We start from the raw sequence: 228,107 nt of genomic DNA on the forward strand, positions 1-228,107 counted from the left end.
TCGAACGACACCACCGACAATGCCCCGGCGCTGGCCGCGCCGGGAACCTTAAGGAAGTACTGCTGCTGCCCGCTCAACGTTGCGCCGAGCGCGTCGAAACCCTCTGCCATCAGTCATCGCTCCGTAGCCGCCGCAGTGTCTGGCACTGCRCATGCGGCATACTAAAAGCGACGAGCGAACCACTACAATCGTAAAACCCTGAAATACGCCGGCAGGGCGTTTTCCCGCTAGCCCGGCAGCCCGACGGGGTCGCCCCCCTCACTATCGTCCTTCAACTCCACCCCCGACCTTCCCAGCGCCACCGCGCCGCGCATCAAGAACACCAGCCTTTCCGCCGCTGTCGCGTATGGCAATCCCTCCGGCCTGACATTCGAGATGCAGTTCCGCTGCGCGTCGGTCCGTCCGGGCTTCGGGTCGTAGGTCAGATAAATCCCAAGACTATCCGGCGAGCTGAGGCCGGGCCGTTCGCCGATCAACATCACGATCTGGCGGGCGCCTAGGAGATCTCCGATTTCGTCGCCGAGGGCCACGCGGGACTGGCGGGCCACCACGACCGGGCCGATGTGCCAGTCGGCCAGCCGCGCCAGCACGGCGCGCAGCAGCGGCACGGCGTGGCGTTGCGCGGCCAGCGCGGAGAGGCCGTCAGCAATCACGAACACGGCGTCGGGGGTCTGGGCGGGCCGCTCGTTGGCCAGCGCTTCGTGGCTTTCGGCGTCCAGCCGGCGGCCGAGGTCGGGGCGGCGCAGATACTGGTCGCGGTCCGGCGCGGCGCTGTGCACGTGCCGTGCGGCTAGTCCGGCTTCCTGCAAGGCAATGTCGATGGCCGTGACGTCGAGCGGCAGGTGCACCGCGTCGCGCGCCTGCGCGTGAGCGAGGCCGAAGGCGAGCACATCCCCCGTCTTCTGCGCGTGGCCGGTGCGGCCCAGCGCCACGCGCGCCCGGGTGTACTGGCGCAACTGGGTCCAGGGATCGATGTCGGCGGGCGGCTTGGGCATGATCGGCTCCATCGTGCGTTACAGCGTGCGCGCCAGGTCCAGCAGGGGCGCGCGCGCGGCCGGCTCCAGCACCCGGCCGGCATCGTCGAGGATGCCCATCCGTTGCAGCCACGCTTCGAACTCGGGCGCGGGGCGCAGGCCGAGCACCTCGCGCAGGTACAGCGCATCGTGGAACGACGTGCTCTGGTAGTTGAGCATGATGTCGTCCGCGCCCGGCACGCCCATGATGAAGTTGATGCCGGCCACGCCGAACAGCGTCAGCAGCGTGTCCATGTCGTCCTGGTCGGCCTCGGCGTGGTTGGTGTAGCAGACGTCGCAGCCCATCGGCACGCCCAGCAGCTTCCCGCAAAAATGGTCTTCGAGCCCGGCGCGGATGATCTGCTTCCCGTCGTACAGGTACTCGGGGCCGATGAAGCCGACCACGGTATTCACCAGCAGCGGCTCGAACGCACGCGCCACGGCGTAGGCGCGCGCCTCCATGGTCTGCTGGTCCACGCCATGGTGCGCGTTGGCGGACAGCGCGCTGCCCTGGCCGGTCTCGAAGTACATGACGTTGTCCCCCACCGTGCCGCGCTGCAGCGCCAGCGCCGCCTGCCGGGCTTCGTCGAGCAGGGCCAGCGAGATGCCGAACGCCTCGTTGGCGCGCTGGCTGCCGGCCACGGACTGGAACACGAGGTCCACCGGCGCGCCCAGTTCCATCGCCCGCAGTGTGTTGGTGACGTGGGTCAGCACGCAGGACTGAGTCGGCACGTCGTAGCGCGTGCGCGCATCGTCGATCAGCCGCAGCAGCTTGACGATGGCGGCGAGGTTGTCGCCAGCCGGGTTCACGCCGATGGTGGCGTCGCCGCAGCCGTAGAGCAGGCCGTCGATGATGGAGGCGGCGATGCCGCGCGGGTCGTCGGTCGGATGATTGGGCTGCAGGCGCACGGCCAGCCTGCCTGGCAGGCCGATGGTGCTGCGCAGCCGCGTGACCACGCGGCACTTGCGCGCCACGGCGATCAAATCCTGATTGCGCATGAGCTTGCTGACCGCCGCCGCCATCTCGGGCGTGATGCCGGGCGCCACGCGGCGCAGCGTGGCCTCGCCGGTCTCGTGGCGCAGCAGCCAGTCCCGGAAACCGCCCACGGTCAGCGCGCCGATCTCGGCGAAGGCGGCGGCATCGTGGCGATCGACGATCAACCGCGTGACCTCGTCGTCCTCATAGGGAATCAGCGCTTCGGAGAGGAAGTGTCCGAGCGGCACATCCGCCAGCGCCATGCGCGCGGCCATGCGCTCCTCCTCGTCCCCGGCGGCGATGCCGGCCAGCGCGTCGCCCGAGCGCGCCGGGCTGGCCCGGGCCAGCAGCGTGCGCAAGTCGGCAAAGACATGCCGGCGCGTGCCGACGGTATGGGTGAAGGGCATGGCGTCAGATCTCCGGGAGGAAAGCGTGCGCTGCGTGACTTCAATATACGCGAGCTGGCACGCAAGTTTCACGCCCGATGTGACTTGCTATTGGCGCGCCGCGCGCCGACAATCGATGCGCCAAACCCTTCAACCCAACGCGAACGCGACAGCCGAGACATGCCGCAGGTGGAACAAGACCGCACGCCAGGCCGCCCCCAGACCGGAGACGGCACGCCCAACCCCGATCCGCTCCACCCCGTCCGGCGCCTGACGCCGGGCAGCTGGTTCAGTGTCACGGCGGCGTCATATGCGCTGACCGCCGGCGCGCTCCTGCTGGTGATGCAGGCCAACCTCGTGGCGGCCCTGCTGTCCGGGCTGCTGCTGTATTCGTTGGTCGAAGTGCTGGCCCCGCGCCTCACACGGCATTCCCGGCGGGACGCGCTGGCCGTGCTGATCCTGTCCGCGATCATCCTCTTCGCCCTGAGCGGCGGCATCTGGGCGCTCGTGCGCTTTATCAGCGGCGACGGCAACACGCTCGAACGGCTGATGGACCACGCCGCCGACATCATCGACCGCTCCCGCAACCAGATGCCGCCCTGGGTGAGCGACTCCCTGCCGCGCGGCGTGGAAGAACTCGCCACCACGCTGATCACCACCCTGCGCGAGCACGCCCAGATGGCGCAGCGGCTCGGCGCGGACATCCTGCGCACGCTGCTGCATATCCTGATCGGCTTCGTGATCGGGGCGATGGTAGCGCTGTACCGCGCCATCTCGCGCCCCAATCGCCGTCCGTTGGCCAGCGCACTGATCGCCCGTGCGAGCACGCTGCAAGTGGCCTTCTCGCAGTTCATCTTCGCGCAGGTGCAGATCTCGCTGATCAACACCATCCTGACGGCGATCTACCTGCTGGTGGTGATGCCGTTGTTCGGCCAGCACCTGCCGCTCTCGAAGACGCTGGTGGCCATCACGTTCATCGCGGGGCTGCTGCCGGTGCTCGGCAACCTGATCTCGAACACGGCGATCTTCGTGGCGTCGCTGTCGGTGTCCCTGCCGATTGCCGTGGTGTCGCTGGTATACCTCGTGGTGATCCACAAGCTCGAGTACTTCCTGAACGCGCGCATCATCGGCGCGCGTATACAGGCGGCCGCGTGGGAGCTGCTGACGGTGATGCTGGTGATGGAAACGCTCTACGGTATACCCGGCGTGATTGCGGGACCGATCTTCTATGCCTACGTGAAGCGCGAGCTGTCCACGGCGGCGCTGGTGTAGGCGATTGTTAACTCGTTGAATGCATTGGCATTCAATGCGCAGCAACGGGTACGCTCCCGTTGCCGCGCGATGAGATTGCGACGGATCAGCCCTCGTTCGCGGCCTCGCGCGGCAGGAACTGGTTGCCCTCCGCCAAGGGCGCGTAGCGGTACGTGGCCGGCGTGCGGCTCAGCTTGACCGGCGCGCCGAGGCCCTTGTAGCCGCCGGGCATCTCCACCACCATCTCGCGGTGCGCGGTGTGCGGATGCTGGAGGGCGTCCGGCACCGACAGCACCGGCGCGCACGGCACCCCGGCCGCCGCCAGGGCATCGGCCAGCGCCTTGCCATCATGCGTGCCCATGCGCGCTTCGAGTTCCACTTTCAGCGAATCGCGATTGACCGAGCGCGCGCCGGCGGTGGCGTAGCGTTCGTCATCGGCCAGCGCGGGCACGCCGAGGTGCTCGCACAGGATACGGAACTGGCGATCGTTGCCCACGGCCAGGAAGATCGGGTCCGTGGCCGTGGCCACCGTGTCGTACGGATAGATATTGGGATGGGCGTTACCGGTGCGTGTCGGTGTCTTACCACTCATGAACCAGTTGGCCGCGTGCGGATGCAGCAGCGAGAGCCCCGAGTCGTACAGCGCCGCCTCGACGAACTGGCCGCGCCCGCTGCGCGCGCGCTCCTGCAGCGCCAGCAGCACGCCCAGCGCCGCGTTCAGGCCGGTGACCATGTCCACCACGGGCAGGCCGGCGCGCAGCGGGTCACGATCGGCCTCGCCATTGATGCTCATGATGCCGGCCATGGCCTGGATCGCCGCGTCGTAGCCGGGCAGCCCGCCCAGCGGGCCATCGGCGCCAAACCCGGACACCCGGCAGTGCACCAGGCGCGGAAAGCGCTGCGACAGCACGTCGTAGCCCAGCCCCCATTTCTCGAGCGTGCCGGTCTTGAAGTTCTCGACCATCACATCGGCCTCGGCCAGCAGCGACAGCAGCACCTCGCGGTCCGCATCGGCGGTGAGGTCCAGCCGCATCACCCGCTTGTTGCGGTTCAGGCCGAAGTAGTACGACGCCACGCCGTCGCGGAACGGCGGGCCCCAGGTGCGCGTGTCGTCGCCCTGCGGTGGCTCGATCTTGAGCACGTCGGCGCCGTGGTCGCCCAGGATCTGGCCGCAGAACGGCCCGCCCAGGATGCGCGACAAATCAACCACGCGGATGCCGGCCAGCGCGCCGGGAGTGGGGGGCGTCGTCATGATGGTGTCTACCTCGCTATCGTTTTTTTGGATGGCTTGCGCGCGTCAGTCGAGCTGCGCACCCGACTTTTGTACCACGGCGCGCCACTTGGTGACTTCCGACTTCACAAAGCCGCCGAGCTGCTCGGGCGAGGTGGACGGCGCGAACTCCAGCCCCTGCGCCACCAGCGTCTGACGGACTTCGGGCTGCTTGAGCGCCTCGGCGAAGGCGCCGTTGAGCTTGCGGATCACCTCCGGCGGCGTGCCGGCGGGCGCCACCACGCCGAAGAACACGGACACGTCGAAGCCGGGCACGCCCTGCTCGGCCACGGTCGGCACGTCAGGCAGCGCTTGCGAGCGGCCGCGCGTGGTCACGCCCAGCGCGCGCACCTTGCCGCTCTTGATGAATGGCAGCGCGGTCAGCACGTCGGTGAACGTCATGCTGACCTGCCCGCCCAGCAGGTCATTGAGCGCCGGGCCGGTGCCCTTGTACGGAATGTGCTGGAAGTCGGTGCCGGCGAGGTTGTTGAACAGCACGCCGGCCAGATGCGACGACGCGCCGTTGCCCGACGACGCATAGGTCAGCTTGCCCGGATGCGCCTTGCCGTAGGCAATCAGCTCCTGCACGTTCTTGGCCGGCACGTTGGCGTTCACCACCAGCACGTTCGGCAGATGGCCGATCTGGATCACCGGCGCGAAGCTCTTCACCGGGTCGTAGTTGATCTTCCGATACAGGCTCACGTTGATGGCCAGCGGCGCCGAGGTGCCGAACATCAGCGTGTAGCCGTCCGGCTCGGCGCGCGCCACCGCCTCCGCGCCGATATTGCCGCCGGCGCCGGCGCGGTTCTCCACCACCACGGGCTGGCCCAGGCTGCTCTTGAGCGCGGCGGCCAGTGTGCGGGCCATCGCATCGGTGGGGCCGCCCGGCGGGTAGGTCACCACCATCATGATCGGCTTGGTCGGAAAGTCCTTCTGGGCGAAGGCGGGCGCGGCGGCAAGGCCGAGCGTGGCGGCGGCGAGCGCGGTGAAGGCCGCCAGGGCCGCGCGGCGGTGCCAATGAAGCTTGGGGGGCATGGTTTGTCTCCGGGTGAGGCTTTTTTGTCTATTTGGAACGCAGGAACACGTCAAAACAGGTCAAAACACGTTGATCTCGTCGAGTTGGCCGGCGGGGCGCAGCGCGCCGTCCTCGGGCGGCGCGACAGTCTCGGCCAGCCATGCCGGCTCGGCGCCGCCGGCCAGCGGGTCCTGCGGCAGCACGCGGTACACCAGCACCAGTTGCGCCAGCCGCATGCGACGGACCGAGCCGATGCGGCCCGCTTCCCACGCCATCGCCACGGCGCTGGTCACGTGGTACAGCGCGGAGGCGGCCTGGCGGGCCAGCACATCGCCTTCGGCACCGGCCTCGGCGGCGCGTGCAGCCAGCGCGGCGGCGTTGGCGATGGCCTGCGCGAAGGTGGCCCGAGCCGTGGCATGCATCGGCGTATCGGCCAGCAGGCCAGCCAGATACGTCTGGAGCACGGGCAGCGAGCCCTCGCGGCGGATGGCGCGCAGCACATCCAGCGCGACGATATTGCTCGTACCCTCCCAGATCGACCCCAGGTGCGCATCGCGGACGAGGCGCGGGTCGCTCCATTCCTCGATATAGCCGCAGCCGCCGCGGATCTCCATAGCGTCGCCGGTGACCTTGCGTGCGTCACGGCAGGCGCGGAACTTGATCAGCGGCGTCAGCAGGCGCATCAGCGGGTAGGCATCGGCCTCGCCCGCGTCGGCGCGGCGCAGCGCCTCGGCGGTCTGGAACACCATCGTGCGGGCCTGCTCGGTGGGCAGCGTGAGCTTGAGCAGCTGCCGACGCATCAGCGGCATGTCCACCAGCCGCTTGCCGAACGCGCGCCGTTCCCGGGCGATGAACTGCCCCTCGGTCAGCGCGCGGCGCATCAGCCCGGCCGCCCGCACGCCGTTGGAGAGCCGCGAGTTGTTGATCATGTCCGCCATCTGCACGAAGCCCCGGCCCGGCTCGCCCACCAGCCACGCGTGCGCGCCTTCGAGCCGGATCTCGCCGCTGGCCATCGAGCGCGTGCCGAGCTTGTCCTTGAGACGGATGATCCGATAGTGGTTGGCGCTGCCATCGGCCAGCGTGCGCGGCAGCAGGAACAGCGAGACACCCTTGATGCCCGGTGTGGCCGTGCCGTCCGGCTCCTCCATGCGGGCCAGCACCATGGCCAGGGCGGCGTCCGGGTTGGAGCAGAACCACTTGTCGCCTACCAGCCGCCAGCCGCCTTCCACGCTGTCGTCCCGAATCGCGCGCGTGGCGGTGGCCGCCACGTCGGAGCCGGCGCCCTGCTCGGTCATGAACATCGCGCCCTGGTACAGGTCGTCGAAGACCTGCGTGGTCAGGTTGGGCAGATAGCGTTCCACCAGCGCCGGGTCGCCGAACTTGCGCAGCGTGCGGGTCAGCGAGTCCGTCATCGACAGCGGGCAGCACAGCCCGAACTCGGCCTGGACGAACAGATAAGTCAGTGCGTACTTCGCCGCAGGCGGCATGGGCTTGTCCCAGCCGAGCACGCCGCCGCGATGGGAGGCCGCGGCGAGGCCGAATTCGGCGAACGCCACTTTCTCCAGTTCTATATAGGCAGGATCCTTGTGGATGGCCTGCGCGTCGAGGCCGGTGCGAGTGCGATGGGAGAGCGTGGGTGGTGCATGATCCGCCACATTGGCGAGGGTATCGAGCACGCCACCCGCCAGCGCGCCCATGCGCTCAAGATGCGGCAGCAGGTGATTGAACAGGTCGGCCGGCAGGTAGAGCGGCAGCAGCGCGCGCAGGTCCGGGTCGGCCGTGAACAGGCTCGTGCCGTGCCGGTCCGGTACCGGATGGGCGATATCTTGAGACGAATCTCGCGAATCGGTCAAAGAAGCGGACGGAATCCGGGCGGCGCTGGTCGGCATGGCTGTCTCCTTGTTTGGGATCCATTATTCGAACGCCAACGATTCGTGTCTAATTCTAAAATTGGCTTGATCCATACAAAATTTATATCGCCATGGAATTCCGTCATCTGCGCTATTTCCTCGTGCTGGCCGAGGAACTGCACTTCGGCCGCGCCGCGCGGCGGCTGTCGATCTCCCAGCCTCCGCTTTCGCTCAACATCCAGCAACTGGAGGCATCGGTGGGGGCGCGGCTGTTCGAGCGCGACAGCCGCGGCGTGCGGCTGACGGCGGCGGGGCGCGCGTTCAAGGAGTCGGCCACGGCGCTGCTGGCGCAGGCCGAGTCGGCGCGCCAGCTGGCCCGGGAGATCGAGGCGGGCGCGGTGGGCCGRCTGCGCGTCGGCTTTGTCGGCTCGATGCTGTACCGGGGCCTGCCCCAGCGCCTGCACGAGTTCCAGCACCGCTACCCCGGCATCCAGGTGGCGTTGACGGAACTCAACTCGCAGGAGCAGATCGACGCCCTGCTACACGGCGAACTCGACGCGGGCTTCATCCACACCAGCCGGGTGCCCGATGAACTGGCCACCGAGCTGGCCCATCGCGAGCCCTTTGTCTGCTGCATGCCGGCAGGCCACCCGCTGGCCCCACGGGCCGAGGTGGCGCTGACCGACCTGCGCGGCGAGCCCTTCGTGCTGTTTTCGCGCAAGGCGTCGCCCGACTATTACAACCGGATCTTCGAGATGTGCGCCGCGCAGGGCTTCTATCCGCAGGTACGGCACGAGATGCGGCACTGGCTGTCCGTGGTGTCGCTGGTGTCGCAGGGGATGGGCGTGGCTGTGGTGCCGGCGGCACTTGCGCGCTCGGGCATGGCGGGGGCGACCTTCCGGCCGCTGGCCGATGCCACGGTGCCGTCCGAGGTCTATTGCGTGTGGAAGCGGGCGCCTGATCATCCGGCGCGCGACCACTTCGTCGACACCATCCGGCTGGCCGCCGCGCAGGCCGGCGTTTAGAATCCGGTGCGCAATGTGCGCCAAAGAAAAAGCCACCGGTCCAAGGACCAGTGGCTCTGAAGTACGCGTGGAACGGGGTGTTCAGCGTGTCTGGAGCATAGCGCCCCCCTCCCGGCGGACCAATACCACAAATGCGGTATTCGATGGAATGCCGGCGCCCGGGCCCCAGATTAGTGCGAATACTGGCGTAATCCCTAGCCCGCGCGCGGACGTGGAGGAAACGCCCCCGCGTACGAAAACGGACGGCTTCTGCCGCGATCCGGTATGGCTTCGGCGCCGAAGCCGCACGAATGCTATACAATCGAGAACGATTTTTATTTACCTTCGCGGGGCGGCGATCCTGCCTGCGCACTGGAAACCTATGCGGTTGTCTGAACTGCCCCGGCGCACGGCCGCCGTTGTGAAATCGGTGGACGATGCCACCGCGAACGATCCCATCTCGCGCCGCCTGCGCGATCTCGGTTTTGTGCCGGGCGAAGCGGTGCAGATCATCGCGTTCGGCCCCTTCGGCAAAGACCCGCTGGTGGCGCAGGTCGGCTTCACGCGCTTTGCGCTGCGCCGCGCCGAAGCGGCCCGCATCACCGTGGAAGTGGTAAGCGCCACCGTTTCCAGCATCGCCCCGGCTACCCAGCCCGACGCCTCCGCCGCCCAGCGCATCGCCTGAGGGCGTTGCCACAGGCCGATCAGGACCCCCTGCCAACATGTCCGTCGCACAACCTCCATCCGCCCTGCGCATTGCGCTGGTGGGCAATCCCAATTGCGGCAAGACCGCACTGTTCAACCGCCTGACCGGCAGCCGCCAGAAGGTGGCCAACTACGCCGGCGTGACCGTCGAGCGCAAGGAAGGCCAGTTCGTCTCGCCAGCCGGCCGCAGCGTGCGCATCCTGGACCTGCCGGGCGCGTACAGCCTGCACGCGGCCAGCCTGGACGAGGCGATCACGCGCGAGGTCTGCATGGGCCAGCGCCCCGGCGAGCCGCGTCCGGACCTGATCGTCTCGGTGGTCGATGCCACCAACCTGCGCCTGCACCTGCGCTTCGTGCTGGAACTGCGCCGGCTGGGCGTGCCGATGGTGGTGGTGCTCAATATGAGCGATGCCGCGGCAAAACGCGGCATCCTGATCGACCGCGACGCGCTGTCGCAGGCGCTCGGCGTACCCGTGGTGCAGACCGTGGCGGTCAAGCGCGATGGCGCCGCGGCGCTGATCGACCTGCTCGACGGCGTGCTGCCGCCGGCCCCGCCCGTGCCGCCGCAGTCCGTGGAGGCGATGTCCGAGCTGGACACGCACGCCGAGGTCAAGCGCCTGCTGGACACCGCCGTGACCATGCCGACGCGCACCGCAAGGCTCGATGACGCGCTCGACCGCGTGATCCTGCACCCGGTGTTCGGCCTGGTCATCCTGGCCGTGCTGCTGTTCTTCATGTTCCAGGCCGTGTTCTCGTGGGCCGAGCCGCTCATGGACGGCATCGAAGGCGCCGTGCACCTGGCCGGCGAGGTCGTGGGCGGCTGGCTGCCCGCTGGCCTGTTGCACAGCCTGATCGTCGATGGACTGATCGCCGGCCTGGGCAGCGTGATCGTGTTCCTGCCGCAGATCCTGATCCTGTTCCTCTTCATTCTCACGCTGGAGGAGTCGGGCTACCTGCCGCGCGCCGCCTTCCTGCTGGACCGCCTGATGATGGGCGCGGGGCTCTCGGGGCGCTCGTTCATCCCGCTGCTGTCGAGCTTCGCCTGCGCGATTCCAGGGATCATGGCCACGCGGACCATCCAGGACCCGCGCGACCGGCTGACCACCATCCTGGTGGCGCCGCTGATGACCTGCTCGGCGCGGCTGCCGGTGTATGCGCTGCTGATCGGCGCGTTCATCCCCGAACGCACCGTGGCCGGCCTGTTCAACCTGCAGGGCCTGGTGCTGTTCGCGCTGTACGTGGCCGGCATCGTCAGCGCCCTGGTGGTGGCCTATGTGCTCAAGTTCTTCCGCCGTGACCGTACCGACCATCCGCTGCTGATGGAACTGCCGTCGTACCGGATTCCGAATCCGCGCGACATCGCCATCGGCCTGTGGGAGCGTGCCCGGATCTTCCTGTCGCGCGTGGGCAAGGTGATCCTGACACTGACCGTGCTGCTGTGGTTCCTGGCCACGTTCCCGTCGCCGCCGGAAGGCGCCACGCTGCCGGCCATCGACTACAGCTTCGCCGGCATGCTCGGCCGGGCGCTGCAACATGTATTCGCGCCGATCGGCTTCAACTGGCAGATCTGTATCGCACTGGTGCCGGGTCTGGCCGCACGCGAAGTGGCGGTTGGTGCACTCGCCACGGTCTATGCGCTCTCGGGCAGCGACGACGCGGTGGCCGTGCAACTGGCGCCGATGATTGCCGCGCAGTGGTCGCTGGCCACGGCGCTGTCCCTGCTGGCGTGGTACGTGTTTGCGCCGCAGTGCATTTCCACGCTGGCGGTGATCCGGCGCGAGACCAACTCCTGGGCGGTGATGGCGGCTTCGGCGGCCTACCTGACGGGGCTGGCCTACCTCGCGTCGTTCATCACGTATCGTGCGGCGCTGGCATTTGGTTGAGACGAGGTTGAAACTGGCGACACCGACTTGGGTCCAACGGCCATGACGCTCTATCACGCCTTCGAAATCCTGGTGGTCGCGCTGATCGTGGCGGCTTGCGCGGTCCACGTGACGGGCCGCTACATGCCGCGCACGCGGGAACGCGTGAAGGCGTCCCTGGCCGTGCGCCTGGGTGGCGCCGGCGCCACCGGCTGGCGCGCATGGCTGGCGCGGCGTCTGGCGCCGCAGGCCGCCGCCGGTTGCGCCTCCGGGTGCGAGACGAATAGCGGCTGCGGCACGTGCGGGTCGAATACGTCCCCTGCGGCCTCGGCCTCGGCCCCGCCGGAGAACGAGCAGATCATCCGGTTCGTGCGCAAATCCTGACGGCGCAGAGCCCATCCCGACAAAGAACGGCGGTCCTTGCGACCGCCGTTTTTGCATTCTGACCCCGGATCGCTGCACGCAGAAACGGGTACGCTCGTCCTGCCAGACCCGCCCGACGCCCGCAGAAACGGGTACGCCCGCCGCCATCCTGCATCGGCAACGAGCAAAGAAAAACCCGCCGCGCGGGAAGCGCGGCGGGTTTCATCGTCCAGCCGATTTACTGCACCACGCCGGCCAGCGTAATCGACACGGGCATCGCCTCGGGTCCGGCCGTGCAGCGCGCGGTCACCGTGAACGGCCCGTTGGCGAGCGGCGTGATCGATGCCGAGTTCGGCGCGATCACCACCTGGTTCAGGATGATGTTGCTGCTGGCAGTAGACCACGCCCAGCTGCCAAAGCACGGCGAGATGCCTTCGTCGATGCCGCGATGGAGCAGATGCACCGCGATCGTCGCCCCGATACCCGGCGGCACCACCAGCGGCTGCGGACCGTTGTAGACCAGCGCCCAGGTCGGCTGCTCGGTGACGAGCAGGTTGGCGCGCGGCGTCGCGGTTAGCGACAGGCTGCTGGCGAACTCGGCGAGCACGCTTTGCAGCGGTGACGCGGCATTCGGCCGGCTGGTGCTGACCGTGGTCAGGCGCGTGGCGCCATCCGGCAGCACGGCCAGCGAGGGCGAGGTCGTGGTGAAGGTCCAAAGGCCGTTGAAGTCCGGTGTGACATCGCTCTCGTCATTACGCACCACCTTCGACGCATAGACCTGCGGATAGCCGTTCAGCACGTTCAGCGCATTGATCTGGGCGCCGTTCTGCGACAGCACCAGCCGGAAGCTCGCCACGCCCGTCTTGACCACCGACACCAGGAACGCGCCTGTCAGCACGGAGTTGTCTGGCGCCGTGACCGAGACCGAGACCACCGACTGGGCCACCGTGTCGGACGCATTCACGCCGCGCAGCATGCCTAAGTTGATCGCGCCGGTGACCTGCACGGCCGCCGTGCTGCTGCTCCAGTTCCAGCCGCTGCCCGCCGTGGAGCGGTCCGCGCCATCACTGTCGATCAGGGACGCCGTGACGGGCAGCACCTGGCCGTCAGTCATCGACAACACCGGATAAGGCAGCGCGAGGCTGTAGGTACGCGTGCCGGGCGCCACCACCGTGATGACGGCCGAGACCTGCGGCAACGCCGTGGTGGCGTTGCTGGCGCCGGTGACGGTGGCCAGCAGGCTGATCGTGGCGGTGCCGGTACCGACGCCGGTCACCACGCCGCTGCCCGGCACCGTGCCATTGCCCACGGCCGCTACGGAACTGTTCGAAGAGGTCCAGACGAAGCTGGTGTTGCCGGTGACGTCGTTGCCGTTGTTGTCCACCACTGACGCAGTCAGCGAAATCGAGCTGCCGACGGAGACCTGGCCGGAGGTCTGGCTCATCACCACGGTGTACGACTTGGCAGCCGTCGCGCCATTCCCGCCATTGCCGCCGTTGCCACCGCTCCCGCCATTGCCGGCGCTGCCCGTCGGCGAGGTACCTCCCCCGCTGGACCCGCCGCCGCCGCCGCAGGCTGCCATCAGCGCCACGGTCGCCGCGCAGGCGAGCCAGGATATCCATCGACGTGTCGTCATGGTTTGTCCCCTTCTGTTGTAATGTCCCGTTCCCGTGCTACGAGACTAGGCGCGATCCGCCAGGCGATGTACTGGCCAGAGGACTGAGCGCCACCCCACATATCGGGATGAGGTCATCCCCGGTCTACGGCAAGCGGTTGACGCCAAGTGCGGATTTCGACTACGCTGGCGGCTTAACCCTTTCGCGCACGATGCACGCCTCCGCCCTCCTCCTCCGCCACGCCGTTGATGCCCCGCGCATCGATGCCGCCGTGCGCGCGTGCGTGGCGCGGGCTGGCCGGCTGTCGCGCGGCGGCCTGGCCGCATCCCCCTCCTCGCTACTACTAGACCTAACGACCGGTTGCCGGGCCTAGCGCCCCGTGGCAGTTCGGCAGCCGTCTATCGCCACCGTTTTCCCGTTTTTTCCCCGAATTTTTGATTTTTGCCTGTCGCATCTTCCCGCGAGGAAGGAGAACACCCATGTTGCGCAATCCCGCCGCCAAGTACCGCCCCGCCACCACCGTCAACCTGCCTGACCGCACCTGGCCGTCGCGCCAGATCACGCGCGCCCCGCGCTGGATGAGCACCGACCTGCGCGACGGCAACCAGGCCCTGATCGAGCCGATGAACCCCGCGCGCAAGCTGCGCTTCTTCGAGCAGTTGGTGAAGGTGGGGCTGAAGGAGATCGAGGTGGCCTTCCCGTCGGCCTCGCAGACCGATTTTGACTTCGTCCGCATGCTGATCGAAGAAGACCGGATTCCCGCCGACGTGAACATCGTGGTGCTGACCCAGTCGCGCGAGGACCTGATCCGGCGCACCGTGGAGTCGGTACGTGGCGCGCGCCAGGCCACCATCCACCTGTACAACCCGATCGCGCCGGCGTGGCGCCGCATCGTCTTCAATGCCTCGCGCGAGGAAATCCGCGAGGTGGCCGTGAGTGGCACGCGCCTGATCCGCGAACTGACCGATGCGATGCCGGAAACGGCCTGGACCTACGAGTATTCGCCCGAGACCTTCAGCCTGGCCGAACTCGATTTCTCGCTTGAGGTTTCCGATGCGGTATCGGCTGTATGGGAGCCGTCCGCCACCCGCCCGATGGTGCTGAACCTGCCGACCACCGTGGAATGCAGCACGCCTAACGTGTTCGCGGACCAGGTGGAATGGATGCATCGCCATCTGGCGCGGCGCGAGCATATCGCGCTGTCCGTCCATCCGCACAATGACCGCGGCACCGCCGTGGCCGCCGCCGAGCTGGCCGTGATGGCCGGCGCGGACCGCGTGGAAGGCTGCCTGTTCGGCAACGGCGAGCGTACCGGCAACGTCGACCTCGTCACGCTGGCGCTGAACCTCTACACCCAGGGCGTGGCCCCGGAACTCGATTTCTCGGATATCGACGAGGTGCGCCAGTGCGTGGAGCACTGCAACCAGCTGCCCGTGCATCCGCGCCATCCATACGTCGGCGATCTCGTCTTCACGGCGTTTTCCGGCTCGCACCAGGACGCCATCCGCAAGGGCTTCGCCCAGCAGAAGCCGGACGCGATCTGGGAAGTGCCCTACCTGCCGATCGACCCGGCCGACCTCGGCCGCAGCTACGACGCCGTGATCCGCGTGAACAGCCAGTCCGGCAAGGGCGGCATGGCCTACCTGCTCGAACAGGCGCATGGCATCTTCATGCCGCGCCGCCTGCAGATCGAATTCAGCCGCGCGGTGCAGGCGATGACCGACGAAACGGGCCTGGAAGCGAGCGCCGACGACCTCTACGCGCTGTTCCGCCGTGAGTACCTCGACGTGGACGCGCCGCTGCGCTATGTCTCGCATCGCATGGTGTCGACGAGTGAGGCCAGCGACGCCAGCGTGGAGATCGAGGTGGAACTGGTACGCGATGGCCAGCCGGTGCGGGCGCGCGGCGCGGGCAATGGCCCGATCGACGCCGTGGTCGACGCCTTCGTGCGCGGCCTGGGCCTGCCGGTGCGGGTGATGGACTATCACGAACATGCGCTGACCGCCGGCGCCGATGCGCGTGCGGCCTGCTATGTGGAAGTGCGCGTCGGCGATTCGCCGACGGGCTTCGGCGCGGGCGTGGATGCGAACATCGTCACGGCGTCCCTGCGCGCGGTGGTGTGCGGCGTGAACCGGCACATCGGGCGCGCCAGCCAGGAAGCACAGGCGGCCTGAGGCGGATTACGGCGGATTGAGTCCCGCCGCCGTGGAGAAAACCGGTGTGCCCCGCCCCCACGGGGCACACCCGGAAAGACGTCCTTGCGGACGCCCACGACATGCGCGATGCATTCACCACGTGCGCACAGCGTACGGGCCGCATCGCGCGGGCGCCACGAATAAATCCGCATGTAAATAGAAGGGAGCGGGCGCACGCCCGGAATCATCGGCTGTCGCGCGGCCGCCACGCGAGGCCGCGCGGCTTGCGCTGGGTCAAGGTGGGGATGAGAGGCAAAGGCCACACTGGTCGCACAGTTATTCCTCGCCTGTGCATACCAACATGACCAACATCTCTCTCACTCGCAAGACACTCTGCTCCACCCTGGCCGCGCTGGCGGCCTCCGCCGCGTTCGCGGCCCCGGCCATGGCTGCCGAGGAAGCCCAGGGCAACTGGATGGTGCGCATGCGCGGCACCTTCCTCGACATGTCCAACAAGTCCGATCCGGTGGGCGGCGTGGGCGCGTCGGACCGCATCCACGTCAACAACAAGTGGATTCCGGAAGTCGACATCACGTATTTCATCGTGCCGCACATCGCTGCCGAACTGGTGCTGACGATTCCGCAGAAGCAGGACGTCTCGCTCGATGGCCAGAAAATCGGCACGTTCAAGCACCTGCCGCCCAGCCTGCTGCTCCAGTACCACTTCATCCCGAACGGCACGTTCCGGCCGTACATCGGCGCGGGCGTGAACGCGACGCGCGTCTACGGCGCGGACATCGCCGGCAACACGCTGAACCTGGACCGCTGGAGCGTGGGGCCTGCCCTGCAGATCGGCATGGACTACAAGCTCACCAAGAACTGGTTCCTGAACGTGGACGCCAAGAAGGTCTGGATCTCCAGCAACGTGTATGCGGGCGGTGTGAAGGTATCCACGGTCAAGCTCGATCCGTGGCTGTTCAGCGCCGGGGTGGGTTACCGGTTCTGATGTGTTGATGTCGGACGCCCCGCTCCGCCCGGAGCGGGGGGCAATGCTCAGCGGAAGGCCGGCTCGTCGAAGCTGCGCAACTTCCGCGAGTGGAGTTCTTCCACGCCGTTCTCCCGCAGGATACGGATCGCCTCGAGGCCGATCGTCATATGCTGGCTCACGCGCTGCCGATAGAAGGTATTGGCCATGCCGCGCAGCTTCAACTCCCCATGCAAGGGCTTGTCGGACACGCATAGCAGCGTGCCGTAGGGCACGCGCAGCCGGAAGCCATTGGCGGCGACCGTCGCACTTTCCATGTCGATGGCAATCGCGCGGGACTGGTTGAAGCGCGCATAGAGCGATTTCGACTTCAACTCCCAGTTGCGGTCATCGGTGGACACCACCGTCCCGGTCCGCATGCGCGTCTTCATCTCGTTGCCGGACAGGCCGGTGATGCGGGCGACGGCCTCCTGCAGCGCCACCTGGATCTCGGCGATCGGCGGCACCGGCACCCATGGCGGCAGGTCGTGGTCGAGCACGTGGTCGTCCCGCACATAGGCGTGCGCCAGCACGTAGTCGCCAAGCTGCTGCGAGCGGCGCAGGCCGCCGCAGTGACCCACCATCAGCCAGCAATGCGGACGCAGCACGGCGAGGTGATCGGTCATCGTCTTCGCGTTCGACGGCCCGACGCCGATATTGACCAGCGTGACGCCGAGCTTGTCCTCGCGCACAAGGTGGTAGGCCGGCATCTGCGGCAGCGCGCGCGGGCGGGTGGCGTCGTCGGGTTCGCTTTCGCCGAGGTTCTGGGTCACGTCCCCCGGTTCGATGAAGCGCACGTAGCCGTCGCCGCCATCCCCAGACATCAGCGAGCGGCCCAGCGCGACGAACTCATCGACATAACGCTGATAGTTCGTGAACAGGACAAAACGCTGGAAGTGGTGCGGCGCCGTGCCGGTGTAGTGGTAGAGCCGCTGCAGGGCCAGGTCCACGCGCTCCGCCGAGAACAGCGAGAGCGGCCAGGCTTCGCCGGGCGTGGGCTCGTAGGTGCCATTGGCGATGGAGTCGTCGATGCGGCTCAGCTCGGGCAGCACGAACGACGCCTCCAGCTCGCGCGCCTGGGTGTAGCTGATGTCGGTGGTCGAAGCTTCGATGACGAACGGCAGCGGGATCGGCCGGCGCGACAGGCCGACGACCACCGGCACGCGGTGATAGCGCATCAGGCGCTCGATCTGGTCGCGGTAGTAGTCGCACAGCAGGTCCGGTCGCGTGACCGTGGTGCCGTACACGCCGGGGTAGGCGACCGTACCCCACGAAGGGCGGCTGTCGGTCACCATGGTTTCGAGGTTGACCGAGATGCCGAGGTACGGGTAGCACGCGTGCGCCGCCGATGGGAGGGGCTTGCCCTGCGCGAAGGCGTCGAAGCGCGCGCGCACGGCGGCGACCGAGCCGTCGTAGATCTCGCGAATGCGCGCCAGCGCGCTGTCCGCGTCAGAGAACTCGGCCAACTGATCGGCCGGATGGGCGGAAGAGAAGATCGAGGCGTTCATGGCGACCATCATACCGCGCGGCATCGCGCCGTGGCGGCAATCGATGGCGTTGCGTGGGAATACGAACGCTTGTGCGCTTTGCACCGTGCATTGTTTGACGCATCCATATCCGCTTCGCTACACTCTGTCGCCATTCGCGCCGCACATCGCAGCTTCGTGGCGCAAACGCCGCTGCGCTCCCCACTTTGGTTGGGGGTGTGGCACGCGACATGGTATCTGGCAGGAGGAGCCGTCGATGGAAATCCGTAACCCGTTGCCCGCAGAGATCGAGGCGGCCAGGCGTCTGTTGGCCGCCAACGGTTGGGAGCAACAGGTCGGCAATGCGGAACGCTTCGCGCAACTGATCGCCAATTCCCAACGCGTAGCCGTGGCCGTGGAGAAGGGCGAGGTGATCGGCTTCGCCCGCGCCCTCTGCGACGACATCGCCAACGGCTACATCTCGATGGTGGCCGTGGCGCCGCAGCATCGCCGGCGCGGCATCGGCCGGGCGCTGGTGCGCCAGGTCATGGGCAACGATCCCGACATCGTCTGGGTGTTGCGCGCGGCACGCTCCTCGGAAGCCGCCTTCTTCGGCCAACTCGGCTTTGCGCCGTCGATGGTCGCCATGGAGTGGCGGCGGCGCTGATTTTCCGGCGCTGTTACTCCGCCGCTGTTACTCCGCCATCGCGCGCCGGAAAGCGTCCGCCGAGCCCATCTGGCGGAACAGCTTGCCACCCGGCGCGAAGCGGTCCGCCGTCGACAGGCCGCCTACCACCACCGGTTCGAACCCCACCTCACGCACCAGTTGCGCGGCCACGGCTAGCGCAGCCGCGTCGTCGCCAGCCATCGGCACCGCCATCAGCGCGCCCTGGCGATGGCTCTCGCGGGCAAACTCCGCCGCGCCCGTGAAGTTGAACACGCGCACGATCCGCGCGCCGGCCAGGTACTTGGCCGTGGTGGCGCCGATGCCGTTGGCTTTCACCTCCTCCACGATCGCCCCGTCGCGCGGCGAGACCGCATTGGTGGCATCGAGCACGATCTTGCCCTGCCATTTGTTCTGCTGGCCCACCTCGGGCACGGCGCCGTAGGGCACGGCCAGTAGCAGCACATCGGCAAAGGCCAGCGCCTGCGCCACCGTGCCGGCCTGTGCCAGCGGGCCGAGCGAATCGGTCAGGCTCTTCAGGGACTCCGGGTGACGCGAGGAGAACATCACGGGGTGCCCAGCCTTCACGAACAGGCCGCCCACGGTGCCGCCGATGCGCCCCGAGCCGATCACGCCGATCTTCGATTTGGCTGGCGTCTGCGCCATGGCCGGCAGCGCGCCCGCCACGACCACAAGCCCCATCGCCCTCAGCACCCTGCGCCGGCCCCGGTGCATGTGTGTCGATTCGTGCCCCATGGCCTCGCTCCAGCAGTTCCGATCTAGCCACTCTAGGCGAAATCCACGCCACCGGCGCTGTCATGGGAGTGTCATCGCCGCTGCCTAGACTGACGCGCGACCACGTGCCGTCTTCGGCACTTATCGATTACAACAACGAACAGGGGAAATCATGGGAAAGAGGACCAGGCAGGCAGCCTTTGCCGCGCTGATCTCGGCCACGCTCGCGCTCGGCGCCTGCGGCGGCGACGATGACAACGGCAGCGCCGCGAATGGCGGTACCGGTGGCAATGGTGGCAACGGCGGCAATGGCGGCACCACGCAGCCGGCATCGGTGCAGCCGCTGTCGGGCGGATCGCTGTACGTCGGCGCGGTCAGCTTTGGCGACACGGTATCCGTCGAACTCGACAAACCCGCCGCCGGCCAGCTCACCCTGCGCTTCCTCGATTCCCGCTTCGGCCTGGCCGGGGCACTGGTGGGCCAGTACGTGCTGGAAGACGGCACCTACCGCGTGACCGGCCTCGCCGCCAGCGGCACCGACGTACCGGCAGCACTGGCTGCCGCCGCCGCCGCCATCACCTTCCGCTTCACGCTCGATGACGGCGTGCTCTCCGGCGCGCTGGGCCAGGTGCCCAACGTCAAGGCCGGCAACGGCGCCCTGCTCCAGGGCTATATCTCGGCCGGCAACCGTGGCGCGCAGCTGGCCGACATCGCCGGCACCTACAGCTACCTGCGCCAGGCCGGCGACGCCGCCAGCGCGGGCCAGCTCAATATCGGCGCGGATGGCAACGTGCGCGTCTGCGCCGGGCTGGGCTACAGCGCCGACTGCGCCGGCGGCCAGTCGGGCAAGCTGGCGGCCGATGCCGACCAGTCGCGCTATCCGGGCGCCTTCGCGCTGACGCTGGGCGGCAGCACGGTCGGCCGCCTGTTCGTAGGCCGCCAGCAGGGCCAGGTGGCGCTCTTCGTCGACGAAACCGGCGCCAGCGCCACGGCGCCCACCGGTAGCTGGGTCGTGCGCACGGCCACGGCCGTCGCCGCCAATGGCATCGATGGCGACTGGGTCTGCGCCGAGCCGGAACTCGACGACAAGAACGCCGCCACGGGCCGTACGCGCCGCAACATCGTCTCGGTGGCGGGCACCACGCTCGCCGCGGACAACATCCCCGTGGACGTGACGCTGGCCTACAACCGCGCCGGCGGGGCCGCCGCCAACGGGCTGGTCTCGGGCACGTGGCAGGCCACCGTGGCCGGCCAGGCGCAATCGCTCGGCCTGACCTGGCTGCCGGTGAGCAAGAACCTCGCGTACCAGCTCCGGCAGGTGCCGGGCAGCACGCGACAGCTTCCCGCCGTGTGCGCCCCGATGGCCGCGCCGACGCCGGTCTCGACCTACCTGACGGCCACTGCAGGGCAGAACATCCTCGTCACGCTGGCCGATCTGCGCCCCACCCAGCCGGCCATCGGCCGCGACCAGATCTACTACAAGCTCGGCCGCTACGCCGCGGACCCGATCAAGAAGTTCGACGACGCCTGCGAGACCAACGGCCAGAACAAGACCAGCACCTGGGATGCAGCCACGTCCCGCCTCAGCGACCTCGCCTCCTTCAGCTGCACCAAGGCGGTCGGCAACAAGCCGGCCGACATGAAGACGCTGGTGGTGGGGCCTTACGGCGAGCCGTTCCTGACCGATGGACACCACTCGTTCACGTCGATCTGGGACGCCGACACCGGCGGCGCGCAGTCGAAGATGTGGATCCGCGTGCAGGACAACCTGTCCACGCTGAACCACGCCACGTTCTTCCGCACGCTGCGCGAGCGCAAGCTGATCTGGTCGAAGGACGGCGCCAACCAGCCGACCTACCCGGCTGACCTGCCGCGCGCGCTGGGCCTGAAGAACGGCCTCGGCAACGACCCGTACCGCGCGCTGGTCTACTTCACGCGCGACATCGGCTACAGCCAGCCGACCGATGCCACCGAGTTCACGGAGTTCTATTGGGGCGATTGGCTGCGCGGCGTGGTGGACCTGAAGACGGTCAACCTGGACGACACCGCGAGCTACCTCGACGCCGTGCACCGCGCCTCGGCCGCCATGGTGGCGCTGGCGCCGGACGCCGTGGTCAGCAACGGCAAGACCGCCGCGCAACTGGGCGGCCTGACCACGCTGAACGAAACCGAGTTCACGGCGCTCTCGCAGCCGGTGGGTTCGACCAAGCCCGGCAAGCTGCCGTACGCAGTGGCCTACCGCCTCGGGCTGAAGCCGTAAGGCAAAAAAAGACGCCCGCTGCAATAGCGGGCGTCTTTTCATAGCAGCGGGCGTACCCGTTTCTGCGTGGGCGGATTACTCCGGCTGGATGTTCGCCGACTTGATGATCCGGCCCCATTTGGCCGATTCCTGACCCTGGAACTTGGCCAGCTCGGCCGGCGTGCTCGTGAACACCTCGGTCCCGGTTGACTGATAGAACGTGGACGCGGTGTCGCTCTTCGCCGCCTTCACCAGCAGCTGGTTGAGCTTGGTCACCACCGCCGGTGGCGTGCCGGCCGGTGCGTAGGCCGCGAACCAGTAGCTCATCTCGTAGCCCTTCACCCCTGCCTCGTCGATGGTCGGCACGTCCGGCGCCAGCGGCGAGCGCGCCTTGCCCGACACGCCCAGCGCGCGCAGCTTGCCCGACTTCACCTGCGGCAGGCCGGTAGCGGTGTCCGTGATCATCATCTGGATCTGGTTGCCGAGCAGGTCGGTAATCGCCAGCGGATTACTCTTGTAGGGCACGTGCAGCAACTGCACGTGTGCCATCTGCTGGAACAGCTCGCCCGCGATGCGCGACGACGAACTGCCGCTGCCGAAACTCAGCTTGCCCGGCTCCTTCTTGGCCAGCGCGATGAACTCGCCCACGGTCTTGGCCGGCACCTGCGGGTTCACCACCATGATCTGGCCGCCCCGGCCCAGCGCCGTCACAGGCGCGTAGTCCTTCACGGGGTCGTAGGGCAGCTTCTTGAACAGGTGCTCGTTGGCCGCGTGGGTGGTGTTGGTGGTGATCAGCACCGTGTAGCCGTCCGGGCTGGCCTTGGCGACGTCGCTGGCGGCGATGAAGCCGTTGGCGCCGGGCTTGTTGTCCACCACCACGGTGACCTTGCTGTCCACGGTAATGGCCTGGCCCACGGCGCGCGCGAGCTGGTCCGTGGCGCTGCCGGCCGCGAACGGCACGACGAAGCGGATCGGCTTGTCGGGGTATTCGGCCCAGGCGCTGCCGGCCGGCAGGGCCAGGCAGGCGAGCGCGACCAGGGTAAGCGGGCTGCGGAATCCGTACATCGTTGTCTCCTCGATTTGTTGTAAGAGGTCGCTGGATCAGAAAAAAGCGAAGAATCGATCAGGAAGTGCCGGCGGCAAGGCGCGGCGGCACGGGAATCGGCAGGCCCAGCAGCAGGAACGCGAGCGCCTTGCCGTGCGTGTCGAGATTGAGGGCGTCGTTGACGCCGCCGTCGAGCACGCCATCGATGACGAAATTCATCGCCTGGATGGACGGCACGACGTAGCGCTTCACCGCCGTGGGCTGGCGGTGGGCGAACAGGGCCCGCACGGCGTCTTCGGTCACATGGGTCACGAGGTGATCGAAGTCGCGCGCGTCGTAGGCGATGACGCTGATATTGGAGCGGTCGCCCTTGTCGCCGGTGCGGCCGTGGGCAAACTGGTAGAGCGGGGCGGTGGCGGCGGTGGTGGCAGTCATGGCGGTCTCCGGTCAGGCAACGAGGACGTGGGTGGGCGACACCGCATCGCGCGGCACCAGGCACGACATCGCATTGAGCCGCGCGCGCAGCGCGGTGCGCACGCCGCCGCCGCCGGCCGGGCCGCAGGTGTAGAGCGCGTTGACCTCGCGCAGCAGCGTCTGGGCCACCGCCTTGTCCTCGTGGGCGAGCGCGGCGCGCAGGCGCACATCCTGCGCGGCGGCCTCGCCCGGCTGGGGCGCCGCCAGCATGGCGCCGCCATCGTCGGCAAACACGCTCAGCACGCCAATCAGGTCGAAGCGAATCGGCACATCGTGGCCGAGGCCCTGCATCCGCTTGCGCAGGATGTCGGCCGCCAGCCGGGCGCGCGCCGCCGCGTTGGGCCCCGCATAGGAAATCTCGCCCTCCGCGAACCATCCGCCCTGATAGAACAGGTTGGCCTTGAGTTGCTCGGGCCGGGGGTGGCCGTGGATGTTGCGCACCGCCACGCGGTCCGGGCCGATCTGGGACACGGTCACGGCGCCGATGTCCGCCACAACGTCCGGGGTCAGGTAGGCGCTCGGATCGTGGACTTCGTACAGCAATTGCTCCTTCACCGTGCGGAGGTCCACGCAGCCGCCAGTGTTGGCCGCCTTGAAGATCTCGATGCCGCCGTCGGCGTCGAGCTGGGCGATGGGGAAGCCCACCGCGTGCACGTCCGGCACGTCCTTCATGCCCGGATCGGCAAAGTAGCCACCGCTGACCTGGGCGCCGCATTCGAGCAGGTGGCCGGCCATGGTGGCGGCGGCCAGGCGGTCCCAGTCGTCCCAGGCCCAGCCGAAGTGCGCCATGGCCGGCCCCACGGCCAGGGCGGGGTCGGCCACGCGGCCGCAGACCACGACCTGCGCGCCGTCGCGCAGGGCATCGGCAATGCCGCGCGCGCCGATATAGGCGTTGGCGCAGACGAAGCGCGCTTCCGGGAAGGACAGGCCCACGATGCCGCGCAGCACGGCGCGGCCGGCGTCGTGCGAGAGGTCGTCGCCCTCCACCACGGCCACGCGCGGTGCCGCGAGGCCAAGCTGCGCCGCCAGGGTGCCGATACGGCGCGCCGCCGCGCGCGGGTTGGCCGCGCCGAAGTTGCCGACGATGGGGATGCCGTTGGCCAGGCACAGGCCGAGCACGGGCGTCAGGAGTTGGTCGAGCAGCGGCTCGTAGCCATGCTCGGGATCGCTGCGCCGCGCAAGTTGCGCCAGCGCCAGCGTGCGCTCGGCCAGCGTCTCGAAAATCAGGGCCGCCGGGCCGCCGGCGGCGATCAGCGTGCGCACCACGGGCAAGGCGGCATCGGTACGGTCACCGGAGAAGCCGGCGCCGGAGCCGATCAGCAGGGGAGCAGTCATGGGCGTTCGCGGAAGAGGGGGGGAAGGCGATCCGATTCTAGGCTTCGCCGCCCCCACCATCAAACAGATCATTTGGATTAATCTATCGGTTCTGTGGATAAATCCCGCCCGCCATGATCCCGAACCTGTCGGTCAAGCACCTGCGCGCCTTCGTGGCGCTGGCCACGCACCGCAATTTCACGCGCGCGGCGCAGGCGTGCCACCTCTCCCAGTCGGCCTTCAGCACGCTGGTGCAGACGCTGGAGGAGCAGGCCGRCAGCCGGCTGTTCGAGCGCACCACGCGCCATGTGGAGCTGAGCGCGGACGGCCGCCGCTTCGAGGAAGTGGCGCGCCGCCTGCTGGCCGACTTCGAGACGGCATTCGAGGACCTGCGCGACCACGCCGAGCGCCGCAAGGGCCGCGTGGCCATCGCCGCCCTGCCCTCGCTGGCGGGCGGCGACCTGCCGCCGCTGCTCGCGGACTTCCATCGCCGCTACCCCGGCATCTCGCTGGAGTTGCACGACCAACTGGCCGATGGCTGCATCGATCTCGTGCGGCGCGGGCAGGCGGACTTCGCGCTGGCCCCGGCGCCGGCCCAGGATGCCGACCTGCGCATCGAGCCGCTGGTCCACGACAACTTCCATCTGGTCTGCCCGGCAGACCATCCGCTCGCGGCAAAGCGGCGCATCGCGCCGCAGGCGCTGGCCGGGCTGCCCTTCATCCAGCTCTCCCGCACAAGCAGCGTGCGCCAGCACCTGGATGCGGCGCTGCATCCGCTGCGGGTCAATGGCGTGATGGAGGTGGAGCACCTGGCCACCGTGGCGGCGCTGGTGGAGGCGGGGCTGGGGGTCTCGGTGGTGCCGGCGCTGGCGCTGTTCCAGTTCCGGCGCGAGGGGCTGGCGGTGCGGCCGTTGCAGATGCCGTCGCTGGTGCGCGACATCTGCCTGGTGCGGCTCAAGGAGCGGGGCGATTCGGCCGCCGCGGCGGCGATGATCGACTGCCTGCGTCAGAAGTGGCCGAGGTAGCCGCCATCGACGGCCAGCACCTGCCCGCTGACGTACGATGCCGCCGGTGAGGCGAGGAAGACCGCCGCGCCGGCCACTTCGTCCGGCTGGCCCCAGCGGCCCAGCGAGGTCCGGTTGCGCAGCCATTCGGCGACCGTGCCGTCCGCCACCATCGACTGGTTCGGCTCGGTGGCGAAGTAGCCGGGCGCGATGGCGTTGACGGTGATGCCGTGGCGGCCCAGATCGGCCGCCATGGCGCGCGTGAGGGCGTCCAGCCCGCCCTTGGTGGCCGGATAGAGCACGTCGTTGGCGCGCGCCACCTGCCCGGCGATCGACGAGACATTGACGATGCGCCCGTACTGCCCGCGCTGCATCAGTTGCGCAGCGTGGCGACACAGCGTGTAGGGCGCGACGAGATTGGTCTCGAGCATGGCGCGCAGGTCACCAGCGTCGAGATCGACCATGGAAGCGCGGTTGCGGGTGCCGGCGTTGTTGACCAGGATGTCGAGCCGGCCCGGCCGGGTGGCGAGCGCCGCGAAGGTGGCGGCGACGGCGGCTTCGTCGGTGATGTCGAGCGGCAGGGCTTCGGCGCTGCCGCCACTGGCCTGCAACTGCGCCACGGTGTCCGCCACGCGGTCGGCGCTGCGCGCGCAGACCAGCACGTGGGCGCCCGCGGCGGCCAGGCCGGCGGCAATCGCGCGGCCAAGGCCCTGCGCGCCGCCGGTGACCAGCGCGACGCGGCCATCGAGCGAAAAGGGGGACGGGGAGACTGCGGTGGAAATCGGCATGCGGCGACTATACCGCAGCGCAGCAGCCGGAAAAACACCCCGGCATGGCGCCGGGGGTTCCCTGATGCGTCAGCGAATCAGCTTGCCCGTCGACGAGACGATCGACATCTCGACGAACGACGAGCCGGTGTGGCGCGTGGCGCTGTAGCTGATCAGGATGCCGCCGAGGTCGTAGTCGCGCAGGCCTTCCAGCGCGGTCACGAGCTTCTCGCGCGTGGGCTCCGCGCCGGCGCGTCGCAGCCCTTCCACAAGCACCTTCGCCGACATGAAGCCTTCCATGCCCGCGTTGCTCGGCTCCACGTTCTGGGCCTTGGCCATGCTGCGGTACTCGCTGGCGATGCTCATCTGGCTGGAGTTCATGCCCGGCACCACCTGCGTGATGATGAGCCCGCGCCCGTCATCGCCCAGTTCCTTGATGAAGGAGTCGGCGGCGTTGTTGGAGAGCGTGACGAACTGCGCCTCGCTGCCGGCGCGCTTCAGTTCCTTGATGATGCGCGCGGCTTCCGAACCCGAGCCGATCACCATCACGGCCTGCGGATTGGCCTTGTGGACGTTGGCCACGCCCTGGCCGATATCGCCCATCGGCCGGTTGAACGAGGCCGCCGCCGCCGGCTGCACGCCGCGCGCCTGCAGCGCGGTGGTGAAGCCTTCGAACACGTCCTGCCCGAAGCCGTCGTTGGCGTAGAAGATGGCGATCCGGCTCATGCCGGAGGTGGCGAGGTGGTTGATGGCGCGGGCCACTTCGTCCTGGTACTTGGCGCGCACGTTGAACACATAGCGGTTGACCGGGCGATGCAGCGTGATGGCGCCGGTCAGCGGGGCCACCAGCGGCACCTTCTCCGCGCCGATGATCGGCAGGATGCTCTCGTTCTGCGGCGTACCGCGCACCATGAACAGCGCGAAGACCTTGTCCTCGGCAATCAGCTTGCGGACGTTGTCGGGGGTGCGCTTGGCGTCGAAGCCATCGTCGTAGGTCACCAGCTCGATGCGGCGCCCGGCCACGCCGCCGTTGGCGTTGACGGTCTTCAGGTAGACCTGCGCCCCGGCGATCTGCTCCTTGACCGAGCCGGCTACCGGGCCGGTCACGCCGGCCGACTGGCCGATGCGGATGGTGCCCTTGCTGATCCCCGGTTCCGCGTGCGCGGTGTGCACCGCCACGGGCGCGACAAACCCCAGCGTGGCGGCAAGCATGCCGCACGCAAAGCTCCTTGCGTTCATTGTGACCCCTCCAAAAGCTGCTGGCTGACTAGTAATTTTTTGCCGCTGCGGCGCGCGGCGCGCCCCGTGAGGACGGCCGTGCGATGCCCGCAACTTACCTCAACGGGGGTAAATGTTCAAACATCCAGATGGGGAGGGTCGGGAGGGGTGTTGCTGCGGCAGCACACCGTTTGCCTGTAAAGCTCCGGGTGGCGGCGCGGGTGTGGCCGCAGCGTGGCGCACGACAAGCCGTGCGCCGGGGCGCGCCACGGGGGCGCGCAGGCTAAGCGTTGCAATGCAGCGAAGCGTTCCGCGAAGGGCCCAGGAAGGGCTCAGGGGAACGCCGGCACTGCGGGGTCCATCCCGGCGAAGCGGGCTTCCGGATGGGCGCGCTGGAGCAGCATCTCGATTTCCTCGATGCGGCCACGCGGCACGTCCACCATCAGCAGGAGCTTGCCGGCCTCGATGTCTTTCTCGAAGGCGCGCAGCCGGCTGTTGGGGGCCGAACTGCCGATCATGCTCGAGGCCCAGGCGCCGAACACCGCGCCCAGCACGGCCAGCACGCCGACCAGGCCCCACTGCGGCGTGTCGCTGACGATAGGGAACATCGCCACCACCACACCGGCCACGATCCCCACGCCACCGCCCACCATCAGCCCCATCTCGGCGGCGTGGACGATGTCGGAGGTCTGGAACAGGTTCGCCTCATGCAATCCGGTCATGTCTGACCCATCGCGCGCCACGAAATGGATGTGGCTATTCTCGATGCGGGCCAGCAGCAAGTCGTCCATGGTGCGGCGGGCGCTTGGCAGGTCGGGCAACAACCAGAAGATGCGTTTGCGCATGGCTTGTCTCCTCTTCAGGCTCAGGCCGCCCCGGCTTGGGTATCCGTCGGTGCGGGACGGGATAGTTCGTTCTACTCCGTTCGCAGACCGGTTGCAAGGCGCGCTGCGGCACGCTCCGTGGTGACGCGCGCTTGAAACATCGCGCATGCGCGCCGCGCGTCACCTCGCGCTATCTGCCTGCGTCAGAATGTGATCGGCAGGCGCAGCGTGACAGTCAGGTCCGGCGTGTCGCGGGTCAGGCCGGCACCCACCGACAGGTTCAGCGTGTAGCGTGGGCTGAAGCGGTACGAGTAGCCCACCAGCAGCGTGCCCTGCGTGATGCGCACCGAGCCCGGAATGGTCTGCCCGTTCTGCTTGGTCGGCCAGATGATGCTCTGGTCATAGCCGATACTGAACGAGGCATGCTCGTTCAGCGAAAGGCCCATGCCGAAGTTGAACTGGAAGATGTCCCCCGGGGCGATCTTGCCCAGCGACTCGGTCTGGCCGTTCAGCACGGTGCGGCTGACGTTGTCCCGCGCGAAGTTGTGCAGGTAGCTGAAGGTGCCGAAGAACACCGCCGGATCGGTCGGCAGCAGCCAGGTCACGCCCGGCTGGATCGCCTGGAAGCCGGTACCCGTCGGCATGCCCAGCGGCAGGCCGGTGCCGGTGGTATTGCTGACGCAGCGCGTCACGCAATCGGTCACCACTTCGAACGGATCTTTCCCGGTATTCGACTTGTAGCGGAGCCAGCCGATGAAGTACGGCATCTTCTCGTTGCCGTAGTTGAGCTGGTAGCGCAGCGTCGCCTCCACGTCGCCCAGGCCGTTGCCGCTGGAGTTGAACACGTTGTCGAACGCGCTGCCGGTGAAGACTTCCCGGCTCACGGTCTGCGACTTCGCGCTGACGTAGGGGACCTTGGCTTCGATCTCGAGCCGCTTGGTCAGGCCGTAGCGGAACGCCACCGCGCTGAGGTAGGTGGTGGTCTTCACCTCGCGCACATCGATCAGGCCGATCAGCACGGCCGGGATCACCGTGTAGCCGACCAGCGCCACGCGGTTGTTCGACGAATAGCCGTACTGGAAGCTCGGTTCCACCACCAGGCTGCCCTGGGCCGTCAGCACGCCAGGCTGGTCGAAGATCGGGGCGATCTCGGGCGGACGGCCGTCCGACACCGGCGCGCGGCCCACCGGCTCCTCGGCGCCGGCGAGGGACTCGCCCTGCTGGGCGCCCTGCGCCACGTTGTCTGGCGGGGCCTGGTTCTGCGGATCGCCCGGACCGGCAGGCTGCTGCTGGGCCTGCTGCTGCATGCCCTGCTGCACCGTGTTGTTGATCTGGGTGGCGCTGCTGCCGGCGGCCGCAGCAGCCGAGTTGGTGGACACATCGGCGCCGGTACGCTGGCCGCCGCGCTTGCGCGCGAGGGAGTCGGGGCTGATGGTATTGCGCAGCTCGCGGATGGTGGCTTCCTGCTCCGCCAGCGCGCGCTTCATGGCTTCGAGCTGCCGGGACTGTTCGGTCAGTTCCTTCTGCAGCGTCTCCAGCCGGGCGGCGGCCGGTGGCCCCGCGTCCGGCGGTGTCTGGGCGTGGCTCATGCCGCCCAGCAACAGCATCGTCGAGCAGCCGGCAAAACGGATGCCCTGCAGCGAACGCTTCTTCATGACGTCTTCCTCCCCCGGGGACGGCGGGCTGTCTCGCAGGAGCCCGCAACCTGTACCGCTTGTCCGCGTATTCGCGACTTACCTCATGCTGGCTGTCCTTTGGATGACACTGTTCAGCGCAGTATTTGCCATCTGCGTGCGGAACGCCGCCAGCGTGTTCACGCTGGCGTTGATTGTCATCAGGCTCTGGATGCTCTGGTTGTTAAGCGTATTCTGGATCACCGTGCTCGGCATGTTCGCCATCGCACCAACGTTGGCCGTATTGCCTGCGCCGTTCTGCACGACGTTCGACAGGCCATTGGTGGTCACCGTGCCGGTGGCCGTGGCCACGGCCTGCGAGGCCATGCCCGCCGCGCCCTGCGCCGTGGCATTGGCACCCTGCGCGGCTGCGTTGGCCGCTGCCTGGGCCGTGCCTGCCGCGCCCTGGGCGCTGGCGGCCGCGCCATTGGCCGTGGCGGTGGCCGACTGCCCCGCCGCGCCCGCCGCACCCTGTGCATTGGCGGCCGCGGCATTGGCGGCTGCCACGGCGCCGGTGGCGGCGTTGTTGGCGTTGGCTACGGCAGCCGCCACGCCGCCCAGCGTGGCTTGCAGCTGCTGCGCCTGCGCCGCCGTGATGCGGCTTACATCGGGAATGTTGATGCTGGTGGCCACGGCCAGCGCGCCGTTGACGAAGACCGCGCGGTCGATGCCGAAGCTGACCTGCAGGCCGGCCACGTCAAACCCGCCACGCTGTTTGTCGAGCCGCGCCTGCGCCACCGGTTTCCATTTGGCCATGCCGCCGCGTGCATCGGTCACCGGCGCGTCGGGGTCGCGCGTGGCAACGGTCATGGCCTTTGCCAGCGGATCCTCGGCTGCGCGGTGCTTCGCCGTGGGGGCCCTGGCCACCGGTCCCTCGGACGCAGGCGCTTGGGCAACAGGGACAACAGGGTTAGCGGAAGGTGCCGCCACGCGTTCAACGGGCGGCGGCACGGGGATATCGGCGGCCAGCTCCACTTGCGTGGGCATCGCTGGCAGATCGATGGCATGGGACACGGCCACGGCCGGGAGTTCCGGCGCTGCGGGCACGGTAGGGACGTCGGCGGTCGCGCTCAGCGCGATGTCGATTGCCGTATCGGGCATGGGCGCACCCATGTCGGCGTAGGCATTGCCGGCGCAGGCCAGACCCGCGCCCAGCAGGGCCATCGCCGCCGCACTGCCGGCTCTGCGCCGGAGTGCGGGTGAAGCGGTTGTCAGGACCATGACTGCTCCTCGACTCAGAAATCGTTCACGCCATGCTTGGGCATGACGGTGAAATACAGGCTGTCGCGGTTGATCCCCGAAGAGTAGGGGCCCGAGGGCGCGACGCGCCAGTCGGACACCAGATTGAAGCGCGCGTTTTCTGTGCGGTTGTGGATCACGAACAGCAGCTGGCTGTCCCAGATCCGCTCGAAATGCTCCCGCTCCAGCGCGCGCGTGCCACGTGCCGGATCACCGATCAGCACGCGGTTGCCCTTCACGCCCTTCACCACGACGAAGTGGTGATAGCCGTTCTCGACGATCAGCACGATCGCCGGTACCTGCGTTTCCTCCAGCTTGGAGAGCGGCAGTTCGTAGCCATCGGCCAGGAACCCGCGCGACTCCAGAAAGCGCTTCATGTCGAGCAGCGAGAACCCTTCGGCCCGAATCTTGGCCTGGTCGCCGTTGACGTACATGTTGGCAAAGACCACCTGCTCCGTGACCGGGTAGCCGTATTGGTAGGTCAGCAGCGTCGCGATGGCGGCCGAGCCGCAACTGAAGTCGAACTGCTGGCGGATGGTGGTGCGATACCGGGCCTCGCGGAGGCTGGTGACCGGCACGTAGTAGTTCTTGCCGCCGTCGGCGGGCACGTTGATGTAGTCGGCGCGGGCAGCGGAGAAGCTCCCCAGCGTCGCCGCCACGGTAGCGGCGGCCAGCAACAGGCGGCGCATGATCATTTGAACTGGACGTTGAGGATGGTCGCGTTCTGGATCAGCACGTTATTGCCCGAATTCTGGATCACGGTGGGCAAGCCCGCCGCGTTCGAGAACGCGCCATCGGAAACGATGTTGCTGCCAGACAGCGTGTTGATGGCGGCGTTGTCCGCCACGGTGCCGTGCAGGCGCATGTCGTTGACGACGAGTTCGGAGCCGCCGCGTACGCCGTCCAGCTTGTCGCTGCCAACCGCGCGTGCCGTGGTGCCGAACAGATTGTTCCTGGGTGCCGCGTCCGGCTTGACCGCCGTGACGCTTGCCGCTGCGCCGGCCACCGCGGTGGCTGCGCCCGATTCACTGCTGGCCACCGCCACGGCCGATGCCTCGGCGGTCGGTGGTCCTGCTACAGCCTGGGCGAACGGCCAGGCCAGGAGAGCTGTCGTGACTGCCATGACAGCGGAGCGATGCGAACACATGGTGCGTCTCCCTCTTGTTCCGACCTCGCGGCTCCCATCCGGGCCACGGTATCGGACCTCCCAGGCACCTCGACAGACAAGCATCCCGGCCCTTGCAGGCGCCGGGATACCCGTCATCTCGAATGCCAACCGTGCAAGCCTCCGGCCGAAGCCGGAGGACTCACTCGGACTTAGCGACCGGCATTCACGTTCGCCTGGACGTTGACGCTTTGCTGCACCAGCGACGCCATGCCGCTGTTCTGGCTGGCGATCATGACGCCTGCGGCGGATTGCCCGACGCTGGTCATGGTGTTGGACATGTTGAAGGCGCCAGCATCGACGACGTTGTAGCCGCCGTTGCCGCCAGCGCCGCCCACTGCACCGTTGCCGGTACCGCCCGCGCCGCCATTGCCCACGCCACCGGCGCCGCCTGCACCGCCCGTGCCCGATGCGGCACCCACAGCGCCGTTGCCGGCCGTGGCGCTACCGTTCGAGGCCGACGATGTGGCGCTGCCATTGGCCGCCGCGCCGCCCGTGCCGCCGTTGCCGGCAGTGCTGGTTTGCGCGCCGCCTGCGCCGCCCGAGGCCGTTGCCGCGCCAGCCGTGGCCGTTGCCGCACCGCCCGTGCCTGCGCCGCCGGCGCCGCCCGAGCCCGTGGCCGTGCCGCCCACTGCCGTCGAGGTGCCCGTGCCGCCGGCCGCGCCTGCGCCGCCCGTGCCCGAACCCGAGCCGCCCGTGCCGCTACCGGCACCACCGCTCGCCGATACCGCACCGGTCGTGCCCGTGCCGCCTGCGCCGGCCGTGGCCGTGCTGGAGCCACCAGCGCCATCGCCGCGCTCTCTGGCCGCGCTGCCGGCACCGCTGCTGCCGCCCAGTGCCGCGGCTGCGCCCAGTGCCCCGCCGCCAGCGCCCAGTGCGCTGCCGCCGGCGCCCAGTGCGCCACCGCCACGGCCACCGTCGCCGCCAATCGCGCCGCTGTAGCCGCCGCCAGCACCCGCAAGGGCCGAGCCGCCACGGCCACCCACGCCAAGGCTGGCGCTGAGGGAGCTGCCGCCGCTCGCGCGGGCGTTGCCGCCATCACCGGCGCTGCCGCTGGCGTTGCCGCCACGACCGCCATTGCCTGCCGTGGCGCTGCCATTGGTGGCACTGCCGTTGTTGGCGCTGCCGTTGGTGGCGCTGCCGCCCGAACCGCCCGAGCCGCCATTGCCGCTATTGCCGCCGTTGCCGCCATTGCCGCCGCTGCCGCCTTCGCCGGTCCCGCCAACCCCACGGCCGCCTGCACCACCCGTAGCGCCATTGGCATTGCCGCTGTTGGTGGCATAGTTGCCGATGTTGCTGATGGTATTGCCGGACACCGTGCCGCTGAGTCGGCTGACGGCGATGGCCTTGGTCGAGTTGAAGGAGTTGGCGATCGACGACGTGGCCGTGCCGCCATTGGCCGCCGCGGCATTACCGTAGCCATCCACGCTCTGGCGAACGCGGGTGCTGACGCGGGTGGACGTCTTGTTGAGCGTCAGCGTGGCGGTCCTGTTCGAAGTCCTGTTGGTGGTAGTGGTGCTGTTGTCCTGAGTCGCAGTGGAATTTTCGTTGGCGTTGGCGCCATCGCCTTGGGTGGAAGTTGCGGTGGCGGTCTGCGTGTTGTCGCCCTCGCCCGAGTCGTTGTTGGTTGTCGGGTTCGCATAGGCCTGGCTACCAAAGAAGGCCAATGTGATCGCCGACGCCAGTAATGTCTTTTTCATACGATGCTCCCAGGAAGTTTGTGCTGCGGCTCAGCCTCCGGCCGGCGCTCTCGAGAACATCGGCTGGAGGTTCAGGTCCGGCACGGGACCAGACCAGCCTCCCCTTGCGCACAAACAGTGCCAGCGGGCGCCCCGCGCCGTGTAATCCGTTGAAATACAAGGGCTACCAACCGGTGACCGGGAACTTTTCTAGCGGCCACCCATCTCCGGCGATGCTGCGATGCTGTGAACCGCAGTAGACATGTCACACCGTTGAGACACCGCCAGCCGCATGGCTGCGTGGGGGCCCCGTGCAATTGCGAAAAAACCGTGATTTTTCAGTGGCTTGGCGCGACGCCTAGGGGAACCCCGCAACGCTGCGGCCCGTTACGGCGGTGAAACAGCCGGGCCGAGGTGACCGCTACGCAATCACATGGCCTGTGCGAAGTGCCTGATATGTCAAGAATTGCAATCCCTGATAGGCACCCTACCCCGCGCCCCGGCGCCAGTGCGACGTGAGCACCGGCTTTCAGAGGGAATCCCGCCCGGCGGCGGGCCTTTCTTGCGCGCGCCGCGCCGGCGATGCGGGACCGCAACAAATGCGGGCGTACGGAGTGCTCAGAGCGCCGCCAGCCTGTTTCATGCTAGGCTCTATGTCTGATTTAACGTACATTAGTCTCGTCTAGGACTTGTCAGCGCATCCGCAAGGGAAACCATGAGTGAAGCCGTCGTTCCCCTGTATCACCAGATTTACGTAGTCCTCCGCCAGCAGATCGTGGAAGGCCGTTTCGGGCAGGGCCCGCTGCCGGGCGAGATCGACCTCGCCAAGCAGTTTCACGCCTCCCGCGTAACCATGCGCCGCGTGTTCGACCGCCTGGTGCAGGAAGGTCTCGTGCGGCGTCATCGTGGCCTGGGGACCTTCGTGAACCCGCATCCGGTGAAGCCGGCCGCCACCGAAGAGCGCACCACCAGCCTGCTCGGCAACATCATCGACATGGGCGAGAAGACCGCCGTCAAGGTGATCTCGATCGACGAAGTGCACGCCACCCCCGATGTGGCCGAGGCGCTCAAGATCGAACCGGGCGACCCCGTGGTGAAGGTCGTGCGCGTGCGCCACTACCGCGACCGTCCGCTCTCGCATATCACCGTCTACCTGCCCGTGGACCTGGGCCGCCCGCTGCAACGCAAGGATCTGGAAGGCACGCCGATCCTGCGCCTGCTGGAGGCCGCCGGGGTGGAACTGGGCCGCGCCAGCCAGGTGCTGACCGCGCGCCTGGCCGACGTGGTGGTGGCCCCGCTGCTCGACGTCCCCGTGGGCGGCGCGCTGCTGGCCGTGCGCCGCGTGGTGCTCGACAAGGCGGGCCGCCCGGTGCAGCTGCTGCTGGGCCAGTACCGGCCCGACCGCTATGAGTACCGCATGGACCTGTCGCCGATGGGCGGAGACAGCGCCAACGTGTGGGTGGAAAACGAGACCCGCACCGGCCTGCGCGACTGACCCCCCTCCTGTCCACTGCCGCGCGCGGCGGATTCCGGGCGATACTGCGCACTCCTGATCACACTGTCGAGGAGCTACCGTCATGCCAGTCGTCCGCCCGCGCGCGCACCAGCTCGCTTGTCCGCCTGCCTGTCCGCCCGCCCGCGCTGCTGTTCTTCGCCCCTTCCACCGTCTGTTCCAACACCTTCCCGCCGCGCTGATGGCTTCGGCCTCGGCGGCGCTGTGCGTGGCACTCGTGCTGCCCGCCGGCGCGCACGCCGCGGTAGCCGGCGGCAAGCCGATCCGCATCCTCGTGGGTGCGCCGGCCGGCGGCACCACGGACACCCTCGCGCGCACCATCGCCCAGGAAATGTCGCAGTCGCTGGACCAGCCGGTGGTGGTGGAGAACCGTCCCGGCGCCGGCGGCAACATCGCGGCGGACATGGTGGCCAAGAGCGCGGCCGATGGCAGCACGCTGCTGATGAGCTTCACCAGCCATACCATCAACGCCACGCTCTACAAGAAGCTGCCGTTCGATCCGATCCAGGATTTCACGCCGATCACGCTGGTGGCCACGGTGCCGAGCGTGCTGGTGGCCACGCCGAAACTGCCGGCCAACAACATCCCCGAACTGATCCGGCTGGCCAAGTCCGAGCCGGGCAAGCTCAATTTCGGCATCGGCTCGGTTGGCTCGTCGGTGCATCTGGCCGGTGACATGTTCAAGATGATGACCGGCACCTATATCGTCAACATCCCCTACAAGGGCACCACGCCGGCCATCACGGACCTGCTCGCCGGGCAGGTGGACCTGATGTTCGCCAGCACGCTCAACGTCGCCCAGCACGTGAAGGCGGGCAAGCTCAAGGTGCTGGGCGTGACCAGCCCCGCGCCGCTGCCCCAGTTCCCGGGCGCGCAGCCGATTGGCGCGACGGTGAAGGGTTTCGAGTCCAGCGCGTGGTTCGGCCTGTTCGGGCCGGCCAACCTGCCGCCGGAGGTGACCCAGGCGCTGTATCAGGCCGCGCGCCACGGGCTGGAATCGCCAGCGGTGCGCAAGCGGCTCGAGAACGACGGCGCCCAGCCGAGCGCGATGGCGCCGGACGCCTTCGCCACCTTCGTCAAGCAGGACGTGAAGCGCTGGGCCACCGTGGTCAAGTACTCGGGAGCCCAGCCGGAATGACGCTGCCGAGCGGCCACGCCGCCGAGCCCCCCGCCGCCCCGCCGGCCACGCTGGCGCAGAAGCTGGTCGCCCGGGCCGCCGGCGTGGCGCACGTCACGCCCGGCACGGTGGTGATGTGCAAGGTCGATCTGGCGATGGCGCACGACTCCAGCGGCCCGCGCCGCGTGGCGCCGCTGCTGCGCGAGCTGGGCGTCAAGGTGTGGGATCCCACGCGCTTCGTGGTGGTGACCGACCACTACGTGCCGGCCGCCGACCCCGACGCCGAGGCCATCGTCCAATTTACGCGCGACTGGGTCCGCGAGGCCGGCATTTCGAACTTTATCGATGGCCAGGGCATCTGCCACGTGGTGCTGCCCGAGCAGGGCCACGTGCTGCCGGGCCGCTTCATCGTCGGCGGCGACAGCCACACGCCCACCGGCGGCGCGTTCGGCGCCTATATGTTCGGCATCGGCGCCACCGAGATGGCCGGCGTGCTGGCCACCGGCGAGATCTGGCTGCGCGTGCCGCAGACCATCCGCATCGACTGGCGCGGCGCGCTGGGCACCGGCGTCTGCGCCAAGGACATGATGCTGTTCCTGTGCGCGCAGCTCGGCATGGCCGGCGGCCACTACGAGGCCATCGAGTACACCGGCGCCGCCGTCACCGCCCTGCCGATGCAGGAACGCATGACGCTGTGCAATATGAGTACCGAACTGGGCGCGCAGACCGGGCTGGTTGCGCCGGACGCCACCACGCTCGCATGGCTGGCCGAAGCCGGCGTGGATGCCACCGCGCTGGCCGCCATCGACACCCGCCACTGGCGCAGCGACGCCGGTGCGCCGGTCCTGACCACCCATTGTTTCGATGCCAGTACGCTCGCGCCGCAGGTGGCCGCGCCGCATTCGCCGGCCAACAGCGCGCCGGTGGAAGTCAGCGCCGGCCAGCCGGTGGAGATTGCCTACCTGGGCGCTTGCACCGGCGCCAAGCTCGAGGACCTGCGCATGGCGGCCAGCGTGCTGCGGGGGCGCAAGGTGGCGCCCGGCGTGTCGCTGCGCGTGGCCCCGGCCTCCCTGCGTGACCAGGAACAGGCCGCGCGCGAAGGCACGCTGCAAGTGTTGACCGATGCCGGCGCCGCGCTGCTGCCCAACGCCTGCAACGCCTGTGCCGGCTATGGCGCGAGCCGCTTCCCGGCCGGCAGCCACGCCATCGCCTCCACCGCGCGCAACTTCGCGGGACGCATGGGCGATGCCGGCAGCGAAGTCTGGCTGGGCTCCCCGATGACCGTAGCTGCCAGCGCGGTGACCGGGCGCATTACCGATCCCCGCACGCTGCTCGCCTGACTCGCTGCACCCGCATCATCCGTAGCATCCCCATAAAAACCAGAAAGAGACAGACAACGCGTTACATGCCCCCCGCCCCCGAATTCCCCCTGCCGCAAGCCGGCCGGATCTGGCGCTTTGGCGATGATGTCGATACTGACGCCATGGCGCCCGGCACCTATATGAAGGCCGGCATCGACGTGCTCGCCCAGCATTGCCTGGCCTCGCTGCGGCCGGAGTTTCCGGCCTCGGTGCGCCCCGGCGACCTTGTCGTGGCCGGCAGCAACTTCGGCATGGGGTCGTCGCGCGAGCAGGCCCCGCAGGCGCTGCGCCACCTCGGCGTGGCGGCCGTCATCGCGCCATCCTTCGCGGGACTGTTCTATCGCAACGCGCTCAATCTTGGCCTGCCGGTGATGGTGTGCGCCGAGGCGGCGCTACTGGCCGATGGCGCGCGCGCCACGCTGGATCTGGACGGCGCGCGTATCCGGCTCGAAGACGGCACGCACCTGGCGTGCGAGCCGATGCCGGACTTCCTGCGCGCGCTGCTACGGGCGGGTGGGCTGGTGCCGCACCTGAAGGCCCGGCTGGCTGCCCGCGGCGGTGATCGCTGACAACTGCGCCTCACGCAGCAGGGTCAGCGCCTCTTCGTCACTGGTCTGCGTGAAGTCGAGGTAGAAGGCGCCCACGGCGCCGAAACTGTCCGGGGTCTTCAGGCACACCACTTCGTCGGCCACTTCGCGCAGCGAATCGAGCCCGTCCGCCGCCCCGACCGGGGTGGCCGCCACGACCCGCGCCGCGCCGGCGGCCCGCACCGCGTGCAGGGCCGCGCGCATGGTGGCGCCGGTGGCCACGCCGTCATCGACGACGATCACCTGCCGCCCCTGCATCGCCGTCACGGCGTGCCCGCCGCGATAACGCTGCTGGCGCCGGCAGATCTCGTTGAGCTGGCGGCCGCGCTCGGCATCGAAGGCGCCGGACTCCACCGAACGCTGCGCCCACGGATCGTCATTGACCACGGTATGCGGCTCGCCGCCGCTGGCATCGCCCTCCACCACCGCGCCCAGCGCCAGTTCCGGGTAGCCGGCGGCGCCGATCTTGCGCACCAGCAGCACGTCCAGCGCGCCGTCCAGCGCGCGCGCCACCTCGAAAGCCACGGGTACGCCACCGCGGGGCAGCGCCAGCACGAGCGCCGGCTGGCCATCATCGGTATGGCCCATCCCGCGTTCGGCGAGATCCCGGCCCAGATAGGTGCCCGCCTCGCGGCGGTCGGCATAGCACGGCGGTAGTGTCATGGCGTGCTCCCGCAGGCGTTGGCGGTGACTGGAAGGACAGGGGGACAGGCGCCGCGAGGGAGCGGCTCCCCAGCCCACTATAGACCCGTCACGGGAAGGCGGCGGCGCTTTCTGGGGCGAGTGATGGGGGAAGGGTGGACCCTATCGGCCCGATAGGTCCCGACGATTGATGGCGATCGTGAAATAGTGTTTTGAGGCGCGCCCCGATGATCGATACGCATTGCTTGCGTAGGATTCAACCCGTGGCGGCGATCCCGCCCGTCGAACTTCCAGACCCCGGCGCCCAGAACGCGCCATTGACTTGAGCGAGCGTTACCGTGAATCCGCAACAGACTTCCCGCACCGACGACCAGACCGCCCAGCACGACCTGGACCTCGACATCCCCTTCGGCTCGCTCGACGCAGCCGCCATGGCGGAACTGCCCTACACCTTCCGCCAATCGGGCCATTGCACGCGCTACTACAACGAGTTCTTCGGCTGAAGCCAGCCTCCGGGGCCCTAGGCCTCGCGTGGCCGGCAGATCATGAAGACTTGCGAACTGAGCCACCACGGCAGCTGACGCAGGGGGCTGGTGGATTCGGCTTCCACGTCGAAGCGCATGCTCACCTGCGCGCGCAGCTTGCGGAAGTCGAAACCCTTGTGGGTATGGCGGGGATTGTCCGGCCGCGTGACCGGCAACCCCATCAGCGCCCGCAGTGCCTCGCCCGGCGTGTGATCCATGCGTAACGTGCGCTCGCTGACCATGCCGTTGAGCAGCTTCGGCACGATGGCGACGCCATACATCACCGGCACCGAGATGATCAGCGTGCCGCTGGGGCGCAGGATGCGCAGGGCGTCGTCGAGGAAGGTGTCGACCTCGTCCGCATAGAGGTGCTCGCAGACTTCGAACGCGGTCAGCATGTCCACCGAGTCGGCGGGCTGGGCGTCCATTTCGGCCAGATAGCGGATCTCGGGGTAGTCCGGGGTCTTGTAGGGGTCGAGTCCGGCCAGCGACAGGTCAGGCCGCGCCTGGCCAAGCCGGTGCAGGAACAACCCCGGCCCCGCGCCGAAGTCCACCACCGTGCCGCCGTGCGGGCAGCGGGCGGACACCATGCCGAGGCCCAGCGCGATCCGGCTCCGGTGCGCAAAACGTGCCAGCGGGTTGGACGCGTTGATGGTCTGCTTGTCGTAAGTGATCTGCATGGCCCGTGTCTCCCCCTGGGTTGCCGCATGGCAGTTTCCTGCATTCTGGCGAGGGGAGGCGCGCGGCCTCTGTGCGATCCGACACACGGAAATGCCGGGGCGGCCTGCCCGCCCCGGCGCCCTTCAATACGTCTTGTAGGGCAGGAACTTGCCGGACATCTCGATCCGGACGCGGTCCCCGTTGGGGTCCGCTTCGCGCTGGAGGTCCATGCGGAAGTCGATGGCACTCATGATGCCGTCGCCAAATTCCTCATGGATCAGCGCCTTGAAAGTGGTGCCGTAGACGCTGACCAGCTCGTAGAAGCGGTAGATCAGCGGGTCGGTGGGGACCTGGGTGGGCAGGGAGCCCTTGTAGGGCACGGTGCGCAGCCACGGCTCGGCTTCGGCGGGGAGGTCGAAGATCTCCATCACGGCGCGCGCGCCGGCTTCGTCGAACACCATCTGGCCCAGGCACGCGGCCGTCGTCCATTCCTTGCTCTTGCCCACGCGCTCGGCCACCTGCGCCCAGGAAATCCCGCGCCTGACCTTGGCTTCGATGATCAGATCGGTCACGTCACTGCGATTCATGTTCCCTCCATTGGTATTTGGCATTGGCCCGGGAGAGAACGGCGGATGGGGTCACGGCACGCTGGAGCGCTCCATGACCGCGACGGCATCGCCCCTGTCTTCGAACTGCATCCGCGCGAAACGCGGCACCGACAGCGGGCTCAGGCCTTCGAGCGCCTGCAGGATCAGCACGATGAACATGACCGGCATGACGTCCTCCCTCGGGAATACGGCGAACAGACTGGCGCAAGCTTCGTGCCACGCGCGCGGCCCCGGAATCGGCTGCCGATGACGCACCGTGGGGCGTTTTCGGAGACCGGCGAGGGCGTCGGCGCGGGGTGCGCACCGTTGCGGGGAAGCCCGCCGTGCGGGGCGCACAGGCTGAAGCGTACCCGTTTCTGCGCGAAGCGTGGCGACGTCAATGGATCAGGACAGCGCTGCCCCCGTGGCAAATCTTTGCAGCAGACATTTCCGATGTAACGCCACATTACCCTGGGCCTTGCGGCCAGCCCCGCCGCGGGCGTAGGCGTCACTTCGCCGCAAAGCCTTATCCGACAAGGGCTGGCGGGCGATGGGCCAAGCCGATTGGGAGGCGTTTTCGCCGCATCCGGCGCGAAGACTGCCTTACAAGTGCAACCGCGCGGGGCGGGGGTGCGTCGCTACAGTGAAGCCGTGTTCAACGCGAACCGCCACCGAGCGAATCGCATACGGAGTCCCACATGAAACGCGCCATCGCCCTGACCCTTTTGCTGGCCACCACGAGCGCCCTGCTTTCGGCCTGCATCGTCGTGSCGCCGCGCGGCGGCCATTACCACTACCACGACCGCGGCCGCTATTGATCGGCCACGGCGTCGGACTTCATCGAACAAACCCAATCCCGCAGCTTGCTTTGCCCGACCGGATGACCCGGTAGAAGGAGAACCACCATGAAACGCCAACTGATGCTTGCCGCCGCTGTCCTTGCCGCCGGGAGTGCCTTCGGGCTGATGTCGCCCGCCCAGGCCCATGGCAATGGCTACGACGACCGCCCGCCGCCGCCGCGCCATGAAGTGCGCCCGGCGCCGCGGCCCGGCAAGGTCTGGGTGCCCGGCCACTACGACCGCGTGCAGGGCAACTACGCCTGGCGCGGCGGCTATTACCAGGCGGCGCGCCCCGGCTACCGCTATGTGCCGGACCGCTGGGTGCAGAGCCCCCGCGGCTGGGTGAGGCGTCCAGGGTATTGGGCGCGCTAAGCGTAGCCATTGAATAAGGAAACGGGCCGGACCATGGGCATGTGGTCCGGCCCGTTTCCTTTTCGTTTCCCTTCCTTTTCCTATTCCGGCAATCGGTCCATTGGGCTTTCAGCCCTCCCCCGGGAGGTGGGGTGTATCCCCACGAAGGTGGGTGGCAAGCCGGGCGCCGCCCCCTTAACACCCTCGATTACTTTCCTCCGGAGGTGGGATTTCACTCTCATCCTTTTGCACTAGGCCACGAGACTCCCCACGAAAGGAGAACTGCTCCTGCCGCCATCCGCCAGTCATTTTGTAATGGTTGCAAAACTGGCGCATAAAGCAGACTTTCGTTAATGCCATACCCCCCAGTCGGGTGAGCTTTTTCCATTTATCGTGTGTCTTTTATTCAATATGGTTGCAGTGGTGAAACATATTCGGGACCGCCTGTATCAGGCCTGCAACCGGGCGGCCAGCCTGTGCCAGATGGCGTTTGGCGAACATCGCCGCCCAAACGCATGAGGGGTGGCTCGGTTTAGCAACGGATTATGAGTTCGTTTTCATTCCACCTCAGCAGACGCTGAATTCCACCCGCTTGCTTTCGGATGAACCAGCCCATAAGATGAATTTAAGCCGAATTTAGGAGCGAGATTTTTTCGGGTTAGGGTTCGGGTCAACCTTCCGGTCGCGCGGCAAAGTCCAATCTCACAACTGGACATCGACTGACACGGAAGCACGGGGTTCAAGCGGTCTTCGCGGCATCTGTCATGGGTGGCCGCCCTGCCGGTGATATTCCCTTACGCAAAGCGCCCGCAGCTCACCCGCCAACGGGGAGTGAAGAATAATGAACGCCTTGCTGATCGAGGAGCATCCACTGCTCCGCCTCGGGCTGTTGCAGATGCTCGAAACCATCCAGGAATCCGGACATGTACTGGCGCTTGCGCCAGCCGACATCGGCAAACTGGACACCCCACACCGCAATGCCGACCTGCTGGTCTTCGGTATGCCCGCCGACGAGTTCGCCGGCTGGACACAACTGGAACTGGCGCGCGAACGGCTTGCGCCGCAACGCATCCTGGTGCTGTCCGACCAGCTGCCGCTGCATGCGCCCACGGCTGACGCCGCGCGGGGTATCTGCGGCTGCCTGCCGAAATCGGCCTCGCTGGCCGTGATCGAAGCCGCCATCCGGCTCGCCATCTCCAGCGTGCAGGGCCTGATGTTCGCGGGCGATGCCCTGCCGGCCGCCGTGGCGACCGCCCCGGCCGCCTCGCGTTCGGCGCTGCCGGCCACGCTGTCGCTGGCTTCGGCTGCGCCGCTGCCGCTGACCGCCACGGTGCAGACCGATCCGCACGCGCTGGCCGCCTGCGCCGCCACGCCCCGCGCCGCAATGGGCGCCCTGCGTGCCACGGCCCAGCCGCTGACCGAGGACGAACCGAGCTACGACGAAGCCGAGATGCTCAAGATCACGCCGCGCCAGTACGAGGTATTGGTGCTGCTGGCACGCGGCTATCCGATCAAGACGGTCAGCCGCATGCTCAATATCTCGGTGGCCACGGTGAAGAGCCACGCCTGCACGCTGTACCAGCGCCTGAAGGTCAAGAACAAGGGCGAAGCGGTCTACGCCGCGCTGCAACGCGGCGCCACGCTGGACTGGGTCAGCGGCGACGAGCGCGCCACGCGCGCGGCGCCGGCGGTACGGCGCGAGGCGTCCTTCCCCACGCAGCCCGGCATCTGAGCCGCGTTTGCTCCCCCCTCCCCGGGGCTCCCCGCGCGCAGGCGCGGGAGCCGGGGAGTGAGTGAGCGAGCGTACAGACCCCGGTGGCCGCGCCTCCCAGACTGACGAAGACAGCCGCACAGGCTGCAAACGACGATACGGGCACCAGCCCGACGGGAGAAATCGCCATGTCAGCCAGCTTCCTGCCGACGTTCTCGCTGTGCATCTGCACGCGAAACCGGCCCGACGACCTGYGCCGCGCGTTGCAATCGGTCCAGACCTCCACGACGCCCGTGCACCAGCTGATCGTCTCCGACGACAGCACGGATTACCGCACGCGCGACATGATGCTGGGCGAGTTCCCGGCCATCACCTACGTCGAAGGGCCGCGCCGCGGCCTCTGCGCCAACCGCAACCGCGCCCTGGCTGCCGCCACGGGCACGCACGTGCTGTTTATCGACGATGACGCCACGCTGGGCGAGACCTTCCTCCAGCAGATGGCCGAACGGCTGCTCGACGACCACGTGCACCACGTGGCCGCCGGCGGGCCCGCCAACCGGCTGATCCTGACCGGCACCGAGGTCTGCCACGGCGAGCGCGTCCGGCCGCACAAGGGCGCCTTCCTCGGCTTCCAGCAGCACAACTACCGCTGCGGCGAGCGCATGTACTCGATCGTGATCAACAGCACCGTGTTTCCGCGCGAGCTGTTCGAACACGTGGCCTTCGACGAGCAGCTGGTCTATGGCTACGACGAGATCGACCTGGCCAGCCGGGCGGTGTTCAAGCACAACTTCCGCATCGAATGGCTGGCCAGCGCGGCCAATCATCATTTCCCGTCGCCAGCCAACCGCGACTACTACCGGCCGTTCCTGCACGCCTCGCGCATCTACACCACGTTCAAGCGCTATGGCTGGAGCGAACGCCGCCCGGCCAAGGCCGCGGTGTTCCTGATGGCGGCCGTGTCCCACAACCTGGCCCACAACGTGCGCCAGCAGGGGCTGCGCGGCGTGGCTGAGGCGTGGCGCACCACGCGGCTGGCCTGCGGCTACATCCACCGGCACGCGCGCGGCGCGGGCACCACCGGCGGCGTGACGCCGATAACCGCCGACTCGGTGACCGGTTCGGCAACCGGTTCGGCAACCATCACGCCACGCTGATCTATCTAATTAGTCAGGAAGGAAGTCAGACGGCGGGCGCGTCCTGCGCCACGCCGTCTCGGCGTGCCACGTCGGCCACGATGCGGTCCACGGCCGTGAGCATGGCCTGGGGGGAGAAGCGCGCCACCGCTGCCGCGCGGGCGCGGACGCCCATCCGGTCGCGCTCGGCGGCGTCAGCCAGCCGGGTCAGGGCCGCCGCGAGCGCCGGGGCATCGTCGCAGGGGATCAGGATGCCGGTCTCGCCATCGTCGACGATCTCGGTGACACCGCCGGCCGCCGTCGCCACCACCGGGCGCGCCGCCAGCATGCCCTCCACCACCACACGGCCGAATGGCTCGGCGCGGGTCGAGGCATGCACCACCACGTCCATGCAGTGCATGAGTTCGGCCACATCGGCCCGGAAGCCGGTGAAATGGACGCGCCCCGCCAGGTCCGGCTGCGCCGCGCGCTCGCGCAGCGACGCCTCGTAGGCGTGCTCGCCGAACAGCGCCCCGCCCACCACGACCATGGTGGTGTCGGGCATGCGCGACACCGCATCCATCAGCACGCGATGGCCCTTCCAGGACGTCAGCCGGCCGAACAGGCCGACCACCAGGCCCCGGGCGGGCAGGCCGTTCGCCACGCGCAGCGCCATGCGGTCGCGCTGCAGCGCGGCGTCGAACGGCGCGGGATCGATGCCGTTATGCACCACGTCCACCGGCACGCCTTCGCCGGCCAGCCTGCGGAACGCGTCCGCGCTGGCCTGCGAGTTGGCCACCACGCGCGAGAGCCCGCGCGACAGCCAGCGGATCGCCAGTAACTGCGTGCCGCCGAAAAAGCTGTCATCGACGATATCGCGCAGGTGCCAGACCACCGGGCGGCGATGCAGCCACTTGCCGAGCACGCAGACCGCCATGGCGCGCTGCGTGTTGGCGTAGACCACGTCCGCGCCAGCCGCACGCCGGGCCACGCGCCGCACCAGCGAGGGCAGCGCCAGCAGGCCGCGCAGCGCGCTCGCGCCGAATCCGCGCTGGCGCAGCGCCGCCACGGCGTCGCTCGCCTCCACGCGCACCACCACGCCCTGCGCGGCCAGGCGCTCGCGGAACGGGCCGTCGGCGAGCAGCACCACCTCGCTGTCATGCCGGCGATGCCGCGCGATGTCGAGCAGGCTGAGCTGCGCACCGCCGATCTCGCCGCTCTGGTCGACGAACAGCACGCACCGTGCAGGCGACGGCTGATGGTTGCCCGTCCTGGCGCCATGGGCCAGCAGGTCTACGTGCAGCATACGTGGGGGGTCCTGTTCAGCCATGGCGCGCAAGCTCCTTGGCGGGCTCGGTCACGCCGGCGACGGGAAGGGGGGCATGGGGGGCGTGCTGGGGCGGTCGCGCCCCCGCCAACTGCTCGGCCAGCAATTCGGTGTAGATGGCGCCGTAGTCGCGCTCCACGCGGTCCACGCGCAGCCAGTCGATGTCCTGTGCGGCGCGCGCGCGCCAGCCGTCGAGCGTGTCGCGGTCGCGCAGCAGGCTCGACAGCGCCTCGCCCAGCAGGCGGGGCCGCTGGGCCGGCACGATCAGGCCCGCCGCGCCGTAGCCGAGCGCCTCGGGCACGCCACCCACCGCCGTGGCGACGATGGCGCAGCCCGCCTCGCGGGCTTCGCTCAGCACCAGCGGGAACGACTCCGAGTGCGAGGCCAGCACGAATACGTCGGCGGCCCGCATCCACGGCCGGGGGTCGCGCGCGAAGCCGGGCAGGTGCACGGCGTCGCTGACGCCCAGATCCTCCGCCAGCTGCACGCAGGCGGCGCGGTCCGGGCCGTTGCCGACCAGATAGAGCTGCGCGCCCGGCACGGCGCGGTGCACATCGGCGAAGGCATCGATCAGATCGAGCACGCCCTTGCGCGCGTAGAGGCCGGATACCGTGACGATCGACGGCCCCGCCAGCGTCTTTCGTGCCGCCGGCAGGCGCGCCAGCCGGGCCGAGCCGATGGTGCCGTTGCGCACCACGCGAATCTTGTCCGCCGGAATGCCGCGCCCGGTCATCGACGCCGCCACGGCGCCGCTGACGGCCACCACGCGGTCGCCCAGGCGCATCAGGTCCGAGCTGCGCTGGAATTCGTTATGGACCGTGGTCACCAGCGCGTAGCGCCCGCCGCCCGCGCGGCGCGCCAGCGCGCCGACCAGCGCCCCGGACACCATATGCGCGTGGACGATGTCCGGCGTGGTCTCCCGCGTCAGACGGCGCAGTTCGCGCACCGCCAGCGGCAGCGCGAGCGGCTTGCGCTGCGCCAGCGTCACGTGCCGCACGCCCGAGCCGGCCAGCAGTTCGCCAAACCCGCATTCAGCGGAGGCGATGGTGACCGCGTGCCCGGCCGCGGCCTGCGCCACCGCCAGGTCCACCATGACGTTCACGATGCCGTTGCCGACATCGCGGGCGTGGTTGGCCAGGTGAAGGATCCTCATGTCTTCCCTTCGTGGTTAGCGGGCGCGGCGACATCCGGTGCCGCGCCATCGGGCGTGGGGCGCGGCGACACGCGCCGCCAGGCCGACTTCGCCACATCCCGGAACGTAGCCGAGCTGTGCAGCGACCATCCCATGTTGCAAAGGGCGAGCGCCGTGCCCGCCGCCAGGCAAGGGAGCCAGCCGTCCACGTGCGATGCCAGCAGCAGCGCCAGCGAGACGAACACCAGGTGCGGCGCCATCTCATGCACCAGCGGCCTTGCGCGCATGCCGCAGAGCCGCAGCAGCGCCGCATACTCGGCCACCCCGCGCACCAGCACCGCCATCACCGCACCCTGGATGCCGAACACGTAGACCCCGCCCCACAGCAGCAGCGCAAACGCCGGCAGCAGCAGCAGCGACACGTGCGCCACACCCGCCTCCTTGCCTTGGGCCAGCATGAGGTTGCGCGCCACGGTCGTCTGTCCGCCAAGCCACACACCCAGGATCATGATCCGGCCGATCTCGCCCGAGCTGGACGACAGCTCCTGCCCCACCCACGAGCGCAGGAACGGCTCCAGCACGAACAGCGCGCCAATCGTCACCGGCGTGAGCAGGGTCTGGAGAAAGCCGAGCGCGTGATGGGCGATCTCCACCGCCTCCTCGCGCGGGGCGGCGGCCAGGCGCGGGAACAGCGTGCGCGAGAGCGCACCCGAGAGCAGGTTCAGCCGGGACACCAGGTTCTGCGGCACCGCGTAGTACGTGACGAAGCGCGGCGGCTGGAGCGCGCCGACCACAACGCGGTCCAGCGACTCGCCGATCATGTTGGCCGCCACGGTCAGCTGCAGCCAGCGGCCGTAGCCGAACAGCGCGCGCACGCAGGCGCGCTGGGCCCGCTGGACGGTGTCGATCTCCAGCACCCGCACCGCCGCCACGCCCAGCATCAGCGCACTGATGGCCCGGGCGATCACCGCCGTGCACAGCGCCACCTGCAGGGTTGGCGCGAACACGAAGGCCGCCGTCACCGGCAGCACCTGGAACATCACCGTGCCGATGGTCTGGTTGATGTTGAAGACCGAGAAGCGCTCTGCCGCGCTGATGGCCCCGGCGAACACCAGCGCCACGTTGCCGACCGGGATCGACAGCGCGATCCACGGCAGCGCCCGCGTCACCTCGTTCAGCAGCGCCTCGGGCGCGTGCGTGGCCCAGTGGAAATAGGCGCCGGCCACGCCCCACAGGATCACCGCGCCGATCAGCCCGGTGACCAGGCTGGTCCAGAGCGCGCTCCAGAACGTCAGGGCGATGTCGGTGCGGTCGGCGACGGCCAGCGCGCGGGCGATGCGCTTCTCGCCGGCCAGGCTGATGCCGAAGTCGCACAGCGTGAAATAGCCCACCAGCACCCAGACCAGCGTCATCACGCCGAAGCGGTCCACGCCCAGCACCTTGATATAGAGCGGCACGGTGACCAGCGACACCAGCGTCGGCAGGGCGAGCCCGGTCAGGTTGATCAGCAGGTTGCGCCGCAGGGTGACGTCCATCATGGCCGTTTCGCCTCCCCGGCCGATGCCGCCGCCACCGCCGCCGGGCGCCACCGGTACATCAGGTTCTTGCCGCGCGCGTCTTCCTCGACGAAGACCACATACTCGCCATTGGGGCGGCGCAGCGCGGTGATGCCCATCGGCACATCGACCCAGCCGCTCTCGTTGCCGACCTCGCCGCCCGGCGTCATCACGCCGATATGCCGGCCGGTGCGGTTCTCCAGCACCCGCACATGGGCCTTTTCGGCCTCGACCAGGAACATGTAGTCGCCGGCCACGGCGATGCCCTCGATGCCCTGCGTCGGGCGGCGGCCCGGCAGGCTGTCCAGCTCCACCACGTAGCGCGGCTTGCGCACGGTGTTGCGGCTGGTGCCGCGCCAGTTGTCGTAGCGCGCCACCACGCGCCCGATCGAGTCCCACTGGCCGGGGTCATAGGGCTTGGCGGCCGTGGCGCCGGTCAGGTACATGGTGTCGGTCTCCGGGAAATATTGCAGGCGCTGCACCTTGGTGAACGGCGCCGGCATCGGCTCGCGCTCCACGGTGTCGAAGCTGTAGTCGGGATTGCCCTGGCGGTCCAGCCCGCGCAGGCGGAAGCGGCGGATGCCCTGGTCGTAGGAGCCGGCCCAGACGTCGCCCCGGTCGTCCACCCACCAGGCCTGCATGGCGGGGGCGTCGCGGCCGCTGTTGCGCTCGAACTCGTTGGCCTGGAAGCGGGAATCGCCGTTGTCGTCGTGCCAGATCCATTCGCCCGATGGCGGCTGGAACGGCGGCCAGTTGCCTTCGATGCGCCGGGTCGAGATGAACCCCGCCGGCACGGCCAGTTCCGAGCGGGCCGGATCGAAGCGATAGATCTTGAGGTACTTGGCGTGGCGGTCCGTGAAGAAGCCGAACAGCCGGCCCTGGATGCGCCGCATCAGCGGAAAGCCGCGCCCCTCGGGGCCCGCCGCGAAGGCGGCGTCCTGCGGGTAGCGGAACGGGTCCTGCGTGATGCCGGTGTAGCGCCACTCGCTGCCGGGGTCCATGTGGTCGAAGTCGAGCCGGAAGCGCCGGGTGCCGGTGTAGGCCCAGCCGGGGTCGCCCGGATCGACATGCACGGTGTCGAGGAACAGCAGGCCCTCCAACCGCCAGCGCGGCTTGGCGTCCGGCGTGTAGCTTTCGAGCACGGCGCCGAAATGGTAGGGGCGATGGCCCACCGGGCGCGGGCCCATGCCGCTCATCGCCACGTAGATATTGCCCTTGCGATCCAGGCCCACGCTGGTCAGGCCCTGGAAGCGCAGCGGTCCCACGCTGCCCGCGCGCGCGCCGTTGCGGGTGCTGTAGGCGCCGCCGCGCTCGCCCAGCTCGCCCGCCGGGGTCACGGTGTTGCCCTCCACCTGGAACCAGAGCAGGTTCTGGTTCGGGCCGTTGTCGGCGATCAGCAGGCGGCCGTCCACGCCCACGGCGATGTCCACCGGCAGGGTGCCGGCCGGCAGCGGCACCTGCGCGGTGCGCTTGCCGTCGGCGTCGAAACGCACCACCTGCCGGCCCTGCGTGCCCGCCGTGCGCAGGATCACCCACAGGTTGCCGGCGCCGTCCGGCGCCATCTTGCCCGGCTGCTCGGCCTCCCAGGTGCCCAGCCGGCGCATGGTGCGCGTGTCGAAGCGGTCGATGCGGTTGCGCAGCGGCGTGGCCGCATAGAGCACGTTGTTCTGCACCGCCAGCCCGCGCACGGCGGCGTCCTCGCCCTCGCGCACGGCGGTGATACGCAGGAAGCTGTTCAGCACCGGGCTCGGGTTCACGTCGTCGGCATTGCCCACCCCGCCCTCGAACGGCGCGCCGCGCGACAGGTGGTCGAGTTCGCGCCGCATCAGGCCGAACCAGACCGTGTTCTTCTCGGGATAGCCGGGCCGGTTGGCCAGCTTGCCGCCGGCATTCTCGATGCGCGCCGCCGTAAAGGCGTAGCCGTCGCCCACGGCGATCGCGTCGCCGCCGAAGTTGCCCCAGCCGTGGGTGTGGTCGCCCACGCCATCGACCTTGCCGTCGCGGATGAGCGTGATCTCGCCGCCGGCCTCGTCCCACTCGGTGTTGGTCACCACCACACCCTCCGGCGTGACGGCGATGTCCTCCACGGCGTTGGGCACCCAGCGGCCATTGCCGAACCCCAGCGTATTGCCGACCCAGGACGTGCGGTAGTCGAGCCCCGCCGCGCCCACTGGTGTGCACAGCAGCAGCAGGACGATCAGCCCCAGCGTGGCGAGGAAGGAACCGAGACAGGGACCGAAACGCGTCTGGCCTGGCCGGGGCACGCACGCGGGCGGCACCCGGTGCGCATCAGCCATCGCGCCACCCCGCAAAGCCGTCGAGCTGGTCATCGCGCACGGGCTGGGAGGCATCGTCGCCCCCGCCGGACGACTTCCCCCCGGCGGCGATGGCCCGCGCCCGCGCCACGAAGCCCAGCAGCGCCTCGCGGAACTGGTCGGCCGAGAACTGCTCGGCGTTGAGCCGGCAGTACTCGGGGCGGAACAGTTCGGGCTGGCGCTCGAAGCGCTCCACGGCGTCGATAATCGCCGGCACGGTCTGTTCGGCAAAGAACAGCCCGGTGGGCATGGCGCTTTTCTCGTCGCGCACCGTCTCCAGCGCGCCGCCCCGGCCATAGGCGATGACCGGCGTGCCGCAGGCCTGCGCCTCCACCACCGAGATGCCGAAGTCCTCCTCGGCCGCGAACAGGAAGGCCCGGGCGTGCTGCATGGTGCGGCGCATGGCCTCGAACGGCAGGTGGCCCATCACCTGCACATTGGGCCCCGCCGCCTGGCGCACCTTGTCCAGCTCCGGGCCGGTGCCGACGATGATCAGCTTGCGGTCCGGCATCTTCGCGAAGGCCTCGGCGATCAGCGGCACGCGCTTGTACGGCACCAGCCGCGACACCGTGACGTAGTAGTCCTCGCGCGGGCCGCCGGGAACGAAGGCTTCCACGTCCACGGGCGGATGGATCACGCTGGCATGGCGGCCGTAGATCTTGCGGATGCGCCGCGCCACGAACGCGGAGTTGGCGATGTAGTGGTCCACGCCATCGCGCGTGCGGGCATCCCAGTTGCGGATGTAGTGCAGCAGCATGCGCGCCAGCACCGAGCGCAGCCCGTATTGCAGGTTGCTCTCGCGCAGGTACTGATGCTGGAGGTCCCACGCATAGCGGATCGGCGTGTGGACGTAGCTGATATGGAGCTGGTCGGGGCCGGTCAGCACGCCCTTGGCCACCGCGTGCGAGCTGGAGATCACCAGGTCGTAGCCGGACACGTCGAGCTGCTCGATGGCGAGTGGCATCAGCGGCAGATAGCCGCGATAGCGCGTGCGCGCGAACGGCAGCCGCTGGATGAACGAGGTGGTGACGGGCCGCCCCTGCAGGAAGGCGCGTTCCTCGGCGAAGTCGATCAGGCTGAACACGTCCGCCTCGGGATAGCAGCGCAGGATCTGCTCGAGCACCCGTTCGGCGCCGGCGTAGGCCACCAGCCAGTCATGGACCACTGCAACTTTCATCTTTACTCCCTCGATCCTGCTGGCCTGTTCATTCGCATTGATTGACCGCCTCGCGGTACACCTGGGCCACCTTCGCCGCGATGACCGGCACGTCGAAGCGCTCGCGCACGTAGCGGCGGCACGCGTAGGCGTCCGGCAGCCGCAGGTTGCCGCGCAGCGCATCGGTCAGGCCGGCCGCCAGCGCGCTCATGCCGCTGGACGGCAGCACCAGCGCCTCGGACAGGTCGCGCACGGCCTCGGACAGCCCGCCCACGGGCGTTACCAGCACCGGCGTGCCGGCCGCCAGCGATTCCACCGTGGTCAGCCCGAATCCCTCCAGCGAGAGCGTGGGCACCACGCTCACGTCCGCCGCGCGGTAGATCAGCGGCAACTGGGCATCCGGCAGCGCGCCAAGCAGCCGCACGTGATCCTGCAGGCCGATGGCGGCGACGCGCTCGCGCAGTTCGGTATCGAGCGTGCCGCGCCCGACGATCAGCAGCAGCGCATCCGGCACGCTCCGGCGCACGCTCGCCATCGCATCGATCAGATCCTCCAGCCCCATGCGCCGCACCAGCCGGCGCAGCGTCAGCACAATCGGGCGATCGGTCGGCAGGTTCAGCGCCTGGCGCGCGGCGCGGCGGTCCATCGGCACGTTGAAGCGCGCCGCATCGACACAGCCCGGCACGATGCGGATCCGCGCCGGGTCCACGCCGTAGCGCGTTTGCAGCACGCGGCCGAAGGCCATCGACAGCACGATATGGAGCCGGCAGCGCGCATAGACGGCGGCCTCCACGCGATGCTGGATGCGGCTGGCCGCGTCCGCCACGCCCTCGGCCTGGTTCTCGGCGGCCCAGGGGCCGTGGAAATGCATCACGGTCGGGTAATCGCGGATCAGGTCCAGCCCGGGCAAGGTGTAGAGGGCGAAATGCGAGGCGATGACATCGGGCTTCTCCTGCGCCAGCATCGCGCGCAGCGTCCGGCGCGCACGCAGCAGCCGCATCGGCACGCTCGCGTCGGCCGGCGCGAACGCCTTGATGGCGCCATGGGTGTCGGCCGCCGCCGCGCCGGAGCCGGCCAGCATGCCGCGCACCTCCACCCCGGCTGCCGGCAGCGCGCCGGTCAGCGCGTGGTACATGCGGTCCAGCCCGCCCGCGCGCTCGGGAAACCAGTGCATGCCGATCTGGAACGCGGACAGCGGCGGGCGCGCGGCTTGCGCGAGTTGTGCCGCCAGCGTCTCGGGGCCGGCGTCGTTCGCGCCCGGCTGCACGCGCAGCGCGCCAGGGGGATGATGCGGTGCAGTCAGGTCGCCAATCGCCAGTCGTGCGGTCATCGGGTCTCTCCCTTCAGCGTCATGTCGGATTCCTGCGATCGGATGGGTACGGGCCGCACGGCCAGGCGGCGGTAGAGCTGCAGGTAGTGCTGGCCCATCGCGTCCCAGCCCTGCGCCAGCATCGCGGCGCGGCCGACCTGCCCCATGCGCCGCAGCGCACCGGGGTCGGCCGTGAAGTGGCGGATCGCGGCGGCCAGCGCCACGGCGTCGTCGGGGTCGTCGATCACGATGCCGGCGCCATCCGGCACCAGTCCGGCCGCGCCCGTGGAGCGCGCGGTCAGCACGGCCATGCCGCTGGCCATGGCCTCGAGCACCACAAGCCCCATCGGCTCGTACCGCGACGGAAACACCAGCGCGTCGCAGCTGCGCATCAGCGTGGGCATGTCGGCCACATGGCCGAGGAAGTGCACGCGGTCAGCCAGCCCGAGTTCGCGGGCGCGCTGCGGATAGGGGCTGCCTTCGGCGTTGCCGGCCACGGCCAGCGCCACGGGCTCCGGCACTTGGGCGAGCGCCGCCAGCACGGTATCCAGGTTCTTGCGCGGCGTGCGCAGGTCGCCCGCGAACAGCAGCAGCGGCACGCCCACCGGCAGCCGGAAGCGCGCGCGGCAGACCTTGCCCGGGGCGAACTCGGCGGTATCCACGCCGTTCGGGATGACCTCGATGCCGTCCACCGGCACGCCGGTCGCCCGCAGTTCCGCCACGATGCGCGGCGACACCGCCACCACCGCCCGCGCGCGGCGGAACGCCATGCGCTCCAGCCGGGCGTTGAGCCGCGTGTAGGCCCATTGGTAGGCGGCGCGCGCGCCGTCGCGCAGGCGGTAGGGGTAGTAGCCGGAATGGAGCCAGCCGTGGTGCACGAAGTGCGCCGTGTTCACATCGGCATGGGCCCAGGTGATGAAGCCGTTCACGTGGACGATGTCGAACTGCCGGCGGTGCCGCGCCAGCCACCAGCCACTCGCCACGGCGAAGGCCTGGTAGCGCAGCAGCGCCGTGGGCAGCCGCGCCTCGGGCACGGCGTGCCAGCGCACGCGCGGATGCTCGCGCCACATCGCCGCCACCTGGCTGGCCACGAGCGTCACCTCGCAGCCCGCCGCCAGCGCCGCCGCCACGATCTCGTGGTTCACGCGGCCCTGCCCGTCGTTGCGGTCCACCACGTGCGTGACGATGGCGACACGCAGCGGCGGCACGGCCGACACTGCCGAGGCCCCTGTGGCGGATGCCGGCATCATGGCGTGGCCCCGCCCGATGCGGCCAGCATGCGCGCGTAGCGATGGCCGATCACGGGCAGCGTCACGCCGAGCTGGAACAGGATGCCGTCGAACGCGTTCAGCGTGTTGCTGAACACCAGCATCGACACCAGCGCGATCGACGTCCCCACGGCGGCGGCAAGCAGCCGGTTGGACTTCATCGCCAGCCCGCGCTTCATCGCCCGGCCAATCATCCACAGCAGCCCGGTGAGGTAGAGCAGCGTGCCGGGCCAGCCCATCACGAACGGAATCTCCATCAGCCCGCTGTCGAACACGCCGAACTTGCCGAGCTGGCTGGTGGCGGAATCGAGCTTGGTGCCGATGCCGACCGAACCCATGCCCGCCCCGGCGATGTCGCTGGTCGCCGCGACCAGGAAGGACTCGTAGAAGCGCATGCGGATCTGGAAGCTGCGGTCGTCCTTGATCGAGGTGACGCTCTCCATGCGGTCCAGCACCGGCTTGGCGAACTCCTCAACGGCGAACATCGGCACGGACAGCGCGGACACGATCAGGATGGCGAGGATCACCCGGGCACGCGTGCGGGCGTCGATGCAGGCCAGCGCGTAGATCCCGCCGATGATCAGCCCGCCCCAGGCCGAACGCACGGCGGTGAGCATCAGCACCACCAGCCCGGACACCGCGCCCACCCAGACCACCTTGCCGCGCCCGGCCAGCATGAACAGCAGGCCGCCCATCAGCACCGTGGCGAGCGGCCCCGGCGAGTTGAGCGTGCTGAACACGCGGAAACTGAACGGCAGCGGCTCGCCCACCGAGCCGATGCCCGATTTCAGCATCCACATGGCGTCCCAGGGCGGCATCAGCACGTACTGGATCACCCCGTAGATGCCGATCACGAACATGCCCCAGCTGAACGTGGAGACCAGCACGCGCGAATAGACCGGGAAGTGCTTCCAGGTGGCCAGCACATGGAAGCCGACGAAGACCGGGATGATGGCGTAGCCGAACGAGAACAGCGCGGACGGCACCGAGTTGCGGATGCATCCCACCACCAGCGCGTACGTCATCGCCAGCACGATCAGCAGCGACGGAAAGGCGCGCTTGGTCGCCACCACGCGGTAGTGGGTGAGCACGGTCAGGCCGCTGAGGATGGCCACCAGCACCGGCGCCATCTGGATCGGGCTGATCGGGTTGTAGGCGCCGTTGAAGAAGTCGGCGATGCGGCGCACCTCGGGCGAGAGGAAGTAGAGCCAGCACATGAAGGACACGTACTCGGCCGGGTTGCGCCGGTAGCACATCAGCCCCACCAGCACGGCGCCGACCGGGTACGCCAGCTCCACCACGCGGCCCAGCCTGAGCAGGATCAGCACCAGCACGAAGGCGAAGAACAGCCCCGGCACCAGCGCCGGGTGGAGCTGGCGGTTGGCGCGGCGGGGGCCGTCGAGGGCGAGGGTCATCACGGGCGGGCTCCCGGGAGGGGTGCGTGGTGTGCGTGACGTGCGGGGCGGCGCATCAGGCGGGCTGCCCGGACGCGCGCGCGAGCGTGTCGCTCAGGCTGTCGGACTGCGGCACGGCCTCGCCGACCACGGTGTTGAGGATGCCCCCCACCACGTTGCCGCCAGCGCGCTTGAGCCGCTTGACCGCATCGACGATCTGTTCCTCGGTATGGGCGCCCGTGCGCAGCACCATCACGGTGGCGCCAGCCAGCGCGGAGACGGCCATCGCATCGTTGTGGTCCAGCACCGGCGGGGTGTCGATGATGACGAGGTCGTAGGTGCGCGAGTAGGTGTCCAGCGCCTGGCGGAAGCGGGTGTTCATCAGCAGCTCGGCCGGCGTGGCGCCGAAGTTGCCGGCGGGCACGATCCAGAGGTTCGACACGCCCGTGGGCACCACGGCCTGGTTGGCGTCGATGCGGCCGCCCAGCATTTCCGAGAGGCCCATGCCGGCGGCCCGGTTGAAGTAGCCTGACAGGCGCTGGCGGCGCAGGTCGCCATCGATCAGCAGCACGCGGCGGTTCGACTTGGCCAGCAGCGTGCCGAGGTTCGACGTGACGAAGCTCTTGCCGACCCCGGAGGTGGCCCCGACCATCGCCACCACGCGGTGGCCCATCTGCTCCAGCGTGAACTGGAACTGGGTGCAGATGCCGCACAGCGCCTCGATGGCCTCGTCGTGCGGCCGGCTCTCCGCCAGGACCGGACGGGTGGCGGCGGGCAGCCATTCCTCGGCGCGCTCGGGCGTCACCGGCACGTGCTCGGCGCCGGCCAGTTCCACCGGCAGCGGCAGCTCGGGCGGGGCCGTGGCCTCGAGCCGCGAGTAGTCCTCCAGCCAGCTCTGCGCCGGGCTGAACGGAATCTCGCCGAACATCGGCAGCGCCAGGCGGCGTTCGATCTCCTCCATCTCGTGCATGCGGCCAAACACCGCGCGGCGCATGAACACCGTCAGCACGGCCAGCACCAGTCCGAGGATCAGCCCGGCCGCGATGATCAGCGCCCGCTTGGGCTTGACCGGCGACGACGGCACCAGCGCCTCGTCCAGCACATGCACATTGCCGACCATGCCGGCGCGGTTGATCATCAGCTCCTGCGTCTTGTTCTGCAGCGAGATGTAGATCTCCTGGGCGATCTTCACGTCGCGCTCCATGCGCACGCCGGCCTTCTCGGACGCGGGCATGTCGTGGAAGCGCGATTCCAGCTTCTGTTGCAGCGCGCGCAGCTGCCCGAGCTGCGTGTCGATGGTCTGCACCTGCGGATGGCCCGGCATGAAGCGTTGCAGCAGCTGCGTGCGCTGCAGGTTCAGCTGGGCGATCTGGCGATCCAGCTCCAGCCCGCCCGCGAGGTAGGACTGGGCTTCCGACGTCGGCTTCACCGCGCCCTGGCGCTGTTGCAGCGCGGCCAGCGCGTCCTCGGCCTTCTCCAGGTCGGCGCGCACGCGCGGCACCTCGGCGTTCAGGAAGTCGAGCGTGCGGGCGGTTTCCTCCTGATGCCGCTCCAGGTTCTGCCGCACGTAGGACTGCACCACCGCGTTGGCGATCTGCATGGCGCGCACGCGGTCGCTGCTCTCCATCGAAATCTGCACGATGCCGGTCTGCTTGCCCTGCTCCAGCACCAGCAGCGACTTGGCCAGCCCGCCGATGGCGGCAAGCTGGTTCGAGCGCGTGACCGTGAACTCGGTGCCGGGCCGCGCCACGAGCTTGCCGATGCGGATCTGCAGCGGACCGTCGTCGGCAATCTCGCCCACCTGCCCGGTCAGCAGCTTCACCCCTTCGGGGTCGTACAGCGCGAAGCTGTCGTTGCCGAGCGCGCGCAGCGTCAGCGGCACCCCTTCCAGCGCCGCCGGCACGCCGAGCAGTTCCAGGTCGATCTGCTCGCCGCCCCAGGCGTAGCGCGACAGGCCGAACCAGGCCGGCGCCGGCTCGCCCGACTTGGCGAAGCGCCGCGCCAGGTTGCCGAGATAGGGCATCACCACCGGCGACACCGAGACGTTGAGTCGGAACGCGTTCACCACCGGCTCAAGCACCGAGCGGCTGCGGATGATCTCGATCTCGGTCTCGGTCCCCAGCTGCGAGGTGCCGCCCATCACCTGCGAGGCACGCGACAGCGGGCTGTCCGAGTTCTTCGCCTGCACCTGGAGCAGCGCATCCGCCGCGTAGATCGCCGGCAGCGAGTAGGCGTAGAGCGTGGCCACCGCGGCCACCACGGCCGTGATGCCGATCACCCAGCCAAGCTGCTGGCGCACCATGCGCACCAGATCGCGCAGGATGAACTCGTCGTCCTCCAGGGGCAGTGGCGTACCGTAGGGACGCTGGAAAGGGGTATTCATGTCGGCTCCGTCCTGACGATGCTAGCGAGCCAGTTCCACTGTGAAGAACAGGGTCTGGATGGTGGGGGTGATCTGGTCGAGCACGCGGTTGAAGCGCACGGCGTCCGAGGTGCCGACGTAGACCACATCAAGTGGCTCGAGCCGGAACTGCGTGGACAGCAGCATCGCGTCCACCTGGGTCATGTCCAGCCGGTACACGTCGGGCGTCTGCGGCTTGTCGCGCATGCCACGGATCACGAAGATCTGGCGCGGGTCGGCCGCCTTCACGTCGATGCTGTTCACGCCTGCCAGCGCGTCGGCCAGCGACAGCCGTCCCTTGTTCATCAGCAGCGACTGCGGGCGCGCCACCTCGCCGAGCACGAAGATGCGGCTGGACAGGCGGTCCGGCACGTAGACCACGTCGCCGCCGCGCAGCAGGAAGTCATGCGCGCCGTTGCGGCGTTCGATCAGCGCCTCGAGGTCGAACTCGAACAGCTTGCCGTCGCGGGTCAGGCGCACCTTCTGCACGTCCGCCTCCGGCGCGAAGCCGCCGGCCCGCGTGATGGCGTTGACCAGCGTCACCGGGACGTCCGTCACCGGCAGCATGCCCGGCGTGCGGACCTGCCCGGTCACGTCCACGCGCTTGCTGCGGTAGGCGATGACGCGCACATCCACGCGCGGGTCGCGCACGGTGTTCTTGATCGCCCCGGTGATCATGGCGCGCACCTGGTCGACGGTCTTGCCGCCCACGCGCAGCTTGCCCACCGGCGGGTAGTACATCTCGCCGGTACGGTCCACGCGGTAGCCGCTCTGGTCCGATGGCAGCCCGGTCGGGGTGACCTGCGGCACGCCGGGCACGGGCGCGGTGGCGCCGGTGACCGGGGCGGTCAGCAGGCCGGAACTCATCTCGGGGTGGTCGAGCACGGTCACGCCGACGAGGTCTTGCGGTCCGATCAGGTATTCGTAGCCGTCGAGGTCGTCGCCCAGCTTGCCCGTGCGGGCCGGCGAATCGGGCACGGCGGCGGCCAGCGCGATGGAGTCCGGTTGGGCGCGCACCACGTCGGCGGTGATCAGCTTGACCGGATAGACATCCGTGCCGGTCTTGGCGGACAGGTCGTCCTGGATGCGGCTGCTGTCCAGTGCGGGCCCCGGTGCCCAGGTGCAGCCGCCAAGCGCGGCCAGCATGGCCAGCGTAACGAGGCGGGGGAGGAATCGATTTACCATGGCAGCTTCTCCTTGTCGGCGCCTGCGCGCCCTTGTTGCTGCATACCGATGGGAGTCATTGAAGCGCCGCCGGCATCGGGGCGGACGTCTGTTTCCGCACGTTCGGGCACACCGGACGTGGGCGGCACCACGTGGGGCATGCGCCGCATGGCGTCGGGGGCATGCAGCGCCATCAGGGCATCGGCCCGGGCGCGCTGCGCGAGCGCCATGCGCCGCCAGGCGCGGCCACCCTCGCCGCCCAGGCACAGCGCCAGTGCGCGCAGCCAGCCCGGGTAGTTGCGCGAGCCCGCCAGCACCTGCCACGCGCCCGCCATCGCCCGGCGGCTGGCCGGTACGCCGGTGGCGCGCAGGTGCTCGTCGAGTACCAGGTGGAGGTTGTAGCTGGCGTTGTAATAGGACTCGGCGTTGAAGACCGCGCGCTGGTCGGCATCGGCACGCGGCGCCGGAAAGTGATCGACACACAGCGCCGGGTCGTACAGCAGCCGCCAGCCCGCACGGCGCACGGCCAGGCTGAAGGCGAGGTCGTTGTGGACCTGGGCGCCCGCGCCGCGCAGCCGCGTGTCGAAGCGCAGCCCGGCCACCGCGTTGCGCCGCCACGCCATGTTCACGCCCTTGAGCACGTCCACGTCGCGCGGCGCGCCGGCGCCGATGTGATGATTGCCGATCACGCGGCCGTACCAGCGCACCTGGCCCACGCAGTTCGCCGCGCCTTGCAGGACGCGGCCGGCTTCGTGCACGCGGTCACGCCCGCCCACGCCGCCGAGGCTGGCATCGCGCGCGAAATGGCCGCCGATACGCGCCAGCCAGTCTGGATGCGGCGCGGCGTCGTCGTCGGTCAGGCACAGGATGTCGCCGCGCGCAGCCGCGAAGCCGCGGTTGTTGGCGGCCACCTGGCCCGGCTCGTCCACCGTCACCAGGCGCAGGCCCGGCAGGGTGTCGGCGCTGGCCGTGGAGAGCCAGCGCGAGAGCAGCGCCAGCGTGGGCGCGTCGTCGGCGCGCGCCACCACCACCACCTCGTCGGCGGGGCGCTGCTGGCGCGCCAGCGCGCGGAGGCAGCGGTCCAGGTCGTCGCAGCGCCTGTAGCTGGGAATGATTACCGATAGGTCCATCTTGGCGTCCCCCGGCGGATCAGCGGGCGGGCTCCATTGCCGCGCTGCCTTGCCGCCACATCACATACCGTGTCTCAGTACGCCCGCGCTGCTCTCAGTAGGCATTGCGCCGGAGCAAAATGCACGCCGGCGTGCGCAGGATGATCTGCATGTCGAACCAGAACGACCAGTTCCGGATATAGAACAGGTCGAACTTGACCCGCGTTTCCATCTTTTCCACCGTGGACGTCTCGCCGCGATACCCGTTCACCTGCGCCCAGCCGGTCAGGCCAGGGCGGATGCGGTAGCGGTGCATGTAGCCCTCCACCAGGTTCTTGTAGAGATCGTCGTGCGCCAGCGCATGCGGGCGCGGCCCCACCAGCGACATCTGTCCGCGCAGCACGTTTAGCAGCTGCGGCAGTTCGTCGATCGACAGCGCCCGCAGCACCGCGCCCACGCGCGTCACGCGCGGATCGCCGCGCCGCGCCTGCGTGACCGTGCCGGGCGCCTCGTCGTGCAGGCACATGGTGCGGAACTTGAGGATCTCGAACTCGCGGCCGTCGTAGCCCTTGCGGCGCTGCCGGAAGAACACCGGCCCGTGCGAGGACTGCTTGACCAGCGCCGCCACCACGACGAACAGCGGCACCAGCGCCACCAGCGCCAGCGCAGCCGCCACGCGGTCGAAGATCTCCTTCGGCCAGAGCTGGTATTCATCGGCCGGCGAGACGGCCAGGTTCAGCGTGGGATAGCCGAGCACCTTGTCCACCGAGCACTGCAGATGCGGCAGGCCGCGCAGGTCCGGCATGTAACGGATGTCGACAAAGTCGTTGCGGAACTCGCGCACGAAGCGGCGCACCAGATGCTGGTCCGCCAGCGGCAGCGCCAGCCAGATCTCGTCGATGGCGCGCGCGCGGACCATGCCGGCAAAGTCGCGGAAGTTGGCGCAGACCGGCACGTTGTGCAGCCACTCGGGGGCATCGTCGCTCTCGTCATAGACGCACACCGCCCGATACTGCGCGCCCGGCGCGTGGGCCAGCTGCGCCAGCATGTTGCGGGCATGGGCGCGCGTGCTGACCACGGCCACCGTGCGCGTGCGCGTGGCCGCCCGGCCCAGCCGCCGCGCCACCCAGCCCGGCACCAGCCGCGCCAGCACCAGCATGCCCGCGGAGGCGGCGGTCACGGCGATGAACCACGAGGTCGGCACGTTCTCCAGGCGCGGCGTGCACAGCAGCGCCATGCCGGCCAGCGCCACCACGCCGCAGGCCGCCAGCACCCGGTGGGTGAGCTGGCTGAGCGAGCGGTCGCGCCACTGGCCGTAGACCCCGAACGCGGCGAACAGCACCACCGCCAGCAGGGCGTTGAACAACACCAGCATGGTCTGCGTGTCCGACCAGGCCAGCGGCAGGCCATGGCCCGGCAGCGCGGCGGGCACCATGAGCTGGTGCACCAGCAGCGCGCTGCCCGCCACCAGCAGCAGGTCCAGCGCGCAGGCAATCAGCCCGGTCATCGCGGCATCTCCTTACTTGCGGCCATAGTTGTCCTCGAAGCGCACGATGTCGTCTTCCCCCAGATAGGCGCCCGACTGCACCTCGATGATCTCCAGCGGCGTCTTGCCCGGGTTTTCGAGCCGGTGCAGCGTGCCGATGGGGATGTAGGTGGACTGGTTCTCGCTGAGGATGCTGACGGTCTCGCCGCAGGTGACGCGCGCGGTGCCGCGCACCACCACCCAGTGCTCGGCGCGGTGGTAGTGCATCTGCAGCGAGAGGCTGGCGCCCGGCTCGACCACGATCCGCTTCACCTGGAAACGGTCGCCATGGTCGATGGCGTCGTAGCAGCCCCACGGGCGGTGCACCTTGCGATGGTTGACCACCTCGCTGCCATGCTCGGCGCGCAGGCGCTGCACCACGTTCTTCACGTCCTGCACGTGGGCCTTGTCGACCACCAGCACGGCGTCGGCGGTTTCCACCACCACCACGTCATGCACGCCCACGCAGGCAATCAGCCGGCCTTCCGAGTGGGCGAGGCAGGCCGTCGCGCCATCGAACACCACGCGGCCCCGCGCGGCGTTGCCAAGCGCATCCTTGGGCGCGATGTCCCAGATCGCGGCCCAGGAGCCGACATCGGACCAGCCCGCATCGAGCGGCACCACGCGCCCGGGCACGTCGGGCAGGCTTTCGAGCTTTTCCATCACGGCGTAGTCGATGGAGTCCGACTGGCACGCGCCGAAGGCTTCGCGGTTCAGCTTGTACGTGTCGCCACCCGCCTCGCCAGCCTCGTAGGCGGCGCGGCACTGCATATACATCTCGGGCTGGAGCTGGCTCACCGCGCGCAGCCACACTGCCGCGCGCACCACGAAGATGCCGCTGTTCCACCAGTAGCCGCCCGAGTCCACGTAGTGGCGGGCCAGTTCCAGGTGCGGCTTCTCGACGAATTTTTCGAGCGTGTAGGCGCCATCGACCGCCGTGCCGCCGGCGCGGATATAGCCGTAGCCGGTTTCCGGCGAGACCGGCACCACGCCGAGCGTGACGATGGCACCGGCGTCGGCATGGCGCACCGCCGTGGCGAGCGCCTGGCGGAACGCCGGCACGTCCGTCACGCTGTGGTCGGCCGGCGTCACCACCAGCACCACATCGCCCCCGTCCGTAGCCGCCATCGCGTGCAGCGCCGCCACGGTCAGCGCCGGGGCGGTGTTGCGGCCGCAGGGCTCGGTCAGCAGGCGCGCGGGCTTGCCGGCGCGCTTCATCATGTCCGCGATCATGAAGCGATGTTCCTCGCCGCAGACCACCAGCTGCGGCGGCTCGATGCCGGCCGGGCGGCCTGCCAGCACCGCCACGCCGTCGAAGCGGTGCGCGGTGGCCTCCAGCAGCGTGTCTTCCGCCACGAGGTTGAGGAGCTGCTTGGGAAACTGTTCGCGCGAGAGCGGCCACAGCCGCGTGCCGGCGCCACCGGCCATGATCACGGGCTGGATCGGAAACTGGATGACGGGCAGTGCCGCGGTCACGGGCGGCGCGAGGGCTGCGCCGAGCGTAACGGGCGGCAGGCCCACCGGAATCGGTTGGTTCATGGAATGCTCTCCCGGCCGGGCCGCATGCGGCTCAGCGTGTCAGACGGAACAGCCGGGCGCGCGCGCGGGGCGGCTGCCAGACCATGCCGATGAAATGCGTACCGTGTTCCAGGTACGGGCCCTCGCGCTTGCTGAAGCCGAACCCCTCGCAAAATTCGCGCAGGTAGAACGGCACCTGGATGCCCACCGGCGCACCGGGCCAGCGCGTCTGGATGGCCTCCTGCGCGCTGCGCATCAATGCCTCGGCCGTGCCGTCGCCGCGACGCGACATGCGCGTGAGGAACTTGTCGATCCGGATCTCGCTGCCTTCCCCCTTGAGCAGGCGGGCGTAGGCCACCACCTGCTGTGTGTCCTCGGCCGGCTCCACGCCGAGCACGTGCGTGCCGACGATGTCCTTGCCGTCGACGTCGAGCAGCAGACTGCCCTGCTCCACGATGAAGACCTCGCTGCGCACGCGCAGGATCTGATACAGCTCCCGCGTGGTCAGCTCGCTGAATTCCTTGTCCACCCAGTTCATGCCCGCCTTCCTGGTCTGTCCAAAGGCATGGACGGCGCTGCGCACTGCGCTCACGCTCCCCATGCTCACCGCTGTCTCTCAATGCGCGCGCCGCAACGCTGGCGGCACGCGTCCCAATCCATGAGTTGCAGTGTAGGAACGGCCCCTCGCCGTCTCTGTACGCTTCCGCACACCTTGCCCGGCGTGCGGTGGCGTGCCCATCAGAGCGCGAAAAGGCCGGGAAAAGTGCCACTGCCTGCACGCGGCCTGCCCCTTGCCGGTGCCCCGCCAGCATGCGCGCAAACGTGCACCTTGCTGCGGCGCCTGTGTTGCCTCGCGCACCAATCTTTGGCGCGGTTGGGGCTGTAATGGAGACCGTCTGGCCGCGCCCGGCTGCGCGGCATGCCTACACAGCGGAGGAGAATCCATATGAATGTCACGGCGACCCTGGCACGCAGCACGCCGCAGCCCGCGCCGCATGCGCTGCATGGCGAGGACGTGATCTGGCAGGAGACCAACTGCTACATCGACCTGTGGATCGAACTGCTCAACGGCTGGGGGCTCGAACCGCGCGCCGCGCTGCCGTTCACCGTGACGCAGGACTTCGAGGGCGATCACTTCACCTTCTTCAAATACCCGACCAACGACATCGAGCGGCTCTACGGCACCGTGGTGCAGGAGATGGCGCTCTACGATGCGCTGGAGGCGCATCTCGTCGAACAGGTCGGGCGCGGCCACACGGTGCTGGTGGAGGTAGACAGCTACTACCTGCCGGACACCAAGGCCACTTCCTATCGGCAGAAACACGTCAAGACGTCGATCGGCGTGGACATGATCGACGCGCAGGCGCGCCGGCTGGGCTACTACCACGGCCTGGGCTACCACACGGTCAATGGCGACGACTACGAGGGCCTGCTGCGCCTGACGCCCGAACTCTCCGGCAATCCGGACCTGCTGTTTCCCTACGCCGAGTGCGCCAAGCGCGTGCGCGCGCCGGTGGCGCCGGGCATGCTGGCCGATGCCTCGGTGCGGCTGCTGCGCGAGCATCTGGCGCGGCGCCCCGCCGCCAACCCGGTGAGCCGGCTGCGCGCGGTGTTTCCGTCGCATATGGAGCGGATGCTGGCGCGCGGCGATGCCTACTTCCACCAGTACACCTTCAACGTGCCGCGCCAGCTCGGCGCCAACTTCGAGATGCTGCATCACTACCTGACGTGGCTCACGCGGCAGGGGCACAAGGTGCCCGAGCCTGTGGTGGACGCGGCGCACAGCATCGCCACGGAAGCCAAGGTGCTGCAGTTCCGGCTGGCCCGCGCGGTGGCGCGCGGCCGGACCGATGCCTGCTCGGACTGCCTGGATGTGCTGGAGTCCGCCTACGACCGCACGCTGTCTGGCCTGGTGGCCACGTTCGGCGCGGCGGGGCCGGTGCACGTCCATGCGGGTGCCTGAGGGCGGCGGCGCCATGGGCGGCGCGGGCGACGGCCCGAACGAGGACGGACACGGGGACGGACACGGCGGCCACGGGCCGCATGGCCCGGGGATGGTGCACGCCCTGATGGAACCGCTGCTGTTCGACGGGTGCTACGGCTGGCTGCACCGGCCCATCGTCCCCCTTGCCCCCCTTGCCCCCCTTTCTGCCGATCCCTGCGGCGTGGTGCTGTGCAACCCGTTCGGGCAGGAAGCGATCATGACCCACCGTGGCTGGCGCTACCTCGCCACGGCGCTGTCCGCCAACGGCATGCCGGCGCTGCGCTTCGATTACCACGGCACCGGCGATTCCGATGGCGACGAGAGCGATCCTGCCCGGCTGCAGGCGTGGACGGCCAGCATCGTGGCCGCCGTGCGCGTCCTGCGCGAACGTACCGGCGTGACGCGCGTGGCCTTGTGCGGCATCCGCCTCGGCGCGCTGCTGGCGGTGCTCGCCACGCAGGAGATGGAGGCGGAGGCGATCGACGCGCTGGTGCTGCTGGCGCCGGTGGTGCGTGGGCGTGACCATCTGCGCGAACTGCGCGCGTTGCAGAGCACCGCGCGATCGTCCCCGGCCGACCAGCTCGATCCGGCCGAGACCGAAGACTTCATGACCGTGGTCGGCAACCGCTTCTACCGCGACACCATCGACGTCATCCAGACGTGCGACCTCGGCAAACCCGGGCAACTGCACCAGCGGCCCGCCGCACGCATGCTGATCCTGTCGGCCAGCACGCTCGACGGCGCCGGGCGGCTGGCCGAGAGCGCCGCCGCGCTCGGCTGCGACGTGACGCAGGCGCCGTTCGACGAATACGAGACCTATGTCAGCTATCCCGAGCTGAACGACCTGCCCTGGCAGGCGTTCCGGCACACCACGGCGTGGCTGGCCGGCGTACCCGAGACCGATGTGCGCGAGCCCGACAACGCGCGCGTGCGCCGCCTGTCCGCCGACGACGCGCCGGTGCTGCACGGCGACCGCTTCGTGGAGCGCCGCGCGCACTACGGCGCCGACGGCCTGTTCGGCATCCTGTGCGAGCCGCCTGCCGCCGCGCGCGGCGACGGCGCGCCGGTGGTGCTCATCATCAACACCGGCGCTGGCCATCATGTGGGCGATGCGCGCATGGGCGTGCTCTGCGCGCGCTACCTTGCGCGGCGCGGCATTGCGTCGATGCGGATGGATCTGGGCGGGATTGGCGACAGCGTCTCGCTGGCGCTGCCCCAGTACGCCTTCCAGCCCTACGGCAGCCACCTGCGCCGCGACGTGACCGCCGCCGCCGCGTGGCTGGCCGCGCAGGGCTTCGGCCGGGTGGTGCTGTTCGGCATCTGCTCGGGCGCCTTCGTGGGGCTGCACGCGGCCACCGGCAGCGAGCACGTGGCGGGCGCGGTGCTGGTCAATGTGCAGAAGTTCCAGTGGCCCGAAGGGCTCGGCATCCAGGACGTGGTGCAGCAGCGCCCCAGCCCGCGCCAGGCGGCCACGCGCGTGTATCTAACCGCCGCGCTGGACACGCAGAAATGGGTACGCGTGTTCAAGGGCGACGCGGAAATCGGCTCGATTGCCATGGAGTTGAGCCGCCGCATCGTGGCCCGCGTGCGCACGCGGGCGCAGACACTGGCCGCGTGGATTACTCGCGCTGATACGCCAGTGCGTCAGGTGCACGGCCTCATTCGTCGGCTCGATGAACGCAGCGTGCCGGTGTGGCTGGTCTTCGGCGGCTACGATCCGGGCCTGGGGGAACTCGCCACGCACTTCGGCGCGCGCGGGCGGCAACTGCGGCGCTATCGTCATGTGAAGTGCGTGATTTCGGATGAAGTGGACCACGCGCTGCGGTCCTACGCGGCACGCGAGGCGGTCTACGCCATGCTCGACCAGTACCTGCGTACCCATTTCTGCGAGGACGCGGACACCATCGCGGCCCTCGTGGCCGGCATCGATCCGGAGCCGGCGCTGCGCTGAACCAAGGCGGTACAGCGGTCGAACGGGCGCCCGTAGCCGGGCGCCCAAGGCACTCAGAACACGAACTCCCGCCGCACGTGGTCCACCACGGTGACCGTGCCGGTGCTGGTCATATGGTGCGAGCCGATCAGCCGCCGGCCGAAGTCGGGGTCGATGCGGCGCACCTCGCGCTCGCGGTACGCCTCGTCGGAGACCGCCAGCACCTCGTTGACGATCAGCCCTTCGCCATAGCGGTCGAAGCCCTGGCGCTGCGCCAGCCGGTAGATGCGCCCGCCGTCCATGATCAGGCCGGCATTGCGCCCGCCGGCCGGGTCAATCCGCACCGGGTTGGCCGCGCAGGGCGTCCAGTCCGTGCCGAGCGGGGACGGCCCCGAGAACAGGTACAGCTCGCTGCAATGGTCCTTCACGTCGGCGGGGTCCATGCTGGTCAGCATCCACCATTTGCCGTCGCGCGGGAACAGCACGGTGTCCGCGGCGGAGACGTTGTCCATCAGCACGGCGGCCAGCTCCCACTTGAGCGGGAATTCGGCGCACCGATAGACGCGGATCTGTCCGGACCCCGAGCATTCGGGGCACATATATAGCGCCCCTTCGTACGAGAACAGGTACGGGAACGACATGTGGTACGGCTCGACGATCACCGCGCCAAGGTCCACCGCGCGATGGCCGACGATTTCCAGCGCCGAGATATGGGCGCGGCCGGTGGCGTAGCGGTAGTCCTCCACGAAGCAGACCACGCGCCCATCGGGCCCGGTCCACAGGAAGGGATCGGCCCAGAAGCGGCCGCGCGGCGCGGTCACCTCCACGGCCTGCCGCAGATCGGCGTTGCGCCAGGAGCCTTGCAGGATCGAGATGCCGAACTTGCGCCGCATGTGCAGCGCGCGCTGGGTGCCCTTGATCGCCGCGCGCTTGAACAGGCGGCCCGCGTAGCCGACGAGGTCGCGCGCACGGGGCCGGGCCAGCCCGGGAACCGGCGCGCCGGCCGGCGAGGGCAGCGTGCCCGTCGTGGCGATGCCCGTCAGCAGCGCGCGCAGGTGCACATCGGCCTTGCGGTACAGGTGGGCCTGGTTTTCGAGGTAGCTCACGCGCGTGCCCACCCGGCCCGCGCGCAGCACGCGGCGCGTGCCGTCGATGCGTTCGATGGCGAAGCCGGTGGCCGGCTCGGCGTGCCGGCATTCGTCGAAGCCGGCGGCTGGCGCCACGCCGCCCCGGCCATAACGCATCCACAGCGTGCCGATGCGCGCGGCAGCCGCAATCCGCGCATCGACCGTGGCGGGGCCGAAGCCGAGCAGCAGGTCCAGCCCGAGGGCGCGTACCTGTTCCACCGCGGCGACGTCGAACTGTATGTGACCGTTGGCGCCGGGCATCGGCGCGGCAATGTCCAGGCGCTCGGGGATCGAGCGCGCGAGGTCGTGGCGGGTCAGGTGGCCGCGATAGGTACCGCGCAGCACCGTGCCTTCGGCCCGCATCAGGCCGCGCAGCGTGGCCGCGAGCAGGCGGTCCCACGGCGAGACGCCGCCCTGCACGGGCCCGTGCACGATCAGATGGGTGATGGCCAGGCCCGGCTGCTTGCGGGCCCAGAGCACGAGCTGGTAGAGGTGATGCAACGCCTGCGGGCTGTCCAGCAGCAGGCCGATGCGTAGCGGGACGACTGCCGCCTGGGCGTCGCCGCCCGGCTTGGCATCGAGGTCGGGCAAGTCAAGCGAGGTGACCGTCATAGCGGGCTCTCCGGTTGGCGCAAGGATCCTTCGGCAGGAATGCGATGCGGCGCGGCGTGATGCCGCGCCGCATCGCCCTGCGGAAATCAGGCTTGCACCAGCGCCGGCAGCAGGCGGTCGTACTCGCGCTTGACGAGCTTGTAGCATTCGCAGGAATGCTTCTCCAGCCCGCAGCGATCCAGCACCGTGATGTGGCCACGGCTATGGTGGATCAGGCCCAGGTCCTCGAGCTTGCCCGCCGCTTCGGTCACGCCCTCGCGGCGCACGCCGAGCATGTTGGCGATGACCTGCTGCGTGATCACCAGTTCGTTGGAGCTCATGCGGTCGATGGCCAGCAGCAGCCAGCGGCACAGTTGCTTGTTGAGCGAATGGTGGCGGTTGCAGGCGGCGGTCTGCGCGATCTGCGTCAGCACGGCCTGCACGTAGAGCAGGGTCACGCGTTGCAGGGCGGGCATGTGGGCCAGTTCGGCACGCAGGGCGCGGGCGGGGATACGGTAGGCGAAGCCGGGGCTGCGCACTTCCACGCGGCTCGGCATGGTGTCGCCGCCGGTGACCACGGGAATGCCGACGAGTCCTTCGTTGCCGACGGCCGCGAATTCCACCGTGGCGCCGTCTTCGAGCAGCGACAGCAGCGACACCACCGACGTGGTCGGGAAGTACACGTGGACGATGCGCTGGCCCGAGTCGGTCAGCAGCTCACCGGCGCGGAGCCGGACCAGTTCGAAATGCCGCGAAAGCGTTTCCCATTCGTGACGCGGCAACGCGTTGAGCAGGTGATTGACATGCAAGTCTGACCGATGCGTAATCATGGTGATTCTCCTCCCTCTGACCCGGGAGCAGCATCGGTCCTCCACCCCGCATGGCAATCTCCATGCAGGCTGTGACCCGATCTCGCCGCTCCACCCGTTTGCGTTTTCTGGCGATCTCTGGCAGCCCCGTAGCTGCCACCCTCTTTACCCCCGGCACCTCGCGGGCCCCGGTTTTGCTATCTCGTTGTTGACTCTATTAAGGGCCATGCAGATCAGAATCGACAGTAGGCAGACGGTTGGTGCGGCGGTCATGCTTTGGGAGGGAAGGAGGATACAAACGGCGGAGAGGCGGGGATGACGCGGGGATGACGCGCGACGGGCCGGAGCCGGCGGATGTGCCGCCCTGCCGCGCCGCATATGGCGCAGCGGGCAGGGGTTGAGAGGATGAGATCAGGCGTCGTAGGAGAGCGGGCGCTCGGCGTTCAGGGCGGAGATCTCGCCTGAAGGAATGGCGTCCGACCCGCCCCCTCCCCCTGCCTCATTCATCAGGCGGATACGCCGCGATTCCCCCGGTCCAAGGTGGAACCAGTCCTGCTCCGGGCGGTACGCATGGTCCTCGATGTGCACCCAGCGTGCAAAGCGCTGCGCGCTGACGGTCAGCCACCACACGCCCTCCACCTGTTCCACCTGCGCACTCAACCCTGGCGCGCGCAGCGCGGCGGCGCGGCGGTCCGGCAAATACGCCGCCTGGCTGAGCAACGCGTTGCTGTCCGCGGGGTCGTGCAGGGTGGCCAGGACGACGTCGTGCGCGGGCGGGCCGAAGCGGTAGGCGTAGGTGAAATCGAAAAAGTGATCGATGAGTTCCGCCGCGACGAGCCGGCGCGTCTCGCGCGGGGCCAGCGTGAGCGTTTGCGTGGCGTGGACGGTGGCGATTTCGCCATCGCGCAGGCAGCGGAAGGTCAGTTGCACGGTGCGCGGCGTGGCCGATTCGTTGACCACGTGCACGTGCAGCCCGTTCAGGCCCTCGTCGGTGATCAGCACCTGGAGCGGCTGCCAGACCTGCCGCAGCGCATGCCAGGCCGATTTCGGCCGGCCCCGGGCATCGACGATGCCCCAGCCGGCGCCCGGCAACAGGTCCTGCAGTTGCCAGACCAGCCCGCCCATGCAGGTGGAGCCGGCGCGGCGCCATTCGCTGAAGACGTCGGTCATGATCTCGGCCACCACGGCGCGCGAGAGCGCGAGGTAGCGCGCCGGCTGCTCGTAGCGCAGGCGGGGCGGATCGACCTCGTACAGCGCCCGCAGGTAGAAATCGCGGATGTCCTCGAAATCCCAGGCGGAACCGGCGTCGCGCGGCACGCGCGCCTTCCAGCGCGGGTCGTGCAGCGGCTGCGAGAGCCCCGCCTCGGTCAGCGTGCGCGCGCACGGCACGTTGGCGAAGGCCAGGCACTCGGACGTGAAGCGCACGTTGGCCAGCCGGGCATCGGCCAGCGGGCGCTGGTAGGCGCCCACGCCGTAGTAGTGCGTGATGCCGGTATCGGGCTGGAACGGCCAGGCGCCTTCGCTGGGCGAATTGCGCACATAGACCACATCGGGACGATGCTCGGCCACGAGCGCGGGAATCAGGGTGTCGAACAGCGGCTGGCGCCACGCGCCGCGCGGCGTGCCGAGCATGGCCGCCTGCTGCTCGGCCTCGCTGCCGCCGCAGAGCACGGCGAGGCTGGCATGGGCGCGCGTGCCGGCCAGCCACTGGGCGACCTCGCGCGCGGCGTCGTCCATCAGGGCCGGCGACGCGCTGGTCTCGCTGCCATAGTCGAAATTGGCGAACATGAAGTCCTGCCAGACCATCAGGCCGAGGGCATCGCACTGGCGGTAGAACGCTTCGCCGGGATAGCAGGTCACGCCGCTGACGCGGACCATGTTGGCGCCGGCATCGCGCGCCAGCCGCAGCCAGTTGGCCACGGCGTCGTCGGTGTCGGCCAGGCCCGGCAGGTCGTGGCTGGAGACGCAGGCGCCCCGGCAGAACACGCGCTCGCCGTTCACGCGCAGCGCAAACGCGCCGGGCTCGCCGTCGCGATCTTCGGTGATGGTGCGGAAGCCGGTCTGGCCGCAGGGGATGGCATGGCCACCCACTTCGGCCTGCACGCGATACAGCGCCGGCTCGCCGTGGGTATGGGGCCACCAGCGCCGGGCATCGGGCACGCGCAGGGTGCCGGCCAGCGAATGCGCGCCCACACGGCGCAGTTCGCCCTGCCAGACCCCGCCATCGGACCCTTCGGCCCGGAAGCTGCCCTGCATCGGCGCCGGGCCGGGAAAGTGGAGTTGCAGTGCCACCACGCCGTCGCGGCCATCGAGATGACCGGCCAGCACGGCGCGCGCGCCATGCACGACGTCCGCGCCTTCGGGGTGCAGCAGTTCGATGTCGCGCCACGGGCCCACCGCGTGCACGGGCGGGCACCAACCGGGCATATGGCCGAGCAGCGTGGTGCGCACCGCGCGCAGCGTGGGCGGCTGGATCATGCGCGGCTTCCAGCGCACCGCGCCGCGCTGCGTGCGCAGCCACGGATGCAGCGCGCGGAAGCAGATATGGAGCACGTTGTCCGCACCCTGGAGTTGCACCGCCACCTGGTGCGCCACGAACATATGGCGCGTGGTGAGCACCTGCACGCCGTTGAGCCAGACTTCGGCCAGCGTCGCCAGCCCGTTGCAGCGGAGCACGCGGCGGCCACTGCCGGCGAAGTGGAGCCGGTACCAGTAGTCGTGCTGGTGCAGCGGGGGCGGGGCGGACTCGTCCCACCGGCCGGCGGCGCGCAGCGCGCTGGCCACCGTGCCCGGCACCGGCGCGGGCAGCCAGTGCCCGTCCTCGCCCAGTTCACGGGGATGCGTGGCCGCGCCGGCCAGCGTCTCCAGGAAGGTCCAGTCGCCCTCCAGCCGCGCATCGCCCACGGCCACGCCGGACCACAGGACAGGTTGCAGCGCCGGTTCCGGATCACGCGCAGTCATGAGACGGTCTCCCCGAAATAAGCGGCCAGCGCCGGCACGGTGCCTTCGTACGACAGTTCGAGCTGGTCGAGGCAGTCCTGGCACGGGTCCGGCTTGTGGCTGATGACGGCGCGCATCAGGCGGAACTGCATCACCATCGCCTCGGACGCCATCGTGTAGCAGGCTTCGCAGATGGCGTCTGGCAGCGGCTGGCCGTGTTCCGAGAGCCAGCGCAGGTAGCGCCCCAGCAGCTCGAAGTTGGCGCCAAGCTGCCGCAGCACGCTGGCCGCGTAGACCTGGAAGTTGGGCTCGCCGCGCGCCATCAGCTGCTCCAGGTGCGCGGGAAACGCGCTGCGGAACGCGGTGATCGGGTTCTGGCGGGGCCGGCAGGCCAGGTGGTGACGCAGCAGTTCCAGCGAGGCCGCGACCAGCGCCTCCCCCGCCTGCGCCGGAAAGCGCCGGCGCACGACCTCGGCATGGGGGAACGCGGGCGCCTCCCACTCGGGGGCGATGGTCGCCTGACGGAAGATGGCCGTGTAGTCGTCCCCGCTGGCCGTGTGGTAGCCATCGCCATGATAGAAGCCCACGGCATTGGCCTCCGGTACCAGCACGTCGATGCCGATGGCCGAGCGCGTGTGCTGGCGGCGGTAGGCATTGGGCGGCTGCGGCAGGTAGAAGCCGTCCACTTCGAGCAGCACCACGTTGCCCCGGCAGGTCTGCGCGGCCACGTGGGTCTCGAGCTTGTCGTAGGTGGACAGCTCATTGGTGTGGATGCCGTACAGGCGCTCAAGATCCCCAGGCGGAAAGCTCGACAGCGTGAACTGGTCGCCCTCGAAATCCTGTGTCACGGCGAACGGCAGGGCCGCCACGGGCTCCAGCTCCCATCCATGCAGCAGCTCGACCCAGAGATCGATATGGCGATTGGCGTGTGCCCACACCGGATTGCCACCATGCAATGCCGGGCCGCCCCGCGGCCGAAGCCTGCCGTCACCGTACATTTACTGGCCTCCGAGCGTTTCCCGTACCGACTGCGGCCAACGGGCCGGATCCAGCCCGTGATGCTTGAGCAGCGCCAAGGTGAGACGCTCGATGCCAAAACCCACGCAGCCGGTGTGCGCCGTGCCGCCATCGGCGGTGCGGATGCCCCACAGCGCGCCGAAGTGGTCCATGTGATAGTTGAAGCTCATGCAGGCGGTGGGCCCCAGCCCGTCGTTCACCGGAATCAGCAACTCGAACTTGAGCTTCAGCTCGCGCTGGCTGTCCGCCACGATCTTGCCGCCGCGCCCGAAGAACGGGTCGTTGGCCACCTCCACCTCCATCGGCAGGCCCAGCGCCTGCACGGCGGCCTGGCCGCGCTCCATCCACAACTGGCGGAACGCGATGATCTGCTCGGGCGAGCCGATGCACACGTATTCGTGCTGGCGGAACAGCTGCATGCGGGTGGGCTCCAGCGACGGCTCGTGCCGGTAGCAGTAGGACATCACGTTGATGATCTTGCCCTCGGGCGGCAGCGGCCCGCGCCGCGCCACGACCGGATACACCGGATAGCAGGCGGCCGGCGTCAGCACCACGCCGGTGGGCTGCTGCTGGTCGGTCCAGTCTTCCTTGTCCTCGAGCCGGGCCAGCAGGCGGCGATGGCCGCGGTCGTCGCCGCAGAAGCTGTGGATGGTGCCGGCGAGCTGCGGAAAGCTCTTCAGGTACTCGCTGGTCTCGAAGTCGTGCTGGCCGATGGCCGGCGGGAAGCGCAGCGTCTCGGCATGGTGATCCGCGCCCAGCCGCATCACCATGCGGTTGAGGCTTTCGGCGATGGCCTCGAAGGTCTCGCTACGGCCATACAGCCCGAGCACGCCGCTGGGAATCAGCAGCCCGGCCTCGGTCAGCTGCTCGAGGAAGGTGGGCGCAGCCGCGCTGCCACCGGCTCCGCCGATGGCCTGCGCGTCTGCCGTTACGGTTTGGGCGTCCATGGAAGCTCCTTGTTTCGACTTCTCTCAGGTCCGGTCGGCCAGCAGCAGGTTGGCCGTGTTGGACAGGATGCGATCGTTGTTGATCATCAGCGGCGCCGACCACAGGTCGCGCAGATGGCGCCCCAGGCTGAACGGCGTGCCGTGCTTGTAGCCGGCCATGCCGCAGACCAGCATGGCCTGCTGCACGACTTCGAGCGCCATGGTGGAGACGGCCGTCTTCAGCCCGTTCATCTCGGCGGCCAGGGTGAAGGACGACACCCCCTGGGCCACATGCCGCGCGCGCTGGTGGGCGAGCGCGAGGTCCAGCCGGGCCTCGATCATCTGGAGCAGGCTCACGGCCTCCGCCACGCGCGGTGCGGACGGCGGCATCGAGCCCGGACGCGCGCGCGCCTGGCCCTGGAAGAAGGTCTTGGCGCGCTGCACGGCATCGCCGGCAATGCCGAGCCAGAGTGCGCTCCAGACGATGTGCGACACCGGCGTCATGGTCTCGTCGGCAATCTGGCCGAACGGCACCGGCAGGATCTGCGCCACGTCGCCCGCCGCTTCGAGGCGGAAGCCGTTGCTGCAGGTGCCGCGCATGCCGAGCGTGTCCCAGGTGTTCAGGCTCTGCAGCGTGTAGTCAGCCTTCAGCGCGCAGACCAGCACCTGGTCGGACGGCGCGGCGTCGGCGCTGCGGCGTGCGGTGATCAGGATGCCGTCCGCGTGCGCGCCGTACGAGATCGTCGGCGCCATCTTGAGCAGGTGGAAGCGCTCGCCCTCGGCGTTGACCGCGCAGCCGCTGTTGCGCAGCGCGCCGCCAATGGCTTCCTCCGAGGTGGCCGAGGCCAGCAGCAGCTGCTCGCCCGCCACGCGGGACAGCAGGCCCTCGTGCCACGGGCTGCCCATGCCGTGCTCGAGCACGCACGCCACCTGGATCTGGTGCATCGCGTAGACCATGCCGGTGGCGGCACAGGCGCCGCCCAGCACGCGGCAGATGGCGGCCACGGTATCGAGCGTGGCGCCGGCGCCGCCGAGGTGCGTCGGGATCATCGCGCCGAGCAGGCCGTGCTCGCGCAGCGTGACGAAGGCTTCATCCGGGAAGCGCGCGTCGCGGTCCACCGCATCGGCATGCGTGGCGGCGACGGCGGCGGCAGCCTGGGCGGCGGCGATCAGGGCGGCGGGGTCCGCCGGTGCGGGATGCGGCGACGCCTGGTCCACCGCGGCGAGAACGGGGTTCATCACGCAGCCTCCTGCAGTTGCGAGGCCGCCGCCGCGAGCGAGTTCACGCTCTTGAAGAGCTGGCGGGTCAGCATGTGATCCGGAATCTCGATGTTGAACGCGTTCTCGATGGCCAGCATCACGTGCACCGTGGCCAGCGACGACAGGCCCGCCTGGTAGAGGTCGGCCTGATCGTCCAGCGTCTCGATGGGGACGTCGAGGCGGGCCACTTCGGCAAGGATCTGTCGGATGGTTTCCTTCATGGCGTATCTCCTGGTCAGAAGGCAGGTGTGGCGGCGGCCGTGGCGGGCGCCTGTTTAGGATCGGTTCCTGCTCACGGTGCCATTGGGCCGCAGCGGGGGCACGGCTTCGGTGCGGTGTCCAACAAACTCCCCGGGGCACGCGCGACAGGTCACATTGCCGCGCCGGGTCAGCCGTCAGTAGGCGTCCCGGCCGGTCCAGCCGTAGACGGCGGTGTGGCCGATGATGCGGAGGTCCAGGACGAAGGACCAATTGCGGATGTAGAAGATGTCGAACTCGGTACGCCGGCGCATTTTCTCCACCGTGTCGGTGCGACCCCGGCAGCCGTTGATCTGCGCCCAGCCCGTGATGCCGGGCTTCACGCGGTGGCGCAGCATGTAGCGGTCCACGATCTCCTTGTAGAGCTCGTTGTGCTCGATGGCGTGCGGGCGTGGGCCGACCACGGACATCTCGCCGCGCAGCACGTTCAGGAACTGCGGCAGCTCGTCCAGGCTGGTGCGGCGCAGGAAGGCGCCCACGCGCGTCACGCGGGGGTCGCCGGGCGCGGCCTGCGTCACGCCGGCATCGGTGTGCGCCACCATCGACCGGAACTTGAAGACGTGGAACGGCTGGCCGTCCATGCCGAGCCGCGCCTGCCGGAACAGGACCGGACCCGGCGAGGACAGCCGCACGGCGAGGGCAATGGCGAGCAGCAGCGGCGACAACCCGAGCAGCACGGCCAGCGCGAACACGCGGTCGAAGCTGGCCTTGACCAGGCCGGTCACGCCCGAGTCGGGCGGGCTGTTGAGGTCGATCACGGGCAGGCCCATGAACTCGGAGAAGCGATGGCCGAGCAGCTCGACGGACATGATGTCCGGCACCCAGCGGATATCGACGAGGTCGTTGCGGAAGTGGAAGACCACGTCGTAGAGGTCGCGGCAGGCCGCCATCGGCAGCGTCAGCCAGATCTCGCGCACGCGGTGGGCGTGTACGAAGGTGCAGACCTGATCGAGCGAGCGCAGCGGGGCCACGCCTTCGGGGAGGTCGTCGGTGCCGGCTTCGTCGTAGATGCCCACCACCTCGTAGCCGGCGCCCGGAATCTGCGCCACGCGGCGGAACATGTCGTGCCCGAGCGGCCCGTAGCCGAGGATCACCACGCGCTTGGCGTTGATGCCCTGCTGGCGCACGCTGCTCAGGGTGCCGTAGAGCACCACGCGCGAACTCACCAGCCCGACCGCCGACCACGCCACCCAGAGCACCGACCACAGCCGCGACACGCCAGCCACCTGGTGCAGCAGGAAGGCGGACACCAGCGCCAGCAGGCAGACCACGCTCCAGGCCGCCAGCACGCGCACGGCCAGCCCGGCCTTGCTGCGTCCGCGCCAGGACCCGTACAGGCCGCAGGCGGGAAAGATCAGCAGCGCGCCCAGCGCGCAGAAGGCGGTCAGGAAGCCATGGACCGGCGCGGCGCCGCGCAGGCCTTCGGGGAAGACCAGTTCGCCGATGGCAAAGCCGGTGGCGCCGATGACGAGGGCGTCGGTCGCGCGGTACAGGTACTGGAAGGTTCCCTGTCGCCCAGCGACGAAGGCGCGCACTGCTGACATGTTGGTTCTCCTGCCGGGGCGGAGCGGGCCACCCTGTCAGGTATCGTCGTGCTGCCGGGCGGGCGGGTCTGTTTGGTGGCGCACACAGCGCGCGGCGTCGCCGGTCAGCGCGGCAGCGTGTCCCTGTCGCGCTTCATGCCTGCCGTGCCCACCCAGCCCATCGTGCCATTCGCCGCGCCGGTAGGGCTCCTCCCGCCCGGCGAGATGGCTGGCGATGCGCTCGAGCATGCCATGCGTCGGCAGGCTCACCGACGGATGCGGCGCCGCCAGCGCCAGCAGCAGCACGACGCCCGCCACCACACGCGGCGCGGCGCGCAGCGGCCGGGCGGACCAGACCAGGAAGCTGGCGCTCGCGCCGAAGCCCAGCGCCAGCCCGGCCACGATCTCGGCCGGCGAATGTACCTCCAGCGCCAGCCGCGACACGCCCACCACGATGGCAACCGCCACGCTCACTGCCACGGCCACCACCGCCATCACGCGATGGCGCTCCGGCACCAGCAGCCGCGCCAGCACCGGCAGCACGGCGGCGGCCATCGTGCTGTGCCCGGAGATGCCGGTGAAGTCGAAGGCGCGGCTGCCGATGCCCCAGCCCATGAAGGCCAGCTTGCTGGCCACGACCAGCGCCACGGCGCCGCCGAACGTGAGTGCCCAGCGCATGGCGTTGTCGCGGTCGTGCGGGGCGCGGCCCGACTGCAGCCACGCGAACACGACGAGCGCGCAGGGCATGAGCAGTGCGCTTTCGCCAACGCGGGAGACAAGGGGCCAGACAGACATGGTGCGGCAGCTCACAGAAAAGGATGACGGGGTTAGGCCGGCTGACGGAGGTTCGCACCGTCGCGCCCGCAGTGTGCGACGCAATGTTCAGCCGCCTCAACCAGCCAGAAGGTGGAGACGGTGCCGCGCGGCGTGCCGCCGGCGGGCGCGCGCCCGGCGCGGGGCATGCGTTTGCGCGGGAAGGTGGAGGCCCGGTGACCGGGGCGTGCGCCCCATGCGGCGCGTGATGCTTCTGGCCAATACGCCCGTTGCCGGCGTTTGGCTATCGTCACATGAATGGCGCACGTCCAGGACGGCGCCATTTCAAAGCCCGCATGGTCCCCCGGTCGGCGGGCTTCTTTTTTGGCGCGACGCCTCGTCGTCGTCCGCCGCGATCATCGCGCGCGCGGTGGCCATGTGCCGGGTGGCCTCCCGCTCGCCGAACTCGCACGCGGCGAGGACGGCGGCCGCCTCGGTGGCGAAGCACCGGCCGTGCAGCTCGCCCCGAAACAACAACGGCCCGCCTCCTGCGATGGCGAGCCGAATCTCGAAACAACATGCCCACTTGCCCCGGCCCTCGCGCACGGCAAAGCCATGCACGACCAGGATATTGACTCCGTGTTCCATACGACCCCCTGCGTCGCCACGGCGGCCGGCCTCTCAAAGGCACCGGCTTCAGACCGTGGACTTCTCGCAAGCATAGGTCGCGCGACGCGGCCGCGCCTTCATCCGGTTGCCGTAGTGCCGTCAGCGGAGTGGGGGTGGGGGTAGAGGTGGGAGACGGGCGCGGTGCCGGCATGGCGCGGGTGGGCGCGCAGCAGCGCCAGGGCCGCGCGCGGGAAGCACTGGCCGCCGGCCCAGACCAGCGCGGCGGCGGCACAGACCAGTTCGATCGGGGCGGGCACGGCCAGGCAGCCGCTGGCGCCGATCTGCGCGGCGTAGACCATCAGCGCGGCATCGAGCGAATCGGACAACACGAGCCAGCGATGCGGGGCCAGCCGCTCGCGCACGCGGTCCAGCAGCGCGCGGGGGTCGCCCTCCACGCCGCTGCAGTCGACGATGGCCATGTCCACCGGGGCGTCCGGCACGGTCTCGGAGGCGTCCGGATTGTCGATGGAGGCGGCGCGCGCCTCCGGGTCCGGGGTATCGAGCAGCCAGTCAGGCGCGTGCCATCGCACGGGCATGGAGATGTCCTGCCCCTCCATGCGTCTGGCGAGGATGCGGCACATCATTTCGTTGCTGGCGATCAGGTAGGTCGTCATCGACAGAGATCGGGCATGTTGGACGTCTGCGCGGCGCGGCGTGGGTCACCGCTGGCGCGACGGTTATCGGACGTCGGTTCACTGAACGCGTGCCGATTGGGCACACGCACGACCTACCCGCGCGGCAGGCGCAGCCGGGAAGGCACAGATGGCAGGCTGGGGATGGATGACGGTGGCGGCGTGCGTCGGGTGACGCCGTCCGCAATGGGTCTGCAAATCGGCCTGCAATAAAGCTAGCAACCGCAGCCGGTCACCGCCTCATGCTTTCGGATGAGGGCGGGCCGGCAGAAGGGGGACGCGAGCGGATGGCTGCGCGACCGCGCTCAGGCGGCCTCACAGGCCTCCCGGGACTGCAGGACGGCGGACGGGCGGATCGAGGCCGGCGCGGTGACCGTCGGCCCTTGCCAGTTCAGCGTGGCGCCGCGCTGGAGCGCGACGTAGACCGCCTCGCCCTTGTTGCGCACGTGCAGCCGCTGATAAAGCGTGCATGCATGGGTCTTCGCCGTGGCCACCGAGATATTGAGCAGCCGGCTGACGGTCTTGATCGGATAGCCGCGCGCGAGCAGGGCCAGCACTTCGTACTGTCGCTCGGTGATATTGAGCAGATGGGCGCCTGCCGTCGGGGTTTCCAGCGGCGTGGCGTGCGACTGCGGGCCGTGGCTCGGCACACCGTGCAGCGGCACGACGATCGGCGCGGCGGCATGGCGGCTGTCGCGGCCGTCGGCGTAGGCTGCCGGCACCGGCACCGGCGCGGCGTGGGCATGCTCGCCGCCCAGTTGGGCGTACGGATGGGCAGCCGGCTCGGCGCCACGCATGACCGGGAGCTGCGACGGGAAGCATTCGCCCCCGGCCAGCACCAGGCGGATGGCGGCTTCGAGCGCCTCGGCGGAGCAGGCTTTCGCCAGCAGGCCGCGCACGGTCTCGGGCAGGCCGAATTCGGGCAGCGGCGCCGGCACGTGTTCGGCCAGCACCAGCACGCGTTGCGGCTCCAGCCGCTGGCACAGGCCGGCGAGGCCAAGCCAGCCGGCTTCCGCATCGGCGGGCAGGCCATAGATCAGCAGATCGGCGTGGTGCGTCCAGGGATCCGGTTCATGCAGGGACTGGGGGTCGATATCGACGAGATCGCCGGGAACATGCGCCTGTGCCAACAGGTGGCGCAGCCCAAGGCGGAGCAAAGGATGTGGCTCGAGCAACAGGATGGTGGCCATGGCCGCTCACTTCTTATTGGCGCGCGCGGATGCCGCGTACAATCCACTGCGCGCTGATTGGACATGCTCCGCTTTTGGCACGGCTGCACGCCCATACGATAGGTATCGCCTCCTGAGCCTCGCAGCGTTTCCCGTCCTGGCTCGCTGCTGTCCTGCCCGGCCCTCCCTCGGAGGATGCCTACCGCCCCGTTTCGCGTATGACACGCGTTAGATGCTTCGCAACTCAGATTCAAATTAAATTGAATTCTGGTGTTCAGCATAGGAAGCACGCGGAGTGATTGCAAGCGAATGCTGCATTGCGGGGGTTTTCCCGTGTTGGGTTTTTGCCTAGGCTGCTTGCGGCACAAAATGCCTCATTCAGCACTTTTACAGCGGGTGTTTGCCATACATCACATGTATGACACCCGCGCTCACCACGTATATTTCGCCCCGATCCGGGCCGCATACTGGTGGAAACTTTGCGCCCCCCAGGCGCCCGACACGTTGGCCCAGCCGGTCCAGCGCGTCGAGATCGACAGGTTGAGCCCCAGCTTCAATTCATAGCGATTCGACGGATACAGCGTGCCGAGCGGCACCTCGTTGAAGCGGACGCTGCTGTCCGTGCTGGTATGCCACCAGTTCACAGTCACGTACGGCTGCCACTTGCGCGCGTCCGCACGGACATAGGTGCGATGCAGCCGGACGCCGAGCCGCGTGATGAGGCCGGTGGAGTCGGCACCCGCGATACGCGTGCCGTTGGGCTCGGTAATGTCGTGTTCGCGGTAGTCGACGTAGATCAGCTGCCCCTGCGGCTCGATCACCCAGTCGTGGCGCAACGGCACGGCGTAGCCCAGTTCGCCCGAGACCGCCCAGCCCTGCGCGTGGTACTTCACGGTGGGCAGGGTGTCGCCTTCGACCTTGTTGTCGAACCAGCCGTACTGGAACCACGTATCTATATAGGTACCGAGCTTGCGTTCGTCGTTCTGGTACCAGGTGCCGTACGCGCCCACGCTGAAGCCCTCCACCTTGCCGCTGGCGGACGCCGGGTTGCCGGCCGCCTTCGCGTCGCTGCTGGCATAGCCGTAGCTGCCCATCAGCCCCAGATGCAGGCGGTCTTCCTCACTCGCCACCTTCCATTTGGCGAGTTCCGCGCCCCCGTGCAGCAGGAAGCTGTCGGTATCGACCTTGAAATTGCCGTCCTGGCTGCGGCTGCCCTCCCATTTGCCGACCACGCGCAGCCATCCCGAGCGCGGCTTGTCCTCGGCCTTGTCGAACGGCTGGCCTTCCACGTACTGCGGCTCGCCCAGGCGGTCGTGCAGGCTGTGCACGAACATCTGCCCGGCCAGGCGCTGGTTGGCGAGATAGGCGGCCACCTCGGGGCGGAACAGCGCCTGCCCTGGCGTGGGCGGCCCCGGCGGGGGCGGATCGGGTGACGGATCGCGCTCGGAGCGCAGGTACCAGGCATCGGCCTGACTGCCGTCCAGGCTGCCCCGGTACAGGCGGTACTCATAGGGGCCGGCCACGGCGCGGCGGGCCAGCGCGAAGCTGCCGGGAGCGGTGGTGCCGCCGTTGACGGCATCGACGACCAGGATGCCATCGCGCTGCGTGATCGCGCCGGTGCCGCCGGCGTTGGTGATCGTCAGCCCGGTGGTGCCGGACGCGGTGCCGGTGTCGATGACGAGCCTGTCCGACGGTGCGTTGTCGCCGGCCAGCACCGTGTTCAGGCCGATGCCGCCCGCGGCGCCCGTGTAGGTGTTCACCGTCAGCGTCTTGAACGTGCCCGCCGACGGCGGCGTGAACAGGATCTGGCTCGCGGCGTTGGTGAGCGTGGTCAGCGTCGAGTTGCCGGTGAGGTGCCACGTGGTCTGGTCGCGCAGGGTGACGATGGACGTGGTGCCCGGTAGCGTGGTCGCCGCCCCGGTCAGCGTTGAGGCCGAGACATCGACGGTGGCGACATCGCCCACGGCCAGGGGCTTTTTGATCGCTGGCAGGGGGGCTGCGAGCGGCGCGACCGAATCGGACGGCGGGGTTGAGGGATCGTCGACGGACGGCAGCGGCTCCGGCCGGGCGATGGGGGCCTCGGGCGGCGGCAGCGTCGGAAAGTCCCCGATCGAGCCGACGCGGAGCCACTCGACGCCCGAAACCGTCGAGCCGGCCAACGTCACGGTGCCCGGCCCGGCCACGGCGATGGCCGGGCCGCTCCGGCTGGTCAGCGCGGAGGCGGTGAAGTCCGCGCCGGTGGGCACCTGCGCGGTGAACGTGTCGTTGTAGCCGGCCACGTAGAGCGCGGCGGCGTCCGCGTTGCTGGCGGTCACGGTCGCCCGGTTGCCGCTGACCTGGCCGGCGTCCAGCGCCACGGCGCCGTGCGCGCCCACGCCGCTGGTGCTCACGGTGGCGTTATCGATCAGGACGAGGCTCAGCGCGTTGCGCGCAAAGGCGCCATGCGCGGCGGCCCCTTCGGTCGTCACGCTGGACCCGGACAGCGCCTCGACCCGGCCTTTCGACACGGCGCGCAGCCCCATCGCGCCCGTGCCGTGCGTGATGACGGTGGTGCCATTCGTCAGGGAGACCCGCGCGGGCACGTCGAGCACGGTACGCGCCTGCGCCAGCGCGCCGTGGGCGATCTCGCCCATCGTCTCGATGTGGGACGCCGTGGCTACCACCGTTGCCACGTTGGGCTTGAGCGGGTCCACCCCCGCGTAGACGGCGATGCCGTTGCGGCCGTCGGTGAGTACTGAGGTCTGGTTGATCTCGATCGTGCCGCCATCGTCGGCGGCCACGCCAATCGCCTCGTCGCCCCGGTTGTGGATGGCGAGGCCATTGGTCACGAGCCGCGCATTGGGCAAGGCGGCCGTGACGCCCTTCACGCGCTGGGCGCGGGCCGTGGTGCCGAAGGTATCGACCGTGCCGCCGTTGATCGTCGCCAGGCCGTCCTGGGTGATAGCGATGCCGGGTGCGTTGGCGCTGCCCGTGGAGACGATCGCCACGCCCTCGGTGGTCAGGGTCGAGCCCACGCCGCCGACATTCACCGTGGGCACCTGCCCGCCACTGCTGAGGGTGCCGCGCGTGATCGACATGCGCGAGCCGGACCCCAGCGCGATGGCGGCACTGCCCGCGCTATCGACCGAGACGTCGGTCAGCATGGCGTCGCTGTTGCCAGTGACCGACACGCCGCGATAGGTCGGCGCGCTGACCGTGCTGTTCGTCAGGGTCGCAATGCCGCCCAGGTCGACCGCGACCCCGGCGGAATTGTTGCCGCTGGCACGGATCGTAGCCTGGTCGATGGTGGCCGAGGAGCCGGTGCCCGACACGAACACGCCGTGCGCCATCGTCGCCGGCCCGCCGGTGAGCAGGTTGCCGCTGCCGCCAATGGCAATGCGACCGCCCGAGACCGCGGCGGCGGCGGCCACGGGGCCGCTCGCGGCATTGCCAGTGCCGGTGGCCGTGAGCGTGCTGCTGGACAGCTCGATGGCGCCGCCCAGTTCGGCGCGCGCGGCATTCGAGAAGTTGGACGCCACCGCGACGGTGTTGCCGGAACCGGTGATCAGGCTGCCCGCGCCGGTGGCCACAAGCCCATGGTTGAAATTGCGCCCGCTGCCGGCGGCGCCCACGGTCAGGTTCGATTGGGTCAGCGTCACGGACCCGCCGCCTTCGGCCCGTACGCCCTGCATCGACACCGAGTTGGCCGGCGCCAGGTTGAGCCGGACGTTATCGGCCACCACGCGGGAGCCCGCGCCAACGGCCTTGAGCCCAACCTGGCTGGCCGCCGCCGCACCGTTGGAGGTGGTATTGATGGCGCCGCCCGTCAGCGAGACCCGGGCCCCGCTCAAGGCGTTGACGCCGTTCGCATTGGCCACGCCGAGGCTCAGCGTGACGCCGGACGCCGTCACATCCGCACCGGCGCCGGTGCCGGTGATCGCCACCGGCGCCGCTACCGTGGTGCCGATGGCCGAAGCGCTGACCGTGCAGGCTGTGGTGGCGGATACCTGCCCCGTGCCGATGGTCGGGCAGGCCGCCTGCCCGTGCGCGGCGGGAGACAGACTCGCCAGAACGACGCCGCCCACGGCGCCCACGCCGACGCCGGCCTTTCTCCGCCTGCTGACCATGGGTCGCCTCCCTTCGCCCGCTTGGTCTTAACACTGACCAGCGAGGTTTCCTCATTCTGGAGACTGGGCTGAAGAACGGAAGTCAAATGTTTGGGGGTCTGTTTTAAGCGTTTCAGCGAAACCGGCAGACGGTGAGCCCAGGGGGCCATCCCGGGCAAATCCCTTGGCTTCCCATCGAAAATAATTTACATTGCACTTTGATATTCAAAAGTGCCTGGTACGGATTGGCACTCCGCTAAAGTTGTTATAACTCAATCACTTACCACCCCTTCTTCATGAGCACGGATCCCGACACGCTCGCCGCTACCAAGCTCACTCGAACCGAATTTGCAGTGGTGCGGGCGTATGCCCAGGGCATGCGGCCGGTGGACATCGCCAATCGCTACCTGCTCGATCCGGACGATGACGATGTGCTGACCGAGCATCAGGCGGTACAGCGCATCCTGACGCTGCGCGACCGGCTGGTGCAGTTCGCGCTCCAGCACGACCGGCCCGATATCGCGGCCATGTTCGAGGCGCTGCGCGGGCGGTCTGACGCCGGGATGACGCGCCGGGTGGACGCGTTGTCGTCCATCGAGCGGCTCGGCCAGGGCCGGCCGCTGCCGGGGCATCAGGTATCGCTGTGGTTCCGCCCCAGCCTCGCCCGCCGGCTGGCGACGGGGGGCGTGCGCACCATCGCCGATTTGACTGATCTGGCGAACCAGCGTGGCAGTAGTTGGTGGCGTGCCGTGCCACGCATCGGCCAGCAATCCGCCGAAGTCATCACACGATGGTTGGGTCAGCAGCAGTCGGTGATCGCGACGGCGGTGCGGCCATATGTGCTTTCGCCGTCACAACACCGGAGCAGACCCGCACTGGTCCCGGAGCGGCTGGGGCCGGCGATGCGCGAACCCGTTCCGCTCGAACACATGCTGGCGCCATCGTCTGGCGACCCCGGCGCGGCGGTGCTCGGGGATGACCTGCGGTTCATTCGGGACTGGTTAGCCCGCCACAGCGGCTCCCCGCATACGGCCGGGAGCTATCGACGGGAGGCGGAGCGGCTACTGCTCTGGGTCGCCCAGCAGCGTGGTTCGGTCCGGGGGCTGGAGACGGATGATCTCGTGCGCTACCGCAGCTTTCTGGCGGATCCCCAGCCGGCGGCCTTCTGGTGCGGCCCGGCGGGCGCCCGAGACCGGGCGCACTGGCGGCCGTTCGAGGGACCACTCGGCGCGAGCTCGATCGAGGCTTCCCTGCGTGTGGTTCGCGCCCTGCTCCGGGCGATGGTGCGGGCGGGGGTGCGGCAAGGCGGTGCGGCTGTACCGGCCGGGGGCGTACCCGTTGCTGCGTCGGAATCTATCGAAACGAATCGCTCGAATTTGCTTCCGCCCGGTGTTGTCGATGACTTCCTGGCATGGCTCGGGGCGGTGGAGGCCTCCCCCAGACACCGGGCCGCACGGGCGACGGCGCTGCTGGTGCATCGGCACGGGGTGCGGCTTTCGGCACTGCCGGCGATGCGGCTGGGGGATGTCCGGCTCGCCGGACGCGGCGCGCGGCTGCTGCCCGGGGCCCGAAATGAATCCGAAGATTCAGGTTTGCTGCTTGATGAAGACGTCTGGATGGCGCTGCGCGCGCACTGGGCCGATCGCGGGATTCAGGTGGAGGCCGGCTGGAACGCCGACGCCGCCCTGCTCGCACCAAGCGAATTTCCGGCCACGGCGCGAGGTCGCGCCAAGCAGGCGCAGGTCGGTGCGGGCTACGCCGCGAGTGGTTTGGACCAGTTGCTACGGGGTACCTGGAAGCGCTTCGCGGCGGGCCGAGAACTGGCCGAAATTGGGTTCACGCCGCGCCTCCTGGCGCTCGCCGGGCGTCCGTTGCCGGACGGCCCAAAATGACCCCGAGCGTACCTTTTGCTGCGATCCAAATGTTCGATGAAACAATGAGTTAGCGAACGCGACTGCAAAAAACTCAGAGTAGCGTTTTATCCAATCCGAAGCGTGCCTTAAGGACCTCGAGCAGGTCCTCCCGGGCATTGCGGTCGGACAGCTGAACATCGAGCATTACCCGGCCCGAATCCCACTCCTTGATCGTGCCCAGAAGCTGCCCCGACTCGGTCCGGATCTTGTACTGCCGGCTGATCTCCTTGACCTTGCGCGACTTCCCTTCCTGCGCATGTTTACGGATCGCCTCGACCTCGCGGCTGGACAGGCCGTCGTTCATGATGCGCGTCGCCAGATCACGCGTGCGGTCTTCGCCGGCGATCTTGCAGAACAGCGTCAGCTCGTAACCGGCGGCAATCCCGATGGCGCTCGGTCGCTCACGCATCACGCCGAGCACCGAGTCCGGCAGCTTCAGCAGCGCCAGGGTCTTGTTAACCGTGCCCGCCGACATCCCGGTCAGCTCGCAGATCTCCTCCTCCTTCTGGACCTTGCCTTCGTCCAGCAACTGCCGCCAGGCAATCGCGTTGTCGAGTGCGGACTGGTCCGAGCGCTGCTCGTTGAGCAGGAACGAGAGTCGGTAGAAATCGAGATCGCTGAGGTCGCTCTCGATAAAGCATTCCATCTCGAGCTTGCCGGCCGAGGCCAGGGCGCGCTTGCGATAGTGACCATCGATGAGGATGTAGTGCCCGGGGCGCACCGGGTCCGGCGCCGCCAGACCGGGCGTTTTCTGCCCATGCGTAGCGATCGACGCAGCACGTTCCTGGACCACTGCGGGATCATAAATTCGACGCGCATTGAAAGGATTGTCGTGCAGTTGCGCAATGGGGATCTTGATCAGCGTACGACCCGTTTCAGTCGGTTCCGCACTTTCAGCGCTGAAAGTTTGGATTTCGGCAACTACCGGACGCTCGGGACGCTGGGTCTGGAGCAGGCCATTCGGGTGCTGGGAGATCGCCGCTTCCGCCCTGGCGAAGCGATCCATCGTGTCGTTGCGGGTTTTCTCCGCCGCCATGCCGGCCAGCATGCCGGCCTTCAGGCTTTTCAGTTTCGTTGCCATGGGAATTACTCGATCAGGGACAGGATTTCGTCGACCATCATGTCGACCTCCTGCACGGCCTCGCGGGCGCCCGGCACACCGTGCACGGTGCAGCCGATGGCCTGGCATTCCCGGAACGCCGAACGGGAGCCGATCAGGGCGTTCAGCAGCGGCACATCACCGTCATCCCCCAGGATCTCGATGGCCTGGCGGGCAATCGAGACACGTCGCTGGACCATATTGGCCATCACGCGTATCTGCAGGGTCTCATTCTGGACCTGTGCATGCTGCGCAAGCGTCTTCGCTGCGACGGCCGCCCACAGGTCAGGCGGCGACGGGACAACCGGAATGATCGCGAGGTCGGAAATCAGGAGCGCGCTCGACGGCGCGGCCGAATGCACGGCGGGCGGGCAGTCGACAAGGATGTAGTCGTAGTCGTGGATGAATTTGCGGACTTCGCGGTGCATCGCGCCGCCGGACGGCGCCAGGCCGATCACGGAAGCGGGAAATGGGCGTTCGTCGGTCGCCTGTGCGGCCCATCGCGTGGCGGTGCCCTGCTCATCCATATCGACAAGCATGGAACGGGCGCCGCGCAGGCCCAGCGTGCCAGCCAGGTGCATGCTTACCGTGGTCTTGCCACAGCCGCCTTTCTGGTTGAACACGGTAATGATTTTTGCTGCCACACTGGCCTCACTTTCAGCGCTGAAAGCGCACATGACGAGTTCTCTACAGGCGGAACTGTAGCCAAATCGGCAGTGCGCTACAACCCATTTTTCATTATTCAAATTTTATGTCTCGTAGCGTGATACCTCCACGCCACGGTGAAAGGGTAAACACCGCCTACCTCAAATTTGCGGAGATTTCCTCTTGAAAAGAGGCAGAGAATCCGCCTAAAGTAAAGATAGTGCGCATTACCCCGCACATGACACAGCAGAACAAACTGGTTATGATGCGCGCTACAGTCGAGTCAAGTCGTGTCAACCTCGTTGGCTTCCGTTCGGTATCTACGAGACCTCAACGTGCTTGAACGGTTGTTTGCGTTGTGTACAAGAACTTGCTTCGAAAGGAAATTCCTATGGCAACCGGTACGGTCAAGTGGTTTAACGAGACCAAGGGCTTCGGCTTCATTACCCCGGACGACGGTGGTGCAGATCTGTTCGCGCACTTCTCGGAAATCCAGGGCTCGGGTTTCAAGACCCTGAAGGATGGTCAGCGTGTGACGTTTGAAGTGAAGCAGGGCCCCAAGGGTCTGCAGGCATCGGCGATCAAGCCCGCCTGACCCTGTCTCACTGAACGTCCTGCCATGCGCGCAAGCGCGTGACGGGTAAAAGAAAAAGGCAAGCGCTCGTCGCTTGCCTTTTTCGTTCCAGCGGTCAGTTCGCCTTCAGGCCAGCTTGCGAACGCTCGTGCGGGACGGCTGCAGGACCAGGGCTTTCGACGAATCAGCGTCGACCTTGGCGCCCGGATACACCACCAGCACATCCTTGAGCGCCTTGCGGAACAGCGCGCGGAACTTGCGCTCGCTCTCGGTCTCGGTACCGAACTGCATCTGGAGCGCTTCCCAAGGGATCTCGGTGCGTCGTTGGATCGTGAAGAACCGGTAGGTCAGCCACGAATACACGTCCAGTGCGAACGGCGACTGCTTGAGCGCCTTGAGCGCGCGCATATCGACCGGTACGGGCCGGTTCACCAGCTCGTTGAAGAACGGCTCGGAGAGCACCACGAAGCTCTCGAACATCGAGCCCTGACCGGGCTGCATCGGGTCCCACCACGTCGACAGCTGGTCGGCCAGCAGGTAGCCCACCCGGTCGATCGACAGGGGTTCGTGATTCGGCGTCTGATTGGGCGTCGGCGTCGACTTGTTCTGCACGATCGCAATGGTCGCCGAGAACAGCCGGATCATTTGCTGGCGCACCAGCGTCATGGTTCCGCGCTTGCCGCCGGTGGCCATCGGAATGCCGAGGTTGTACATGAATTCCGACAGCGAATTGCCGAGCGAGATGCGGCGGTCCTCGACCGTGCCCGTAAACTCGCCGCGCTTCTTCTTCGCCATGATTTCCTTGCCGATCCAGGCAAGCATCAAACGCGGATAGGAGCCGTACGGATACCCGAGTGAAACGGTTTCGGAGACGAGCTTCTGACGACCATTGGCCGCTCGTTCGGAGCGCTGCTGCGTGAAGTAGCCCGGCTGGATCATCAGCGAGATGTTGCCGCTGGTGCGCGTCCACACGGGCGGCGCGCCCTTCGGGGCGCGATACGGCAGGGTTACCTGCACGCTGGCGCGGCTCAGGAAGCCCACTTCGCCACTGTGCCAGGCGTCCTCGCGCTCCATCGCCTGGGCCTCGTCGAAGAGGCGCTGGAATTTCTCGGACGGAACCAGGACGTTCTCGTTACCGGGAACGATGATGCGGGAAGGCTCGTGATCCCCTTGCAGGACGGAGCGATCCCCCTCGGTGGCCAGGGAGCGTTTGATGGGCATATTGACGGGCTTCGGATTACCCGCCTTTTTACGCGAACCCGTAAACGTTGTCACGCAGAAACAGGTACGTATACGTTCTTTGTGTGTTTTGGTTGTCCGGTCGCGTTGCCCCCGAGCTTGCGGTTCCCTGTCAGCACTGACGGGCTTCTCTGCAAGCGATCTGTTTCGGGTGTCGGGTTTCTCACGACTGGCAGGATGGCCGGCATGCGGTGGGCAACCCGCCAGGGTTGTCCACGGTTGGCGGCGCATCAGCTACAAGTAAACGATACCGTTACGGGTTAACTACTTGTAAACCGTATACGGAGGGAAAACGCCGTTGATTTCAAAAGGGAAAAGTACGCCCCGCGAACCCGATTCTGCGTGGAAGCGTACTCGATTCTGCGAAGCCCCGAACCCGAATCTGCGGCTGGGCGAACCCGTTTCAGCGGAAACAGCGAACCGGATTCTGCGGGGATAACTCACTGATCCCACAGGCTTTTCCACAGCGGGATGGGCAAAAAGCGTACCTGTTTCTGCGCGAACCGTACCCGACGGCCGTTTCCCTGCGTGGAGGGGCTGTGAACAACCGCGTTATCCCCGCAGAAATGGGTGCGCCGTGAGGTTTCCAGCCAGTCGATGCGTACCCGATTCTGCGGGCCAAGCGGCTCAAAGCGTACCTATTTCTGCGCTGGGCCGGTTCGAAGCCTCCCAGCCTCGTTGCGTACCAGTTTCTGCGGCGTACCCAATTCTGCGAGTTGGCAGCATTTTGCTGCGCTGCCGGGAACCGTACCCATTTCTGCGGCGATTCCAGCGCCAGCAAATGCCAAGTGCGTACCCAATTCTGCGCAAATTGCGGGCGCAATGCGTCAGCCTGCAAAACCAGTCCGACTATAGCATTAGCTTTGCTTAAAAGCCAGTACTCACTCTCAACGTATACCGAATCAAACCGAGGAATCCGCTGCGTACCCGTTTCTGCGCTACGTTGACGCCCCGCAGTGCCGCTCGGAACGTATACATCTCCCGCGCCCTGAGCGACCGTACCCGTTTCTGCGCGTGCATCCACACCTCCGACGTCACCTGCTGCTGAAACCGTACCCATTTCTGCGACCCCATACGAGGCTGCGGACCGTATACGGCGGGCTTTCGCGGCGTACCCGATTCTGCGGGGACAACTCGCGGGGGATTCCCACCCTAGCCAGGCAAAAATCGAAGGAAACCGGCCTCGAGCGATGGGACGCCACAAGCCAATGCGTACCCGTTTCTGCGTGCGATAGCGGCCTGCCGAGGCGACGGCCAGCCGCCAGCCGTACCCATTTCTGCGGAGATCAATCAGGAAGGCGTACCCGTTTCTGCGGCGCGACTGCGCGGGGCACGAAAAAAGACGCACGACAAATTGAAGCCGGTCGACCTGAAGCCCGATCCGGCGGAAAACAGGCGAAAAAAAACCCCGCCAGTGATGGCGGGGCTCTTTCGGTTGCTGGCACACCTTGCGGCGTGCCGGAGCTACCTTGGCTTACAGCGGCGTGATGTTCGCAGCTTGCAGACCCTTCGGGCCGTTCTTGACTTCGAACGACACGCGTTGGTTTTCCTGCAGCGACTTGAAGCCGTCGGCGCGCACTTCGGAGAAGTGGGCGAACAGATCATCACCGCCTGCGTCCGGCTTGATAAAGCCGAAGCCCTTGGCGTCATTGAACCACTTGACGATACCGGTTTGCATGGTATTGCTTTCCAAAAAAAGATAAAAAAGAAACCGATGGTGCACACACCATCGCACTGCCAACTCAAGGAAAGGACACCATGGACAACCGAAGTACCAACGGTGGCTAACGAATGAACTGTTGCCTCGTCGCTTGAATCTAGCTGTGGTTTATACGGGGGATTCGCGGCTTCGTCAAGGTGGGGATTCCCCGCCAGGGGCTGGCACCGTCACGTTGGCCTATGGGATCATCCCGCCTTTTGCCTATTGTCTGTCATGCAGCCCATGGCTGCCGCCCGGGCCGGGCGAGCCAGACGAAAGCAGGCGCAACACATTCCAGGAGACCCTACATGTCCCTACCGGACCCCGCCGAGCGGCCGGGCAGCGATTCCGCGCCCGCCTTCCAGTCCAGCCAGGCCAGCGCCAGCCTGGCCGAGCGCCTGTTCCGCCTGGCCGAGCACAACACGAACGTGCGCACTGAAGTGCTGGCCGGCGTGACCACGTTCCTGACGATGGCGTACATCATCTTCGTCAATCCGAGCATCCTCGGCGATGCCGGTGTGCCCAAGGACGCGGTGTTCGTCGCCACCTGCTTGGCCGCGGCCATCGGCACGCTGATCATGGGGTTCTTTGCGAATTATCCGATCGCGATGGCGCCGGGCATGGGCCTCAACGCCTACTTTGCCTATACAGTCGTCAAAGGCATGGGCCTGCCGTGGGAAGCGGCGCTGGGCGCGGTGTTTATCTCGGGCTGCCTGTTCCTGCTGGTCACGCTGTTCCGCATCCGGGAGATGATCGTCAACGGTATCCCGCATGCGATCCGGGGTGCGATCACGGCGGGCATCGGGCTGTTCCTGGCGATCATCGCGCTGAAGAACGCCGGCATCATCGCGGCCAGCCCGGCCACCCTGGTGACCATCGGCGATCTGCACCAGCCTCCCGCGATCATGGCGACTATCGGGTTCTTCGTGATCGTCGCGCTGGACCGCCTGAAGGTGAAGGGTGCGATCCTGATCGGCATCCTGCTCACCACCGTGCTCAGTTTCCTGTTCGGCGGCAACACCTTCCACGGCGTGTTCTCGGCCCCGCCGTCGATCGCGCCCACGCTGTTCAAGCTCGATATCGCCGGCGCGCTGTCCATCGGCATCATCAACGTGGTGCTGGTCTTTTTCCTGGTCGAGCTGTTCGATGCCACCGGCACACTGATGGGTGTGGCCAACCGCGCCGGGCTGCTCAAGGCTGGCAAGATGCACCGGCTCAACAAGGCGCTGATGGCCGATAGCACTGCCATCATGGCCGGCTCGCTGCTCGGCACGTCGTCGACCACCGCCTATATCGAGAGCGCGTCTGGCGTGCAGGCCGGCGGCCGCACCGGCCTGACCGCCGTGACCGTGGCCGTGCTGTTCCTGGCCTGCCTGTTTATCGCGCCGCTGGCCGGCACGGTGCCGGCGTATGCCACCGCGCCGGCGTTGCTCTATGTCTCCTGCCTGATGCTGCGCGAGCTGGTCGACATCGACTGGACCGATGTCACCGAGGTCGTCCCCGCCGTGCTCACCGTCCTCGGCATGCCGTTTACGTACTCGGTGGCCAATGGCGTCGCGTTCGGCTTTATTGCCTACGCGGTGCTGAAGCTGCTGACCGGCCGCGCGCGCGAAGTACCGGTCATGGCGTGGATCATCGCCGCCGTGTTTCTGTTCAAGTTCTATTACCTGCCGGGGCACTGAAACCGACCGAAAACGTCCGACGCCGTACCCGATTCTGCGTTAAATGTGAGCGCTCATTAACCTGACGGGTCGCCTGCAGTGTGAGATTCTGATCTCACACTAAAGTATGAGACATGGCTGAAACCGATCACTTCGGGCTGGACAAACCGTCTCAAATGCACTGAACTAGAGGCGAAGTAGAAGAAGGGCGCGTGAGAGCGCCCTTTCTTGACTCCGGCCTATATGGAGGGCCGCGGCCCGCGCGCGGCGGCCGCCATCGGCCGAGAGCGTCCAACGAGACCGTCTCGCAGCGGCGGCGGGGCCACCAGGAAGTCACAGAAGTCATAACAGACCACACGGCCGACACGTGTGGCAGACAACAGACAGCTCAAAACCAAACATAGACAGTGGTAATCGTACGCAGTGCCGGGGGTGTTGTTCAACGGGGAACAAATCATGACCGCAGGAGAGATCCGGCGTCCCGAATTCGGGCCCATCAGTGCATCCGCCAGTCGATCGATTCACCGCGCGCCATTGGCCAGTGACGCGTCCGATATTTCACTACGGGACGCCGACCTAGGCGGCCCGGACACCGAAGTCGCCGTGCTGCTCGCCGAGGACACGGAGATTTCGCCGCGCACGCGCCAGGCCGTCGAGGCCCTGATGCAACGCCATCGCATGCTGGCCGAGGAACTCGCGCGCCAGCGCACGCTGCTCCAGGAATGGATCCTGAGCCAGCTCACCTACAAGGCGCTTTACTTCCAGTACTCCGGCCAGTCGCCCGAAGCGCCCAGCGTGGACCTGATGCGCGAGAAAGACATGGTGCGCCGCCGCATCCGCGACGAACTGCACGCCGGCCGTGACTACGACAGCGTGCTCGAAGAACAGTCTCGCAGTCTGTCCAGACCGTGATGCCGACGTTGCGCGCGGGGGAGCCCCCGCAGCCGGCGGAAACCAGCCGGGCCATGTGGCCCGCTTCCGGCGCGATTGCCGGGGTGGCCGCCGCGAACAAAAAGACAAACGTCAGGGAGAACGGCATGGACCGACTGTGCAAAGCGTCGACACGCTCCGCACAGATCGTGCTGGTGTCGCGTTTCGAAGATTTTGGATTCAGTGCCGAGCAATTCGGCCAGGGCTGGGAGATCCGGCGCGTGCAGCAGGTGCGCGACCTGGAGCGCGTGGTGCGGGGCAGTGCCCCCATGGCGGGCATCCTCGACCTGCAATCGACCTATTCCGATGCGGAGCTGACCCAACTGGAGCAGGGCCTCCAGCATCTGCACGTGACCTGGGTGGCGATCACCTCCAACGAGATGATCGAGGACGAACGCATCCGCCGCATGATCCGCGACTATTGCGTGGATTACGTGCGCACCCCGTTCTCGTTCGATGAACTGGCGTACACGCTCAAGCACGCCCACGGCATGGCCAGCCTGCATGGCGTGCGCGCGCCCGAGCATGTGCCGCACGGCCCGATGATCGGCGACTGCAACGTCATGCGCGTGATGTTCCGCTCGCTGGCCAAGGTGGCCCACAACGACGCGCCGGTCTTCATCTCGGGCGAGTCGGGCACCGGCAAGGAACTGGCCGCGCAGGCCGTCCACGAGGCATCGAGCCGCCGCAAGGGCCCGTTCGTGGCGATCAACTGCGGCGCCATTCCCTCGCACCTGGTGCAGTCGGAACTGTTCGGCTACGAGAAAGGCGCCTTCACCGGCGCCAACGCGCGCAAGATCGGCTGGATCGAGCAGGCGCAGGGCGGCACGCTGTTCCTCGATGAAATCGGCGACCTGCCCCTCGAGAGCCAGGTGGCGCTGCTGCGCTTCCTGCAGCAGGGCTGCATCACGCGGCTGGGCGGGCATCAGTCGATTCCGCTCGACCTGCGCATCATCTCGGCCACGCACGTGGACCTGGTGCTGGCGCAGACGGACGGCCGCTTCCGCTCCGACCTGTTCCACCGGCTCTGCGTGCTGACGCTGACGATTCCGCCGCTGCGCGATCGGGGCGAAGACATCCTGCTGCTGGCCAACGCGGTGCTGACCGAGCACGGGCACGAGGCCCACCGGCGTATTCGCGGCTTCTCCGCGTGCGCCACGCAGGCGATGATGCAGTACGCCTGGCCGGGCAACGTGCGGGAGCTGATCAACCGGGTCCGGCGCGCCATCGTCATGACGGACAACCGCAAGATCACTGCGGAAGACCTGCAATTGCATGGGGGCGTGGAGTTGCCGCGCAAGACGCTCGATGCCATCCGCGAGGAGGCGGAGCGCGAGGCGATCCGCACGGTGATGGCCAGCCACGGCTTTCACGTGGTGCCGGCGGCGCGCGAACTCAATGTGTCGCGCGTGACGCTGTACCGGCTCATGCACAAGCACAACATCCGCGTCGATTCGCAACCGGGCGCCGTGGCGGAGTAATTCGCCCCGGGCACGCCCGTGCCGAAGTGCCAGGGGGAACCCGGCGACGTCCGCTCGCCGGACCCCCTTCGTCCCACCGCCCGGACAGCAGCGGCAGGCTAGCGCGGCCTGGCCCGCGCGGAGATCGTCCTCAATCTCGATCGCACACAAGAATCGTTCCTGCCTCCCTCCCTTCGTTCCTTAGTCCATTCAACTCATGCTGATCTTGTCGCGCCGGTGCCTTGGCGGCGTGGCGTCGACTGGCCCGCGCGTGGGCAGCGGGTCGCGCGGCTCGGCGCTGTCGCGCGCCTGGCGCTCGTCGGGGTGGTTCGCGCTCTGGTCGGGCGCGAAGGTCAGATCGCCCCAGGCCCAGGCGAAGCTGCGCACATAGCTGTCATTGCTGAGGGCGGCGTGACTGTTGAGGTTGGCGCAGTCGGGCCGGTCGAAGTACGCGTAGTTGCCGGCGAACGCGGCAGTCGTCGCGGTCGAGAGCAGCGCCAGCGCGATGATGGCGGGGACTCTGGCGTTCATGGGTGGCTCACTCCCTTGCTGGAAAAAGGTGCCCGCCGGGGGACGGAGCACGTAAAGCTTTCAAATACTGCAAGCAATGCCGATGTCGGCTGTCATCTCATGTTGTCCCTGCGGCGTGCCCTCAGCCTGCCGGCAACCCGTTGCGGCGCCGGCTGGCGGACACCGCCAGCGTGCGGCTGGCCGCGGCGCAATACGAGGCGATCGGGCGCAGTGGCTGGCGGGGCGACGGAAGCAGGGGCGGCGACAGCAGGTCAATCACGGACGGTGCGGGGCCCGCCAACCGATGGGCGCGCCTGCGTGCCGTCATTCGCGCGGGCGGATGACGCATGGCGGAGGTTCCTCCTGCGTGTCAGTCGAATAGTTGTCTAAGGCGCGTGCTTCTCCCTGCCCGGTACAGAGCGACAAGTGTGCCAATGCGCGCCGAACGCTTGTTTTATAGGGGCTGCGCGACGTCGGCACCTGTGCCAGCCCCGGAACGGGACGCCAGGCGGCGTCGATCGGTTTCGCCGCTGTAACGCAAGCGGACGGAGGCGCGCGTGGTCGTGTGACATGTGGCAGGGCGGCTGGGGCGATCGGCGCGTCATCGCGCGTTGCCCTGGCCCTTGCCAACGCTGCCAAAGTGGGAGGCGGCAGCACATGTCGCCCCCGAATGACCGCGCGGCGGCACGCCGTTGCGCGTGCCGGTGGGGCGGCAGGGCCGATGGCGCGTCCTGATGCGCAGCCCGGACGCGCCCGCACGGAGGCGCGGCACGCGTGTGCACCCGGTTGCAGGGCTGAAACATGAGGGTGGCGGGGAGGATCGACGCAGAAACGGGTACGCTCGCCGGGCGTCGAGCCGGCGTGGCAGGGCAGGGGAGGATGGGCGCGAGGCGCCGGCGGCTAGCGCGGGGTGCCCGACGGGACCGATGCACTCGGCGCCATCGGTGCCGGACGGTCGCCCGGGGTCACATTGGACGTGGCGCCGGAAATGGGCTTCGGCCCCGGCTGTCCACGCTGTTGTTCGCAGCCGGCCAGCGCCAGCAGGCCAAGGCAGAGCGCGGCAACGGGGCGCCTGATCGAGGTGCGGATCACGGAAGTCTCCTGTTCCTGGCCGGGCGCGGCGGGTCCGCGCGCCGGCGGGTGTGCCTGAACTTACTGTAGCAGGTTGCACCGGCGCCGCTCCGGATGCGCATTATCATGAACGCAGGTCGGACGCGCGCGGACAGACAGCCCCGGCCGCGTCGTCCATGCTCTGAACGTGACGAGGTCATCACCCTCCACCATCCGAGATCCGGCATGCCTCCTGAACAAGCTTCCCGGCCGCCCGAGGGCGCGCCGCCCCGGCCCCAGCGTGGACGCATCCTGCCCGACCGCCACACGGCCGCGCGCACCTTCCGCGTGGTCTCGGCCGCCATCCAGTCCTGGTTCGAGCACCGCGCGGCCAGCAAGGGCGCGGCGCTCTCCTTCTATATGTTGTTCTCGCTCGCGCCGATCCTGGTGCTTGTGATCTCGATCGCCGGCCTGTTCTTCGGCGCCGAGGCTGCGCGCGGCGAGATCTTCTCCCAGCTCAACGGTCTGGTGGGCGAGCAGGGCGCCGCCGCCATCCAGGGGATTCTGGCCGCCACGCACCGCGCCGGGGGTAGCGGCGTGGCGGCGACCATCGCGTTCGGCATCCTGATCGTCGGCGCGACGAGTGCCTTCGCCGAACTCAAGAGCAGCCTGGACGACATCTGGCACGCCCCGCCCCCGGCTGGCGCGGGCTGGAAGAAGCTGCTCCGCGCGCGGATGTTGTCGTTCAGCATCGTGCTGGCGCTGGCCTTCATGCTGCTGGTCTCGCTGGTGGTCAACGCGGCCCTGGCCGTCATCGACCGCTTCTGGGGCGCGCTCTGGACGGCCTCCTGGTTCGCCCCGGTGGCGGATGCCATTTCCACGGTGTTCTCGTTCTCGGTGGTTACGGCCCTGTTCGCGGTGATCTTCAAGATGCTGCCGAACGCGCGCATCGCCTGGCGGGATGTGACGATGGGCGCGATCATCACCGCGCTGCTGTTCGCCGTAGGCAAGCGGCTGATCGGGATCTATCTGGGGAACAGCGCGGTGGCGTCGTCCTATGGCGCGGCCGGCTCGGTCGTGGCGCTGATGCTGTGGGTGTACTATTCGGCACAAATCTTCTTCTTCGGCGCCGAGCTGACGCGCCAGTACGCGTTGCAGTTCGGCAGCCTGCGCGGGCGGGATCCGGCGATGGAAAACCGCGCGGGGCCGGGTGCCGCGCACGGCGCCACCCCGCCGGGGGCCGCGAACCGGTAAAATACCGCCCCATTCCCTGTGCCCCGCCCGGGGCCCTCCACCCGATCCTGCCTGTCAGTCACCAGATTCCGTTGCCGTGAGCTCGCTCGTTTCCGAAATTGCGCGTCGTCGCACCTTTGCCATCATCTCCCACCCTGACGCGGGTAAGACCACGCTGACCGAAAAACTGCTGTGGTTCGGCGGCGCCATCCAGGTGGCCGGCGAAGTGCGTGCCCGCAAGGCCGACCGCCACGCCACGTCCGACTGGATGGAACTGGAAAAGCAGCGCGGGATCTCGGTGACCTCGTCGGTCATGCAGTTCCCTTACCGCCGCCGGCCGGACGTCCCCGAGAACATCGTCAACCTGCTGGATACCCCGGGCCACGAGGACTTCTCGGAAGACACCTACCGCACGCTGACCGCCGTCGACTCGGCGGTGATGGTGATCGACTCGGTGAACGGCGTGGAAGCGCAGACCATCAAGCTGCTCAACGTCTGCCGCCTGCGCGACACGCCCATCCTGACCTTCATCAACAAGCTCGACCGCGAAGGCCGTTCGCCGATCGAACTGCTCGATGAAATCGAGGACGTGCTCAAGATCCAGTGCGCGCCGATGACCTGGCCGATCGGCATGGGCAAGGCGTTCCGCGGCGTGTATCACATGATCGAGGACAAGGTGCAGCTGTTCGACCCCAAGGGCGAGAAGGGCACCGCCGCGATCCTGGACGGGCTGGACAACCCCGAACTCGACCGCATCCTGGGCAGCCAGGCGGACGAGTTGCGCGTGGAAATCGAACTGGTACGCGGTGCATCGCATACCTTCGACAGGGAAGCCTTTCTCTCCGGCAAGCAGACCCCGGTCTACTTCGGCTCGGCGATCAACAACTTCGGCGTGCAGTCGATGCTGGACGCGCTGTGCGAGCTGTCGCCCCCGCCGCTGGCCCGCCAGACCGAGAGCCGCGTGGTGGAGCCCGAGGAAGCCAAGTTCACCGGCTTCGTGTTCAAGATCCAGGCGAACATGGACCCGCGCCACCGCGACCGCATCGCCTTCGTGCGCGTCTGCTCGGGCAAGTTCGACCGGGGCATGAAGCTGCTGCACGTCTCGGCCGGCAAGACCGTGGCCATCAACAACGCCATCACCTTCATGGCGCAGGACCGCAACACCACCGAGGAAGCCTACGCGGGCGACATCATCGGCGTGCCGAACCACGGCACGATCCGCCTCGGCGATGTGTTCACCGAGGGCGAGGGACTCAAGTTCACGGGGATTCCGTCATTCGCGCCCGAGTTCTTCCGCCGCGCGCGGCTGAACAACCCGCTCAAGGTCAAGCAGTTGCAGAAGGGGTTGCAGCAGCTGGCCGAAGAGGGCGCGACGCAGATGTTCCGCCCGCTGGCGTCGAACGATCTGGTGCTCGGCGCGGTCGGTATCCTGCAGTTCGATGTGGTGGCGCACCGGCTGGAGCACGAGTACGGGGTCGATGCGATCTTCGAATCGCATGAATGCGCCACGGCGCGCTGGCTGCGTGGCGATGCTGCCGAGATCGAGAAGCTGATCGAGAAGGCCGGCCACAACGTGGCGCTGGACGGCGCCGGTGACCACGTCTACCTGGCACCCAGCATGGTCAACCTGCGCCTGACGCAGGAGCGCTTCCCGAACCTCCAGTTCCTGGAAACGCGCGAGATCGTCTGACCTGGGGAAGTGGGGATCGTGCCGCTGGCTCAATCCCTCTCCCCCGGCCCCTCTCCCGCATGCGGGAGAGGGGAGCAAACCGGCAGCGTTTGAGCTGCCAGCACAATCGCTCAATACGCCAGCGATGCCTGGATGTAGAACGTACGCGGCATGCCCACGTACTTGCCGAAGTTGTTGTCGGTCGAGCGCGTGAAGTAGCGGCGATCGAACACGTTCTTGATCCCCACTGCCAGCTTCAGGTTCTGCGCCGACTTGCCGAAGTCGTAGCCCAGGCGCATGTTCATCAGCGCGTAGCCCGGAATATCGCCCAGCCGGCCATCGGCCGTCTCCGCCGTCTGGTAGGCGGTGGCCGTGGCGGGGTCGCCCGGCGAACGCTGCTTCGACTGCGCGAAGCCATCCAGGTTGAACGCCCAGCGGTTGCGCGCATAGCGCATACCCAGCGTGGCCACGTGGCGCGAGTAGAACGGCAGGTCGCGGCCGGCGAAGTTGCCCTGGTTGTACGTGGCGTCGGTGAACGTGTACGTGGCGTACGCGCTCAGGCCGGCCAGCGTCTTCGACAGCGTGCCGAAGTCATAGCGGATCGACGATTCCACGCCCCGGTGCGTCGTGGCGCCGAGGTTGGTCCACGCGTCCGGCGCGCCGCCCGTGCCGCCGCGCAGCTGCAGTTCGTCGTCGAAGTCGATGTTGAACAGCGTCAGCTCGCCGCCCCAGCCGTTGGTGCTGTTGAAGTGCGTGCCGACCTCGTAGGTCTTGGCCTTCTCCGGCACGAGGCCGTTGGTGGTCGAGGCGATCTGGAAATACTGCAGCGGCCCGAACGACACGCCGGCGTTGGCGAACGCGGTCCAGTTGTCGCTGATGTGGTACAGCACGGCCAGCGACGGCAGCGGCTCGTTCGACGACACATCGGTGCGCACGTTGGTGAAGCGGTCGGTCAGGTCCGAGCGGATGAATTCGTAGCGCAGGCCGGGCGTGATGGTCCAGTTGCCGAAATTGATCGTGTCATCGATATAGACCGCATTGGCCGTGGTGCCGCCCGTGCGCCACTGGTAGACCGGCGCGGCGAGGTCCGGCGCGTTCACCGAGCCGGGCCGATAGAACGCCGTGCGAGTGGCTTGTTCATCACTTGCTTCGCGCAGGTAGCGGTAGCCCACGCTCACTTCGTTGCTGACGCTGCCGGTACGGAAGAGCTGCGAGTAGCGCGGCTCGAAGGCGAACACGTGGTAATTACGCGGCGCCGTGGTCAGGCGGCGTTGCGCGGCCTGTGCGCCCGTGCCCTGCTGCTCGATCGTGCTGCCGCGGAAGCTGTCGGTGTAGTACGTCAGCACCTCGAACTTGCGGTTGGCGTCGTTGTGCGAATACTTGAGCGAGATATCCGAGCGACGGCCCGAGAAATCGTCATACGGGCGATCCGACTGGAACGGATTGGCCGCGTATTGCGCCGAGGTCAGCCCGCCCGGCATGCCGGCGTGGGCTTCGTAATAGTGGAAGGCCGCCGAAATCTCGTCGTTCTTCGAGATCCGGTACGCGCCCTTGAGCATCAGGTCGTCGATATCGACGTAGTCGTTGCTCTCGCGGTAGCCATTGCCGTGCACGCCCGAGTACAGCAGCGCGCCGCCCAGGCCCTGCTCGTTGGTGCCGCCGATGAACGCGGTCGGATTGGCCTTGGCGTTGCCGCCATGGCTGTAGATATCGGTCTCGATCGAGGCATCGGCCGCGAACGTCTTGGGAATCGGGCGCGACACGAAGTTGATGATGCCGCCCACGTTCTGCGGGCCGTAGCGCACTGAGCCGGCGCCACGCACCACGTCGATCGCTTCCAGGTTGCCGAGCGACAGCGGTGCCATCGACAACTGCGGCTGGCCATACGGCGCCACAGCCAGCGGCACCCCGTCCATCAGGATCGTGGAGCGCGGCGAAAGCCGCGAGGTCAGGCCGCGCACGCCCACGTTCAGCGAGATGTCGCTGCCGCCCGTACCGTTGCTGTCCTGGACCTGCACGCCGGGAATGCGGCGCAGCACATCGCGCACATTGTTCGCGCCGGTCTCCTTGATCGCTTCGCGGTCGACGATGGTCCGCGCGCCCGGGTGCTCAAGCACCTTTTCCTCGTTCGGCGCCTCGAGCCAGTTGCCGACCACCGTCACGGCGTTCAGCGTGCTGCCGTTGGCAGGGGCGTTCGGGGTTTCGGCGGATTCGGGAGCGGTTTGTGCCGAGACCGACACAGAGAGGCAGAGCAGGGCGACGCCAGTGGCGGCGACGTTGAGGCGAAATGCGGGCAGCACGATGAGGTCCAGGGAATACTTGCCAAAAGTTGCCCGGATTATAAATACGAATGATTCCCATGACGGCGCAATTTGTCCCCGGTGTGGCGGGAATGCATCAAGATTGATACATGGAGAATTCAGCGCCCTCGGGTCGGGTCGGCTAGAATTCTCAGCTTTGTACGATGACCGACGAGCCGCGCGCCCGTTTGCCATCACGTGTGTCATCCGGCGCACATCGCATCCCTTCCTGCCGCCCCCCATGTCCACCGCCACACCTGTGCCGGCCGCCGAGCCGGACACCGTTTTCCGCGATCCCGCCTTCCGACATTTCTGGTTCGCCAGACTCTGCACGACCATCGGCTACCAGATCTTCACGGTGGCGGTGGGCTGGCAGATGTACGACCTCACGCGCGATCCCTTCATGCTCGGCATGGTCGGGCTGGTGCAGTTCCTGCCGTCGATCGTTCTGCTGCTGATGTCCGGCCACGTGGCCGACCGCTTCGACCGCCGGCGGATCGTGCGTACCTGCCAGGCGCTGGAAGCGGTGATTGCCGTGTCGATGGCCGTGGCGAGCTTCTCGGGCGGGATCACGCGCGAGTACATCTTCCTGTTCGTGGCGGCCATCGGCGCCTGTCGCGCGTTCGAGACGCCCACGCTCCAGGCGCTGCTGCCCAGCGTGGTCACGCCGCGCCAGCTGCCGCGCGCGGTGGCGCTGGCCAGTTCCGCCAGCCAGACCGCCATCATCATCGGCCCGGCGCTGGGCGGCTTCGCCTACGTGGCGGGCCCGGGCGTGGTCTATTCCATCAGCGCCGTGCTGTTCGCCATCGCCGCCGTGCTGGTGGCCACGCTCAAGCTGCGCCAGGCCGCGCAGCGGCTGACCACGCCGGTCAGCATCAAGACGCTGTTTGCTGGATTTGCCTATATCCGCAGCCATCAGGTGCTGCTGGGCGCGGTGTCACTGGACCTGTTCGCGGTGCTGCTCGGCGGCGCCACGGCGCTGCTGCCGATCTATGCGCGGGACATCCTCCACACTGGCCCGTGGGGGCTGGGGCTGCTGCGCTCGTCGCCGGCCATCGGCGCGCTGGTCACGGCGCTCTGGCTGGCGCGGAACCCGCTGAACCGGCGCGTGGGCCGCGTGATGTTCGGCGCGGTGGCGCTGTTCGGCGTGGCGACGATGGTCTTCGGCATTTCCAGCTGGCTGCCGCTCTCGATGGGGGCGCTGGTGGTGCTGGGCGCGTCGGACATGATCAGCGTGGTGGTGCGCCAGACGCTGGTGCAGCTCGATACCCCGGACGACATGCGGGGTCGCGTGGGGGCGGTCAACTCGGTGTTTATCGGGGCGTCGAACCAGCTTGGCGAGTTCGAATCGGGCGTCACGGCGGCGCTGCTCGGGCCCGTGGGCGCGGTGCTGCTGGGCGGCGCCGGCACGGTGCTGGTGGTGTTCGCGTGGATGCGGCTGTTCCCGGCGCTGGCCGACCGAGACCGCCTGCACGATCATCCCCACGACCGCCCGGCCCCGGCGCGCTGACCGCTTCCGATCCGGGCAAAGCGTACCCGTTTCTGCGCACACCTTCCCGCCGGGCCCTGCTGCCCGCGCTCTCCATGCAGGGATTACAACGGCTCACGGCCGAAAGTTGTAATCCCTGCACTCCCTCTGCCTTTTCTCCCCCGACTGTGATGTAAGCGGCGCGCCGTGCGGGCCGCCGTGAGCCATTGCGTGGCAACGGCCCACGCAGAAACGGGTACGCTTTGGGATTGCCCGGCGGGCTGGCTGGCACGTCCTTCGCAAGTCGGCCCGGGTTGCACTGAGGAGCGAACGCATGGAATTGCCGTATATCGACGCCGACAAAGTGCAGGCCACCTGGGCCTATCTCACCCAGTTCGCGGTCAGTCAGGGGCTGAACTGCCTCGCCGCGCTGGCCATCCTGCTTGCCGGCTGGTGGCTCTCCGGCCGCGCCGCGCGGGCCGTCAGGCAGGGCCTCCATCACACCCATGTGGACGACACACTGCGGCCGATGCTGGCGAGCGTGGCCCAGTGGGTGGTGCGGGTGCTGACCGTGGTGCTTGTGCTGTCGCAGTTCGGCGTGCAGACCGCGAGCATCATCGCCATGCTCGGCGCCGCCGGCCTGGCCATCGGCCTGGCGCTGCAGGGCACGCTCCAGAACATCGCCGCCGGGATCATGCTGGTGCTGCTGCGCCCGTTCCGCGTCGGCCAGTACATCGACGCCCAAGGTGTGGCCGGCACCGTGCGCGAGACCGGGCTGTTCATGACCGAGCTGACGACTTTCGACGGGGTCTGCCTGCGCGTGCCCAACGGCAAGCTCTGGGGCAGTTCGATCATGAACTACAGCGAGAACGTCACGCGGCGCATGGATATCGAGATCGCCGTGACCTTCGACAGCCCCGTGCAGGCTGGGCTGGATGCCCTCAAGGCCATGCTGGCCAAGGAGCCGCGGCTGCTGGCCGAGCCCAGGCCCGAGGTCATGGTGACGAAGTACACCGACCGGGGCATCGCGCTGAACGCGCGCTACTGGACCTCGAATGACGATTTCTGGAACGTGCAGTTCGGCTTCTTCAGCAAGCTGAAGCCCACGCTGGAAGCCGCCGGCTGCCGGATCGCCGTGCCGGTGCAGGAAGTCCACGTGCCGGAGATGGATGAGGAGGCGCTGGCAGACGGGGCCGACGGCGACGGCAAGGCGGACCGCTACGACGCCCGCCGCACCCCGCCGCGCCGGCCGAACTAGCGCGGCTCCACCCCTTCGTCCGCGAACAGCGAGCACGCGCCGGTCTCGGCCGTGCTCACATGGGCGCGGAAGCCGCCGAACAGGTCGCGCCCCACGCCGTGCCGGTTGCGCGAGAGATCAGGCCGATCGGCCTCGCGCGCCGCCAGGTCGGCATCGGCCAGCTTTACGGTCAGCACGCCGGCTGGCGCGTCCACACGCACGATGTCGCCGGTGCGCACCTTGCCGAGGGCCCCGCCCAGCAGCGCCTCCGGGCAGACGTGGATGGCCGCCGGCACCTTGCCCGACGCCCCCGACATCCGCCCATCCGTCACCAGCGCCACGTGGAAGCCACGGTCCTGCAGCAGCGTCAGCGTAGGCGTGAGCTTGTGCAGTTCGGGCATGCCGCACGACGCCGGCCCCTGCCACGGCAGCACCGCCACGAAATCGCGCTCGAGTTCGCCGCGCTTGAAGGCGTCCAGCAGGTCATCCTGCCGTTCGAAGACGATGGCCGGCGCCTCCACCACCTGATGTTCGGGTTTCACGGCGGATGTCTTGATAACACATCGCCCGAGATTGCCGTCGAGCAGCTTGATCCCGCCATCGGGCGCGAACGGCTGGTCGGGCAGGCGCACGATGGTGTCGTCGAGCGAGGCCGTGGGGCCGTCGATCCAGGTCAGCTTGCCGTCGCGCAGCACCGGCTCGCGCGTGTAGTCGGCCAGCCCCTTGCCGGCGATGGTGGTCACGTCGTCGTGCAGCAGCCCCAGCGTCAGCAGGCCGCGAATCACCACTGCCAGCCCGCCGGCCGCCTGGAACTGGTTCACATCGGCCTTGCCGTTCGGGTAGACGCGCGCCAGCAGCGGCACCACGGCGGAGAGTTCATCGAAGTCGTCCCAGGTCAGCTGGATGCCAGCCACGCGCGCCATGGCGATCAGGTGCAGCGTGTGATTGGTGGACCCGCCCGTGGCCACCAGCCCGACGATGCCGTTGACGAATGCGCGTTCGTCGAGCACATCGGCCACCGGGGTGTAGCGCTCGCCGCCATGCACCAGCGTCAGCGCGTGGGTGGCCGCATGGCGCGTCAGCGCCTCGCGCAGCGGCGTGCCGGGGTTGATGAAGGCGGTGCCCGGCAGGTGCAGGCCCATGATCTCCATCAGCATCTGGTTCGAGTTGGCGGTGCCGTAGAAGGTGCAGGTGCCCGGGCCGTGGTAGGACCGGGTCTCGGCTTCCAGCAGCTCCACGCGCCCGATCTTGCCTTCCGCGTAGAGCTGGCGGATGTGCGCCTTCTCCTCGTTGCCGATGCCGGTGGTCATCGGCCCGCCCGGCACGAACACGGCCGGCAGGTGGCCGAAGGACAGCGCGCCCATCACCAGGCCGGGCACGATCTTGTCGCAGACGCCCAGGTACAGCACGCCGTCGAACATCTGGTGGGACAGCGCCACGGCGGTGGCCATGGCGATCACGTCGCGCGAGAACAGCGACAGGTCCATGCCGTCCTGGCCCTGCGTCACGCCATCGCACATGGCCGGGGTGCCCCCGGCGAACTGCGCCGTGCCGCCGGCGGCCAGCGCGGCCTCCTTGATCCAGCGCGGGAACGCTTCCAGCGGCTGGTGGGCGGACAGCATGTCGTTATAGGCCGAGACGATGGCCAGGTTGGGGCGCTCCTGCGCCTTGAGGCGGATCTTGGCGTCGTCCGGCATGGCGGCCACGCCGTGGGCGAGGTTGGTGCAGGACAGGTTGGCGCGCTCGACCTTCTGCCCGGCCATGGCGCGGGTGCGGTCGAGGTAAGCCTGGCGCGTGGCGTGGCTGCGGGTCACGATGCGGGCCGTAACCCGCTCCAGGACAGGGTGGCGTGGCATGGAGTGTTCTCCTGTGAGGCGTGGGGCGCTTCGTGCGGCGCTCCATCAGCGTAGTCCAAATCGGCCGGATGCGCCCCGGGGCGGCTGGGGCGCGAAGTGAGCGGATACAGGTCGGATCGCTCACACGCCCGGATGTTCCGCGCCGGCCTGTGACAACGGTGTGAACCCCGGTGCGACCCCCGTGTGCCGTCCGCGACGCTACGCAGAAACGGGTACGCTCGGGGTCCGCCCGCCGGCCGAATCCGCCCCGCCCACTGCCCAATCCCGGGCGAGTGACGTAACATGGCCGGAACTTATCCGCCCCTCGCCGGCACTCAGTAGAGGCCGGGGCGCCCACTTCCCCCCGCAAGGAGCCCAGGGTGAGCATGCCCGATTTCGACATGGTGCTGTTCGGCGGCACCGGTGACCTGGCGCGGCGCAAGCTGCTGCCGGCCCTCTTCGACGCCCACCGCTGCGGCGTGCTGCATCCGTCCGCGCGCATCCTCGCCACGGGCAGCCACGCCCAGACCACCGAGCAGTACATCGCCACGCTGGAAGACACCGTGCGGCCCGCGCTGGAGCACGCGCCGCCCGACGCCTGGGCCTCGTTCCTGCAACGCATCTGCTACGTCCAGGCCGACGCGCGCGAGCCCGCCCACTTCGACGCCCTCGCCGAGAAGGTGCTGGCCCGCAAGCCCGAGGTGGTGGTCTGCTACCTGGCCACTGCCCCCCATATCTTCGTGCCGATCTGCGAGCAGCTGGGCCGCACCGGCCTGAACACGCCCAACGTGCGCGTGGTGCTGGAGAAGCCGCTGGGGCACGACCTGGACTCGTCCGAGGCCATCAATTCCTCCGTGGCGAAGTATTTCGCCGAAGACCAGATCTATCGGATCGACCATTACCTGGGCAAGGAATCGGTCCAGAACCTGATGGCGATCCGCTTCGGCAACGCGCTGTTCGAGCCGCTGTGGCGCCGCGAATGGGTGCAGGACGTGCAGATCACCATCGCCGAGGAACTGGGCGTGGAGTCGCGCGGCGACTTCTACGACCGCACCGGCGCACTGCGCGACATGGTGCAGAACCACCTGCTGCAACTGCTGTGCATGGTGGCGATGGAGCCGCCGGCGAGCCTGTCGGAAGACGCCATCCGCGACGAGAAGATCAAGATCCTCAAGGCGCTGCGGCCGATCCAGCCGCAGGACGTGGCCGAGAAGACCGTGCGCGGCCAGTACCGCGCCGGTGCGGTCGGCGGCAAGCCGGTGCCGGGCTATATCGACGAGCCGGGCATCGCCCCGGACAGCCGCACCGAGACCTTCGTCGCCATCAAGGCCGAGATTGCCAACTGGCGATGGGAGGGCGTGCCGTTCTACCTGCGCACCGGCAAGCGCATGCAGTCACGCGTGGCCGAGATCGTGATCCACTTCCGCGATGTGCCGCACGCCATCTTCCCCAAGCCGCTGACGCTGTCGCCGCAGAACCGGCTGGTGATCCAGCTCCAGCCCGAGGAAAGCATCAAGCTGTATTTCCTGGTCAAGCAGCCGGGCGATACCCTCGAACTGACCCCCACCTCGCTCGACCTGGACTTCGCCAACTCGTTCAAGGTGCGCCGCGCCGGCGCCTACGAGCGCCTGCTGCTGGACGTGATCCGCGGCCGGCTGGGCCTGTTCGTGCGTCGTGACGAGCAGGTGCAGGCGTGGCGCTGGGTGGAGCCGATCATCGACACCTGGGCCGACAGCACCGTGCCGCCCAAGTCGTATACCGCCGGCACCTGGGGGCCTGCGGCGTCGTCGGCGCTGATGTCGCGCGACAAAGCGCTCTGGCACGAGGAAGTCTGACCCACCGCCTGTCTATATATAAAAGGGACCGATCATGCGCCAGTACGAACATGCCTCCGTGATGGATCAGGCCGAATCGCTGGCCCTCTCGATCGGCCATGCGCTGGATCTGGTGATCCAGGCCAAAGGCTGGGCGGTGCTGGCGGTGTCCGGCGGGCGCTCGCCGGTGCCGATGTTCGAGCGATTGCGCTATCGGCCCATCCGCTGGGACGCCGTGACCGTGACGCTGGTGGATGAGCGCGCGGTGCCGCCCGACCATCCCGACAGCAACGGCGCGCTGGTGCGCCACAACCTGCTGCGCGAGGCCGCGGGCGTGGCGGCCTGGGTGCCGCTGGTGGAGGATGCCGCCGAGGCGTCTCAGCCGGAGCGCGCCGTGGCGCGGCTCAACGAACGCTTCCAGCAGCCGGACGTGGTGGTGCTGGGCATGGGCGAGGATGGGCACACGGCGTCGCTGTTCCCGGAGGCGCCCGAGCTGCAGACCGCGCTGTCCGAGCCAAAGCCCGGTTTCCTCGTCACCCATCCGACCAGCGCGAACCACGCCCGCGTGACGCTGAACCTCGCCGCGCTGCTGGCCGCCGAACGCACCTTCCTGGCCATCACGGGCGAGAAGAAGGCCGAGGTGCTGGCCCGCGCGCTCCAGGCGCCCACGCCGGCGCTGCCGGTGAGCCTGGTGCTGGCGCGGCACCGCCATGGCGTGGATGTGTTCCGCACCTGATCGCCCGCCAACGTTCGTTTTCGACAAAGGGTCCCGATGCCTCCTCCTGATTCGCAAGCCGACTCGTTTCCCCGCCTGCTGGCCGACGTGGGCGGCACCAACGTGCGGATGGCGCTGGAGACGGCGCCGCTGCGAATTGGTGCGGTCACCGCGCTGAAGGTGGCGGATTTTCCGTCGCTCGAAGCCGCCATGCAGCAGTACCTGCGCGGCCTGCACGACCTGCCGCGCCCGCGCCATGCGGCCATCGGTCTGGCCAATCCGGTGACCGGCGACCACGTCAAGCTGACCAACCACAACTGGGCGTTCTCGATCGACGCCACGCGCCGCGCACTCAACTTCGACACGCTGGTCGCCATCAACGATTTCACCGCGCTGGCGCTGGGGCTACCCTACTTGCCCGCCGAGGACCTCGCGCTGGTGCGCGACGGCACGGCGGTGCCCACGGCGCCGCGCGCGCTGCTGGGGCCGGGCACGGGGCTGGGCGTCTCGGGACTGGTCCCCGCGCCCGGCGGCGGCGCGGTGGCGCTGGCCGGCGAGGGCGGCCATATCGAAATCATGCCGGACACCGACGACGAGTGGACCGCCTGGCGCTACGCCCATCAGCATCTGGGCCGGGTCTCGGCGGAGCGGATGCTGTCGGGCATGGGCCTGTCCCAGATCCATGCCGCGCTGGTCGCAGAAACGGGTACGCCCCTGGCCCAGCCACTGACGCCGGCCGAGGTCACGGATGGTGCGATCAAGACCGGCGACCCGCTGTGCCAGCGCGCCTTCGCGGCGTTCTGCGGCCTGCTCGGCTCGGTGGCGGGCGATGTCGCGCTGGTGCTCGGTGCGCGCGGCGGGGTCTACCTCGGCGGCGGTATCGTGCCGCGTTTCGTCGATGCCTTCCGGGCCTCGCCGTTCGCCGCGCGCTTCGCCGCCAAGGGTCGCATGGGCGCCTATCTGGCCGACATCCCGGTCTACGTGATCACGGCCGCCTACCCGGCGCTGCCCGGGCTGGCGCGCGCGCTGGCAGACCGCCTGGAGGGCGACATGCGCCATGCCGGCGCCGCCCACCCCTGACTGATTGATCCCGATATGCGTGTACTGCTGGTGGAAGATGACGCCATGATTGGCGAAAGCGTGAAGGTGGCGCTGCGCCAGGAGGGCTTTACCGTCGATTGGGTGCGCGATGGCGATGCCGGCCTCGACGCCGCGTCTGACCAGCACGGCCCCCGCGCCGACGGCGGCTACGACCTCGTGCTACTCGACCTCGGCCTGCCGCGCCGCTCGGGCCTGGACGTGCTCAAGACGCTGCGCGCCCGCAACGTGCGCACACCGGTGCTGATCCTGACCGCCCGCGACGCCGTGGCGGACCGCGTGGCCGGCCTCAACGCCGGCGCGGACGACTACCTCGTCAAGCCCTTCGACCTCCAGGAACTGGCCGCGCGCATGCACGCGCTGGCGCGCCGGGCTGAGGGCCGTGCCGAGCCGCTGCTGCGCTATGGCGACATCGTGCTCAACCCCGCCACGCGCGAGGCCACGCAGGCCGGCACGGCGGTGCGGCTGTCCGCGCGCGAGTTCGCGCTGCTCTCCGCGCTGATGGCGCGCCCCGGGCAGGTCTGGTCGGTGGCGCAACTGCAGGAGCGCCTCTACGGCTGGGACGACGAGGTGGGCAGCAACACGGTCGAGGTCTATATCCACGCGCTGCGCCGCAAGTTCGGCGCCGCCCTGATCCGCAATATCCGTGGCGTGGGCTACATGGTGCCGAAGCAAGACGGCGCCGACGAGGAGCATCCGTCCTGATGCGCTCGATCCAACGTACGTTGTTGTGGTGGCTGGCCGCCGGGCTGGCGGCGGGCATCGCCGTGGCCACCGGGCTGATCTACGCGCAGGCCCGGCAGGAGGCCAACGCGCTGTTCGACTACCAGATGAAGCAGGTGGCGGCGGCGTTGCCGAGCCAGTTCCCGAGCCCGATGGCGCCGCCGTTCGACGGCGGCAATGGCAGCGGCGCCAGCGCGGACCTGCTCCATGCGGACGAGGACGTGGTCATCCACATCTGGGACGGCACGGGCCGCAGTCTCTACCTGTCTCACTCCCACCCGGTGCTCCCGCCACGCGCGGAACTCGGCTTCTCCAGCGTGCTGACGGATTCCGGCGAATGGCGCATCTACAGCGTGCAGCTGGGCCCGACCGTGGTCCAGATCGCCCAGCCGATGAGCGCGCGCCGCACGCTGGCCGCGCATATGGCGCTGCGCACGGTCGCCCCGCTGTTGCTGCTGCTGCCGCTGCTGGCGTGGTTGATCTGGATGGCGGTGGGACGGGGTTTGCGCCCGCTGCGCGAGATTGCCACCGAGGTGCGCGCGCGCGACGCCAACACGCTGGCGCCGCTGGCCTTGCGCCAGATGCCGGACGAAATCGCCCCGCTTTCCGACGCGCTGAACCAGTTGCTGGCGCGGCTGGCGCAGGCCATCGACACCCAGCGCGCCTTCGTGGCCGACGCTGCCCACGCGCTGCGCACGCCGCTGGCGGCGCTGCAATTGCAGGCGCAACTGGTGGAGCGCGCCGACAGCGCGCCGGCCCGGCAGGAAGCCGTGTCGCAGCTGCGGCAGGGGCTGGAGCGGCTGACGCACCTCGTCGCGCAGTTGCTGACGCTGGCGCGGCAGGAGCCCGGCGCCGCGCCGCCGCCGCATGAGCCGGTGGACCTGCGCGCGCTGGCTGCGGGGGTGATCGCGGAAATGTCCCAGGCGGCCATCGACCGGGATATCGACCTGGGGCTGGAGGCCGATGATGCCGAAGGTGCCATGGTGCGGGGCGATGCAGACGCGCTGCGCATCCTGCTGACCAATCTCATCGACAACGCCCTGCACTACATTCCGGCCGGCGGGCGGATCGATGTGCGGGTGGCGAGGTTGTCTGATGGCGGCGTGGAACTGCAGGTCAGCGACAACGGCCCGGGCATTCCCGCCGACGAACGCGCGCGCGTGTTCGACCGTTTCTACCGCGTACCGGAGGCGCCCACGGGCGGCAGCGGGCTGGGGCTGGCCATCGTGGCCGAGATCGTCCAGTCGCACGGCGCCCGCGTGGCGCTGGAAGACGCCGCGCCGGGGCTGCGCGTGCGCGTGACTTTCCCCGTCGCGGCCTGAGCCTGTCGGTGCTTAGCCGACCGGCGCGAACAGCGGCTCGCCCGCGAAGTGCCGGCGCGCGTTCTCCAGGAACTGGCTGACCGACGCCAGCACCGCTTCCGGCGACCAGCCGGCCATGTGCGGGGTCAGCACCACGTTCGGGCAATCGAACAATTCCTTGGGCGGCAGCGGCTCGCTCTCATAGACATCGAGCCCGGCGCCGCCCAGCTCGCCGGCGCGCAAGGCATCGGCCAGCGCCGCCGTGTTCACCACGCTGCCCCGCGCGATATTGACGAGGTAGCCGTGCGGCCCCAGCGCGCGCAGCACCGGCGTATCGACCAGATGCCGCGTCTCCGCGCCGCCCGGCGTGGCGATGATCAGATAGTCGGCCCACTCGGCCAGCGCGCCCACATCGGCAAAGTACGAGAACGACACGTCCTCGCGCGCCCGGCGGTTGTGATAGCCGATCTCGAGGTCGAAGCCCTGGCCGCGCTGGGCAATGCGCCGCCCGATGGTGCCGAGGCCGATGATGCCGAGCCGCTTGCCCGAGAAGTTCGGCGGCAGCGGCAGCGTGTTGCGCCAGATGCCGTCGCGCGTGGCGTGGTCCAGCGCCGGCACGCGGCGCACGGTGGCCAGCAGCAGCGCCATGGCGTGATCGGCCACGCAGCTGTCGTTGGTGCCCGCGCCGTTACCCACGGCAATCCCGCGCGCCCGGCAGGCGGCCAGGTCGATGTTCTCGTAGCCGGCGCCCAGCGCGCACACCACCTCCACAGCCGGCATGGCCGCGATCTCGGCAGCAGTCAGGCCGACCGTGCCATTGGTCAACACGGCGCGGAACGTCTTGCCGTGCGCCGCCACCTCCGCCGCCCGGCCCTCGGCCGTGGGCGCGTAGCGGACGTCGTACTGGGCGGAGACGAGTTCAAGATGAGCGGGTTCGAGCTGGATCAGGACAAGCAGGGCGGGCTTCATGACGTAACGGCGAGGGAAGTGAATGGAGGATGCCGGCGGACCGACGCGACATTCTATGCCCGACGCCGGATCAATGCTTGACCACGCAAGGGTCGGGGCGCGCAGAAATGGGTACGGTTTGGGGGCGGGGGAGGCGGAAGGCGGCGGAAACGCCTGCGCAGAAACGGGTACGCTTTGGCCCCATCCGGGCCGGATCAGGCGACCGCGAGATCGGCGTCGAGTACCTTCTGGGCCAGGGTTTCCGCACGCCGCAGGAACTGCGCGGCCAGCGCGGGATTGGCGATCTGGCTCGCCACGCCCGCATCGACGAATCGCGTCATTTCCGCGTGGAACGCCTTGGCCGTCTCGGGTTGGGACAGGAGCGCCAGCCGCTCGCGCAGACGGTCTTTGTACGACGGCACGGTCCAGCCATAGTCGATCAGCTTCCTGCCGATCAGCGCCATGTCAGGCGTGAGCTGGCGGTCCGTCAGGAACTTGATGTCCCAGACGTCGCGCGCCTTGATGTAGGGGCGGGCGCCCAGTGCCACCATCTTGTCGGCAAGGATTTCGCGCGGCGTCTCCGCCGTGACGATCATCTGGCGGAGGGGTTCCGGCAAGTGCGGATAGTTGGCGCTGACCGCGACCAGATCGGGATCGTGCGCCGGCACATTGGCAACCTCGATATGGATGACCTGACCCTGCGGCACGCTGCGGTCGGCCTGTGGCATCTGCACGCGTGCGCTCCAGCGCGCGACGTGAACGTCCGACGGGGCCGCATCCTTCGCGGGCGTGCGGATCTCCACCTCCAGGCCGTAGGCATTGGCAATTTCCCGTCGGAGCAGGGCCTCGAACGGCGCCATGACAGTAGGATCGAATGCGCGTCCGGCAACGAAGTCCAGGTCCTCGGAATAGCGCGTGCCCTGATAGCAGAGCCGCAACGCGGTGCCGCCCTGGAAGGTCAGCGCGGCGGCCGCGCCGCTCTGCAGCAGGGCGTAGAGGATTTCGTAGTGGAGGATTTCCTTGGCGATCGTGCCCGCCGGCACGCGCCGCTCGGTGGCGTATCGGCCGGCCAGTGCCAGGAGATCAGTACGGGTGCGAAATGGCATGGTCCGAATGGGGAGACTGCGAGGGAATCTGCACGAGATCGACATTGCGCCCGGCGCGGCGCAGGTCCTTCAGCGCGCGTTCGGGCTTGGCGACATACATTTTGCGCCGTGCATCGAAGACGAGATCGTCGCGCAGGGTGTCGATGTGCCGCGCCGTATGGGTGAATTCGAGCGTCCCGTACGGCGTGTGGAACGTCTGGCTGCGGCCTGTCGTCATCAGCGTCAGCTGCGAAGGGAGTTGCGACAGCCATCCCGCCTCGGATAACGCCGATTCGAGGCTCAGGTAGTTAAGGTCCCACGGGCGCAGGAACGCCGGCAGGGCGCTGAGCACGTCGGGCGGCAGGGAGCGTGCCCGCGGATTGATATAGAGCCCACGGGCGATCCGCTCGATCATCCCGGTGCGCTGGTGACGGGACAGCGACTTGTTGAGCGTGTCGCCGGACTCCCCAAAAAGCTGGCTGAGGACGGGAAGCGAAAAGCTCCAGATGCCGGCGCGATCCCAATGCTCCAGGGTGGCCAACAAGGCACTGAAGATCATTATCTCTACGATAAATGGACAGATTTGGTCATTATATGTGCAGATCCTGCGGGTGCCCAGCTTATCTATACAGTAACAGGACATAAATAGGCGGTTTTCGTATAGATACCATGCCTTCACCGCACGGTGGCGTCCGCGCCACTATGCTTGGGAGCATTCACGTCCGGAATCTCATGTCCACCCTCCTCACCACTCCCCGCTGGCGCTGGCTGCCCGCCCCTGATACCTGGCAATACCACGCCCTGCTTGGCGCGGCGGGGATGCTGGTGCTTGGGCCGCTCGGCTGCGTGGCGGCGGCCTATATGAACTTCTCGCTCGGGTTCTTTATTGGCGGGCAGGTGCTGGCCGGCATTCTGGGTTCGGCGGTGACGGCGGGCTATGGCGCGGCGGGGCGGCATGGGGCGAACTACATCCAGACGGCGGCGGCGTCCGTGGCCGGGATGGGCGGGATGGTCGTGGTGATCCAGGCGATGGGCTGGATGGGCATGGATGCGCCGCCGCTCTGGCACCTGATCGGCTACATGCTGTGCATCGGCATGTATGGCGTGGGTGTGGGCATGCTCTACACGCCCTTGCTGGTGGACCGCATGCAGCTGACGTTCCCGTCCGGGCTGGCCGTGGCCAACATCCTGCGCGCGTTGACCGATCCGGTGCTGCTGCGGCGCTCGGTGGCGCGGCTGGGTGGCGGCATCGCGCTTGGGGCGGTGGCCGGGGTGGGGGTCACGCGCGTGGCGTGGCTGGGCGCCATCGACCTGTCCGCGTCCACCTTCGGCGCCGGGATGATTGTCGGCGCGCGCATCGGTATCGCGGCGCTGGTCGGGGGGCTAGCGGGATGGGCGCTGACGCCGTATTTCGTGTCGATTGGCTGGCTGGCGCCGGGCGACCCCTATCGCAAGATCACCTTCCTGATCGCGCTGGGCATGATCATGGGCGCGGCGCTGATCGATGTGTCGATGCTGCTCGTGCGGGCCTGGCGGGAGCGGCAGCCGGCCAACCCGGCGCCGGCCCCCGCCTCCCAACAACGCGGCCTGCCGATGCGCTGGATCTGGCTCTGGGTGGTGGTCTGGGGCGCGGCGGTGGTGGCGGCCGGCGCGGTGTGGTTCGGCCAGCCGGTGGGCTACCAGCTGATGGCCGTGGCGCTGGTGCTGGTGTTCGCGCTGGTCAACGGCATCTCGGTCGGCATGGTGGACTCCAATCCGATCTCGTCGGCCTTCGTGCTCACGGTGATCCTGATGGCCGCCGTGGGGCTGCGCGAGCCCCATATCGGCCTGATCGCCGCGACCGTGCTGCTCGTCTCCACGGCCGAGGCGTGCGACATGCAGCAGGACCGCTCCACCGGCTGGCGGCTCGGCACCAACCGGATGACGCAGTTCGGCTATCAGGTGGCCGGCATCGTCGTGGGCGCGGTGCTGGCGGTGCTGCTGGCGCGGCTGTTCATGCAGGCGTATCCGGTGCTGCGGCTCGACCAGACCCTGCTGCCGGCCGATCAGCAGCCGGCGCGCTGGACCTCCGCGATGACCTACAAGATCGTCGGCGCGCTGCGCAGCATGACCGAGGACCGGCCCTACCAGCGGCTGGCGGTGTGGATCGGGGTGGGTATCGGCCTGGTGACCGAGGTCGCGCGCAAGACGATCCGCGCATCGGCCCGCTACCGGCGCTTCGCGCAGTCCGGCGGCACCGGCAAGACCGTCGATTTCCTGCTCGATGCCGCCGTGCTGCCGTCGCCGTACGCGTCGTCGTTCGGGGGCTTCGTGAACCTGCCGGCCGCTGCGTGGATGGCGGCGGGCGGGGTGCTGGCCAGCGTGGTGAATAGTGTGGCGAACAGCGTGGCGAAAAACCGCTCGGCGCCCGCCGGCGATGCCGCGCTGCCCGAGGACATGAGCACGACCTCGCTGGTGGGCGGCGGGCTGATCGCCGGCGATGCCTTGGCGGCGCTGGCGCTGGGCGTGGCAGGGTTGGTGGCGGTCGTGGGCTGACCGCCTTCCAGCCGGGCGCTCACACCTCCTTCGTCATCCCCTTGAAGTCGATCCACTGGCCGAACTGTTCCTCGGTGACGTGGCCGGAGGCGATGGCGGCCTCGCGCAGGGACAGGTTTTTCTTCACGGCCAGCTTGGCGATTTCGGCGGCTTTGTCGTAGCCGATATGCGGGTTCAGCGCGGTCACGGACATCAGGGAGCGTTCGAGCAGTTCCTGGATGCGCGCGCGGTCGGGCTCCACGCCTTCCACCATGTGTTCGGCGAAGCTCGACGCTGCGTCGGCCAGCAGTACCACAGACTGCAACAGGCTATAGACGATCACCGGCTTGTAGGCGTTGAGTTCGAGCGTGCCGAGGCTGTTGGCCAGCGTCACCGTCGTATGGTTGCCGATGATGCGGCAGCAGACCATGGCGAGGGCTTCGGCCTGGGTCGGGTTGACCTTGCCGGGCATGATCGACGAACCGGGTTCGTTGGCCGGCAGTTGCAGTTCGGCAAACCCGGCGCGCGGGCCTGAGCCGAGCAGCATGAAGTCCCGCGCGATCTTCAGGAACGACGACGCCGTGGTGTTCAGCGCGCCCGACAGATCGACCAGCGCGTCATGGGCGGCCTGGAGCGCGAAGCGGTTCGCCGCGGGCTCGAACGGCAGGCCGGTGTAGCCGGCCAGCGAGCGGGCAAACGCGGCGGCGAATCCCGGGGGCGCGTTCAGGCCGGTGCCGACGGCGGTGCCGCCCTGCGCCACCGGCATCGCGCGCAGCATGGCCTGTTGCAGGCGCGATTGCGCGTCCGCCACCTGCGTCATGTAGCCGGAAAATTCCTGGCCGAGGGTCAGCGGCACCGCGTCCTGCAGGTGCGTGCGGCCCACCTTCACGATGTCGGCAAACGCTTCCACCTTCTTTGCGAAGGTTTGTTGCAGTTTTTCGAGCGAGGGGAGCAGGGTCTGCTGGATAGCGCGCGTGGCGGCGATGTGCATCGCCGTGGGAAAGCTGTCGTTGGACGACTGGCTCGCGTTGACGTGGTCGTTCGGGTGAACCGGTTTCTTGCTGCCGACCTCGCCGCCCAGCAGCTGGATGGCGCGGTTGGAGATCACCTCGTTGAGGTTCATGTTGGTCTGCGTGCCCGAGCCGGTCTGCCAGACCGAGAGCGGGAACTCGGCCGGCCACTTGCCGGCGATGACTTCCTCGGCGGCCTGCTCGATGGCTTCGGCAATCTCGGGCTTCAGCACGCCCAGGTCGCGATTCGCACGGGCCGCGCAGAGCTTGAGCACGGCGAACGCCTCGATCAGCGCCGGGGGCATCTTCTCAGTGCCGATGCGGAAATTCTGGCGGGAGCGCTCGGTCTGGGCGCCCCAGAGATGATCGGCCGGCACGGCCACATCCCCGAGGCTGTCTTTTTCGAGGCGGGTGGCTGACGAGGGGTTTGCGGGCTTGGCGGACATGGACGGACTCCTTGAGGGAAGGCTGCAGGATCAGGCAGGACTGCTAGCATAGCCTTCCCGCGTCACATTCGCGCTGAAGCCCCTTTCGCCGTCAGGCGGTTAGATTGCCGTGGAGATTGCTGTCGATGCCGGCGGGTCAGGCGGTCATCTTGAGGCACATTTCCATGCAGGCCTGGCACGCCGCGGCGCATTCCTGGCAGTGCCAATGGTCATGTCGTTCACATTCTTCCTTGCACCATTTACACACTTCGGCGCAGTCTTCACAGACGAGGGGAGCAAATTCGCTATTGCGCAGCATGTAGGAGGCGGCGAGGGTGCAGATGCCGGCGCAGTCCATGTCCAGGGCGATGCAGCGGGTCATCTTCCGGGCGTCTTGCTCCTCGAGGCAGGCGGCCGCGCACTTCAGGCTGGCGGCCGCACAGGCATTGCAGGCGGCGATACAGTCGGCATACCGGTCAAAATTCTCTCGCACTGTGGGTCGAATCATCGGGTGTCCTCCTTGGGGGTGGGTGGTCGACAACCAGCAACCGTTATCCACAATAGCAGGCGCCTCGGCGTCCTGCCGCAATGTGGCGTGGTCTACAATGGCCGCCTCAGGTTCGGCGCCGTCAGCGTTGGATAGTTCCGGTCCATCGATTTGAATGGCCGGAGAAGCGTGAAGAAGTTGCAAATTGGCAGCGATAAGCTGCGAGAAAGGACGGCATCATGGGTGAAGCAAAACGGCGGGGCACGCCCGAGGAACGGGCGCAGCAGGCGCAGGCACGAATCGACGCCCTGCGGCCCGCACAACTGGTCTGCGGCGCGTGCAAGACCTCGTTCACCAATTTCGATGCGATTCCGGCCCCCGGCCTGCGCGGCATCGACGCCGTATTCGGCGGCGAGTGCCCGAGCTGCGGCAACGATGTAGTCGTATTCAAGGGCGAACCCCAGGCGGTGGCCGAGGCCATGCTGGCCTACGAGCGGATGATGGGCGAGAGCGCGCGGCTGGGCTACCAGTCGGCCGATGGCCGGCACGTGCCGTTCGACGAGGCCGCGCCGCAGGCATCGGACGCGTCCGACGACTCGACCAAGCACTGAGCCCCCGGGCGGGTGGCGCTTTCAGCGCCGAAAGTCCGCCGGTGATGCCCCTTCAGGGCGTCAGGCTTCCAGCGCCATCAGCTCCGCCGGGCCAATCTCGTAGCGGCCCCGGCCGAGCGCCTTGGCGCGGTAGAGCAGCGCGTCCGCCATGCGCTTGAGCGTCTCGTCCGTCATCGGGCTGCCGCGATAGAGCGCCACGCCGATGCTGACGTCCACATCGGCCATCACGCCGTCGAAGTAAAAGCGCTGGCCGATGGAGTCCAGGATGGACTCGGCAATGCGCTGGGCCGTGGCGGGCGAGGGGATGTCTTCCAGGATGACCGCGAATTCATCGCCGCCCAGCCGTGCGACGTGGTCCTGGTCGCGCACGCAGCGGCGCACGCGCAGGGCGAACGACTGCAGCAGCATGTCGCCCGTGGCATGGCCGTGCGCGTCGTTCACCGCCTTGAAGCGGTCCATGTCGAGGAACAGCAGCGCTATCAGACTATTCTCATCACGGCTGCGCGCCATGGCCGCGTGGAGCTGGCTCTCGAAGGCGCTCCGGTTCTCGAGCTGCGTCAGGTGATCGGTTTGGGAGATCCGCGCCAGCCGCTGGTGCTCCAGCTTGCGCTGGGTGATGTCCTGCACGTGGATGTGCACCCCCACCACCTGCTTGCCGTCCTCGCTCCATTCGGGGCGGTAGCTCATTTCCATCCAGTGCGGCTGCGGCGTGCGGTATTCGCTCTCGAACGTGATCACCGCGCCCGCCAGCGCCTGTTGCAGGAAGGGGCGCGCCAGCGCGTAGCGCTCCTCGCCCAGCAGCTCCCGCACAGTCTTGCCCCGGATCGCCTCCACCGGCATGCCGAATGCCTGCTCGTAGGCGATGTTGTTGAAGACGTAGCGCTCGTCGTTGTCGACAAAGGCCAGCAGCGAAGGCAGGTTGTCCGTGACCGCGCGCAGCCGGCGCTCGCTGCGCGCCAGTTGCTGGCCGCGCTGGCGCACATCGCGCATCAGGCGGATGAACGCGCGCGTTACGTCGCCGATTTCATCGCGCTGGGGGCGGCGGGGCAGGCGCTCGAAGGCGTCGGCGTCGTCGGCGCTGGCCTGCACCACCTGATGCAGCCGCGACAGCGGCATGAGCAGCCGCCGCACCGCCAGCCAGATCGCCAGCGCCACGCCGCCCAGCACCAGCCCCGCCATCATCAGGAAGCGTCGCTGCATCTGGCGCAAGGGCGCGTAGGCCTCGCGCGCGGGCAGCACGGCGATCAACTCCCAGCCCGTGGTGGACATCAGGTAGCGCGCGATCACGGGCCGTTCCGGCATCAGGAATTCGAACGTCGCAGTCTGGTCCGTCTCGCCGCAGGTGTCGCCCACGGCGCGGGCCGGCTGGCGGGCCTGGCGGGTGTCCGGATGCTGCACGTAGACCGGCTTGGCACCCGCTGACACCAGACAGTAGAACCCGGTGCTACCCAGCCGGCTACGCGCGATCTCGACCAGGAAGTTCGAGCGCGACAGATCGAGCCAGCCGCCCACCAGGCCGAGGAACTGCTTCGACGCCGAGACCACCGGCATCGCCACCAGCACGCCAATCGTGCCATCGACGCGCGCGTGGATCGGCGCGGCCACCACCGGGTTCAGCGTGCGCACCGCCTCGCGGAAGTAGTCGCGGTCGGACACCTCGATCGGCGGGCCGGAGGATGTCAGCACGCTGCCCGTGGCATCGGTCACCACCACCGAATTGAACGCCGCCGGCACCGGGATGGTCTTGCCGATGACGTCGAGCAGGTCGGCGCGCACGTCCTCCCGAGCCCGGCCGTGTGCGCCCTCCAGCACCGCGCCGATCTGCGGTGCCATATGGGCCAGCATCACGATGCGGTCGTCCATGGCCGTGTCGAGCTGGTCGGCAGAAAGCTTGACGATGGAGTCCTGCTGGTTCTGGAGGGCGTCCTCCAGGTCCCGGTGCGCGTAATAGAGCGAGCCGAGTACGATGCCCGTCCCCAGCACGGCGGCGAGCACCGTGGTGATCAGCGCGATGCGCGCCTTCAGGGAGGGTTGGATGCGGGGCATGCTGACAAACGCGGGCAATACGGAGGGCGAGGGCGCGCGGGAGTGGAAAACAATGCTGCTCACGCACTTCCCGTGCCTGATTCCGGGGGTGCGGCAGCGGGGGGAACCTATCACGCATCACCCGTTTGAGTCAGCCGGGGGAAACGGCGTTGACAACGGCCGCGCATTTCTGCTGGCGGCCCGCGCATGTGTGTGCGGAAGCACTGTGCGCCGTTGGGCCGGCACGGTATAGTGCGGCCGGCGTGTCGAAATTGCCCCCCAAACGAGGGGGAGCCGGCGCCATTTTCCACCGTCTTTTATCCTGCCTTCATGACTTTGTCCGCGTGGTTGCCCGTTCTGCCCTGGCTGCTGGTTGCAGCGGGCGGCGCTTTGGCGGGCTGGGCGGCGCGGGCTTGGTGGAGCCGCCGGGCGTCCGGGCAGGTGACCCAGGCCCAGGCGACGCAGGACCAGACCGAACGCCGCCGCGTGGACGAGTACATCCGCCATCTGGCGCAGCACGATGCGCTGACCGGGCTGCTGAACCGCGCCGCGCTGCACAGCCGCACCGAGGCCGTCCTCGACGATGCGCGCCGCCATGGCGAGCGCGTGGCGCTACTGCTGCTCGACCTCGACCACTTCAAGCACATCAACGAAACCCTCGGGCACCCGGTGGGCGACGACGTATTGCGCACGATTGCCCAGCGCCTGCGCGGCACGGTGCAGCCGCGCGACGTGGTGGCACGCATGGGCGGCGACGAATTCGCCGTGGTGCTGGGCGGCCTGCGCCATGACAGCGAGGCCGAACTGACGGCGGCCAAGATCCTGGCGCGCGTCTCCGAAGGCTTGCAGCTGGCCGGGCACCTGGCCGGGCAGCCGCTGCGGGTGACGCCTTCGCTCGGCATGGCGATCTATCCCGACGATGGCGAGACGCTGACCGACCTCCTGAAATCCGCCGATTCGGCCATGTACGCGGCCAAGCGCGGCGGCCGGGCGCAGCTGCGGCGCTTTGCGAGCGAGATGGCCGAGGCTTCGCTGACCCGCTTCACGATCGAGGCGCTGCTGCGCCGCGCGCTGGCCGAACAGGAATTCCGGCTGCGCTACCAGCCCATCGTCGACCTCGCCACGCTGAACGTGGTGGGCGTGGAGGCGCTGATCGCCTGGGAAACCCCCGAGCGCGGCGTGATGCAGCCATCCGAATTCATCCCGATTGCCGAGCAGTGCGGGATGATCGACGCGCTGGGCGAGTGGACGCTGGCCACCGCATGCCGCGACATCCAGACCCTGCGCAACGAACTGGGCCGCGACATCGACGTGGCGGTGAACATCTCGCCCTTGCAACTGCGCCGGGCGGACTTCCCGGAGACCGTCGCGCGCTGCCTCCAGGCGGCCAGCCTGCCGGCCCCGAGCCTGACCATCGAGGTCACCGAAGGCATTCTCGTGGATGGCGGCGAGACCACGATCGAGTCGTTCCGGCGCGTGCGCCAGTTGGGCGTGAGTGTGTCCATCGACGACTTCGGCACGGGTTATTCGGGCCTGGGCTACCTGACGCGGCTGCCGATCAGCAAGCTCAAGATCGACAAGTCATTTGTCGATGACCTGGCCGTGCCCGGCCACGACCGCGCGGTGGCGGCCGCCATCATCGCGCTCGGCCATCAACTGCACCTGCACGTGGTGGCGGAAGGTGTGGAGTCGACCGCGCAGCTGGATTTCCTGCGTGGCGAGGGCTGCGACGCGGTGCAGGGTTTCCTGTTCTCCCAACCGCTGGGGCTGAACGCGCTGCGCGACCTGCTGCTGGCCGGAGACGGCTTCTCGCGCGTCGCCTGAGGCCCCTCCGGCACCCATCCGGCGCCGCAGAAACGGGTACGCTTCAGGTTCGCTGTGGCCATGAAAAAACCCGGCTGGCGCTCAGGCGCACAGCCGGGTTTGTCTTGTCTGGGGATCAGTCGGGGCTCAGCCGTTGACGATGGACGCCGCCGCGTCCTCGCCGTTGGGCGAATGGAGCCGGCGGTACAGTTCGTCGATGCGCAGCCGGCTGCTCGCCAGTTCCTCGCGTCCCTGTTCGGTCAGTTGGTAGACCCGCCCGATACCGTCGCGCAATACACTTTCCAGATACCCATCCATCTGCAACGCGCGCAGCAAAGGCCGCACCGTGCCGATATCCACCTGGAATCCGTACTCCATCAGCATTTCTGCAAGCATGGCCACGGTGGCGGGCACCTCCATGGCGAATTGCAAGACGTAGACGCGGGCTAACAAGCCGAGGAACTGTCGTTTCATGAGGCAGGCAACGCAAAGGGGGGACTGGCGGTTGACGCGGATTTTACCGCGCGCGCTGCGGCGCTGCCCAAGAGATGCCGAAGTCGCATACGATAGGCGCTTTCCGACGGCAGAAAAAAAAGAAGCCGCCAGGGTTGCCTGGCGGCTTGTCGGGAATGCGTCGGAGGGGTCAATTAACTCTGGCGCAGAACAGAGTTTAGCGGAATCGAATACGCGATGTCACGCCCTGTGCTAGGGCTCCCCACATATGGGGGGTAGGTATGAAAGGCATCCGAAAGCGATTCTGCGGCGATTCCGCAACAATGGTGATCTTTGCCCCACTTTTGGGCAGACTTTGCGACTTTTAGCGCGTGTTCTTTGGCCATTTTCGTGGTCAGGATCAGGTCCGATTCCAGCGCGCAGCCTGCCGTCGGGCGCGGTGTAATGGCAGTACGGTGTCGCGCGTCGTGTTGTTCAATCAACCTACGGCACGGGGCATATCGATCGATTTTTCGTCGTTTTGTATCCAATGCGCAACGGTTTCGCGGCAGGCGCCCGAATCGTTGCTTCTCACGAAGCCCATGAAACCCTCCGACCTGATTCGTCTGCTGTCGCTGTCCGCCATCTGGGGCGCCAGTTTCCTGTTCGTGCGCATCGGCGCGCCGGTGCTGGGGCCGCTGCCGACAGCGTTCTTCCGCGTGCTGATCGGTGCCGTCACGCTGGCGGCCTGCCTGATGCTGATGAAAGTGAAATGGGATATGCAGGGCAAGTGGCGCCCGGTGATCGCGCTGGGCATCATCAACTCGGGTATCCCGTTCGTGATGTATTCGGTGGCTGCGCTGTGGCTGCCGGCGGGCTATTCGGCCATTTTCAACGCCATGACGCCGCTGATGGGCGTGCTGATCGGCAGTCTGTTCTTCGCCGAGAAGCTGACGCGCGCCAAGGGGATGGGGGTGCTGATCGGGCTGGCCGGGGTGGCGGTGCTCACGCGCACTGGCCCGGTGGTGTTCTCGCATGACGTGTTGCTCGGCGCGCTGGCCTGCCTGGTGGCGACCTCGTGCTACGGGCTGGCCGGCTTCCTGACGCGCCGCTGGATCACCGCGCGCGGCGGCCTGGATAACCGGCTCGTGGCGGCGGGCAGCATGGTCGGCGCGACGCTGTTCCTGCTGCCGTTCAGTCTGGCCGCGCTGGTGCGCGAGAACACGCTGCCGGCCGCTGGCCTGGGCGTGTGGGCGGCCATGCTCGGCCTCGGCATGGTCTGCACGGCCATCGCCTACGTGCTGTATTTCCGGCTGGTGGCGGATCTGGGCCCGGTGCGGTCGCTGACGGTGACCTTCCTGATTCCGCCGTTCGGCATCGTCTGGGGCTGGATGTTCCTGGGCGAGACGCTGTCGTGGGCGCATGCCGCCGGAATGCTGCTGATCGGCGCGGCGGTCTGGCTGGTGCTGAAGCCGGCCGCGCCGGCGGTCAAGCCCGCTGCGGCAAGCTCCTGACGACTGGCTTATTGGTCTGACTTAGTGGCGGTGGTCGCCACGGTCACCATGGTCGCGGTGGTCGTCATGGCCGCGATGGTCATCGTGACGGTCGCGGCCATACCCATAGCCATGGCCGTTGTCGTGACGATGCCACGCCTGGTACTGGCGGCGGTCATACCAGCGGCCGCCATCCCAGTAGCGATCGCCATGCCAGCCGATCACGACCGGCGCCACCACCACCGGCGCCGGACGATAGACCACCGGCGGCGGCGGCATGTAGACCGGGGCCGGACGGGGCTCGACATAGACGGGAGCGGGTGCCACGTAGACCGGGGCCGGCGCGCCGAGGTTGACGTCGATATCGACGCGCGCCATGGCGGCAGTGGAAGCTGCCAGCGCGGCGGCGCCAGCGACGAAAACCAGCAGGGAAAGGGGACGCTTGTTCATAGTATTCACCAGGGGGTGAGAGGTTATGACTCCACTCTACCCATCTGGCGTATTACTATTCACGCACATTTGTAACAGAATCGGCCAATTCTGTAAGAGATCCGGCCGGCACTTCTGCCCGGCCGATTACTCGCTTCCCGGCACCACCTGGCAGGCCGGGCACAGGCCATAGAGCACCAGCATGTGCTCGCGCAACTCGAAATCATTCTCGGCCGCCACCTTGCGCTGGCGTTGCTCGATCCCCTCGTCACGGAATTCCTCCACCACCCCGCAGCTCACGCAGATCAGGTGGTCATGGTGGCCGCCTTCGTTCAGTTCGAACACGGCGTGGTCGGCTTCGAACGTGTGCCGCAGGAGGATATTGGCCTGCACCAGCTGGTTCAGCACGCGATAGACCGTGGACAGGCCCGCATCCACTTCCTGCGCCAGCAGGATCCGGTAGACATCTTCCGCGCTCAGGTGGCGGCGGTCGCTGCGCCGGAACGCCTCCAGCACATGCATGCGGGGCGACGTGGCTTTGAGGCCGGCGCGTTGGAGAGGGGTAGGGCTGGACTTCACGGATGACAGGGACATGCGGCGGCTCGCACCGGGCGGGGTGCGCTCAGTTAGTTGACTCCACGAGGATTCCGAAGGCGGTGGGCGCGGGTATCGAGGTATCGATGGCCCACCGGCCGAGGCGTGCTGGAAATCAGGCGAGAAGCACCCGGGCCGGACGACGCAGACTGGCAGCCCGTCCCGGGCGGCGCGCCGTGCCTGACGGCGCGCGGAATAAAAAGGTGGCCTGGCTTGTCGCAGGATGACGCGATCGGGAAAACGGGGTCTGGATGTTTTCCCGATCTTCCTGCGACTGGCTACTACCAAACGCTCCGTGTGTCGGAGCGGTCCCCACAAAAGTCGGTAACAGGCGCCGCATTGCTGCCACGCCCTGAAAACTGTTTTGTCTGCGCCGGCGGTGCCGTTCGTCAGACAGTGAAAGCAGTGTAAATGGGAATCGATCTCATTTCAAGAGGAATTTTCAGGAATTTTTGATGGGCGAGTCCGTTGTGAAAAATAGACAAAGCGGCCGCTGCACGGGCGACAGTACCCAATAGGGGGGATGCCGTAGGCGCCACTTTCGCTTATGGTCTGCCCGGTCTGAAAAAAGAACAGCCCCCTAAATAAAAGCGGGGTTGCGGGAGAAATCGGGTGCAAAACAACAAAAAACGAGGCGGTTGCCAGCACGGCGCCGCAGGGGTGGCGCGCGCAGGTTCCACGGGCATGGCGAGGGTCTTCCGGCGATGGCTGGGAACGATCCTGGCGCTGTGGCTGATGGCTGTCGCGCAACTGGCATGGGCGGTGCCGCCCACGGTGACGTCGATCAGCCCTTCCAGCGGATCCGCCGCCGGCGGCACGATTGTGACGATCATCGGGACCGATTTCACAGGCATACCCGACGTCAGGTTCGGCGCGACCTCGGCCAGCTTCGTCGTGGGCAGTTCGACGAATATCACCGCCACAGCGCCCCCCGGGGCCGCCGGCACGGTCGATGTGACCGTGACCACGGCAGACGGCACCAGCGCCATCAGCGCCGCAGACAGGTTCACCTATGTCACGCTGCCCACGGCGGGGGCGGTATCCGCCACGGTGGCCTACGGGAGCACCAACAACCCGATCACGCTGAATCTGACCGGCGGCGCGGCCACCAGCGTCGCGGTGGCGACGGGGGCCTCCCATGGCACCGCTACGCCGTCGGGCACGACGATCACCTATACGCCCACTGCCGGCTATGCCGGCCCGGACAGCTTCACCTACACGGCGACGAACGGGGCGGGTACCTCGGCGCCGGCCACGGTCACGGTCACGGTTTCGGCGCCGACGATCAGCTATGCGCTGCCCTCGCCAACCGCCGCCACCGCAGGCGTGCCGTACAGCCAGTCGCTGGCCATGGCGTCCGGCGGCGCCGCGCCGTACACCTATACGCTCGCCTCAGGCGCACTGCCGTCTGGGATCAGCCTCGCCTCCAACGGTACGCTGGCCGGCACGGCCACGAGCGCCGGCACCTACGTCTTCACGGTCAAAGCGACCGACAGCAGCACAGGTGTCGGCCCGTTCTCCAAGACGAGCAGTCCGCTGACGTTGTCGGTCCTTCCGCCAACCCTCTCGATGAGTCCGAGCACCTTGCCGACTCCCGTGGTCGCCATCGCCTACAGCCAGACCATGTCGACAAGCGGCGGGACCGCGCCGTACAGCTATGCCGTGACGAGCGGTACGCTCCCGTCCGGGCTGGCGCTAAGCCCGAGTGGGGTGTTAGCGGGCACGCCAACCGGGGGCGGCGCTGTCGCTTTCAGCATCACCGCGACCGACACCGCAGGCTTCTCGACTACGCAGAGCTACGTGATGACCGTCGGCGTGCCGATGGTGACCATGAGTCCGACGGCCGTGCCAAACGGCACCGTGGGTGCGCCCTACAACCAGGTCCTGACGGCAGGTGGGGGCACGGCGCCGTATACCTATGCCGTGACCAGCGGGGCGCTGCCGGCTGGCGTAACGCTGTCCCCGGCGGGCTTGCTGTCGGGGACGCCGACAGCGAGTGGCGCCTTCAACGTCACCGTAACCGCCACGGACAGCAGCACCGGCGGCGGCCCATACACGGGCAGCCGGCCCTACACGCTGATCGTGGGAACGCCCACGCTGACGCTGTCGCCCGCCACGCTACCCACGCCGACCCTCGGCACCGCCTACAGCCAGACGCTGACCGGTGCCGGTGGTGTCGCACCCTACACCTTCAGCATCTCGGCCGGCACGCTGCCGCCCGGATTGTCGTTGAACCCGAGCACTGGTGTGCTGAGCGGTACCCCGACCACGCCGGGTGCCTCCACCTTCACCGTGAAGATCATGGACAGCAGCACGGGGGTGGGCGCGCCATTCACCACCACCCGCAGCTTCACGCTGGCCACGGCGCAGACGATTCCCACAGCGCCGCCGGTGGCGGTGACCACGGCCTCCAACGGACCAGTGACGATCCATGCCGCCGCCAACGCCACGGGCGCGCCGTTCTCGGGCGTGACGATCACCACGCCGCCGGCCAGTGGCAGCGTGGTCGTCAATGGGCTGGACATTGTCTACACCCCCACGCCGACCACCTCGGGCGCGGTGACGTTCGCCTACGCGCTGAACAATAGCGCCGGGGCCTCGGCGCCGGTGACGGTCACCGTCACCGTGAACGCGGTGCCGATCGCGGTGGCCCAGCGGCAGCTCTCGACCCTCGCCAACCGGCCGGTCAGCGTGGACGTGACCGAGGGCGCCACGGGTGGCCCGTTCACGGGCGTGACCATCGTCTCGGTGACGCCGGCCAACGCCGGCAGTGCCACCGTGGCCGCCAGCGCGGCCAAGAGCCCCGCCAGCGCGGACAAGCAGGTGGCTGCCGCCGCCGGCTACACGGTGACGTTCACGCCGGCTGCCGCGTTCTCGGGCGCCGCCGTGGTGACCTACACGCTGAGCAATGCCATCGCCACCTCGTCGCCAGCGGTGCTCGAGCTGAGCGTGGCCGCGCGCCGCGATCCGTCGACCGACCCGGACGTCTCGGGCCTGATCAACGCCCAGATCCAGGCCGCGCGCCGCTTTGCGACGGCGCAGCTCAGCAATTACAACCAGCGTCTGGAGCAGTTGCACGGCAAGGGCCGGGCGCCGTCTGGCAACCAGATCACGGTGCAGATGCCGCGCACCGAGGGCGATACGCGGCGCTGCGAGTCCGAGCAGAACCTGACCGCGCGCGATGCCTGCCTGCGCGGCGTGCTGCCCGCGAGCCGGCTGGCCGACACGGGCCGGCGCGGTGGGATGGATAGGGGAGCGGGATCGCGCGAGGCCGCGGTGGCCGCCGAAGCCGGCGCCGGCGATGGGACCGGCGAGGGCACCGCACCAGACCTGCCGAATGCCGGCGCCGCGTCGACGCCGGACAACGACGATATCCGCCTGGCCTTCTGGACCGCCGGCACGGTGGACTTCGGCTTCGCCAACACCACGGCGCAACGGTCCGGCTTCCGCTTCACCACGGGCGGCGTGACCGCCGGCGCGGACTACCGGTTCTCGGACGAATTCACGCTCGGCCTCGGCTTTGGCTACGGGCGCGATTCGACGGACGTCGGGGCCTCCGGCACGCAAAGCAAGGCCGACGCCTTCAGCGTGGCGCTCTACGGCAGCTATCGCCCGAAGCCCTCGCTGTTTATCGACGGGGTGGCCGGCTACGGCTCGCTGAATTTCGATTCGCGCCGCTGGGTGGGCGACGAAAGCGCCTTCGCCTATGGCAGCCGCGACGGGCATCAGGTCTTCGCCTCGGTCTCCACCGGCTACGAGTACCGCGACTCGGCGTGGCTGGTGTCGCCCTACGGCCGCCTGTCGGTCTCGGAAAGCACGCTCGACCGGTATTCGGAAACGGGCGCCGGCTTCAGTTCGCTGACCTACTTCGGGCAGACCGTGACCGCGGTGTCCGGCACGCTGGGCCTGCGCACCGAGTACGCGCAGCCCACGCGCTGGGGCCTGTTCCTGCCGTTCGCGCGGGTCGAATTCCAGCATGACTTCAACGGCCAGAGCGGGGCCGGGCTGGCTTATGCCGACCTGGCCGGCGCCGGGCCGGCCTACACCGTGAACGGCTCGCCGTACGGTCGCGACCGCGTGCAGGTGGGTCTGGGCGCCAAGCTGCGCACCCGCTCGATGCGCTTCGGGCTGGACTACAACGTGATGTTCGGCATGGGCGGATTGCAGCAGGGCGTGCGGCTGACCTTGGCGGCGCCGTTCTGATTTACGCCGCCTTCACGAAATCGATAAAAGCGCGCAGCGGCGCGGGCACGTGGCGATGGCCGGGGTAGTAGAGGAACGGTCCGGAGAACGTCTGCCACCACGGCTCCAGGATGGGCTCCAGCGCGCCGCTGTCGAGGTAGCGGCGCAGGCCGCCCTCGAAGAAATGGACCACGCCGCCGCCCGCCAGGGCGATCTCGAAGGCGAGGTGGAAGGCGGCGGCCGGCTTCACGACCAGCGGGCCGGGCGGGTCCAGCGTCACGACCTCGCCATCGCGCTCGAAGATCCACGGCGGCATCGCGCCGCCCGCGAACTGGCCGCGCAGGCAGGCATGGCCGAGGAGTTCGCGCGGATGGCTGGGCCGGCCGTGCCGATCCAGATAGGACGGCGCCGCAGCCGTCGCAAAGCGCTGCACGCGCGCGCCAATCGGCACGGCGATCATGTCCTGCTCCAGCCGCTCGTCATAGCGGATGCCGGCGTCGCAGCCAATCGTCAGCAGATCGACAAAGCTGTCCTCGACGATCACCTCGACGCGGATATCGGGATAAGTCTCAAGAAAGCGGGGCAGCAGCGCGGTCAGCTCCAGCGTGGCCACGCTCGACGGCACGTTGAGCCGGAGCGTGCCGGTGGGTTTGTCGCGGAACAGGTTCAGCACGTCGAGCGAGGCTTCCATCTCGCTGAACAGCGGCGTCAGCTTCTCCAGCAGGCGCAGCCCGGCTTCGGTCGCCGCCACGCTGCGCGTGGTGCGGTTCAGCAGCCGCAGGCCGAGCCGCGCTTCCAGCCGGCGCACGGCAATGCTCAGGCTCGATGCGGATACCCCGCCGATCCGTGCAGCATCCCGGAACCCGCCCGCGCGGGCGACTGAAACAAAGGCGGCAAGGTCGTTGAATTCCATCGCAGCAATGGCACGGACTGTGCAGATTATTGAACAACCTGTGCAATCTAGATGGGATTATCGAACAGCGCAATCGCTCTCATACTCGCTTCACCCACTTCCAAGGAGCGCGTCATGTCGGCATCCCAACCCCTGAACACCTTTTCGCTGGCCGGTCGGACCATTCGCCGCCTCGGCTACGGCGCGATGCAACTGGCCGGCCCCGGCGTATTCGGCCCGCCGAAGGACCGCGACGCCGCCATCGCCGTCCTGCGCGAGGCCGTGGCGCTGGGCGTGAACCATATCGACACCAGCGATTACTACGGCCCGCATATCACTAACCAGCTGATTCGCGAGGCGCTGCACCCGTATCCGGACGATCTGCTGATCGTGACCAAGCTGGGCGCGGTGCGCGGCGCGGATGCCGCCTGGATTCCGGCGCTGGAGCCGGAAGACCTCGCGCGCGGCGTGCACGACAACCTGCGCAACCTGGGGCTGGAGGCGCTGGATGTCGTCAATCTGCGGGCGATGGGCGATATCCACGCGCCGTCCGAAGGATCGCTGGAGCGGCAGGTGGTGGCGCTGGCCGAACTCCAGAAAAAGGGCCTGATTCGCCACATCGGTCTGAGCAATGTCACTGCCACGCAGGTGGCGGAGGCGCAGCGCATCACGAAGATCGTCTGCGTGCAGAACCAGTACAACCTCGTGCACCGGCACGACGAGGCGCTGATCGACGATCTGGCGCGGCAGGGCATCGCTTACACGCCGTTCTTCCCGCTGGGTGGGTTTTCGCCGATCCAGTCCACGGCGCTGGCGGATATCGCGCGCTCGCTGGGCGCTACGCCGATGCAGGTGGCGCTGGCCTGGCTGCTGCACCGGTCGCCCAATATCCTGCTGATCCCGGGCACCTCGTCGGTCGGCCATCTGCGCGAAAACCTGCAGGCAGCCACGCTGGCGCTGGCGCCGGACGTGCTCGCGGCGCTCGACCGCATCGGCGCGCCGGACCCCGCCTCACGTTGAGGACTTGCCCTCCACCTCCACCATTGCTGCCGGCTTGCGCCATGGCCAGCCCAGCGTCATGCCGGCGGCGGCCAGCAGGATCAGCGTCGCCCCGACCAACTGGGTCGGGTGCAACTGGTGGCCGAACGCCACCCGGTCCACCAGGATGGCGACGATCGGATAGATGAAGGACAGCGCGCCGGTCAGGTGCGTAGGCAATTTCTGAATCGCGCCGTAGAGCAGGATGTACATCAGGCCGGTATGGACCACGCCCATGGTGGTCAGCGTGGCCCACGGCACGAGGCCGGACGGCAAATCAGACGACACCGCCATCGGCAGCAGCATCACGGTGCCGACGATCACATGGATCAGGGCGATCAGATGCGGCGGCGTGCCTTTGAGCTGTTTCGCAAACATCGCGGCCAGCGCGTAGCAGAACGCCGCGCCCAGCGCCAGCAGGATGCCGACCAGGTAGTCGCCGTGCGGCGCGCCGGCGCCGGGCTTGGCCTGCACGATCAGCAGCATGCCGCCGAAGGACAGCAGCAGCCAGCCGAGCTTGGCCAGTGTGAGCCGCTCGCGCAGGAACACCGCGCCGAGCGCCACCAGCATGAACGGCTGGGTGTTGTAGACCGCCGTGGCAATCGAGATGGACGCCCCCGCGTAGGCCGAAAACAGCAGCAGCCAGTTGGCGACGATGGCCACGCCGCCCGCCACCGCGAGCAGCAACTGGCGGCGGTTCAGCGTGCCCGGCTTGAGGTAGCCCTTGGCGGCGCAGACCGCCAGCAGCACGGCCGCGCCGAACGCGCAGCGCCAGAACACCACCTGCGTCACCGGGCGGCCCGACACCACCACCAGCCAGCCGATGGTGCCGGAGATGACCATCGCCGCCACCATTTCCATCATCCCGCGTTTGCGCTCGTCCACTGCGAATCCTCCTATCGAGGCTAGGCAGTTTACGAGGTCGTCCGCCCGCTGCCCATGCCGGAATGTAGGCAAGTCGCCTATATTCCTTACTTAATTAGGCAAAAGGGGGAAATTTCCTATGTCGATCGACGATCTGGACCGCCGTATCCTGGCGCTGCTCCAGCAGGACGCGCGCATGCCGGTGAAGGCGCTGGCGGAGCAGGTGGGGCTGTCGTCGCCGGCGGCGTCGGAGCGGCTGCGGCGGCTGGAGGAGCGCGGGGTGATCCGCGCCTTTACCGTGGATGCCGAACCGCGCACGCTCGGCTACCCGATGCAGGCCATCGTCCGCATCCGGCCGCTGCCGGGGAAGCTCCAGCAGGTGCAGAAGCTGATCGAATCGATTCCCGAATTCGGCGAATGCGACAAGGTGACCGGGGACGACTGCTTTATCGGACGGCTGTACCTCCGCTCCATCGAACACCTGGACCATATTCTCGAGCGGATTACCGATATGGCGGAGACCAGTTCGTCCATCGTCAAATCCCAGCCGGTCAGGCGGCGGCTGCCGCCGCTCTGACAAGGATTCAGGTGTCGAATAACGCATTATTGCGATCTGAGACAAAGTCGCCGAAATGTGCCAATCCTGTTGTGTTGTCAATCCCCCCACAGCGGGTTGGCCGGCGCAAGACCACTCCCTGACACTCCACGCCGCCGGGCATCGTAGATTTGCCCGCGGGTACGCGCTGCGGGTCGCTGCGCGGGGAAAGACATCATAAGAAAGAGGTCAGGGATGAAATCGAGGATTTTGTTGACGGGTTTGGCGGCTGCGGTGCTTTCGGCCTGCGGCGGCGGCTCCGGGGATGGCACCACCAGCACGCCGGCCGGCGGTTCGGGCAGCGCGCCGGTGACCACCAAGATCAGCGGCACGGCTGCGGTCGGTGCGGCGCTGGCTGGCGCCACGGTCCAGGCGAAATGCGCCACGGGTAGCGGCACGGCCACCACGGCCGCTGACGGCACGTTCACCCTCAATATCGACAACGCCGTGCGTCCGTGCGTGCTGGCCGTGACCACGCCGGACGGCACGACGCTGCACTCGGTGGTGGAAGGCGGCTCCGGCACCAGCGCCGTGGCCAACATCACGCCGCTGACCGAACTGCTGACCGCCTCGCTGGCGGGCGGGAGCACCACGACGTTCTTCACCCAGTTCGACAAGAATGCCCAGAACCTCGTCACCGCGGACGGCCTGACCAAGGCCAACAATGCCGTGAGCCTGGTCCTGACCGGCGTGGTCGACCTGACGGGCATCGACCCGTTCAAGGCACCGCTGGTGGCCGCCAATGGCGGCAACGCCGGCAATGCGCTGGACAAGCTGCTGGACCAACTGATGGCACGCCTGGCCACGGCGAAGACCACGCTGGGCGACCTGTCGGCAGCGGTGGGCAGCAACGCCGGTGCAACCGCCATCGGCACGATCCTGCAGCCGGCCTCGGCCACCTGCGCGGGGCTGCGCACGGGCAACTATTTCCTGATGGCGGTAGGCGGCGGTGGCGGTGCGTTCAAGTTTGACGCCAACACCACGTCGCTCATCCCGCTGACCAGCTTCAGCCCGGATGCCGAACCGGGCCCCGCCCTGCCGCTTACGCCCGTTGGCGGCGATGACTGCCACTTCGCTGCCGGCATCGCCCCATACGGGTTCGACATCATGATGGCGAAGTCGGGCATGGGCATGTTCGTGCCGCCGACCACCTCCGGCGTCATTCCCGCCCTGATCGTCCCGGCGCAGACCCTGCCGCTGGCGGAACTGGCCGGCAACTGGAACGGCCTGGGCTTCGAGCGGGACGACTCCACCGTGGCGTTCGCCCCGACGCGCGTGACGTTCACCCTGAACGCGGACGGCAAGATGACCGCGGGCTCGGATTGCACGGGGACCAGCGCCTGCACGCCATGGGCCGCCGAGGAACTGGCCGAGGTCTCTGCCAACCCCCAGGGCGGCTTCAGCCTGACCTATACCTCGGGCGGTGTGGCGCAAGCCGTGGCCTTCAAGGGCACCGATGGCCTGATCACCGCCGTGATCTCGCATGGCAACGGCATCGTGGTCGCCACCAAGGCGATCGCGCGCGCGGTGCCGGTGGTCGGCACGACCAATTCGTACTGGGACACCACGGCCTTCGCCGACGGCACGATCCTGATGGAACAGGCGTCGACGACGATCACTGCGGCAGATCCGGTGACCGGCGTCTACTCGCGCCTGCGCGGCGACGGCCGTCCGGACACCTGGACGCAGAACAGCCCGCTGCCGGGCCTGCGTTATCGCGCGGCCGCCGCCAGCGTGCGCGAGGGCATTGCCATGACGCTGAACAACACCGGCGTGGGCGTGATGATCAGCCTCAGCGCGCCGGTGCCGTTCTTCGACATCTCGGTGAACCGTCCGCAGTAAGCACTACACCGCTGTACGCATGACAGAAGCCCGCCTTCCGGCGGGCTTCTTCGTTTCTGCGCCCGGATCAGCCGGCTCAGGTCAGCGAGATGCCGCCGTCCACGCGCAGGTTCACGCCGGTGATGAAGCTCCCGGCATTGCCTGCCAGCATCACGGCGGCCGATGCCACCTCGTCGGCGCGGCCCAGCCGGCCCAGCGGGATGGCGGCGGCCATGGCGGCCTCGAAGCCGGGGCGCTCGGCCGGGCCGACGCCCAGCTTGGCCAGGATCGGCGTCTCGGTCGGGCCCGGGCTGATCACGTTGACGCGAATGCCGCGTCCCTTGAACTCCAGCGCCCAGTTCCGCGCGAACGCTTCGATGGCGGCCTTGCTGCCGGCATAGACCGCGTGGCCGTCGAGCACCTTGCCGCTGGCAATCGAGCTGACCAGCAGCACCGCGCCGCCGTTGCGCAGCACCGGCGCAATCTTCTGCACGCCGAAGAACACCGCCCGGGTGTTGGTGGCGAAGTGGGTGTCGTACTCGTCGATGCCGACCTGTGCGGATTCGGTGATGATGTTCATCCCGGCGTTGGCCACGTAGATGTCGGCGCCGCCGAAGCGCTCGGCAACGAGGGCGGCCACGCGGTCGTGGGTGGCGAGATCGGCGATGTCGCCGGTCAGGCCGACTGCCTTCGCGCCCAGTTCGGCCACGGCGGCCTCCACGGCGTCGTTGCGGCGCCCGACGATCACCACATGGGCGCCCTGGTCGACGAATTGACGGGCGATGGCGAAACCGATGCCACTGTTGCCGCCGGTAACGACGGCGACCTTTCCTGCTAGCGTGTTCATATGCGTTCCTCGATAACCCTGATGGGTTTGCCTACGCATTTAGCCAGAGCGGGCCGGGGCCTCCCAGCCCTACAATAGACCCATCACTTGTGCCAACCTGTCATCAATGTCGATCGAACGCCTGCATGGCTTGTCCGCCTTCGTCCGCGCCGTGGAAGCGGGCTCGTTCACGGCCGCCGCGCGGCGGCTCGGCACCACGCCCTCGGCGGTGTCCAAGAGCATTGCGCGGCTGGAGGCGCGGCTGGGCGTGAAGCTGTTCCACCGCTCGACGCGCGCCTTCGAGCTGACCGACGAGGGGCAGGCCTACTACGGGCGCGTGGCGTCGCTGGTGCGAGGGCTGGAGGAGGCCGCCGAGGTGCTGGGCACCCCGTCCACGGCGGTGGGCACGCTGCGCATCAGCATGCCGAGCGACCTCGCGCGCTCGCTGCTGGGGCCGGTCACGGCGATCCTGATGCCGCGCCATCCCCGGCTGGCGCTGGAGGTCAGCGTCAGCGACCAGCATGTCGATTTGATCCGTGAAGGCTTCGACCTGGCCCTGCGCGCCGGGCAGGTGGTCGACAGCGGCCTGTTCGCCAAGCCGCTGGCGGACCTGCCGCTGGTGCTGGTGGCCTCCCCGGACTATCTGGAGCGGCACGGCGTGCCACGCACGGTGGCGGATCTGGCCGCGCACCGGCACGTGCGCTACCGGCTGGCCGGGCAGGTGGTGCCGATCGCCTTTGCCGATGGGGCGCGCGTGCCGCTGGAAGGCGCGTTCGACTCGGACAGCGGCGAGGCGCTGCGCACCGCCGCCGTCAACGGGCTGGGCATCGCCCAGATCCTGCGCACGGCTGTGCAGGCCGATCTCGACGCCGACCGCCTGCGCGTGGTGCTGCCCGATGTCGGCCTGCGGCCCGTGCCGCTGCAGGTGCTGCACAGCTTCGGGCGGCGCCTGCCCGCCCGCGCGAAGGTGTTCATCGACTTCGTCGCGGCGGCACTCAACCGATCGGCGCCGGGATCAGATCCGGCTCGGGGTTGAAGTCGGTCAGGCAGTTCAGCGCCTGCGCGCGGATCGCATCGGTCATGAAGTCGATAAACACGCGGATGCGCGTGGGCAGGTGCTGCCGGCTCAGGTAGCAGAGGTAGTGCCCGCGGTCGTCGGGCGCGTAGCGGCCCATCGCCACCACCAGTTGCCCGGCGGCCAGGGGCTCGGCGATCTGGTACCCGGCCAGCTGCGCGATGCCCCAGCCCTGCAGGACCGCATGCAGGACCAGGTCGGCGTCGTTGAACGTGAGCCGCGCGGTCGGCATGACCTTGCGCAGTTGCCCCTCCACCTTGAACTCCCATTCGAAGACCCGCCCGCTGGCAAAGCGGAAGTTGATGCAGGTATGCCGGCTCAGGTCTTCCAGCGTATCGGGCAGGCCGTGCCGCGCCACGTAGGCGGGCGACGCGCACAGCGCCATCTGCATCGGAATCAGCTGCTTGGCGATGATGCTGGAGTCCTCGATGCGCCCGTTGCGGAAGGCCACGTCGACCTGCTCGGAGGCGAAGTCGGTGGGCCGGTCGTCGAGCAGCAATTCGATGGCGATCTCGGGATAGGCGGCCATGAATGGCTCCAGCAGCGGTGCCACCACCTTCCGGCCAAAGCCCACGGTAGCGCTGATGCGGATCATGCCGCGCGGCGGGCCTTCGCGCAGCTCCAGCATGTCGTTCATGGCCTCGACGATATGCGTGACGCCCTGATGACAATTCTCGAAAAAGCGCTGGCCCTCGCGTGTCAGCTGTGTGGTGCGCGTGGTACGCAGGAACAGCCGCGTGCTCAGCTGCGTCTCCAGCTTCTGCACGTTGCGGCTCACCGCCGAGCGGCCGATGCCGAGGCGCTCGCCGGCCTTGGCGAAGCTGCCCTCGCTGGCCACCGCCATGAAGGCCATGATGCCGGCGTAGCTCGCCGCAAAGCCCGTGGACAGCGCATCGGCGCGATTCGGGAGGCTGACGCGGAAGCCACGTTCCATGGCCTCCCCGGGCGCCAAGGGCGTCGCCGGGACGATCGATGCCACGCCTGCCGCCGGGTCCAATGTGTCGGATCGGTTCATTCCTGCTGTTCCCCAGTCGAAGCGGTTGCGGATCGATATACGTAAGTCGTACGGGAGTCGCCGAGTGCATGACTGAGTTTCCGGGGCCGGACTGCTACTCTGCAATCCAAGCCCACCTCACCCTCGAAAACGCCATGGACACCCTCCCGAACCCCCTCACTTCCGCCACCGCCGCTGGCGATGCGTCGGGAGAGCAACCGGGCGCTCCGGTCATTGCGTTTCATCGTCGGCAGATGTACCCGCACCTGACCGCCGCAGACATCGCCCGGATCGCGCCTTATGGCGCTGAACGGACCTGGCGTGCCGGCGAACTGGTGGTGCGCACCGGCGACCCGGCCAGCGGGCTGGTGCTGGTGGTGGAAGGGCGGGTGCGCATCGTCCAGCGTGACGGCATCGGCGACAGCACGCTGGTCACGGAACACGGCCCGGGCAACTTCCTGGCCGAGATCGGCCAGCTTTCCGGCATGCCGGAACTGGTGGACGGCATCGCCATGGAGGATGTGCGCGCCATCGTCGTGCGCCCGGCCTGCCTGCGCTCCCTGATGGTGGCGGAGGCGGTGCTCGGCGAACTGATCATGCAGGCGCTGATCCTGCGCCGCACGGCGATGATCCAGCGCGGGCGCGGCCCGTCGCTGGTCGGCCACGGCAGCGACGCCGCCATGGTCGAACTCCAGGCCTTGCTGCGCCGCAACAATTACCCCTACTCGGTGTTCGATCTCGACACCGACGAGGACGCCGCCGGCATGCTGCGCAAGTTCGACGCCCACGAGGCCGACCTCCCGCTGATGATCTGCCCCAACGGCACGGTGCTGCGCCGCCCCGATACCACGCAGGTGCTGGCCTGCCTCGGCTTGCTGCCCGAACTCGACAAGGACCGCGTCTACGACGTCGGCATCATCGGCGCCGGCCCGGCGGGACTCGCCGCCGCCGTCTACGCGGCGTCCGAAGGCCTGCGCGTGATCGTGCTGGACGCCCTCTCGCCCGGCGGGCAGGCGGGCGCCAGCGCGCGCATCGAGAACTACCTCGGCTTTCCGGCGGGCATCTCGGGCCACACGCTGACCGCCAATGCCTACGCCCAGGCGCAGAAGTTCGGCGCGCATATCGCGAGCCCCGTCGAAGTCGCCCGGCTGGACTGCGGCACGGTGCACAAGGTGCGTACCAAGGCCGGCGATACGGTGCGCGCGCGCACGATGGTCATCGCCAGCGGCGCCGCCTACCGTCGCCCGCCGATCCCGAACCGGGCGATGTTCGAGGGCCGGGGACTCTATTACTGGGCATCGCCGGTGGAAGCCAAGCTCTGCGCCAGCCAGGAAGTGGTGCTGGTGGGCGGCGGCAACTCGGCCGGTCAGGCCGCCGTGTTCCTCGGCGCGCACGCCGCGCACGTGCATATCGTGATCCGGGGGGCGAGCCTCGAACAGAGCATGTCCCGGTACCTGATCGACCGCATCGCCGCGCAGCCCAACATCACCGTCCATGCGCATACCGAAGTGACGAACCTGAGCGGCGACGCCCGGCTCACCGGCGTGGTACTCCGCAACCGCGAGACGGGTGTGGAAGAGAAGAAAGCGATTCAGCATGTGTTCCTGTTCACCGGCGCCGACCCGAATACGGCATGGCTGGGCGGTTGCCAGGTGGGCCTGGATCAGAAGGGCTTCGTGCTGACAGGCACCCTGGCCGGACAGCCGACCAACACGCTGGAAACCTGCGTGCCGGGCATCTTCGCCATCGGCGATGTGAGGTCCGGATCGACCAAACGCGTGGCCACCGCCGTGGGCGAAGGGGCTGTGGTCGTCTCGCAGATTCACGGCTACCTGGCTGCCGCGCAGGAAGCGGCCTGAGCGTGCCCACCTGAGGGTGCCCACCTAGGGCACCCACCCGGAGCCGGTGCGCGGGCCGCCGCGGTGATTACGCCGCCAGCGACAGCTTGGCCAGCTCGGCCCGGCCGGCCGCCAGTTGCAGGGCCACACGCGCCACGCGCGCACCCAGGTAGGCTGAAGTCTTGAGGTCCGCCGCGGTGGCGCCGTCATCGGCGCAGACATCCGCATCGCTCTGGGCCGCCGCGCCAAGGAAGTAGCCATGACGATTCATGCTGTCCTCGGTGGAGCCGGAGTGGTTGTGGCCGGGCGGCAGGCCCAGGTTGACCCAGTGCATGCCGAGCTGCGCGGCGTAAATCGCCAGTTGCTGCAGCGTGTTCAGCTTGTCACCGGAGCGCGAGGCCGCGTTGGTGAAACCGGCGGCCACCTTGTCTTTCCAGGCGCCGGTGGCGAACACGGTCTGCGACGAGGCGTCCATGAACGCCTTGAACTGCGCGGAGGCGCTACCCATATAGGTGGGCGTGCCGAAGATGACCGCGTCGACCGATTCCAGGTCCTTCCAGTGCGCGTCGACGTCTTCCACGGGAATCAGCACGCTCCTTACCCCCATGACACTGGCGGCGCCCGCGTGCACGGCTTCCGCCTGTCGGCGCGTGTGACCATACCCACTGTGGTACACCACCGCGACGCGTACTGCATTGTTCATGCTTGCTTCTCACTAAAGACTTCGATGCCGGCCGGTTTTTCGGCCTGTTCTGGACTTGCTTCGATGGTAATTAGGGGCCAATGTGACGTAAATGACAGCGTTCCCATAATTCCTGCCAAGCTGCCCGCCGCGTTCGGCACGTACCGGGCATCGGCCGGGCGATTGGTGCGTACGGGGAAACTTCGTGGCCGCGCCAGGTGTCTTGTTCACCATCCCGCGCCTGACTAGACTCGCTCTGACAGTGTCCCGATCCAGCCTGCGCCAGCGTGGGCCCCCCGACTCCCCGATGAGACAAGACCCGTATCGCGTGCCAACGGCTGTGCTGCCGACCCTGCTGCGCCGAATTCCCGCCGTGCAGCACACGCAGTCCCTGGGTGACGCGCTGCGGATCCTGGCCCAGCATCCCACCGCCAGCGCGGTGGCCGTGCTGAGGGGGGAGGTGCCGGTGGGGGTGATCTGCCGCGAGCTGATTGGCGATGTGGTGCGGCTGCCGTGCTACCGGGGCTGGATCCATCGCGAACACTGCGTGCAGTTCGTCTCGCACGCGCCGCACCGGCTCTGCATCGATGCCACGGTCATCGAGCTGGCGCGGGCACTGACGCCGACGCTGCACCGGCACCCGGCGGACCCGCTGGTCGTGACCCGGGACGGTGCCTACCTCGGCATGGTCGAACGCCCTGCGCTGATGCAGGCCGTGATCGATCTGCGCCACGTGCCGCCGGGTCCGCCGGGTCCGCCGGGTCCACCAGGCAGCCCGACATCCGCCGGTCACGGTCTTGCGCCAGATTGTCCGCAAGACTTAACATCCACCGATTTCAGCGCTACCAGCCATGGGCCAGATACCTACGCCGTACGCAGGGAACATTGAACAGATGCCACGCAATATTCTTTTCGTGGTCTATCCCGAAGTGAGCCTGCTCGACCTGGCCGGACCGCAAACCGTGTTCTGGGCCGCTTCCCGCTACGCGCACGAGCACGGGCTGGCGGGCTACCGTTGTCATACCGCCAGCCTGGATGGCGGCGCCGTACCGTCGGCGGAAGGCACGATGCTGCAGGTCGAGTCGCTGGAGACGCTCGATCTGCGCCTTGTCGACACGGTGATCGTGCCGGGCTCCCCGAAGATCATCGACGTGGCCCAGCATTCCGCGTCGCTGATCGCCTGGCTGCACGACGCGCCGTGCAAGGTGCGGCGCGTGGCGTCCGTGTGCACCGGCGCCTTCCTGCTGGGCTTCGCCGGCCTGCTCGACGGCAAGCGTGCCACCACCCACTGGGCGATGCGCGACCGCTTCCACGAGCTGTTTCCCAGCGTGGACCTGGACGCCGACGCCATCTTCGTGCAACAGCAGCATCTCTGGACCTCGGCCGGCGTCACCACCGGCATCGACCTCGCGCTCGCCATGGTGGAGGCCGACTACGGCCACGAGGTGGCGCTGAACACCGCCAAGGAACTCGCGGTGTACATGAAGCGGCCCGGCGCGCAGCCGCAACTGAGCGAGATGCTGATCACGCAGAGCCGGCAGGTGCCGGTGTTCGAGTCGCTCCATATGTGGATCGTGCAAAACCTGTCCCGGGCCGAGCTTTCCGTCGAGCAGCTGGCCGACTATGTCGGCATGAGCCCGCGCAACTTCGCACGGGTCTACAAGCAGAAGACCGGCCGCACGCCGGCCAAGGGCGTGGAGCTGTTCCGGCTCGAAGCCGCCCGGCGGGCGCTCCAGGACCAGAACCGGGCCATCGACCAGATTGCCAACGAATGCGGCTTCGGCAGCGAGGAGCGCATGCGCGTGACCTTCCAGCGCCACTTCGGCCTCTCCCCCAGCGAATACCGCCTGCAGGTGAACCGCTAGCCTTCTTTTTGTACGTCTCCTTGTGATTGGTGCGAAACAGGAAACACCGTGCGCTTGGCGTCGGTCTGGCGCCACGCGCCGCCGGTGTCTAGCATGAGGGTGAATTCATCCCCCCCTCGGCAACGCAGCACTCAGCAAGGAGAAGCATCATGAAGATTGTGGTCATTGGCGGAACCGGCCTCATTGGCACGAAGGTCGTGGCGCGTCTCGTCGCGCAAGGGCATGACGTGGTGGCGGCCTCGCCGAAGTCGGGCGTCAACGCGCTGACCGGCGAAGGGCTGGACAAGGCGCTGGCCGGTGCCAAGGTGGTGGTGGACGTGGCGAACTCGCCCTCGTTCGCCGACGACGCGGTGCTGCACTTCTTCGAGACATCCGGCCGCAACCTGGCCGCCGCCGAGAAGGCCGCCGGGGTCGCCCATCATGTGGCGTTGTCGGTGGTCGGCACGGACAAGCTCGCGCAGAGCGGCTATTTCCGCGGCAAGATCGCCCAGGAAGCGCTGATCCGGGGCGCCGGCATCCCCTACACCATCGTCCGCTCCACGCAGTTCCTCGAATTCCTCGGCGCCATCGTCCAGTCGGCGGGAGACAGCGACACGCTGCGCATCACGCCCGCGCTGATCCAGCCGATTGCCTCGGATGACGTGGCAGACGCCGTGGCGGACGCCGCCCTGGCCGCGCCGGTCAACGGCATCGTCGACATCGCCGGCCCGGAGCGTTTCCAGATGAGCGACCTCGTACAGCGCTACCTCAAGGCCACCGGCGCTACCAAGACCGCCGTGGCGGATCCGGACGCGCGCTACTTCGGCGCCGAACTCCAGGAGGGCACGCTGGTGCCGGAAGGGGAGGCGCGGCTCGGCCACATCAGCTTCAGCGACTGGATGCATCGATAACAACCAGCCGGGAGACACGATGGATAACGAGAGGCTGGAACCTCCACCGCTGACGCTGCTCGACCGATACCGGGGCCAGGGCTTCACCGCGCTGTATACGACCACCGTCACGGTATCGGGCGGCACGGCGGAGCACGGCCGTGCATCCGGGGTGGCGAGATCCGATGACGGCAATCTGATGCTGGACCTGCGGCTGCCCGCCGCGCTGGGCGGCCCGGGCAGCGGCACCAATCCCGAGCAGCTCTTCGCGGCGGGCTTTGCCGCCTGCTTCCACGGCGCGCTGAGCCTGATCGCGAAGCGCGCGCACGTCGATGTCGCAGCAATGACCGTGGCCGTCGAGGTCGCGTTCGGGCGCGACCCCGCCGATGGCGCCTACGCGCTGATCGCGGACGTCCGCATCCGCATGCCGGGTGTGGAACGGCACGTGGCCGAGGAGCTTGTGCGCAATACCGAGCGCATGTGCCCCTACGCCAAGATGGCCCGCGAGGGCATGCGAAGCGTCATCGCCATCGCCCACTGAGTACACCCTCGATTGGTGCCTGCGCGGCAACAGCATGCGTACCGTGGCGGTACTTCCGGTCCACCGCCCCTCCACCTACGATTCATCCCAAGCAGGACGGCAACCAAGCCGCACCGCCGCAGTGTCCCCGCACTGCAGCGGTGCCCTGCCCTCCCGTAGGTATCCCATCGCTGCCGTGCCCGGCGGCACCCCTGGCTGAGATAAAGAGGAAACGACCATGAAACAAAGGATTCTGATTGTGGGCGGCGGCTTCGCCGGCGTCTGGTCCGCACTCGGTGCGGCGCGTGTCGTGGACATGGAGCGCAACGCGGACACCGTGGTCGAGATCACGCTGGTATCGCCCAAGGCCGAGCTGCACGTGCGCCCCCGCCTGCATGAAGCCCAGCCTGAGCAGATGGCCGTGCCCCTGCTGCCGCTGCTGAACGCGGTCAACGTGAAGTTCATCGAAGGCACCGTCGACCGGATTCACCCGGGCGACCGCAGCGTCGATGTGACCACCACCTCCGGCGACACGCAGTCGGTCAGCTATGACCGCCTGGTGCTGACCAGCGGCAGCCGCCTGTTCCGTCCGCCCCTGCCGGGCCTGACCGAGCATGCCTTCGCGGTGGACCAGATCGACGAGGCCGTGAAGCTGCGCGAGCACCTGCAGGGCCTGGCCGCGCGCCCGAGCACGGCCTCCCGCAATACCTTCGTGGTGGTCGGCGGCGGCTTCACCGGCCTGGAAGTGGCGACCGAGCTGCCCGAGCGCCTGCGCGCCATCTTCGGCAAGGACTACCAGCCGCGCATCGTGGTGGTGGAGCGTAACGAGGCCATCGGCCCCGACCTCGGCCCGGGCCCGCGTCCGCAGATTCTGGAAGCGCTGGACCAGCTTCGCATCGAAACCCGCCTGGGTGCCGGTGTGGTGTCGATGGACGCCACCGGCGTGGTCACGGCCACCGGCGAGCGCATCGACACCGACACCATCATCTGGACCGGCGGCATGGTGGCCAGCACGCTGACCAAGCAGGTGTCCCCGAACCTGGACCGCCAGGGCCGCATGGACGTGACGCCTGACCTCCGCGTGATCGGCGCCAAGGACGTCTTCGGCGCCGGCGACGTGGTGCGCGCGCTCACCGACGACCAGGACCACTACTCGCTGATGTCCTGCCAGCACGCGCTGTTCATGGGCCGCTTTGCCGGCCACAACGTGGCCGCCGACCTGCTGGGCCTGCCGACGCTCGACTACAGCCAGCCGTTCTACGCCACCTGCCTGGACCTGGGCAGCTGGGGCGCGGTCTACACCGAAGGCTGGGACCGTCAGGTCAAGCTGACGCACGCCGAAGGCAAGGAACGCAAGATGATGATCAACACCCAGTGGATCTACCCGCCCGCGCCAGTGCGCGAGCAGGCGCTGGCCGCCGGGAACCCGAACATCACGTTCTAAGCCGTCCCGCTTCTCTCCATCCTGTCTCCTCCATCCCGTTTGACCGACGGCTTCCTCCTCCGGGGCCGTCGGTTCTTTTTTTGTCGTCCGTATCCGGGGCGATTGGTGCGGACTTGGAAACGCGGCCTCCCGGGCATGCGTCTTGTTGGCTGCCGTCTGCCTGCCTAGACTTCCAGCAACTGAAATTGTTGTCTGCAAGACCCGGAGCCCATCGTGAAATCCCTGCCACCGAAGTCCCCTCACGGCTGCGCCCCCCTCGAACCGCTGATCTACATCGTCGATGACGACCCCGGCATGAACGACGCCCTGGCGAACCTGCTGCGCTCCGTCGGCATGCGCTCGCGTTCCTTCCTCACGGCGGAAGAGTTCCTGGCGGTGAAAATCGACGACTCGCCCAGTTGCGTGGTGCTCGACGTGCGCCTGCGGGTGGCCAACGGGCTGGAGGTGCAGCGCGAGATGAACCAGCGCGGCATGTGCCTGCCGGTGGTCTTCATCACCGGCTATGGCGATATCGAGATGTCGGTGCGGGCGATGAAGGCCGGCGCGGTGGACTTCCTGACCAAGCCGTTCCGGGACCAGGATTTCCTCGACGCGGTGTCGGCGGCAATTGCCGTTGATCGCACCAAGCGTCACGCGCTGCAATGCGGCGACGACCTGCGCGCCCGTTATGCCACGCTCAGCGAGCGCGAGCGGGAAGTGATGACGCTGGCCGCCTCGGGCCTGATGAACAAGCAGATTGCCGGGAAGATGGGGATCAGCGAGGTCACCATCAAGATCCATCGCGCCCGGGCCATGCGCAAGATGGCAGCGCGCACCTTCGCCGATTTGGTGAAGATGGCGCTGGAACTCGGCCTGTGCCCGCCACGCGGGGCCAGCCCGGCCGCGCCGCGCCCGGGAGATGGCGCGGCCCAGCCGGCGGCGATGGGTTACTGAGTTACTGAGCGTCCTCGGCCTCTTGCCGATGGATGTCGTGCGTCACGAACGGTTCCTCATGCGTGGGCATGGCCAGCCATTCCGGACGGCTCAGCGTGTCGCGGATATCGTCCAACCCGCTGGTCCAGTGTTCCCGCATCGTCAGCGGCCCGAACTGGAAGTCCTTCGCACTGCCTTCGAACGATTTATCGCGGTAAATCAGCTGGATCACGTTGCGGCGCGCATCGCAGGCGCTTGCCGCCGCGCGCAGGTAGGCCTCGGTCTGGCGGCGCGCCGGGGGCACCAGCGCCAGCACGTCGTTGAGCAGGCGGCGGAAGTTCTGCTGCTCGCTCATCGAGTCGGTAATGAGGCGCGTGCGGCTGGAATACTGCACGTCCTTCTGGCGCGTGGCCACCGCCATCAGGTCTTCCGGTAGCGCGCCCTGGGCGCTCCACAGGTCCACCTGGAAGATCAGCGCGTTGCGGCGCGGCTTGGCCTGCAGGATGGCCGACAGCGGGGTATTGGAGACCAGGCCGCCGTCCCAGTAGTACTCGCCGTCGATCTCCACGGCCGGAAAGCCGGGCGGGAGCGCGCCGGAGGCCATGAAGTGCTCGGCGCGCAGCGTGATCTGGGTATTGTCGAAATAGACGAAGTTGCCCGTGCGCACGTTCACGGCGCCCACCGACACGCGCATGTCGGCATGGCGGTTGATGCGGTCGAAGTCGGCAAAGCGCTCCAGCGTGGCCTTCAGCGGCGAGGTGTCGTAGTAGCTCGCGCTGTGGGCGCCCGGCGTGCGCCACACGCGCGGCGAGAAGAAGCCGCGCTGGCCCTCGACCAGTGCGCGTGCGGCCTCGATGCCATCGAACCAGATGCGCAGCGGGTCTGGCCAGTGCTGGGCGCTGTCGGCAATCGTCTCGTACGGGAACAGGCTGGGCAGCCAGGGCTGCCGGCAGATATGGGCCCAGAACTCGCGCAGCCGCGCCACCCGGTGCTCGGGGGCGTTGCCGGCGATGATGGCCGCATTCAGCGCGCCGATGGAGATGCCCGCCACCCAGTTCGGCGCGATGCCGGCCTCGGCCAGCCCTTCGTAGACGCCCGCCTGATAGGAGCCCAGCGCGCCGCCGCCTTGCAGCACCAGCGCCCGCACGGCATAGCCGCGATCCACTTCGATTCTTGCCCGCGCGGCGCCGGAGCTGCCCTGCAGGGGTTGCTTCTCGAGAAACATGTCTTCTCCTCGCCTCGGTTGGCGTGTGGCGCCCCGGGGTTTCCCACGGGGCGCCCGTCGCCCTTACTGCATGTACCAGCCGTGGCTGACCACGAACGACTGCCCGGTCAGCGCGGTGGAGGGGAAGGCGCACAGGAACAGCGCCGTCTCGGCCACGTCCTCCACGGTGGTGAACACGCCATCCACGGTGCCGCCCAACATCACGCGGCGCACCACCTCTTCCTCGCTGATGCCCAGCTCGCGCGCCTGCTCCGGAATCTGCTTGTCCACCAGCGGCGTGCGCACGAAGCCGGGGCAGATCACGTGCGAGCGCACGTTGTGCTCGCCGCCTTCCTTGGCCACCACGCGCGCCAGGCCCAGCAGCCCGTGCTTGGCGGCCACGTAGGCGCACTTCAGCGGGGAGGCTTCGTGCGAATGGACCGAGCCCATGTAGATCACCGTACCGCCCCGGTTGTCGCGGTACATGTGCTTGAGCGCCGCGCGCGTGGTCAGGAAGGCGCCGTCGAGGTGGATGGCCTGCATGCGCTTCCAGTCCGCGAAGCTGTATTCGTGGATCGGGGCGACGATCTGGATGCCGGCGTTGGAGATCAGGATGTCCACGCCGCCGAAGCGCTCCGCCACCGCCGCCGTGGCGGACTCGACGGCATCCTCGTTGGTCACGTCCATGGCCACGCCCATGGCCAGGCCGCCAGCGGCCTCGATCTCGGCCGCGACCTTGTTGGCGGCGTCCGCGTTGAGATCGGCCACGGCTACGGCCGCGCCCTCACGGGCCAACGTTTCTGCGATGGCCTTGCCGATGCCGCTTGCCGCGCCGGTCACGATGGCCGATTTGCCTTGGAGCTTCATGTTTGTTTCTCCGAAAGAGGGGAAGGGAAAGAGAAAAGGGATTGGGGCTAGCGCTGGAGGTAGTCGAAGACCACCTCGCCCAGCCCGAGGGTCAGGTCGGCCACGTAGTGCTTCGCGCCCAGCACCTCCAGCACGGGCAGGTCTGCCACCGGGGCCAGCGCGTGCGGGAACAGCGACAGCGCGGCCGGGCCGCTCCAGGCGCCCTTCACGTCCACATCCTTGAGGAAGTAGCAGACCAGCTCGCAGATGCGGGCCGTGCCGTCCACATGGGGGATGATCTTCAGCAGGTAGTTGGGCGTGTTCGCCAGCGCGTCGTGCACCTCCTGCTGGTCCAGCGCCCTGTGCTTGTAGCCCATGGTGCCGGTGGCCACGCGTACCGGACCGTAGTCGAGGGTGCCCAGCAGCGTGTCGGTCTCTACCGCCAGGCGTGGCGTGGCCAGCTTCTTCGGAAAACCCCACAGCTCGCGCCCCGCCGCCAGCGGCGGGTGATCGTCGAGGAACATCGCATGGGTGTAGTTGCCGCGCCGGCCCTGGTAGATCACCGGAATCACCTGGCCGGACTCGGTGTAGTCGCCAAAGCCGGTGGAGTCCGGCATGCGGATGAATTCGTAGTGGACCACCGGTTCGGCAATCTCGAGCGGCTCCGGCACCACGGCGCGCAGCCGCTCGGGGTCGGTGCGGTAGGTGATGACGAAGAACTCCCGATGGAGAAAGCGGTACGGTCCCATCGGATAGGCCGGGCTGCAAAGCGGCGCGGCGAACGCGCGCTCCCGGATGGTCTGGACGTCCATGTGCTTGTGCCTCCTGAAGGCGGTCCGTGCGGCGCGGTCGCTGTCCCCATGACAGTGAGCCGTGACGGTCCGGTTCATTCTGGAAGGCCGGCGGGGGGGAATCCATCAGACGTGGGTATCGACCGCCGCGCGGCCAGTGCTGGCAAGGGCTGGCGGCGAATTGCGGCGGATGGGGACGGGCCGGCGCTATACCGACGGCGCCGCCATCATCCCTGAGGCGTAGCCGATGGCGTCGGACGGATGATCGATTGTGACGACGACGGCACAGCCGGGGCCGCGCCCTACGCAATCCCGTCAGCCTTGTTACTCCCCAATCCCGACTCCGGGTGCCAAACTAGGCTGGGATCGCCCCGTACAGGACGCATAGGAGATAGCGAACCATGACGACATCAACCAAGGACATGAAGACCCCGCCGGTGGTATCGCCGGACGCCTGGGAGGCAGCGCGCCAGGCGCTGCTGGTGAAGGAGAAGGCCCAGACCCGCGCGCGCGACGCGCTGGCCGCCGAGCGCCGCCGCATGCCGTGGATGGCGGTGGACACCCCCTACACATTCGAGGGGCCCGACGGCAAGCGCAGCCTGGCGGACCTCTTCGACGGCCGGCGCCAGCTCATCGTCTACCGCGCCTTCTACGAGCCCGGCGTGCACGGCTGGCCCGAGCATGCCTGCCGGGGCTGCTCGCTGGTGGCCGACCAGATCGCCCATCCGGCCCACCTGAACGCCCGGGACACGACGATGGTGTTCGTCTCGCGCGCGCCGCAGGCGGAGATTGCGGGGCTGAAGGCGCGCATGGGCTGGAAGGACATTCCGTGGTTCACCATCACGGACCGCTTCGATGCCGACTTTGGTGTAGACGAATGGCATGGCACCAACGTCTTTTTCCGCGACGGCGACCGCATCTTCCGCACCTACTTCCTGAACAATCGCGGCGACGAGCAGATGGGCAACACCTGGAACTGCCTCGACATCACCCCGCTGGGGCGTCAGGAACTCTGGGAGGATTCGCCCGAAGGCTACCCGCAGACGCCCACCTACAAATGGTGGAACTGGCACGACAGCTACGTGGACGGCGCAGCGCCCGACAAGAAGTGGGTCGAGATATCCACCGCCGGCGAGAAGGCATTCCGCGAAGCCTCGGCGGCGGAGAAGAATCCCTGAACGCCGCCGCACCCTGCGGCGGCTTTCGGCAAGCCGCTTACGCCATCAGCACCGCCAGCGCGTCGCGTGCCTCCTGGCGCAACTTCTCCACGTCGAGCCCTACCACCTCGCCCTGGCGCACGACGTGCCGGCCGCGCACGAACACATCGCGTACTGGGGTCGGTTCGCCCGCCGCCACCGGGGCCGTGGCGATGTCGTGGAAGCCGGCAAAGCGCAGGCCGCCCACGTCGTAGATCGCCAGATCGGCGGACTGCCCCGGCGCCAGCGTGCCCACGCCGGGCAGGCCCAGCACCTGCGCGCCGCCGGCCGTGCCCCAGTGGATGACCTCTTCCACGCGGGTCTGCGTCGCGCCGCCGAGCGCCCGGTGCACCAGCCAAGCGAAATTAGCCTCGTGCACCATGCTGCCGGACTCGTTCGACGCCACGCCATCCACGCCGATCGACACCGGCACGCCGGCATCGGCCATCGCCCGCACCGGCGCGATGCCGCTGCCGAGCCGCGCGTTGCTGACCGGGCAGTGGGCCATGCCGGTGCCGGTACTGCCGAGCATGCGGATCTCGTCCGGCGTGACGGTGACGAGGTGGGCGAACCAGACGTCAGGGCCGAGCCAGTCGTGGTCCGCCACGAACTGCACCGGCGTGCAGCGGTACTTCTCCGCGCAGAAGCGCACGTAGTTGTCGGTCTCCGACAGATGCGTGTGCAGCCGCAGCCCCATGCCACGGGCGAAGCCGGCTACCTCGCGCAGCAGCACGGGCGGCAGCGAGAACGTGGGCGTGGTGGGCGCCACGGCCACGCGGCGCAGCCCGTCTGGCGCGGCGTCGTGGTAGCGGGCTTTCAGGCGTTCGATATCGCCGAGCATCTCGTCGAGCGTCTCCGGCACCAGCGCGGTCGCGCGCATGCCGGGATGGTCGCTGGCCGACTGGATCGCACCGCCCCGGCACAGCACCAGCCGCATGCCGAGCGCTTCGGCTTCCTCGAACAACGCGTCGCCGGTTTCCGCGCCGTGGCCGTGGTGGTAGAGGTAGTGATGGTCGGCGCAGGTGGTGGTGCCGGACAGCAGCAGCTCGGCGATGCCCAGCCGCACCGCCGTGCGGAACAGCTCGGGCGTGAAGCGCGCCAGCCGGGGGTAGGGCACGCTCGCCAGCCATGCCTGGAGATCGGCATTCATGCCCGCCGGCACCGCCTTGAGCAGGTTCTGGAACAGGTGATGGTGGGTGTTGACCCAGCCGGGATAGACCACGCAGCCGGTGGCGTCGATGACCGTCTCGTCGGCGCCCGGCACGAGCCCGGCCGCCAGTTCGGCGATGCGCCCATCACGGATGCGGATGTCGACGGCGCCCACGCGTGCCGCGGCGCCGGCCCGGCCGGTCATCACGGCCGCCGCGCCGCGCACCAGCAGGTTGCCTTGCGGGGAAGGGGAGAGGGGAGGGGTCATGGCTTACATCTCCGGGATGTGCTCGGGCGCGACGGCCAGCGCCGGCTCCTCGTCGCGCGCCGGGATGCCGTTGAGCAGCAGGTTGAGGAAGACCGACACCACGCAGGCAATGATCACGCTGCTGTGGACGAACGGCTGCAGCGCGGCCGGCAGCTTGGCGAGCAGGGACGGCATGATCACCGGCATCAACGCGCAGCCCAGCGTGATGGCCACCACGCTGAGGTTGGCCGGCTTGCGCTCGTAGTCCACCTGGCCGAGCGTGCGGATGCCCGCCGCGACCACCACGCCGAACATCACCAGCGTGGCCCCGCCGAGCGCGGCCGAGGGGATCGACGAGAACAGCGCGCCGATCTTCGGCACCAGCGCCACCGCGCAGAGCATCACGCCGCAGGTGGCCACCACCCAGCGGCTGCGCACGCCGGTGACGATCACCAGGCCCACGTTCTCCATGAAGGCGATGAACGGGAACGCGGCGAACATGCCGCCGATGGCACTGGCCAGCCCGTTGGCGCGCAGGCCGTTGGTGGCCTCGCGCTCGGTGACGGGCCGTTTGACGATGTCGCCAATGGCCACGAACAACCCCATCGACTCGACCATCTGCACCACCATCACGATCACCATGGTGGCGATGGCGCCGGCGTTGAAGGTCGGCAGCCCGAACGCGAACGGCGTGACGAGGGTGAACCACGGCGCGCGCGCCACTTCGTCGAAATTGCCCATGCCGAGCAGCCACGCCGCCACGCCACCGACCAGCAGGCCGATCAGCACCGCCAGGCTGCGCACGAGCTTGCCGCCGTGGCTGTTCACGAACAGGATCAGCGCGACCGTGCCGAACGCCACCACGAAGAACATCGGCGAGCCGAACTCCTTGGCGCCGTGCCCGCCGCCGGTCCACTGGTAGGCCACCGGGAACAGCGACAGCCCCACTGCAGTGATGATGCAGCCGCTCACCACCGGCGGAAAGAAGCGCTTGAGCCGGCCGATCACCGGCGCCAGGAACAGCGTGAGGATGCCGGCGCCGATCACCGCGCCGCAGACGCCGTTGAAGCCCAGTGCGGGGTCGCTGCCGATGGCGATGACCGGCCCCACCGAGCCGAACGCCACGCCCTGCATCAACGGCAGCCGCACGCCGAACTTCCAGAACCCCACGGTCTGCAGCAGCGTGGCGATGCCCGAGGTGAACAGCGCGGTACTGATCAGCAGCGTGGTCTGGGCAGGCGTCATCTTGAGCGCGCCGGCCACGATCATGGGCACCGCGATGGCGCCGAGGTAGCTGACCAGCATGTGCTGGAAGCCGAGCGAGACCATCGCCCGGGCGGGCAGCATCTGGTCGACGGGGTGGATTGGGGGTTGCATGGGGTTGTCTCCTGCCATGTTGGAAGGGCGGGCCGGCCGATCGTGGTCGGGCCGTGCTGCCGCCGGCAGCCGCGTGGCCGCCTGCCCTGACAGTAGCGAGCGCGGCGCGGCGGCCGTAGCATCGATACGAAGCCGCCAGCATCGAAACGAAACCGCGCGAGATCCGGACAGGGGCACGGCACAGCGGGTTTCCCTGACTTGCCCGAGCGGAGCGTGGCTCCTACGATGGCCGCACCTCACCGGAGACGTGCCATGACGCAGCGCGCCGCATCGCAGACAGGCAACACGGCCCACGCTGGCCGCGCGCGGGCGCTGGACCACGTGCAGTCGCTCTCCGCGCGGGTGTTCGGGCCCACGCGGCTCGATGTAGGGGAAAGCGTCGGAAATGCCGAAGACGCGACGCCCGACGTGCAGCTGCGCACGTGCCAGATCGGTCACCTGACGCTGGCCACCACGCGCTATGGCCGGGCGATGGAGATCGAGCCGCGCGTCGGCAAGGACGAGTTCGTGATCCAGACCGTGACGGCGGGCCGCTGCCGGCTGATGATGGAGGGCAGCGCCGACGAGATGCCGGTGGGCGCGGTGCGCGTGTTCTCGCCCTCGCTGCCGGTGCGGCTACAGGCCGATGCCGACTGCGAGCGCTTCAGCGTGGTCATCCGCCGGCAGGCGCTGGAAGCGGCGTTCCTGGAATGCTTCAGCTTCGACGCGCCGGCGCCGCTGGTCTTCGATTTCCACGCCGTGGATACGCCGCGCTGGCAGGCCATGATGGTGTGGCTGCGCACCGAGTTCGACGCCCGCGCGCATGGCGCCGCGCTGCCGGCCACTGACGCCGCCATCGAGCGGCTGATCCTCGGCACGCTGCTGGTGGACCAGTTCGGCCATGACGGCAGCCTGCTCCCGCGCGGCTTCCACGCCGCCCTGCCGGCCTACGTGCGCTGCGCCATCCGCTACCTGCGCGCCCACCTCGACAAGCCAATCACGCTCGGCGCGCTGGCCGCCCATTGCGGCGTCTGCGAGCGCACCCTGCAACTGGGCTTCCGCAAGGCCAAGAACACCACGCCGATGGAATACTTGCGCGTGCTGCGCCTCCACGCCGCGCGCGCGGACCTCCAGCGCGCCACCCTGGAACGGGGCGCGGTATCCGCCATCGCCCTAAGGCATGGCTTCACCCACCTGAGCCTGTTCTCGCGCGAGTACCAGCGGGAGTTTGGGGAGCTGCCTTCGGTGACGTTGCGGGGCTGAGGGGGATCGCCTGCCGCCACGCTCGCTAGGCGGCGATCAGCGTCCTGGCATCCCTGCGCAATTCTTGCGGGCTTGCGCCATAGGTGCGAACAAAGACCTCTCGCAGATGATTGCGATCGCGGAAGCCAGTTTCCCGCGCGATCACTTCCAGGGAATGGCGCCCGCGCTCGATCATGGTGCGTGCCGTTTCGATGCGAAGCTGCTGAACCGCTTTCGCCGGGGAGTGGCCCGTCTCGGACTGGAAGATGCGTTGGAACTGCCGCGTGCTGAGATGTGCGGCCCGCGCCAGTTCATCGATGCGTAACGGCCGCGACAGGTGCTGGCGCGCATATTCGAGCGCCGTCTGGATGCGGTCGGATTTGGGGGCGAGCTTGAGCAGCTCGGACTGCTGGGGCTGGCCGCCCGCGCGCCGCTGGTTCATCACCATGACGCGAGCGACTTTGGTGGCCACCTCGCTGCCCAGGTCCTTCTCGACCAGCCCGAGGGCCAGGTCCATCGCTGCCGTCAGGCCGGCGGACGTCCAGATGGCGCCATCCGCCACGAAGATATGGTCGGGCTCGATACGCGCAGCAGGGCAGCGCGCCTGCAGCGCCTCGGCGAACGCCCAGTGTGTGGTCGCCCGCTTGCCGTCGAGCAGGCCGGCATCTGCCAGCACGAAGGCCCCAGTGCAGAGGCCCGCCGTGCGGCGCGACTGCTCCGACGCCGTCCGCACGAAATCCAGTTCCTGGGCGGTGCTGGTGCGTTGGGTCGGATCGACGATGCCGCTGATCATCCAGGTGTCGGCCTCGGTGCTCGCATGCACGGGTGTCGTCTTGACGGAAACGCCGAGGGACGCTTGCACCTCGCCGCCATCCAGAGAGTAGTTCGTCACGCTGTAGACACGCTCACGCGCCACGACGTTGGCGAACTCGAACACCGATTGGGTGCCGATGGCCATGACCTGGAAGCCATCTGTCAGGAAGTAGCCGATCCGATGCATCCTTTCCACCCCTACCGCTGCCTGAAAACCCGGATTATAGATGTCAAGCGAAATGTACGTGCGGCATCGTGGAGACTGGGAATGGTGCCAGGCGATCCTGACCGCCGGCTCAATGCTCGGCTTCGAGCGCGGCGGACAGCCAGTCGACGAACACGCGCAGCGACATGGATTCCCGCGTTCGGCACGAGTGGACGGCGTGAATCGGGAGGACGCCGGGTCGGCAATCGGCGAGAACTTCCTCGAGCCGGCCGCTGGCCAGATAGGGTCGTGCCACCGCATCCCAGACCTGAATGACGCCACCATGCTGGAGACCGTAGTGCAACAGCAGGTCCATGTCGTCGAAGGCGATGGACTCCGGCACAGGATGCCGCGTGTGGCGGCCGCCAAGCTCGAACGCGAACTCCCAAGGGCGGCCGGCACCGTGCTGTGCGGCGTGAGCCGTGCGATGCCCCGCCAGGTCTTCTACCTTGGCAGGACATCCATGCCGCGACAGATAGAGCCGGCTTGCCACGGTGATCAGGCGGTAGCTCCCTATCCGGCGGCTGAAACTGTAGGAATCCTCGAGTTCGCCCAGCCTGATCGCGCAGTCCATGCCATCGCGGATCAGGTTCGAGGCGTGCCGCGGTGTCGAGATCTGCAGGCTGACGTCCGGATACTCATGCCGGAATTGGGTCATGTGCGGCATCAGCTGGCGTGCGATATCGCCCGGCAGCTCCACACGCAGCTTGCCGCTCGCCTTGCCCGCGCTGGACCCGATCACGGATTTCACGTCGGTGATGGCGAGGAGTATCTTGAGGCAGTGTTCGTAGAAGGTCATGCCGGCCGGGGTGGGTCGAACCTGGCGCGTCGTCCGGTGCAGCAGCTTCACTTGCAGATGGACTTCGAGCTGCTGGATCAGCAAGCTCGCCGAGGCCTTCGGTATGCCGAGAAGACTCGACGCACGCGTGAAATTCTCGCACTCGACGATCCGCGCAAATACCTCCATCGCTTGCAGCATGCGTTCCATGGCCGGTTTCCCCTGTGCATCAGCTCGATTGGTGATGCCGTCGAGTGTAGGGACGGCAGCACGCCCGCAATAGTCGCGATTGGCGCATGGTGGGCGACACGTTCGTATAACCGTGCGCAACGTGGCGGCACGGGCCGGGCGCGTGTCGCGTCAGGGTATCGAACCCAGGATGCGTGACATCCAGTCGACCAGCTCATCAGGATTCACCGGCTTGTCGAGCATGCATGCCGCACCGAGCTGCATGGCCTCGGAACGGTTTTGAGGCGTGCCATGGGCGGTGACGAAGATGCACGGTGTTGCGTGCCCCGCATGACGGAACCGTCGCAGCAGTTCGAGGCCGGAGATACCTTCCAGCGCGATATCGCAGATCAGGCAGTCGTAGGCGGTGCTGCTCGGATGGGCGATGAAGCTTTCGGCACACGAAAAAAAGGAGACGCCCCAACCCAGCGCGCGGATCAGCGCGCCGGTGGAACTCCGGACGGACGGTTCATCATCGATGACACAGACAATCTTGGCAGGCACGGGCGTCAGGACTGACACGACATATCGGTAGCGCAACGCGGCGAAGGGTCTCTCGTCCGGACATTAGCGCAATCGCGGTGCCGGGGACACTTATACGGACGTATCGCGGCACGTACGCCATGGCACATCGGGTTTGTCCCGAAGAAGCCTCCGGCCTCGGGGCTGGTGGCGCCGTAGCTTCAAGGCCCACAGGGCGGCAGACTATACGTTCGTATAGATGCCGGTACATCCACGGTCCGGCATGATTGCCATGGCGCCCGCGTGACCTGCCGCCCATATCCGTCTTCCATGATCCATCCCAGCCCCGAAGCTTCCACGCCCCAGATCGCAATCGACCCCGACGCCTGTCCACGCCTGGCATCGTGTAGCCATCCTGGGGATGAGACCTTTCGCTTCGCGCCGATTCCCATCCTGATCGAGGACTGGTCCGGGATCCGGCAATGGGTTGACGCGCGCAAGGCGGAGGGCGTGACGGATCTGGAGGCCTATCTGGACGCCAATCCGATGGCCATCCAGGAATTGCGCGATCGTCATCACGTTTTCGTGGACGCCAATGACGCCGCGCTGGCGTTGTTCGATGCGGACTCCCGGGCATCTTTCTTCGCGAAGGCCAGGGACCTGCTTCCCGCCAGCCGGCTTAGCAACTCGAAGGTACTCAAGGCGATGTTCGATGGCGCGACAGCCTGTCAGGGCGAGCGCACGCTGACGTCGCTGACCGGACGGACGATCCCCATCGTATGGCGCTGCTCGTTGCCGGCCCAGCCTGCCCGCTATGCGCGGCTGCAGTTCTTCGCGTTCGACATCTCCGAGTACCAGGAGAACATCAGCCGCCTGCAGTCGATGCGCGCCGAGATGGCACGCGCCGGACGCATTGCACTGATCGGACAATTGGCGGCGTCGATCACGCATGAGATCAGCCAGCCGCTGTCCGCGACCAGGACGTCGATCGAAGCCGCAGCCCGATGGCTGGAGCGCGACCAGCCGGAGATGGAGGAGGCCAAGTCATCCGTGCGCGACGCAGCGCGCTGGGCCCGCGACGCCACCGAGATCTGCCACAAGCTGCGCGGTTTCATGACACATACGCCGCCGCAGGCCAGGTTGCAGTCGGCGGCCGAAGTGGTGGCGTCGGCGATCTTCCTGATCACGCCTGAAGCGGAGGCGAAGGGCATCGTCGTGGAAACTGACGTGGATGCCGGCCTGCGAGTGTTCGTGGACCGTCTGCAGCTGCAGCAAGTCCTGGGCAACCTGCTACTGAACGGTATCCACGCCATCGAAGCGAGAACGAATGCGCCGGTACGCCGTCTCGCCGTGCAGGCGGAGCCGGAAGGCGAGGACAGCATTCGGTTCAAGGTGGCCGATTCCGGGCCGGGTATCGACGCTGAAGCGTTCCAGAGGCTGTTCCAGCCCTTCGCGACGTCCAAGGCCGAAGGCATGGGCCTGGGCCTGTCCATCTCGAAGTCGATCATCGAGGCCCACGGCGGCCGCATCTGGGCCGAGTCGATGGGAGGCGAGGGCGCGACGCTCTGCTTTACGCTGCCGGGCGTGCAAGGACAGGCGCGGCGGCCCTGATCAGCGCCACATCGGCTCGATGCCAAGCATCTGCGCCTTGCGCACGATGTCGGCGACGGAGTTCGATTTCATTTTCCGCATGGCAGTGCCACGATGCACCTTGACAGTGACTTCGCTGATGCCGATGCCGGCAGCGATCTGCTTGTTCAGCGCGCCGCCTACCACGTAGGCCAGCACCTCGCGCTCGCGCGCGGTCAGCGAGTCATAGAGCTGCGCCAGCTTGTTGCGCGCGTGATCCGCATCGAGCAGGGTCTTGTCCAATGCCAAGGCGGCCGTCACGGCGTCGATGACATCCTGCTCTGCCAATGGCTTGAGAAGAAAGTCCGCAGCTCCGGCCTTCATCGCCTTGATGCAGATGCTCACGTCGGCATATCCCGTCATGAAGATGATCGGCATCCGGTGGTTCGCCTTCTCCTGCTGCTGAAAGAACAATCCGCTCTCTCCACGCAGGCGAACATCGAGTAGCAGGCAGCCCGGTACGTTCGCGCTCGCCGATGCCTTGAACGCCGCTGTCCCTTCGAAGCTGCGGACGGTGAATCCCACGGAACGCAGGAGGTTGGTCAATGACGAGCGGGTCGATTCCTCGTCGTCGACGATGTAGACGACTGACGTCGCGTCCTGTGTCTTGGCATCCATGGACATGCTTCACTTCACGGGTTTAAAAAACGCACCAACCGCGATGACAGCGTTGTGTTTCTGTCTTCAAGGTCGCGGCGATTGTCGCATATCCCCCCTGTGCGAAGTGAACGTGTCATGCCCCGGAAACGTGCGGGAAACTGGCGTCAGCGCGGCATTGGAGACCCATTGTTCGGCCCGCACGGATGTACTGTTCAGGCGTCCACGCTTTATCCGGTCTGGCTTTGCGGCTAGTTGTGATGCTGGCGCGGCGCGCATCGAAAGCGCCGCGATTGGGAGGGCGCGGCACGGCATTCAGGGTCCGCATGTCCGAAAACCTCACGATAAATGTCGTTTGAGATTTTCTGCGGAGCGGGAATCATGAAGGCCTGGCATCCGTGCCTCACAGTGCATCGATGGTCATGCAAGGTTGGACTCAATGAATGCTTCAACGGCCGAAGTCTCGGCAAGCCTCACCGCGAAAACCCGGTTCGCCGACGTGCCGGGACGGCGCCTCGCCTATCGCACCTTCGGGCGTGGAAAGCCGGTCGTGCTCTGCGTGCGGTTCCGGGGCACCATGGACGCCTGGGATCCTCTCTTCCTCGATTCCCTGGCCAGCCAGGGCTTCCAGGTGACCGTGTTCGACTACAGTGGCATGGGGCAATCCACCGGTGAGCCGACTTATCAGCCTGCGTCGCTGGCCCGTGATGCGATCGACCTGATCGCCGCGCTAGACCTCGGCAAGGTCATCATCGGCGGTTGGTCGGTCGGCGGTATTGCTGCCCAACTCGTGATGACACTGGCGCCTCAGCTCGTCAGCCACGCCGTGCTGCTCGCCACGACACCGCCGGGCGAGCTGGCCAAACCGGGCGAGGCGCTGTTCTATACGCTGGCCAAGCGCGAGAACGACTTCGACGATTTCGTCAGCCTGTTCTTCGAGCCGGCCTCTCCGGAGAGCCGGGAGGCGGCCAGGCAATCCGCAGAGCGGCTCGCCGCGCGCAAAGCCGACGTCAGCCCCGAGGTGCCATGGCAATGGGCCGGCGCCCAACTTGGCGATGGGCCGCGGAACCCCGCCTTCCCGGTCGAAGCCGTGCTTCACGCGCTCAAGTCCACGCACATTCCGGTGCTGCATGTGGGCGGCGATCACGACATCGTGTTCCCGGTCGAGAACTGGTATGCGCTGAACAACCAGTTGCCGACCCTCCACCTGGTGACGTTCCCGCGCGCCGGGCACGGTCCCCACCTCCAGTTTCCTGTTGCGGCTGCTCGGCACGTGGCCGCTTTCATCGATACCCACGCTTAGCGGATACCGACCGGCACACGGCGCGCCGGTCGCACCATTTCCCCACCTTCGCGCGTCAGCGTCGAAGTGGATCGTTTCGTCTTCAGAAAGGTAAAGCATGTCGGATTTGATCAGTTTCGCCATCGAGGCCGCGGGTGGCCTCGAACGCTTCCAGGGTTTCCAGCGCGTGTCGGCGCGCCTGCACCACACGGGTGTCCTGTGGACGCTGAAGCAACGTGAAGGGGTCTTGACGGATTCACGCGTGACCGTCGACCTTCACGCACAACGGGTGTCGCACGAACCCTTCGCACCGACCACGAACCACTCGGTCTTCACGCCGGCGCGCGTGGAGATCCTGCAACCGGACGGTACGCCGGTCGAGACCCTCTCGAACCCCCGTGCCTCATTCGCCGGCTTCGAGCTTGAGACCCCCTGGTCGAATGCCCAACTGGCGTACTTCGCTGGCTACACGATGTGGACGTATCTGACGTCGCCATTCGTGCTGCGCCACCCCGGCGTGCGTGCCACCGAGATCGAGCCGTGGGTGGTGGACGGCCTCTCCTGGCGGCGTCTGCGTGTGACCTTCCCCGATGCCGTGGCCACGCATAGCGCGGAGCAGACCTACTACTTCGACGCGGACGGCCTGCTGCGCCGTCATGACTACGAGGTGGACATCCAGGGCCGTAACGCCGCCGCCCGCTACCTTTCCGACTATGTCGAGGTGCAGGGCATTCGCATGCCGACGCGCATGCGCATCTACCCGCGCACGCCCGAGAACCTGGCGATGGCGGAGCCGCTGATCGTGGGCGTGGATCTGTCGGACTTCCGCTTCGAGTGAGGGCGCAACCATGACTGCAACGCAAACCTATCGCGCCGCCGTAGTGGTGGCGCCTGGCAAGCTGGCGCTGATCGATCGCCCGGTGACCGAGCCTGGACACGGACAGGTCCGTATCCGCGTGGAAGCGTGCGGCGTCTGCCACTCGGACAGCGCCACGGTGGGGCGCGCTCCCGCCGACCCGGAGCGGCCCATGGTGCCCGGCCACGAGGTCGTGGGCCGGATCGAGGCACTGGGCCATGGTGTCGATGGTTGGCGCATCGGCCAGCGCGTGGGCGTAGGCTTCCTGGCCGGCGAAGACCGTAGCTGCCCGTCATGCCGGCAGGGCGATATCGTCAACTGCGAGAGCCCGGTCATTACGGGCATGACGACGGATGGCGGCTACGCCGAACGGATGCTCGCCGAAGCGCGCGGGCTGGTACGTGTGCCGGAAGAACTCGACGCTGCCGAGGCGGCTCCGCTGCTGTGCGCCGGCCTGACCACCTTCAACGCCTTGCGTAACGCCAATGCGCGGGCCGGCGACGTGGTGGCGGTCCATGGACTGGGCGGCCTCGGCCATCTCGCGGTGCAGTTCGCGCGCAAGATGGGCTTCCATACCGTGGCGATTGCGCGTGGCGCCGACAAGGCGGAACTGGCGGCCGAGCTGGGCGCCCATCGCTATATCGACTCGGAAAGCGAAGACGCTGTGGCCGTGCTGCGCAGTCTCGGCGGGGCCAAGGTGGTGTTGGGAACGGCACCTACGGGCGCCGGCATGTCGGCGCTCGTTCCCGGCCTGGCGGCGCGCGGACGGCTGGTCGTCGTGGCAGTCCCGGGCGACCCCATCTCGCTGACGGCAATGGACCTCGTGTTCGGCGCGCGTGCGGTGGTAGGCGCTCTCACGGGAACGGTCTTCGACAACGAGCAGACCCTGGCCTTTGCCAACTTGCAGGGCATCCGGCCCATGATCGAGACCTTCCCGTTGGAGCAGGCGCAGGCAGCCTACGACCGCATGATGCGTGCCGATGTCCGGTTCCGGGCGGTGCTGGTCATGCCCGCGTACGACGGCTCCGCGGCGGCATGACAACGATGGCTGAACAACACTGGACACGAGCATGACACCCGTAACCTCATCCAATGCCCCGACGCAGTATGCCGAAGCCGAGGGCGTCCGCTACGCCTATCGGCGCTTCGGCAACGCAAACGGCGGCTTCCCCCTGCTTTGCCTCCAGCATTTCACTGGCACGCTCGACAACTGGGACCCGGCGATCATCGATGCGCTGTCCGCGGACCGGGAGATCATCCTCTTCGAGAACGCGGGGGTGGGACGCTCCGGCGGTGCCGTGCCGGCCACCATCGAGGCCATGGCCCGGCATGTCCTGCGGTTCGCCGACGCCATCGCACTCCGCAAGTGCCACATCCTGGGCTACTCGCTCGGCGGCTTTCTCGCGCAGGATATCGCGATCGCCAGACCGGAACTGGTGGCGCGTGTGATCCTGTCGGGCAGTGCGCCGCAGGGCGGCGAGGGTGCCGGCATGGATCGTCCCGAACTGGTTGCGATCTACACGGATGGCGAGATGCCGATGCCGGAAAAACTCAAGCGGCTCTTCTTCCCGGCGACGCCCGCCGGCACCGCCGCTGCGCAAGCTTTCCTGGAGCGCCTTGCATCGCGAACCGGCGAGCCGGACCTGCCGGCCAGCACCGAGGTTGCGCCGGCGCAACTTGGCGCGATGATCGCCTGGGCGAACTGGGAGGGTGACGTCACCGGCAAGCTCGGCAAGATTTCGCATCCCGTGCTCGTGACCAATGGGGACAACGACACCATGATCCCTACGCGTAACAGCTTTGTGCTGGCGGAGGGTCTGCCAGATGCGACATTGATCGTCTATCCGAACGCCGGTCACGGGGCCCTCTTCCAGTATGCCCCCACCTACGTCGCGCACGTGCGCGAGTTCCTGCGCGGCGCGTAGCCTGTTCTATCTATCGAGGAGTCAAGCAGAATGAAAGCGATTGCTTACGACAAGGCCGGGCTACCCATCGAGGATCCGCGTGCCTTGTACGAGGTGGACCTCCCGCGGCCGGAACCGGATTCCCGTGATCTGCGGGTCCGGATCGAGGCGATTGCAGTGAATCCGGTGGACAGCAAGCTACGCCTCGGTGTGCAGCCGGGCGCGCCGCGCGTGTTGGGATGGGACGCCGTCGGCACGGTGGAGGCCGTTGGCGCTGCGGTGGAGTTCTTCAAGGTGGGCGACAAGGTCTGGTACGCCGGCGATATCACGCGCCAGGGCAGCTACGCCGAGTATGGCCTTGTCGACGAACGGATTGCGGGGCATCGGCCCACTTCGCTCGCGCCCGCCGAGGCTGCGGCGCTGCCGCTGACCAGCATTACGGCGTGGGAGCTGCTGTTCGATCGGCTGCGCATCCCCGAGGGTGGCGGCCAGGGACAGAGCCTGCTGGTGATCGGCGCGAGCGGTGGTGTCGGCTCGATCCTGATCCAGTTGGCGCGCAAGCTCACCGGCGTGACGGTCATTGGCACGGCTTCCCGGCCCGCGACCCGGAAGTGGGTGAGCGAGCGAGGCGCGCACCATGTGATCGACCACAGCCAGCCGCTGCAGCCGCAACTGGCGGCGTTGGGGCTGCCTCAGGTCGAGCATGTCATCAGCCTGACGCACACGGACAGCTACTACGCCCAGATCGTCGACCTGCTCAAGCCCCAGGGACAACTGGCGCTGATCGACGATCCCGCAACGCTGGACGCGATGCCGCTTAAGCGCAAGTCGATCTCGCTGCATTGGGAATTCATGTTCACGCGGTCGATGTACCGGGCCGCCGACATGATCGCGCAGCACAAGCTGCTCGGGCGCGTGGCGGCATTGCTCGATGAGGGTGTGCTGAAGACCACGGTTGGCGAGCACTACGGCGATATCACGGCCGAAAACCTCCGTCGTGCGCATGCAGCGCTGGAGAGCAACAAGACCGTCGGGAAGATAGTCCTCGAGCGTAGCTAGCCGAGGCAAGGCAGGCGCAACGCCCAGAACCGCGTTTGCGGTCCTGGGCGCGCTTTCGTGACTGCCGGTTAAGTGGTGCGACGGAACAGACGACCTTGCAGCAACAGGCGCAGTGTCATCAGGAACAGCGCGCCGACAAAGAGATTGACGAAGACGAACAGGGGCAATGCGACGTTCGCGAATAGAGAAGCAGGTGCGATGGTCGCGGCGCGCATGCAGGACAGCCCCAGCGCGGTGACCCCGAAGCTGAACGCCCAGAAGCCCGGTGTCGCGCCCGCCGCCGAAAACCAGGTTGCGAGCCGCGCCAGGAACAGTAGCTGCAGGACGCCATAACCGAACATTGCGTAGAAGGGCCAGTCCAGGCTGCCACCTGTGACGGCAAGGTATGCCACCGCGCCAACTACCGGTGGCGCCAACTGGATACCCAGTGTCGGTCGCACCGCAGTGGCCAGTTCGTCGCCAAGATGCAGTCGGTAGGTGAGGATCGACTCGATCGCGAGCCACGAGAACAGGCCGGCGCCGAAGAATAGCTTGGCGAGATCCATCCAGCCAAGCGAACTCATGGCCATCGCGGAGACAAAGTTGCCCGCCACGGTGGGTAGATACATCACCGCGGTGGTATCGCCGAGCTTGCGACCCCCTCGCATCATGCCGCCGCTGCGGAACGTCGAGAAGGCCAGTTGGGCAACCACGCCCACCACGATCAGGGCGCGCCCCAACGTTGGAACGTAACCGTGTAGCCAGACCGCAATCAGCAGCGTGGCCACCGGGATCAAGCCGATAAAGCAACAGGCGACGGGATGTCGTGCCTCCGCCAATGCTTCGCTACGATGCCCCACCCACTTGGCGGCGTACAAGAGCACGAGCACGGCCCAGATGAGCGTGGTGACCGCAAAGAGCGCGTCAGAAATCTCCGCGCTGACACCCCATAGCGTATGAGCGACCCGCCAACAGTTCGATAGGCCGGCCATGCCGAGCACAATGCCCATGGCAGAGGCCGGAACGGCGAACCCGGCACGCGTGGCGGCGACGGGGGCGGATATATTGCTGGGGGTCATGAGGTTCCTCCGGATGTCGAACAAAACGTGCGACTGATAGCCGGAATGTTAGACAGATGGAGGTCGGACGCCAATTCTCAGTCTGTATCCGCATCATTGTTCGAAGAGCCATCGACACCTATGCCAAAGCATAGGGGCGGAAGCGGCTGCCACTGGCCAGCGAATTCGCTCACGCCGACTTCGCGGCGAGCAGATCCACCATCCGGTTCGCGAGCGGGGACAGGTAGGCGCCCGCCCGCGACAGCACGCCGACGCGGCGGCCCAGGTCGAGTGCATCGGCGCGCAGCGCGATCGGGTGCAGTCCGGCAATCCGGCTGTTGCCGTTGGCAGCGGCCATGCACAGGATGTCGGTGCCGCGCACGAGGTCGAACAGCGTGGCGCTGCCGAAATCCGTCTCCACGCGCAGGATGGGCGGTGGCAGGCCAAGCTCGGCAAACGCAGCCTCGAGTTGTTGGCGAATCAATACGTGGGCGCTGGGCAGCATCCATTGCTGGCCGACCAGATCGGCCAGCGTGAGGTTGCGCCGCTGCTGCAGCGGATGGGCCTCATCGGCGACCACGGCGAGGCGGTCGGTGAACAGTTCCCGCATCTCTAGCGCCGGGTTGGGCTGGCGCGGCAGGGGAGCCAAGGCCAGGTCCAGTTCGCCGGTCTCCACCAGATCCATCAGTTCGCGCGCTACGCGCATTGTCAGCCGCAGCCTGGCTACCGGCCGCTCCCGGATCAACTGGCGGCACGCGCCGAGCACCAGCCCGGTTGGCATAGACGGCGAATAGCCCAGCCGCAGCAAGCCCAGTTCCCCCGTCTGGATGCCGCGCATCTCCTTGAGCGCGTCTTCGTATTCCAGCCGGATGCGGCGCGCCCGTTCCAGGAACACCGCTCCAGCCGGCGTCACCCGCATGCCGAGCGCCGTGCGCTCGAACAGCGACACGCCGAGTTGCGCTTCCACGCGCTGGATGGCCTTGGTCAGCGCGGGCTGGGTCATGCCCAGCGCGTCTGCCGCCCGCCCGATTCCGCCGTGCGTGCCCACTGCCAGCACGTAGTCCAGATCCCGCGTCTCCATATGGCATTCCTGATGGTTATGGCTTCATGCCACTTACCTCATTGTGGTGATGGGCCGCAGCTTACAGACTGGGGGCACAAAAACCAAGCCATCAAGGAGACACCCATGTCCTTCGCCTATTTCCTCAGGCGCGCGGCGCGTTACTGGGGCGATAACCCCGCTGTGCTGTACCGAGACCGCGTGCTGACCTATCGCCAGCTTGAAGACCGTTCGACCCGGCTGGCCAACGCGCTGCTGGCGCTGGGCCTGCGCAAGGGCGACCGCGTGGCGATTCAGTCACGCAACTGCCCCGAGATCGTCGAGATTGAATGCGCGCTGTACAAGGCCGGGCTCGTCAAGGCGGCGCTGAACCCGCGCTTCACCGCCGCCGAGGCTTCCGACGTGGTGGAGAACTGCACGCCGCGCGTGATGATCGTGGGGCCCGGATATACCGGCTACTCGCGGGATACCCAAGGCTTTGGCAGCGTGGAGCACTTCTTCGCCATCGAGACCGGGGCACCGGGCCATGGTGACTATGAGTCGCTCGTGGCCGGTGGCGGCATGGCAGCGATCGACTACACGCCGCACCCCGACGATCTGGCGGTGCTGCATTTCTCCTCGGGCTCCACGGGCAAGATCAAGGCGGCCATGCAGAGCTATGGCAACCGGCTGGCGGCGCTGCGCAAGATGATCCTGACCATGGACCGGCCCGCGCGCCCCGGCGACCGCCTCGCGCTGATCGGCCCAGTCACGCATGCCTCCGGCATGCTGATGCAGCCGTACCTGTTCCTCGGCGCCACGCTGGTGTTGTTCGAGAAGTTCGAGCCCGCGCATTTCCTGGCCGAGGTCGCGCGCCTGCAGTTGACCCATGTCTTCATGGTGCCGGCGATGATCAACATGTTGCTGGCCGAGCCGACGCTTGCCACTGCCGACCTGAGCAGCCTCAAGACGCTGGCCTATGGCGCCGCACCGATGGCGCCGGCGCGCATCCGCGAGGCGTGGCAGCGCATCGGCCCGGTGCTGTCGCAGGGCTATGGCGCGAGCGAATCGACGTCCGGCGTCACGCGGCTTTCCACGGTCGACCATGCACTGGCCATCGACGAATACCCCGAGCGGCTGGCGTCCTGCGGCCGCGCGCTGGGCGAGACCGAAGTCCGCGTGGTCAACGAGCGCGGCGAGGAGGTCAGCGGCGAAGAGATCGGCGAACTGGTGATTCGCGGCGCAGACGTGTTCCAGGGCTATTGGGGCGAGCCGGCGTTGACCAGCGAGGTGCTGGTCGATGGCTGGCTCCATACCGGCGATCTCGCCCGCGTGGATGCGGAGGGTTATATCTATCTCGTCGACCGCAAGAAGGACATGATCATCTCGGGCGGCTTCAACGTCTATCCGAACGAAGTGGAGGCCACGCTGTACCAGCACCCCGACGTGATGGAGGCGTGCGTGATCAGCGTGCCGGACGATACCTGGGGCGAAAGCGTCAAGGCTGTCGTGGCGTTGTGGCCGGGCCGGCAGGCCAGCGCGAACGAACTGATCGGCCATTGCCGCGCGCGCATTGCGGACTACAAGTCGCCGCGCTCGGTGGACTTCGTGGCGGAACTACCCAAGAACGCCAGCGGCAAGCTGGCCCGCAAGCTCGTGCGCGAGCAGTACTGGGCCGGCGGCGGCCGCCGCGTGAACTGAGGAGTGCTTATGTTCGACCATCTGACCAATCCGGTGCTGATCGATACGCGGGCCGCCGTGGCGCGCTTCATCGACGATGAACTGCGCCCGCTCGAACAGGAGCTCGGTCTGGGCACTGAAGACCCATGGCCGCGCGAGGTGCTGCGCAAGGTATGGCGCCGTTCGAGCGAACTGGGCCTCTACGCCGCCTGCCTGCCGGTAGAACTTGGCGGAAAGGGACTCAACATCCAGGAGCAGTGCGCGCTCAAGGCCGACCTTGCCGCCAGCGGCGCGGTACTGGCACCGCACGTGCTGGGCGATCTGGGTGGCCCGCCCCGCGTGGGCAATATGCTCAAGTACGCCACGCCAGACCAGGTGGCGCGCTACTTCCGCCCGGTGATCCGGGGCGAGAAGTCCACTTGCTTCGCGCTGACGGAACCCCATTCCGGATCTGACGCGCAGAGCATTCGGACCACCGCCGTCGCAGATGGCGACGATCTGGTCGTCAATGGCCAGAAGCACTACATCAGCGGGGCACCGTTTGCGGACTTCGCCATCGTGATGTGCGTGACCGATGCAAGCACCACGCCGCCCGCGATTACCGCAGTGCTGGTCGACCTTGACCTTCCCGGCGTCACCGTCGAACAGGCCTACGTGCCGATGTCCGGCCAGCATATCGATGCGGATATCCGTTTCGAGAACGTGCGTGTGCCGCGCGCCAACATCTTCGGCGGGGAAGGGCGGGGCTTCAAGCTCGGCATGTCGCGCATCAACGTGAACCGACTGCTGCATTGCCCCTCGATGCTCGGGCTGGCGACGCGCGCGTACGAGGCATCGGTCGAGTACGCGGGACAACGGCGGCAGTTTGGCGGTCCGATCGCGCGCTTCCAGGCCATCCAGCATATGCTGGCCGATATGGCGGCAGCGCTGTGGGCCTGCGAGAGCATGATTGCGCAGACGGCGATGCTGGCCGATGCCGGCGCCGACCTGCGCATGAAGGCCGCCGCCTGCAAGCTGTTCGTGTCCGAGCGCTGTTTCGAAGTGGCCGACAAGGCCGTGCAGATCCACGGTAACGTGGGCGTGACACGCGGACATCCCGTGGAGCAGACCTGGCGCAAGCTGCGCATGTTCCGCATCTTCACCGGCACCAGCGAGATCCAGCGCAACACGATTGCCAAGGCGATCCTCGATCCCGCTGCTGCCTGAACGCAGACCGGTGACGCGGCCCAGACCGCGCGCCTATCAGGAGACAACCATGAATCGTCGTCAATGGCTTGCCAGCGCAGGCGCCGCCGCCGGCGCCGCGGCGCTGGGCGGCACGTTTGGCCGCGTGGCGCTGGCCGCCGCACCGTATCCCAGCCGGCCCATCCGGCTCGTCGTGCCGTTTGTCGCGGGCACCGCGCCGGATTCCATCGCCCGAACCATCTCGGCCGAACTCGGGCCGGTGCTGGGGCAACCGCTGGTGGTGGAGAACGTCGGCGGGGCCGGCGGCATCATCGGCGCGCGCGCCTTGAAGCGGGCGGCTCCCGATGGCTACACGCTGGGCGTGCTGGCCAACCAGCACGTGATCAATGTGCACCTGTATCGCGAACCGCCCTACGATCCGTCGCGCGATTTCACGGCGATCTCGGCGCTGTCGGGCGGGCCCGTGGTGCTTGCCGTGCCGGCTTCGTCGCCCTACAAGTCGGCCCGCGAACTGATCGACGCGATGCGCAAGAGACCCGGCGCGCTGAACTATGGTTCGGGCGGCAAAGGCAGTGTGTCGCATCTGGCGGTGGAAACGCTGCTGCATGACACGCACACGGAAGCGGTGCACATCCCGTACAAGGGCGCCAACGAAATCCTCACCGCGATGATCAGCGGGCAGACGCAGTTCGGCATGCCTGTGCTCAGCACGGCCGCGCCGATGATCCGGCAGGGACAGGTGCGCGCGCTGGCGGTGTCCGCGGCGGCGCGTTCCATACATTTTCCGGAAGTGCCGACGCTGGCGGAATCGCTACCGCCCGGCTTCGTGCTCGACAACTGGAGTGGACTGTTCGCGCCAGCGGGCCTGCCGGCCCCGATCGCCAGGCGGCTGTTCGAGGCGGTAGCCGCCTTGCAAGCCAGCGGCAAGCTGGACGCCACGATGAAGGCCAATGGCGGGGAGATTCGCAAGAGCGCCTCGACTGCACAGTTCGCGGAGCTGGTTGCAGCGGAAACCTCACGCTACGGGGCGCTGGTGACGAAGATCGGGATGAAAGGCGAGGCTGGATAGCGATCAGCGTGGCGCTGCGGCCAGGCCGACGAATGAAGAGAGCGCTGCCGTCTTGTACTGCATGGTACATTTTGCACCCCGCGCCCTATTCCTGACTCCGAAGCCAAGGATGCCAAAAACCAAAGCCTCGCCGCCCGACCGCTCCGCTAGCGAGCAGGCCATTCAATTGCTCGATGCGGCAACCGTGCATGTTCTCGAGAACGGTCTTGGGGATCTGTCGTTGCGCAGTGTGGCGGATGCACTGGGAACCAGCCACCGGATGCTCATCTACTACTTTGGCTCCGCTGACGGCTTCTGGCAGGCACTGCTGTTCCGCGTGCGGCATGCCGAGCAGCAGGCACGTGAGCAATTGCACGTGGATGGACTGGATGCGGAAGCGACCCTGGTGGCGGCATGGGAGCGCTACTCCGCGTCGAGCTATCTGCCCATCATGCAGTTGCTGTTCGAAATCTACGGAAGAGCTATCCGGGATCGTGAACGCTTCAGCGGCTTTCTTGACGATGTCATTGGTAGCTGGACCGCCGTGATTGCCGAGCGATTGCAGCAAGCCATGCACATCAGCGCGGAAGAGGCGCGGCTGTTCGCACGCGTCGAAGTGGCGACGATTCGCGGCCTGCTGCTGGACCTGATCACGACGGGCGACCGCAAGGGCACCACGGCCGCGCTCAAGTACTTCGCCAGCAAGATGACCTCGCCTGGAAAGTCGAAGAAGGGCGCGTAGCCCCGACCGACCCCCGAAGCACTCTCACCCGACACCGTCGTTGCGCGCTCGCGTAAACCCCAATTTCGTCCCATCGTGTACCACATGGTACATTTCGGTCATCGTCGCTAGCGGTAGCGACGAAACAGATGATTTCAGGGTGCGAGATGAACGTGCAAAAGTTATGGGGATGGACTGCTGCGGCGGTTGCGTCACTGGCGCTGTCGGCCACCGCCGGCGCGCAAGGTTTTCCGACCAAGCCCATCCGGTTGGTAGTGCCGCAGGCGGGTGGAACGGGCAACGATGTGTTGGCACGCGCACTGGCCGAGAAGCTCGGGCAGGCGTGGAAGCAGCCGGTTGTCGTGGAGAACAAGCCAGGCGCCAACGGCACGCTGGCCATCTCGTACGTACTGGGGCAGCCGGCCGATGGCCACACGCTGTTCTTTGCCGGCGTGTCTAACCTGGCCTTCAATCCCTTCCTCTATCCGAAGCTGCCGTACTCGCCGACCAAGGACCTGACTGGCGTGGCCATGCTCGCCAACTCGCCGTTCGTCTTCGTCGCGGCTCCATCCCTGCACGTGCAAACGTTCCAGGATTTCGTGCGCATGGCCAAGGCACGGCCCGGCGAGATCAGCTTTGCGTCCGGGGGCATCGGCAACTCCACGCACCTCGCCATGGAACTGGTGGCGGAGCGCACCGGCATCAAGATGCAGCACGTGCCTTTCAACGGGACGGGGGGATCGACCAGCCTGATGAATGGACAAACGCCCGTGATGATGAACGTCGTGGCGGGTGTGCAGCCGTTCATCGTGGGCAAGAAACTGCTGCCCTTGGCGGTCACCGGTGAGCGGCGCCTGACTGCGCTGCCGACGGTGCCTACGTTCAAGGAGCTGGGCTACGACGTCGAGGTGCCCGGCTGGTACGCGATCGTGGCGCGGGCCGGCACGCCGCCGGGGGTGGTCCAGCAGATCAACGCGGATATCAACCATGTTCTTGACGATCCGCAGTTCAAGGAAAAGCTGGGATTCCAGTTTCTGGATGCCATCAAGGGCCCGCCTTCGGAAGTCGAGCGCTATATGAAGCGCGATGCCGACGCGTGGGGCCCCACCATTCGCCGTCTCAACATCTCTCTCTAGGCCACGACATGCCTCATCTGACCAACGCTGTACACGAATACCGGCTGTCGGCCATGCGACGCCTGATGGACCGCTTGCGCGTGGATGCCCTGGTGTTCGGCACGCCCGACTTCTTCCAGTACGCAACGAACTTCCAGCTCGATGTGTGGCCTTGGGAGCGACCGGTGTTCGTTGTCGTGCCGCGTAACGGAGATACGTTCGCGGTAATGAACGAGCTCTCCACCAACCACATGCGCTTCGCCACGGAGAAGGGCACGGTCTGGCTGTCGGACGTGACCTACTATGCCGAGCACCCGCGTGTGGCCAACCGTCTTGCCTTGCCGTCGCAACTGCCGGAGGTGGTAGCAGGCTTGTTGAGCCAGAAGGGGTTGGCGATGTCGCGCATCGCTGTGGACGTGCCGCATCCCATTCTGGCCGGGGCGCAGCGCCACCTTCCCGAGATGACGTTGCGACCGGCGCTTGCCGAGATGCGCAGTCTCCGGTGGGTCAAGCATGAAGAGGAACTCCAGAACATGCGGGCGTTGGCCGGCCTGACCGACTGGGTCCAGGATCGGTACCGGGAGAACATTCGCCCCGGCCGTCTGGTTCAGGAACTCGACCACGCCATGGCGGCGCTCATGGTGGAAGAAGCGGCGAGGCGGTTCCCCGGCGAGGACTTCGAGATCCTGAAGTGCTGGACCCTCACCGGCGCTGCATCCGCTTCCCCGCACGGCGATGGCGCCTCTTGCGGCGCGCGCATTGCGAAGGGCGACACCATTGTCAACCTCGTACTCCCGAGGCTGAACGGGCTCTACGTCGAGAATGAACGTACGTGGTTCTGCGGCCAGCCGAGCGACGAGCAGGCGAAGTTCTATCGTGTAGCCGCGCAGGCGACGGACGCTGCGGTGGCCGCCGCCGTGGTCGGCCGGCGCGTCTGCGATATGGATGCCGCCGCGCAGGCCGTGATCGAAGCCGCGGGATGCGGGGAATTCGTCTTCCACAGGACCGGCCACGCGGTGGGCCTCATGCTGCATGAGTACCCCGAAGACATGGCATTCAACACGCGGGCACTGCTGGCCGGGGAGGTCTATTCGGCCGAGCCGGGCCTGTACGTCTACGGTCTCGGCGGCTTCCGCCTGGACGACACCGTCATTGTTGGCGATGCGCCTGAGGTGATCGTCCAGACGCCGAAGACGTTGGCGTACGCCACGGTTGGGTAGCGCGCCGCATCTGCCCTACATCAACGATTCCACCGAGTAGGCGACGCCATCGCGTCCGGGGTCGGCGCCGCCTTCCAGGCGGCCGTCGCTGAGTCGCACAGCGTGCACCCAGCCGATGGTGTAGTTGTAGGGATTTCGGATGACTTCGTAGCCGCGTTGCTCAAGTTGCCGAGCCACTGCCCGCGGTACCCGATTGCAGATGTCGATGGCGTTGCTGGTCGACGAGAACCGGGGCGCCGACACGGCCTCCTGCATCGTCATGCCGCGATCCACCACGTTCAGGATGGCTTGCAGCACGCCCATGGCGATCTGGGTGCCCCCGGGCGCGCCGAGCACGATCTCCGGCTTGCCATCCCGGAACACGATGGTCGGGCAAGACGACGTGAAGCGGCGCTTGCCCGGCGCGATGCTCCCAGCCCGACCGGGCCGGGGATCGAACACGCCCATGCAGCCGTTGTACATGAACCCCAGTCCGGGTGTGATCGCCCCGGCCGGCATGGCGAGCGAATGCGTCAGCGACACGCAGTTGCCATCGCCATCGACCACCGAGAGATGCGTGGTGTCGCGCGGCACCGCATGGCCCGGATTGACGCGCGTCACTTCGACACGCTGCCCGCTACGCACCGCGTCGGCCGTTGCCGCCGCCCGCTCGGCCGACAGAAGATAGTCGAGCGGGACGTCGACATAGGCGGGGTCGCCGATATGGCGGTCCTTGTCGACGGTGGCCTGCTTCATGATCTCGCACAGAATCGTGATGTACTCGGGCGAGTTGTGCGGAATGGCCGCCAGGTCGAACTGTTCGAGCGCGTGCAGCATCTCCAGCAACATGGCGCCACCGCCGGGGGGCTGGTTCGTCGCCACGACGCGGTCGCGGTATCGACCGAACAGCGGCTTTTGTCGGACCACCTGATAGTCATCGAGATCCGCTTTCGAAATCAGGCCGTCATGGCGCTGCATGTCTTCGACGATCGCAGCAGCAATTTCACCACGATAGAAATCGTCGGCACCGACGCGACCGATCCGCTCCAGCACGTTGGCCATGTCGGGATTGACGATGGGCGTGCCAACGGATTTGGGACTGCCATCCGCCTTGCAGTAGAGCGTACGGCCCGATGCGCTGAAGGCCAGCCGCTCCCGGTTGCTGGCGCGGCCCAAGGTGGCGTCGTCGTTCCAGAAGGCATACATGCCGGGGCGGACGAAGTAGCCGTGCCGCGCCCAGTCGACGGCCGGGGCGACCACTTCGGCCCACGGCAGGCGGCCGTGCGCGGCGTGCATCGCCTCGAGTCCGCGCAGCGTGCCCGGGGTGGCGACGGACTGATAGCCGATGTCGTTGAGGCGGTCCTTGATGAAGAAGCCGAAGCCGTCGCGGGCTTCGCCTTCGAGCAGGTCGGCCCACATGTCCGGTCGGGCATTGCCCGGCGCGGTCGCGTGGAAGTCGAAATACTCATGCACGTTGCTGCCGGGCAGGTAGACCGCTGCGGTGCCGAATCCGGCGATACCGCACATCAGCGGATCGACCACGGTCTGGGCGAGCGCGCACGCCACTGCGGCGTCGATGGCGTTACCGCCGGCTTTCAGGATCTCCGCGCCCGATTCCGCAGCTTCCGGCTGCGGGCACACCACCATTCCACGCGTGCTCATGGTCAGTTCGCCTTGAAATCGACGTCGGACATCGCGCTCTGCAGCCGGGCGGTGTCGCGTTCGGTCAGTTGCATCAGCAGGTTCGACGGTCCCGGCATCGGGATCACCTGCATCGTCTTCATCTTCTGAAGCACGGCGCTGTCGGTCAGGAATTTTTGCGAGGCGGCGTGCAGGCGGCGGATCGTTTCAGGCGGTGTGCCAGCCTTGGCAGCAATCCCCATCCAGCCGAGGTCGTCGAACCCCGTCAGGCCCAGCTCGGATGCGGTGGGCACGTTAGGCAGTTCGGGGACGCGTTTCGGCGAGAACAGCACCAAGGGAACCAGCTTGCCGGCCTGAATCTGCGGCGTGGCGGTGGCGACGGTGGGCGCCATGACCTGGGTCTGTCCGCTGACCGTCCCGACGATGGCATCGGGCTCGCCCTTGTAGGGCACATGGGTCATGCGGAGCTTCTGGTTCTTCTGGAACAACTCCACGATGACGTGCGTGGAATTGCCCTTGCCCGACGATGCGAAGTTGATCGCGTCGGGCTTGGCCTTCGCCATCGCCTCAAGGTCCTGCAGGGTGCGGATACCGGATTGCGGATTGGCGACCAGCACGAAAGGCGTGGTCGTCAGCACTGCCACCGGCGCGAAGTCGACTTCAGGCTTGTAGGCAAGCGGCGCGTAGGCGAACTTATTGAGCACCATCTGGGACACGCCGGCCAGGAAGAGCGTGCAGCCGTCGGCAGGTTGGCCGAGCACGTACTTCGCCGCGATGACGCCGCCAGCGCCAGCCTTGTTCTCGACGACGACCGTCGTGCCCAGTTCCCGCCGCGCGGTTTCGGCCCACATGCGTGCCAGCGTGTCGGTGCCACCACCGGCCTGCTGCGAGACCACCAGGCGGATCGGGCTGGTGTTACCGGCCTCCCCGCAGGCCCAGGCCGGCCCCGTGGCGCCCAGCGCCAGCGCGGCAGCCAGCATCGTCCCCCGAGTGGAGATTTTCCTCATGTCGTATCCTTATCTTCAGTCGTGTCGTGGTTGCAGTGCGGCCGCTGCTATCGCATTATTGCCGCGACTTCCCGGTCGTCGCCAATGAAAACTTACGAACCTACTATGAGGAAATGCTCATGCAGTCACCGCAAGACGCCGTAGCGTGGGCCCGGCGGTTGCGCATGCGCCATCTGGAGTCGTTCCTGGTACTGATCGAGGCGGGGACGCTGACGCTGGCTGCCGACCGGCTCCACATGACCCAGTCGGCCGTCTCGCACTGGCTCAGCGAGATGGAGGAACTGGTCGGCGCCCGGCTCGTGCTACGGGGCAAGCAGATGCGGCTGACGCCAGCGGGCGAAGCCGTGCGCAAGCTGGCGCTGCGCGTGCTCGGCGAAGTCAGCCGGACGAATGACGAACTCGTTTCGCTCGAACGAGGCGAGGTGTCGCGGCTGCACATTGGGAGTGTGACGGCGGGGATCGCCCATCTGCTGCCGCGTGCCATCCTCGCGTTCCAGAAAGACGAAGGCAACGTGGCCTTCCAGGTGTCGGAGGGTGTCTTTAACAGGCTGCTGAGCCAGCTCGAAGAGCGCGAATTCGACCTGATCGTGGGCTCGATAGATGCACGCGCCTATGGGCCGACGCTTGAGCACGAAGTGCTGTTCGAAGACGATATTGCGATCGTGGTCGGACCCGACCATCCGCTCTCGAACGCCACCCAGATCGACTGGACGGACCTGTACGCCTATCCATGGGCCATGCCGCCGCGCGATACGCTGATGCGCGTGCGGCTGGAAAACACGCTGCTGGAGCGGGGCGGTGCGGGAATCGTGCCGGCATTGGAGACAGGATCGGTCATGGTTCTCGAATCCATTCTCCATGCCAGCGATTATCTGGGCGTCTGCTCGGGCGCCATGGCCCGGCACCTCGTGGCCCGCTCGCTGGTACGCCGCCTGCCCCTGACCGACGTGGGCTCGTTCGGCCCAGTCGGCGTGGTGTGGCGACGTGGCGGCCAGGATGAAACGCTGGTGAAATTCGTCTCGATCCTGCGGCGCGAAGCGAAGAGGACGATGCAGGGGGAGTAGGAAAGCGTGTGGACGATCAGCCCGTCTGCCGAATCGGGGCGGCAGTCAGCGCATCGGCGAATTCATGGTTCACGTCCCGGTGACCAATTTCAATACACCTTTAAGAGCGACGACACAACGGCGCCGGGTGGACCCCCGCAGCTGGGCGCGCCGAAGTAACGCCGGCGCGACTTGACCGGAGGGAGACGCGGTCAGGCCGGATGGCTGACCGATGGTCGCGCATCCATCCTGGCCCGCCATGCCATCAGATGAACGCATTCGGCCGGCACCGGAATCTCGGCAAAGCCCGCGAACAGAAGCCCCGCCCACACAGTGATATCGGCCATCGAGAACGCGTCACCCGCCACATACGCTTGCTTGGACAGCACCGCGTTGAAGTAGCGCATACCGGCCTCGGCCTTCTCGCGCTGGCGATTGCCCCATTCCACCCGTCCGGTCCAGTCCGGACTCTTGTAGGGCTGCAACCCGGCGCCTAGCCCGGGCGTCGCGTGATGGAAATAGATGCCTACCGCATCGATCAGTTCAGACTCAGCGCGCTTCTGCATCATATGGATGACGCCCTTCTCCTTTGGCGTGCGGCCGGTCAGCACCGGCTTGCCATCGAGATTGTCGAGGTATTCCGTGATGGCCGTGCATTCTGCAATGTACGTGCCATCGTCCAACTGCAGCACCGGAACGGTGCCTGTGGGATTGATGGCCAGGAAGGCTGGCTGCTTGTGCTCGGCGGCGGGAAGATCGATCTTCACGAAAGTCACGCGGTCGGCCAGCGATTTTTCAGCGAGAACGATGCGGATGCGCAGCGGATTAGGAAAGCCTGGGATGTCGAAGATTTTCATTTTGTGCCTGTAGCGCGCGTTCTTGGGTAGCTTACCTATTGATAAGTAGGCAGATCCTAAAGGCTCATTCGCACCGCGTCAAGCTTACTTAGCGCTAAGTCATTTAGTACAATGCGGCATGGCTTCGACAGACACCAAACAACGCATCTTAGAAATAGCCCGAGGACTGGTCCAAGCGCAGGGCTATAACGCGCTCAGCTTCCGCGACATTGCGGCTCGGCTGGGCATAAAAGGACCCGCCGTCCATCACCATTACCCCACCAAGGGAGATCTCGGCGCAGCCTTGGCGCGCGAGTACACGGATTCAGGCGCGGAGATGCTGGAACAGTTGCTCAAGACATCCGAGGATCCGACGGTACTGCTCGACGCTTATGTGGCGATCTTTCGGGCCGCGCTGCTGAACGGCAACCGTATGTGCCTCTGTGGAATCATGGCAGCGGAACAGGAAGCCCTGCCTGAGGCCGTGCGCTCGGAAGTGGGCCGTTTTACCGATGTCAATATCGCGTGGCTCATGCGAGTGGTGGAAATGGACGATCCACTTGCGGGCGTGCAGAAGCGCCGCCAACGCGCATTGGCGATGTTTGCCGCCATCGAAGGCGCGCAACTGGTGGCGCGTGGGCGCCGGGACATCGGCCTGTTCGATAACGCGGTTATGGGCTGCCGCCAGGCCGGCCTCATTCCCTAGTCGCCTGAACCGCCCGCCGGCGCGGGTTAGGCTTGACCATCCACGGTCGGAGGCGAACACGATGAAGGCGCGCGACTTGGCATGGTGGTTGCAGGAATCGCTAATTTCGATGCGCAGGACACGGAGGATGAAATGTCCACGATCACGGCGAGCTTTTCTAATCAATCTTCTGCAGCCAGTGCCTGTCAGGCTTTGCGAGACACTTATCCCGGCCTCGCCGTTAGCGTCCAGCTTTCACAGAAATCGGTGGGCGAGGAGGGCGAGCAGGGAGTTTTACCCGCACTTCGCAGCCTGATTGTGGAAATCGTAGGCGCTCAGAGCCCGGAGGCCCACGAGGACTCAGATGGCGATTGCGCGAGATTGATCGTCACCGGCGTGGACCTGTTGCAGTTGGAAGGCGTGGAGGCCCTGCTTTGGAAGCATCGCCCAACCGTGATCAATGAATCGACCGAGAGAGCAGGCCATGACGGTAAGTAGAGTGGTCCTTCGTGCGGCTGTGCCTATCTTCGCCCCGGCACTGGCGTTTCTAGTGGGAATGGCTTGGGCAGCTTGGCAGCGGCGGAGGCACACACACGCTGGATGGTGAACGAAGAACGAGCGTGCCGCGACCTATGGGCCGCCGGCAATATCTACAATTCTCCCCTCCATCGCTGCGCAATTTTCGATTGGCGTTGACGGTATGGGAAATACCCTCCTGGCCAAGTCGCGCCGCATCACCGTCAACGCCGACTGACGGCACACGCCGGCGGACGCTCACGCGTCTCGCCGGTGTGAACCGAATGTCGAGGACATCCTGGAGTTTCGTGTCGAATGGCTAACACTCGGCCGCCACCGTACACGCCTGCGCTACGATATTCCTGGCACCTTCCTACTGGCGCGAAGGGAGGGCGCAGTCATACGCTTCTGTGGTGATGGGAAGTCACCGCAACTGTCGTCGGCGACTCGGCCAACGGCACGAAGCGTCGGGTCGTGCCGTCCAGTGCGTCGATGCTACCTGCCTCGATGTCGTACACCCAGCCGTGCAGATTCAGTCGTCCTTGCTCGAGGGCTAGTGCCACAGAGGGATGCGTGCGCAGATTCGCAAGTTGCGCGATCACGTTTTCGCGCACGAGCCCGTCGAGCTTGGCGCGGGGCGTGTCGAAATGGTGCACCGCGTTGATGGCTTTGGCGGCATCCGCATGGCGCAGCCAGCTCGCAACCGCCGGGAGATGGTCAAGACACGTGCACCGCGAAATGGCGCCCATCGCGCCGCAGTCGGAGTGGCCGCATATCACGATGTCTTTTACGCCCAGCACCGCGACCGCATACTCGACGGTGGCCGAGACCCCGCCGGGTTCTGGACCGTACGAAGGCACGATGTTGCCGGCATTGCGAATCACGAACAATTCGCCCGGTTCACGTTGCGTAAGGAGTTCAGGCACGACGCGGCTGTCCGAGCAGGTGACGAACAGCGCCTTTGGATGTTGCGTCGTCGCGAGTTGCTTGAAGAGCTCAACGCGTTGCGGATAGACCTCTCGCTGAAAACGCAGGAAGCCGTCGATGATGTCACGCATTTGCGTTCTCCACGTCGAAATAAGAGATGCAGGCACACGCCGTTCCATTCGTCGCGCCGCGGTCGTTATTATGAACTGGGATTGGGGACTAGCCGAAGGGCGACGGACCGGGGACTCGAAAGAAGTGTCGCGGCCAGCCTCGCTGTCCGCCTGGCGATCCACGCGGGAGGCACCTTTGCGCATCTAGCCGTGAATGCGCATCGGGCGTGCGGGACGCATGAACGTTAACCTCGAAGCGCGGCTTAAAACATATGGGCTGTTGTTTTGAGGCATATCTGCGGTACTCAGGCGTATCTTTCTATTCGCAAAATTGCGAAAATCCCGCCCCGAGGGGGCCATCTCGTGCACCGTTTCGGCTTTTTGCCGATGCCACTGATGTTCGCACGGGCGCCCGCCTGCACATTAAAACAATGAAAGCGCACGCATAGGCGGCAAGCCGCTGGTCGCCGCGCAGGGAAAAGGGTCGCCGGCCTGGCCGGCCGCAAATTCGCATGACAAGAGATTCGAGCCTCACCGCCGGTGAACAGCCGTGCCTGCGCGCCATTGCCGGCGCTGTTGCCATCCTCATGATGTCCCTTTCCGGGTCGCCGGCGCAGGCCGCTGGCGGCAATGGTGGCGCCGGGGGCTACAGCTTTAACCTGCCGGGCGGGTTGGGCGGCGTCGCTTCGGGCCAGGCTGGCCAGAGTGGGCTGACCGTGCCCGATGGCGACGGCACCGGCGGCGGGGGCGGCGCGCGCAACGCGGCCGGTGGGGCGGGCGGCATCAACGCGTCCCAGGCGATGCCGCGGGGGCTGGCGGGCGCAGCGGGTACCGCGCCGGGCCAGGGTGGTGGCGACGGTGGCAACGGTAACTTCGACAATGCCTCGTACGCAGGTGGCGGCGGCGGTGGCGGCGGGGGTGGCGCGGATGGCATGGTGATGGGTGCCGTGCCGACCACCATCTCCACCGGCGTGTTCGGCGGCAGTGGTGGCAAGGGTGGCAACGGTGGCGATGACGGCTATTTGCCGGTAGCGTATCAGGGGGGCGGCGGCGGCGGTGGCGAAGGTGGGTACGGCCTGATCCACGCGGGCGGTACCGAGATCGTGGTGAAGGCGGGCGGCGGGGTGTCCGGCGGCCGGGGCGGCAATGGCGGGAACGGCGGCGGGTCGAAGCCGATCGCGGGCCTCCAAGGCGCGGGCAACGGCGGCGACGGCGGTGTCGGCATGTTGCTGACCAGCGCAGCCACGGTACATATCGAAGCAAATGCCGTGGTGGCGGGTGGCAATGGCGGGACCGGGGGCAACGGCGGCGACGGCGTCTACGATTTCTACGGCAGCGTGGGCGGCAAGGGCGGCATGGGCGGCAGCGGCATGGAACTGGCCAGCGGCTCCACGCTGCTGAACGAGGGCACGATCAGGGGGGGCGCGGGGGGCGCGGGTGGCCAGGGTGGCATGAACTTCGATGGTTCGCCGGCCGCGAACGGCACTACGGGTGCGTCCGGCGTGGGCGTGCGCGGCAGCAACCTGACCATCGTCAACAAGGGGACCATCGTAGCAAGCGGCCCCGGCGCGGCGGCGGTCCAGTTCACGGGCGGCACGAACCGTTTCGAGTTCTGGACCAACAGCTTCGTGGGGAGCATCGAGGCCTACGGCACTGACGACACGTTGGCGCTGGCTGGCGACACGGGCGCTGCCACGCTGACCGGCGGCATCGGCAACGCCGGCCTTTATCGTGGCTTCGAGCATTTCGAGAAAATCGGCGCGTCGGTCTGGACCCTCGCCGGTAGCAACACGGATATCACGAGCTGGCAAATCCTGGGCGGCACGCTGGCGATTTCGTCCGACGCCAACCTTGGGGCGGCAGCTGGCACGCTCGGGCTGAACGGCGGCACGCTGCGCACCACCGCAGCCATGACCACCGCGCGCGCCACCACGCTCGGTGCCGGCGGCGGCACCTTCGAGGTCACGAATGGCACGCTGACGCACAACGGTGTCATCGACGGCCCCGGCGGCCTGACCAAGACCGGCAACGCCACGCTGGAACTGAACGCCGTGAACGCCTATGCCGGCGGCACGCAGGTCAGCGCCGGCACGCTGATCGCCAACGTCAACGGCGCGCTGGGCAGTGGTGCAGTCAGTGTCGCTGGCGGCGCAACGCTGCGCCTGAACGGCGGCTTCGACCTGGGCGGCCGGCAGGTGGTCAATCGATCCGGCTACATCAACCTGTACGGCGCCGGCACGCTTGGCGATGCCCAGGTGACGAACCTCGGCGGGTTCACGTACCTGCTCGGCAGCAGCACGGCGGCCAATGCCACAATCGTCAACAACGGGGGCGTGATGTCCTTCCAGGAAGGCAGCACCGGCGGAAACAGCCAGGTCACCACCCGCAGTGGCAGCTATACCGAGTTCTGGGGCTGGAGTACCGCCGGCAACGCCTCGCTGGTGGCGGATGCGGGCGGCTGGGTCGATTTCTCGGGCACATCCGGTCCGGCCTTCGACCACCGGATCACCGCCGGCGCCATCGCGGGGGCGGGGCGCTTCCAGCTCGGCCAGAACGTCTTGACCGTGGGCAGCAACAACACCTCCACCACCGTGAGCGGCACGATCGAGGATGGCGGGGCCGGTGGCGGCACCGGCGGCGGTCTGATCAAGATCGGCACCGGCACGCTGACGCTGAGCGGCACGAATACCTACACCGGTGCGACGAAGGTGAACGCGGGCACGCTGGCCGTGAACGGCAGCGTGGCGGGTGCGGTCACGGTCAACAACGGCGCCACGCTGGGCGGCGCCGGCAGCGTGGGCAGTACCGTGATTGCATCGGGCGGCACGCTGGCACCGGGCAATTCCATCGGCACGCTGACCGTCATCGGCGACCTGACGCTGGCCGCCGGTTCGACCTATCGCGTGGAAGCCGACCCGGCCTCGTCGGCCAGCGACCGCGTGGCGGTGAGCGGTACGGCCACACTCGGCGGTGCGGTGGTCCATGTCGGCCCCGACGGCAACTTCGCGTCCACGCGCCGCTACAGCATCCTGACGGCCGGGACGGTGCAGGGCCGCTTTGCGTCGGTAAGTTCGAACTACGCGTTCCTTGACCCGACGCTGACATATGGCCCCAACGAGGTCACCCTGGCACTCGCGCGCAAGGACGTGACGGACCCTGTATCGCCCGTCTCGCCGGTCGATCCGGGCACGGGTGGCGGCGCAGGTGGCGGGATTGGCGGAGCCGCCCCGCGCCCGATGCGCTTTGCCGACGCCGCGGTCACCGGCAACCAGCGTGCCGTGGCCAACGCACTGGAGACCCTGTCGGACAGCAACCCGGTGCACGAAGCCGTGGTGACGTTGCCCGAGGGCGCGCCGCCGGCTGTCTTCGACAGTCTCTCCGGGGAGGCCCACGCCAGCGTGGCCACGGGTCTGATGACCCTGGCCGGTGGCGCACGGGCGCTGCCGCTGGCGCATTTGAACGACAGCCTGTCCGCCGGCATGCTGCCCGGCGCGCCCATCGCCCAGCTAGGCGGCCCCCTGCCGGCCGCAGCGCTGCCCATTTCCGCCGCCCAGCCGCTCTGGGTGGAGGTGCTTGGCAACTGGCAGAATTTCCATGGGAGTGCCGATGCGGCGCGCGCGCGCCAGCAGACTGGCGGCTTCTATCTCGGCGGCGACGGGGCGGTGGGGCAAGACTGGCGCATCGGCGGGGCGTTCGGCTACGCCAACAGCACGCTGCGCGTGAGCGAACGGTCCTCGCGCGCCATCACCGATTCCTTCAGCGCCACGCTATATGGCGGCCGCGCCTTCGCGCTCGGCGGCGGCAAGCTCAAATGGCTGTTCGGCACCGCCTATAGCTGGCACGACGCCGACACCGACCGGCAGGCCAGCCTCGGGGGCAGCACGGTCCAGTCCCTGACGGCCAGCTATCACGCCAGCACGGCGCAGGTCTTCACGGAAGCCGGCTTCGCCATGCCGCTATCGGCGGCAACCCAGCTCGAGCCGTATGCCGGCGTGGCCTGGAGCGACACACGCACGCGCAGCTTCGCGGAGACGGGCGGCTCGACGGCCCTGCACAGCCCGGGCGACAGCAACACGCTGACCACCACCACGCTCGGCCTGCGCACCAGCGCGCGCGTCCAGTTTGGCGGCACCGACGCGGCGTTCTACGTCGGGGCGGGCTGGCGCCACGCGTTCGGCGACGTACACCCGGCCACAACGCTGGCGTTCGACGGCAGCCAGCCGTTCACGGTGACGGGCGCCCCGATCGCCCAGAACGCGGCCCTGGCCGAACTGCGCGCCGATTTCGCCATCTCGCCCATGGCCACGCTCGGCCTGCGCTATACCGGGCAGTTTGGCGGCGGCAACCAGGACCATACCGGGACGGTGGGATTGCGGTGGAGGTTTTAAACATCGTGCTTCGGTGGATCACCAGCTGATTGCCTAAAATCCCATAGAGCACCGATTGTATTTCCCTTGCGCGGCGCATTGCACTCTGGCGCAGGTGTCGGCTGGAGTGAGACAACGATCCGTCGACCGGTTGAATCCACGGCCGATCTCGGACGCACGCGGTCTGTTGGTCTAGATTTCTCGCCGCTGCTATCGGCCCCGTACCGTCGGATGCCAGAAGACGACGCGCCGGTGGACGGCCCGAACCCCCTCTACGCCAATGAGCCCTGTCAGCGCAAGCAGCAATACGCCCGCGAACATCGTGGCCGAGTTCATGCTGACCGACGATGACGCAATCAGGAAACCCAGCCCCCGCTGCGCGGAGAGGAATTCGCCCACCACGGCGCCGATCAATGCCAGCGATACGCCGATCTGCAAGCCGGAGAAGATGTCGCCCAGCGTTGCCGGCAGCTTTACGTGCCAGAGCAGGAAACCGCGCGAAGCGCTGAAGGCGCGGCACGCTTCGAGCAGTTCGGGATCGGTGCGCCGGATGCCGTTGACCGTGTTGACGAACAGCGGAAAGAAGCAGACCAGGGCCACCAGCACAATCTTCGATGCTGCGCCAAAACCGAACCAGACCAGCAGGATGGGTCCCAGCGCTACCTTCGGGGTGGCTTGCAGGCCCACCAGCAGAGGGTAGACAAAGCGTTCGAAAGTCTCGGATTCCGCCAGCAACGCGCCGAGTACCACGGCCAGCACGCTGCCCACCGCAAAGCCGGCCACCGTATTGAGCAGCGTGGCGCCGATATGCGGCCACAGCGTGCCCGTGAAAAAGCCATCTGCGAGCGAACGAAACACCGCCTCTGGCGGTGGCAGCAGGTAGTCGGGAATCCGAAGCCATCGTACGGCCTGATCCCAGGCGAGCAGCAGCAGGCCGATGCTGATGGCGGGATAGACCAGTGCGGGCAGCCGCCGGGCCACGGTGTCAGTGGGCATTGAAATGTCTCCGCAGATGCTGGGTGAGCGTGGTGAACTCCGGATTGTCGAACGTGTCGAGACTGCGCGGGCGCGCCAGCGGATTTGGCAGTGACTCCACGATGCGGCCAGGGCGGGGCGACATGACCAGGATTCGGTCGGCCAGGAACACGGCCTCGGGAATGCTGTGGGTGATGAATAACACCGACTTGCGCTGGACGCTCCAGATGTCCTGCAGCGCGAAGGTCAGGGTCTCCCGGGACAGCGCGTCCAGCGCGGCAAAAGGCTCGTCCATCAATAGCAGTGCGGGGTCAGGTAGCAGCATGCGCGCGATGCCGACGCGTTGCTGCATGCCGCCCGACAGCTCGAACGGATAGTTTTCGGAGAAGGCGGTCAGGCCGACAAGGTCGAGCAGTTGATCCGCACGGGCCTTTGCGCGGGCAGGGTCCAGTCCCTGCGTGCGTGCTGACAGCAGCACGTTTTCGCGTACGCTCTTCCAGGGCAGAAGGCTCGGCTTCTGAAATACCACGCCGGTGCTGCGGCTGGGCCCCTCGACGGGCCGCCCATTCAGTGCGATGTGTCCGCGCGTCGGTGAAAGCAGGCCGGCGGCAAGGCGCAGCAGCGTGGATTTTCCGCATCCCGAGGGGCCGAGCAAGGCGACGAACTCGCCTTCACCGATCTCCACATCGACGTCGGACAGGGCCTCGGTCTGGCCGGAACGCGTCGGATAGGTCAGACCCACGCCGCATATCGAGAGTGCGGCGCTCATGACGCGGGCGCTCCCACAGCATGACCGCTTGCCGACCGCTGCTCGGCGTCGGCGAGGAAATTGACCACCCGTGCCCAAGAGATGGCGCTCGCCCTGGCGTTAGCCATCGCGGTGCCACCGCCATCGAGCAGCAGGCCGGCCACCGGGTGCGGCTTTGCGATCAGCGTTGCGGGCAACTGCGGTAGCCCGATTGCGTGTCCGGCGCCTTCGCCGCGCACGTGCTCTACGGGCGCCCCGTTCTTGCGCTGGCCCAGTACATCGGCCACCTGCTCACTGTAGAGCGTGGATGGCCAGAAACCGTCATCGGTGCCCGATATCAGCAGAACGGGTCCCAGGATGTTTTCCACGGGGATGCGGGCGCGTGCCATGGCCACGGCGTTGCGCAGCGGTGTATGGAAAGCGGCTGCCTGACGTACCGGTTGGCCGGGTGCGGGCGGATGATCGAACGCGTGCCAGTCGGCGTCGGGGTTGTCGCGCCAGACATTGGGCAGCGGCGCGCCGCGCCATGTCCACGCGGTGGCATCGCGTGGCTTGTCAGGATGGCCCGCGCGCAGCGTGCCATGCACCACAGCGCTGGGTACGTACGCGACGACGGCCGAGACCAGCGCAGGGAAGCAGGACGCCAGCAGCAGCGCGAGTTCACCGCCGCGCGACACGCCTGAAATCGCAACGAATCCGTGCCGGGGCGCCAGGCGATCGTGCATCCAGCGTAGCGCGGTTTCGAAGTATTCGAGCGGTGTGTCGTCGATATGATCTGGCCTGCCCGGTGCCTTGAAATAGCCAAGCGCCAGCGCCGCGTAGCCGTGCGAGGCGTACAGCGCGGCGCGTTGTTCGTGCATCCCGCCGCCCGAACCGGCAAGCACCAGTACCGCCGGATGCGGGCCGGGGCTCGCCGGGGTGTAGAGCGTGCCACTAAGCCCCGCTTCGCGTACCGGCCGATGCGTGACGCCGGGCGCCAGGAACCGCAAGGTGTATTGCGCGCGCGCCTGTGCGCCATATTGGCCCGTGGCTGTCAGCGCGATCTCTAGCGGTGCGGTGCCTTCGCTCCATGCCGGGCGCGTGGGGGCGCGCAGCCGCCGCATCGCCCAGACCGGAGCGGTGGCGTCGGCAACGATCCAGTCGCCGCTGACTGGAGCCGTGGCGCTGACCGAGACCGTGCCGTCGGCATCGGCAGTCAGCATGGCCTGGCTTTCCCACTGGCTGCCGTCAGGATGGTTCAAGGTGGCGGCCAGGGCCACGCATTCGTCGCCGTTGAAACCTCGCAGCGTGATCTCGCGCGGCACATCCACCAGCGCGTCAGCCGGCGCGATATCGATTCGCGCGTGCAGATGCCGGGTCATTGGGCTGCCTTTGCGCGACGTACCAGCGCGGCGCGATCGAAGTCGCTGAACGCCTGGACAAACTCGTTCGAGAAGATCTTCTGTACTGGCACGTCGGCGCTGGGATATTCGCCGGCCTTGGCCATGGCATCGATGCCGCGCTGGATGGCCGGCAGATCGTACTGGCCCGGCACGCGAAGCGTACCCGACGGCGTGTAAAGCACGCGTTTCAGCCGGCGCGTCAGCAGTTCGGACGCCTCGGCGAGCTGCCTGGCTTCGTCGCCGGCCGGTCTGGTCTCCGGATGCTGCTGCCAGAACGCTTTGACGCAGAATGCGGGATTCGCCTCGCAAACGATCTGGGCCTGGGTGTAGGCGCGGCCGAAGCGGCGCACCAGGTCGGGCTGGTCGCGCAGGGTATCGACGTGCGCGATGAAGCCGTTCCCGGCCGTCTCCTGGAACACCGCCGGATACGCGATGCGCCGGATCCTGGTGCCGGAGAACTCGAGCATGTCGTCCCAGCTGCTGTTGAAGTTCAGCGCATCAACGCGATGGGTGCGCAGCGCCTGGAACCCCGCTCCGAGCGCGCCCACTGCCACGTACTCGACGTTCTTGCCCGGCTCCAGGCCTGCGATGCGCAGCGCCGCGCGGCCGCCCGGAATCGTGCCCCATGTCAGCGCGCCCACGCCGATCTGCTTGCCCTTGAGGTCGGCCAGGGTGCGGATCGGCGAATCGGCCAGCACGGCAAACTCCATCGTATTGCCTGGGACCCCGTTATAGAAATAGCGCAGTGGCAGCGGGTCCTTGCCCGAGAAATAGCTCGCGATGACCGGTTCCGATGTTGGATAGCCGAACGTCACGCGCTTGCCCGCCACCTGGGGCAGCAGGGCGCCAGCACCCTGGAAGACGATCGTCTTGACGCTAAGGTTGGCCTCCTTGAACAGGCCCAGCGCTTCGGCGGCGGCATACGGCGCACCGTCGTGGACAGCCGGGGGAATGGCCAGCGCCACCGTGACTTCATCGAGCGCCTGGGCCGAGGTGGCGAAGAGAGCGGTGGTGCCGAGCGCGGCGAGGATGGCGCCGGCGCGCGCCGGCTTGCAGAACAACATCATGGACTCCTGCGGATTGCAATCGGGGGGGTGTTATGGAACCAGTAGGCGCACGGCTTCGTCGGCCAGTGCGCGCCGGTCGATCTTCTGCGTGGCGGCCAGCGGCAGCGCATCGACATACCAGATCTGCCGCGGGTGCTGATAGGCGGCCAGCTGTGTCAGCGACCATTGGCGCAGCGCGTGCTCGGTGGGCGGCGCGATGCCTGGACGCAGCACCACGAATGCCACCGGCTTGGTGCCCTTGATCTCATCGGGAACCGGGACTACGCTGGCCTGCTGCACAGCTTCGTGCCTCTCCAGCGCCTTCTCGATCTCGCCTGGGTAAAGGTTCTCGCCGCCGCTGACGAACATGTCGTCGCGCCGGCCCACGAAGGTGTAGAAGCCATCGGCATCGCGGCGGAACACGTCGCCGGTGATGTAATAGCCGTCATCGGTGAAGGGCCGCAATTCCGCACGCTGGTGGTAGCCAAGCATCAGTCCGGGGCTACGCAACTCCAGCACGCCTTCATCGGCCGCCTGACCCCGCTCGTCGATGAGCCGCATCGCCACGGCGGGATGCGGATAGCCGACTGATTGCGCTGGCGTAGGCAGCCCATCGGGATGTGGGCCGAAGACCACGGGGCCGCCCTCGGTGGTGCCATAGGCGTTGATGACGCGCGCATTGGGCAGCAACTGATGAATCTGTGCCTTCAGCGCGGGACTGACCGGCGCAGATCCCATGCGTACTGCCCGCACGCTGCTCAGATCGGTGCGGGCCAGCAATTCATGCTCGCGCAGCATCATCGCGATCATCGGCGGCACAGCGGTCAGCCAGGTGCATTGGTGGCGTCCGATCGCATCGATATAGGCAGCGGCCTGGAACTGGTCCAGCAGCACCAATGGCGCGTGGCAGGCCAACGCCAGCAGGATCAGCGCCAGCGCATTCATGTGGTACAGCGGCGCGGCAATCAGCACGCGCTCGTTGGTCAGCGGTGTGCTGGCCTGGCGTGCCCGCACCACCCAGAGGTGGCTGGCGTGGCTCAGGCGCACACCCTTGGGCCGCCCCGTGGAGCCGGAGGTATAGAGCAGCAGCGCCAGGTCTTCATCGGCGGGCGCGTACGGCGTGAAAGGCGATGTATCGCCGCTCGGCGCACTCAGGGCCGCGTATTCGGATGAGCCGAACGCGATGACGGGCGCGCCGGCGGGCACCTGCGCGTGTTTCGCCTTGTCGCACAGCACAAGCTTTGCGCCACTGTCGTCGACGATATAGTCGACCAGTGCCTGTGGCAGCTTGAAATTCACCGGCACCGCGATCAATCCGGCGCGCATGATGCCGAGTAGTGACACGACGTAGTCGACTGAATTCACGCCAAGCAGCGCGACGCGGTCGCCCTGCACCAGGCCCCGCCGGAGCAGGCCGCGCGCAATGGCGTCCGCGGCGGCATCGATGGCGCCATACGTATGTTGGGTTGCCTCCCCGTTCGCGCCGACGCCGACGATGGCCAGCGTGGCGGGATCGGCGTCGCGGGCAATCACGCTCCCGAGATTGCGGCCCTGTGCCGCGTGCGCTTCAGCTGCCATGATGCGTCAAGCCTGCGCAGGCGTGGCGTAAACGCCCCGGCCGCTGGCCACCAGACGGCCTTCGGCGTCGTAGACATTGGCCTCGGCTGCGCTCACCAGGCGCCCGGTCTTGATGACCGTGCCCACGACCTTCAGATCGCCGCGCGCCGGGCGATGGTAGTCCACGCGCAGGTCCACCGTCGGCACCCCCTTGCCGGTGTGCGAAACCAGCGCCCAGTCAGCGCCAAGGTCGACCAGCGCGGCCAGGATGCCGCCATGAATGTAGCCGCCGTCAGGGTTGACGATCCATTCGTCGCGGAACTTCGCGGTCAACGTGATCTCGCCTTCGGAGACGGATTCGACCTGCAGGCCGAGCCATTGGTGATAAGGGCCGCGGAGCAATCGTGCCTGTACCTCTGCGGCGGAGGGGAGGGTGGTGGTCTGTGTCATGTTCTCGTATCGATGTCGGTGGGGAGGCGTGTGCGAAAGCGGCTTGCGTCGATGCCTTAAGGCGTCACCACGACCTTGCCCAGCACGGCGCGGTCGCGGATCAGTGCCAGCCCTTTGGCGGCCTGGTCCAGCGGGAGCACGCTGTCGATCACCGGATCGAGCTTGCCGTCGGCAACCAGTGCCAGCAGGGCCTTGAGGTTGTCGTCGTAGAAGCTGTTCGACCCCTTGATGTTCAGCTCGAAGCTCCAGACGTAGCGCAGGTCTTCCTTCGGGTCATGGCCAGCTGTGGCCCCGCAGACGAGCAGCGTGCCGCCGCGCTTGAGGCTCTTGATCGAGGGCAGCCACGTATCGCCTCCGGTGAAATTGACGATGACGTCGACACCGCCATCGAAGGTACGCCGCTGCGGCTTGCCGTAGCGCTCGATGACCCACTTGCCGAAATCGACCTCGCGATAGTTGATGATGTGGTCAGCGCCCAGTGCCTTGAGTCGCGCACCCTTGTCGTCGGATCCCGCCGCAGCGATGACTTCAGCGCCCAGCATCTTTGCCAGCAGTACCGTGGCCGTTCCCACGCCTCCGCTGGCGCCTAGTACCAGCACCTTGTCGCCGGCCTTGACGGTCTGGTGGGTAACAAGCATCCGATGTGCCGTGCCGTAGGCCACCGGCAGTGCGGCGGCCTGCGCGAACGTGACGTTGTCGGGAAGGGCGATCAACTGACGTGCATCCACGCGCGCGAACTGTGCCATGCCGCCATCGGTCATCTCGCCCATCAGGCCCACGCCAGGCTTGAGCGGGTTCACCAGTACGCGGTCGCCGACTTTCCACCCGGTCACGCCGGCGCCCAGTTCGGTGATCGTGCCGGCAAGATCCAGGCCGATCACCACAGGAAACGGCACCTTGATGCCGGGCATGCCGTGGACGGTGAAGACGTCGTGATAGTTGAAGGACGACGCCCCTACGCTGATCACGACGTGGCCTTCGTCGGCCTTGGGTACGGATTTGTCGGCGACGACGCGCAGCCGTTCTTCGACGGTGCCGTGTGCGTCGAGCACCAGCGCTTGCATGGATTGAGTCACGATGGATTCCTTTGGGGGATGGGAAGGCGGAATGGAAAAGGTGGAATCAGTCAGGCGGGCTTACTTGAGCGCCTTGGCCTGCGCATAGGGCTTGAGGGCAAACAGATCGTCCTTCAGTTCGCCCTTGACGAGGCCGGATTCGACGAACACGGCGTGCTGGCGGCGCAGCGTGGCGATGTCCGCGGGCTCGAAGGTCACGCGGTTCATATCGTTCCAGTGGCTGACATAGACCTTGGCATCGTCCGCCGGAAGGTTGGCCTTCCTCTGCAGGATCTGAACGACTTCGTCGCGATTTGCGTTGCCCCAGGCCAGCGTGTCGCGCAAGGCAGCAATCACGCGTGCCACCACTTCCGGATGGTTGTCGACCAGATCGGCGCGCGCAGCGCCCACGCCGATGTAGGGCACGGCATCGGACTGTGTCAGCGTCTTCCATTCGGTGGCGAACGTGCCCAGCTTGCGTACCGGCAGTTCGTCGCCGAGTTGCTCCACGGTGACCGAGCGCAGCGCCGCCGCATCCACCTGCTTCTGGACCAGGAACTGCGCGAGGCGCGATTCGTTGCCACCGACCAGCGCGAAGTCGCCGCTCCTGATCTGATAGTTCCCGGCGAGCACGGCCCCGGCAATTACCGCGACCGAGGAGCCGGCGGGCGACATGCCCACCTTCTTTCCCTTTAGCTCACGGATCGACTGAATCGGTGAATCCTTTGGCACGACGAACTGCACATCGGCGGGCTGTGTCGCGGCAAAGATGCGGATGGGCACGCCCGATGCGGCGGTACCGAACACCCCGGCTACGGGTGCGCCGAACGCAAGGTCGATCGATCCGGAAGCCAGCGCCCGCAGCGGCGCGTTGACGTCGGGAAAGTGAACGAACTCGGCGCGCACGCCACGCTTGGCCAGGAAATCCTTGGTTTCGAGAACCGACCCATAGCCGAGGCTGACGCCGCTGGTCCAATAGCCGATCTTGACGGTGTGCGCCGGCTCGGCGGCACTGGCCGTGGCAGGGGTGATCGCGGCGTAGGAGAGCGCGATGAATGCGGAATAGGCGGAGAACGCGGCGGCGGCCGCTGACAGTAGTTTGCGCACGATGAAGTCTCAGGCTTGGAAGGAAACGGAGGGGATAGACGATTGCCGCGCCGCTGCCTTCCAGCGGAACAACCAGCGTTCCGCGGGCTTCAGCAAGCCGCCTTCGAGCAGCAGCATCAGGCCGACGAGCAGGACGGTCCACGCGAATACCTGGTCCGTCTGCACGAGGTCGGCGGCTTGCCGCAGCCGATAGCCGATGCCGCTGGACGACCCGATCGTCTCGGCCACAAGCGATACGCGCCAGCCGAACCCGAACGCCAGTCGCGCGCCGGCGAAGAAATGCGGCAGGATTGTCGGCACGTAGATCTTGCGCAGCACCTGGAGCCGAGACATGCGGAAGCTGCGTGCCAGGTCGACATAGTGGAGATCGACGGTCTTGGTGCCTTCCCAGACATTGGTCAGGATCAGTGGCATGGCGGTCATGAACACGACAAAAACCGTCGTAGCATCGGAAATGCCGAACCAGATGATGGCGAAGATGGCCCAGATGGCCGACGACACGGTGTTGAAGACCGTCAGTACCGGTTCAAAGAAGCGGGCCAGGACGCGGCTTGCGCCCAGCGTCAGTCCCAGGCCGCTGCCAACGAAGGTGGCCAGCACGAAACCGGACAGTACGCGTCGGCACGTGGCGGCCACGTCGGCGGCGAAGGTGTCGCTGTGCCACAGCGAAATCAGGGCCAAGCCGACTTTCTCCGGGCCCGGCAGCACGAACGACGGCACGCGCGTAGCGCCCCACCACCACAGCCCCAGCAGCAGGGCCACCAGTAGCAGGCGTTGCAGCACCAGCGTGGCGAGATGACGGGAAGCGGCCGTTGTCACGATGCCTTTCCTCATGCAGCGGCGCGCAGTACGCGCACCTGTTCTGCCACGACCGGCTCGGTGGGGACACGTGGCCGGAGCAGTTCTTCCAGGTTGACCACGTCGGCTACGCGGCCGGGCCGCGCTGCAAGCCGGATCACGCGATCGGCCAGCACCACGGCTTCTTCCATATCGTGCGTGACGAAGACGACGGTCATGCCGTTGCACGCCTGGATGCGCAGCAGTTCCTCATGCATTTGGCTGCGGGTCTGAGGATCGAGCTTGGAGAACGGCTCATCCATCAGCAGGACTTCGGGCTGCACGGCCAGGCTGCGGGCCAGCGCTACGCGGCTGCGCATGCCACCCGACAGCTCGTGCGGCCAGGCATCGCCCCGGGCGTGCAGGCCGACGAGTTCGAGCATCTCGTCTGCCCGACGGCGACGGCCGGCCCGCGAGAGGCTGCTGGCTTCGAGGCCGAACGCGACGTTGTCGCGCACGCTGCGCCACGGCAGCAGCCGATCTTCCTGGAACATGTAGCCGATACGGCGCCAGTCAGAAACCTGCGTCGCGGGCACGCCGTCCACCGCGAGCTGGCCGGCGTCTGGGGTCAAAAGCCCAGACAGGATGTTCAGCAGCGTGCTCTTGCCACAGCCAGACGGACCCACCAGCGCAAGTACCTCCCCGCGGCGCACGGCCACGTCGATACGGTCCAGAATCGTGATGGCGCCGAAGCGCTTAACGATCCCCCGCGCAGACAGAATGGGCGGATTCATGCGAAATTTCCCACAACACGCAGGGGCAGGGATGTGCCGGCCTGCGACAAGCTGGCGTAGACCTTTTCCATGGTCTGAGTGCGGAATGCCTCGATGTGACGGCGCGCAATCGTTTCGGCGGCCTTCTCGTCGTGATCCTCGAACGCCTTGATCAGCGAACTGTGGTCATGGCGGATCTCCGGACGCACGCGCTGGACATTGAAGCCGAGCGCGACGAGCCGCGACATCTCGTCCATCAGCGACGACAGCGTGCGCGTCAGCCGCTCGTTGCCAGTAGCCTGGACGATGGCAAGGTGGAATTGCTTGTTCGCGTCCATGAACTTGTCGATGCGGCGTGGTGCCGGAATCGCGTACTCATCGCGGCAAGCCGCCTCGAGCCCATGCAGCAGCCCCGTATCGACGCGGCCGATGGCGAGCCGGGCCGCCATCGGTTCCAGCTGTACACGTAGGGCGAAGACTTCCTCCACATCCTTGAGCGTGATGGGCGCCACCTGGTAGCCGCGACGTGGCCGGGCAAAGATCAGGCGGTCGTGGGCTAGCCGCGTGAGCGCAATGCGACAACTGTTCTTGCCGAAGCCGTAGCTCGTCATCAGCTCGCCTTCGGTGACCAGCGTGCCTGGCACCAGCTTGCAGGACAGGATGTCGCGGCGCAGTGCCGCGTAGGCGGCCAGGCCCAGGCTGGCGTCCTGCGTCTCCTCTGCAATTCCAGCCTGCACGCTCATTGTTCGTTGCTCCTTGGCGGTCGTCTGGCGGCATTCATGTCCGCCTTGCAATACATGGGCGTAGCTTAGGGCCGGGCTGTGGGGAAGCAAACGAACAGATTTACAGAAGCATATGAAGGGGCCGCTATGACTGGGCAGTTCAGGCTTGTGGGATGCTCAGGCTGACATCGTGGCACGGGCCACATGGGTCTTCTGGCCGATGCTCATCACGCCGCGGCCTATTGCCAATCACGCATAACCTTGTGCGTGTTTGTTCGTTCCTTGCGCACGCGGCAGGCCCTAGAGTCGGTAGCTTGTCCCCATCCGACCCTTTGGCCCTTCGACATGACCGCATCTCAGACATCTTTCCCTGCTGCAGCAGGAACCGACATCGCCAGCCGCCGTCACCGGGCCGTAGCCGGATTCATCGCCGAAGCGCGCCGCCTGCTCGGAAGCACTGCTGTGACCGACAAGGCTGGGCTCGAACCGGTTGCGCGGGCGTTGGAGGCACTCGGCCAGGAACGCGAACTGTTTCCAGGTGAGCATTTTCCGGTGTCCGCCAGCAACCCGGCACAGGTCTACCGCCTGGCCGAGGATATCGACGGCAGGTTCGCGCTGTATGTGTCAGCCGGGCTGCCAGGCAAGGCGCAACCGCCGCACGATCACACCACATGGGCGATCATTGCCGGCATCAGTGGCCGCGAACGGAACAACTTCTACGCGCGTGAGGGGACCGATGACCCGGCGCGCGACACACTGCACGAGATCGACGAATTCGATGTCGTGGTTGGCACCTCCGTGACGTTGCTGCCGGACGACGTACACACAATCGAACTGATCGGTGAGGAGAAAGGGCTGCATTTGCACTTCTACGGGCTGGCGCTGGATCGTCTGGCAGGCCGCGTGGTGTTCGAAAGCAAGGCCGGCGGCACGTACCGCCACTTTGGCCCGCCGCGCCGGCTGGCCGCGCCCGTGATCGGGGCCGCAGCGCTGAAGGAGGCGCTGGCCGATGGGCAGGAGATCGCGCTGCTCGATGTTCGCGAGACTGGCGTCCATACGAAGGGCCATCCGCTGCTGGCGGCGTCCGCACCATTGTGGCGCCTGGAACTGCTGATCGATCGCCTGGTGCCAAGACGCGACACGCGCATCGTACTGCTCGACGGCGGCGGCAATGCCGACGCGCTCGCACACCAGGCGGCCGCAAAGCTGGTACGCCTGGGCTGGGGCAATGTGTCCGTGCTCGAAGGTGGCGTCGCCGCCTGGGCTGCGACCGGGAATGAGCTGTTCACGGGCAGCAACGTTCCCAGCAAGGCGTTCGGCGAGGTCATCGAGCACGAGAAGCATACGCCCTGGATCGACGTCGACGAGCTGCACAGCCGTATCGAAGAAGGCGACGACATCGTCGTGGTCGACAGCCGCACCACCGAGGAGTTTGCCGATTTCAGCCTCCCGTTCGCGCATAGCCTGCCTGGTGCGGAGCTGGTCTACCGAATTGGCGAACTTGCGCCGAACCCCGACACGCTTGTGGTGGTCAATTGCGCGGGCCGCACGCGCAGCATTGTGGGCGCGCAAACGCTGATCGATGCGGGCATTCCCAACCCGGTGGCGTCGCTCAAGGACGGTACGATGGCCTGGTTGCTGTCTGGCCGGATGCTGGCGAAGGGGCGCGTGACGCCGCTGCCGGAGCCATCCGCCACAACGCTCGATGGCGCCCGTGCTCGCGCCGAGCATGTGGCCGCGCGCGCGGGTGTACAGAGGATCGACGCCGCCGGCCTGGAACGACTGGAGGCAGTGTCGCAGACGCGTACGCTGTACCGATTCGATGTGCGCACGCGCAGCGAGTATGAGGGGGGCCATCTGCCCGGCTGGCGCTGGGCCCCAGGCGGGCAACTGGTGCAGGCGACCGACGAGTACCTGGCCACGCGCCGTGCGCGCATTGTTCTGGCGGACTTCGACGGCGTGCGCGCGCTGACGACGGCCGCGTGGCTGGCGCAGCTAGGCGGCTACGAGGTCTTCGTCTACGCTCCTCAGGCCCATGCGGGTCTCGTGACCGGCCCGGAGCCGGTGCGCGTGCTGATATCGCAACCGCCTGCCGCGCCGGTGTCGGCGCAGCAGGCGTCGCAACGGCTGGCGTCCGGCACGGCAAGGTTGTTCGATGTGGAGCGACGATCCGCCTACGAGAAGCGCCATGCAGAGGGCGCGTATTTCGCTGTGCCAGACCGGCTGGAAGCGCTGATTGCCGACATTCCGGCAGATCACGTCATCCTGATCACTTCGTCGGATGGTGTGCTCGCGCGCGCGGTAGCCGCGGAACTGGTGGCGCGTACTGGCCGTGATACCCGCTACCTAAGCGGCGGTACGCAGGCGTGGGTGGCTGCAGGGCTACCCGTGGGAACGGGTGGCGAGCGGGTGCTGACCGGCGACGACGACTACTGGTTCAGCCCGTATCAGCATTCCGATGTCGCGCAACGGAATGCCGGCTTCCAGGCGTATCTCGACTGGGAGGTCAATCTCGTGGAACAACTGGGGCGCGAGGGCGACATCGGCATCCGCCTGATCGCGGCGGCCGAGACGGCGAGTTGAATCGAACTGCCACGCCAGACGGCGTGCGCATACACCTGGCAGAGCCGCCTTGGCCGCCGCCGCGTGTCTCGGGCGAATGGGTCGATGTCGCGCATGCTTTCCTCAGGCGATGGTGCGTTGGAAAGCTTGCTGAAGATCCGCGATCAGGTCGCGCGGATCTTCCAGGCCGACATGCAGACGGATGACCGGGGCGTTGTTGCCATGTTCCTGCCAAGTTCGGGATGCGTTGAGCCGTTCGGCCGGCGCCACCATTGCCAGGCTCTCGTAGCCGCCCCACGAAGCGCCGATCGAAAACAGCCGGAAGGCATTGACCAGACGGCCGGCGGCGGCATGGTCTGTCCCCAGCAGAGCGAACGACACCAGCCCACTGGCGCCGGTGAAATCGCGCCTCCAGAGCGCGTGGCCGGGGTCTTCGGGCAGCGCAGGATAGAAGGTCCGGGCGACCTGCGGCTGCCGCTGTAGCCATTGCGCTACCTCGGTGGCGTTACGCTGGTGCTGCGCGAGCCGTACGGGCAGCGTGCGCAGTCCGCGCAATGCCAGGTAGGCGTCATCGGCACCAATCGTCAGGCCCAGCGCTTCGTGCGCGTTGGCGATGCGGTCCGCCACTGCCTGGCCGTCGACCACGACTGCCCCTTGCATCACGTCGGAATGGCCAGCGATGTACTTGGTTGCAGCCTGGATCGAGATATTGGCCCCCAGCCGCAGCGGCTGCAGGAACCAGCCGCCGCTCCACGTGTTGTCGATGGCCACGGGAACGCCCCTCGCGCGGGCAATGGCGGTCAGGGCAGGCAGATCCAGGACATCGAACAGCAAGGAACCCGGCGACTCCACGTACACGAGCCGCGTATTGGTGCGGATCAATGCATCAAGGTTGTCGTGTGCGGGCGAGAAGTACTGAATCTGCACGCCCAGCCGCTGCAGCAGTGTCTGGTCAACCCGACGCAGTGGTGCGTAGACCGTGTCGGAAACCAGCGCATGATCGCCCGGACCGAGCAGCGCCAGCAGCACCAGCGTAATCGCCGACAATCCGGACGGCGTGAGGAATGCACGATGCCCGCCTTCGAGCGTGCACAGCGCGTCTTCCAGCGCCTCATGCGTGTCGAGTCCGTGGCGACCGTAGGTGGCAATGCGCTCGCCGTGTGAGCGGCGGTGCTGACGGTCGGCCAGCGTCTCGATATCCTCGAAGCGCACCGTGCTGGTACGCACCACAGGGACGTTGACGGGGCCGACGCCGTTGCGCAGGCGCGGTGCGCCGGCATGCAGTAGCCGCGTGTGGATGCCGTCTGCGGAATTCTGGCTCATCGATCGTCCTTGTCAGCCTTGGATGGTTGCGGATGCCGGGGCGAACGCGGCATTGAATCCGGCGGGCAGGCGCGGGATGGCGCCCAGCGCCCGGCGCAGGAATGCGCGCGTGCGTTCGTGGCGGGGAGCGCCGAAGATCTGCTCGGGCGGACCGTGCTCGACGATGCGACCAGCCTCGGTGAAATAGATGTGGTCGCTGATTTCGGCCGCGAAACGCATTTCGTGCGTCACCAGCACGCAGGTCATGCCGTCTTCCACCAGTTCACGGATAACGGTCAGCACTTCGCCAACGGTTTCGGGATCGAGCGCAGACGTCACCTCGTCGAAGAGCATCAGCTCCGGGCGCATGGCTAGCGCCCGGGCAATCGCCACCCGTTGCTGCTGACCGCCCGACAGCTCGCCCGGATAGGCGTGTGCCTTGTCCGACAGCCGCACCTTGCCCAGCAGCGCATGGGCTTCCTGCTCGGCCTCGTGGCGGGTGCGGCCATTCACGCGAGTGGGCGCGATCACCAGATTCTCCAGCACGGTCAGGTGCGGAAACAGGTTGTACTGCTGGAAGACAAAGCCCACGCGCTTGCGCAGCGCAATCAGCTCGTCTTCGGTGCACAGGGTCTCCACCGCGGTATCGCCAACGCGAATCTGCCCCTGCTGCGGCCGCAGCAGGCCAGTGATGCAGCGCAGGATCGTGCTCTTTCCCGAACCGGACGGCCCGATGATGGTCACGGCCTCGCCGCGTCGTACCTCGACGTCGATACCCTTGAGCACGCTGTTGTCGCCGAAGGTCAGGTGGACATCGTGCAGCGCGACAAGTGGTGCGGCGGGCGCTGGCGACTGCCGGCTGCGCAGGAAGGAATCAGTGGCGGTCATGACGACGCTCCAGCGCACGCGTGGCGCGCGCGATCGGATAGCAGTAAGCAAAGAAAAGGCCCAGCAGCGTGAAGTAGACCAGCACCGTGAAATCGGTGCGGGCCACGGTATTGCTGGCCACTTGGGCGGTATCGACCACGTCGTGCACGCCAACCAGGGAGGCCAACGACGTGCTCATGGTGATGCTCGCGTACAGGTTCATCCACGGCGGTAGCATGCGTCGCAGGCACTGCGGCAGTACGATGAGCCGGAAAATCTGGCTGCGACGGAACGCCAGCGACTGGGCGGCCTCCCACTGAGCACTTGGAATCGACTGGATCGCGCCGCGGAAAATCTCGGCCACATTGGCACTGGCGGGGAGTGCGAGACCCAGCACGACCTTGATCCAGTCCGGGAACGGCACGGTCCAATGGGCGATGTGAAGCTCGAACGGGAACACGTAGGTGGTGAAGTACACGAGCACCAGGATGGGCGCGTTGCGGAACGCCTGTACCCACAGACGCGCCATGTGGCGTACCCAAGGATAGGTGGACAGGGACAGCGCCCCGATGACCAGGCCGGCCAGTGTGCCGAGCGCCATCGCAAGGATGCTGATCTCGATATTGGCCCCCATGCCGCGCAGCAGCGCGGGTGACCAGGTCCAGAGATTGCGGAATACAGCCGGGGTGCTACCGGTCGCGGTCCAGAATCCGACCACGGCCAGCACGCACACGGCGGCGAGCGCCCAGGGGCTGAGGAGGGCGCTCCTGACGGGGTTGGGCGCCACGCGCCAGCGCAGGGCGAGCGGATTACTGGCCATAGCCGGGCATCCTCAAGCGTAGTTCCAGCCAGCGTCCTGTTCGGCTGACCAGCCAGGTCAGCAATCCGAAGCATGCCAGGATCAACAGCAGCAGCTCCAGCACATTGTCGCGCTGGGTCCAGATCATGATGGACTCGTACGTGACGTCGCCGACGGCGATGGCCGACGCGACGGCAGTCATCTTGACCAGGTCGACGAGGTTGTTGACCAGCGCGGGCAGCGCGAATCGGACGGCCAGCGGCAATTCGACCTGCAGCAGCAGTTGCCGGCGGGAGAACCCCAGCGAGCGCGCGGCTTCCAGTGTGGCCCCCGGCACGGCTTCGATGCCGGCGCGGAGCGCCTCGGCGTGAAACACGGCCTTGTGCAGCGAGACGACGGCGACGACCCAGAAGAACGGCGTCAGCGGATTGCTGCTGCCCAAGTTGTGCAGATGCTGGGTAATCAGCATGTTCAGCACGAGGAAGCCGCAATAGAGCTGTACCAGCGTGGGCGTGTTACGCGTCAGTTCGACGAACGCACGCGCTGGCGTGGCCAGGGCCGCCTTGCCGGACGTGAGTAGCGCGGCCAGGACCGCGCCAGCTACCAGGCTGCACGGAATCGTCAGTGCGCAGAGTTGCAGCGTGACGACCAATCCGTGGAGAAACGCGGTGCGCTCCGTGGTGTCCAGCACGAACGCATAGTTCAGGCCCAACGGTTTGAGGGCGGCGATGACGGAGACGATCCAGGCGTCAATCATGGGCGCGCCTCCGCTGGCGCGGGGCGCAGCGTGCCCACGGCCTGCGCGATGCGCCGCAATGCCGCTTCCAGCACATGGCGCGGCCCGGCGGCCGCAATCGGCGACAGCCGGACGCGACGGGCACGCTGGGACGACGTAATGGACGGCGTGGTCATGGTTTCCGGCTTTCCGTGAAGACCGTGAAATCCTGCGGCGCCACGTCGAACTTGCCCTGGCGGGCATGGTCGTGGGCGGCCCTGATATAGGCACCGTCCGGCACGCCGAACTTGCGGGCCTGGCTGAGCAGGAAGCCGGTGCGATGCCAGTCGCGGATGGCCGTGTCGACAAACGCCACGGTGTCCTGTTCGCCGCGCCGCGTCCACACGACGGTTGGGGACGGGATCAACTGATCTTCGGTGGCCAGCGCGAAGGCGGTCCACTCGGCCTTGTTGGGGCCGGTCAGCGTCTGGTACAGCGCTGGCTGGATATGCACTGACGCCGCGCACGTGCCCCCCTTGAGCGCCAGCAGGGATTCCGGAATGCCGCGCAGGCCCTTGACGATGGCGCCGTACTGTTCGGCCAGCGGCTTCGCGAAGTTGCTGCCCTGAGATACGCAGGCCACTTTCCCGCGCAGATCCTCCCAGCGTTTGATGCCGCTTTGCCTGGACACCATCGCGCCGCCGCCGACCAGGTCGTAGGGCGTGGGCGCGAAGCTCAGAATCTCGCTGCGTTCCTGCGTCCACTGGATGTTGGCCACGAGCAGGTCGACCTTGCCGGCCTGCAGGAACTGCACGCGCGTGGATGCGGTTACCGGTACGGTCTCAAGTTGCACGCCAAGGCGCCGGGCCAGGTCTGCCGCCAGTTCCGTCTGGTAGCCGCCGGTCTTGCCGGTCGCAGTGTCGAGGAGGCCGAATGGCGGGCTGGCGCCATCGATGCCCACCGACAGCTTGCCGCGCTGCCGAATCCTGTCGAGCGTGGCGTCAGCCCATGCGGTATGCGCCAGCGCGACCCCAGCCAGGAGCAGGGCGCTCGATACGAGACGCTTGTCCATCGGGCGCCCCCTCAACCCTTGTACCTGGCTTGCAACTCGGGCAGCAGTGGCTGCGGCGGCGTAATGCCAAGCCGCTTCTCCGTGCCGATCAGCCAGCCCGTGCGGTGCCATTCCTGCACGACCTTGTCTACTGCGGCGACGGTATCCGCCTCCCCCTTGCGCGCCCAGACCACCGATGGCGCGGGCAGGATCTCGGTCGGAATCGGCGCTGCGTAGCCGGCCCACTCGGCATTGGTACGCAGCAGCGGATGGATCAGCGTGGCGTCATGGACCGCCGCCACGCATTGGCCGCCACGCAAGGCCAGCAGCGATTCGGATGCGGTTTTGAAACCGCGTACCTGGGCGCCGTATTGCTCCTGCAGCGGCTTCACGAAGCTGCTGCCCTGCGATGCGCAGACGGTCTTGCCGCGAAGGTCATCCCATTGATGGATGCCGCTGGTCTTGAGCGCCGCGGCGGTGCCGCCCACGCGATAGAACGGCGTGGGCGCATAGGACAGCAGCTCACCGCGATCGGCGTTGTACTCCATCGAGGCGATCAGCAGGTCTACCTTGCCTGCCTGCAGGAACTGCACGCGGTTCGACGGATTGACCTGTACGAGTTCAGCTTCCACGCCTAGCCGCCGGGCGAGGTCGCGGGCAAGTTCGGGATTCCAGCCGATCAGTTGCTGGGTCGCAGGATCGATCGATCCGAAAGGGCCCCCGTTGACCAGCACGCCGATGGCAACTTTGCCGCGTTGCTTGATCTTGTCGAGCGTGGCATCAGCGTGCGCCGGCTGGGTGGCGAGGAGGGTGAACGCGAGTGCGGCGATGGCGCGCAGGGTGTGGTCGGTTGTCATGAGGCTTGGGTAGTGGAAGCTGGTCAGCCGGCGCCTGGAAAAGGCATCGCTGCACAGCAAGGGAGATTCCCATGAAGGGGTGCGGCGGCGGTGCGCAGCAGCTAGTTCAGCGTGATCCCGGCAGACACGATGACCGCCGCGTATCGGGGCAAATCCTTCGATAGCGTGTCGTCGAGCGCCCGCGCCGAAGAGGCCACCACAACAAAGCCGGCCTCTTCAAGCTGCTGCCTGGTGGACGGCTGGGTCAGCACGGCCGTGGCATCGCGGTTGATGCGCTCGACAACCTCGGTTGGCGTGCCGGCCGGGGCGAGCAGGCCCTGCCAGCTTTCCACCGCGAAGCCCGGTGCACCGGATTCGGCCATCGTGGGCACTTGCGGGAGCGCCTTCGAACGGTAGGGCGTGGTGACGGCGAGCGCGGTCAGGCGTCCGTTGCGCACGTAGTCGGTGACGGCGGCCAGCGTGATCAGTGTGGCGTCGATATGGCCACCGAGCAGATCAAGCGTGGCAGGGCCGCCGCCGGGGTATGGGATGTAGTTGACCTCGATGCCGAGCTGGCGCGACAGCATTTCATGCGCGACGTGGGCGATCCCACCATTGCCGGGCAATCCCAGCGCGAGTTCGCCGGGCTTGCGCCGCGTCAGCGCCAGGTACTCGCCGAAGGTTCTCACGCCCAGGTCGGGACGGACGACCAGGATCTGCGGGCTGACGACAGCCTTGGTCACGCCACGGAATGCGTGCCGCGTGTCGTAGGGCAGCCGCTTGAACAGCGAAGCATTTAGCGTTACGCCTTCGCCGCCCAGCAGCAACGTGTAGCCGTCCGGCGTGGCGCGGGCCACCTGGGCCGCGCCAATTGTGCCGCTGGCGCCGGACACGTTTTCGACCACCACGCTCTGGTGCCACCGCTCGCTGAGCTTCTGCGCCAATGTACGGGCCAGCTTGTCGGCGCTGCCGCCAGCCGACACCGGTACGATGATGCGGACGGTCCTGGCCGGAAAGCTGTCGGCCGGCGTGTCGGCGATGGCGGCGGTTGCGCAGGCGGAGCAGGCAAAGGCCACCAGTGCGGATTTCAATGTGTCGAGCAGTCTGCGGCGCAGCATGATGAAAGCCAGTATGAGTCCGGACACGCCTGCCGACACGATGTCGGCATGCAGTCAAGCAATGTCGCGGACCAATCAGCTTATGGAGGGATGCATCCAATACGAACAAATCTTTTCGTACTTGGATATGCGCGCCCGACTTGCACGCTCAACGTGGCGTCAACGACCCTGCGGAAGTGGCAATTGAAGATGGTCCCGCAACGTGCGGCCCTCATAGTCGCGTCGGAACGCTCCGCGAGCTTGCAGGATCGGCACCACCTCGCGCGTGAAGTCTTCAAATCCACCGGGGAAATAGGCGGGCATGATGTTGAAGCCATCGGCGGCGCCGGCACGCACCCATTCGATCATGTGGTCGGCCACCTGTGCGGCGGTGCCAACCACGATCTGGTGGCCGCGCGCACTGGCCACCAGATGATAGAGCTGGCGCAGCGTTAGCCCGCGGTCACGCGCCAGCCTGATGAGCAACGCGCTGCGGCTATGCACGACGACCTGCGCGGGCAATGGCGGCAGCGGCGCGTCGAGCGCGAAGCCAGACACGTCGACGGCGAGTTGCTCGGCCAGGATGGCCAACGCATTCGACTGGTCGGTGAAGGACTGCAGTTGCGCGAGCTTGTCGTGTGCCTCTGCCTCGGTCGCGCCGATGATCGGCATCAGGCCGGGCATGATCAGGCAATGACGCGGATCGCGTCCCGCTTCAGCCACCTGCCGGCGCAGGCCGTTTGCAAACTCGGTCGCCGATTCGAGGTCCTGTTGCGCGGTGAAAACCACTTCCGCATGACGCGCGGCCAATGCCTGGCCCGGGCCCGACGAACCTGCCTGGATCAGCACGGGCTGTCCCTGTTCACTGTTCGTGACGTTGAGTGGGCCGGCGACCGAGAAGTGACGGCCTTCGTGGTTCAGCGGGTGCATCTTGTCCACGTCGATATAGATGCCACCAGCCTTGTCCTGAACGTACGGGTCCGGATCCCACGAGCGCCAAAGCCCCTTTATCACCGAGACGAACTCTTCGGCAATGGCATAGCGTTCGGCGTGATCGGGGTGACGGCTGCGGCTGAAGTTCACCGAGCCGTCCGCGAATGTGGTCACGATGTTCCACGCGGCGCGGCCGCGCGACAACTTGTCTATGGTCGCCAGCGTTCGCGCCAGGTTGAACGGTTCGCTGTATGTCGTCGACGCGGTGGCAGCCAGACCGACATGTGTGGTCACCATCGACAGCGCAGCGAGCATGGCCAGCGGATCGGGGCGCGTGATCATCGAAGGATGGGCGTCGGCGGAAGTCAGCAGCCGGTCGCCGAAGAACACCATGTCGAACTTCGCGCGCTCGGCCGCCTGTGTCATACGCACGACCAGGTCGATGTTCTCGGTACCAGACTCGGCGCCTGGGTATCGCCAACCGGCCGCATGATGCCCGGCCGCGAGCAGGAACAATCCAAGTTTCATGATTGTCTCTGCTCAGTTTCCCTGCACTGTGCTGTCCTTGACCACACGCGCGGCAATCTCGTGTACCTGGCGGATGCGCTGCGACGTCTGCTCCGCCGTCAGCGTCTGCACATCCACCTGGACGCGGCCCAGCGCGGCAACGGTGTCGGGCTCTGCCAGGATCTCGCCGATCCACTGACGCAGCCTGGCCAGCACCTCGGGCGACACGTTGCGCGGCGCGGTGATGAAGAATGCACCGGCCAGCGAGTCTTCCCAGCCCTTGATACCCGCATCGCGGATGCTGGGCACGTTGGGCAGGTCTGGCGAACGCGCACCACCGAAGTAGGCGAGCGCGCGCAGCTTACCCTGCTTGATGAACTGCGTGCTGAGCGGATCGAAAACCAGGTCCACGTGGCCCGCCACCACATCGGCCACGGCCGGCGCACTGCCCTTGTAGGGCACGTGCCGGATATCGATGCTGGCGAGCCGCTTGAGCAGTTCGCCAGCCAGGTGCCCCGGGGTGCCATTGCCCGAACTGGCGAACGTGAGCTTGCCGGGATTCGCGCGCGCGTAGGCAATCAACTCCGGCAGTGTTCGGATCGGCAGCGCTGGGTTGATAGCCACCGTCGCCAGCGAGTTGCCGATATAGGCAACGGGCACGAGGTCGTAAAACGGGTCGAACTTTACGGGCATTAACTGCGGAGCGATGGCCAGGTTGCCGATCGACGTATTGAGCAGTGTGTATCCGTCCGCCGGGGACGCCGCCACGAAGCCGGCCCCGAGCGTGCCGCCTGCGCCGGCCTTGTATTCGATCACCACCGGTTGTCCAGCCCTCTCGGCCAGCCGCCTGGCAATGATCCGTGCGACGTTGTCATTGGTGCCTCCGGGTGTATAGGGCACCACGTAGTTGATCGGCTTCGACGGGAAGGGCTGTTGTGCAGACGCGGTCACGGTGGCGGCGTGGAGCACGGCGAGTACCGCAAGCGCGGCGCGCAGGGGCGCAGGTAGAGCGGGAAAGTGCATGACGATCGGGAACGGAAAAAGATGGGCTTGGGCGCATGAAGCAGACCGACCATCGTAGGTCGATACGCGTGGCGCCGGAACTGCCGATTCGTCATGTCGTTAGCCGCTCAGGTGATAAGCGGCTTGCACCCGGGGCCACGGGTGATGCGACCACTTCAGGAAATAGGTAACTCTGATCTGCACGATGTTCATTCTTGTAACCAATGCCCCCTCCCGGTCGGTACTCCCGGGGGCTAAGTCGTAAGAGGGATCTCAGCGTTCCCGGGTGAGGGCAGCTCGACATTCGTCATCCCTTTGCTGTAGTCCACAAGGCCCATTTCGCTCCACGTGTGCCCCCGGCTTTCCACCGCCCACATTGTGTTGCGACCCTCCGGTCGAGGAGCCCGCAACACATCTGCCGGACGACGCCGAAAGCCGACATCTCACCACCCCATGGAATTCACGCCCCGTGCAACAGACTTCTCAGGCGTTGTGGGGGGTGCCGGTGCAGCATCGGATACCGCGTCGGCATCGAGATCCCGATGCACGGTTCGCCCCCCGTATCGCTCCTGCAACCGTTTCCACACCCGAGGCGATGTATGCGTTCGCTGACTTGTCCGAATTCTCTGTGGATTCAACGTGCTACGAGAGGGTGGCACAGGCATCGCTCCCCTCTGTCGTGATGTAGCTTCACGGGACATAAGTGCGCCATGGTTATGTTTGGCTGGTAATAATCCGCAGCGCCCTGCGCGCGGGAAGTGTGGGGACAAAGGCGATCGGCAGCATCGCCAACGCCCCGGCGGCATGACCCCCTTTTGCAGGAGAGACCGACATGCCCAAGACAGTGCTGGCTGTATTCGGTACCCGCCCCGAGGCCATCAAGATGGCACCGCTCATCCATCGGCTCAGGGAATCCGCGAATTTCGACCTCCGGGTATGCGTAACGGGCCAGCACCGGCAAATGCTCGACCAGGTACTGCGGCTCTTCGACATCGTTCCGGACTTCGACCTGAACGTCATCAGCCATGGTCAGAGCCTGTCGGACATCACCACGCGTGTGCTTTCCGGCGTGCACTCGGTGCTGGACCGGTTCCTGCCGGATGCCATGCTTGTGCATGGCGACACCACGACCACCCTGGCCGCAACGCTCGCGGCGTTCTATCGCAACGTGGCCGTCGGACACGTCGAAGCGGGACTGCGCACCGGCAATCTCGGCGCCCCCTGGCCTGAAGAGATGAACCGGCGCGTGACCGACGTGATGGCGTCCTGGCATTTCGCGCCGACGCGGCAGGCCCGGGAAGCGTTGTTGCGCGAAGGTGTCGATCCCTGCGGCATCAGCCTGACTGGCAACACCGGCATTGATGCCCTGCTGCGGGTCAAGGCCCGACTGGATGCCGATGTGCAGATGCGTTGCCAACTTAGCGCGCGCTATCCCTTCCTGGATGCGTCGCGCAGGCTCGTGCTGGTAACGGGGCATCGTCGCGAGAACTTCGGTACGCCATTCGAGCGCCTGTTCACCGCGCTGCGCGCGTTGGCGGACCGCAATCCGGATATCCAGATCGTCTACCCGGTGCATCTCAACCCGCGCGTGCGAGAACCGGTGCAGGCGATCCTGAGCGGGCATCCGGACATCCACCTGATCGAGCCCCAGGACTACCTGCCCTTCGTGTTCCTGATGTCGCGCGCCCACCTGATCATCACCGATTCGGGCGGCATCCAGGAGGAAGCGCCGGCGCTGGGCAAGCCGGTACTGGTCACGCGGGAAACCACCGAGCGGCCGGAAGCCGTGGCCGCCGGCACAGCGCGGCTGGTGGGTACCGATCCGGCAAGGCTCATCGTGGCGGCAGAACAGTTACTGAACGATGCGGAGGCCTACGCGCGCATGGCGCGTGCCCACAACCCGTTCGGCGACGGCCGCGCCAGCGAACGCATCGTGCAGGCGCTGGAGGGCGAGCACCCCGGTGCATATGGGGAATGCGGCGACGAGTCGGCCGATGCCGACGCCGTCAGCCTGTAGTACAGGACCTGTCCTGGCGACATCGGCGGTTCAGCGCAACCGCCCGCCGGGCTGGTAGTTGGTCAAGAGGAGCGAAGCAATGAACCTCTCACGTATTGCAGCAGCAGCAACAGCTGTGGCTGTCGCGGGTGCCACGGCACCCGCCACCACCTTTGCCGCATTGACCGGCGAAGCGACGACGGCGACGGCTGGCGCGCCGCTCTACCTCCCCGCGAGTCCGGCGGACCCCGGAGGGCTGGCAGGCTACGACCATGGCGTCCAGCTCGACTTCGCCTACGAATCCGACGGCAAGGGCAAGGACAAGGCGCAAAAAGACAAGATCAAGGCTAAACAGCCGAAGAAGGTCAAAGCCGGGCCAAAAGTGCGTTCGGGCCAGTACACGCTTGCACCGGCGCCGGCGGCCGAGCCGGACTGACGGCCGTTCAGGCACACGCACGCATACGCGTATGTACGCGTCGCGGCCGCCTGGCTTGTACCGGGAGGCAAACCGATATTCATCGCGTTGGGAGATGACCGTGTTCAACCAACTCCAATCTTTCCTGCGGCGCACGAGCGCGTTAATGCTCCTTGCGCTCGCGTTGGCCGCTGTCTTGCCGGCCATGACGCATGCCGCCACCAATCAGATCGCACTGCTGGTGCCCGATGGCCTCAGCCTTCCCGATCCGCGCGTCTCGGCGTGGCTGGACGCCGCACAGGAAGAGGGACTGAAGATCACCGTCATCAACGACACGCAATTCCAGCAGGGGATTACCCCCGCCCAGTTCTCCGGCGTGATCCTGCCAGACCAGGTCCATGTGAATGCGAGCGATGCGCTGATCGCGGCGCTCGATACGTATGCGAACCAGGGCGGGCAACTGATGCTGGTGTACGACTTCGGCGCGCTGACCACCACGGGGTTCTATGCATCGCCCAAAAGCCGGCTCAGCAGCCTGGCCGGCGTTGACTACGTGCTCTACGACCAGCTGCTCGGTAACATGATTGGCGTGGGACCGATCACCGCATTGGGGACCACGCTCAGGACGCTGCAGGTGCCGCCGGGAAAATCCATGGTGTGGGACGCGGCGGGCACCGATCCCGTGGAAGGCATCTCGGGCTATGTCTACGGCTTCCTGATCTATCCGAGTTTCGTCACCCAGGGCACCTATACGGGCACCGCGCTGGTGACCTCGCCGAACTTCGGTCTCGTGGCGGGGTTGCGCAATGTCGGATCGGGGCGGGTGCTGTTCGTCAACTTGCCACTTTCGTACCTGAAGGGCCAGACGGACGGCATGCTGATGCACGGCTTCCTGCGTTACTTCGGCAGCAACCTGATGAAGATGGCGCGCCTCTCGGCCCAGCCTCAGGCACGTGGCGGCCTGGTGCTGAACTGGCACTTCTGCGCGGGTGACCAGGTTGCACCCGCGAACGTTCTCAAGAGCCGGGGTACCTTCAACAACGGCCCATTCTCCATTTCCATCACGGCGGGTCCGGACCAGATCACCGGCGGTGACGCCAAAGGCGTCAACCTGTCCGGCAACATCACGGCCCAACAGCTGGTGGCGTACCTGCTGTCCAAGGGGCACCGGATTGGCAGTCATGGGGGCTGGATTCATGATTTCTGGGGCGCCAACGCCAGCGAGACCAACCAGGCCACCTTCGAGCAGTACCTGGTGATGAACAAGCAAAGCGTGGAGAGTGCCACCGCGATACCGGCCGTCGAATACGCCGCGCCGGAAGGCAATACACCGCAGTGGTCCGTCAATTGGCTGGAGGCCAACGGCAACAGCAGTTATTACTTCCTCGGCCATACGGGCATGGCACCGACGCGGAGTTATCGCAATGGCGTGCTGTCGAACAACACCATCCGTGCCTTCCCGGTGATGCCGTTCGGGCCCTATGCCACGTTCGAAGAGTTCGATGAGTTCAACGTTCCGGCTGCCACCATCACCACCTGGTACCGGCAACTGATCGACTTCGTGGTGAAGAATCGCACCGGCCGGCTGATCTACATGCATCCGCGGGGCGCCGCCGACTACCCGACGGTGCTCAATGCCCTGTTCAACAAAGCCGCCAACCTGAAGGCCAGCGGGCAGTTCAACTGGTACACGATGGATACCCTGGCGCAGTTCGGCCAGCGTCGCGAGCAGACCACCTGGCAGGCCACCGATACCGGCAACGCATGGTCGTTCCAGGCCAGCCACCCGACCGACCTGACCGACATGGCCTGGGTCCTGCCGCGCTCCGGCTATAGCCAGCCGGTGGTGACGCAGGGACTCGCCACGGTGACGTGGGATGCCGCCAACTGGATCGTCACCGCTACGGGGGGCAACTCGCTGGCATTCGTCGCCGGCAAGCACTGATGCGCGGGGTTGGCTGCGGCAGCATGGCAAGCCCCACGGAAAACGACACGGGAGGGCATTGAGCATGCGCCTGGTGTATCGCCTGTTTCTCTCGATGAACGCACTGCTGGTCTTCAGCATGTCCGCGCCCGAGACGAAGGCCACGGAAGCACCCGTGAGGGGCGAATCGTTCGCCCGCGGGTCCGTCCCTCCGAAAACCGCCACCAGGCCGTCGCCAGGAACCGTGACGCTCGCTGCTGCCGGACCCGGTGCCGGCGCGATGGAAGTTGCGATGCCGATGCTGGACACGCTGGAAAGCGATGGCGCGCCTGAGCCAGCGCTGCGCCCCCGCCCCCGCTCCAACGTCGCGGCGCTGAAGCCGCCCCTGCGCGAGGAAACCCGGGCGATCGCGCGGCCCATGACGGTCGTGCTGATGCTGATCGTGGGGTTGGTGCTCTTCTATGCCGTTCGTCACTACCTGTTCACGCTGAACCGGCTGTTCGGGGAGCAGCGCCACCCGTACCTGGACATCGACATCGCGGACTGGCCCACCCTGACCGTGCTGGTCGCGGCACATAACGAGGAGGCGGTGATCGCCGGGTCGCTGAAGTGCCTGCTGCACGCGGACTATCCCGTCGACCGGCTCACCATCATGCCCGTCAATGACCGCTCCAGCGACCGCACGCGCGAAATCATCGACGACTTCGTCCGGCAATACCCGGGCCGTGTCACGCCGTTCCACCGCACGAGTGGCAAGCCCGGCAAGGCCGCCGCCCTGAAGGATGCCAGCGAGGCCGTCGCCAGCGACATCATCATCGTGTTCGATGCGGACTACCTGCCGCCTGTAAATCTGCTCAAGCAACTGGTGGCCCCGTTCTTCGATCCCGAGGTTGGCGCAACCATGGGCCGCGTGGTGCCGCTGAACCTGGGCAGCAACCTGCTGACGCGGTTGCTGGACCTGGAACGCTCTGGCGGCTACCAGGTGGACCAGCAGGCGCGCATGAACCTGAGCCTGGTGCCGCAGTATGGCGGTACCGTCGGCGGCGTCAGGATGCGGGCACTGCGCAGCGTGGGCGGCTGGCACGACGATGTGCTGGCCGAAGACACGGACGTGACCTACCGGCTGCTGCTGGCCAACTGGAAGACGGTCTACCAGAACTGGTCGGAATGCTATGAGGAGGTGCCAGAGACCTGGCCGGTGCGCATACGACAGATCATGCGCTGGACCAAGGGCCACAATCAGGCGTTGTTTCGACACGGGCTGAAGATGGCCACCTGCCGGCACCACGGTCTGTTCGAAAAGATCGACGGCGTGGCGTTGCTCGGCATCTACATGATGGCGCCGCTGATGCTGCTCGGCTGGCTGATGGCCATCCTGCTGTTCTATGCCGGCGGTCTTTCGCTGTTCGGTGAAGCCGTGATCCTGTTCGCGCTGATGTCGTATGGGACGCTCGGGAATTTTGCGGCGTTCTTCGAGATCGCGGCTGCCGTCTACCTGGACGGCACACGTGAACGCATCCGCCTGCTGCCACTGAACTACTTCGGCTTCCTGGTCAGCATGCTGGCCGTGTCGCGCGCCATCTTCAGCCAGGTGGTCTTCGACTACCTGCTGCGCCGCGAAATGCGGTGGGACAAGACGGCGCGCTACCGGCAGAGGAGCTGACCATGTGGCCCCTGCTGCTCGGCACGCTCACCATGCTGGTCTTTGCGCTGCCGCTGTTGCCGTCCGTGATCGAGTGGCGGCGCCGCCGCGATACCCACCCGCTGGCCATCGATGGCGAACATACGCTGGACGTCGCGGCGGTGGCGGCGGGATTCCGCGCGCTCGCCGCGCGGCATGGCGATGGCAACGGCCTGCACGCCGTGGCACACCCACTCGACGACCTGGGCCCCGTAGTCCATGTCACTGGCAAGTTCATGCCGAAGGCGGCGGAGGCATTCGATGGCGTGTGCGAGCGCGCCATCGTCACCGGCGGATCGCTGGTGCTTCCGGATCTCCACACGTTTTCCCGGCCTATCTACGGCCGCCGCAGTATTTCCACGGGCCGGCGCAATCGCACGCAGGTACTGCTGTCCGAAGGCGAGATCCTGATGCGCAGCGGCAGCGAGCTGCAGCGCTGGGCGCATGCGCGCAGTATCCACGTGGAGGCGAAGGGGCGCTTGCTCGGGCCAGCTTCGGCGCTGTACGGCATCCGCCTGGAAGACGAATGCGAGTTCACCTCGGTCAGCGCCGCGGTGATCTGGTTCGGCCCACGCCACGCTGGCGTGCCATTCGACATGGATGCCGCCGCACCGGCCGGGGGAGACTGGGCCCATGCCGTCATCGTGCCGCCCGAAGCCAGGGATGGCCGCTGGCTGGTCACGCATGATCTGACATTTCCCGCCAGCACCTTGTATCGCGGCGACCTTGTCGTGCATGGCGACTTGTGGATCGGCACCGGGGCGCGCATCATTGGCAGCGTCAAGGCAAGCGGTGGCATCTGGCTGGGTACGCGGGTGCGCATCGACGGGGCCCTGATTGCCGCGGGCGCCATCTCGGTGGCGCGCGAATGCGTCATCGCCGGACCCGTGGCCGCCGAGCGCGAGATCGATGTCGGCGCGCGCTGTACGATCGGCACAGCGGACAAATGCACCACCCTGGTGGCGCCGGTGCTTCGCGTGTGCGCCGGAACAGTGGTTTATGGCGCGGCATGCGCCCCGGAGGGAGGAAGGGTCTTGTCGGATGGCCATGCGGCCACTCCACCATGCCCCGGCATACCATGAAGACATTGCTCACGCTGCTCCTCCTGATTGCTACCAGCCTCACCGCGCCGGCGCGCGCCGCCGAGCTGGTGATGGCCGACTACCAGCGGCCCGACGGGGCGATCACGACCTATTTCAACGGGGACTCGATCGATCCGTACTTTGCGTCGAAGGCACTGCTGGCGGCGCAGGACGCCGGCATGACCACGCGAACCGCGGCCATCCGCTGGATCGGCTGGCTGCTTCCGCGCCAGCACGCGGACGGACGCTTCGACCGTTACTGCGTGAAAGGCCAGCGCTTCGTCTCGTGCCAGGAGGCTGACGCCGACGACGCGTTGATGGCGGTCTGGATGGAATTGCTGGTACGCGCGGCGCCGCCCAAGGGCATGCCGCCGGCGTGGCAGGCCAGTTTCGACAAGGCGAGCCGGCACCTGGACACCCTGCGCGCCCCGGCTTCCGGCGTCTACCTGATCTCGGCCAAGCTTCCGGTGGCCCTGCTGATGGACAACGTGGAAGTGTCGAGTGCCTTCAAGGCTGTCGGCGACTATCACCGGCGCCGCGGCGATGCCGCAGGCGCCGCCGGCTGGATGCGCAAGGCCGAACAGCTCGACAAGGACATCCTGCGGGTGTTCTGGCGCCCCAACCTGGGCTACCTCGTCAGCACCCAGCCACGCACCGAGTCGGAGTTCTACCCGGACGCCGTGGCGCAGATCTTCCCCATCCTGGCCGATATCCGGCCCGCCAGCCGGCCCCATGCGGCGGCCTACGCGTTGTGGATGAAGGAGAACCGCATGGTCTGGCTGCAGATGTCCGAGGCCGACTTTCCGTGGGGACTGGTGGCCCTGGTGGCCGACAAGATGGGAGACAAGGAAGCGATTGCGTGCTGGCGCATGCGCTCCATCCAGTTCCGGCATGGCACGCACTGGAATGTCCTGGAGGAGGCGCTGTACCTGGCATTCGCGTCACGCCTCACTGCGGAACAGGTGGTGGCACCGCCTCCGGCTGGCATGCGGTGTCGCTGATTTGCATCACCCGCGACCATAACCTGCCCTTCGGGCCAGTTCGCATCGACCGCCCATGGCGAAGCGGTGTATGGTGCATCGGCAGCTTGCGGGCCGGAGGCTCCTGGCAGGGCCTTCCGTGCGACATCGATTCACGATCGAGAGGATACGCATGGCAAAGCACTCCGATACCAGAACCAACGGCACCCGTGCCTTGCCCCTGCTGGGCATGCTGGCACTGCTCGCCGCCACCGATGTCCGCGCCCAGGCGGAAGCCACGCCGCCAAGAACATTCGCGCCGCTGCTCACCGGTTTCATCGAAGGCGGCCTCGGCCACGCCAACCTCTCCGGCGACAATGCCAACTGGAACGACCAGTACGTGCGAGGCGGGGTCAATTTCACCCCGAAGGACTACGTCACTGGCGAAATCAGCCACCAGAGCCATTTTGGCGATCAGGGCACGTTCTTCGGCCTGGGCTACACGCGCACCTTCGACGAGAACTGGTATGGCTTCATCAGCGCCGGCACCAGCGCGGGCGGCTTCTTCCTGCCCGAGTTCCGGGCCGATGGGTTGCTGTTCCGCAAACTGCTCGAGAAGAAGAACCTGGTGGCGAGCGTTGGCTTTACCTACTACCGCGCCAAGGATGTCTATACCGACAAGACCCTGCTGCTTGGCCTGACCTATTACTTCGACGCGCCCTGGATCCTCCAGTTGGGCGCACGGCTGAACCGCAGCGACCCGGGCAATGTCCGCTCCAATCGCGGCATTGTCGCCATTGCCTACGGCCGCGACAAGGATCAGTTCATCACATTGAAGTACGACGGCGGCAGCGAAGCCTACCAACTGACCGGCGAGCAGGCCCTGCTGAGCGACTTCAAGAGCCATGAGGTCTCGCTGACCTGGCGTAAATGGATCACCAAGCGCTATGGCATCAACCTGCGCGCCATCTACTACGACAACCCGTCCTATACGCGCAAGCAGGCGGAAATCGGGGTCTTCGCGGAGTTCTAGCCATGACGCACCCTCACGGACATACTGCCGCCACCCGCGACCAGAGCGACGCGCTTGGCCTGACCACCCTGTGCCTGGCCAGGCATCGCTCTCTGGACCACCTGACGTTATCCCTTCCCACCATCGCGGGAATCATGCTCGTACCGGCGGGATTCAACCTGGCCGAGTGGATGCTGCGCGACGATATCAGCTGGCTGTGGGCGGGCGTGCTGCGCTTCTGGATCGACAAGCTCGGCATCGATGGTGTCGTCCTCGAACAGTTGACCCGGGTGGCATGGTTCGACTTCAACCTGCCTTACACCACTGTCGTTGCACCGGCGCCGGACACGGTGACATGGGGCATGACGCTGATCGCGACGCTCGCGGTCTGCCTGATGGCCTTTCGGATACGGGACCTGTATCTGCCGTTGCGATACTTCCTGCTGTTCGCGGTGTTCATCCAGGGCACGGCGCTCCTGTTCTTCGCGGTGGCGCCGCATAGCTTTCCGTATACGGCCAGCCGCTATGTGGACAACGGCCTGAAGACCTGCGCCAGCTTGCTGTTCCTGTTGCCATGGGGACATGCGCTTGTCTATTACATCTTCGACTTCTCCTGGCCGAAGAAGATATTCCTGACGTTGCTCACGCTGGTGTTCATTATCATCGCGGTGCCGATGCAGCTGACGTTGCACGTTTACCTGATGGTGTCCTGTTCATTGTTGTTGATGCCGCTGCTGTCGTTTGTGTTCGGTCCCACGATGCTGGTGTTCGGATGTATTGCGTTGTATGGGTGGGCGATGAGTTGGGAGAGGGTCGAACGGTAGCGCGTAGTGCGTTGTGGAAGCGGGCATCAGCCCGCCCCTTTAGCGCTGCGTCGGCCCTCGACGGCGCAGGAAGTTAGCCTGTCTCTTTGACGCCCGCATCGAGAATGCGCTTGTAGAAGCCAATCTCGTTGATGATCGCCTTTCCGCTATTGGCTCGCAGCAGTGCCATCTGCTGCTGCGCGCGCGCCGTGTCGCCTCGTTTCGCCGCGACGTAGCCCAAGAGCATCCACGGATAGCCTGCGCTCGGATCGATCTGGGTGGACCAGGTCGGCGCGTGCGCACTCAGGTAGGCGTAGCCATTGTCATATCGGCGCTGTGTGGACACCGCATCGGCGGACAAGGGGACTTCATAGAGCTGCGGAAACACCTGCGTGACCGTACCGGGATAGAAATTTGGATTGGGCGTGTTCTCGGCATCCGCGACATAAAAGATCGAGCCATCGGATCGGCCCTGAATTCCCGCGGCAACCGATGCGGCAACCCGGTTGTAGTAACTTGCATCCGCATCGCCCAGCGCTTTGAGTGCGTTGGAAAAATCGACCAGCCCCCGATAATTTTCCGTATTGTCTTCCGTGTAGGCGATGCTTGACGGCGTAAAGCTGGCGCAATAGGTCGGATGGGTCGGCGGCGCGTAGTCTTGCCGGAAGACCGAGATCAGGCCGTTCGGCTTTTGCGGGGCAGCCAGATTCGCATACGCGATGGACTTGAGAGCTGGCAGGTTGCGCCGAAACCATTCGATGTCGCCAGTGACTCTCATGTACTCGGATGCCAGCGACAGGAATGTCGACGCATACGAATCGTTGGAGTCGGCGGGACACTGGATCGGGGAATTCAGATCGCCACCAAACTTGACGTCGTTGATGGTGTAGTTCGCAGGGCTGACGTTCCGGATATACAAGTCCATGTAAGTCCGAACTTCATTGGGACGGTCCTTGATGAAGGCGAACAGGCCGATATTCGCAAAATACCAATTGAGCCAGTTGCTGCCAACGCCAACCTGATAGGCGCCGGCAAAGGGGCCCGTGGTAATTTTCAAGGCATCCAGATTGGCGAGGATATCGAAGCCCGAATTCACCTGCGCGACCTGACGGGTGGGGGCCGCGGCAGTCGATTCTGCAGGGTCACCATCGCCGCCACAACCGGCTACGGTCAGCACAAGAGCGGTCAACAGAACCGTTCCCTTGGTGGGAAGGTCATGCAAAGGGTGTAGAGATTTCACTTCCATACTTGGATTGCTTGATTGATGTAAATCGGGGTTCGCCGAGCGCACGATGGGTGTGCGTGCATAGGGATGCTGCCCCAAGGCGTCAAACGCCAAGGGAGCGCTTCGCTGTTGCCAACTGTTACAAGCGGAGAAAAGCGCGGGGGCAGTCGAGGTCACCCTGCGCTAAACAGCACAGGAGAATGGTTGATCACTTGCCTAAGAAAACACCTTGGATCGAGCGCGCAAAGCGACGCTTACCACGCGTGCATTGCTCGTCGCCAGGCTGAAAAGGCAGCGCAGGATATTACCGCAGGGCACCCATCGACGATGGCGCCTGATGCCCCCAAAAAAACGGTGCAGGCGGCGTAAGCCGCGCTGCACCGGCAAACACCCGACTGTCCGGCAGACGGGTCCCAGAGCGATATCAAACTACCAATCAGGCCGCCAGCTGCGCGGGCTGACAGACGCGCAGCAGCGTCTGGAGCCGTGCGCGGTCGAGGTTGCGGCCGATGAAGACGAACTTGCTCTCGCGTGGGCGCGCGTCCCACGGGTCGGCCGGATGGAAGTCCATCAGCCGGTGCACGGCTTGCAGCACGTGGCGGCGGTCGTCGTCCTGCACGGCGACGATGCCCTTCATGCGGAAGACATCGTCGCCCTGCGCGGCCAGCAGGGCCTTGAGCGCGTGTTCCAGGCGCTGGCGGTCGAACGGGGTGTCGAACAGCAGCGAGACGGACGTCACCGACGGATCATGGCGATGGGCGTGGGCGTCGTCGTCAGCGTGGCCGTGCTCGCAGGTCTCGTCGCACACATGATCGTGATCGTGGTCATGGTCGTGCCCCGCGTGCAGGTCGTCCGCCGGCAGCGTGGCCACGCCGGGCGTGAAGCCCCCGATGCCGAGGATGCGCGACAGATCCACCTGGGCGTGGTTCGAGCGCAGGATCTGCGCGCCCTCGTTCAGGTGATGGAGCCGCGCCGCCAGCGCGTCGAGCTGCTCGGCGCTGACCAGATCGGACTTGTTCAGGATGAGGCGGTCCGCCGCCACGATCTGGTCGACCGCCTGGTTGTCGAAGCCGGACAGCTGCGGGTCATCCAGGTGCGACTCGATGTGCACCGCGTCCACCAGCGTCAGGATGCCGTCGAGCGTCACCTGCTTCGCCACGTCGTTGTCCATGAAGAAGGTTGCCGCCACCGGCGTGGGGTCGGCCAGCCCGCTGGTTTCCACGAGGATATGGTCGAAGCGCTCCGGCTGGGCCAGCAGCTTCTGGAGAATCCGCACGAGGTCGGTCCGCACGTCCACCACGCAGCAGATGCAGCCGTTGGTCATCTGGTAGATCTCCTCGTCGGAGGTCATCACCAGGTCCGAATCGACATCCACCTCCCCGAACTCGTTCTCGATCACCGCGATGCGGTGGCCGTGCTTCTGCGTGAGGATGTGGTTGAGCAGCGTGGTCTTGCCGGCGCCGAGAAAGCCGGTAAGGATGGTCACGGGCACGGGCGTGGCTTGCGGGAAGGTCATGATGTCTCCTGGGTGGGAAAGTCAGAATGCACGGCGGCGAGCGTGGCGCGCATGCCGCGCCAGCGCGAGACCAGCCCCGCGTGCTCCACGCCGAACAGGTCCAGCACACGGCCCACGGTATGGCCGACGATGTCGTCCACGCTCTGCGGATGGGCGTAGAACGCCGGCACGGGCGGCATGACGATGGCGCCCATCTCGGTCACCGTGGTCATGTTGCGCAGGTGGACGAGGTGCAGCGGCGTCTCGCGCGCCAGCAGCACCAGCCGGCGGCGCTCCTTGAGCATCACGTCCGCCGCGCGGGTGACGAGGTTGTCCGCCACACCGGTGGCGATGGCGGCCAGCGTGCGCATCGAGCAGGGCGCCACCACCATGCCGTCGCAGCGGAATGAGCCGCTCGCCACGGTCGCGCCGATATCGCGCACGTTGTGCACCACATCCGCCAGCCGCTCCACCTCGGGCCGCTGCATGCCGAGTTCGTGATGGATCGTCAGCAGCCCGGACGGCGAGCAGACCAGATGCGTCTCCCAGCCCTCCGCCGTGCCAAGCGCCTGGAGCAGCCGCACGCCGTAGGCCGCGCCGCTGGCCCCGGTGATGGCCACGACGAGCCGGCGCGGGGCGCTCATGGCCGGGCCTCCCCAGCTTTGGCAGCCAGGGCTTGCAGCACCTGCTCGGGCCGGATCGGGTAGTGGCGGAAGCGCACCCCGATGGCGTCGTACACCGCGTTGGCGATGGCCGGGCCGATGGCGACGATCGGGTCCTCGCCCACTCCCTTGGCACCGAACGGCCCGCCCGGGTCCGGCGCGGCTTCCAGCAGGATCGTGTGGATCGGCGGCATGTCCATCGCCAGCGGCATCTTGTAGTCCACGAAGTTGGCATTGAGCGAGCGCCCGGTCTGCATGTCGATCTGGTAGTCCTCGTACAGCGTATGGCCGATGCCCTGCTGGATGCCGCCCTCGATCTGGCCCGCCGCCGCCACTGGGTGGATGACCTTGCCGATGTCGTGAACGGGCACCACCTGCGCCACGGTGATGAAGCCGGTCTCGGTATCGACCTCCACTTCCACGAAATGCGCGGCGAACGAGTACGACTTCGTCGGGTGATAGGTAGCGGTGCCGACGAACTGCGCAGCGGGCAGGCCCTTGCGCGGCATGACCGCCTCGCGCACGGTCAGCGTGGGGCCGGGGCGGTCGCGTACGGCAATCACGCCGTTGGCGATGTCGAGCTGCTCCGGCGTGGTCTCCATCTGTGCGGCAGCACGGGCCAACAACTGCGTCTTGATCTCGCCAGCGGCCATCTGCGCCGCGCGCCCGACCATATAGGTGGTGTGGCTGGCGAAGGCGCCGATGTCCCACGGCACCACGTCCGTATCGCCATGGACCACGCTCACGCAATCGAAGGGGATGCACAACTCCTCCGCCACGATCTGCGCCAGCGCAGTGTGCGCGCCGGTGCCGAGCCCGGCGGCGCCGGTCAGCAGCACCACGGTGCCATCCTCGTTCATCTTGATGATGGCGTTGCCCTGCTCCTTGATGCCGGGGTAGGCGCTGCTGCCGTGCATCTCGCAGCCCACGCCCCAGCCGCGTCGGATCACGCCCTGCTGCTGGCGCGTCTCCGCGCGCCGCTGCGCCCAGCCGGTGGCCTCGATGCCCTTGCGGATGCAGGCTTCCAGCCCGTGGCCGATCAGCGGATGGTTGGACGGTGCGATATCGCCCTCGCGCACCGCGTTGCGCAGCTTCAGTTCCGCAGGGTCCAGGCCGAGGTGGGCGGCGGCCTCGTCCATCTGGATATCGAGCGCGTAGTAGGTCTGCACCACGCCGTAGCCCCGGAACGCGCCGGCGATGGGGCTGTTGGTGTAGACGCACCGCCCCTCCAGTCGCACGTTCTCGCAGCGGTAGAGCGAGACCATCGCCGCGGTGCCGACGTTGGTCACGCCGGGCCCGTGCGAGCCATAGGCGCCCGAGTTGAACACCACCTTGGCCTCGCGCGCGGTGATCGTGCCGTCGTTGCGGAAGCCCTGGCGCAGCCAGACCCGCGCCGGGTGGCGCGTCCGGCCGCCGAGGAAGGTCTCCTCGCGTGTGTATTCCATGCGCACCGGGCGGCGCGTCTCGCGCGCCAGCAGCGCGCACAGGAATTCGCTCTGGAACAGGTCCTGCTTGGCGCCGAAGCCGCCGCCCATGTGATCCACCAGCACGCGCACCTTGTGCAGCGGCAGGCCCAGCACCTCGGCCATGATCCCGCGCACCATGAAGGCGGTCTGCGTGGAGATCCACACGGTCAGGTTGCCGTTGCCGTCCCATTTGCAAGTCAGCACGTTCGGTTCCATGTAGGCCGGGGTGGGGCGGCCGCCCTCGTAGACGCCTTCGAGGATGAAGTCGGCCGTGGCGAAACCCTTGTCCACATCGCCACGCTCGATCCGCACCGGTGGCAGCACGAGGTTGCCGCCAGGCTCGCGGTCGTGGATCAGCGGTGCGCCGGGCGCGGCGGCATCGTCCACGGTGAACACGGCGGGCAGCGGCTCGTACTCGACCTCGATCAGCTCGACGGCGCGCGCAGCAATCTCCTCGCTGATGGCGGCCACGACGGCCACGCCTTCGCCCCAGTAGCGCACCTTGTCGTCGAGGATGTACTGGTCGCAGGTGACCGAGGCCGAGCGCGGGTGCGGCGAGCCGGCATGCAGCACGCGCGGCACGTTCTCGTGCGTCAGCACGGCCTTCACGCCGGGCAGCGCCAGCGCGGCCGAGGCGTCGATGCGGCGGATGCGCGCATGGGCGATGTTGCTGCGCTTCATCTTGGCGTGGAGCAGGCCGGCGAGCGGCATATCGGCGACGTACTTCGCGTTGCCGGTGACCTTGTCGAGCAGGTCCGTGCGCTTGACGCTGTGTCCGATCACGGCGTGGGTCATCGCGTGGCCTCCGGTGCGTGGCGCAGGGCCTCGGCCGTCTGTTCGATGGCCTCGATGATCTTGGTGTAGCCGGTGCAGCGGCAGATGTTGCCGGCGATGGCGAAGCGGATTTCCTCGCGCGTGGGCTGGGGGTTCTCCTCCAGCAGCGCCTTGGCCATGACCACGAAGCCCGGCGTGCAGAAGCCGCACTGGGCCGCGCCGCAGCGCATGAACTGGTCCTGCACCGGGTGCACGGTGTCGGGGTCGGGCTGGATGCCCTCGATCGTGACCAGCGTGCAGCCGTGCGCCTCGGGCGCCAGCACCAGGCAGGCGTTGGTCGGCTTGCCGTCCATCAGGACCGTGCAGGAGCCGCATTCGCCCACGTCGCAGCCCTTCTTGGTGCCGGTGAGACCGGCGTCATAACGCAGGGCGTCGAGCAGCGTGCTGTGCGGCTCCACCGCGAGTTCGCGGGGCTCGCCGTTGATGGTGAGTGCGATGAGTTGGCGCATCAGTGGGTCTCCGTTTCCTGAAGGGCCAGTTCGATGGCACGGCGCGTCAGTACGCCCACCATCTCGCGGCGGTAATCGGCGCTGGCGCGCACGTCGCTGATCGGGCGGGCGTCTTCCATGGCCGCGTGCGCGGCCTGGAGGACCAGCCCGGCCGAGACGGGGCGGCCGCGCAGCATGGCTTCGGCGTGGACGGCGCGGATCGGCGTGGGGCCCACCGCCGCCAGCACGATGCCGACGTCGAGGCACTGCCCGCGCTCCACCGTGATCGACACCGCCACGCCCACCGTGGCCAGCTCCATCTGCACGCGCCGACCATGCTTGAGGTAGGCCTTGCCGGTGTGGGGCCGGGGCGCCGGCACGGTCAGGCGCGAGACCAGTTCGTCGGCGGCCAGCGCGGTCTTGCCGGCGCCGGTGACAAAGGATTCCACCGGCATCGAGCGCGAGCCGGACAGGCCGTAGAGGTGCACCTGCGCACGGTCGGCAATCAGCGGCGCGAGCGTGTCGGCCGATGGCGACGCGCGGCAGACATTGCCCATCACCGTGGCGCGGTTGCGCACCTGGATCGAGGCGAAGTCGGTCACGGCGCGGGCCAGGCTGGCGTAGTGGCGCCGGGCGATGTCCGAGGTCTCGACCTCCCGCGTGGTGACCAGCGCACCGATGCGCAGGCCCTCGACGGCATCGAACGTCAGCACGTCCATCCCCGGGATCTTCTTGATGTTGATGACCTGCGCGGGCTGGCGGTGCGACTCCTTGATCTGCACGAGCAGGTCGGTGCCGCCCGCCAGCACGCTGGCGCGCCCGCCGCAGCGGTGCAGCAGCGCGGACGCTTCGGCAAGCGTGGCAGGTTCGAGATATTCAAACGCTCTCATCGTGGCTCCTGTGGGGCGGCGTGTCGGTGAAACCATGATGGTTGGCGCACGATCATCGGTAAATACCCATAACCGGATTTATTGATCGTGTTACGCTCTGAATCGACCACCACACCACGCTTCAACAGAAAGCACGGGGGAGACATGGCCAACCTCAGCAACATGAACGTTTCGCTGCGGCAACTGCGCGCCTTTATCGCCGTTGCCGAGGAACTGCATTTCACGCGCGCGGCGGAGAAGCTCAACCTCTCGCAGTCGTCAGTCAGCGCCCTGATCCACGAACTGGAAGGCAACCTCGGCCTCAAGCTGTTCGACCGCCACACGCGGCTCATGCAGATCACCCAGGCCGGCGCCGAATTGCTGCCGATGGTCAAGAAGGCCGTGGCCGACATCGACAGCGTGCTGGAAAACTCCAACGAACTGCGCTCGCTGGGCCGGGGGCGGGTGTCGATTGCGGCGTCGTCGATCCAGGCGGCGCTGATGCTGCCGCGCTTTATCCGCGAGTTCTGCGTTGGGCATCCGGGCGTGAAGGTGGAGTTGCACGATGTGTCCGAGCACGAGGTGCCGCGCATGGTCAGCTCGGGCGAGGTCGATTTCGGTATCGGCACGATTCCGGAGGGCCAGCCGGACCTCACCGCGCACCGTCTCTCGTCGGATGCCTTCGTGATCGTCATGCCGCCGCATCACCCGCTGGCGCGGCGCCGGGAACTGACCTGGGAGGATGTGGCGAAGCTCCCGGTGATCGGCCCGCACCGAGGCAACCCGATCCGCGATTGCCTCGATGCGGCACTGGCGGCGCGCGGGATCACGCTGTCCCGCGTGCACGAGGTCTTCCTGCCGCTGACGATGGTCGGCATGGTCGATGCGGGGCTCGGCATCGCCGTGATGAGCACTGCGGTGACGCGCCTGACGTCAGCGCTGGGGCTGGTCACGGTGGCGCCGCGCGACCCGGCCATCCACCGTGACATCTCCCTGCTGGTGCATGCGGACCGCTCGCTTTCGCCGCCCGCCCAGTCCTTCCGCGACCTGCTGATGAAGCACAAGAAGGAACTGGGCGAGTAGGGCGCGTAAGTCCGATCAGGCGATCTTCTTCGCCATCATCTCCGGCGCCCCGGCGATCCCCCGGGCGTTGAACAGCAGGTTCAGCAGCACCGCGCAGAGCGTGCCGAGCAGGATGCCGTTCTGGCAGAACTTGGCCACCAGTTCCGGCAGCTGCACGAAGAACTTGTCCGCCACCAGCGGGATCATCCCCATGGCGATGCTGACCGCCACGATATAGGCGTTCTTCTTGTTCTCGACAAAATCCACATGGCCGAGGATGCGCACGCCGGTGGCCGCCACCATGCCGAACATCACCAGCGCCGCCCCGCCCAGCACGTACTGCGGGATCGACGCCGCGAAGAACGCCAGCTTCGGCAGGCAGCCCAGCACGATCAGCATGCCGCCCGCCGTGGCGCACACCCAGCGGCTACGCACGCCGGTCACCTGCACCAGCCCCACGTTCTGGGCGTAGGAGGTATAGGTGAAGGTGTTGAACACCGCCCCGACCAGCGCGCCCACGCCATCGGCGCGCAGCCCCCGTGCCAGGTCGTCCGGCGTGACGGGCCGCTCCACGATCTCCCCGAGCGCCAGGAACTGCCCCACGCCCTCGATCATGATCACCACCATCACCACGCACAGCGTGACCGAGGTCATGGCGTCGAAAGTCGGCCAGCCGAAGTGGAACGGCGTGATCAGCTCCACCCAGTGCGCCGTGTGCACGCCCGCGAAGCTGACCTTGCCCATCGACAGCGCGATGACAAAGCCCACCGTGATGCCAATCAGCACCGCGATATTGCACAGGAAGCCCTTGAAGAAGGCGATCATGACCAGTACGGTCAGCAGCACCGCCGCCGCGATGCCGAGGTTGGCGGGCAGGCCGTAGGCCGGGTTCGGCACCGGGCCGGTCGGGCTGGCAATCGTCGGGTTGCCGCCCGCTGCCCAGTTGATGCCCACCCGCATCAGCGAGATGCCGATGATAAGCACCACGGTGCCGGTGACCACGGGCGGGAACCAGCGGATCAGCCGGCTGACGTAGGGCGCTGCCACGTAGGTGAACACGCCGGCCACCATCACCGCGCCGAATACGGCGGGCAGGCCGAGCGCGGGGTTGGAGCCGGTGGCGATGATCGGCGCGATGGCGGTGAAAGTGACGCCCATCATCACCGGCAGGCGGATGCCGATCTTCCAGATGCCGATGCTCTGGATCATCGTCACCAGCCCGCAGCAGAACAGGTCGGCGGCAATCAGGAAGGCAATCTGGTCCTTGGGCAGCTTCAGCGCGCCGCCGATGATCAGCGGCACGGCAATGGCGCCCGCGTACATCACGAGCACGTGTTGCAGCCCGAGCGCGGCCAGGCGCAGCGGGGGCAGGACTTCATCGACCGGATGCACGGGCGGTTTCCCGTGGGGGGCGTGGTGGGGGGTCATGCTGTCTCCTTGGTCTTCCAGGCCGGTCGCCGCATGATGGGTCGGAAGGGAGTCGCTGTAGCCGCCCCCCGTGGTCTGTGCCACGTCTTCCGCCACCTGCGTTGTCGTTATCGGGGCAGCATGCCAGCCACCGGTCAGTGGGTAAACAGGCGCCACGGATGAATCGATCGGCAAAGCCGATCAATCCGCCCCTACGGCGCGCTATCTAGGGGCTGGTGGGGGGGTAC

The 228,107-nt window shown here is 67.5% G+C and carries 191 protein-coding genes and 1 pseudogene; 78 read left to right on the top strand and 114 right to left on the bottom strand.

Annotation, left to right across the window (positions count from 1 at the left end):
* Window positions 1-227: 227 nt before the first annotated feature.
* Window positions 228-995: an ethanolamine ammonia-lyase subunit EutC gene (eutC, locus tag AC1DFU_RS03560; RefSeq protein ID WP_441593769.1), complete on the bottom strand. Its 768-nt coding sequence runs from the start codon at window positions 993-995 to the stop codon at window positions 228-230.
* 18 nt (window positions 996-1,013) lie between these two features.
* Entirely contained in the window at window positions 1,014-2,396 is a 1,383-nt protein-coding gene (locus AC1DFU_RS03565; protein ID WP_092294319.1) for an ethanolamine ammonia-lyase subunit EutB, read from the bottom strand.
* A 159-nt stretch (window positions 2,397-2,555) separates the two neighbouring features.
* Here AC1DFU_RS03565 and AC1DFU_RS03570 point away from each other — a divergent pair, with 159 nt between their 5' ends.
* A complete protein-coding gene (locus AC1DFU_RS03570) occupies window positions 2,556-3,647 on the top strand; it encodes an AI-2E family transporter (RefSeq protein WP_092294317.1) in 1,092 nt (363 codons plus the stop codon).
* An 85-nt stretch (window positions 3,648-3,732) separates the two neighbouring features.
* Here AC1DFU_RS03570 and AC1DFU_RS03575 read toward each other — a convergent pair whose 3' ends face one another.
* Genes AC1DFU_RS03575 through AC1DFU_RS03585 form a run of 3 tightly spaced genes read right to left on the bottom strand, consistent with a single transcriptional unit; the run spans window position 3,733 to window position 7,800 of the window.
* Window positions 3,733-4,878 (bottom strand): CaiB/BaiF CoA transferase family protein, encoded by a 1,146-nt coding sequence (locus AC1DFU_RS03575; protein ID WP_441593772.1) that lies wholly within the window; start codon window positions 4,876-4,878, stop codon window positions 3,733-3,735.
* Window positions 4,879-4,923: 45 nt separating this feature from the next.
* On the bottom strand, window positions 4,924-5,931 hold the full coding sequence (locus tag AC1DFU_RS03580; protein ID WP_092294313.1) for a Bug family tripartite tricarboxylate transporter substrate binding protein: 1,008 nt from the start codon (window positions 5,929-5,931) through the stop codon (window positions 4,924-4,926).
* Between the two features lie 60 nt (window positions 5,932-5,991).
* Window positions 5,992-7,800: an acyl-CoA dehydrogenase family protein gene (locus tag AC1DFU_RS03585; protein ID WP_441593774.1), complete on the bottom strand. Its 1,809-nt coding sequence runs from the start codon at window positions 7,798-7,800 to the stop codon at window positions 5,992-5,994.
* Window positions 7,801-7,892: 92 nt separating this feature from the next.
* On the opposite strand from AC1DFU_RS03585, the gene AC1DFU_RS03590 reads away from it, so the two are divergent.
* The 4 genes from AC1DFU_RS03590 (at window position 7,893) to AC1DFU_RS03605 (ending at window position 11,716) form a co-directional block, all read left to right on the top strand.
* Window positions 7,893-8,786 carry a LysR family transcriptional regulator gene (locus AC1DFU_RS03590; RefSeq protein WP_092294309.1) on the top strand — a complete coding sequence of 298 codons (894 nt, stop codon included), beginning with the start codon at window positions 7,893-7,895 and terminating at the stop codon, window positions 8,784-8,786.
* A gap of 361 nt (window positions 8,787-9,147) precedes the next feature.
* The gene (locus tag AC1DFU_RS03595; protein WP_092294307.1) at window positions 9,148-9,450 is read left to right on the top strand and encodes a FeoA family protein; all 303 of its coding nucleotides are present in this window, start codon (window positions 9,148-9,150) and stop codon (window positions 9,448-9,450) included.
* A gap of 37 nt (window positions 9,451-9,487) precedes the next feature.
* Window positions 9,488-11,353, top strand: coding sequence for a ferrous iron transport protein B (gene feoB / locus AC1DFU_RS03600; RefSeq protein WP_092294305.1), 1,866 nt, complete (start codon window positions 9,488-9,490; stop codon window positions 11,351-11,353).
* 42 nt (window positions 11,354-11,395) lie between these two features.
* Window positions 11,396-11,716: a DUF6587 family protein gene (locus AC1DFU_RS03605; protein ID WP_092294303.1), complete on the top strand. Its 321-nt coding sequence runs from the start codon at window positions 11,396-11,398 to the stop codon at window positions 11,714-11,716.
* Window positions 11,717-11,933: 217 nt separating this feature from the next.
* Here AC1DFU_RS03605 and AC1DFU_RS03610 read toward each other — a convergent pair whose 3' ends face one another.
* On the bottom strand, window positions 11,934-13,331 hold the full coding sequence (locus AC1DFU_RS03610; RefSeq protein ID WP_441593776.1) for a hypothetical protein: 1,398 nt from the start codon (window positions 13,329-13,331) through the stop codon (window positions 11,934-11,936).
* A 459-nt stretch (window positions 13,332-13,790) separates the two neighbouring features.
* Between AC1DFU_RS03610 and leuA the strand changes: the two genes are divergently transcribed.
* Window positions 13,791-15,485, top strand: a complete 1,695-nt coding sequence (gene leuA / locus AC1DFU_RS03615; RefSeq protein WP_441593778.1) for a 2-isopropylmalate synthase — start codon at window positions 13,791-13,793, stop codon at window positions 15,483-15,485.
* A gap of 322 nt (window positions 15,486-15,807) precedes the next feature.
* Window positions 15,808-16,452 (top strand): OmpW/AlkL family protein, encoded by a 645-nt coding sequence (locus AC1DFU_RS03620; RefSeq protein ID WP_092294399.1) that lies wholly within the window; start codon window positions 15,808-15,810, stop codon window positions 16,450-16,452.
* A 47-nt stretch (window positions 16,453-16,499) separates the two neighbouring features.
* Here AC1DFU_RS03620 and AC1DFU_RS03625 read toward each other — a convergent pair whose 3' ends face one another.
* On the bottom strand, window positions 16,500-17,990 hold the full coding sequence (locus AC1DFU_RS03625) for an AMP nucleosidase (protein WP_092294397.1): 1,491 nt from the start codon (window positions 17,988-17,990) through the stop codon (window positions 16,500-16,502).
* A 223-nt stretch (window positions 17,991-18,213) separates the two neighbouring features.
* Between AC1DFU_RS03625 and AC1DFU_RS03630 the strand changes: the two genes are divergently transcribed.
* The gene (locus AC1DFU_RS03630; RefSeq protein WP_092294295.1) at window positions 18,214-18,603 is read left to right on the top strand and encodes a GNAT family N-acetyltransferase; all 390 of its coding nucleotides are present in this window, start codon (window positions 18,214-18,216) and stop codon (window positions 18,601-18,603) included.
* A 27-nt stretch (window positions 18,604-18,630) separates the two neighbouring features.
* Here the strand turns inward: AC1DFU_RS03630 and AC1DFU_RS03635 are convergent, their stop codons facing one another.
* Entirely contained in the window at window positions 18,631-19,356 is a 726-nt protein-coding gene (locus tag AC1DFU_RS03635) for an NADPH-dependent F420 reductase (protein WP_441593781.1), read from the bottom strand.
* A gap of 151 nt (window positions 19,357-19,507) precedes the next feature.
* Between AC1DFU_RS03635 and AC1DFU_RS03640 the strand changes: the two genes are divergently transcribed.
* On the top strand, window positions 19,508-21,595 hold the full coding sequence (locus AC1DFU_RS03640) for a ParB/Srx family N-terminal domain-containing protein (RefSeq protein ID WP_441593783.1): 2,088 nt from the start codon (window positions 19,508-19,510) through the stop codon (window positions 21,593-21,595).
* A 75-nt stretch (window positions 21,596-21,670) separates the two neighbouring features.
* Here the strand turns inward: AC1DFU_RS03640 and AC1DFU_RS03645 are convergent, their stop codons facing one another.
* The 3 genes from AC1DFU_RS03645 to AC1DFU_RS03655 are packed head-to-tail and all read right to left on the bottom strand — an operon-like array spanning window position 21,671 to window position 24,428.
* Window positions 21,671-22,639: a Bug family tripartite tricarboxylate transporter substrate binding protein gene (locus tag AC1DFU_RS03645; protein WP_441593784.1), complete on the bottom strand. Its 969-nt coding sequence runs from the start codon at window positions 22,637-22,639 to the stop codon at window positions 21,671-21,673.
* Window positions 22,640-22,697: 58 nt separating this feature from the next.
* On the bottom strand, window positions 22,698-23,054 hold the full coding sequence (locus AC1DFU_RS03650; protein WP_092294287.1) for an AtuA-related protein: 357 nt from the start codon (window positions 23,052-23,054) through the stop codon (window positions 22,698-22,700).
* Window positions 23,055-23,066: 12 nt separating this feature from the next.
* The gene (locus AC1DFU_RS03655) at window positions 23,067-24,428 is read right to left on the bottom strand and encodes an acyclic terpene utilization AtuA family protein (protein ID WP_441593786.1); all 1,362 of its coding nucleotides are present in this window, start codon (window positions 24,426-24,428) and stop codon (window positions 23,067-23,069) included.
* A 113-nt stretch (window positions 24,429-24,541) separates the two neighbouring features.
* On the opposite strand from AC1DFU_RS03655, the gene AC1DFU_RS03660 reads away from it, so the two are divergent.
* Entirely contained in the window at window positions 24,542-25,432 is an 891-nt protein-coding gene (locus AC1DFU_RS03660; RefSeq protein WP_477159851.1) for a LysR substrate-binding domain-containing protein, read from the top strand.
* Here the strand turns inward: AC1DFU_RS03660 and AC1DFU_RS03665 are convergent.
* The 8 genes from AC1DFU_RS03665 to AC1DFU_RS03700 all read right to left on the bottom strand — a co-directional run bounded on the left by AC1DFU_RS03665 (window position 25,414) and on the right by AC1DFU_RS03700 (window position 33,997).
* Window positions 25,414-26,199, bottom strand: a complete 786-nt coding sequence (locus AC1DFU_RS03665) for an SDR family oxidoreductase (RefSeq protein ID WP_092294281.1) — start codon at window positions 26,197-26,199, stop codon at window positions 25,414-25,416. The two genes, AC1DFU_RS03660 and AC1DFU_RS03665, sit on opposite strands and share 19 nt — an antisense overlap.
* Window positions 26,200-26,268: 69 nt before the next feature.
* Window positions 26,269-27,417 (bottom strand): ABC transporter substrate-binding protein, encoded by a 1,149-nt coding sequence (locus tag AC1DFU_RS03670; RefSeq protein ID WP_441593789.1) that lies wholly within the window; start codon window positions 27,415-27,417, stop codon window positions 26,269-26,271.
* Window positions 27,418-27,728: 311 nt separating this feature from the next.
* Complete coding sequence (locus AC1DFU_RS03675) at window positions 27,729-28,241, bottom strand: DUF1269 domain-containing protein (protein WP_092294277.1); 513 nt, start codon at window positions 28,239-28,241, stop codon at window positions 27,729-27,731.
* Between the two features lie 182 nt (window positions 28,242-28,423).
* A complete protein-coding gene (locus AC1DFU_RS03680) occupies window positions 28,424-29,875 on the bottom strand; it encodes an acetate kinase (RefSeq protein WP_092294275.1) in 1,452 nt (483 codons plus the stop codon).
* 78 nt (window positions 29,876-29,953) lie between these two features.
* Window positions 29,954-31,114 (bottom strand): hypothetical protein, encoded by a 1,161-nt coding sequence (locus AC1DFU_RS03685; protein ID WP_092294273.1) that lies wholly within the window; start codon window positions 31,112-31,114, stop codon window positions 29,954-29,956.
* 14 nt (window positions 31,115-31,128) lie between these two features.
* Window positions 31,129-31,827, bottom strand: coding sequence for a C39 family peptidase (locus AC1DFU_RS03690; protein ID WP_092294271.1), 699 nt, complete (start codon window positions 31,825-31,827; stop codon window positions 31,129-31,131).
* Window positions 31,824-32,279, bottom strand: coding sequence for a hypothetical protein (locus AC1DFU_RS03695; RefSeq protein WP_092294269.1), 456 nt, complete (start codon window positions 32,277-32,279; stop codon window positions 31,824-31,826). The genes AC1DFU_RS03690 and AC1DFU_RS03695 overlap by 4 nt, the downstream gene beginning before the upstream one ends.
* A 170-nt stretch (window positions 32,280-32,449) precedes the next feature.
* Window positions 32,450-33,997 carry a hypothetical protein gene (locus tag AC1DFU_RS03700; RefSeq protein ID WP_477107320.1) on the bottom strand — a complete coding sequence of 516 codons (1,548 nt, stop codon included), beginning with the start codon at window positions 33,995-33,997 and terminating at the stop codon, window positions 32,450-32,452.
* A 694-nt stretch (window positions 33,998-34,691) separates the two neighbouring features.
* Here AC1DFU_RS03700 and AC1DFU_RS03705 point away from each other — a divergent pair.
* From AC1DFU_RS03705 to AC1DFU_RS03720, 4 genes are all read left to right on the top strand, one after another.
* Window positions 34,692-35,471 carry a GntR family transcriptional regulator gene (locus tag AC1DFU_RS03705; protein ID WP_092294266.1) on the top strand — a complete coding sequence of 260 codons (780 nt, stop codon included), beginning with the start codon at window positions 34,692-34,694 and terminating at the stop codon, window positions 35,469-35,471.
* 82 nt (window positions 35,472-35,553) lie between these two features.
* Window positions 35,554-36,627, top strand: coding sequence for a tripartite tricarboxylate transporter substrate binding protein (locus tag AC1DFU_RS03710; protein WP_369823416.1), 1,074 nt, complete (start codon window positions 35,554-35,556; stop codon window positions 36,625-36,627).
* Window positions 36,624-37,946 carry a 3-isopropylmalate dehydratase large subunit gene (locus AC1DFU_RS03715; protein WP_477125134.1) on the top strand — a complete coding sequence of 441 codons (1,323 nt, stop codon included), beginning with the start codon at window positions 36,624-36,626 and terminating at the stop codon, window positions 37,944-37,946. Before AC1DFU_RS03710 ends, AC1DFU_RS03715 begins: the two co-directional genes overlap by 4 nt.
* Window positions 37,947-38,011: 65 nt before the next feature.
* Complete coding sequence (locus AC1DFU_RS03720; protein WP_092294261.1) at window positions 38,012-38,536, top strand: LeuD/DmdB family oxidoreductase small subunit; 525 nt, start codon at window positions 38,012-38,014, stop codon at window positions 38,534-38,536.
* On the opposite strand, the gene AC1DFU_RS03725 is transcribed toward AC1DFU_RS03720, so the two are convergent.
* Window positions 38,471-39,217 carry a phosphoribosyltransferase gene (locus AC1DFU_RS03725; RefSeq protein WP_092294259.1) on the bottom strand — a complete coding sequence of 249 codons (747 nt, stop codon included), beginning with the start codon at window positions 39,215-39,217 and terminating at the stop codon, window positions 38,471-38,473. The two genes, AC1DFU_RS03720 and AC1DFU_RS03725, sit on opposite strands and share 66 nt — an antisense overlap.
* A gap of 317 nt (window positions 39,218-39,534) precedes the next feature.
* On the opposite strand from AC1DFU_RS03725, the gene AC1DFU_RS03730 reads away from it, so the two are divergent.
* The gene (locus AC1DFU_RS03730) at window positions 39,535-39,699 is read left to right on the top strand and encodes a hypothetical protein (RefSeq protein WP_177219905.1); all 165 of its coding nucleotides are present in this window, start codon (window positions 39,535-39,537) and stop codon (window positions 39,697-39,699) included.
* Window positions 39,700-39,716: 17 nt separating this feature from the next.
* Here AC1DFU_RS03730 and AC1DFU_RS03735 read toward each other — a convergent pair whose 3' ends face one another.
* The 3 genes from AC1DFU_RS03735 to AC1DFU_RS03745 form a co-directional block, all read right to left on the bottom strand.
* Window positions 39,717-40,400, bottom strand: coding sequence for a class I SAM-dependent methyltransferase (locus tag AC1DFU_RS03735; protein ID WP_255370797.1), 684 nt, complete (start codon window positions 40,398-40,400; stop codon window positions 39,717-39,719).
* Between the two features lie 123 nt (window positions 40,401-40,523).
* Window positions 40,524-40,967 (bottom strand): cyanase, encoded by a 444-nt coding sequence (cynS, locus tag AC1DFU_RS03740; protein ID WP_092294258.1) that lies wholly within the window; start codon window positions 40,965-40,967, stop codon window positions 40,524-40,526.
* Between the two features lie 51 nt (window positions 40,968-41,018).
* Window positions 41,019-41,156, bottom strand: a complete 138-nt coding sequence (locus AC1DFU_RS03745; RefSeq protein WP_177219904.1) for a hypothetical protein — start codon at window positions 41,154-41,156, stop codon at window positions 41,019-41,021.
* A gap of 716 nt (window positions 41,157-41,872) precedes the next feature.
* Between AC1DFU_RS03745 and AC1DFU_RS03750 the strand changes: the two genes are divergently transcribed.
* The 3 genes from AC1DFU_RS03750 (at window position 41,873) to AC1DFU_RS03760 (ending at window position 45,025) form a co-directional block, all read left to right on the top strand.
* Window positions 41,873-42,178: a YXWGXW repeat-containing protein gene (locus AC1DFU_RS03750; RefSeq protein WP_092294256.1), complete on the top strand. Its 306-nt coding sequence runs from the start codon at window positions 41,873-41,875 to the stop codon at window positions 42,176-42,178.
* An 820-nt stretch (window positions 42,179-42,998) separates the two neighbouring features.
* Window positions 42,999-43,889, top strand: a complete 891-nt coding sequence (locus tag AC1DFU_RS03755) for a helix-turn-helix transcriptional regulator (protein WP_092294254.1) — start codon at window positions 42,999-43,001, stop codon at window positions 43,887-43,889.
* A gap of 167 nt (window positions 43,890-44,056) precedes the next feature.
* The gene (locus AC1DFU_RS03760; RefSeq protein ID WP_477159852.1) at window positions 44,057-45,025 is read left to right on the top strand and encodes a glycosyltransferase family 2 protein; all 969 of its coding nucleotides are present in this window, start codon (window positions 44,057-44,059) and stop codon (window positions 45,023-45,025) included.
* Window positions 45,026-45,050: 25 nt separating this feature from the next.
* Here AC1DFU_RS03760 and AC1DFU_RS03765 read toward each other — a convergent pair whose 3' ends face one another.
* From AC1DFU_RS03765 to AC1DFU_RS03830, 14 genes and pseudogenes are all read right to left on the bottom strand, one after another.
* Window positions 45,051-46,313 carry a glycosyltransferase family 4 protein gene (locus AC1DFU_RS03765; protein WP_477159853.1) on the bottom strand — a complete coding sequence of 421 codons (1,263 nt, stop codon included), beginning with the start codon at window positions 46,311-46,313 and terminating at the stop codon, window positions 45,051-45,053.
* Window positions 46,306-47,463, bottom strand: a complete 1,158-nt coding sequence (locus AC1DFU_RS03770; protein WP_441591180.1) for a glycosyltransferase — start codon at window positions 47,461-47,463, stop codon at window positions 46,306-46,308. The genes AC1DFU_RS03765 and AC1DFU_RS03770 overlap by 8 nt, the downstream gene beginning before the upstream one ends.
* Window positions 47,460-48,980, bottom strand: a complete 1,521-nt coding sequence (locus AC1DFU_RS03775; RefSeq protein ID WP_441591181.1) for an oligosaccharide flippase family protein — start codon at window positions 48,978-48,980, stop codon at window positions 47,460-47,462. Before AC1DFU_RS03775 ends, AC1DFU_RS03770 begins: the two co-directional genes overlap by 4 nt.
* Window positions 48,977-51,295 carry an NHL repeat-containing protein gene (locus AC1DFU_RS03780; protein ID WP_092294244.1) on the bottom strand — a complete coding sequence of 773 codons (2,319 nt, stop codon included), beginning with the start codon at window positions 51,293-51,295 and terminating at the stop codon, window positions 48,977-48,979. Before AC1DFU_RS03780 ends, AC1DFU_RS03775 begins: the two co-directional genes overlap by 4 nt.
* A 97-nt stretch (window positions 51,296-51,392) precedes the next feature.
* A pseudogene (locus AC1DFU_RS03785) lies at window positions 51,393-52,538 on the bottom strand (glycosyltransferase family 4 protein); the annotation flags it as partial.
* Window positions 52,519-53,643 carry a glycosyltransferase family 4 protein gene (locus AC1DFU_RS03790; protein WP_477159669.1) on the bottom strand — a complete coding sequence of 375 codons (1,125 nt, stop codon included), beginning with the start codon at window positions 53,641-53,643 and terminating at the stop codon, window positions 52,519-52,521. The pseudogene AC1DFU_RS03785 and the gene AC1DFU_RS03790, both read right to left, overlap by 20 nt.
* Before the next feature lie 152 nt (window positions 53,644-53,795).
* Window positions 53,796-54,977, bottom strand: coding sequence for a glycosyltransferase family 4 protein (locus tag AC1DFU_RS03795; RefSeq protein WP_092294394.1), 1,182 nt, complete (start codon window positions 54,975-54,977; stop codon window positions 53,796-53,798).
* Window positions 54,978-55,024: 47 nt separating this feature from the next.
* The gene (locus AC1DFU_RS03800) at window positions 55,025-56,461 is read right to left on the bottom strand and encodes an O-antigen ligase family protein (RefSeq protein WP_441591367.1); all 1,437 of its coding nucleotides are present in this window, start codon (window positions 56,459-56,461) and stop codon (window positions 55,025-55,027) included.
* A 55-nt stretch (window positions 56,462-56,516) separates the two neighbouring features.
* The gene (locus tag AC1DFU_RS03805) at window positions 56,517-58,823 is read right to left on the bottom strand and encodes a polysaccharide biosynthesis tyrosine autokinase (protein ID WP_092294236.1); all 2,307 of its coding nucleotides are present in this window, start codon (window positions 58,821-58,823) and stop codon (window positions 56,517-56,519) included.
* Window positions 58,824-58,844: 21 nt separating this feature from the next.
* Window positions 58,845-60,026 (bottom strand): polysaccharide biosynthesis/export family protein, encoded by a 1,182-nt coding sequence (locus tag AC1DFU_RS03810; protein WP_092294234.1) that lies wholly within the window; start codon window positions 60,024-60,026, stop codon window positions 58,845-58,847.
* Window positions 60,020-61,135 carry a glycosyltransferase gene (locus AC1DFU_RS03815; RefSeq protein WP_441591182.1) on the bottom strand — a complete coding sequence of 372 codons (1,116 nt, stop codon included), beginning with the start codon at window positions 61,133-61,135 and terminating at the stop codon, window positions 60,020-60,022. Before AC1DFU_RS03815 ends, AC1DFU_RS03810 begins: the two co-directional genes overlap by 7 nt.
* 94 nt (window positions 61,136-61,229) lie before the next feature.
* Entirely contained in the window at window positions 61,230-62,621 is a 1,392-nt protein-coding gene (locus AC1DFU_RS03820) for an undecaprenyl-phosphate glucose phosphotransferase (RefSeq protein ID WP_092294230.1), read from the bottom strand.
* Between the two features lie 12 nt (window positions 62,622-62,633).
* Window positions 62,634-64,178, bottom strand: a complete 1,545-nt coding sequence (locus AC1DFU_RS03825) for a mannose-1-phosphate guanylyltransferase/mannose-6-phosphate isomerase (protein WP_441591183.1) — start codon at window positions 64,176-64,178, stop codon at window positions 62,634-62,636.
* Window positions 64,179-64,209: 31 nt separating this feature from the next.
* Window positions 64,210-64,695 carry a GNAT family N-acetyltransferase gene (locus AC1DFU_RS03830; protein WP_092294228.1) on the bottom strand — a complete coding sequence of 162 codons (486 nt, stop codon included), beginning with the start codon at window positions 64,693-64,695 and terminating at the stop codon, window positions 64,210-64,212.
* A gap of 408 nt (window positions 64,696-65,103) precedes the next feature.
* Here AC1DFU_RS03830 and AC1DFU_RS03835 point away from each other — a divergent pair, with 408 nt between their 5' ends.
* Window positions 65,104-66,120 carry a DUF1839 family protein gene (locus AC1DFU_RS03835; protein ID WP_255370795.1) on the top strand — a complete coding sequence of 339 codons (1,017 nt, stop codon included), beginning with the start codon at window positions 65,104-65,106 and terminating at the stop codon, window positions 66,118-66,120.
* On the top strand, window positions 66,107-68,092 hold the full coding sequence (locus AC1DFU_RS03840; RefSeq protein ID WP_441591184.1) for a serine aminopeptidase domain-containing protein: 1,986 nt from the start codon (window positions 66,107-66,109) through the stop codon (window positions 68,090-68,092). The genes AC1DFU_RS03835 and AC1DFU_RS03840 overlap by 14 nt, the downstream gene beginning before the upstream one ends.
* A gap of 53 nt (window positions 68,093-68,145) precedes the next feature.
* On the opposite strand, the gene AC1DFU_RS03845 is transcribed toward AC1DFU_RS03840, so the two are convergent.
* From AC1DFU_RS03845 to AC1DFU_RS03905, 13 genes are all read right to left on the bottom strand, one after another.
* A complete protein-coding gene (locus tag AC1DFU_RS03845) occupies window positions 68,146-69,810 on the bottom strand; it encodes a glucosamine inositolphosphorylceramide transferase family protein (protein WP_441591185.1) in 1,665 nt (554 codons plus the stop codon).
* Window positions 69,811-69,896: 86 nt separating this feature from the next.
* Window positions 69,897-70,619: a Crp/Fnr family transcriptional regulator gene (locus AC1DFU_RS03850; protein WP_092294220.1), complete on the bottom strand. Its 723-nt coding sequence runs from the start codon at window positions 70,617-70,619 to the stop codon at window positions 69,897-69,899.
* 390 nt (window positions 70,620-71,009) lie between these two features.
* Window positions 71,010-73,559 (bottom strand): glycoside hydrolase family 2 protein, encoded by a 2,550-nt coding sequence (locus tag AC1DFU_RS03855; protein ID WP_441591186.1) that lies wholly within the window; start codon window positions 73,557-73,559, stop codon window positions 71,010-71,012.
* On the bottom strand, window positions 73,556-74,536 hold the full coding sequence (locus tag AC1DFU_RS03860) for a DUF1839 family protein (RefSeq protein WP_092294214.1): 981 nt from the start codon (window positions 74,534-74,536) through the stop codon (window positions 73,556-73,558). Before AC1DFU_RS03860 ends, AC1DFU_RS03855 begins: the two co-directional genes overlap by 4 nt.
* A complete protein-coding gene (locus tag AC1DFU_RS03865; RefSeq protein ID WP_092294212.1) occupies window positions 74,537-75,502 on the bottom strand; it encodes an amino acid--[acyl-carrier-protein] ligase in 966 nt (321 codons plus the stop codon).
* Window positions 75,503-75,526: 24 nt separating this feature from the next.
* Entirely contained in the window at window positions 75,527-76,720 is a 1,194-nt protein-coding gene (locus tag AC1DFU_RS03870) for an acyl-CoA dehydrogenase family protein (RefSeq protein ID WP_441591187.1), read from the bottom strand.
* Window positions 76,720-76,962: an acyl carrier protein gene (locus AC1DFU_RS03875; RefSeq protein WP_092294208.1), complete on the bottom strand. Its 243-nt coding sequence runs from the start codon at window positions 76,960-76,962 to the stop codon at window positions 76,720-76,722. The genes AC1DFU_RS03870 and AC1DFU_RS03875 overlap by 1 nt, the downstream gene beginning before the upstream one ends.
* 174 nt (window positions 76,963-77,136) lie before the next feature.
* Window positions 77,137-78,543, bottom strand: coding sequence for an undecaprenyl-phosphate glucose phosphotransferase (locus tag AC1DFU_RS03880; RefSeq protein WP_092294206.1), 1,407 nt, complete (start codon window positions 78,541-78,543; stop codon window positions 77,137-77,139).
* 36 nt (window positions 78,544-78,579) lie between these two features.
* Window positions 78,580-79,269, bottom strand: coding sequence for a phosphatase PAP2 family protein (locus AC1DFU_RS03885; RefSeq protein WP_218158028.1), 690 nt, complete (start codon window positions 79,267-79,269; stop codon window positions 78,580-78,582).
* Between the two features lie 351 nt (window positions 79,270-79,620).
* Window positions 79,621-79,923, bottom strand: coding sequence for a hypothetical protein (locus AC1DFU_RS03890; protein ID WP_255370794.1), 303 nt, complete (start codon window positions 79,921-79,923; stop codon window positions 79,621-79,623).
* Window positions 79,924-80,021: 98 nt separating this feature from the next.
* Window positions 80,022-80,558, bottom strand: a complete 537-nt coding sequence (locus tag AC1DFU_RS03895) for a DNA-binding response regulator (RefSeq protein ID WP_441591188.1) — start codon at window positions 80,556-80,558, stop codon at window positions 80,022-80,024.
* A 323-nt stretch (window positions 80,559-80,881) separates the two neighbouring features.
* Window positions 80,882-81,766, bottom strand: coding sequence for a helix-turn-helix transcriptional regulator (locus AC1DFU_RS03900; RefSeq protein WP_441591189.1), 885 nt, complete (start codon window positions 81,764-81,766; stop codon window positions 80,882-80,884).
* Between the two features lie 410 nt (window positions 81,767-82,176).
* Window positions 82,177-85,851, bottom strand: a complete 3,675-nt coding sequence (locus AC1DFU_RS03905; RefSeq protein ID WP_441591190.1) for an autotransporter outer membrane beta-barrel domain-containing protein — start codon at window positions 85,849-85,851, stop codon at window positions 82,177-82,179.
* A gap of 275 nt (window positions 85,852-86,126) precedes the next feature.
* Between AC1DFU_RS03905 and AC1DFU_RS03910 the strand changes: the two genes are divergently transcribed.
* The gene (locus tag AC1DFU_RS03910) at window positions 86,127-87,722 is read left to right on the top strand and encodes a phage integrase family protein (RefSeq protein ID WP_441591191.1); all 1,596 of its coding nucleotides are present in this window, start codon (window positions 86,127-86,129) and stop codon (window positions 87,720-87,722) included.
* Window positions 87,723-87,795: 73 nt separating this feature from the next.
* Here AC1DFU_RS03910 and AC1DFU_RS03915 read toward each other — a convergent pair whose 3' ends face one another.
* Both AC1DFU_RS03915 and AC1DFU_RS03920 read right to left on the bottom strand, forming a co-directional pair.
* Window positions 87,796-88,824, bottom strand: a complete 1,029-nt coding sequence (locus tag AC1DFU_RS03915; protein ID WP_092294196.1) for a ParB/RepB/Spo0J family partition protein — start codon at window positions 88,822-88,824, stop codon at window positions 87,796-87,798.
* Between the two features lie 5 nt (window positions 88,825-88,829).
* Window positions 88,830-89,486, bottom strand: coding sequence for an AAA family ATPase (locus AC1DFU_RS03920; protein ID WP_092294390.1), 657 nt, complete (start codon window positions 89,484-89,486; stop codon window positions 88,830-88,832).
* Window positions 89,487-89,878: 392 nt separating this feature from the next.
* On the opposite strand from AC1DFU_RS03920, the gene AC1DFU_RS03925 reads away from it, so the two are divergent.
* Window positions 89,879-90,082, top strand: a complete 204-nt coding sequence (locus tag AC1DFU_RS03925) for a cold-shock protein (RefSeq protein ID WP_006159056.1) — start codon at window positions 89,879-89,881, stop codon at window positions 90,080-90,082.
* Between the two features lie 105 nt (window positions 90,083-90,187).
* Here AC1DFU_RS03925 and AC1DFU_RS03930 read toward each other — a convergent pair whose 3' ends face one another.
* Window positions 90,188-91,282, bottom strand: a complete 1,095-nt coding sequence (locus tag AC1DFU_RS03930; protein WP_092294194.1) for a replication protein RepA — start codon at window positions 91,280-91,282, stop codon at window positions 90,188-90,190.
* Between the two features lie 1,492 nt (window positions 91,283-92,774).
* A complete protein-coding gene (locus tag AC1DFU_RS03935) occupies window positions 92,775-92,978 on the bottom strand; it encodes a cold-shock protein (RefSeq protein ID WP_008646365.1) in 204 nt (67 codons plus the stop codon).
* 329 nt (window positions 92,979-93,307) lie between these two features.
* Between AC1DFU_RS03935 and AC1DFU_RS03940 the strand changes: the two genes are divergently transcribed.
* From AC1DFU_RS03940 to AC1DFU_RS03950, 3 genes are all read left to right on the top strand, one after another.
* Complete coding sequence (locus tag AC1DFU_RS03940) at window positions 93,308-94,681, top strand: NCS2 family permease (RefSeq protein ID WP_441591192.1); 1,374 nt, start codon at window positions 93,308-93,310, stop codon at window positions 94,679-94,681.
* Window positions 94,682-95,116: 435 nt separating this feature from the next.
* The gene (locus AC1DFU_RS03945; RefSeq protein ID WP_092294188.1) at window positions 95,117-95,572 is read left to right on the top strand and encodes a hypothetical protein; all 456 of its coding nucleotides are present in this window, start codon (window positions 95,117-95,119) and stop codon (window positions 95,570-95,572) included.
* A 125-nt stretch (window positions 95,573-95,697) separates the two neighbouring features.
* The gene (locus AC1DFU_RS03950) at window positions 95,698-97,071 is read left to right on the top strand and encodes a sigma-54-dependent transcriptional regulator (RefSeq protein ID WP_092294389.1); all 1,374 of its coding nucleotides are present in this window, start codon (window positions 95,698-95,700) and stop codon (window positions 97,069-97,071) included.
* 189 nt (window positions 97,072-97,260) lie between these two features.
* Here AC1DFU_RS03950 and AC1DFU_RS03955 read toward each other — a convergent pair whose 3' ends face one another.
* A complete protein-coding gene (locus AC1DFU_RS03955) occupies window positions 97,261-97,581 on the bottom strand; it encodes a hypothetical protein (RefSeq protein ID WP_092294187.1) in 321 nt (106 codons plus the stop codon).
* Between the two features lie 1,275 nt (window positions 97,582-98,856).
* Between AC1DFU_RS03955 and AC1DFU_RS03960 the strand changes: the two genes are divergently transcribed.
* Together AC1DFU_RS03960 and AC1DFU_RS03965 are read left to right on the top strand one after the other, a co-directional pair.
* Window positions 98,857-99,864, top strand: a complete 1,008-nt coding sequence (locus AC1DFU_RS03960; protein WP_092294183.1) for a YihY/virulence factor BrkB family protein — start codon at window positions 98,857-98,859, stop codon at window positions 99,862-99,864.
* A 76-nt stretch (window positions 99,865-99,940) separates the two neighbouring features.
* The gene (locus AC1DFU_RS03965; RefSeq protein ID WP_092294181.1) at window positions 99,941-101,533 is read left to right on the top strand and encodes a peptide chain release factor 3; all 1,593 of its coding nucleotides are present in this window, start codon (window positions 99,941-99,943) and stop codon (window positions 101,531-101,533) included.
* Between the two features lie 110 nt (window positions 101,534-101,643).
* On the opposite strand, the gene AC1DFU_RS03970 is transcribed toward AC1DFU_RS03965, so the two are convergent.
* Window positions 101,644-103,812 carry a TonB-dependent receptor family protein gene (locus tag AC1DFU_RS03970; RefSeq protein WP_092294179.1) on the bottom strand — a complete coding sequence of 723 codons (2,169 nt, stop codon included), beginning with the start codon at window positions 103,810-103,812 and terminating at the stop codon, window positions 101,644-101,646.
* Between the two features lie 241 nt (window positions 103,813-104,053).
* Between AC1DFU_RS03970 and AC1DFU_RS03975 the strand changes: the two genes are divergently transcribed.
* Both AC1DFU_RS03975 and AC1DFU_RS03980 read left to right on the top strand, forming a co-directional pair.
* Complete coding sequence (locus AC1DFU_RS03975) at window positions 104,054-105,322, top strand: MFS transporter (RefSeq protein WP_092294177.1); 1,269 nt, start codon at window positions 104,054-104,056, stop codon at window positions 105,320-105,322.
* A 292-nt stretch (window positions 105,323-105,614) separates the two neighbouring features.
* The gene (locus tag AC1DFU_RS03980; RefSeq protein WP_092294175.1) at window positions 105,615-106,538 is read left to right on the top strand and encodes a mechanosensitive ion channel family protein; all 924 of its coding nucleotides are present in this window, start codon (window positions 105,615-105,617) and stop codon (window positions 106,536-106,538) included.
* Here the strand turns inward: AC1DFU_RS03980 and edd are convergent.
* Window positions 106,535-108,373, bottom strand: a complete 1,839-nt coding sequence (gene edd, locus AC1DFU_RS03985) for a phosphogluconate dehydratase (protein ID WP_441591193.1) — start codon at window positions 108,371-108,373, stop codon at window positions 106,535-106,537. The genes AC1DFU_RS03980 and edd overlap by 4 nt on opposite strands.
* 365 nt (window positions 108,374-108,738) lie before the next feature.
* On the opposite strand from edd, the gene zwf reads away from it, so the two are divergent.
* The 5 genes from zwf to AC1DFU_RS04010 are packed head-to-tail and all read left to right on the top strand — an operon-like array spanning window position 108,739 to window position 114,024.
* Window positions 108,739-110,187, top strand: coding sequence for a glucose-6-phosphate dehydrogenase (zwf, locus tag AC1DFU_RS03990; RefSeq protein WP_092294171.1), 1,449 nt, complete (start codon window positions 108,739-108,741; stop codon window positions 110,185-110,187).
* A gap of 34 nt (window positions 110,188-110,221) precedes the next feature.
* A complete protein-coding gene (gene pgl, locus AC1DFU_RS03995) occupies window positions 110,222-110,902 on the top strand; it encodes a 6-phosphogluconolactonase (RefSeq protein ID WP_092294169.1) in 681 nt (226 codons plus the stop codon).
* A gap of 36 nt (window positions 110,903-110,938) precedes the next feature.
* The gene (locus tag AC1DFU_RS04000; protein ID WP_441591194.1) at window positions 110,939-111,961 is read left to right on the top strand and encodes a glucokinase; all 1,023 of its coding nucleotides are present in this window, start codon (window positions 110,939-110,941) and stop codon (window positions 111,959-111,961) included.
* A gap of 15 nt (window positions 111,962-111,976) precedes the next feature.
* A complete protein-coding gene (locus AC1DFU_RS04005; protein ID WP_441591195.1) occupies window positions 111,977-112,684 on the top strand; it encodes a response regulator in 708 nt (235 codons plus the stop codon).
* A complete protein-coding gene (locus tag AC1DFU_RS04010) occupies window positions 112,684-114,024 on the top strand; it encodes a sensor histidine kinase (RefSeq protein WP_092294164.1) in 1,341 nt (446 codons plus the stop codon). The genes AC1DFU_RS04005 and AC1DFU_RS04010 overlap by 1 nt, the downstream gene beginning before the upstream one ends.
* A gap of 12 nt (window positions 114,025-114,036) precedes the next feature.
* Here the strand turns inward: AC1DFU_RS04010 and AC1DFU_RS04015 are convergent, their stop codons facing one another.
* The 3 genes from AC1DFU_RS04015 to abiEi form a co-directional block, all read right to left on the bottom strand.
* Window positions 114,037-114,972 (bottom strand): 2-hydroxyacid dehydrogenase, encoded by a 936-nt coding sequence (locus AC1DFU_RS04015; RefSeq protein ID WP_092294162.1) that lies wholly within the window; start codon window positions 114,970-114,972, stop codon window positions 114,037-114,039.
* A gap of 194 nt (window positions 114,973-115,166) precedes the next feature.
* Complete coding sequence (locus AC1DFU_RS04020; protein ID WP_092294160.1) at window positions 115,167-116,057, bottom strand: nucleotidyl transferase AbiEii/AbiGii toxin family protein; 891 nt, start codon at window positions 116,055-116,057, stop codon at window positions 115,167-115,169.
* Window positions 116,035-116,595 (bottom strand): type IV toxin-antitoxin system AbiEi family antitoxin, encoded by a 561-nt coding sequence (gene abiEi / locus AC1DFU_RS04025; protein WP_441591196.1) that lies wholly within the window; start codon window positions 116,593-116,595, stop codon window positions 116,035-116,037. The genes AC1DFU_RS04020 and abiEi overlap by 23 nt, the downstream gene beginning before the upstream one ends.
* A 173-nt stretch (window positions 116,596-116,768) precedes the next feature.
* On the opposite strand from abiEi, the gene AC1DFU_RS04030 reads away from it, so the two are divergent.
* Complete coding sequence (locus AC1DFU_RS04030; RefSeq protein WP_092294156.1) at window positions 116,769-118,571, top strand: OPT/YSL family transporter; 1,803 nt, start codon at window positions 116,769-116,771, stop codon at window positions 118,569-118,571.
* A gap of 19 nt (window positions 118,572-118,590) precedes the next feature.
* Here the strand turns inward: AC1DFU_RS04030 and fumC are convergent, their stop codons facing one another.
* Together fumC and AC1DFU_RS04040 are read right to left on the bottom strand one after the other, a co-directional pair.
* Entirely contained in the window at window positions 118,591-120,006 is a 1,416-nt protein-coding gene (fumC, locus tag AC1DFU_RS04035; RefSeq protein ID WP_441591197.1) for a class II fumarate hydratase, read from the bottom strand.
* A gap of 136 nt (window positions 120,007-120,142) precedes the next feature.
* A complete protein-coding gene (locus AC1DFU_RS04040) occupies window positions 120,143-120,493 on the bottom strand; it encodes a four-helix bundle copper-binding protein (RefSeq protein ID WP_092294152.1) in 351 nt (116 codons plus the stop codon).
* Window positions 120,494-120,711: 218 nt separating this feature from the next.
* On the opposite strand from AC1DFU_RS04040, the gene AC1DFU_RS04045 reads away from it, so the two are divergent.
* Window positions 120,712-121,083: a hypothetical protein gene (locus tag AC1DFU_RS04045; RefSeq protein WP_092294150.1), complete on the top strand. Its 372-nt coding sequence runs from the start codon at window positions 120,712-120,714 to the stop codon at window positions 121,081-121,083.
* 60 nt (window positions 121,084-121,143) lie between these two features.
* On the opposite strand, the gene AC1DFU_RS04050 is transcribed toward AC1DFU_RS04045, so the two are convergent.
* Window positions 121,144-123,129, bottom strand: coding sequence for a sensor domain-containing diguanylate cyclase (locus AC1DFU_RS04050; RefSeq protein WP_441591198.1), 1,986 nt, complete (start codon window positions 123,127-123,129; stop codon window positions 121,144-121,146).
* A gap of 309 nt (window positions 123,130-123,438) precedes the next feature.
* Between AC1DFU_RS04050 and AC1DFU_RS04055 the strand changes: the two genes are divergently transcribed.
* The gene (locus tag AC1DFU_RS04055) at window positions 123,439-124,932 is read left to right on the top strand and encodes a putative bifunctional diguanylate cyclase/phosphodiesterase (RefSeq protein ID WP_092294146.1); all 1,494 of its coding nucleotides are present in this window, start codon (window positions 123,439-123,441) and stop codon (window positions 124,930-124,932) included.
* 126 nt (window positions 124,933-125,058) lie between these two features.
* On the opposite strand, the gene AC1DFU_RS04060 is transcribed toward AC1DFU_RS04055, so the two are convergent.
* Window positions 125,059-125,385, bottom strand: a complete 327-nt coding sequence (locus tag AC1DFU_RS04060) for a PadR family transcriptional regulator (protein ID WP_092294144.1) — start codon at window positions 125,383-125,385, stop codon at window positions 125,059-125,061.
* 560 nt (window positions 125,386-125,945) lie between these two features.
* Here AC1DFU_RS04060 and AC1DFU_RS04065 point away from each other — a divergent pair.
* A complete protein-coding gene (locus AC1DFU_RS04065) occupies window positions 125,946-126,857 on the top strand; it encodes a DMT family transporter (protein ID WP_441591199.1) in 912 nt (303 codons plus the stop codon).
* A 21-nt stretch (window positions 126,858-126,878) separates the two neighbouring features.
* Here AC1DFU_RS04065 and AC1DFU_RS04070 read toward each other — a convergent pair whose 3' ends face one another.
* Both AC1DFU_RS04070 and fur read right to left on the bottom strand, forming a co-directional pair.
* Window positions 126,879-127,286: a PXPV repeat protein gene (locus AC1DFU_RS04070; RefSeq protein ID WP_092294141.1), complete on the bottom strand. Its 408-nt coding sequence runs from the start codon at window positions 127,284-127,286 to the stop codon at window positions 126,879-126,881.
* Window positions 127,287-127,412: 126 nt separating this feature from the next.
* A complete protein-coding gene (fur, locus tag AC1DFU_RS04075; RefSeq protein WP_092294139.1) occupies window positions 127,413-127,859 on the bottom strand; it encodes a ferric iron uptake transcriptional regulator in 447 nt (148 codons plus the stop codon).
* 684 nt (window positions 127,860-128,543) lie between these two features.
* On the opposite strand from fur, the gene AC1DFU_RS04080 reads away from it, so the two are divergent.
* Window positions 128,544-132,062, top strand: a complete 3,519-nt coding sequence (locus AC1DFU_RS04080; RefSeq protein ID WP_441591200.1) for an autotransporter domain-containing protein — start codon at window positions 128,544-128,546, stop codon at window positions 132,060-132,062.
* 1 nt (window position 132,063) lies between these two features.
* On the opposite strand, the gene AC1DFU_RS04085 is transcribed toward AC1DFU_RS04080, so the two are convergent.
* On the bottom strand, window positions 132,064-132,954 hold the full coding sequence (locus tag AC1DFU_RS04085; protein ID WP_092294135.1) for a LysR family transcriptional regulator: 891 nt from the start codon (window positions 132,952-132,954) through the stop codon (window positions 132,064-132,066).
* A gap of 114 nt (window positions 132,955-133,068) precedes the next feature.
* Between AC1DFU_RS04085 and AC1DFU_RS04090 the strand changes: the two genes are divergently transcribed.
* Window positions 133,069-133,953, top strand: coding sequence for an aldo/keto reductase family oxidoreductase (locus AC1DFU_RS04090; RefSeq protein ID WP_441591201.1), 885 nt, complete (start codon window positions 133,069-133,071; stop codon window positions 133,951-133,953).
* Here the strand turns inward: AC1DFU_RS04090 and AC1DFU_RS04095 are convergent.
* A complete protein-coding gene (locus tag AC1DFU_RS04095) occupies window positions 133,945-134,856 on the bottom strand; it encodes a DMT family transporter (RefSeq protein ID WP_441591202.1) in 912 nt (303 codons plus the stop codon). The two genes, AC1DFU_RS04090 and AC1DFU_RS04095, sit on opposite strands and share 9 nt — an antisense overlap.
* 118 nt (window positions 134,857-134,974) lie before the next feature.
* Between AC1DFU_RS04095 and AC1DFU_RS04100 the strand changes: the two genes are divergently transcribed.
* Window positions 134,975-135,412 carry an Lrp/AsnC family transcriptional regulator gene (locus AC1DFU_RS04100; RefSeq protein WP_092294129.1) on the top strand — a complete coding sequence of 146 codons (438 nt, stop codon included), beginning with the start codon at window positions 134,975-134,977 and terminating at the stop codon, window positions 135,410-135,412.
* A 213-nt stretch (window positions 135,413-135,625) separates the two neighbouring features.
* Window positions 135,626-137,272, top strand: a complete 1,647-nt coding sequence (locus AC1DFU_RS04105; RefSeq protein WP_441591203.1) for a hypothetical protein — start codon at window positions 135,626-135,628, stop codon at window positions 137,270-137,272.
* Window positions 137,273-137,348: 76 nt separating this feature from the next.
* On the opposite strand, the gene AC1DFU_RS04110 is transcribed toward AC1DFU_RS04105, so the two are convergent.
* Entirely contained in the window at window positions 137,349-138,098 is a 750-nt protein-coding gene (locus tag AC1DFU_RS04110; protein ID WP_092294125.1) for an SDR family NAD(P)-dependent oxidoreductase, read from the bottom strand.
* Between the two features lie 106 nt (window positions 138,099-138,204).
* Here AC1DFU_RS04110 and AC1DFU_RS04115 point away from each other — a divergent pair, with 106 nt between their 5' ends.
* The gene (locus AC1DFU_RS04115) at window positions 138,205-139,113 is read left to right on the top strand and encodes a LysR family transcriptional regulator (RefSeq protein WP_092294123.1); all 909 of its coding nucleotides are present in this window, start codon (window positions 138,205-138,207) and stop codon (window positions 139,111-139,113) included.
* Here the strand turns inward: AC1DFU_RS04115 and AC1DFU_RS04120 are convergent.
* On the bottom strand, window positions 139,073-140,086 hold the full coding sequence (locus AC1DFU_RS04120; RefSeq protein WP_441591368.1) for a LysR family transcriptional regulator: 1,014 nt from the start codon (window positions 140,084-140,086) through the stop codon (window positions 139,073-139,075). The two genes, AC1DFU_RS04115 and AC1DFU_RS04120, sit on opposite strands and share 41 nt — an antisense overlap.
* Before the next feature lie 215 nt (window positions 140,087-140,301).
* Here AC1DFU_RS04120 and AC1DFU_RS04125 point away from each other — a divergent pair, with 215 nt between their 5' ends.
* Window positions 140,302-142,005 carry an FAD-dependent oxidoreductase gene (locus tag AC1DFU_RS04125; protein ID WP_441591204.1) on the top strand — a complete coding sequence of 568 codons (1,704 nt, stop codon included), beginning with the start codon at window positions 140,302-140,304 and terminating at the stop codon, window positions 142,003-142,005.
* A gap of 67 nt (window positions 142,006-142,072) precedes the next feature.
* Here the strand turns inward: AC1DFU_RS04125 and AC1DFU_RS04130 are convergent, their stop codons facing one another.
* Complete coding sequence (locus tag AC1DFU_RS04130) at window positions 142,073-142,687, bottom strand: flavodoxin family protein (protein ID WP_092294117.1); 615 nt, start codon at window positions 142,685-142,687, stop codon at window positions 142,073-142,075.
* 286 nt (window positions 142,688-142,973) lie between these two features.
* Here AC1DFU_RS04130 and AC1DFU_RS04135 point away from each other — a divergent pair, with 286 nt between their 5' ends.
* From AC1DFU_RS04135 to AC1DFU_RS04160, 6 genes are all read left to right on the top strand, one after another.
* Window positions 142,974-143,555, top strand: coding sequence for a CBS domain-containing protein (locus AC1DFU_RS04135; protein ID WP_441591205.1), 582 nt, complete (start codon window positions 142,974-142,976; stop codon window positions 143,553-143,555).
* A 4-nt stretch (window positions 143,556-143,559) separates the two neighbouring features.
* Entirely contained in the window at window positions 143,560-144,531 is a 972-nt protein-coding gene (locus tag AC1DFU_RS04140; protein WP_441591206.1) for a GlxA family transcriptional regulator, read from the top strand.
* Window positions 144,532-144,680: 149 nt separating this feature from the next.
* A complete protein-coding gene (locus AC1DFU_RS04145) occupies window positions 144,681-145,421 on the top strand; it encodes an SDR family oxidoreductase (protein ID WP_441591207.1) in 741 nt (246 codons plus the stop codon).
* 19 nt (window positions 145,422-145,440) lie between these two features.
* On the top strand, window positions 145,441-145,941 hold the full coding sequence (locus tag AC1DFU_RS04150; protein WP_092294108.1) for an Ohr family peroxiredoxin: 501 nt from the start codon (window positions 145,441-145,443) through the stop codon (window positions 145,939-145,941).
* A gap of 217 nt (window positions 145,942-146,158) precedes the next feature.
* Window positions 146,159-147,364, top strand: coding sequence for an NAD(P)/FAD-dependent oxidoreductase (locus AC1DFU_RS04155; protein WP_441591208.1), 1,206 nt, complete (start codon window positions 146,159-146,161; stop codon window positions 147,362-147,364).
* A gap of 213 nt (window positions 147,365-147,577) precedes the next feature.
* Window positions 147,578-148,297 (top strand): response regulator transcription factor, encoded by a 720-nt coding sequence (locus tag AC1DFU_RS04160; RefSeq protein ID WP_255370790.1) that lies wholly within the window; start codon window positions 147,578-147,580, stop codon window positions 148,295-148,297.
* 1 nt (window position 148,298) lies between these two features.
* Here AC1DFU_RS04160 and AC1DFU_RS04165 read toward each other — a convergent pair whose 3' ends face one another.
* The 3 genes from AC1DFU_RS04165 to AC1DFU_RS04175 form a co-directional block, all read right to left on the bottom strand.
* The gene (locus tag AC1DFU_RS04165) at window positions 148,299-149,501 is read right to left on the bottom strand and encodes a DUF3734 domain-containing protein (RefSeq protein ID WP_441591209.1); all 1,203 of its coding nucleotides are present in this window, start codon (window positions 149,499-149,501) and stop codon (window positions 148,299-148,301) included.
* A 63-nt stretch (window positions 149,502-149,564) separates the two neighbouring features.
* Window positions 149,565-150,347, bottom strand: coding sequence for a 3-hydroxybutyrate dehydrogenase (locus AC1DFU_RS04170; RefSeq protein ID WP_092294102.1), 783 nt, complete (start codon window positions 150,345-150,347; stop codon window positions 149,565-149,567).
* A gap of 47 nt (window positions 150,348-150,394) precedes the next feature.
* Window positions 150,395-151,138 (bottom strand): acetoacetate decarboxylase, encoded by a 744-nt coding sequence (locus AC1DFU_RS04175; RefSeq protein ID WP_441591210.1) that lies wholly within the window; start codon window positions 151,136-151,138, stop codon window positions 150,395-150,397.
* Window positions 151,139-151,518: 380 nt separating this feature from the next.
* Here AC1DFU_RS04175 and AC1DFU_RS04180 point away from each other — a divergent pair, with 380 nt between their 5' ends.
* A complete protein-coding gene (locus tag AC1DFU_RS04180) occupies window positions 151,519-152,295 on the top strand; it encodes a DUF899 domain-containing protein (protein ID WP_441591211.1) in 777 nt (258 codons plus the stop codon).
* Between the two features lie 37 nt (window positions 152,296-152,332).
* Here AC1DFU_RS04180 and AC1DFU_RS04185 read toward each other — a convergent pair whose 3' ends face one another.
* Complete coding sequence (locus tag AC1DFU_RS04185) at window positions 152,333-153,730, bottom strand: amidohydrolase family protein (RefSeq protein WP_441591212.1); 1,398 nt, start codon at window positions 153,728-153,730, stop codon at window positions 152,333-152,335.
* A gap of 3 nt (window positions 153,731-153,733) precedes the next feature.
* Entirely contained in the window at window positions 153,734-155,086 is a 1,353-nt protein-coding gene (locus tag AC1DFU_RS04190; RefSeq protein WP_092294094.1) for a nucleobase:cation symporter-2 family protein, read from the bottom strand.
* 252 nt (window positions 155,087-155,338) lie between these two features.
* On the opposite strand from AC1DFU_RS04190, the gene AC1DFU_RS04195 reads away from it, so the two are divergent.
* Window positions 155,339-156,328, top strand: coding sequence for a helix-turn-helix transcriptional regulator (locus AC1DFU_RS04195; protein ID WP_441591213.1), 990 nt, complete (start codon window positions 155,339-155,341; stop codon window positions 156,326-156,328).
* Window positions 156,329-156,353: 25 nt separating this feature from the next.
* Here the strand turns inward: AC1DFU_RS04195 and AC1DFU_RS04200 are convergent, their stop codons facing one another.
* The 3 genes from AC1DFU_RS04200 to AC1DFU_RS04210 form a co-directional block, all read right to left on the bottom strand.
* Complete coding sequence (locus tag AC1DFU_RS04200) at window positions 156,354-157,307, bottom strand: GlxA family transcriptional regulator (RefSeq protein ID WP_441591214.1); 954 nt, start codon at window positions 157,305-157,307, stop codon at window positions 156,354-156,356.
* 109 nt (window positions 157,308-157,416) lie between these two features.
* Window positions 157,417-158,313 (bottom strand): LysR family transcriptional regulator, encoded by an 897-nt coding sequence (locus AC1DFU_RS04205; protein WP_441591215.1) that lies wholly within the window; start codon window positions 158,311-158,313, stop codon window positions 157,417-157,419.
* Between the two features lie 150 nt (window positions 158,314-158,463).
* Window positions 158,464-158,853: a response regulator transcription factor gene (locus AC1DFU_RS04210; protein WP_441591216.1), complete on the bottom strand. Its 390-nt coding sequence runs from the start codon at window positions 158,851-158,853 to the stop codon at window positions 158,464-158,466.
* Window positions 158,854-159,123: 270 nt separating this feature from the next.
* Between AC1DFU_RS04210 and AC1DFU_RS04215 the strand changes: the two genes are divergently transcribed.
* Window positions 159,124-160,404 carry a sensor histidine kinase gene (locus tag AC1DFU_RS04215; protein ID WP_092294084.1) on the top strand — a complete coding sequence of 427 codons (1,281 nt, stop codon included), beginning with the start codon at window positions 159,124-159,126 and terminating at the stop codon, window positions 160,402-160,404.
* Here the strand turns inward: AC1DFU_RS04215 and AC1DFU_RS04220 are convergent, their stop codons facing one another.
* Window positions 160,405-161,046, bottom strand: coding sequence for a response regulator transcription factor (locus tag AC1DFU_RS04220; protein ID WP_092294082.1), 642 nt, complete (start codon window positions 161,044-161,046; stop codon window positions 160,405-160,407).
* A gap of 412 nt (window positions 161,047-161,458) precedes the next feature.
* Between AC1DFU_RS04220 and AC1DFU_RS04225 the strand changes: the two genes are divergently transcribed.
* The 5 genes from AC1DFU_RS04225 (at window position 161,459) to AC1DFU_RS04245 (ending at window position 166,120) form a co-directional block, all read left to right on the top strand.
* Window positions 161,459-162,322 (top strand): alpha/beta fold hydrolase, encoded by an 864-nt coding sequence (locus AC1DFU_RS04225; RefSeq protein WP_092294080.1) that lies wholly within the window; start codon window positions 161,459-161,461, stop codon window positions 162,320-162,322.
* A 97-nt stretch (window positions 162,323-162,419) separates the two neighbouring features.
* Complete coding sequence (locus AC1DFU_RS04230; RefSeq protein ID WP_092294078.1) at window positions 162,420-163,139, top strand: hypothetical protein; 720 nt, start codon at window positions 162,420-162,422, stop codon at window positions 163,137-163,139.
* A gap of 10 nt (window positions 163,140-163,149) precedes the next feature.
* Window positions 163,150-164,196 (top strand): alcohol dehydrogenase catalytic domain-containing protein, encoded by a 1,047-nt coding sequence (locus AC1DFU_RS04235; protein WP_092294076.1) that lies wholly within the window; start codon window positions 163,150-163,152, stop codon window positions 164,194-164,196.
* 31 nt (window positions 164,197-164,227) lie between these two features.
* Window positions 164,228-165,082, top strand: a complete 855-nt coding sequence (locus tag AC1DFU_RS04240) for an alpha/beta fold hydrolase (protein WP_441591218.1) — start codon at window positions 164,228-164,230, stop codon at window positions 165,080-165,082.
* Window positions 165,083-165,112: 30 nt separating this feature from the next.
* A complete protein-coding gene (locus tag AC1DFU_RS04245; RefSeq protein WP_441591219.1) occupies window positions 165,113-166,120 on the top strand; it encodes a zinc-binding alcohol dehydrogenase family protein in 1,008 nt (335 codons plus the stop codon).
* Between the two features lie 68 nt (window positions 166,121-166,188).
* Here AC1DFU_RS04245 and tehA read toward each other — a convergent pair whose 3' ends face one another.
* Window positions 166,189-167,178: a dicarboxylate transporter/tellurite-resistance protein TehA gene (gene tehA, locus AC1DFU_RS04250; RefSeq protein ID WP_441591220.1), complete on the bottom strand. Its 990-nt coding sequence runs from the start codon at window positions 167,176-167,178 to the stop codon at window positions 166,189-166,191.
* Between the two features lie 169 nt (window positions 167,179-167,347).
* Window positions 167,348-168,238, bottom strand: coding sequence for a LysR family transcriptional regulator (locus AC1DFU_RS04255; RefSeq protein ID WP_092294068.1), 891 nt, complete (start codon window positions 168,236-168,238; stop codon window positions 167,348-167,350).
* Between the two features lie 105 nt (window positions 168,239-168,343).
* On the opposite strand from AC1DFU_RS04255, the gene AC1DFU_RS04260 reads away from it, so the two are divergent.
* From AC1DFU_RS04260 to AC1DFU_RS04285, 6 genes are all read left to right on the top strand, one after another.
* A complete protein-coding gene (locus AC1DFU_RS04260) occupies window positions 168,344-169,897 on the top strand; it encodes an AMP-binding protein (RefSeq protein WP_441591221.1) in 1,554 nt (517 codons plus the stop codon).
* 9 nt (window positions 169,898-169,906) lie between these two features.
* Window positions 169,907-171,082 carry an acyl-CoA dehydrogenase family protein gene (locus AC1DFU_RS04265; protein WP_441591222.1) on the top strand — a complete coding sequence of 392 codons (1,176 nt, stop codon included), beginning with the start codon at window positions 169,907-169,909 and terminating at the stop codon, window positions 171,080-171,082.
* Window positions 171,083-171,131: 49 nt separating this feature from the next.
* Entirely contained in the window at window positions 171,132-172,130 is a 999-nt protein-coding gene (locus AC1DFU_RS04270) for a tripartite tricarboxylate transporter substrate-binding protein (protein ID WP_441591223.1), read from the top strand.
* A gap of 109 nt (window positions 172,131-172,239) precedes the next feature.
* On the top strand, window positions 172,240-172,851 hold the full coding sequence (locus tag AC1DFU_RS04275) for a TetR/AcrR family transcriptional regulator (RefSeq protein WP_092294060.1): 612 nt from the start codon (window positions 172,240-172,242) through the stop codon (window positions 172,849-172,851).
* Between the two features lie 146 nt (window positions 172,852-172,997).
* On the top strand, window positions 172,998-173,966 hold the full coding sequence (locus tag AC1DFU_RS04280) for a Bug family tripartite tricarboxylate transporter substrate binding protein (protein ID WP_092294058.1): 969 nt from the start codon (window positions 172,998-173,000) through the stop codon (window positions 173,964-173,966).
* Between the two features lie 8 nt (window positions 173,967-173,974).
* A complete protein-coding gene (locus AC1DFU_RS04285; RefSeq protein ID WP_441591224.1) occupies window positions 173,975-175,165 on the top strand; it encodes a M24 family metallopeptidase in 1,191 nt (396 codons plus the stop codon).
* Window positions 175,166-175,180: 15 nt separating this feature from the next.
* Here the strand turns inward: AC1DFU_RS04285 and ggt are convergent, their stop codons facing one another.
* Complete coding sequence (ggt, locus tag AC1DFU_RS04290) at window positions 175,181-176,806, bottom strand: gamma-glutamyltransferase (RefSeq protein WP_441591225.1); 1,626 nt, start codon at window positions 176,804-176,806, stop codon at window positions 175,181-175,183.
* A 2-nt stretch (window positions 176,807-176,808) separates the two neighbouring features.
* Window positions 176,809-177,792: a tripartite tricarboxylate transporter substrate binding protein gene (locus tag AC1DFU_RS04295; RefSeq protein ID WP_092294053.1), complete on the bottom strand. Its 984-nt coding sequence runs from the start codon at window positions 177,790-177,792 to the stop codon at window positions 176,809-176,811.
* A gap of 119 nt (window positions 177,793-177,911) precedes the next feature.
* Between AC1DFU_RS04295 and AC1DFU_RS04300 the strand changes: the two genes are divergently transcribed.
* Window positions 177,912-178,856 carry a LysR family transcriptional regulator gene (locus AC1DFU_RS04300; RefSeq protein ID WP_441591226.1) on the top strand — a complete coding sequence of 315 codons (945 nt, stop codon included), beginning with the start codon at window positions 177,912-177,914 and terminating at the stop codon, window positions 178,854-178,856.
* Window positions 178,857-179,047: 191 nt separating this feature from the next.
* On the opposite strand, the gene AC1DFU_RS04305 is transcribed toward AC1DFU_RS04300, so the two are convergent.
* Window positions 179,048-179,692: a glutathione S-transferase gene (locus AC1DFU_RS04305; RefSeq protein ID WP_092294051.1), complete on the bottom strand. Its 645-nt coding sequence runs from the start codon at window positions 179,690-179,692 to the stop codon at window positions 179,048-179,050.
* Window positions 179,693-179,810: 118 nt separating this feature from the next.
* Between AC1DFU_RS04305 and AC1DFU_RS04310 the strand changes: the two genes are divergently transcribed.
* Both AC1DFU_RS04310 and AC1DFU_RS04315 read left to right on the top strand, forming a co-directional pair.
* A complete protein-coding gene (locus AC1DFU_RS04310) occupies window positions 179,811-180,377 on the top strand; it encodes a TetR/AcrR family transcriptional regulator (RefSeq protein ID WP_441591227.1) in 567 nt (188 codons plus the stop codon).
* A gap of 132 nt (window positions 180,378-180,509) precedes the next feature.
* Entirely contained in the window at window positions 180,510-180,854 is a 345-nt protein-coding gene (locus AC1DFU_RS04315) for a hypothetical protein (RefSeq protein WP_441591228.1), read from the top strand.
* A gap of 416 nt (window positions 180,855-181,270) precedes the next feature.
* On the opposite strand, the gene AC1DFU_RS04320 is transcribed toward AC1DFU_RS04315, so the two are convergent.
* Complete coding sequence (locus AC1DFU_RS04320) at window positions 181,271-181,930, bottom strand: carbonic anhydrase (protein ID WP_092294045.1); 660 nt, start codon at window positions 181,928-181,930, stop codon at window positions 181,271-181,273.
* A 491-nt stretch (window positions 181,931-182,421) separates the two neighbouring features.
* Here AC1DFU_RS04320 and AC1DFU_RS04325 point away from each other — a divergent pair, with 491 nt between their 5' ends.
* Window positions 182,422-186,297, top strand: a complete 3,876-nt coding sequence (locus AC1DFU_RS04325) for an autotransporter domain-containing protein (RefSeq protein ID WP_441591229.1) — start codon at window positions 182,422-182,424, stop codon at window positions 186,295-186,297.
* A gap of 189 nt (window positions 186,298-186,486) precedes the next feature.
* On the opposite strand, the gene AC1DFU_RS04330 is transcribed toward AC1DFU_RS04325, so the two are convergent.
* The 11 genes from AC1DFU_RS04330 to AC1DFU_RS04380 form a co-directional block, all read right to left on the bottom strand.
* Window positions 186,487-187,272 carry an ABC transporter permease gene (locus AC1DFU_RS04330; RefSeq protein ID WP_441591230.1) on the bottom strand — a complete coding sequence of 262 codons (786 nt, stop codon included), beginning with the start codon at window positions 187,270-187,272 and terminating at the stop codon, window positions 186,487-186,489.
* A complete protein-coding gene (locus AC1DFU_RS04335; RefSeq protein ID WP_092294039.1) occupies window positions 187,262-188,020 on the bottom strand; it encodes an ABC transporter ATP-binding protein in 759 nt (252 codons plus the stop codon). The genes AC1DFU_RS04330 and AC1DFU_RS04335 overlap by 11 nt, the downstream gene beginning before the upstream one ends.
* A complete protein-coding gene (locus AC1DFU_RS04340; RefSeq protein ID WP_441591231.1) occupies window positions 188,017-189,360 on the bottom strand; it encodes an acyl-CoA thioester hydrolase/BAAT C-terminal domain-containing protein in 1,344 nt (447 codons plus the stop codon). The genes AC1DFU_RS04335 and AC1DFU_RS04340 overlap by 4 nt, the downstream gene beginning before the upstream one ends.
* On the bottom strand, window positions 189,357-190,448 hold the full coding sequence (locus AC1DFU_RS04345; RefSeq protein WP_255370788.1) for an ABC transporter substrate-binding protein: 1,092 nt from the start codon (window positions 190,446-190,448) through the stop codon (window positions 189,357-189,359). The genes AC1DFU_RS04340 and AC1DFU_RS04345 overlap by 4 nt, the downstream gene beginning before the upstream one ends.
* Window positions 190,449-190,478: 30 nt before the next feature.
* Window positions 190,479-192,005: a class I adenylate-forming enzyme family protein gene (locus AC1DFU_RS04350; RefSeq protein WP_092294033.1), complete on the bottom strand. Its 1,527-nt coding sequence runs from the start codon at window positions 192,003-192,005 to the stop codon at window positions 190,479-190,481.
* A gap of 6 nt (window positions 192,006-192,011) precedes the next feature.
* Window positions 192,012-192,434, bottom strand: coding sequence for a PaaI family thioesterase (locus AC1DFU_RS04355; protein WP_092294031.1), 423 nt, complete (start codon window positions 192,432-192,434; stop codon window positions 192,012-192,014).
* A 56-nt stretch (window positions 192,435-192,490) separates the two neighbouring features.
* Entirely contained in the window at window positions 192,491-193,498 is a 1,008-nt protein-coding gene (locus tag AC1DFU_RS04360; protein WP_177219907.1) for a zinc-binding dehydrogenase, read from the bottom strand.
* A gap of 72 nt (window positions 193,499-193,570) precedes the next feature.
* Entirely contained in the window at window positions 193,571-194,596 is a 1,026-nt protein-coding gene (locus tag AC1DFU_RS04365) for an ABC transporter substrate-binding protein (RefSeq protein WP_092294027.1), read from the bottom strand.
* Window positions 194,597-194,605: 9 nt separating this feature from the next.
* The gene (locus tag AC1DFU_RS04370; RefSeq protein WP_477113132.1) at window positions 194,606-195,415 is read right to left on the bottom strand and encodes an ABC transporter permease; all 810 of its coding nucleotides are present in this window, start codon (window positions 195,413-195,415) and stop codon (window positions 194,606-194,608) included.
* Between the two features lie 11 nt (window positions 195,416-195,426).
* Entirely contained in the window at window positions 195,427-196,167 is a 741-nt protein-coding gene (locus tag AC1DFU_RS04375; RefSeq protein ID WP_441591233.1) for an ABC transporter ATP-binding protein, read from the bottom strand.
* Window positions 196,164-196,889 (bottom strand): GntR family transcriptional regulator, encoded by a 726-nt coding sequence (locus tag AC1DFU_RS04380; protein WP_092294021.1) that lies wholly within the window; start codon window positions 196,887-196,889, stop codon window positions 196,164-196,166. Before AC1DFU_RS04380 ends, AC1DFU_RS04375 begins: the two co-directional genes overlap by 4 nt.
* A gap of 324 nt (window positions 196,890-197,213) precedes the next feature.
* Between AC1DFU_RS04380 and AC1DFU_RS04385 the strand changes: the two genes are divergently transcribed.
* On the top strand, window positions 197,214-199,451 hold the full coding sequence (locus AC1DFU_RS04385) for a rhodanese-like domain-containing protein (RefSeq protein WP_092294020.1): 2,238 nt from the start codon (window positions 197,214-197,216) through the stop codon (window positions 199,449-199,451).
* 102 nt (window positions 199,452-199,553) lie between these two features.
* On the opposite strand, the gene metC is transcribed toward AC1DFU_RS04385, so the two are convergent.
* From metC to AC1DFU_RS04435, 10 genes are all read right to left on the bottom strand, one after another.
* The gene (gene metC, locus AC1DFU_RS04390) at window positions 199,554-200,753 is read right to left on the bottom strand and encodes a cystathionine beta-lyase (protein WP_092294018.1); all 1,200 of its coding nucleotides are present in this window, start codon (window positions 200,751-200,753) and stop codon (window positions 199,554-199,556) included.
* Between the two features lie 12 nt (window positions 200,754-200,765).
* Window positions 200,766-201,620 carry an amino acid ABC transporter ATP-binding protein gene (locus tag AC1DFU_RS04395; RefSeq protein WP_441591234.1) on the bottom strand — a complete coding sequence of 285 codons (855 nt, stop codon included), beginning with the start codon at window positions 201,618-201,620 and terminating at the stop codon, window positions 200,766-200,768.
* A complete protein-coding gene (locus tag AC1DFU_RS04400; protein ID WP_441591235.1) occupies window positions 201,607-202,419 on the bottom strand; it encodes an amino acid ABC transporter permease in 813 nt (270 codons plus the stop codon). The genes AC1DFU_RS04395 and AC1DFU_RS04400 overlap by 14 nt, the downstream gene beginning before the upstream one ends.
* Window positions 202,409-203,155, bottom strand: a complete 747-nt coding sequence (locus AC1DFU_RS04405) for an amino acid ABC transporter permease (protein WP_092294012.1) — start codon at window positions 203,153-203,155, stop codon at window positions 202,409-202,411. The genes AC1DFU_RS04400 and AC1DFU_RS04405 overlap by 11 nt, the downstream gene beginning before the upstream one ends.
* Window positions 203,152-203,310, bottom strand: a complete 159-nt coding sequence (locus tag AC1DFU_RS04410) for a hypothetical protein (RefSeq protein WP_441591236.1) — start codon at window positions 203,308-203,310, stop codon at window positions 203,152-203,154. The genes AC1DFU_RS04405 and AC1DFU_RS04410 overlap by 4 nt, the downstream gene beginning before the upstream one ends.
* Window positions 203,307-204,185, bottom strand: coding sequence for a transporter substrate-binding domain-containing protein (locus AC1DFU_RS04415; RefSeq protein WP_092294010.1), 879 nt, complete (start codon window positions 204,183-204,185; stop codon window positions 203,307-203,309). Before AC1DFU_RS04415 ends, AC1DFU_RS04410 begins: the two co-directional genes overlap by 4 nt.
* Before the next feature lie 11 nt (window positions 204,186-204,196).
* Complete coding sequence (locus AC1DFU_RS04420) at window positions 204,197-205,021, bottom strand: transporter substrate-binding domain-containing protein (protein ID WP_092294008.1); 825 nt, start codon at window positions 205,019-205,021, stop codon at window positions 204,197-204,199.
* Between the two features lie 101 nt (window positions 205,022-205,122).
* Window positions 205,123-206,118: a tripartite tricarboxylate transporter substrate binding protein gene (locus AC1DFU_RS04425; protein WP_092294006.1), complete on the bottom strand. Its 996-nt coding sequence runs from the start codon at window positions 206,116-206,118 to the stop codon at window positions 205,123-205,125.
* 159 nt (window positions 206,119-206,277) lie between these two features.
* Window positions 206,278-207,558: an LLM class flavin-dependent oxidoreductase gene (locus tag AC1DFU_RS04430; protein ID WP_441591237.1), complete on the bottom strand. Its 1,281-nt coding sequence runs from the start codon at window positions 207,556-207,558 to the stop codon at window positions 206,278-206,280.
* Window positions 207,559-207,570: 12 nt separating this feature from the next.
* The gene (locus AC1DFU_RS04435) at window positions 207,571-208,560 is read right to left on the bottom strand and encodes a Bug family tripartite tricarboxylate transporter substrate binding protein (protein WP_441591238.1); all 990 of its coding nucleotides are present in this window, start codon (window positions 208,558-208,560) and stop codon (window positions 207,571-207,573) included.
* A gap of 811 nt (window positions 208,561-209,371) precedes the next feature.
* Here AC1DFU_RS04435 and wecB point away from each other — a divergent pair.
* The 8 genes from wecB (at window position 209,372) to AC1DFU_RS04475 (ending at window position 218,432) form a co-directional block, all read left to right on the top strand.
* The gene (wecB, locus tag AC1DFU_RS04440; protein ID WP_092294000.1) at window positions 209,372-210,556 is read left to right on the top strand and encodes a non-hydrolyzing UDP-N-acetylglucosamine 2-epimerase; all 1,185 of its coding nucleotides are present in this window, start codon (window positions 209,372-209,374) and stop codon (window positions 210,554-210,556) included.
* Window positions 210,557-210,635: 79 nt separating this feature from the next.
* Window positions 210,636-210,971, top strand: a complete 336-nt coding sequence (locus tag AC1DFU_RS04445) for a hypothetical protein (RefSeq protein ID WP_441591239.1) — start codon at window positions 210,636-210,638, stop codon at window positions 210,969-210,971.
* A 145-nt stretch (window positions 210,972-211,116) separates the two neighbouring features.
* Window positions 211,117-212,895, top strand: coding sequence for a polysaccharide deacetylase family protein (locus AC1DFU_RS04450; RefSeq protein WP_177219900.1), 1,779 nt, complete (start codon window positions 211,117-211,119; stop codon window positions 212,893-212,895).
* A 64-nt stretch (window positions 212,896-212,959) separates the two neighbouring features.
* On the top strand, window positions 212,960-214,537 hold the full coding sequence (locus AC1DFU_RS04455) for a glycosyltransferase family 2 protein (RefSeq protein ID WP_092293994.1): 1,578 nt from the start codon (window positions 212,960-212,962) through the stop codon (window positions 214,535-214,537).
* Window positions 214,538-214,539: 2 nt separating this feature from the next.
* Window positions 214,540-215,637 carry a bactofilin family protein gene (locus tag AC1DFU_RS04460; protein WP_441591240.1) on the top strand — a complete coding sequence of 366 codons (1,098 nt, stop codon included), beginning with the start codon at window positions 214,540-214,542 and terminating at the stop codon, window positions 215,635-215,637.
* Complete coding sequence (locus tag AC1DFU_RS04465) at window positions 215,634-216,638, top strand: prenyltransferase/squalene oxidase repeat-containing protein (RefSeq protein ID WP_255370786.1); 1,005 nt, start codon at window positions 215,634-215,636, stop codon at window positions 216,636-216,638. The genes AC1DFU_RS04460 and AC1DFU_RS04465 overlap by 4 nt, the downstream gene beginning before the upstream one ends.
* A gap of 151 nt (window positions 216,639-216,789) precedes the next feature.
* Window positions 216,790-217,629, top strand: a complete 840-nt coding sequence (locus AC1DFU_RS04470) for a YaiO family outer membrane beta-barrel protein (RefSeq protein ID WP_092293990.1) — start codon at window positions 216,790-216,792, stop codon at window positions 217,627-217,629.
* Window positions 217,630-217,631: 2 nt separating this feature from the next.
* Window positions 217,632-218,432, top strand: a complete 801-nt coding sequence (locus AC1DFU_RS04475) for a hypothetical protein (protein ID WP_092293988.1) — start codon at window positions 217,632-217,634, stop codon at window positions 218,430-218,432.
* A gap of 73 nt (window positions 218,433-218,505) precedes the next feature.
* Here AC1DFU_RS04475 and AC1DFU_RS04480 read toward each other — a convergent pair whose 3' ends face one another.
* The 6 genes from AC1DFU_RS04480 to AC1DFU_RS04505 all read right to left on the bottom strand — a co-directional run bounded on the left by AC1DFU_RS04480 (window position 218,506) and on the right by AC1DFU_RS04505 (window position 225,411).
* Window positions 218,506-219,750, bottom strand: coding sequence for a glucosidase family protein (locus AC1DFU_RS04480; RefSeq protein WP_441591241.1), 1,245 nt, complete (start codon window positions 219,748-219,750; stop codon window positions 218,506-218,508).
* A 322-nt stretch (window positions 219,751-220,072) separates the two neighbouring features.
* Window positions 220,073-221,152, bottom strand: coding sequence for a CobW family GTP-binding protein (locus tag AC1DFU_RS04485; protein ID WP_441591242.1), 1,080 nt, complete (start codon window positions 221,150-221,152; stop codon window positions 220,073-220,075).
* A complete protein-coding gene (locus AC1DFU_RS04490; protein WP_092293982.1) occupies window positions 221,149-221,775 on the bottom strand; it encodes a UbiX family flavin prenyltransferase in 627 nt (208 codons plus the stop codon). The genes AC1DFU_RS04485 and AC1DFU_RS04490 overlap by 4 nt, the downstream gene beginning before the upstream one ends.
* Window positions 221,772-224,054: a xanthine dehydrogenase family protein molybdopterin-binding subunit gene (locus AC1DFU_RS04495; protein ID WP_092293980.1), complete on the bottom strand. Its 2,283-nt coding sequence runs from the start codon at window positions 224,052-224,054 to the stop codon at window positions 221,772-221,774. Before AC1DFU_RS04495 ends, AC1DFU_RS04490 begins: the two co-directional genes overlap by 4 nt.
* A complete protein-coding gene (locus AC1DFU_RS04500; protein ID WP_092293978.1) occupies window positions 224,051-224,542 on the bottom strand; it encodes a (2Fe-2S)-binding protein in 492 nt (163 codons plus the stop codon). The genes AC1DFU_RS04495 and AC1DFU_RS04500 overlap by 4 nt, the downstream gene beginning before the upstream one ends.
* On the bottom strand, window positions 224,542-225,411 hold the full coding sequence (locus AC1DFU_RS04505; RefSeq protein ID WP_441591243.1) for an FAD binding domain-containing protein: 870 nt from the start codon (window positions 225,409-225,411) through the stop codon (window positions 224,542-224,544). The genes AC1DFU_RS04500 and AC1DFU_RS04505 overlap by 1 nt, the downstream gene beginning before the upstream one ends.
* Window positions 225,412-225,555: 144 nt before the next feature.
* Between AC1DFU_RS04505 and AC1DFU_RS04510 the strand changes: the two genes are divergently transcribed.
* The gene (locus tag AC1DFU_RS04510; protein ID WP_092293974.1) at window positions 225,556-226,473 is read left to right on the top strand and encodes a LysR family transcriptional regulator; all 918 of its coding nucleotides are present in this window, start codon (window positions 225,556-225,558) and stop codon (window positions 226,471-226,473) included.
* A 15-nt stretch (window positions 226,474-226,488) separates the two neighbouring features.
* Here AC1DFU_RS04510 and AC1DFU_RS04515 read toward each other — a convergent pair whose 3' ends face one another.
* On the bottom strand, window positions 226,489-227,880 hold the full coding sequence (locus tag AC1DFU_RS04515; protein ID WP_092293972.1) for a nucleobase:cation symporter-2 family protein: 1,392 nt from the start codon (window positions 227,878-227,880) through the stop codon (window positions 226,489-226,491).
* Between the last annotated feature and the right edge of the window lie 227 nt (window positions 227,881-228,107).

It is taken from the genome of Cupriavidus sp. 10L45 (genome assembly GCF_056395225.1).

What these genes read in the sequence shown, in the direction of transcription:
- AC1DFU_RS04200 (WP_441591214.1), bottom strand. Translation starts at nt 157,307, where the DNA reads ATGCATCGGATCGGCTACTTCCTGACAGATGGCTTCCAGGTCATGGCC.
- AC1DFU_RS03960 (WP_092294183.1), top strand. Translation starts at nt 98,857, where the DNA reads ATGCCTCCTGAACAAGCTTCCCGGCCGCCCGAGGGCGCGCCGCCCCGG.
- AC1DFU_RS04490 (WP_092293982.1), bottom strand. Translation starts at nt 221,775, where the DNA reads ATGAGCGCCCCGCGCCGGCTCGTCGTGGCCATCACCGGGGCCAGCGGC.
- AC1DFU_RS03865 (WP_092294212.1), bottom strand. Translation starts at nt 75,502, where the DNA reads ATGGACGCCCAAACCGTAACGGCAGACGCGCAGGCCATCGGCGGAGCC.
- AC1DFU_RS04415 (WP_092294010.1), bottom strand. Translation starts at nt 204,185, where the DNA reads ATGGACAAGCGTCTCGTATCGAGCGCCCTGCTCCTGGCTGGGGTCGCG.
- AC1DFU_RS03625 (WP_092294397.1), bottom strand. Translation starts at nt 17,990, where the DNA reads ATGATGGTCGCCATGAACGCCTCGATCTTCTCTTCCGCCCATCCGGCC.
- AC1DFU_RS04000 (WP_441591194.1), top strand. Translation starts at nt 110,939, where the DNA reads ATGCCTCCTCCTGATTCGCAAGCCGACTCGTTTCCCCGCCTGCTGGCC.
- AC1DFU_RS04070 (WP_092294141.1), bottom strand. Translation starts at nt 127,286, where the DNA reads ATGAACAAGCGTCCCCTTTCCCTGCTGGTTTTCGTCGCTGGCGCCGCC.
- AC1DFU_RS03935 (WP_008646365.1), bottom strand. Translation starts at nt 92,978, where the DNA reads ATGCAAACCGGTATCGTCAAGTGGTTCAATGACGCCAAGGGCTTCGGC.
- AC1DFU_RS04425 (WP_092294006.1), bottom strand. Translation starts at nt 206,118, where the DNA reads ATGCTGCGCCGCAGACTGCTCGACACATTGAAATCCGCACTGGTGGCC.
- AC1DFU_RS04260 (WP_441591221.1), top strand. Translation starts at nt 168,344, where the DNA reads ATGTCCTTCGCCTATTTCCTCAGGCGCGCGGCGCGTTACTGGGGCGAT.
- AC1DFU_RS04015 (WP_092294162.1), bottom strand. Translation starts at nt 114,972, where the DNA reads ATGAAGCCCGCCCTGCTTGTCCTGATCCAGCTCGAACCCGCTCATCTT.
- AC1DFU_RS03650 (WP_092294287.1), bottom strand. Translation starts at nt 23,054, where the DNA reads ATGACTGCCACCACCGCCGCCACCGCCCCGCTCTACCAGTTTGCCCAC.
- AC1DFU_RS04125 (WP_441591204.1), top strand. Translation starts at nt 140,302, where the DNA reads ATGGACACCCTCCCGAACCCCCTCACTTCCGCCACCGCCGCTGGCGAT.
- AC1DFU_RS03845 (WP_441591185.1), bottom strand. Translation starts at nt 69,810, where the DNA reads ATGACGGTCACCTCGCTTGACTTGCCCGACCTCGATGCCAAGCCGGGC.
- AC1DFU_RS03950 (WP_092294389.1), top strand. Translation starts at nt 95,698, where the DNA reads ATGGACCGACTGTGCAAAGCGTCGACACGCTCCGCACAGATCGTGCTG.
- AC1DFU_RS03860 (WP_092294214.1), bottom strand. Translation starts at nt 74,536, where the DNA reads ATGTACGGTGACGGCAGGCTTCGGCCGCGGGGCGGCCCGGCATTGCAT.
- AC1DFU_RS04145 (WP_441591207.1), top strand. Translation starts at nt 144,681, where the DNA reads ATGAAGATTGTGGTCATTGGCGGAACCGGCCTCATTGGCACGAAGGTC.
- AC1DFU_RS04205 (WP_441591215.1), bottom strand. Translation starts at nt 158,313, where the DNA reads ATGGAACGCATGCTGCAAGCGATGGAGGTATTTGCGCGGATCGTCGAG.
- AC1DFU_RS04270 (WP_441591223.1), top strand. Translation starts at nt 171,132, where the DNA reads ATGAATCGTCGTCAATGGCTTGCCAGCGCAGGCGCCGCCGCCGGCGCC.
- AC1DFU_RS04150 (WP_092294108.1), top strand. Translation starts at nt 145,441, where the DNA reads ATGGATAACGAGAGGCTGGAACCTCCACCGCTGACGCTGCTCGACCGA.
- AC1DFU_RS04435 (WP_441591238.1), bottom strand. Translation starts at nt 208,560, where the DNA reads ATGCACTTTCCCGCTCTACCTGCGCCCCTGCGCGCCGCGCTTGCGGTA.
- AC1DFU_RS04055 (WP_092294146.1), top strand. Translation starts at nt 123,439, where the DNA reads ATGACTTTGTCCGCGTGGTTGCCCGTTCTGCCCTGGCTGCTGGTTGCA.
- AC1DFU_RS03675 (WP_092294277.1), bottom strand. Translation starts at nt 28,241, where the DNA reads ATGCGCAAACGCATCTTCTGGTTGTTGCCCGACCTGCCAAGCGCCCGC.
- AC1DFU_RS03930 (WP_092294194.1), bottom strand. Translation starts at nt 91,282, where the DNA reads ATGCCCATCAAACGCTCCCTGGCCACCGAGGGGGATCGCTCCGTCCTG.
- AC1DFU_RS03780 (WP_092294244.1), bottom strand. Translation starts at nt 51,295, where the DNA reads ATGGCTGATGCGCACCGGGTGCCGCCCGCGTGCGTGCCCCGGCCAGGC.
- tehA (WP_441591220.1), bottom strand. Translation starts at nt 167,178, where the DNA reads ATGACCCCCAGCAATATATCCGCCCCCGTCGCCGCCACGCGTGCCGGG.
- AC1DFU_RS04265 (WP_441591222.1), top strand. Translation starts at nt 169,907, where the DNA reads ATGTTCGACCATCTGACCAATCCGGTGCTGATCGATACGCGGGCCGCC.
- AC1DFU_RS04220 (WP_092294082.1), bottom strand. Translation starts at nt 161,046, where the DNA reads ATGTCCATGGATGCCAAGACACAGGACGCGACGTCAGTCGTCTACATC.
- AC1DFU_RS04170 (WP_092294102.1), bottom strand. Translation starts at nt 150,347, where the DNA reads ATGAAGCTCCAAGGCAAATCGGCCATCGTGACCGGCGCGGCAAGCGGC.
- feoB (WP_092294305.1), top strand. Translation starts at nt 9,488, where the DNA reads ATGTCCGTCGCACAACCTCCATCCGCCCTGCGCATTGCGCTGGTGGGC.
- AC1DFU_RS03955 (WP_092294187.1), bottom strand. Translation starts at nt 97,581, where the DNA reads ATGAACGCCAGAGTCCCCGCCATCATCGCGCTGGCGCTGCTCTCGACC.
- AC1DFU_RS03810 (WP_092294234.1), bottom strand. Translation starts at nt 60,026, where the DNA reads ATGGTAAATCGATTCCTCCCCCGCCTCGTTACGCTGGCCATGCTGGCC.
- AC1DFU_RS04255 (WP_092294068.1), bottom strand. Translation starts at nt 168,238, where the DNA reads ATGGAGACGCGGGATCTGGACTACGTGCTGGCAGTGGGCACGCACGGC.
- AC1DFU_RS04385 (WP_092294020.1), top strand. Translation starts at nt 197,214, where the DNA reads ATGACCGCATCTCAGACATCTTTCCCTGCTGCAGCAGGAACCGACATC.
- AC1DFU_RS03690 (WP_092294271.1), bottom strand. Translation starts at nt 31,827, where the DNA reads ATGATCATGCGCCGCCTGTTGCTGGCCGCCGCTACCGTGGCGGCGACG.
- AC1DFU_RS04195 (WP_441591213.1), top strand. Translation starts at nt 155,339, where the DNA reads ATGACGCAGCGCGCCGCATCGCAGACAGGCAACACGGCCCACGCTGGC.
- AC1DFU_RS03595 (WP_092294307.1), top strand. Translation starts at nt 9,148, where the DNA reads ATGCGGTTGTCTGAACTGCCCCGGCGCACGGCCGCCGTTGTGAAATCG.
- wecB (WP_092294000.1), top strand. Translation starts at nt 209,372, where the DNA reads ATGCCCAAGACAGTGCTGGCTGTATTCGGTACCCGCCCCGAGGCCATC.
- AC1DFU_RS03640 (WP_441593783.1), top strand. Translation starts at nt 19,508, where the DNA reads ATGGGAAAGAGGACCAGGCAGGCAGCCTTTGCCGCGCTGATCTCGGCC.
- AC1DFU_RS04340 (WP_441591231.1), bottom strand. Translation starts at nt 189,360, where the DNA reads ATGACCCGGCATCTGCACGCGCGAATCGATATCGCGCCGGCTGACGCG.
- AC1DFU_RS04315 (WP_441591228.1), top strand. Translation starts at nt 180,510, where the DNA reads ATGTCCACGATCACGGCGAGCTTTTCTAATCAATCTTCTGCAGCCAGT.
- AC1DFU_RS04475 (WP_092293988.1), top strand. Translation starts at nt 217,632, where the DNA reads ATGACGCACCCTCACGGACATACTGCCGCCACCCGCGACCAGAGCGAC.
- AC1DFU_RS03770 (WP_441591180.1), bottom strand. Translation starts at nt 47,463, where the DNA reads ATGAGGATCCTTCACCTGGCCAACCACGCCCGCGATGTCGGCAACGGC.
- AC1DFU_RS03665 (WP_092294281.1), bottom strand. Translation starts at nt 26,199, where the DNA reads ATGCCGATTTCCACCGCAGTCTCCCCGTCCCCCTTTTCGCTCGATGGC.
- AC1DFU_RS03805 (WP_092294236.1), bottom strand. Translation starts at nt 58,823, where the DNA reads ATGAATACCCCTTTCCAGCGTCCCTACGGTACGCCACTGCCCCTGGAG.
- AC1DFU_RS04050 (WP_441591198.1), bottom strand. Translation starts at nt 123,129, where the DNA reads ATGCCCCGCATCCAACCCTCCCTGAAGGCGCGCATCGCGCTGATCACC.
- AC1DFU_RS03565 (WP_092294319.1), bottom strand. Translation starts at nt 2,396, where the DNA reads ATGCCCTTCACCCATACCGTCGGCACGCGCCGGCATGTCTTTGCCGAC.
- AC1DFU_RS04305 (WP_092294051.1), bottom strand. Translation starts at nt 179,692, where the DNA reads ATGAAAATCTTCGACATCCCAGGCTTTCCTAATCCGCTGCGCATCCGC.
- AC1DFU_RS04460 (WP_441591240.1), top strand. Translation starts at nt 214,540, where the DNA reads ATGTGGCCCCTGCTGCTCGGCACGCTCACCATGCTGGTCTTTGCGCTG.
- AC1DFU_RS04085 (WP_092294135.1), bottom strand. Translation starts at nt 132,954, where the DNA reads ATGGAATTCAACGACCTTGCCGCCTTTGTTTCAGTCGCCCGCGCGGGC.
- AC1DFU_RS04330 (WP_441591230.1), bottom strand. Translation starts at nt 187,272, where the DNA reads ATGCCCACTGACACCGTGGCCCGGCGGCTGCCCGCACTGGTCTATCCC.
- AC1DFU_RS03635 (WP_441593781.1), bottom strand. Translation starts at nt 19,356, where the DNA reads ATGGGGCACGAATCGACACACATGCACCGGGGCCGGCGCAGGGTGCTG.
- AC1DFU_RS03820 (WP_092294230.1), bottom strand. Translation starts at nt 62,621, where the DNA reads ATGACCGGGCTGATTGCCTGCGCGCTGGACCTGCTGCTGGTGGCGGGC.
- AC1DFU_RS03880 (WP_092294206.1), bottom strand. Translation starts at nt 78,543, where the DNA reads ATGTCAGCAGTGCGCGCCTTCGTCGCTGGGCGACAGGGAACCTTCCAG.
- AC1DFU_RS03735 (WP_255370797.1), bottom strand. Translation starts at nt 40,400, where the DNA reads ATGCAGATCACTTACGACAAGCAGACCATCAACGCGTCCAACCCGCTG.
- AC1DFU_RS03875 (WP_092294208.1), bottom strand. Translation starts at nt 76,962, where the DNA reads ATGAAGGAAACCATCCGACAGATCCTTGCCGAAGTGGCCCGCCTCGAC.
- AC1DFU_RS04375 (WP_441591233.1), bottom strand. Translation starts at nt 196,167, where the DNA reads ATGAATCCGCCCATTCTGTCTGCGCGGGGGATCGTTAAGCGCTTCGGC.
- AC1DFU_RS03720 (WP_092294261.1), top strand. Translation starts at nt 38,012, where the DNA reads ATGCCCCCCGCCCCCGAATTCCCCCTGCCGCAAGCCGGCCGGATCTGG.
- AC1DFU_RS04335 (WP_092294039.1), bottom strand. Translation starts at nt 188,020, where the DNA reads ATGAGCGCCGCACTCTCGATATGCGGCGTGGGTCTGACCTATCCGACG.
- AC1DFU_RS04275 (WP_092294060.1), top strand. Translation starts at nt 172,240, where the DNA reads ATGCCAAAAACCAAAGCCTCGCCGCCCGACCGCTCCGCTAGCGAGCAG.
- AC1DFU_RS04500 (WP_092293978.1), bottom strand. Translation starts at nt 224,542, where the DNA reads ATGCGCCAACTCATCGCACTCACCATCAACGGCGAGCCCCGCGAACTC.
- AC1DFU_RS04230 (WP_092294078.1), top strand. Translation starts at nt 162,420, where the DNA reads ATGTCGGATTTGATCAGTTTCGCCATCGAGGCCGCGGGTGGCCTCGAA.
- AC1DFU_RS04405 (WP_092294012.1), bottom strand. Translation starts at nt 203,155, where the DNA reads ATGATTGACGCCTGGATCGTCTCCGTCATCGCCGCCCTCAAACCGTTG.
- AC1DFU_RS04485 (WP_441591242.1), bottom strand. Translation starts at nt 221,152, where the DNA reads ATGACCTTCCCGCAAGCCACGCCCGTGCCCGTGACCATCCTTACCGGC.
- AC1DFU_RS03925 (WP_006159056.1), top strand. Translation starts at nt 89,879, where the DNA reads ATGGCAACCGGTACGGTCAAGTGGTTTAACGAGACCAAGGGCTTCGGC.
- AC1DFU_RS04005 (WP_441591195.1), top strand. Translation starts at nt 111,977, where the DNA reads ATGCGTGTACTGCTGGTGGAAGATGACGCCATGATTGGCGAAAGCGTG.
- AC1DFU_RS04115 (WP_092294123.1), top strand. Translation starts at nt 138,205, where the DNA reads ATGTCGATCGAACGCCTGCATGGCTTGTCCGCCTTCGTCCGCGCCGTG.
- AC1DFU_RS04180 (WP_441591211.1), top strand. Translation starts at nt 151,519, where the DNA reads ATGACGACATCAACCAAGGACATGAAGACCCCGCCGGTGGTATCGCCG.
- AC1DFU_RS04465 (WP_255370786.1), top strand. Translation starts at nt 215,634, where the DNA reads ATGAAGACATTGCTCACGCTGCTCCTCCTGATTGCTACCAGCCTCACC.
- AC1DFU_RS03695 (WP_092294269.1), bottom strand. Translation starts at nt 32,279, where the DNA reads ATGTGTTCGCATCGCTCCGCTGTCATGGCAGTCACGACAGCTCTCCTG.
- AC1DFU_RS03570 (WP_092294317.1), top strand. Translation starts at nt 2,556, where the DNA reads ATGCCGCAGGTGGAACAAGACCGCACGCCAGGCCGCCCCCAGACCGGA.
- AC1DFU_RS03745 (WP_177219904.1), bottom strand. Translation starts at nt 41,156, where the DNA reads ATGCCGGTCATGTTCATCGTGCTGATCCTGCAGGCGCTCGAAGGCCTG.
- AC1DFU_RS04280 (WP_092294058.1), top strand. Translation starts at nt 172,998, where the DNA reads ATGAACGTGCAAAAGTTATGGGGATGGACTGCTGCGGCGGTTGCGTCA.
- AC1DFU_RS03940 (WP_441591192.1), top strand. Translation starts at nt 93,308, where the DNA reads ATGTCCCTACCGGACCCCGCCGAGCGGCCGGGCAGCGATTCCGCGCCC.
- AC1DFU_RS04510 (WP_092293974.1), top strand. Translation starts at nt 225,556, where the DNA reads ATGGCCAACCTCAGCAACATGAACGTTTCGCTGCGGCAACTGCGCGCC.
- fur (WP_092294139.1), bottom strand. Translation starts at nt 127,859, where the DNA reads ATGTCCCTGTCATCCGTGAAGTCCAGCCCTACCCCTCTCCAACGCGCC.
- AC1DFU_RS03975 (WP_092294177.1), top strand. Translation starts at nt 104,054, where the DNA reads ATGTCCACCGCCACACCTGTGCCGGCCGCCGAGCCGGACACCGTTTTC.
- AC1DFU_RS03575 (WP_441593772.1), bottom strand. Translation starts at nt 4,878, where the DNA reads ATGACGACGCCCCCCACTCCCGGCGCGCTGGCCGGCATCCGCGTGGTT.
- AC1DFU_RS04515 (WP_092293972.1), bottom strand. Translation starts at nt 227,880, where the DNA reads ATGACCCCCCACCACGCCCCCCACGGGAAACCGCCCGTGCATCCGGTC.
- AC1DFU_RS04185 (WP_441591212.1), bottom strand. Translation starts at nt 153,730, where the DNA reads ATGACCCCTCCCCTCTCCCCTTCCCCGCAAGGCAACCTGCTGGTGCGC.
- AC1DFU_RS03700 (WP_477107320.1), bottom strand. Translation starts at nt 33,997, where the DNA reads ATGAAAAAGACATTACTGGCGTCGGCGATCACATTGGCCTTCTTTGGT.
- AC1DFU_RS04445 (WP_441591239.1), top strand. Translation starts at nt 210,636, where the DNA reads ATGAACCTCTCACGTATTGCAGCAGCAGCAACAGCTGTGGCTGTCGCG.
- AC1DFU_RS04135 (WP_441591205.1), top strand. Translation starts at nt 142,974, where the DNA reads ATGAGACAAGACCCGTATCGCGTGCCAACGGCTGTGCTGCCGACCCTG.
- AC1DFU_RS04450 (WP_177219900.1), top strand. Translation starts at nt 211,117, where the DNA reads ATGCTCCTTGCGCTCGCGTTGGCCGCTGTCTTGCCGGCCATGACGCAT.
- AC1DFU_RS04355 (WP_092294031.1), bottom strand. Translation starts at nt 192,434, where the DNA reads ATGACACAGACCACCACCCTCCCCTCCGCCGCAGAGGTACAGGCACGA.
- AC1DFU_RS03800 (WP_441591367.1), bottom strand. Translation starts at nt 56,461, where the DNA reads ATGACCCTCGCCCTCGACGGCCCCCGCCGCGCCAACCGCCAGCTCCAC.
- AC1DFU_RS03775 (WP_441591181.1), bottom strand. Translation starts at nt 48,980, where the DNA reads ATGATGGACGTCACCCTGCGGCGCAACCTGCTGATCAACCTGACCGGG.
- AC1DFU_RS04165 (WP_441591209.1), bottom strand. Translation starts at nt 149,501, where the DNA reads ATGTTTCTCGAGAAGCAACCCCTGCAGGGCAGCTCCGGCGCCGCGCGG.
- AC1DFU_RS03710 (WP_369823416.1), top strand. Translation starts at nt 35,554, where the DNA reads ATGCCAGTCGTCCGCCCGCGCGCGCACCAGCTCGCTTGTCCGCCTGCC.
- AC1DFU_RS03750 (WP_092294256.1), top strand. Translation starts at nt 41,873, where the DNA reads ATGAAACGCCAACTGATGCTTGCCGCCGCTGTCCTTGCCGCCGGGAGT.
- AC1DFU_RS03580 (WP_092294313.1), bottom strand. Translation starts at nt 5,931, where the DNA reads ATGCCCCCCAAGCTTCATTGGCACCGCCGCGCGGCCCTGGCGGCCTTC.
- AC1DFU_RS04295 (WP_092294053.1), bottom strand. Translation starts at nt 177,792, where the DNA reads ATGAGGAAAATCTCCACTCGGGGGACGATGCTGGCTGCCGCGCTGGCG.
- leuA (WP_441593778.1), top strand. Translation starts at nt 13,791, where the DNA reads ATGTTGCGCAATCCCGCCGCCAAGTACCGCCCCGCCACCACCGTCAAC.
- abiEi (WP_441591196.1), bottom strand. Translation starts at nt 116,595, where the DNA reads ATGATCTTCAGTGCCTTGTTGGCCACCCTGGAGCATTGGGATCGCGCC.
- AC1DFU_RS03655 (WP_441593786.1), bottom strand. Translation starts at nt 24,428, where the DNA reads ATGACTGCTCCCCTGCTGATCGGCTCCGGCGCCGGCTTCTCCGGTGAC.
- AC1DFU_RS04380 (WP_092294021.1), bottom strand. Translation starts at nt 196,889, where the DNA reads ATGAGCGTGCAGGCTGGAATTGCAGAGGAGACGCAGGACGCCAGCCTG.
- AC1DFU_RS03685 (WP_092294273.1), bottom strand. Translation starts at nt 31,114, where the DNA reads ATGGTCCTGACAACCGCTTCACCCGCACTCCGGCGCAGAGCCGGCAGT.
- edd (WP_441591193.1), bottom strand. Translation starts at nt 108,373, where the DNA reads ATGCCACGCCACCCTGTCCTGGAGCGGGTTACGGCCCGCATCGTGACC.
- AC1DFU_RS03765 (WP_477159853.1), bottom strand. Translation starts at nt 46,313, where the DNA reads ATGGCTGAACAGGACCCCCCACGTATGCTGCACGTAGACCTGCTGGCC.
- AC1DFU_RS03915 (WP_092294196.1), bottom strand. Translation starts at nt 88,824, where the DNA reads ATGGCAACGAAACTGAAAAGCCTGAAGGCCGGCATGCTGGCCGGCATG.
- AC1DFU_RS04130 (WP_092294117.1), bottom strand. Translation starts at nt 142,687, where the DNA reads ATGAACAATGCAGTACGCGTCGCGGTGGTGTACCACAGTGGGTATGGT.
- AC1DFU_RS04120 (WP_441591368.1), bottom strand. Translation starts at nt 140,086, where the DNA reads ATGGAACGTGGCTTCCGCGTCAGCCTCCCGAATCGCGCCGATGCGCTG.
- AC1DFU_RS04360 (WP_177219907.1), bottom strand. Translation starts at nt 193,498, where the DNA reads ATGCAAGCGCTGGTGCTCGACGCACACGGCACCGTCGAAGAACGGCTG.
- AC1DFU_RS03680 (WP_092294275.1), bottom strand. Translation starts at nt 29,875, where the DNA reads ATGAAGAAGCGTTCGCTGCAGGGCATCCGTTTTGCCGGCTGCTCGACG.
- AC1DFU_RS04175 (WP_441591210.1), bottom strand. Translation starts at nt 151,138, where the DNA reads ATGGACGTCCAGACCATCCGGGAGCGCGCGTTCGCCGCGCCGCTTTGC.
- AC1DFU_RS04320 (WP_092294045.1), bottom strand. Translation starts at nt 181,930, where the DNA reads ATGCGTGACATCATCGACGGCTTCCTGCGTTTTCAGCGAGAGGTCTAT.
- pgl (WP_092294169.1), top strand. Translation starts at nt 110,222, where the DNA reads ATGCGCCAGTACGAACATGCCTCCGTGATGGATCAGGCCGAATCGCTG.
- AC1DFU_RS03610 (WP_441593776.1), bottom strand. Translation starts at nt 13,331, where the DNA reads ATGACGACACGTCGATGGATATCCTGGCTCGCCTGCGCGGCGACCGTG.
- AC1DFU_RS04225 (WP_092294080.1), top strand. Translation starts at nt 161,459, where the DNA reads ATGAATGCTTCAACGGCCGAAGTCTCGGCAAGCCTCACCGCGAAAACC.
- AC1DFU_RS03910 (WP_441591191.1), top strand. Translation starts at nt 86,127, where the DNA reads ATGAGCACGGATCCCGACACGCTCGCCGCTACCAAGCTCACTCGAACC.
- AC1DFU_RS03850 (WP_092294220.1), bottom strand. Translation starts at nt 70,619, where the DNA reads ATGATTACGCATCGGTCAGACTTGCATGTCAATCACCTGCTCAACGCG.
- AC1DFU_RS04395 (WP_441591234.1), bottom strand. Translation starts at nt 201,620, where the DNA reads ATGACCGCCACTGATTCCTTCCTGCGCAGCCGGCAGTCGCCAGCGCCC.
- AC1DFU_RS04410 (WP_441591236.1), bottom strand. Translation starts at nt 203,310, where the DNA reads ATGACCACGCCGTCCATTACGTCGTCCCAGCGTGCCCGTCGCGTCCGG.
- AC1DFU_RS04040 (WP_092294152.1), bottom strand. Translation starts at nt 120,493, where the DNA reads ATGATTCGACCCACAGTGCGAGAGAATTTTGACCGGTATGCCGACTGT.
- AC1DFU_RS04045 (WP_092294150.1), top strand. Translation starts at nt 120,712, where the DNA reads ATGGGTGAAGCAAAACGGCGGGGCACGCCCGAGGAACGGGCGCAGCAG.
- AC1DFU_RS03645 (WP_441593784.1), bottom strand. Translation starts at nt 22,639, where the DNA reads ATGTACGGATTCCGCAGCCCGCTTACCCTGGTCGCGCTCGCCTGCCTG.
- AC1DFU_RS04065 (WP_441591199.1), top strand. Translation starts at nt 125,946, where the DNA reads ATGAAACCCTCCGACCTGATTCGTCTGCTGTCGCTGTCCGCCATCTGG.
- AC1DFU_RS04060 (WP_092294144.1), bottom strand. Translation starts at nt 125,385, where the DNA reads ATGAAACGACAGTTCCTCGGCTTGTTAGCCCGCGTCTACGTCTTGCAA.
- AC1DFU_RS03840 (WP_441591184.1), top strand. Translation starts at nt 66,107, where the DNA reads ATGCGGGTGCCTGAGGGCGGCGGCGCCATGGGCGGCGCGGGCGACGGC.
- AC1DFU_RS04470 (WP_092293990.1), top strand. Translation starts at nt 216,790, where the DNA reads ATGGCAAAGCACTCCGATACCAGAACCAACGGCACCCGTGCCTTGCCC.
- cynS (WP_092294258.1), bottom strand. Translation starts at nt 40,967, where the DNA reads ATGAATCGCAGTGACGTGACCGATCTGATCATCGAAGCCAAGGTCAGG.
- AC1DFU_RS03620 (WP_092294399.1), top strand. Translation starts at nt 15,808, where the DNA reads ATGACCAACATCTCTCTCACTCGCAAGACACTCTGCTCCACCCTGGCC.
- AC1DFU_RS04030 (WP_092294156.1), top strand. Translation starts at nt 116,769, where the DNA reads ATGTCCACCCTCCTCACCACTCCCCGCTGGCGCTGGCTGCCCGCCCCT.
- AC1DFU_RS04245 (WP_441591219.1), top strand. Translation starts at nt 165,113, where the DNA reads ATGAAAGCGATTGCTTACGACAAGGCCGGGCTACCCATCGAGGATCCG.
- AC1DFU_RS03895 (WP_441591188.1), bottom strand. Translation starts at nt 80,558, where the DNA reads ATGACGACCTACCTGATCGCCAGCAACGAAATGATGTGCCGCATCCTC.
- AC1DFU_RS04140 (WP_441591206.1), top strand. Translation starts at nt 143,560, where the DNA reads ATGCCACGCAATATTCTTTTCGTGGTCTATCCCGAAGTGAGCCTGCTC.
- AC1DFU_RS03725 (WP_092294259.1), bottom strand. Translation starts at nt 39,217, where the DNA reads ATGACACTACCGCCGTGCTATGCCGACCGCCGCGAGGCGGGCACCTAT.
- AC1DFU_RS03945 (WP_092294188.1), top strand. Translation starts at nt 95,117, where the DNA reads ATGACCGCAGGAGAGATCCGGCGTCCCGAATTCGGGCCCATCAGTGCA.
- AC1DFU_RS04020 (WP_092294160.1), bottom strand. Translation starts at nt 116,057, where the DNA reads ATGCCATTTCGCACCCGTACTGATCTCCTGGCACTGGCCGGCCGATAC.
- metC (WP_092294018.1), bottom strand. Translation starts at nt 200,753, where the DNA reads ATGAGCCAGAATTCCGCAGACGGCATCCACACGCGGCTACTGCATGCC.
- AC1DFU_RS04505 (WP_441591243.1), bottom strand. Translation starts at nt 225,411, where the DNA reads ATGAGAGCGTTTGAATATCTCGAACCTGCCACGCTTGCCGAAGCGTCC.
- AC1DFU_RS04345 (WP_255370788.1), bottom strand. Translation starts at nt 190,448, where the DNA reads ATGATGTTGTTCTGCAAGCCGGCGCGCGCCGGCGCCATCCTCGCCGCG.
- eutC (WP_441593769.1), bottom strand. Translation starts at nt 995, where the DNA reads ATGCCCAAGCCGCCCGCCGACATCGATCCCTGGACCCAGTTGCGCCAG.
- AC1DFU_RS03605 (WP_092294303.1), top strand. Translation starts at nt 11,396, where the DNA reads ATGACGCTCTATCACGCCTTCGAAATCCTGGTGGTCGCGCTGATCGTG.
- AC1DFU_RS04495 (WP_092293980.1), bottom strand. Translation starts at nt 224,054, where the DNA reads ATGACCCACGCCGTGATCGGACACAGCGTCAAGCGCACGGACCTGCTC.
- AC1DFU_RS03670 (WP_441593789.1), bottom strand. Translation starts at nt 27,417, where the DNA reads ATGAACGCAAGGAGCTTTGCGTGCGGCATGCTTGCCGCCACGCTGGGG.
- AC1DFU_RS04080 (WP_441591200.1), top strand. Translation starts at nt 128,544, where the DNA reads ATGGCGAGGGTCTTCCGGCGATGGCTGGGAACGATCCTGGCGCTGTGG.
- AC1DFU_RS03705 (WP_092294266.1), top strand. Translation starts at nt 34,692, where the DNA reads ATGAGTGAAGCCGTCGTTCCCCTGTATCACCAGATTTACGTAGTCCTC.
- AC1DFU_RS04455 (WP_092293994.1), top strand. Translation starts at nt 212,960, where the DNA reads ATGCGCCTGGTGTATCGCCTGTTTCTCTCGATGAACGCACTGCTGGTC.
- zwf (WP_092294171.1), top strand. Translation starts at nt 108,739, where the DNA reads ATGCCCGATTTCGACATGGTGCTGTTCGGCGGCACCGGTGACCTGGCG.
- AC1DFU_RS04235 (WP_092294076.1), top strand. Translation starts at nt 163,150, where the DNA reads ATGACTGCAACGCAAACCTATCGCGCCGCCGTAGTGGTGGCGCCTGGC.
- AC1DFU_RS03585 (WP_441593774.1), bottom strand. Translation starts at nt 7,800, where the DNA reads ATGCCGACCAGCGCCGCCCGGATTCCGTCCGCTTCTTTGACCGATTCG.
- AC1DFU_RS04155 (WP_441591208.1), top strand. Translation starts at nt 146,159, where the DNA reads ATGAAACAAAGGATTCTGATTGTGGGCGGCGGCTTCGCCGGCGTCTGG.
- AC1DFU_RS03885 (WP_218158028.1), bottom strand. Translation starts at nt 79,269, where the DNA reads ATGCCCTGCGCGCTCGTCGTGTTCGCGTGGCTGCAGTCGGGCCGCGCC.
- AC1DFU_RS04430 (WP_441591237.1), bottom strand. Translation starts at nt 207,558, where the DNA reads ATGAAACTTGGATTGTTCCTGCTCGCGGCCGGGCATCATGCGGCCGGT.
- AC1DFU_RS03835 (WP_255370795.1), top strand. Translation starts at nt 65,104, where the DNA reads ATGAATGTCACGGCGACCCTGGCACGCAGCACGCCGCAGCCCGCGCCG.
- AC1DFU_RS04300 (WP_441591226.1), top strand. Translation starts at nt 177,912, where the DNA reads ATGCAGTCACCGCAAGACGCCGTAGCGTGGGCCCGGCGGTTGCGCATG.
- AC1DFU_RS03630 (WP_092294295.1), top strand. Translation starts at nt 18,214, where the DNA reads ATGGAAATCCGTAACCCGTTGCCCGCAGAGATCGAGGCGGCCAGGCGT.
- AC1DFU_RS04285 (WP_441591224.1), top strand. Translation starts at nt 173,975, where the DNA reads ATGCCTCATCTGACCAACGCTGTACACGAATACCGGCTGTCGGCCATG.
- AC1DFU_RS03900 (WP_441591189.1), bottom strand. Translation starts at nt 81,766, where the DNA reads ATGGCCACCATCCTGTTGCTCGAGCCACATCCTTTGCTCCGCCTTGGG.
- AC1DFU_RS04215 (WP_092294084.1), top strand. Translation starts at nt 159,124, where the DNA reads ATGATCCATCCCAGCCCCGAAGCTTCCACGCCCCAGATCGCAATCGAC.
- AC1DFU_RS03980 (WP_092294175.1), top strand. Translation starts at nt 105,615, where the DNA reads ATGGAATTGCCGTATATCGACGCCGACAAAGTGCAGGCCACCTGGGCC.
- AC1DFU_RS03855 (WP_441591186.1), bottom strand. Translation starts at nt 73,559, where the DNA reads ATGACTGCGCGTGATCCGGAACCGGCGCTGCAACCTGTCCTGTGGTCC.
- AC1DFU_RS04240 (WP_441591218.1), top strand. Translation starts at nt 164,228, where the DNA reads ATGACACCCGTAACCTCATCCAATGCCCCGACGCAGTATGCCGAAGCC.
- AC1DFU_RS04110 (WP_092294125.1), bottom strand. Translation starts at nt 138,098, where the DNA reads ATGAACACGCTAGCAGGAAAGGTCGCCGTCGTTACCGGCGGCAACAGT.
- AC1DFU_RS04090 (WP_441591201.1), top strand. Translation starts at nt 133,069, where the DNA reads ATGTCGGCATCCCAACCCCTGAACACCTTTTCGCTGGCCGGTCGGACC.
- AC1DFU_RS03830 (WP_092294228.1), bottom strand. Translation starts at nt 64,695, where the DNA reads ATGAACTGGGTGGACAAGGAATTCAGCGAGCTGACCACGCGGGAGCTG.
- AC1DFU_RS04420 (WP_092294008.1), bottom strand. Translation starts at nt 205,021, where the DNA reads ATGACAACCGACCACACCCTGCGCGCCATCGCCGCACTCGCGTTCACC.
- AC1DFU_RS04400 (WP_441591235.1), bottom strand. Translation starts at nt 202,419, where the DNA reads ATGGCCAGTAATCCGCTCGCCCTGCGCTGGCGCGTGGCGCCCAACCCC.
- AC1DFU_RS03870 (WP_441591187.1), bottom strand. Translation starts at nt 76,720, where the DNA reads ATGAACCCCGTTCTCGCCGCGGTGGACCAGGCGTCGCCGCATCCCGCA.
- AC1DFU_RS04100 (WP_092294129.1), top strand. Translation starts at nt 134,975, where the DNA reads ATGTCGATCGACGATCTGGACCGCCGTATCCTGGCGCTGCTCCAGCAG.
- ggt (WP_441591225.1), bottom strand. Translation starts at nt 176,806, where the DNA reads ATGAGCACGCGTGGAATGGTGGTGTGCCCGCAGCCGGAAGCTGCGGAA.
- AC1DFU_RS03825 (WP_441591183.1), bottom strand. Translation starts at nt 64,178, where the DNA reads ATGAACCAACCGATTCCGGTGGGCCTGCCGCCCGTTACGCTCGGCGCA.
- AC1DFU_RS03790 (WP_477159669.1), bottom strand. Translation starts at nt 53,643, where the DNA reads ATGCACTGGTTTCCCGAGCGCGCGGGCGGGCTGGACCGCATGTACCAC.
- AC1DFU_RS04010 (WP_092294164.1), top strand. Translation starts at nt 112,684, where the DNA reads ATGCGCTCGATCCAACGTACGTTGTTGTGGTGGCTGGCCGCCGGGCTG.
- AC1DFU_RS03815 (WP_441591182.1), bottom strand. Translation starts at nt 61,135, where the DNA reads ATGGACCTATCGGTAATCATTCCCAGCTACAGGCGCTGCGACGACCTG.
- AC1DFU_RS04190 (WP_092294094.1), bottom strand. Translation starts at nt 155,086, where the DNA reads ATGCAACCCCCAATCCACCCCGTCGACCAGATGCTGCCCGCCCGGGCG.
- AC1DFU_RS04310 (WP_441591227.1), top strand. Translation starts at nt 179,811, where the DNA reads ATGGCTTCGACAGACACCAAACAACGCATCTTAGAAATAGCCCGAGGA.
- AC1DFU_RS03905 (WP_441591190.1), bottom strand. Translation starts at nt 85,851, where the DNA reads ATGGTCAGCAGGCGGAGAAAGGCCGGCGTCGGCGTGGGCGCCGTGGGC.
- AC1DFU_RS04105 (WP_441591203.1), top strand. Translation starts at nt 135,626, where the DNA reads ATGAAATCGAGGATTTTGTTGACGGGTTTGGCGGCTGCGGTGCTTTCG.
- AC1DFU_RS03755 (WP_092294254.1), top strand. Translation starts at nt 42,999, where the DNA reads ATGAACGCCTTGCTGATCGAGGAGCATCCACTGCTCCGCCTCGGGCTG.
- AC1DFU_RS03890 (WP_255370794.1), bottom strand. Translation starts at nt 79,923, where the DNA reads ATGGAACACGGAGTCAATATCCTGGTCGTGCATGGCTTTGCCGTGCGC.
- AC1DFU_RS03715 (WP_477125134.1), top strand. Translation starts at nt 36,624, where the DNA reads ATGACGCTGCCGAGCGGCCACGCCGCCGAGCCCCCCGCCGCCCCGCCG.
- fumC (WP_441591197.1), bottom strand. Translation starts at nt 120,006, where the DNA reads ATGTCCGCCAAGCCCGCAAACCCCTCGTCAGCCACCCGCCTCGAAAAA.
- AC1DFU_RS04350 (WP_092294033.1), bottom strand. Translation starts at nt 192,005, where the DNA reads ATGGCAGCTGAAGCGCACGCGGCACAGGGCCGCAATCTCGGGAGCGTG.
- AC1DFU_RS04325 (WP_441591229.1), top strand. Translation starts at nt 182,422, where the DNA reads ATGACAAGAGATTCGAGCCTCACCGCCGGTGAACAGCCGTGCCTGCGC.